The sequence below is a fragment of the Roseomonas sp. HF4 genome (assembly GCF_005222755.1).
Lineage (GTDB): Bacteria > Pseudomonadota > Alphaproteobacteria > Acetobacterales > Acetobacteraceae > Neoroseomonas.
On record NZ_STGD01000008.1, the window covers coordinates 55351 to 227452 of the forward strand.

General features: G+C 72.2%; 159 protein-coding genes and 3 pseudogenes (1 of these 162 cut by a window edge). 98 read left to right on the forward strand and 64 right to left on the reverse strand.

What is annotated here, in order from left to right:
- Nucleotides 1–386 carry the 5' portion of a 3-deoxy-manno-octulosonate cytidylyltransferase gene (locus E8M80_RS13625; RefSeq protein WP_240790025.1) on the reverse strand. Its footprint begins 316 nt before the window's first position, so only the first 386 of its 702 coding nucleotides appear in the window; it begins with the start codon at nt 384–386; its stop codon lies off the left edge, out of view.
- A gap of 166 nt (nt 387–552) precedes the next feature.
- On the opposite strand from E8M80_RS13625, the gene E8M80_RS13630 reads away from it, so the two are divergent.
- The 8 genes from E8M80_RS13630 to E8M80_RS13665 all read left to right on the forward strand — a co-directional run bounded on the left by E8M80_RS13630 (nt 553) and on the right by E8M80_RS13665 (nt 9444).
- Entirely contained in the window at nt 553–1092 is a 540-nt protein-coding gene (locus E8M80_RS13630; protein ID WP_137126257.1) for a cytochrome c family protein, read from the forward strand.
- Between the two features lie 166 nt (nt 1093–1258).
- A complete protein-coding gene (gene hisN, locus E8M80_RS13635; RefSeq protein WP_137126258.1) occupies nt 1259–2041 on the forward strand; it encodes a histidinol-phosphatase in 783 nt (260 codons plus the stop codon).
- Nucleotides 2042–2088: 47 nt separating this feature from the next.
- Nucleotides 2089–3951: an extracellular solute-binding protein gene (locus tag E8M80_RS13640; RefSeq protein WP_137126259.1), complete on the forward strand. Its 1863-nt coding sequence runs from the start codon at nt 2089–2091 to the stop codon at nt 3949–3951.
- A gap of 30 nt (nt 3952–3981) precedes the next feature.
- Nucleotides 3982–5097, forward strand: coding sequence for a microcin C ABC transporter permease YejB (locus tag E8M80_RS13645; protein WP_137126260.1), 1116 nt, complete (start codon nt 3982–3984; stop codon nt 5095–5097).
- 253 nt (nt 5098–5350) lie between these two features.
- A complete protein-coding gene (locus E8M80_RS13650; RefSeq protein WP_137126261.1) occupies nt 5351–6391 on the forward strand; it encodes an ABC transporter permease in 1041 nt (346 codons plus the stop codon).
- Nucleotides 6391–7998 (forward strand): ABC transporter ATP-binding protein, encoded by a 1608-nt coding sequence (locus E8M80_RS13655; protein WP_137126262.1) that lies wholly within the window; start codon nt 6391–6393, stop codon nt 7996–7998. Before E8M80_RS13650 ends, E8M80_RS13655 begins: the two co-directional genes overlap by 1 nt.
- A 34-nt stretch (nt 7999–8032) precedes the next feature.
- The gene (locus E8M80_RS13660) at nt 8033–8512 is read left to right on the forward strand and encodes a hypothetical protein (protein WP_137126263.1); all 480 of its coding nucleotides are present in this window, start codon (nt 8033–8035) and stop codon (nt 8510–8512) included.
- A complete protein-coding gene (locus tag E8M80_RS13665; protein ID WP_240790026.1) occupies nt 8509–9444 on the forward strand; it encodes a glyoxylate/hydroxypyruvate reductase A in 936 nt (311 codons plus the stop codon). Before E8M80_RS13660 ends, E8M80_RS13665 begins: the two co-directional genes overlap by 4 nt.
- 248 nt (nt 9445–9692) lie before the next feature.
- Here the strand turns inward: E8M80_RS13665 and E8M80_RS13670 are convergent, their stop codons facing one another.
- The 9 genes from E8M80_RS13670 to trxB form a co-directional block, all read right to left on the reverse strand.
- The gene (locus tag E8M80_RS13670) at nt 9693–10094 is read right to left on the reverse strand and encodes a MarR family transcriptional regulator (protein WP_137126265.1); all 402 of its coding nucleotides are present in this window, start codon (nt 10092–10094) and stop codon (nt 9693–9695) included.
- An 83-nt stretch (nt 10095–10177) separates the two neighbouring features.
- Nucleotides 10178–11560 (reverse strand): M17 family metallopeptidase, encoded by a 1383-nt coding sequence (locus E8M80_RS13675; RefSeq protein ID WP_137126266.1) that lies wholly within the window; start codon nt 11558–11560, stop codon nt 10178–10180.
- 193 nt (nt 11561–11753) lie between these two features.
- A complete protein-coding gene (locus E8M80_RS13680) occupies nt 11754–12506 on the reverse strand; it encodes a GDSL-type esterase/lipase family protein (RefSeq protein WP_137126267.1) in 753 nt (250 codons plus the stop codon).
- A gap of 11 nt (nt 12507–12517) precedes the next feature.
- Nucleotides 12518–13405 (reverse strand): dTDP-4-dehydrorhamnose reductase, encoded by an 888-nt coding sequence (rfbD, locus tag E8M80_RS13685; RefSeq protein WP_170979404.1) that lies wholly within the window; start codon nt 13403–13405, stop codon nt 12518–12520.
- Entirely contained in the window at nt 13405–13965 is a 561-nt protein-coding gene (rfbC, locus tag E8M80_RS13690) for a dTDP-4-dehydrorhamnose 3,5-epimerase (RefSeq protein WP_137126399.1), read from the reverse strand. The genes rfbD and rfbC overlap by 1 nt, the downstream gene beginning before the upstream one ends.
- Before the next feature lie 58 nt (nt 13966–14023).
- Nucleotides 14024–14905: a glucose-1-phosphate thymidylyltransferase RfbA gene (rfbA, locus tag E8M80_RS13695; protein ID WP_137126269.1), complete on the reverse strand. Its 882-nt coding sequence runs from the start codon at nt 14903–14905 to the stop codon at nt 14024–14026.
- Nucleotides 14906–14993: 88 nt separating this feature from the next.
- A complete protein-coding gene (gene rfbB, locus E8M80_RS13700) occupies nt 14994–16055 on the reverse strand; it encodes a dTDP-glucose 4,6-dehydratase (protein ID WP_137126270.1) in 1062 nt (353 codons plus the stop codon).
- 337 nt (nt 16056–16392) lie between these two features.
- Nucleotides 16393–17286, reverse strand: a complete 894-nt coding sequence (locus E8M80_RS13705; protein WP_137126271.1) for a LysR family transcriptional regulator — start codon at nt 17284–17286, stop codon at nt 16393–16395.
- Nucleotides 17286–18260, reverse strand: coding sequence for a thioredoxin-disulfide reductase (gene trxB / locus E8M80_RS13710; RefSeq protein ID WP_206035633.1), 975 nt, complete (start codon nt 18258–18260; stop codon nt 17286–17288). Before trxB ends, E8M80_RS13705 begins: the two co-directional genes overlap by 1 nt.
- 143 nt (nt 18261–18403) lie before the next feature.
- Here trxB and E8M80_RS13715 point away from each other — a divergent pair, with 143 nt between their 5' ends.
- Nucleotides 18404–18883 carry an Lrp/AsnC family transcriptional regulator gene (locus tag E8M80_RS13715; protein ID WP_137126400.1) on the forward strand — a complete coding sequence of 160 codons (480 nt, stop codon included), beginning with the start codon at nt 18404–18406 and terminating at the stop codon, nt 18881–18883.
- 76 nt (nt 18884–18959) lie between these two features.
- On the opposite strand, the gene E8M80_RS13720 is transcribed toward E8M80_RS13715, so the two are convergent.
- Both E8M80_RS13720 and E8M80_RS13725 read right to left on the reverse strand, forming a co-directional pair.
- Nucleotides 18960–20060: a malate/lactate/ureidoglycolate dehydrogenase gene (locus tag E8M80_RS13720; protein WP_170979405.1), complete on the reverse strand. Its 1101-nt coding sequence runs from the start codon at nt 20058–20060 to the stop codon at nt 18960–18962.
- Nucleotides 20057–21031: a tripartite tricarboxylate transporter substrate binding protein gene (locus E8M80_RS13725; protein ID WP_137126274.1), complete on the reverse strand. Its 975-nt coding sequence runs from the start codon at nt 21029–21031 to the stop codon at nt 20057–20059. The genes E8M80_RS13720 and E8M80_RS13725 overlap by 4 nt, the downstream gene beginning before the upstream one ends.
- Nucleotides 21032–21169: 138 nt before the next feature.
- Between E8M80_RS13725 and E8M80_RS13730 the strand changes: the two genes are divergently transcribed.
- From E8M80_RS13730 to E8M80_RS13745, 4 genes are all read left to right on the forward strand, one after another.
- Nucleotides 21170–22381 carry a patatin-like phospholipase family protein gene (locus E8M80_RS13730; RefSeq protein ID WP_170979406.1) on the forward strand — a complete coding sequence of 404 codons (1212 nt, stop codon included), beginning with the start codon at nt 21170–21172 and terminating at the stop codon, nt 22379–22381.
- Between the two features lie 291 nt (nt 22382–22672).
- Nucleotides 22673–23182 (forward strand): hypothetical protein, encoded by a 510-nt coding sequence (locus tag E8M80_RS13735; protein WP_137126276.1) that lies wholly within the window; start codon nt 22673–22675, stop codon nt 23180–23182.
- Nucleotides 23183–23247: 65 nt separating this feature from the next.
- Complete coding sequence (locus E8M80_RS13740; RefSeq protein ID WP_137126277.1) at nt 23248–24414, forward strand: fumarylacetoacetate hydrolase family protein; 1167 nt, start codon at nt 23248–23250, stop codon at nt 24412–24414.
- A gap of 271 nt (nt 24415–24685) precedes the next feature.
- The gene (locus E8M80_RS13745; RefSeq protein ID WP_137126278.1) at nt 24686–25462 is read left to right on the forward strand and encodes a carboxylesterase; all 777 of its coding nucleotides are present in this window, start codon (nt 24686–24688) and stop codon (nt 25460–25462) included.
- On the opposite strand, the gene E8M80_RS13750 is transcribed toward E8M80_RS13745, so the two are convergent.
- Nucleotides 25391–26278, reverse strand: a complete 888-nt coding sequence (locus E8M80_RS13750; RefSeq protein ID WP_137126279.1) for an SDR family NAD(P)-dependent oxidoreductase — start codon at nt 26276–26278, stop codon at nt 25391–25393. The genes E8M80_RS13745 and E8M80_RS13750 overlap by 72 nt on opposite strands.
- Nucleotides 26279–26368: 90 nt before the next feature.
- Between E8M80_RS13750 and E8M80_RS13755 the strand changes: the two genes are divergently transcribed.
- A complete protein-coding gene (locus E8M80_RS13755; RefSeq protein ID WP_137126280.1) occupies nt 26369–27184 on the forward strand; it encodes a tetratricopeptide repeat protein in 816 nt (271 codons plus the stop codon).
- Between the two features lie 122 nt (nt 27185–27306).
- On the opposite strand, the gene E8M80_RS13760 is transcribed toward E8M80_RS13755, so the two are convergent.
- The 4 genes from E8M80_RS13760 to E8M80_RS13775 all read right to left on the reverse strand — a co-directional run bounded on the left by E8M80_RS13760 (nt 27307) and on the right by E8M80_RS13775 (nt 31112).
- A complete protein-coding gene (locus E8M80_RS13760; RefSeq protein WP_137126281.1) occupies nt 27307–28590 on the reverse strand; it encodes a TRAP transporter large permease in 1284 nt (427 codons plus the stop codon).
- A complete protein-coding gene (locus E8M80_RS13765; RefSeq protein WP_137126282.1) occupies nt 28587–29180 on the reverse strand; it encodes a TRAP transporter small permease subunit in 594 nt (197 codons plus the stop codon). Before E8M80_RS13765 ends, E8M80_RS13760 begins: the two co-directional genes overlap by 4 nt.
- Before the next feature lie 16 nt (nt 29181–29196).
- Nucleotides 29197–30267, reverse strand: a complete 1071-nt coding sequence (locus E8M80_RS13770; protein WP_137126283.1) for a TRAP transporter substrate-binding protein — start codon at nt 30265–30267, stop codon at nt 29197–29199.
- A gap of 92 nt (nt 30268–30359) precedes the next feature.
- Nucleotides 30360–31112, reverse strand: a complete 753-nt coding sequence (locus tag E8M80_RS13775; protein ID WP_137126284.1) for an SDR family NAD(P)-dependent oxidoreductase — start codon at nt 31110–31112, stop codon at nt 30360–30362.
- A 105-nt stretch (nt 31113–31217) separates the two neighbouring features.
- On the opposite strand from E8M80_RS13775, the gene E8M80_RS13780 reads away from it, so the two are divergent.
- On the forward strand, nt 31218–32255 hold the full coding sequence (locus tag E8M80_RS13780; protein ID WP_137126285.1) for an amino acid ABC transporter substrate-binding protein: 1038 nt from the start codon (nt 31218–31220) through the stop codon (nt 32253–32255).
- Between the two features lie 211 nt (nt 32256–32466).
- Here E8M80_RS13780 and E8M80_RS13785 read toward each other — a convergent pair whose 3' ends face one another.
- From E8M80_RS13785 to E8M80_RS13800, 4 genes are all read right to left on the reverse strand, one after another.
- On the reverse strand, nt 32467–35133 hold the full coding sequence (locus tag E8M80_RS13785) for a TIGR02302 family protein (RefSeq protein ID WP_137126286.1): 2667 nt from the start codon (nt 35131–35133) through the stop codon (nt 32467–32469).
- Nucleotides 35118–36458, reverse strand: a complete 1341-nt coding sequence (gene lysA, locus E8M80_RS13790; protein ID WP_137126287.1) for a diaminopimelate decarboxylase — start codon at nt 36456–36458, stop codon at nt 35118–35120. Before lysA ends, E8M80_RS13785 begins: the two co-directional genes overlap by 16 nt.
- A 172-nt stretch (nt 36459–36630) precedes the next feature.
- Nucleotides 36631–37575, reverse strand: coding sequence for a tripartite tricarboxylate transporter substrate binding protein (locus E8M80_RS13795; RefSeq protein ID WP_137126288.1), 945 nt, complete (start codon nt 37573–37575; stop codon nt 36631–36633).
- 99 nt (nt 37576–37674) lie between these two features.
- Nucleotides 37675–39063, reverse strand: coding sequence for an FAD-dependent oxidoreductase (locus E8M80_RS13800; protein WP_170979407.1), 1389 nt, complete (start codon nt 39061–39063; stop codon nt 37675–37677).
- 320 nt (nt 39064–39383) lie between these two features.
- Between E8M80_RS13800 and dnaK the strand changes: the two genes are divergently transcribed.
- From dnaK to dapB, 3 genes are all read left to right on the forward strand, one after another.
- Complete coding sequence (gene dnaK / locus E8M80_RS13805) at nt 39384–41312, forward strand: molecular chaperone DnaK (RefSeq protein ID WP_137126290.1); 1929 nt, start codon at nt 39384–39386, stop codon at nt 41310–41312.
- 253 nt (nt 41313–41565) lie between these two features.
- Nucleotides 41566–42726, forward strand: a complete 1161-nt coding sequence (gene dnaJ, locus E8M80_RS13810) for a molecular chaperone DnaJ (RefSeq protein WP_137126291.1) — start codon at nt 41566–41568, stop codon at nt 42724–42726.
- A gap of 90 nt (nt 42727–42816) precedes the next feature.
- Nucleotides 42817–43584 carry a 4-hydroxy-tetrahydrodipicolinate reductase gene (gene dapB, locus E8M80_RS13815; RefSeq protein ID WP_137126292.1) on the forward strand — a complete coding sequence of 256 codons (768 nt, stop codon included), beginning with the start codon at nt 42817–42819 and terminating at the stop codon, nt 43582–43584.
- A 19-nt stretch (nt 43585–43603) separates the two neighbouring features.
- On the opposite strand, the gene E8M80_RS13820 is transcribed toward dapB, so the two are convergent.
- Nucleotides 43604–44308 carry a class I SAM-dependent methyltransferase gene (locus E8M80_RS13820; protein WP_137126293.1) on the reverse strand — a complete coding sequence of 235 codons (705 nt, stop codon included), beginning with the start codon at nt 44306–44308 and terminating at the stop codon, nt 43604–43606.
- Nucleotides 44309–44376: 68 nt separating this feature from the next.
- Here E8M80_RS13820 and gloB point away from each other — a divergent pair, with 68 nt between their 5' ends.
- From gloB to E8M80_RS13865, 9 genes are all read left to right on the forward strand, one after another.
- The gene (gene gloB, locus E8M80_RS13825; protein ID WP_137126294.1) at nt 44377–45105 is read left to right on the forward strand and encodes a hydroxyacylglutathione hydrolase; all 729 of its coding nucleotides are present in this window, start codon (nt 44377–44379) and stop codon (nt 45103–45105) included.
- Between the two features lie 15 nt (nt 45106–45120).
- Nucleotides 45121–45720, forward strand: coding sequence for a glutathione S-transferase family protein (locus E8M80_RS13830; RefSeq protein ID WP_137126295.1), 600 nt, complete (start codon nt 45121–45123; stop codon nt 45718–45720).
- A complete protein-coding gene (locus E8M80_RS13835) occupies nt 45717–46187 on the forward strand; it encodes a cupin domain-containing protein (protein WP_137126296.1) in 471 nt (156 codons plus the stop codon). Before E8M80_RS13830 ends, E8M80_RS13835 begins: the two co-directional genes overlap by 4 nt.
- Before the next feature lie 475 nt (nt 46188–46662).
- Nucleotides 46663–47262, forward strand: coding sequence for a DUF4412 domain-containing protein (locus E8M80_RS13840; protein WP_137126297.1), 600 nt, complete (start codon nt 46663–46665; stop codon nt 47260–47262).
- A 56-nt stretch (nt 47263–47318) separates the two neighbouring features.
- Nucleotides 47319–47981: an outer membrane lipoprotein carrier protein LolA gene (locus E8M80_RS13845; protein ID WP_240790028.1), complete on the forward strand. Its 663-nt coding sequence runs from the start codon at nt 47319–47321 to the stop codon at nt 47979–47981.
- 136 nt (nt 47982–48117) lie between these two features.
- Entirely contained in the window at nt 48118–48918 is an 801-nt protein-coding gene (locus E8M80_RS13850) for a gamma-glutamyl-gamma-aminobutyrate hydrolase family protein (protein WP_137126298.1), read from the forward strand.
- A 360-nt stretch (nt 48919–49278) separates the two neighbouring features.
- A complete protein-coding gene (locus tag E8M80_RS13855) occupies nt 49279–49965 on the forward strand; it encodes a fumarylacetoacetate hydrolase family protein (RefSeq protein WP_137126299.1) in 687 nt (228 codons plus the stop codon).
- Nucleotides 49965–50795 (forward strand): exodeoxyribonuclease III, encoded by an 831-nt coding sequence (locus E8M80_RS13860; RefSeq protein ID WP_137126300.1) that lies wholly within the window; start codon nt 49965–49967, stop codon nt 50793–50795. The genes E8M80_RS13855 and E8M80_RS13860 overlap by 1 nt, the downstream gene beginning before the upstream one ends.
- Entirely contained in the window at nt 50792–51196 is a 405-nt protein-coding gene (locus tag E8M80_RS13865) for a hypothetical protein (RefSeq protein WP_137126301.1), read from the forward strand. The genes E8M80_RS13860 and E8M80_RS13865 overlap by 4 nt, the downstream gene beginning before the upstream one ends.
- Before the next feature lie 105 nt (nt 51197–51301).
- Here E8M80_RS13865 and E8M80_RS13870 read toward each other — a convergent pair whose 3' ends face one another.
- The gene (locus E8M80_RS13870; protein WP_137126302.1) at nt 51302–52975 is read right to left on the reverse strand and encodes a M3 family oligoendopeptidase; all 1674 of its coding nucleotides are present in this window, start codon (nt 52973–52975) and stop codon (nt 51302–51304) included.
- 125 nt (nt 52976–53100) lie between these two features.
- On the opposite strand from E8M80_RS13870, the gene E8M80_RS13875 reads away from it, so the two are divergent.
- Nucleotides 53101–53754 carry a substrate-binding domain-containing protein gene (locus E8M80_RS13875; protein WP_170979408.1) on the forward strand — a complete coding sequence of 218 codons (654 nt, stop codon included), beginning with the start codon at nt 53101–53103 and terminating at the stop codon, nt 53752–53754.
- Between the two features lie 280 nt (nt 53755–54034).
- Here the strand turns inward: E8M80_RS13875 and E8M80_RS13880 are convergent.
- The 5 genes and pseudogenes from E8M80_RS13880 to E8M80_RS13900 all read right to left on the reverse strand — a co-directional run bounded on the left by E8M80_RS13880 (nt 54035) and on the right by E8M80_RS13900 (nt 60867).
- Nucleotides 54035–55025 (reverse strand): annotated as a pseudogene (locus tag E8M80_RS13880) (IS481 family transposase).
- A gap of 517 nt (nt 55026–55542) precedes the next feature.
- The gene (locus tag E8M80_RS13885) at nt 55543–56085 is read right to left on the reverse strand and encodes a hypothetical protein (RefSeq protein WP_137126304.1); all 543 of its coding nucleotides are present in this window, start codon (nt 56083–56085) and stop codon (nt 55543–55545) included.
- A gap of 94 nt (nt 56086–56179) precedes the next feature.
- The gene (locus tag E8M80_RS13890) at nt 56180–57898 is read right to left on the reverse strand and encodes a SulP family inorganic anion transporter (protein ID WP_137126305.1); all 1719 of its coding nucleotides are present in this window, start codon (nt 57896–57898) and stop codon (nt 56180–56182) included.
- 171 nt (nt 57899–58069) lie between these two features.
- On the reverse strand, nt 58070–58477 hold the full coding sequence (locus E8M80_RS13895; RefSeq protein ID WP_206035634.1) for a DUF1622 domain-containing protein: 408 nt from the start codon (nt 58475–58477) through the stop codon (nt 58070–58072).
- 200 nt (nt 58478–58677) lie between these two features.
- Nucleotides 58678–60867 carry a DUF3141 domain-containing protein gene (locus E8M80_RS13900; protein ID WP_240790029.1) on the reverse strand — a complete coding sequence of 730 codons (2190 nt, stop codon included), beginning with the start codon at nt 60865–60867 and terminating at the stop codon, nt 58678–58680.
- A gap of 580 nt (nt 60868–61447) precedes the next feature.
- Between E8M80_RS13900 and E8M80_RS13905 the strand changes: the two genes are divergently transcribed.
- The gene (locus tag E8M80_RS13905; RefSeq protein ID WP_137126307.1) at nt 61448–62884 is read left to right on the forward strand and encodes a DUF2252 domain-containing protein; all 1437 of its coding nucleotides are present in this window, start codon (nt 61448–61450) and stop codon (nt 62882–62884) included.
- Between the two features lie 160 nt (nt 62885–63044).
- Here the strand turns inward: E8M80_RS13905 and ppk2 are convergent, their stop codons facing one another.
- The 3 genes from ppk2 to E8M80_RS13920 form a co-directional block, all read right to left on the reverse strand.
- Nucleotides 63045–63962, reverse strand: a complete 918-nt coding sequence (ppk2, locus tag E8M80_RS13910) for a polyphosphate kinase 2 (protein ID WP_137126308.1) — start codon at nt 63960–63962, stop codon at nt 63045–63047.
- A 42-nt stretch (nt 63963–64004) separates the two neighbouring features.
- The gene (locus E8M80_RS13915) at nt 64005–64460 is read right to left on the reverse strand and encodes a hypothetical protein (protein ID WP_137126309.1); all 456 of its coding nucleotides are present in this window, start codon (nt 64458–64460) and stop codon (nt 64005–64007) included.
- 144 nt (nt 64461–64604) lie between these two features.
- Nucleotides 64605–66188, reverse strand: coding sequence for a hypothetical protein (locus E8M80_RS13920; RefSeq protein ID WP_137126310.1), 1584 nt, complete (start codon nt 66186–66188; stop codon nt 64605–64607).
- A gap of 221 nt (nt 66189–66409) precedes the next feature.
- Between E8M80_RS13920 and E8M80_RS13925 the strand changes: the two genes are divergently transcribed.
- The 11 genes and pseudogenes from E8M80_RS13925 to E8M80_RS13965 all read left to right on the forward strand — a co-directional run bounded on the left by E8M80_RS13925 (nt 66410) and on the right by E8M80_RS13965 (nt 77483).
- Nucleotides 66410–66679 (forward strand): hypothetical protein, encoded by a 270-nt coding sequence (locus E8M80_RS13925; RefSeq protein WP_137126311.1) that lies wholly within the window; start codon nt 66410–66412, stop codon nt 66677–66679.
- 98 nt (nt 66680–66777) lie between these two features.
- Entirely contained in the window at nt 66778–68358 is a 1581-nt protein-coding gene (locus tag E8M80_RS13930; RefSeq protein ID WP_170979409.1) for a DUF3300 domain-containing protein, read from the forward strand.
- Between the two features lie 11 nt (nt 68359–68369).
- Entirely contained in the window at nt 68370–69341 is a 972-nt protein-coding gene (locus E8M80_RS13935; protein WP_240790030.1) for a DUF2950 domain-containing protein, read from the forward strand.
- 88 nt (nt 69342–69429) lie between these two features.
- A complete protein-coding gene (locus E8M80_RS27035) occupies nt 69430–70113 on the forward strand; it encodes a hypothetical protein (RefSeq protein ID WP_370287444.1) in 684 nt (227 codons plus the stop codon).
- Between the two features lie 15 nt (nt 70114–70128).
- Nucleotides 70129–70800: pseudogene (locus tag E8M80_RS13940) on the forward strand (bifunctional enoyl-CoA hydratase/phosphate acetyltransferase).
- Complete coding sequence (locus E8M80_RS13945) at nt 70797–71978, forward strand: acetate/propionate family kinase (RefSeq protein ID WP_137126313.1); 1182 nt, start codon at nt 70797–70799, stop codon at nt 71976–71978. Before E8M80_RS13940 ends, E8M80_RS13945 begins: the two are co-directional and overlap by 4 nt.
- Before the next feature lie 67 nt (nt 71979–72045).
- Nucleotides 72046–74310, forward strand: coding sequence for a formate C-acetyltransferase (gene pflB, locus E8M80_RS13950; protein ID WP_137126314.1), 2265 nt, complete (start codon nt 72046–72048; stop codon nt 74308–74310).
- 152 nt (nt 74311–74462) lie between these two features.
- Entirely contained in the window at nt 74463–74987 is a 525-nt protein-coding gene (locus tag E8M80_RS13955) for a radical SAM protein (protein ID WP_255467528.1), read from the forward strand.
- Nucleotides 74988–75005: 18 nt separating this feature from the next.
- Nucleotides 75006–75734, forward strand: a pseudogene (locus E8M80_RS26635) (hypothetical protein); the annotation flags it as partial.
- Nucleotides 75720–76598 (forward strand): TrkA C-terminal domain-containing protein, encoded by an 879-nt coding sequence (locus E8M80_RS27040; protein WP_370287445.1) that lies wholly within the window; start codon nt 75720–75722, stop codon nt 76596–76598. The pseudogene E8M80_RS26635 and the gene E8M80_RS27040, both read left to right, overlap by 15 nt.
- A 6-nt stretch (nt 76599–76604) precedes the next feature.
- Nucleotides 76605–77483: a formate/nitrite transporter family protein gene (locus E8M80_RS13965; RefSeq protein ID WP_137126316.1), complete on the forward strand. Its 879-nt coding sequence runs from the start codon at nt 76605–76607 to the stop codon at nt 77481–77483.
- A 247-nt stretch (nt 77484–77730) separates the two neighbouring features.
- Here E8M80_RS13965 and E8M80_RS13970 read toward each other — a convergent pair whose 3' ends face one another.
- Entirely contained in the window at nt 77731–78873 is a 1143-nt protein-coding gene (locus E8M80_RS13970; protein ID WP_137126317.1) for a hypothetical protein, read from the reverse strand.
- Nucleotides 78874–79120: 247 nt separating this feature from the next.
- On the opposite strand from E8M80_RS13970, the gene E8M80_RS13975 reads away from it, so the two are divergent.
- Both E8M80_RS13975 and E8M80_RS13980 read left to right on the forward strand, forming a co-directional pair.
- Complete coding sequence (locus E8M80_RS13975) at nt 79121–79669, forward strand: hypothetical protein (protein ID WP_137126318.1); 549 nt, start codon at nt 79121–79123, stop codon at nt 79667–79669.
- 209 nt (nt 79670–79878) lie between these two features.
- Nucleotides 79879–81114, forward strand: coding sequence for a patatin-like phospholipase family protein (locus E8M80_RS13980; protein WP_170979410.1), 1236 nt, complete (start codon nt 79879–79881; stop codon nt 81112–81114).
- Between the two features lie 99 nt (nt 81115–81213).
- On the opposite strand, the gene E8M80_RS13985 is transcribed toward E8M80_RS13980, so the two are convergent.
- Nucleotides 81214–82176: a transporter gene (locus E8M80_RS13985; RefSeq protein ID WP_137126320.1), complete on the reverse strand. Its 963-nt coding sequence runs from the start codon at nt 82174–82176 to the stop codon at nt 81214–81216.
- Nucleotides 82177–82511: 335 nt separating this feature from the next.
- Between E8M80_RS13985 and E8M80_RS13990 the strand changes: the two genes are divergently transcribed.
- Genes E8M80_RS13990 through E8M80_RS14000 form a run of 3 tightly spaced genes read left to right on the forward strand, consistent with a single transcriptional unit; the run spans nt 82512 to nt 86347 of the window.
- The gene (locus E8M80_RS13990) at nt 82512–84233 is read left to right on the forward strand and encodes an FAD-dependent oxidoreductase (protein ID WP_137126321.1); all 1722 of its coding nucleotides are present in this window, start codon (nt 82512–82514) and stop codon (nt 84231–84233) included.
- A gap of 9 nt (nt 84234–84242) precedes the next feature.
- Nucleotides 84243–85127, forward strand: a complete 885-nt coding sequence (locus tag E8M80_RS13995) for a bile acid:sodium symporter family protein (RefSeq protein ID WP_137126322.1) — start codon at nt 84243–84245, stop codon at nt 85125–85127.
- Complete coding sequence (locus E8M80_RS14000; protein WP_137126323.1) at nt 85112–86347, forward strand: DUF2254 domain-containing protein; 1236 nt, start codon at nt 85112–85114, stop codon at nt 86345–86347. Before E8M80_RS13995 ends, E8M80_RS14000 begins: the two co-directional genes overlap by 16 nt.
- A 549-nt stretch (nt 86348–86896) precedes the next feature.
- Here the strand turns inward: E8M80_RS14000 and E8M80_RS14005 are convergent.
- Together E8M80_RS14005 and E8M80_RS14010 are read right to left on the reverse strand one after the other, a co-directional pair.
- Entirely contained in the window at nt 86897–87424 is a 528-nt protein-coding gene (locus E8M80_RS14005; RefSeq protein ID WP_137126324.1) for a rhodanese family protein, read from the reverse strand.
- A 521-nt stretch (nt 87425–87945) separates the two neighbouring features.
- Nucleotides 87946–88290 carry a metalloregulator ArsR/SmtB family transcription factor gene (locus tag E8M80_RS14010; protein ID WP_240790032.1) on the reverse strand — a complete coding sequence of 115 codons (345 nt, stop codon included), beginning with the start codon at nt 88288–88290 and terminating at the stop codon, nt 87946–87948.
- Between the two features lie 100 nt (nt 88291–88390).
- Between E8M80_RS14010 and E8M80_RS14015 the strand changes: the two genes are divergently transcribed.
- From E8M80_RS14015 to E8M80_RS14040, 7 genes are all read left to right on the forward strand, one after another.
- Entirely contained in the window at nt 88391–89131 is a 741-nt protein-coding gene (locus E8M80_RS14015; protein ID WP_137126325.1) for a GntR family transcriptional regulator, read from the forward strand.
- A 117-nt stretch (nt 89132–89248) separates the two neighbouring features.
- A complete protein-coding gene (locus E8M80_RS14020) occupies nt 89249–90601 on the forward strand; it encodes an allophanate hydrolase (RefSeq protein WP_240790033.1) in 1353 nt (450 codons plus the stop codon).
- Complete coding sequence (locus E8M80_RS26645) at nt 90598–91002, forward strand: amidase (RefSeq protein WP_240790034.1); 405 nt, start codon at nt 90598–90600, stop codon at nt 91000–91002. Before E8M80_RS14020 ends, E8M80_RS26645 begins: the two co-directional genes overlap by 4 nt.
- A gap of 15 nt (nt 91003–91017) precedes the next feature.
- Nucleotides 91018–91968, forward strand: a complete 951-nt coding sequence (locus tag E8M80_RS14025) for an ABC transporter substrate-binding protein (RefSeq protein ID WP_137126326.1) — start codon at nt 91018–91020, stop codon at nt 91966–91968.
- A 10-nt stretch (nt 91969–91978) separates the two neighbouring features.
- On the forward strand, nt 91979–92827 hold the full coding sequence (locus E8M80_RS14030) for an ABC transporter permease (protein ID WP_137126327.1): 849 nt from the start codon (nt 91979–91981) through the stop codon (nt 92825–92827).
- Entirely contained in the window at nt 92820–93593 is a 774-nt protein-coding gene (locus tag E8M80_RS14035) for an ABC transporter ATP-binding protein (RefSeq protein ID WP_137126328.1), read from the forward strand. Before E8M80_RS14030 ends, E8M80_RS14035 begins: the two co-directional genes overlap by 8 nt.
- A 1-nt stretch (nt 93594) precedes the next feature.
- The gene (locus E8M80_RS14040; RefSeq protein WP_137126329.1) at nt 93595–94476 is read left to right on the forward strand and encodes a polysaccharide deacetylase family protein; all 882 of its coding nucleotides are present in this window, start codon (nt 93595–93597) and stop codon (nt 94474–94476) included.
- Nucleotides 94477–94635: 159 nt separating this feature from the next.
- Here the strand turns inward: E8M80_RS14040 and E8M80_RS14045 are convergent, their stop codons facing one another.
- From E8M80_RS14045 to E8M80_RS14080, 8 genes are all read right to left on the reverse strand, one after another.
- Entirely contained in the window at nt 94636–95916 is a 1281-nt protein-coding gene (locus tag E8M80_RS14045) for a hydantoinase/carbamoylase family amidase (RefSeq protein WP_137126330.1), read from the reverse strand.
- A gap of 18 nt (nt 95917–95934) precedes the next feature.
- A complete protein-coding gene (locus E8M80_RS14050; protein ID WP_206035637.1) occupies nt 95935–96849 on the reverse strand; it encodes a polysaccharide deacetylase family protein in 915 nt (304 codons plus the stop codon).
- A 31-nt stretch (nt 96850–96880) separates the two neighbouring features.
- Nucleotides 96881–97699, reverse strand: coding sequence for an ABC transporter permease (locus E8M80_RS14055; protein ID WP_137126331.1), 819 nt, complete (start codon nt 97697–97699; stop codon nt 96881–96883).
- On the reverse strand, nt 97692–98522 hold the full coding sequence (locus E8M80_RS14060; RefSeq protein ID WP_137126332.1) for an ABC transporter permease: 831 nt from the start codon (nt 98520–98522) through the stop codon (nt 97692–97694). The genes E8M80_RS14055 and E8M80_RS14060 overlap by 8 nt, the downstream gene beginning before the upstream one ends.
- A gap of 3 nt (nt 98523–98525) precedes the next feature.
- Complete coding sequence (locus E8M80_RS14065; RefSeq protein ID WP_137126333.1) at nt 98526–99545, reverse strand: extracellular solute-binding protein; 1020 nt, start codon at nt 99543–99545, stop codon at nt 98526–98528.
- Nucleotides 99542–100663 (reverse strand): ABC transporter ATP-binding protein, encoded by a 1122-nt coding sequence (locus E8M80_RS14070; RefSeq protein WP_137126334.1) that lies wholly within the window; start codon nt 100661–100663, stop codon nt 99542–99544. Before E8M80_RS14070 ends, E8M80_RS14065 begins: the two co-directional genes overlap by 4 nt.
- A 155-nt stretch (nt 100664–100818) precedes the next feature.
- The gene (locus tag E8M80_RS14075; RefSeq protein ID WP_137126335.1) at nt 100819–101796 is read right to left on the reverse strand and encodes a tripartite tricarboxylate transporter substrate binding protein; all 978 of its coding nucleotides are present in this window, start codon (nt 101794–101796) and stop codon (nt 100819–100821) included.
- Between the two features lie 68 nt (nt 101797–101864).
- Nucleotides 101865–102335 (reverse strand): ureidoglycolate lyase, encoded by a 471-nt coding sequence (locus E8M80_RS14080; RefSeq protein ID WP_137126336.1) that lies wholly within the window; start codon nt 102333–102335, stop codon nt 101865–101867.
- An 80-nt stretch (nt 102336–102415) separates the two neighbouring features.
- Here E8M80_RS14080 and E8M80_RS14085 point away from each other — a divergent pair, with 80 nt between their 5' ends.
- The gene (locus E8M80_RS14085; protein ID WP_137126337.1) at nt 102416–103186 is read left to right on the forward strand and encodes an SDR family NAD(P)-dependent oxidoreductase; all 771 of its coding nucleotides are present in this window, start codon (nt 102416–102418) and stop codon (nt 103184–103186) included.
- A 148-nt stretch (nt 103187–103334) separates the two neighbouring features.
- On the opposite strand, the gene E8M80_RS14090 is transcribed toward E8M80_RS14085, so the two are convergent.
- Nucleotides 103335–104432, reverse strand: coding sequence for a mandelate racemase/muconate lactonizing enzyme family protein (locus E8M80_RS14090; RefSeq protein WP_137126338.1), 1098 nt, complete (start codon nt 104430–104432; stop codon nt 103335–103337).
- Nucleotides 104433–104536: 104 nt separating this feature from the next.
- On the opposite strand from E8M80_RS14090, the gene E8M80_RS14095 reads away from it, so the two are divergent.
- Nucleotides 104537–106261 carry a glycerol-3-phosphate dehydrogenase/oxidase gene (locus E8M80_RS14095; RefSeq protein WP_137126339.1) on the forward strand — a complete coding sequence of 575 codons (1725 nt, stop codon included), beginning with the start codon at nt 104537–104539 and terminating at the stop codon, nt 106259–106261.
- On the opposite strand, the gene E8M80_RS14100 is transcribed toward E8M80_RS14095, so the two are convergent.
- Complete coding sequence (locus E8M80_RS14100; RefSeq protein ID WP_170979411.1) at nt 106219–107151, reverse strand: helix-turn-helix transcriptional regulator; 933 nt, start codon at nt 107149–107151, stop codon at nt 106219–106221. The genes E8M80_RS14095 and E8M80_RS14100 overlap by 43 nt on opposite strands.
- A 71-nt stretch (nt 107152–107222) precedes the next feature.
- Between E8M80_RS14100 and E8M80_RS14105 the strand changes: the two genes are divergently transcribed.
- Both E8M80_RS14105 and E8M80_RS14110 read left to right on the forward strand, forming a co-directional pair.
- Nucleotides 107223–108092, forward strand: coding sequence for an ATP-binding cassette domain-containing protein (locus tag E8M80_RS14105; protein ID WP_240790035.1), 870 nt, complete (start codon nt 107223–107225; stop codon nt 108090–108092).
- Between the two features lie 18 nt (nt 108093–108110).
- Complete coding sequence (locus E8M80_RS14110; RefSeq protein WP_137126341.1) at nt 108111–108935, forward strand: substrate-binding domain-containing protein; 825 nt, start codon at nt 108111–108113, stop codon at nt 108933–108935.
- A gap of 157 nt (nt 108936–109092) precedes the next feature.
- Here E8M80_RS14110 and E8M80_RS14115 read toward each other — a convergent pair whose 3' ends face one another.
- Genes E8M80_RS14115 through E8M80_RS14135 form a run of 5 tightly spaced genes read right to left on the reverse strand, consistent with a single transcriptional unit; the run spans nt 109093 to nt 114094 of the window.
- Complete coding sequence (locus E8M80_RS14115; protein ID WP_137126342.1) at nt 109093–109797, reverse strand: ABC transporter permease; 705 nt, start codon at nt 109795–109797, stop codon at nt 109093–109095.
- A gap of 7 nt (nt 109798–109804) precedes the next feature.
- Nucleotides 109805–110803, reverse strand: a complete 999-nt coding sequence (locus tag E8M80_RS14120) for a calcium/sodium antiporter (protein WP_137126343.1) — start codon at nt 110801–110803, stop codon at nt 109805–109807.
- 49 nt (nt 110804–110852) lie between these two features.
- Nucleotides 110853–111824, reverse strand: coding sequence for a tripartite tricarboxylate transporter substrate binding protein (locus E8M80_RS14125; RefSeq protein ID WP_240790036.1), 972 nt, complete (start codon nt 111822–111824; stop codon nt 110853–110855).
- A 23-nt stretch (nt 111825–111847) separates the two neighbouring features.
- A complete protein-coding gene (locus E8M80_RS14130; RefSeq protein WP_137126345.1) occupies nt 111848–112699 on the reverse strand; it encodes a sulfurtransferase in 852 nt (283 codons plus the stop codon).
- A 12-nt stretch (nt 112700–112711) separates the two neighbouring features.
- Nucleotides 112712–114094: an ABC transporter substrate-binding protein gene (locus E8M80_RS14135; RefSeq protein ID WP_137126346.1), complete on the reverse strand. Its 1383-nt coding sequence runs from the start codon at nt 114092–114094 to the stop codon at nt 112712–112714.
- Between the two features lie 65 nt (nt 114095–114159).
- Here E8M80_RS14135 and E8M80_RS14140 point away from each other — a divergent pair, with 65 nt between their 5' ends.
- The 4 genes from E8M80_RS14140 to E8M80_RS14155 are packed head-to-tail and all read left to right on the forward strand — an operon-like array spanning nt 114160 to nt 117109.
- Nucleotides 114160–114549: a VOC family protein gene (locus E8M80_RS14140; protein ID WP_137126347.1), complete on the forward strand. Its 390-nt coding sequence runs from the start codon at nt 114160–114162 to the stop codon at nt 114547–114549.
- 48 nt (nt 114550–114597) lie between these two features.
- Nucleotides 114598–115263, forward strand: coding sequence for an isochorismatase family protein (locus E8M80_RS14145; RefSeq protein ID WP_137126348.1), 666 nt, complete (start codon nt 114598–114600; stop codon nt 115261–115263).
- Between the two features lie 5 nt (nt 115264–115268).
- On the forward strand, nt 115269–116180 hold the full coding sequence (locus E8M80_RS14150; protein WP_137126349.1) for a polysaccharide deacetylase family protein: 912 nt from the start codon (nt 115269–115271) through the stop codon (nt 116178–116180).
- Nucleotides 116177–117109 carry a polysaccharide deacetylase gene (locus tag E8M80_RS14155; RefSeq protein WP_137126350.1) on the forward strand — a complete coding sequence of 311 codons (933 nt, stop codon included), beginning with the start codon at nt 116177–116179 and terminating at the stop codon, nt 117107–117109. The genes E8M80_RS14150 and E8M80_RS14155 overlap by 4 nt, the downstream gene beginning before the upstream one ends.
- Nucleotides 117110–117119: 10 nt before the next feature.
- Here E8M80_RS14155 and E8M80_RS14160 read toward each other — a convergent pair whose 3' ends face one another.
- Both E8M80_RS14160 and E8M80_RS14165 read right to left on the reverse strand, forming a co-directional pair.
- A complete protein-coding gene (locus E8M80_RS14160; RefSeq protein ID WP_240790037.1) occupies nt 117120–118007 on the reverse strand; it encodes a DMT family transporter in 888 nt (295 codons plus the stop codon).
- On the reverse strand, nt 118004–118792 hold the full coding sequence (locus E8M80_RS14165; protein WP_137126351.1) for an aldolase: 789 nt from the start codon (nt 118790–118792) through the stop codon (nt 118004–118006). Before E8M80_RS14165 ends, E8M80_RS14160 begins: the two co-directional genes overlap by 4 nt.
- A 102-nt stretch (nt 118793–118894) precedes the next feature.
- Here E8M80_RS14165 and E8M80_RS14170 point away from each other — a divergent pair, with 102 nt between their 5' ends.
- The gene (locus E8M80_RS14170; protein ID WP_137126352.1) at nt 118895–119665 is read left to right on the forward strand and encodes a substrate-binding domain-containing protein; all 771 of its coding nucleotides are present in this window, start codon (nt 118895–118897) and stop codon (nt 119663–119665) included.
- A 232-nt stretch (nt 119666–119897) separates the two neighbouring features.
- Here E8M80_RS14170 and E8M80_RS14175 read toward each other — a convergent pair whose 3' ends face one another.
- Nucleotides 119898–120323, reverse strand: coding sequence for a septal ring lytic transglycosylase RlpA family protein (locus tag E8M80_RS14175; RefSeq protein WP_137126353.1), 426 nt, complete (start codon nt 120321–120323; stop codon nt 119898–119900).
- Between the two features lie 493 nt (nt 120324–120816).
- On the opposite strand from E8M80_RS14175, the gene E8M80_RS14180 reads away from it, so the two are divergent.
- Nucleotides 120817–122061 (forward strand): Zn-dependent hydrolase, encoded by a 1245-nt coding sequence (locus E8M80_RS14180; protein WP_137126354.1) that lies wholly within the window; start codon nt 120817–120819, stop codon nt 122059–122061.
- A gap of 199 nt (nt 122062–122260) precedes the next feature.
- On the opposite strand, the gene E8M80_RS14185 is transcribed toward E8M80_RS14180, so the two are convergent.
- Together E8M80_RS14185 and E8M80_RS14190 are read right to left on the reverse strand one after the other, a co-directional pair.
- Entirely contained in the window at nt 122261–124978 is a 2718-nt protein-coding gene (locus E8M80_RS14185; protein ID WP_137126355.1) for an HAD-IC family P-type ATPase, read from the reverse strand.
- A 77-nt stretch (nt 124979–125055) separates the two neighbouring features.
- Nucleotides 125056–125817 (reverse strand): VIT1/CCC1 transporter family protein, encoded by a 762-nt coding sequence (locus E8M80_RS14190; protein WP_137126356.1) that lies wholly within the window; start codon nt 125815–125817, stop codon nt 125056–125058.
- A 92-nt stretch (nt 125818–125909) separates the two neighbouring features.
- On the opposite strand from E8M80_RS14190, the gene E8M80_RS14195 reads away from it, so the two are divergent.
- Complete coding sequence (locus E8M80_RS14195; RefSeq protein WP_137126357.1) at nt 125910–126995, forward strand: calcium:proton antiporter; 1086 nt, start codon at nt 125910–125912, stop codon at nt 126993–126995.
- On the opposite strand, the gene ybaL is transcribed toward E8M80_RS14195, so the two are convergent.
- Nucleotides 126977–128671 carry a YbaL family putative K(+) efflux transporter gene (ybaL, locus tag E8M80_RS14200; RefSeq protein ID WP_137126407.1) on the reverse strand — a complete coding sequence of 565 codons (1695 nt, stop codon included), beginning with the start codon at nt 128669–128671 and terminating at the stop codon, nt 126977–126979. The genes E8M80_RS14195 and ybaL overlap by 19 nt on opposite strands.
- A gap of 116 nt (nt 128672–128787) precedes the next feature.
- Here ybaL and E8M80_RS14205 point away from each other — a divergent pair, with 116 nt between their 5' ends.
- The 6 genes from E8M80_RS14205 to rpmB all read left to right on the forward strand — a co-directional run bounded on the left by E8M80_RS14205 (nt 128788) and on the right by rpmB (nt 134926).
- The gene (locus tag E8M80_RS14205; RefSeq protein WP_137126358.1) at nt 128788–129054 is read left to right on the forward strand and encodes a helix-turn-helix transcriptional regulator; all 267 of its coding nucleotides are present in this window, start codon (nt 128788–128790) and stop codon (nt 129052–129054) included.
- 45 nt (nt 129055–129099) lie between these two features.
- The gene (gene tkt / locus E8M80_RS14210) at nt 129100–131142 is read left to right on the forward strand and encodes a transketolase (RefSeq protein WP_255467529.1); all 2043 of its coding nucleotides are present in this window, start codon (nt 129100–129102) and stop codon (nt 131140–131142) included.
- A gap of 22 nt (nt 131143–131164) precedes the next feature.
- Nucleotides 131165–132181 carry a type I glyceraldehyde-3-phosphate dehydrogenase gene (gap, locus tag E8M80_RS14215; protein ID WP_137126360.1) on the forward strand — a complete coding sequence of 339 codons (1017 nt, stop codon included), beginning with the start codon at nt 131165–131167 and terminating at the stop codon, nt 132179–132181.
- A gap of 126 nt (nt 132182–132307) precedes the next feature.
- Nucleotides 132308–134179, forward strand: a complete 1872-nt coding sequence (locus E8M80_RS14220; RefSeq protein WP_240790038.1) for an ABC transporter ATP-binding protein/permease — start codon at nt 132308–132310, stop codon at nt 134177–134179.
- Nucleotides 134180–134243: 64 nt separating this feature from the next.
- On the forward strand, nt 134244–134507 hold the full coding sequence (locus E8M80_RS14225) for a hypothetical protein (protein WP_137126361.1): 264 nt from the start codon (nt 134244–134246) through the stop codon (nt 134505–134507).
- 125 nt (nt 134508–134632) lie between these two features.
- A complete protein-coding gene (rpmB, locus tag E8M80_RS14230; RefSeq protein WP_137126362.1) occupies nt 134633–134926 on the forward strand; it encodes a 50S ribosomal protein L28 in 294 nt (97 codons plus the stop codon).
- Nucleotides 134927–135170: 244 nt separating this feature from the next.
- Here the strand turns inward: rpmB and E8M80_RS14235 are convergent, their stop codons facing one another.
- A complete protein-coding gene (locus E8M80_RS14235) occupies nt 135171–135674 on the reverse strand; it encodes a YbjN domain-containing protein (protein ID WP_137126363.1) in 504 nt (167 codons plus the stop codon).
- Between the two features lie 135 nt (nt 135675–135809).
- The gene (locus E8M80_RS14240; protein WP_137126364.1) at nt 135810–136100 is read right to left on the reverse strand and encodes an accessory factor UbiK family protein; all 291 of its coding nucleotides are present in this window, start codon (nt 136098–136100) and stop codon (nt 135810–135812) included.
- A gap of 126 nt (nt 136101–136226) precedes the next feature.
- Here E8M80_RS14240 and rfaD point away from each other — a divergent pair, with 126 nt between their 5' ends.
- From rfaD to E8M80_RS14280, 8 genes are all read left to right on the forward strand, one after another.
- Nucleotides 136227–137210, forward strand: a complete 984-nt coding sequence (gene rfaD, locus E8M80_RS14245) for an ADP-glyceromanno-heptose 6-epimerase (protein WP_137126365.1) — start codon at nt 136227–136229, stop codon at nt 137208–137210.
- On the forward strand, nt 137210–138007 hold the full coding sequence (gene lgt / locus E8M80_RS14250) for a prolipoprotein diacylglyceryl transferase (protein ID WP_137126366.1): 798 nt from the start codon (nt 137210–137212) through the stop codon (nt 138005–138007). Before rfaD ends, lgt begins: the two co-directional genes overlap by 1 nt.
- Before the next feature lie 67 nt (nt 138008–138074).
- Nucleotides 138075–139073: an SAM-dependent methyltransferase gene (locus E8M80_RS14255; RefSeq protein WP_137126409.1), complete on the forward strand. Its 999-nt coding sequence runs from the start codon at nt 138075–138077 to the stop codon at nt 139071–139073.
- On the forward strand, nt 139073–139846 hold the full coding sequence (pgeF, locus tag E8M80_RS14260; protein WP_137126367.1) for a peptidoglycan editing factor PgeF: 774 nt from the start codon (nt 139073–139075) through the stop codon (nt 139844–139846). Before E8M80_RS14255 ends, pgeF begins: the two co-directional genes overlap by 1 nt.
- A 117-nt stretch (nt 139847–139963) precedes the next feature.
- Entirely contained in the window at nt 139964–140950 is a 987-nt protein-coding gene (locus E8M80_RS14265; RefSeq protein ID WP_137126368.1) for a hypothetical protein, read from the forward strand.
- A gap of 156 nt (nt 140951–141106) precedes the next feature.
- A complete protein-coding gene (proC, locus tag E8M80_RS14270) occupies nt 141107–141919 on the forward strand; it encodes a pyrroline-5-carboxylate reductase (RefSeq protein ID WP_137126369.1) in 813 nt (270 codons plus the stop codon).
- Nucleotides 141920–141944: 25 nt separating this feature from the next.
- Nucleotides 141945–142544, forward strand: a complete 600-nt coding sequence (locus E8M80_RS14275) for a TetR family transcriptional regulator (RefSeq protein WP_137126370.1) — start codon at nt 141945–141947, stop codon at nt 142542–142544.
- 92 nt (nt 142545–142636) lie between these two features.
- Nucleotides 142637–143071 (forward strand): phasin family protein, encoded by a 435-nt coding sequence (locus tag E8M80_RS14280; protein ID WP_137126371.1) that lies wholly within the window; start codon nt 142637–142639, stop codon nt 143069–143071.
- Between the two features lie 9 nt (nt 143072–143080).
- Here the strand turns inward: E8M80_RS14280 and E8M80_RS14285 are convergent, their stop codons facing one another.
- Nucleotides 143081–143512, reverse strand: a complete 432-nt coding sequence (locus E8M80_RS14285) for a type IV secretion protein Rhs (protein WP_137126372.1) — start codon at nt 143510–143512, stop codon at nt 143081–143083.
- 140 nt (nt 143513–143652) lie between these two features.
- Between E8M80_RS14285 and E8M80_RS14290 the strand changes: the two genes are divergently transcribed.
- The 6 genes from E8M80_RS14290 (at nt 143653) to E8M80_RS14315 (ending at nt 147647) form a co-directional block, all read left to right on the forward strand.
- A complete protein-coding gene (locus tag E8M80_RS14290) occupies nt 143653–144585 on the forward strand; it encodes a ribose-phosphate pyrophosphokinase (RefSeq protein ID WP_137126373.1) in 933 nt (310 codons plus the stop codon).
- A 164-nt stretch (nt 144586–144749) separates the two neighbouring features.
- Entirely contained in the window at nt 144750–145352 is a 603-nt protein-coding gene (locus tag E8M80_RS14295; RefSeq protein ID WP_137126374.1) for a class I SAM-dependent methyltransferase, read from the forward strand.
- Between the two features lie 78 nt (nt 145353–145430).
- A complete protein-coding gene (locus tag E8M80_RS14300; RefSeq protein ID WP_137126375.1) occupies nt 145431–146048 on the forward strand; it encodes a glutathione S-transferase family protein in 618 nt (205 codons plus the stop codon).
- Nucleotides 146048–146671 carry a glutathione S-transferase family protein gene (locus E8M80_RS14305; protein ID WP_137126410.1) on the forward strand — a complete coding sequence of 208 codons (624 nt, stop codon included), beginning with the start codon at nt 146048–146050 and terminating at the stop codon, nt 146669–146671. Before E8M80_RS14300 ends, E8M80_RS14305 begins: the two co-directional genes overlap by 1 nt.
- Complete coding sequence (locus E8M80_RS25980; RefSeq protein ID WP_170979412.1) at nt 146668–147069, forward strand: RidA family protein; 402 nt, start codon at nt 146668–146670, stop codon at nt 147067–147069. Before E8M80_RS14305 ends, E8M80_RS25980 begins: the two co-directional genes overlap by 4 nt.
- On the forward strand, nt 147066–147647 hold the full coding sequence (locus E8M80_RS14315; RefSeq protein WP_137126377.1) for a histidine phosphatase family protein: 582 nt from the start codon (nt 147066–147068) through the stop codon (nt 147645–147647). Before E8M80_RS25980 ends, E8M80_RS14315 begins: the two co-directional genes overlap by 4 nt.
- Here the strand turns inward: E8M80_RS14315 and E8M80_RS14320 are convergent.
- The gene (locus E8M80_RS14320) at nt 147613–150399 is read right to left on the reverse strand and encodes a DUF2339 domain-containing protein (protein ID WP_137126378.1); all 2787 of its coding nucleotides are present in this window, start codon (nt 150397–150399) and stop codon (nt 147613–147615) included. The two genes, E8M80_RS14315 and E8M80_RS14320, sit on opposite strands and share 35 nt — an antisense overlap.
- A gap of 216 nt (nt 150400–150615) precedes the next feature.
- Here E8M80_RS14320 and E8M80_RS14325 point away from each other — a divergent pair, with 216 nt between their 5' ends.
- From E8M80_RS14325 to ychF, 4 genes are all read left to right on the forward strand, one after another.
- Nucleotides 150616–151287 carry a 50S ribosomal protein L25/general stress protein Ctc gene (locus E8M80_RS14325; protein ID WP_137126379.1) on the forward strand — a complete coding sequence of 224 codons (672 nt, stop codon included), beginning with the start codon at nt 150616–150618 and terminating at the stop codon, nt 151285–151287.
- 147 nt (nt 151288–151434) lie between these two features.
- Nucleotides 151435–152025 (forward strand): aminoacyl-tRNA hydrolase, encoded by a 591-nt coding sequence (gene pth, locus E8M80_RS14330; RefSeq protein WP_137126380.1) that lies wholly within the window; start codon nt 151435–151437, stop codon nt 152023–152025.
- Nucleotides 152025–152519 (forward strand): hypothetical protein, encoded by a 495-nt coding sequence (locus E8M80_RS14335; protein ID WP_137126381.1) that lies wholly within the window; start codon nt 152025–152027, stop codon nt 152517–152519. The genes pth and E8M80_RS14335 overlap by 1 nt, the downstream gene beginning before the upstream one ends.
- Before the next feature lie 2 nt (nt 152520–152521).
- Entirely contained in the window at nt 152522–153616 is a 1095-nt protein-coding gene (gene ychF / locus E8M80_RS14340; RefSeq protein WP_137126382.1) for a redox-regulated ATPase YchF, read from the forward strand.
- Nucleotides 153617–153839: 223 nt separating this feature from the next.
- Here ychF and E8M80_RS25985 read toward each other — a convergent pair whose 3' ends face one another.
- Complete coding sequence (locus E8M80_RS25985) at nt 153840–154013, reverse strand: hypothetical protein (RefSeq protein ID WP_170979413.1); 174 nt, start codon at nt 154011–154013, stop codon at nt 153840–153842.
- A gap of 63 nt (nt 154014–154076) precedes the next feature.
- On the opposite strand from E8M80_RS25985, the gene E8M80_RS14345 reads away from it, so the two are divergent.
- The gene (locus tag E8M80_RS14345; RefSeq protein ID WP_137126383.1) at nt 154077–154961 is read left to right on the forward strand and encodes an S-methyl-5'-thioadenosine phosphorylase; all 885 of its coding nucleotides are present in this window, start codon (nt 154077–154079) and stop codon (nt 154959–154961) included.
- Between the two features lie 127 nt (nt 154962–155088).
- Here the strand turns inward: E8M80_RS14345 and E8M80_RS14350 are convergent, their stop codons facing one another.
- From E8M80_RS14350 to E8M80_RS14360, 3 genes are all read right to left on the reverse strand, one after another.
- The gene (locus tag E8M80_RS14350; protein WP_170979414.1) at nt 155089–155874 is read right to left on the reverse strand and encodes a DUF4394 domain-containing protein; all 786 of its coding nucleotides are present in this window, start codon (nt 155872–155874) and stop codon (nt 155089–155091) included.
- Nucleotides 155875–156212: 338 nt separating this feature from the next.
- Nucleotides 156213–156890 (reverse strand): anti-sigma factor domain-containing protein, encoded by a 678-nt coding sequence (locus tag E8M80_RS14355; protein WP_137126385.1) that lies wholly within the window; start codon nt 156888–156890, stop codon nt 156213–156215.
- Nucleotides 156887–157465: a sigma-70 family RNA polymerase sigma factor gene (locus tag E8M80_RS14360; RefSeq protein WP_240790040.1), complete on the reverse strand. Its 579-nt coding sequence runs from the start codon at nt 157463–157465 to the stop codon at nt 156887–156889. Before E8M80_RS14360 ends, E8M80_RS14355 begins: the two co-directional genes overlap by 4 nt.
- A gap of 75 nt (nt 157466–157540) precedes the next feature.
- Between E8M80_RS14360 and E8M80_RS14365 the strand changes: the two genes are divergently transcribed.
- The 10 genes from E8M80_RS14365 to E8M80_RS14410 all read left to right on the forward strand — a co-directional run bounded on the left by E8M80_RS14365 (nt 157541) and on the right by E8M80_RS14410 (nt 172008).
- Nucleotides 157541–158752 carry an ABC transporter substrate-binding protein gene (locus E8M80_RS14365; protein ID WP_137126386.1) on the forward strand — a complete coding sequence of 404 codons (1212 nt, stop codon included), beginning with the start codon at nt 157541–157543 and terminating at the stop codon, nt 158750–158752.
- 6 nt (nt 158753–158758) lie between these two features.
- Nucleotides 158759–160612: an ABC transporter permease gene (locus E8M80_RS14370; RefSeq protein ID WP_137126387.1), complete on the forward strand. Its 1854-nt coding sequence runs from the start codon at nt 158759–158761 to the stop codon at nt 160610–160612.
- Nucleotides 160609–161391, forward strand: a complete 783-nt coding sequence (locus E8M80_RS14375) for an ABC transporter ATP-binding protein (protein WP_137126388.1) — start codon at nt 160609–160611, stop codon at nt 161389–161391. The genes E8M80_RS14370 and E8M80_RS14375 overlap by 4 nt, the downstream gene beginning before the upstream one ends.
- Nucleotides 161384–162094: an ABC transporter ATP-binding protein gene (locus E8M80_RS14380; protein ID WP_137126389.1), complete on the forward strand. Its 711-nt coding sequence runs from the start codon at nt 161384–161386 to the stop codon at nt 162092–162094. Before E8M80_RS14375 ends, E8M80_RS14380 begins: the two co-directional genes overlap by 8 nt.
- Nucleotides 162095–162099: 5 nt before the next feature.
- Nucleotides 162100–164118 (forward strand): hydantoinase/oxoprolinase family protein, encoded by a 2019-nt coding sequence (locus E8M80_RS14385; protein ID WP_137126390.1) that lies wholly within the window; start codon nt 162100–162102, stop codon nt 164116–164118.
- A gap of 142 nt (nt 164119–164260) precedes the next feature.
- Nucleotides 164261–166012, forward strand: a complete 1752-nt coding sequence (locus E8M80_RS14390; RefSeq protein ID WP_137126391.1) for a hydantoinase B/oxoprolinase family protein — start codon at nt 164261–164263, stop codon at nt 166010–166012.
- Nucleotides 166009–166851, forward strand: a complete 843-nt coding sequence (locus E8M80_RS14395) for a xanthine dehydrogenase family protein subunit M (RefSeq protein WP_137126392.1) — start codon at nt 166009–166011, stop codon at nt 166849–166851. The genes E8M80_RS14390 and E8M80_RS14395 overlap by 4 nt, the downstream gene beginning before the upstream one ends.
- The gene (locus E8M80_RS14400) at nt 166848–169583 is read left to right on the forward strand and encodes a molybdopterin cofactor-binding domain-containing protein (RefSeq protein ID WP_137126393.1); all 2736 of its coding nucleotides are present in this window, start codon (nt 166848–166850) and stop codon (nt 169581–169583) included. Before E8M80_RS14395 ends, E8M80_RS14400 begins: the two co-directional genes overlap by 4 nt.
- A gap of 90 nt (nt 169584–169673) precedes the next feature.
- The gene (locus E8M80_RS14405; RefSeq protein ID WP_137126394.1) at nt 169674–171158 is read left to right on the forward strand and encodes a 6-hydroxynicotinate reductase; all 1485 of its coding nucleotides are present in this window, start codon (nt 169674–169676) and stop codon (nt 171156–171158) included.
- Nucleotides 171159–171162: 4 nt separating this feature from the next.
- The gene (locus tag E8M80_RS14410; RefSeq protein WP_137126395.1) at nt 171163–172008 is read left to right on the forward strand and encodes a UPF0280 family protein; all 846 of its coding nucleotides are present in this window, start codon (nt 171163–171165) and stop codon (nt 172006–172008) included.
- Nucleotides 172009–172102 lie beyond the last annotated feature (94 nt).

Genomic DNA, 172102 nt, shown 5'->3' on the forward strand with positions numbered 1-172102 from the left:
GTGTTCGCCTCCGCCTCGTCGGCGATCGGGCAGACCAGCGTGCCGATGTCGACCGCGGGGTCCTCCAGCGGCGCCAGCACAGCGCGCAGCGTCTCGGGCGCGATGGTCGGGAAGTCGCCCTGCAGGTTCACGACCACGTCGTGGTGCCCGCCCGGGTCCAGCACCGCCAGCGCGCGCTGCACCCGGTCGGTGCCCGAGGGCACGTCGTCGGCCACCAGCACGGCCTCGGCGCCGGCGCCGCGCGCGGCGGCAACGATCTCGGGCTCCCCGGCCGCGACGGCGACGGGGCCGATCCCGGCCTCCCGCGCCCGGTCCAGCACATGGGCGATCATGGGGCGGCCGTGGATGTCGGCCAGCGGCTTGCCGGGCAGGCGGGTCGCCGCCATGCGGGCAGGAATGACGACGATGGGGCGCAAGGCTGCGGGTCCGGTCTGGCGCGGGTAACGCGGGTTGTCTGGCGCGGGGGCGGGCACTATGGTCCGCCGCGTTTTAGGCAAGGCGAAGCCGCCGCGCAAACGCGCGGCCGGCGCCGGCACGAGGGTTCGAGGCGCAATGCACAGTCTGGAAGGCAACAAGATCGTCGCGGCGGTGCTGACCGCGGGCATCACGCTCGGCCTGGCGGGGTTCGTGGGCAGCCTGCTCGTGAAGCCGAAGTTCCCGCACGACGCCGCCATCCGCATCGGCGGCGAGGAAGCCACCCAGCAGGCCACCGCCCCGGCCGCGGCCCCGGCGCTCGACCCGATCGTGCCGCTGCTCGCCAGTGCCAATGTCGACAACGGCCGCCAGGTGGCGCAGCGCCAGTGCGCGTCCTGCCATTCCTTCAACGAGGGCGGCCGCCAGGGCGTCGGGCCGAACCTCTACGGCATCGTCGGCGCCAAGCACGCGCATATCGAGGGCTTCAACTACTCCGCCGCGCTCCGCGGCATGGCGGACAAGCCCTGGACCTACGAGGAACTGAACGCCTGGCTGCACAACCCGCGCGCCTACGCGCCGGGGAACCGCATGACCTATGGCGGGCTCGCGAACACGCAGCAGCGGGCGGACCTGATCGCCTACCTGCGTTCGATCTCCCCGGCTGCGCCGGCGCCGTAAGTTTTTTCGCCCTCAGGCGCCGGGCGCCGCCATCCGGCGGCTTGGCTTGCGCGCCGCGCTCGGTTGCTCCGGGCACGACTGACGGGTTGGGCGCGGTCGCGCGTTGCGCTCCCGGATCGAGGCAGGGCCTCGAACCGCAGGGAATGGCGGACGGAAGGGGCAAGACATGGTTCCCGACGACATCATCGCCGCGGCCGAGGTCTTCGCCGATGCCGCCGGCGCGGCGATCCGCCCGCTGTTTCGCTCCACCCTGCTGGTCGAGGCCAAGGGCGACGCCAGCCCCGTCACGCGGGCCGACCGGGAGGCGGAGGAAGCGATTCGCGCGCTCATCGCCGCCCGCTTCCCCGGCCACGGCGTGATCGGCGAGGAACACGGCGCGGATCGGCCCGACGCCGAATGGGTCTGGGTGCTGGACCCGATCGACGGCACCCGCGCCTTCATCACCGGCCGGCCGCTGTTCGGCTGCCTGGTGGGGCTGCTGCACAGGGGGGTGCCGGTGCTCGGCATCATCGACCAGCCGGTGACCGGGGAACGCTGGGTCGGCGTCGCGGGCCGGGCCACGCGCTTCCGCGCGCCGCTCGGCGGGACCGCCGCCTGCCGGCCCTGCGCCCGCGTCGGCGACGCAGAACTCTCCTGCACCAGCCCCGACATGTTCCTGGCGCCGGACAGGCCGGGCTTCGAGCGCCTGCGCGGCGCCGCGCGGCGCGTGACCTGGGGCGGCGACTGCTATTCCTACGGGCTGCTGGCGCTCGGCCTGGTCGATGTCGTCGCCGAAAGCACGATGAAGATCTGGGACTGGGCGGCGCTGGTGCCGGTGGTCGAAGGCGCCGGCGGCCGCGTGACGGATTGGCGCGGGGAGCCGCTCACCGCCGCCTCCGACGGCCGCGTCCTGGCCGTGGGGGATCCCGCCCTGCTGGCCGAGGCCGTGTCCCTCCTCACCGATCGGTAAGCGCAGGGACGTTGCCCCGCAGGGGTCCAGCCCCCATCCTGCATTCCATGCAGCGACGTGACCTCCTGGCGCTCGGCGCCCTGGCCGCCCTTCCCGCCCTGCCGCGCGGCGCGCGCGCGGTCGTCCCCGCCGGGGGCGACAGGCCGGGCGAGGTGGTGCGGACCCACGCGCTCTCCCTGCTGGCGGAGCCAGCCCTGCCGCGGGACTTCCCGCACTGGCCCTGGGCCAACCCGGCGGCGCGCAAGGGCGGCGAGGTGGTGCTGGGCCGCCTCGGCGCCTTCGACAGCTTCAACCCCTACATCCTGCGCGGCACGCCGGATGCCGGGATCGGCCTGATCTACGACACGCTGATGGCCGGCAACCCGGACGAGGCGACGGCCGAATACGGCCACCTGGCCGAGACGGTGGAACTCCCCGCCGATCGCCTCGGCGTGTCGTTCGAGTTGCGCGCGGACGCCCGCTGGCACGACGGCCGGCCCGTGACGGCCGAGGACGCGGTCTTTTCCTTCAACGCGCTGCGCACCCATGGCAGGCCCTTCTTCCGCGCCTATTGGGCCGACGTGACCGAGGTGGTGGCCGCGGGGCCGCGCCGCGTCACCTTCCGCTTCCGCAACGCCGAGAACCGGGAACTCGCGCAGATCCTGGGCGACCTGCCGGTGATGCCGAAGCACTGGTGGGAGGGGCGCGACTTCGCGCGGCCCTCGCTCGACGTGCCGCTCGGCTCGGGCCCCTACCGGCTCGAGCGCTTCGAGGCCAACCGCAGCGTCGTCTACCGCCGCGTCGAGGACTACTGGGCGCGCGACCTCAACGTCCGCCGCGGCCTGAACAACTTCGACACCATCCGCTACGAGTACTTCCGCGACACGACCGTGGCCTTCGAGGCCTTCAAGGCCGGGCAGATCGACTTCCGCCAGGAGAACGTCGCGCGCGACTGGGCGACCGGCTACGACTTCCCCGCCGCCCGCCGCAACCTCGTGAAGCGGGAGGAGGTGCCGCACGAGATCCCGACCGGGATGCAGTGCTTCGCGATGAACCTGCGCCGGCCGCAGTTCCAGGATGCCCGCGTGCGGCGCGCGCTGATCGAGGTCTTCGACTTCGAGTGGATGAACGCCAACCTGTTCTACGGCGCCTATGCGCGCACGAGATCCTACTTCTCGAATTCCGACTTCGCCGCGCGCGGCCTGCCCGAGGGGCGCGAGAAGCAGATCCTGGAAGGCTTCCGCGGCCGCATTCCCGACGCCGTCTTCACCGAGGAATACGCGCTGCCCGTCACCGACGGCTCGGGCAACAACCGCGCGGGGCTGCGCCGCGCCCTCGGCCTGCTGCAGGACGCCGGCTGGCGCGTGCGCGACCGTCGCCTGGTCAACGCGCAGGGCCAGCCCTTCGAGCTCGAGATCCTGCTGCAGGGCCCGACCTTCGAGCGCGTGGCGCTGCCCTACGTGCAGTGGCTCGAGCGCCTTGGCGTATCGGCCCGCGTGCGCACGGTCGATCCCGCGCAGTACCAGGTGCGCATCGACGCATTCGACTTCGACATGACGGTCGAGGTGTTCGGCCAGGGCTTCTCCCCCGGCAACGAGCAGCGCGACTACTGGAGCAGCGCCAAGGCGCGCGAGAACGGCAGCCGCAACACGGCCGGCATCTCCGACCCGGCGATCGACGAGCTGGTCGAGCTCGTGATCGGCGCGCCGGGCTATGATGAGTTGGTGGCGCGCACGCGGGCGCTCGACCGCGTGCTGCTGCACCACAACTTCGTCGTCCCGCAATGGCACAGCCGCACCTTCCGCGTCGCCTTCTGGGACAAGTTCGGCCGCCCCGAGCGCAACCCGCGCTACGGCCTGTCCTTCCCCTCCGCCTGGTGGATCGACCCGGCGCGCGAGGCCGCGCTCGCCGAAGCCCGGCGCAGCCTGTGATGGCCCTGCCGCCGCCGCTGCGGGCCTGAGATGGGCGCCTATCTCCTCCGCCGCCTGCTGCTGGTGGTGCCGACGCTGTTCGGCATCATCCTGATCAACTTCGCGGTCGTGCAGTTCGCACCCGGCGGGCCCGTCGAGCAGATGCTGGCCGAGTTGCGCGGCGAAGGCGCCACGCTCGGCCGCCTGACCGGGGAGGGCGGCGGCGAGGTCCGTGCGCCCGCGAACCTCGATCAGCGGGGCGGCGGCGGCGGCGAGGGCCCGGTCGGCACGTATCGCGGCGCGCGCGGCCTCGACCCCGCCATCGTCGCCGAGATCGAGCGCGCCTTCGGCTTCGACAAGCCCGCCACCACTCGCTTCAGGGAGATGCTGGCCGGCTACCTCACCTTCGACTTCGGCCGGTCGCTGTTCCGGGACAAGCCGGTGGTCGACCTCATCCTCGAGAAGATGCCGGTCTCGATCAGCCTCGGCCTCTGGTCCACGCTGATCATCTACCTCGTCTCGATCCCGCTCGGCATCCGCAAGGCGGTGCGCGACGGGTCACGCTTCGATGTCGCGACATCGGGCGTCGTGCTGGTGGGCTACGCGGTGCCGGGCTTCCTGTTCGCCATCCTGCTGGTCGTGCTGTTCGCCGGCGGTTCGTTCTTCCAGTGGTTCCCGCTGCGCGGCCTGGCGAGCCCGGGCGCCGCGGACTGGCCATTCTGGGAACGCGCGATCGACTACGCCTGGCACATGGCGCTGCCCACGCTGACGCTGGTGATCGGCGGCTTCGCGGGCCTGACGATGCTGACCAAGAACGCCTTCCTGGACGAGATTGGCAAGCAGTACACCGTCACGGCCCGCGCCAAGGGCAACAGCGAACGCCGCGTGCTCTACGGGCACATCTTCCGCAACGCGATGCTGCTGATCATCGCGGGCTTCCCGGCCGCCTTCATCGGCATCCTGTTCACCGGGGCGCTGCTGACCGAAATCATCTTCTCGCTCGACGGGCTCGGGCTGCTCGGCTTCGAAAGCGCCATCCGGCGCGACTACCCGGTGATGTTCGCAACACTCTACATCTTCACGCTGCTCGGCCTGGTCATGCAGATCGTGGGGGACTTCACCTACACGCTGGTCGACCCGCGCATCGACTTCGAGGCGCGGCGGTGAGGGTGGGGGCGGTCCTGGCGTGGCGCGCGCCGCAGGAGGGCTCCGCCCTCCCGCACCCACCCGCCAAGGGCCTAAGGGCCCTTGGAACCCGATACTTGGCCGGCGGGAGGGAGGGGCACCACGGAACCGCCGGGCGGGGAACACGCGCCCGGCCCCTCCCTCCCGCCGGCCAATTCATGGTGTCCAGAGGCCTTTCGGCCTCTGGCGGGGGGTGCAGGGGGGCAGCGCCCCCTTGCATCCGCACGCCCACGCCATGACGCTCACCCCCCTCACCCGCCGTCGCCTCGCCAATTTCCGCGCGAACCGGCGCGGCACCTGGTCGCTGGCGATCTTCGCGGTGCTGTTCTTCGTGACCCTGTTCGCGGAGTTCATCGCCAATGACCGCCCGCTGGTCGCGAAGGTGGATGGCCGCTGGTACGTGCCGGTGCTGGTCGACTACGCCGAGAGCGACGTGATCCCGGATGGCCTGCCGACGCTGGCCGACTGGCACGACCGCGGCTTCCGGGACGAGTTCGCGGCCAAGGGCGGCTGGATGGTCTGGCCGCTGGTGCCCTATTCCTACCGTTCCGTGGTGCGGGACCTGCCGCAGCCGGCGCCGGCGCCGCCCTCGGCGCAGAACTGGCTCGGCACCGACGACCAGGCGCGGGACGTGCTGGCGCGCGTGATCTACGGCTTCCGCATCTCGGTGCTGTTCGGCTTCACGCTCACGATCGTCAGTTCCGTCGTCGGCATCGCGGCGGGCGCGGTGCAGGGCTTCTATGGCGGGCTCACGGACCTGCTGTTCCAGCGCTTCATCGAGATCTGGTCGGGCATGCCGCAGCTCTATCTGCTCATCATCCTGGCCTCCGTGATCGAGCCGAGCTTCTGGGTGCTGCTGGTCTTCCTGCTGCTGTTCTCCTGGATGGGGCTGACCGGCGTGGTGCGCGCGGAGTTCCTGCGCGGGCGCAACTTCGACTACGTGCGGGCGGCCAAGGCGCTCGGCGTCTCCGACAGCGTGGTCATGTTCCGCCACATCCTGCCCAATGCGATGGTGGCGACGCTGACCTTCCTGCCCTTCATCCTGTCCGGCTCCGTGACCGTGCTGGCGAGCCTCGACTTCCTGGGCTTCGGGCTTCCGCCCGGCTCGCCCTCGCTGGGGGAGCTGGTCAACCAGGGCAAGAACAACCTGAACGCGCCCTGGCTCGCCATGACCGGCTTCGTGGTGCTGGGCGGCATGCTGACGCTGCTGATCTTCGTGGGGGAGGCGGTGCGCGACGCCTTCGACCCGCGCAAGCTGCCGGGGGGTGCAGGCTGATGGCCCTGCTCACGGTCGAGAACCTGGCCGTCGCCTTCCGCGGCAAGCGCGTGGTGGAGGGCGTCTCCTTCGCCGTCGAGCGCGGGGAGACGGTCGCGCTGGTGGGCGAATCGGGCTCGGGCAAGTCGGTCACGGCGCTGTCCTGTCTTCGGCTGCTGCCGGGCGCGGGGAGCAACCCCGAGGGCCGGATCGCGCTCGACGGCACCGAGGTGCTGGCCGCGCCCGAGGCCGAGCTGCTGCGCCTGCGTGGCGGCGTCGCCGGCATGGTGTTCCAGGAACCCATGACCTCGCTGAACCCGCTGCACACGGTCGAGCGCCAGGTGGGGGAGGCGATCACGCTGCACCGGCCGCTGGCCGGCGATGCCCTTCGGACGCGGATCGTGGAGCTGCTGCACCGCGCCGGCTTCCCCGATGCGGATGCGCGGCTCGGCGCCTATCCGCACCAGCTCTCGGGCGGGCAGCGCCAGCGCGTGATGATCGCCGCGGCGCTGGCGAACGACCCGAAGCTGCTGATCGCCGACGAGCCGACCACCGCGCTCGACGTCACCATCCAGGCGCAGATCCTGGAACTGCTGCAGACGCTGAAGCGCGAGACCGGCATGGCGCTGCTGCTCATCACGCACGACCTCGGCATCGTGAAGAAGCACGCCGACCGCGTGGTGGTGATGAAGGACGGGCAGGCGGTCGAGCAGGGCCGGGTCGAGGAGGTCTTCGCGAACCCGCAGCACGACTACACGCGCATGCTGCTGGCGACCGAGCCGCGCGGCGCCCCCGACCCCGTCGCCGACCAGGCCGCCGAGGTGATGCGCGGCGAGGCGGTGAAGGTACTGTTCCCGATCCGCCGCGGCCTCATGCGCCGCGTGGTCGCCCATGTGCGCGCGGTGGACGGCGTCAGCCTCCGCGTGCGTGAGGGGGAGACGGTGGGCCTGGTGGGTGAATCGGGCTCGGGGAAGACCACGCTCGGGCTCGCGCTGCTGCGGCTGGAGCAGAGCGAGGGCGCCATCCGCTTCGAGGGCACCGCGATCGAGGGCCTTCAGCGCGGCGCGCTCCGCCCCCTGCGGCGGCGCATGCAGATCGTCTTCCAGGACCCCTTCGGCGCTCTGTCGCCGCGGATGAGCGTGGCCGAGATCGTGGGCGAGGGCCTCGCCGTCCATGAGCCCGGCCTGACGCGCGATGCCCGCTCGCGCGCCGTCGCGACCGCGCTCGAGGAAGTCGGCCTCGAGCCCGCCATGGCGGAACGCTACCCGCACGAATTCAGCGGCGGCCAGCGCCAGCGCATCGCCATCGCGCGCGCCCTTGTGCTGAAGCCGCGCTTCCTCGTGCTGGACGAGCCGACCTCGGCGCTCGATGTCAGCGTGCAGGCGCAGGTGGTGGACCTGCTGCGCGCACTGCAGGCGAAGCACCGGCTGGCCTACCTGTTCATCTCGCACGACCTCAGGGTGGTGCGCGCCATGGCGCACCGGATCATCGTGCTGAAGGACGGCAAGGTGGTCGAGGAGGGCGAGGCCGCCCAGGTTGTCGGCGCGCCGCGGGAAGCCTACACCCGCGCGCTGATGGCCGCGGCCTTCGACCTCAGGACGGAAGCCGTGGCGGGCATGCGGGTGTGATGCGGGCGCGGGGCGCCCCGGCGGCAGGGACGGCGTGACGGAACTCGAACGGCTGAAGGCGCTGATGGATGCGGAGCATGTCAGGCTCGGCATCAACATCCGCCGCATGAACTCGCCCGGGTCGCCGGTCTACCGGTCGTGGGAGAACGTCTGGCCGGCCGCGATCGTGCTCGCCACCTCCTTCGTCGCGCTGAAATGGGGCGGCGCGCCGCTTGTCGCGCTCGGCGTCCGCGAAGGCGGCGCCTGGGCCGGCACCATCGTGCTCGGCATCGGCTGCTGGTGGTGGATCGCCAAGGTGATGCCGAAGGTGAAGGACGGCGTCTTCGACCGCAGCGCGGCCTTCGCGCTGCAGTCGCCCGCCCATTTCGACGCGCTCTGGGCGAAGGGCGTGCTCAGCCTCTATGCCAAACTGCCGGACGGCACGGAACGCGCGGCGACGCAGCGCGATTCCTGGCGCGGCTTCGTCACCGCGATCGACGAGGCCCTCGGCACCGATCCGAAGGACACCGAATGATGGCCGTGCTGCTCTCGACCAAGGCACACACGATGCAGGACTGGAAGGCGGCGCTGCTGGCCGTCGATCCGTCGCTCGAGATCCGCCTGTTCCCCGAGGCCGGCGCGCCCGCCGACATCGAGGCCGCGGTGGTCTGGACCGCGCACGACATGATGGAGTTGCGCCGGTATCCGAACCTCCGCGTCATCGTGTCCATGGGCGCGGGGGTGGACCACCTGTTCCGCCCGCCCGGGCCGCCGCCCGGCGTGCCGGTCGCGCGCCTGGTCGATGAGCGCCTGACCCAGGGCATGACGGAATGGGTGCTGCTGAACGTGCTGCGCTTCCACCGCCAGGACCTGGAATACCGGGACCAGCAGGCGCGGAAGATCTGGCACGAATTGCCGGCGCCCGAGACCTCGGCGCGGCGCATCGGCATCATGGGCCTCGGCGAGTTGGGCAGCGACGCAGCGCGGGCGCTGCTGGCGCTCGGCTTTCCTGTCATGGGCTGGTCCCGGCGGCCCAAATCCGTGCCGGGCGTCGAGACCTTCCACGGCGCGGACGGCCTGATGGCCATGGCCGCGAAGGCGGACATGCTTGTCTGCCTGCTGCCGCTGACGCCCGGAACGCGCGGCGTGATCGACGCGCGCCTGCTGGCCGCCATGAAGCCCGGCGGCTACCTGCTGAACGCGGCGCGCGGCGGCCACCAGGTGGCGGCGGACGTGCTGGCGGCGCTCGATGCCGGCCACCTGGCCGGCGCCGCCCTCGATGTCTTCGAGCCCGAGCCGCTGCCGCCGGAAAGCCCCTTCTGGAGCCATCCGAAGGTGATCCTGACGCCGCACGCGGCCAGCATCACGATCCCGTCCAGCGCGGCGCCGCAGGTGGTGGAGAACATCCACCGCGCGCGGGACGGGCGTCCGCTGATCAACCTGGTGGATTTCTCGGCCGGGTACTGATGCCGGCCGGCCTCGGTGTCGGGCCGCGGAGAGAAGCGCGGGGGGGGGGGACTCGCCCCCCAACCTTCGCTGGCACCTGGCGCCGGACCCTGGATGTCCTGCGCCAGGCGCCAACGAAGTGAGGGCTTGGCGTCCCCGCTGCGGTACACGGCAACGTCGTGGGGAGCCGAATCGGGGGAAGTTCCCATCCCACGACCTTCGTGGTCGAGACGCGCGCGCGCGACCGCCGGGCACGCCCCGGCGGACGGTCACACGGCGCGGAGCGCCGGCTCCCCGTTCGCCTGCGCCGGCAGCAGGCGAACCTCGGCGGCGTTCTTCGTCGCTTCCTGCATCACCTTCTGCAGGTCCTGCAGGAAGGTGCTGCCGCGGGGGGTGCGCTGCACCAGCACACTGCGGCGATCGGCCGGGTCCACCTTGCGGCGCGCGAGGTCGAGTTCCCCGAGCCGGTCCAGCGCGCGCGTGATCGCGGGCTTCGAGACATTGAGGTCGGCGGCCAGCCCGCGCACCGTGTGCGGCCCTTCGCTCAGGTAGACGCTGAGCAGCACGGCGAGTTGCCGCGCGGACAGGTCGGGGCCGTCGCTGCGCACGAGAGCGACGATCGTCTCGCGCAGGATGCCGATCTGCTGGTCGGGATTACCTTGGCTGGTCATGGCGCTTTGTCCTTCTTCTCAATCGCTGGGCGGTGGTCCCGCCTCGGGTGGCCGTCCCTCCGGGACGGGGTCGGAAAACCGGGTCAGGGCGACGGGCCGGCCTCGGCAGAGGCGCGGGCAATCATGGCGTGCAGCGCGCGGGCGCCATGCGCCTCGCCGCCTTCGGGACGACCGGGCCGGGTCTGGTCGTTCCACGCATAGAGATCGAGATGCGCCCAGGGCAGCCGGGGCGGCACGAAGCGGCGCAGGAACAGCGCCGCGACCACGGCGCCCGCCATCGGCTTGGCCGACACGTTCGACAGGTCCGCGAAGGGCGTGTCGAGCCAGGACTCGTAGCCGTCATGCAGCGGCATGCGCCACATGGGGTCGTCGACCGCCGCGCCGGCGGCCAGCAGCCGCCCGGCCAGGGCATCGTCGTTGCTGAACAGCGCCGGCAGGTCGGGTCCGAGCGCCACGCGCGCCGCGCCTGTCAGGGTCGCGCAGTCGATCAGCATGTCCGGCTCCTGCTCGGCGGCGAAGGCAAGCAGGTCGGCCAGCACGAGACGGCCCTCGGCGTCGGTGTTGTTCACCTCGACCTTCAGGCCGCGGCGCGTCCGCAGCACGTCCATCGGGCGCATGGCGGTGCCGGAGACGGCGTTCTCCACCGCGCCGACCAGCACCAGCAGGCGGACGGGCAGCGCGCTGCGCATCACCATCTCGGCCGCCGCCAGCACCACCGCGGCGCCGCCCATGTCCTTCTTCATCCGCAACATGCCCGACGCGGCCTTGAGGTCGAGGCCGCCGGTGTCGAAGCAGACCCCTTTGCCGCAGAGCGCGACCAGCGGCCCGTCCTCGGCCCCGGTCCACCGCAGCACCGCCACGCGCGGGGCGCGCGGGCTGCCGGCCCCGACGGCGGCGACCGCCGGGAAGCCCTGGTCCAGCGCCTCGCCGCTCACGATCTCGCAGGTGCCGCCGTGGCGGGAGGCGAGCGAGGCGACCGCGACGGCCAGTTCCCCGGGGCCCAGGTCGGCCGCGGGCGCATTGATCAGGTCGCGCGCCGCGCAGATCGCCTCGGCGGCCATCACGGCCTCCGCGGCCTGCTCAGGCACTTCGAGCACCGCCGGCGGCGGTCCCGCCGGCTTGTGGCGGGACGGTCGGTAGGCACCGAGCGCCCAGCCGAGCGTCGCGAGCGCGGGGTCATGCGGCCCGGGCCCGAGCCGCCAGGCGGATCCGGACGGCAGGGCATGCGCCAGCCCACCGAAGGCCCACGGGCTGGTCTCCTGCCCGAGCCCCACCGCGGCGCCGGCCAACCCTTCCGCGCCCGGAAGAAGCGCAATCTCCCCCTGCCGCGCCGTGAAGCCCGTGGCCCGAAGGAACGCCGCGGCATCGGCCGGCAGCCCGCCCAGGAACGAGGCGAGCCCATCCGCCCGCACCGCGTGCAGCGGAAGCGCCCCCATCGCCCTGGCCGTCAGGCCCTTGAGCATCATCGCCTCCTCACGGAACCGCGAACGCGGAGCGGGCAATCACGAGAATTCCAATTCATTCTGCTCTGCTCACGTAAGCGATTCCAGCATTCATTCCGCAAGAGCGATATGCACGCGGCGCAATGAAATGATTTGTCGGGGATTGTCGTACCCTGCGGCGGGCGACCGACCTGATGCCGGTCCTGCGGAAAGTGCCCTATCGCGCGGCCAGTGCGCGCTCGGGCAGGCCCGCGAGCAGCGCCTCCGCCAGCGCCTCGGCGAGGCAGGCGTAGCCACGGTCGTTGTGGTGCAGCCCATCGGGGGAGATCAGCGCCGAGGGCGGCACCCCGGCCTCCGCCCAGGCCTCCATCAGCGCCCCGCGCGAGAACAGCCGCACGCCGGGCACCGCGGCGGCCACCTCAGCCAGGATGCCATCATAGTCGCGATGGCCGGGCTGCGCGACGATGGCGGGGGCGCGCTGATTGTCGAGCAGCACGACATCGACGCCCGCGCCGCGCAGCCTCTCGAGCCCCGTCCGCAGGTTCTGGCGGAAGCGCTCGGGGTCCATCCGGCGCAGCGCCGCATTGGCCCCGACCTGCCAGACCACGAGGTCGGGGGAACGCGCCAGGACCTCGGTGTCGATCCGGGCGAGCATGTGCGTGACGTCCTCGCCCGAGGCGCCGCGGTTCACCACGGTCACGGAAACGCCGGCCAGCGCGCGGCCGAGCCGTTCCTCGAGTTGCGGCGGATAGGCGCGGCGCGGCTCGCTCGCCCCGGCCCCAGCGGTGGAGGAGGACCCGAAGGTGATGATCCTGACGCCGGCCGGCGAGGTGGCGGCATCGGCGAAGCGCGGCAGGGCCAGGGCGGGCTGGGCGGTCGGCGGGCAGGTATCGGGGTCGGCGGCGCGCGCCGCGGGCGCGGCGATGGCCAGTGCGGCCGCGACGAGTGCCGGCGCGAGCCCGGCCATCATGCGCCGCCCCGTCACGGCGCGTGCAGCGCGCGCATCACGCGCGCGAGCCCGTCCTGCCAGGGCGGCAGCGCCACGCCGAACACGCGGCCGAGGCGCGCGGCGTCGAGCCGCCCATCGGCAGGACGCGTGGCCTTGGTCGGATACTCGGCAGTCGTGATCGGGGCGACACGCGGCCACGGCCCGCCATGGGGCGGGGCCGCAGCGAAGATCGCCTCGGCAAAGCCATGCCAGGTGGTGGCGCCGGCGGCCACCGCGTGGAACACGCCGCGATGCTCGTCCCGCCAGCCGGCCGTGCGGATGCGCGCGAGCACGGCGGCAATCGCGTCGGCCAAGTCCGGCGCCGCGGTCGGGCTGCCGCGCTGGTCGGCGACCACGCGCAGTTCGGGCCGCCCGGCGCCTACCCGCAGCATGGTGCGGACGAAGTTGTTGCCCATCGGCGCGAAGACCCAGGCGGTGCGCAGCACCATGGTGCGCGGGTTGCCCGCCAGCGCCGCCCATTCCCCGGCCAGCTTCGTCCGCCCATAGGCGCAGAGCGGGTTGGGCGCGTCATCCTCGACATAGGGGGCGCCCTTCCGGCCGTCGAACACGTAGTCGGTCGACACCTGCACCAGCGGCAGGCCGGCCGCGGCGCATTGCGCAGCGACCATGGCGGGGCCGAGCGCATTGGCACGGAAGGCGCCCGCCTCGTCATCCTCGGCTGCGTCCACGGCGGTCCAGGCGGCGCAATTCACAACAGCGTCGGGACGTGCGGCGGCAAAGGCGGCGGCGACGGTCCCGGGCCGGTCGAACTCGAATTCCGGCTGGCCGACGAGGATGGGCTCGAAGCCCTGCGCCGGCAGCGCGGCCTCGAGCGCCGTCGCGAGCTGCCCGCCGCGCCCGGTGACGAGGACGCGGCGCATCACCACGACCCCTTCGGGAAGGGCGGCGGAATCTCGGCCAGGCGCGGCGCGGCGCGGTCCTTGTCGGACAGGATCGGGTTCTCCACGCGCCAGTCGATGCCGATCGCCGGATCGTCCCAGCGGATGCCGGCGTCGGCCGCGCGATCGTAGTAGGCATCGACCTTGTAGAGGACCTCGGTATCGGGCTCGAGCGTCGCGAAGCCGTGCGCGAAGCCGCGCGGCACCCACAATTGCTGCCAGTTCGCGGCGCTCAGGACGCAGGCGACGTGGCGGCCGTAGGTGGGCGAGCCCTCCCGGATGTCGACGGCGACATCGAGGATCGACCCGCGCACCACGCGCACGAGCTTGCCCTGCGCGGCGGGCGGGCGCTGGAAATGCAGGCCGCGGACGACGCCGGCCTCGCGCGAGAGCGAGTGGTTGTCCTGCACGAACTCGACATCGAGCCCGGCCGCCGCCAGGGCGCGGCGCGACCAGACCTCGCTGAAGAAGCCACGCGCATCGGCGAAGCGGGCGGGCTCGACCAGCAGGAGGCCGGGAATGGCAAGCGGCTCGACCTTCATCGGCGGCATGGACCGCAAGACGCTGGGACGTTGCGCGCGGTTGCGACGCCCGGCGCCCTCATGCGTGCTTCCCGGCCGCGACATCGCGCAGATACGCCCCATAGGCGGTCTTGCCGAGCGCCTCCGCACGCGCCAGCAGCCCGTCGGCATCGATGAAGCCCATGCGGAAGGCGATCTCCTCCGGGCAGCCGACCTGCAGGCCCTGGCGTTCCTGCACCGTCTGCACGAACAGCGCCGCCTGCAGCAGCGAGGACGGCGTGCCGGCGTCGAGCCAGGCGCAGCCGCGGCCCATCTGTTCCGCATAGAGCGCGCCGAGGCCGAGATAGACCTTGTTGAGGTCCGTGATCTCGAGCTCGCCCCGCGCCGAGGGGGCGAGGTCGCGCGCCAGCGCCGTCACCCGCCGGTCGTAGAAATAGAGCCCGATCACCGCCCAGTCGGATTTCGGCGCGGCCGGCTTCTCCTCGATCGACAGCACGCGGCCGGCGGCGTCGAATTCCGCCACGCCGTAGCGCTCGGGGTCCGCCACGCGGTAGCCGAAGACCGTCGCCTCGCCGGCCTCGGCGCGCGCGACCGCAGCCTGGAGTTGTTCCACCAGGCCGTGGCCGTAGACGATGTTGTCGCCGAGGGCGAGCGCGCAGGCCTCGCCGCCCAGCCAGTCGGCGCCGATGTGGAAGGCCTGGGCGATGCCCTCGGGCTTCGCCTGCTCGGCGTAGGTGAGCGTCACGCCGAACTGGCTGCCATCGCCCAGCAGGCGACGGAAGGCCGGCAGGTCGGCCGGCGTCGAGATCAGCAGGATGTCGCGGATGCCCGCCAGCATGAGCGTGCCCAGCGGGTAGTAGACCATCGGCTTGTCGTAGACCGGCAGCAATTGCTTCGACGCCGCCAGCGTCATCGGATGCAGCCGCGTCCCCGAGCCGCCGGCCAGCAGGATGCCCTTCATGTCTCGTCCCTCAGACGCCGGGCGCGGTCGCGCTGCGGGCTCCCGGCCCGATGGGTCGCCTCGGGCCGCATGTCCTGCCTGTCGGTCATCACGCCGTGACACCCCCCAGGCGCTGTCCCGCATAGCGCTTGTCGCGGATCGGCCGCCACCAGGCCTCATGGTCGAGATACCAGCGGATGGTCTGGTCGAGGCCGGTTTCGAAATCGTGGCGCGCCGCCCAGCCGAGCGCGGCCTCGGCGCCGGAGGGGTCCATCGCGTAGCGGAAATCGTGGCCCGGGCGGTCGCGGACATAGGTGATGAGGCGCTCCCGCGGGCCAGCCGGGTCGGGGCGCAGCCGGTCGAGCGTCGCGCAGATGGCGCGCACCACCTCGAGGTTACTGCGTTCCTGCCGCGGGCCGAGGCAATAGGTCGCGCCGGGCTGGCCGCGGAACAGCGCCAGCACCAATGCCTCCGCGTGGTCCTCGACATGGATCCAGTCGCGGATATTCGATCCGTCGCCATAGACCGGCAGCGGCCGGCCCTCGAGTGCGTTCAGCGTCACCAGCGGGATGAGCTTCTCGGGGAATTGCCAGGGGCCGTAGTTGTTCGTCGTGTTCGAGACGAAGCAGGGCATGCCGTAGGTGTGGTGCCAGGCGCGCACCAGATGGTCCGAGGCCGCCTTGGAGGCGGAATAGGGGCTGCGCGGATCGTAGCGCGTGTGTTCGTCGAAGGGCGCCTCGTCACGGCTTTCGAGCGAGCCGAACACCTCGTCGGTCGAGACATGATGGAAGCGGAACTCCGCCTTGGCCGGACCTTCGAGCGAGGACCAGTACTCCCGCGCCGCCTCCAGCAGGACCTGCGTGCCGACGACATTGGTGCGGATGAACTCGGCCGGCCCGTCGATCGACCGGTCGACATGCGATTCCGCCGCAAGGTGCATGACGCGGGATGGCCGGTGCGTGGCGAAGACCTCCCGCACCGCCCCCGGGTCGCAGATGTCGGCCTTCACATGAACATGGCGCCGGTGGCCGAGCCAGTCGCCGAGGCTCTCGGGGCTCGCCGCATAGGTCATGCTGTCGAGGTTGACCACGACCTCCTCGGTCGTCGCGAGCAGGCGGCGGACGACGGCCGAGCCAATGAAGCCTAGGCCGCCGGTGATCAGGAGGGGCATGGAAGAGAAAGTCCGCCGGGCAGGTTCGGTTTCAGGTCGTGCATTTGGCGCAGGACATGACGGCATCATCTAGGCAATTCGTCGGTTTCCCGTCCAGCCAGGAGCCCTGCACCCGAAAAAGAAAAGGCCCGGAACCCGCAAGCGGGCCCGGGCCTAAGTCAACAGGGAGGCTTCACGTCTGGGAGACGAGGGATCCGAAGGACCCCGTCCGGGCTAGTCGCCGGACGTCGTCAACATACAGTCCCCGCCTCATGCGGGATTCTCGTTCTCCACCAATCGGCCATGCGACGCCTGCATGGCTCCCGGACACATTGTCGTTACGACAGCAACCGATCCTTCAATGTCCGGTGTTCGCCAGTTCCGCCACCAGGAAGTCCCGGAACACCGAGACGCGCTTCGAGTGGCGCATTTCCTCGGGATAGACGAAGAAGGCCTCGATCCGCGGCGCCTTCACGCCCGGCAGCACCTGCACCAGGTCGTCGAAATGGCCGCCGATGTAGTCCGGCAGCGCCGCGAGGCCGAGACCGCTGCGCACCGCCTCCAGCATCCCGGGCAGGGAATTGATCTCGATCGCCGCGCGGCGCGGGGTGCCGGGCCGCCGGCCAGCCTCGGAAAGCCAGTTGATGTTGTCGATCGGCGGCCGGTAGTCGCCATAGACGATCAGGCGGTGGGCATCGAGGTCCTCGACGCGCTGAGGGATGCCGGTCGCCTTCAGGTAGGCGGCCGAGCCGCAGACGCGCCAGCCGAAGGTCGCGATGTGCCGCTGGATCAGGTCCGGCTGCTTCGGCGGGTGCATGCGGATCGCGACATCGGCCTCCCGCATCGCGAGGTCGAGGTCGCTGTCGTCCAGCAGCAGGGTCACGCTGATCTCGGGGTGGGTGTCGAGCATCCGGCGCAGGCGCGGCGCCAGCCAGGCGCTGCCGAAGCCGGTCGTCGTCGTCACCTTCAGCCGGCCGGCCGGGCGTTCGCGGCTTTCGGTCAGCAGCGCCTCGGTCATGGCGAGCTTGGCGAAGACCTCGCGCACCGTGCGGTTCAGCGTCTCCCCCTGCTCGGTCAGGATCAGGCCGCGGGCGTGGCGGTGGAACAGCGGGACCGTCAGCGCCTCCTCGAGCGCCTGGATCTGGCGGGAGACGGCCGACTGGCTGAGGTTCAGCGTCTCCCCCGCATGGGTGAAGGACCCGGCTTCGGCCACGGCGTGGAAGACGCGGAGCTTGTCCCAGTCGATCGGCATCACGCGGCGGCTTGCTCGGTTCCGGCATCCTGTGCCGCGAGGAACTTCTCGGCCTCCAGCGCCGCCATGCAGCCGGTGCCGGCGGCGGTGACCGCCTGGCGGTAGACCTTGTCCTGCACGTCGCCGGCCGCGAAGGCGCCGGGGACCGAGGTCCGCGTCGTGCCCGGGACGGTCGTGATGTAGCCGCCCTCGTCCATCCCGACCTGGCCCCGGAACAGGGCCGTGGCGGGCGCGTGGCCGATGGCCACGAAGACGCCGTCCACGGCGAGTTCCGACCGCGCGCCCGTCTTCGCGTGCCGCAACGCAAGGCCGCGCGCGACCGGCACGCGTCCGCCCGGATCGGCCAGCACGGCCTCGGTGATGGTGTCCCACATCACGGTCACGTTCGGCTTCGCGAACAGGCGCTGCTGCAGGATCTTCTCGGCGCGGAGGGAATCCCGCCGGTGGATCAGCGTGACGTGGCGCGCGAGGTTCGACAGGTAGAGCGCCTCCTCCGTCGCGGAATTGCCGCCGCCGATCACGGCCACGTCCTTGCCGCGGTAGAAGAAGCCGTCGCAGGTCGCGCAGGCGGACACGCCGAAGCCGCCCAGTTCCTTCTCCCCGGGGATTCCGAGCCACTTCGCCTGCGCGCCCGTCGCGATCACCACCGCGTCCGCCTCGTAGGTGTCGCCCGAATCGCCCGTTGCGCGGAACGGCCGGCGCCCGAGGTCGACGGCGGTGACGATGTCGGCCACGACCCGCGTGCCGACATGCTCGGCCTGCTTCTGCATCTGCTCCATCAGCCAGGGGCCCTGGATGGCCTCGGCGAAGCCCGGGTAGTTCTCGACATCGGTGGTGATGGTGAGCTGCCCGCCCGGCTGCAGCCCGGCGACCACGAGGGGGGCGAGGCCCGCGCGGGCGGCATAGATCGCGGCCGTGTAGCCCGCCGGGCCGGCGCCGATGATGAGAAGGCGGGTGCGGTGCGTCTCGGCCACGGGTCCCGTTCCAGTCCTGCTGTGCTGCATCCGATATCGGACAGGCGCGCGCCTGTCACAACCCGATGCCTTGATGCTGTCCTCGCGTGCAATGATATTGCGCGGACCCGCGCTGGCGGGCAACGAAACAAGCGATGCGATCCATGCCCCGCGACCAGGACGATTCAGACCTCGATGCCGTCGACCGGCATATCATCGCCGAGCTCCAGGGCGACGGGCGCATGACCAACGTCGAGTTGGCGCGGCGCGTGAACCTCTCGGCGCCGCCCTGCCTCCGGCGCGTCCGCCGGCTGGAGGAGGCCGGCATCATCCGCGGCTACCATGCCGACGTGGATCCGGTGGCGCTCGGCTGGGAAGTGACCTTCTTCGCCCTGGTCGGCCTCGAGTCGCAGAAGCAGAGCGTGCTCGACGCCTTCGAGACGCTCGCGACCTCCTGGCCCGAGGTGCGCGAATGCCACATGATCCGAGGCGGCGGCGACTTCCTGCTGCGGCTCGTGGCCCGTGACACGGCGCACGAGAATGAATTGACCGGGCGCCTGACCGGCGCGCCGGCGGTGCTGCGGGTGCAGACGCTGCAGACCATCCGCACGGCGAAGGACGCGGCGGGGGTGCCGATCGGGTAGCGGCCCGGCGGCGACCGCGGGCGAACCGGACCCGAGGGACGGGCGCCCCGGACACGGCAGCCTCCCGCGCCTGGCCTCAGCGGGCCACCGGCACGTCGTTGATGCCGAGGCTGCGCGCCGCCGCGACCAGGTTGCCCCAGGTCGTCGCATCCACCGGCACGCCCCCGGCCAGCCGCTGCGCCTTCGTGATCCGCTCCTTCTCCCCGGCCACCAGCACCGGGCTGTCGGGGTCAGCGGGCGGGGAGGCCTTCACGTCGGCGATGACCGCCGCGAGTTCCGCGCGGAACGCCCCGGGGTCCCCGAAGCGCGACGGGTCCAGCACGAAGGCGAGCCAGGAATTGACGATCCCCCGCTCGCGCATCTCCGGCCGCCAGGCGGTGGCGCCGCCGAGCAGCGCGCCGGCCAGGATCTCGCAGACCAGCGCGAGCCCGTAGCCCTTGTGCGCGCCGAACGACAGCAGCGCGCCGCGCGGCGTGTCGCGATAGAGCACGCCGGGGTCGGTCGTGGGCTGGCCCGTCGCATCCACCAGCGCGCCCTCCGGCACCGCGCGCCCCGCATTGAAGGCGACCCGGCACTTGCCGAGCGCGATGGCCGAGGTCGCGAAATCCAGCACCAGCGGCGCATCCCCCTCCCGCGCCGGCGGGATGGTGATGCAGACCGGGTTGGTGGAAAGCCGCGCGTCGGACCCGCCGAAGGGTGCCACCGCCGGCGGCCCCGAGACGCCGTTGACGAAATGGACCGAGATCAGCCCCGCCGCCGCCGCCTGTTCCCCATAGGTGCCGACGCGGCCGATGTGGTGGACGTTGCGCAGCCCCATCACGGCATGGCCATGCGCGCGCGCCGCGCCGATCGCCCAGTCCATCGCGATCCGCCCGACATGCTGGCCGTAGCCCATGTTGCCGTCGAACAGCGCCAGGGAGGCGTCCTGCCGCACCGGCGTCGGCGCCGCGCCGGGATGCAGCTTCCCTTCCCGAACGTGCTGGACGTAGCGCGGGACCAGCATGATGCCATGGCTGTCGTGGCCCTGCAGGTTGGCCTCCAGCAGGTGGCGGGCGACCTCCTCCGCCTCCTCGGGCCCGCAGCCGGTGGCAGCGACGATGGCGCGGACGAAGCCCGCCAGTGCGCCGGCCTCGACATGCAGCGTCGCCGCCTCGGCCACGGCCGGGGCGGCACTCACGATTCGCGCCAGGGCCGGCGCTGCCAGAGGCCGCGCAGGTCGCGTTCCAGCCCGACCACGTCGCTGCGGAAATCGGCGCCGATGCGCGGCGCCAGCGGCAGGCCCATGCGCTGCGTCTCGGCCACGAAGGCGGGCTCGGCCATCGCGGCGCGGAAGGAGGCTTCGAGCCGCTGCGCGACCTCGGCGGGCAGGCCGGGCGGGCCCACGATGCCGCGCGTCGCGCCGCTGACCAGGTTCTGGCCCTGCTCGGCGAAGGTCGGCACCTCGGGCGTGCCGGACCAGCGCGCGAGGGAAGCCTGGCCGAGCGAGCGGATCCGCCCCGCCTGCAACAGCGCCAGGCTCTCGCTCATGTTGAAGGCGCCGATGTCGATGTGCCCGCCGACCAGCGCGGTGCCGAGCGGCGCCATGCCGTTGAAGGGCACATGCGTCATCGGCGGCATGCCCGCCCGGTCCTCGAGCCCGATCACCAGAAGGTGGTCATCCGACCCGATGCCCGTGCTGCCGTAGGACAGCGCGCCCGGCCGCGCCTTGGCCGCGGCGACCAGGTCGGCGAGCGTGCGCAGCGGCGAATCCGCGCGCACGAAAAGCCCGCCCGGGTCGTCCACCACATTGGCGATGAAGGTGAAGTCGAGCGGCCGGTAGCGCACCGTCCGCTCCATCGGATAGGTGACCAGCGCGGGAACGCTGGTGGCGGCCAGGGTGTAGCCGTCGGGCGCCGCGGCGAAGGCGGCTTCCCAGCCGAGCTGTCCGCCGGCGCCCGCCCGGTTCACGACCACGAAGCGGGCGCCCGGCAGCTTCGCCTGCACGGCCGGCAGGACGACGCGCGCCATGGTGTCGACGCCGCCGCCCGGCGGGTAGGGCACGATGACCTCGATCGGCCGGTCCGCCGGCCAGGCGGCATGGGCGATGCGCGGCAACGCGAGCGCCCCCGTTGCGACGATCGCGCCGAGGGCGGCGCGGCGGGTGGCCATGGTCGTTCCTCCGTCCCGATGGGGTTGCGGGGAGGATGTGCGCTGCCGCGGCGGTCGGCAACCGCGGACACCTGTGGCGCCTTCCGGCCCGCCGCTGTAGGAGGCTCCGCGCGGCGCATCATCGAAGGATCACCACGGATGGAGCGGTTTTCCGGAACCCTTGCCCGGCGAGGGCTCCTCGGCCTCGGCGGCCTGGCCGCCGCCGGCGTCCTGCCCGGCTGCGCCGCGCCCGGGCGCAGCACCGCCGTGCCGCAGGCGGAAGTGGCGCAGGCGAGCGTGCTCGGCCTGCCGAACGAGCGTTTTCTGTTGCCGCAGGGCTATGGCGCGATGCAGGCCGAATTCGCCGCCGCCGTGGCGCGGCGCCTGCGCCACCTCGGCCTGCGGCGGCTCGAACAGATGCCGCGCTACAACATGCTCGCCGTCTCCGGCGGCGGGGAGGACGGCGCCTTCGGTGCGGGCCTGCTGTGCGGTTGGAGCGCAGCCGGCACGCGCCCCACCTTCGAGATCGTCACCGGCGTCTCGACCGGCGCACTGACGGCGCCCTTCGCCTATCTCGGGCCGGCGTGGGACGACGCGCTCAAGCGCGTCTACACCGACATCACGCCGGCCGACGTGCTCGAGCCGCGCGGCCTGCTCGCCGCCATCCTGAACGACGCCATGGCGGACAACGCGCCGCTGTTCCGCACCATCTCCCGCTCGCTCGACGACCGGATGCTGGCGGCGATCGCGCAGGCCCACGCCGAGGGCCGGCTGCTGCTCGTGGCGACGACCAACCTCGATGCGCAGCTGCCCGCGATCTGGAACATCGGCGCCATCGCGGCCAGCGGAGACCCACGCGCGCCGGACCTGATCCGCCGCGTCCTGCTCGCCTCCGCCGCCATCCCGGGGGCCTTCCCGCCCGTCATGCTCGACGTCGAGGCAAACGGGCAGCGCTACCAGGAGATGCACGTGGACGGCGGCGCGGTCGCGCAGGTCTTCCTCTATCCGCGGCAGCTGACCGACATCCGGCGCGACCGCCAGCGCCGCGGCCTGCCGGTGGTGCCGGCCTCGGCCTACGTCATCCGCAACGGGCGGCTCGATTCCAGCTGGGCCTCGGTGGACCGGCGCACCCTGTCGATCGCCGCGCGCGCCATCGCGACCATGATCGGCGCATCCGGCTACAACGACGTGACGCGCATCTGGCAGAACGCCGAGCGCGACCGGATCGACTTCAACCTCGCCTACATCGGCGCCGACTTCACGGGCACCTACACGACCCCCTTCGAGCAGGCCTACATGCGGGCGCTGTTCGACTACGGCTTCGCGCGCGCCGCGCGCGGCTTCGACTGGGCGACGCAGCCGCCGGTCTAGCCCCGCCATTTCCGCAGGCCCTGGCGCGCACAGACATGCCCGCTGGCATGGCCCCGGCCGAGGCGGTGCGCCAGGCCATGGCGCCCGGCCTGCCCAGCGGGAGCTTCCGCGTCGCCGACCCCGCCGGCCTTCCCCGCGTTGTCGAGGAATTCAACGCCGCCCGCAGCCGCCGCCGATCATCGCCTTCTCCCGCGGTTGGGAGAACGGCGCCTTCGGCGCGGGGTCCGAATTCAACGACGCCCTGCCGCTCGCAAGCCTTCCTTAACGCGGCCGGGGCAGTCTGCCCCGGCCATGACCCAGACCCAGGACCGCTTCGCCGCCTGCGCGGCCACCGTGATGGACGCCCGTGGCGCCTTCCTGGCGCATGACCCGCTGCTCGACGGCCCCTCGGCGCACGGCGTCGGGCTCGGCCTGCTCTCGGTCTGGATCGGCGGGCCGACGGATACCGCCAGCCTGCGGGCGCTCGGCGTCGGCGGCGCGGCGCGCATCCTGCGCAACATGGTCTGGGCGCCGATCGGTGCGGCGCGGCTGCCGGCCGGCCCCGACCTCGCGCTCTTCGCCTATGCGCTGGAAGCCGGCACGATGCAGGCGGTGGCGGAACTTCAGGCCGAACTCGACATCGAGCCGAGCGGCGCGCCGGATGCAACGACCATCGCCGCCGCCGCGTCCCGCGACCCGGCGGACCTCGCCCGCGCCGTCGCGACGCGGCACGCCGCCTGGCGCCGGGCGCGGGGCCTCGCAGCGCCGGGGCGGAACCGCCCGCCGGCACCGCGACGTCGGGCGCTGCTCGCCGCCTGCTGACCCCCCCTTGGCAGCAGGCCGCCACGCGGCCAGCCTGTCGGCGCTGACCGGGGAGGACAACGCGCATGCGGCTCGACCGTACCTGCCTGCCGGAGGACCTGGACGCGGGCGCCTTCGCCGGCCGCATCATGACGCCCGGCGGCCCCTGTATCATCGGCCTGATCGGCGGCGCCGTCTTCGACATGACGCCGGCCTTCGGCATCATGTCCCGCTGGATGGAGGAGGACCGACCCGCGGCCGCCATCCGTGCGCGCGGCGCACCGCTGGCGCTCGACCTCGACGCCCTGGTGGGCAATTCGGCGCATGACGCGCGCGACGCGGCGGCGCCCTGGCTGCTCGCTCCCGTCGACCTCCAGGCGGTCAAGGCCGCCGGCGTCACCTATGTGCGCTCGATGCTGGAGCGCGTGATCGAGGAACGCTGCCGCGGCGACGCCTCGCTCGCCGCCGCCGTGCGGATCGAGGTGCGCGAGATCATCGGCGACGACCTCGCGACCCTCGTGCCCGGCAGCGCCGAGGCGATGCGCGTGAAGGCGGCGCTGGTGGCCAAGGGCTGGTGGAGCCAGTACCTCGAGGTCGGCATTGGGGCCGATGCCGAGATCTTCTCGAAATGCCCGCCGATGGCCGCGGTCGGGCTCGGCGCCAAGGTCGGCGTGCATCCGAACTCCGCCTGGTCGAACCCCGAGCCCGAGGCGGTGATGGTGGTGAACAGCCGCGGCCGCATCCAGGGCGCGACGCTGGGCAACGACGTCAACCTGCGCGACGTCGAGGGGCGGAGCGCGCTGCTGCTCGGCCGAGCCAAGGACAACAACGCCTCGGCCGCGCTGGGGCCGCTGATCCGCCTGTTCGACGACGGCTTCGGGCTAGAGGACGTGCGACGGGCCGAGATCGCGCTGACCATCGCCGGGCGGGACGGCTTCGCGCTCGAGGAACGGGGCGCAGTCGGCGCCATCAGCCGCGACCCGGCCGAGCTGGTCGCGCAGATGATCGGCGCGCACCACCAGTATCCGGACGGGGCGGTGCTCTACCTCGGCACGCCCTTCTCCCCCTCCAAGGACCGCGGCGCGCCGGGGATGGGCTTCACGCACAAGGAGGGCGATGTGGTGCGGATCGCGAGCCCGCGCCTTGGCGCGCTGGTCAACGAGGTGGACCGGACGGACGAATGCCCGCCCTGGAGCTTCGGGGCGGGGGCGCTGTTCGCGTCGCTGGCGCGGCGCGGGCTGCCGAGGCCGTGAGGGGGACGCGCGCAGCGGAGGGGCGCTGCCCCTCCGGACCTCCCCGCCAAAGGCCGAAATGCCTTTGGGAACCATCACCTTGGCACCCGGGCGCCAACGGTCGTGCCCGGCGCCAGGTATCGGTTTCCAAAGGCCTTTCGGCCTTTGGCCGGAGGGGTTCGGGGAGGGCGGAGCCCTCCCTGAGGACAGCGCGGGGTTCGGGGAGCGCGGAGCTCTCCCCGAGGACAGCGTGGGGCTCGGGGACGGCAGCGCCCTCCCCGGGACCGCCCGCATGAGGCAGGAGACCGGCACCCTCGACCGCGGCGACGGCATCCCCCTCGCCTGGCGCCGCATGCGCGGCCATGGCCCCGGCGTGGTCTTCCTCGGCGGCTTCAACTCCGACATGACCGGCACCAAGGCCGAGTTCCTCGCCGGCTGGTGCGAGGCGCGCGGCACGCCCTTCCTCCGCTTCGACTATTCCGGCCACGGCGCCTCCGGCGGGCGGTTCGAGGACGGCACGATCGGGCGCTGGGCCGAGGATGCGGCGGTGGTGGTGCAGGCGCTGGCCGAGGGTCCGCAGGTGCTGGTCGGCTCCTCCATGGGCGGGTGGATCGCGTTGCTGCTGGCGCGGCGGATGGCGGTGCGCGCGGTCGTCGGCATCGCCCCCGCGCCCGACTTCACCGAGGACCTGATTTGGGCCGAGTTCACCGACGACCAGCGCGCCGCCATCCTGCGCGACGGCCGCTGGATGCGGCCGAGCGAGTACGGCGCCCCCTATCCCATCACCCGCGCGCTGATCGAGGACGGGCGGCGCCACCTGCTGCTGCGCGGGTCGCTGGAGGTCACGGCGCCGGTCCGCATCCTGCAGGGCCAGCAGGACCCGGACGTGCCCTGGGACCATGCGCTGCGGATCGGCAAGGCGCTGGCGGGCGGCGACGTGCGCATCCACCTGGTCAAGGACGGCGACCACCGGCTGTCGCGGCCGCAGGACCTGGCCCTACTGGGCGAGACGCTCGCGCCGCTCCTCCGCGAGGATGGCGGCGAGGCCCGCGCGGAAGTCCGGGTATAGCCAGGCGATCCCGAGCGCCTGCCTGGTCGCCGCATTGGCGACGCGCCGGTTCTCCGCCCAGAAGGACAGCGCCATGGGCGACATGGCGGCACGCGCGGCCTCGAACGGGACCTCGGGCGGTGGCGGCACGCCGAGCAGCCGCGCCGCCTCCTCGACCACGCGGGCATTCTCGACAGGTTCGTCGTCCACGAGGTGCAGCACCCGCGCCCCGGGCGGCGGGTCCTGCCGGGCGGCGGCCAGCACGGCGTGGGCGATGTCGTCGCGATGGATGCGGGAGAAGGCGTGGCCCGGCTTGACCACGCGCCGCGCCGTGCCGGCGGCGAGGTCGTCGAATGGCGAGCGCCCCGGCCCGTAGATGCCGCCCACCCGGAAGATGTCGAGCGCGGCGCGCCCGGCCACGAGGTCGCGCCAGGCCTGCTCGGCCGCGAGCCGCCGGGCCGAGCGCGGCTGGCCGGGCGCGGGCGGCGTCGCCTCATCCACCCACGCGCCGCCGCGGTCGCCGTAGACCCCGGTGGTCGAGAGGTAGCCGATCCAATGCAGCGTACCTGCTGCAAGCGCGGCCTGGAGCGCCGGTCGGTGCGCGCGCAGGACGGGGTCCCCCCCCTCACCCGGTGCGGCGGTGACAAGGAGGTGGCTCGCGCGCGCCAGGGCGGCGCCCGCGTCGTCGAAGCCGACGAGGTCGACGCCGGGCGGCGGCTTCGCCGCGGCGGGGTCGCGGGCGGTACCATCGGCGGCCCAGCCGGCCGCGACCGCGGCGCGCGCCGCCGCCGCGCCTGCGTATCCGAGCCCCGCCACCAGCAGCCTGCGTTCCGTCATGGCCTTCATCTGGCATCGCCGGTGCCGGGCGGCCAGGGGCGCCGCACGCAGCCGATTACAGCCACGCGGGAAGTGGTCTAGATTGTCGCCATGCCATACCTGCGCATCCTGGCGGTCGCTGCCGCGGCGCTGCTGCTCGTCTCGGGCGGCGGCGCCTGGTGGTGGATGGCGGGCAGCGGCCCCGAGGCGCCGCTGCCGACGCCGCCCGAGCCGCCGCGCCTGTCCGATGCGCCGGAATACGGCCGCTGCCTCGACATGCTCGAGGACGACCCGCAGGGCGCGCGCAGCCTGGCGGACAGCTGGGGCATGGAGGGTGGCGGGGAAGCCGCGGCCCATTGCGCCGCGCTCGCGATGCTGACGCTGGGCGAGGCGGAGCGCGCGGCCGAGGCACTGGAGCGCATCGCGGCGCGGAGCGATGCCGGCCTCGCGGCGCGCGCCGCCGTCTTCGGCCAGGCCGGGGAGGCCTGGACCGCCGCGGGCCGCCCGCAGCGTGCCCATGCGGCGCTGACGCTGGCGCTGGCGCTGGTGCCGGTCGATGCCGGCCTGCTGACCGAACGGGGCAGCGCGCTGCTGGCGCTGGACCGGCCGGGCGAGGCGCTCATCGACCTCGACCGCGCGGTCGGCGCCGATTCCGGCCTGGTCGAGGCCTGGGTGCTGCGCGCTTCCGCGCTCCGGCGCCTGGAGCGCCTGCCACCGGCGGCCGAGAGCATCGCGCGCGCGCTGTCGCTCGACCCGCTGAACGTCGAGGGACTGCTGGAACGCGGCATCATCCGTCAGGTGCAGGGCGACGCGACGGGCGCGCGGACGGATTGGGAGCGCGTGGTGGAACTGGCGCCGGATGGCGCGGCGGCGGACCTGGCCGCGCAGAACCTGGCCCTGATCGAGGCGGGGCCGGCGCTGCGCTGATACGCACGGTCGAACGGCACGACTGCCGGCATCGGCATGCTCCGACACTCCTGCGCCGGTCCGAAGCGGCCATCAGGCCATGCGGCTCGGGTGATGAAGGTCGCGTGCGGCTGGCATGGACCTCAGCGCAGTGCCTGCGGCAGCCACAGCGCGATCTGCGGGAAGGCGATCAGCAGCGCGATCATCACGAGCAGCGTCATCACGAAGGGCACGGCGCCGATGACGACGTCCTTGACCGGCCCCCTCTCCCGCACCCCCTGCACGACGAAGAGGTTGAAGCCGACCGGCGGCGTGATCAGCGCGGTCTCGAGCAGCAGCATCATCAGCACGCCGAACCAGACGGGATCGAGGCCGAGGCTCACCACCACGGGCATCACCAGCGGCACCGTCGCGACCATCATGGACAGCGTCTCCATGAACATGCCGAGCACGAAGTAGAACACGACGATCGCGATGATGGTTTCAGTCGGCGTCAGGCCGAGCGCGCCGATCGCCTCCGTCACCATGCGGCCGAGCCCGATAGAGCCGATGATGAAGTTGAGGAAGTAGGCGGCGGTCAGGATCAGCATGATCATGGCCGTGGTGCGCATGGTGCCCTCGAACACCGCGCGCAGCATGGCGAGCGACAGCGCCTTGAGCCGCCAGGCGAGAACGAGCGCCGCGAGGACGCCGAGCGCCGCGCTCTCGGTAGGCGTGGCGAGGCCGGCGTAGATCGAGCCGATCACGGCCACGAAGATCAGGAAGGGCGGCAGCAGGTCGGGCAGGCAGGCGCGCCGTTCCGCCCATGTCACGCGCGGGCGCTGCCCGCCCCAGGACGGGCGCAGCACGCAGGCCAGGATGACCGTCAGCATGAACAGCAGCGCCAGGATCAGCCCCGGCAGGATGCCCGCGAGATAGAGCTGCGGGATCGAGGTGTCGGTCAGCGCCGCATAGATGATGAGCGGGATGGAGGGCGGGATCAGGATGCCGAGCGTCCCGCCCGCCGCGATGGTGCCGAGGAACAGGCGTTCATTGTAGCCCTGCGCCTTGATCTGCCCGACCGCGACGGTGCCGACCGTGGCCGCCGTCGCGACCGAGGAGCCGGAGATGGCCGCGAACATCGTGCAGGTGCCGACATTGGCGTGCATCAGCCCGCCCGGCAGCCAGCCGAGCCAACGCGCCATGGCGTCGTACATGCGCTCGGCGATGCCCGAGCGCAGCATGATCTCCCCCAGCATCACGAACAGCGGGATCGAGAACAGGACGACGTCGGTCGCGACCCCCCAGGCGGTGTCGCCCAGCACGCGGCGCAGCGGCAGGAAGGAATAGAAGATGTCGAGCGTAAGCCCGAGCCCCATCAGCGCCGCCGCCACCGGCAGCGAGAGCGCGAGCAGCCCGACCAGGACGCCGATCGCGACGCCGATCACGACGCGGCCCCGCGCCGGACGGCCTGCTGCGCGGCGCGTTCGTCGGCCAGTTCCTCGGCCGCAGTGCGCGTGCCGATCAGGTGCGTGATGCCCGCCATGTCGCCGCGCAGCAGCAGGGCCAGGGCGCGCAGCATGAGCAGGCAGGCCACCAGCGCGAACCAACCGAGGCCTGCCACCCAGAGCGCCTGCGGCACCGACAGCGGCGTGTTGAGTTGCGTGAGCGCCCGCGCGCCCAGCGTCCAGGACTGCGCGAAGACCCGCCAGCCCTGCATCGCAAGGAACACCGCGAGCGCCACCATGGCCGCCATGGCCAGCAGGTCGAACAGCGCGGCGATGCGCACCGGCAGGATGGTGTAGAGCGTGTCGATCCTGACATGCGCCCGGTCGAGCAGCGCCAGCGCGAAGGCAAAGGCGCTGGCGATGGCGAGCGCATAGCCCGACAATTCGTCCGACCCGCCGATCGTGACCGACAGCGCCGCGCGCAGCACCACGTCCACCGCGACGATCACGGCGGCCAGCAATACCAGCGCGCCGCCGAACCAGGCGCCGGCGCGGCTGATCGTGGTGGCGGTCGCGATCAGCCGCTGCATAGGTCCGGCGCCGGCCTCAGAGCCGTTCCAGCGGGATCCGCAGGTTCACGATGGGCCCGACCGACTGGTTCCACCGCTCCGCGCAGGCACGGCCGCAGCGGCGGCCCCAGGCGGTCAGCACCGTCTCGTTCAGGATCTGCGTGCGCCGCGCCGCATCCGCGGCCGGCACCGGCACCAGCGTCATGTTGCCGGGGCGGCCCATGGTGCAGTCCGGCCGGCCGGTGTTGCAGGCGATGCCCTGCTCGGTCGCGCGGTCCATCAGGTCCCAGAGCTCGTTCTCGAGCGTCTCGAACTGCTGGGTGAAGAACTGCTGCACGGCGGGCGGGAAGCGGTTCCAGGCGTCGCGGTTCACCGCATGGTAGGCGATGGACCAGCCGGCGTTGAGCGTGAAGAGATGCGTGGTGACCTCCGGCCAGCCGGCGAAATTGCCCGACAGCGTGCCGGTCAGGCCGCAATCCACGACGCGGCGCTGCATGGCGGGCACCACCTCGGGGAAGGGGATGGTGACGGCGGCCGCGCCCACGGCACGCACGAAGTCGCCCTGCGTGATGTTGAAGACGCGCACGCGCTTGCCGCGAAGGTCCTCGAGGCTGCGGATCGGCGTGTTGCACCAGTAGACAATCGACGGGTTCGGGAACAGCGCGAGCAGCCGGGTGTTGAACTTCTGCTCCATCGAGGCCGCCATCGCCGCGCGCCAGGCCTGGCAGGCGCGCCGGGCGGTGCGGATGTCGTCCACCATGCCGGCGAGGTCGCATCCCTCGAACACGGGGTCGTCGCCCGCCATCTTCGAGATGTCGGTCGCGCCGAAGTCGGTCACGCCCTGCTGCAGCACGCGCAGGATCTGGAAGTCGCGCACGCCGACCGTGTCTTGGTTGGTGTATTCGGCCGTGATGCGCCCGCCCGAGGCCTGCGGGATGCGCTGCGTCCAGAAGGGGCGCTCGAGCTCGCGCGTCTGCAGCAGGTTCGAGAAATAGCCGACGACACGCACGCGCGTCTCGGGCAGTTGCTGCGCCGTGCCGGGCGACGGCGCGGCAAGGGTGCCGGCGGCGGCGAACAGCGCGGCGGCGCAAAGTGATGCGAGGCGCATGGAAATCTCCCTCCCCGTCGCGCGGTGCGATGCCGCGCGCTCGTGACCGGGGTCAGCAGATCACGCGACGCGCGGCGAAGTCAAACCGCGCCTCAGGATCCGCCGCCATCGACCACGAAGTGCTGCGCGGTCACCATCGCGCTGTCGTCGGCCGCGAGCCACAACACCATGCGCGCGATGTCGCCGGGCTGCAGGCGGCCCTTGAGGCACTGGCTCGCCTGGCTGCGCGCCTCCGCCTCCGGCGTGACCCAGAGCGCGACCTGGCGCTCGGTGTAGACCCAGCCGGGCACCACCTCGTTCACGCGGATGCGGTCCGGCCCGAGGTCGCGCGCGAGCCCGCGCGTGAGGCCGCGCACCGCGGACTTCGCGGCCGTGTAGGCCGGCATCCCGCCCTGCCGGTTCATCCACGAGACCGAGCCGAGGTTGACGATCGACCCGCCGCCGGCGCGCCGCATCATCGGAACGACCGCCTGGGCGCAGAAGAACTGGTGGCGCAAATTGGTCGCCATCCGTTCGTCCCAGTAGTCGGGCTCGACGGTCTCGAGCGCGTGGCGGTCGTCGCGCGCGGCGTTGTTCACGAGGACCGTGACGTCGCCGATCCGCGCCGCCGCCTCGGCCACCGCGATGCGCAGCGCGGCCACGTCGCGCAGGTCGCAGGGCAGGAACAGCGCGCCCGTCTCCGCCGCCACACGCCCGCCGCCGGCCTCGTCGAAGTCGAGGAAGACGACGCGGGCACCCTGCGCGGCGAAGCAGGCCACGACCTCGGCGCCGATGCCGCCGGCGCCCCCGGTCACGAGCACGGCGCGCCCCTCGAGGCTCGGGTATCGGGCGAAGCGGTCGGGCATGCGGACGTCCTCACGTGGAGCATGGACAACGGCGGGAACATTGACCTCGCCGGATGCAGGCGCGACCATGACGCCGGGAGACCTGCAACAGGAGAGGATTTCATCATGGCCTTCAGGAGCCTGGCTGTCGCCTGCGCCCTTGCCGGCGCGGTCGCCGCCGGCGGCGCGGCCGCGCAGACCACGACCCCGAGCCCGACGCTCGATGCCGTGCGCGCGCGCGGCACGCTGAACTGCGGCATCCACACCGGCGTCGCGGGCTTCGCGCTGCCCGACAGCCGCGGCGTCTGGCAGGGGCTCGACGTCGAGTTCTGCCGCGGCCTCGCAGCCGCAATCTTCAACGACCCGTCCAAGGTTCGCTTCATCCCGCTGTCGTCCTCCACGCGCTTCACCGCGCTGGGGTCGGGCGAGATCGACGTGCTCTACCGCACCAGCACCCAGACCATGCTGCGCGACACGACGCTCGGCCTCAGGCACGTCACGACGTATTTCTACGATGGCCACGGCTTCATGGTGCGGGCCAATGCCGGCGTGCAGCGCGTGCGCGACATGGGCGGCGCGACCATCTGCCTGATCCAGGGCACGACGAACGAGCAGGTGACGGCGGATTATTTCCGCTCGGTCAACGTGCAGTTCCAGCCGGTGGTCTTCGAGCGCACGGACCAAGCGCAGGCGGCGCTGGTCGCCGGGCGCTGCGACAGCTTCGGCACAGACGCCTCGCAGCTGGCCGGCGTGCGCGCGTCGATGCCCAACCCGCGCGACTGGACGATCCTGCCCGAGCGCTTCAGCAAGGAGCCCTACGGCGCCTATGTCCGCCGCGGCGACGACAACTGGTACGACATCATCCGCTGGTACACGACCGCCATCATCGAGGCCGAGGAACAGGGCATCACCCGCGCGAATGCCGAGGAGACGCGCCGCACCTCGCCCAACCCGAACACGCGCCGCCTGCTCGGCGTGACGCCGGAACTCGGGCAGTCGCTGAAGCTCGACCCGCTCTGGGCGTACAACGCGATCCGCGCCGTGGGCAATTACGGCGAGATCTACGAGCGCACGATGGGGGAGACGACCTCGGTCGCGCTGCCGCGCGGGCCGAACAACCTGCACACCAACGGCGGCCTGCTGTACGCGCTGCCGATGCGGTGACGCGGCCCGGCCGGGGTCACGACCCCGGTCGGGAACAGGGCGGGGGGAGAAGGGAACTTCTCCCCCCGGACCGCCCCCTCAACCTTCTTTGGCGTCTGGCATCCGCATTCCAGGATTGGCACCGGGTGCCAAGGAAGGGAGGGGGATCGGGGGAGGTTCCCCTCCCCCGACCTTACGCCCGCCCTGGGGCGTCGCGCCACGCCCCGCCTGGTCAGAACCGGCGCAGCAGCCGGTCGATGTAGTCGAGTTCCGCCGGCGGCCGTTCGCGCTCCGCGCCGCGCCGGCGCAGTTCCTCCTGGATCCGCCGCGTCCTAAGCAGTTCCGCCTCGTCCGGCACGCGCGTGTCGGAGGCGTTGTCCTGCCCGCCCGGCGATTCCCGCGTCGTCCGGCCAAGCGGGTCGCGGCCCTGGCCCTGCTCGGAGGCCTGGTCGTCGCCCTCGCCGCCGCGCTGGTCGCCGGCCATGCCCTGGCCTTCGCCCTCGCCTTCGCCTTCGCCCTCGCCGGGCTGGCCCTGGCCGAACTGGCGCTGCATCTGCTGCGCCATCTGCCGGGCCCCTTCGGTCAGGGCGCGGATGGCGCGCTGCTGCGCATCGCGCGAATCGCCGCCCTCGGCCAGGGCCTCGGCCGCATCGCGCATGGCGCGGTCGGCCTCGCCAAGTTGTGGCGGCACCTCTCCGGTCAGGTCGCCGAATTGCTGCATCACTTCGCCGAGCGCGCGGCGGAGGGCCCGCTGCACCCGCGCATCCTGGGCGCTCTCGGCCTGGCGCTCGGGGTTGGGCGTGGGCTCGGCGGCGGTGGGCGGCGACTGGTCGAAGCGCCGCGGCTGCGGCGGGCGCCGGATCTGCCGGCGCTCGCGCTCCTCCTGCTCGGCGCGCTGGTGGCCGCGGTCGAGCATCTGGCCCTGGCGCTGCACCATGTCCTGCACGACGCCCATCTGCTGCTGGCCGCGCTGGCGCTGCTGCTGACGCTGCCGTTCCTCGGCGCGCATGTTGCGCCCTTCCTCGAGCGCGCGGAGCATCTCCTCGAGTTCCGCCAGCTCGCGCTCGGCGTCCTCGGTGCGGCCTTCGCGGGCGGCGTCCTGCATGCGCTCCGTGCGGCGGTCGAGCTCGCGCTGGTCCATCAGGCGCTGCTGCGGGTCAAAGGGCAGCGCCTCGGCGTTCTCGCGCTGCAGGCGCTCGGCCAGGGCTTCCAGGTGGCGGCGGATCGCCTCGCGCAATTCCTGGATGCGGCGGTCGAGCTCGGCGCGCTGCTCGGGCGTGCGGCTGTCGGGGTCGCGGCGGGCTTCGGCCAGCGCGTCGCGCAGCGCCTGGCGGGCTTCGGCCAGCGCGCGGGCGGTGCGGTCGGTGCGCCCTTCCTCCAGCGCCACGGCGACATCCCACAGGATCTCCTGCACCTCGGGCACCGCCTCCTCCCGCCGGTCGCGGCCGAGGCGGTGGCGCGAGCTGCGCAGCGCGAGGAAGGTCCCGCTGTCATGCTCGAAGGCCTCGGGCGCGCCGGCGATGCGGTCGAGCTCCCGCCGCGCCGCGGCGCGCGCGGTGGGGTCGACCGACAGCGCCTTGCGCAGCGCGATCAGCGCCTGCGAGACGGGATGCGTGAAGGAGCGTTCCGGCAATTCGAGGAAGGCGCCCTCGCTGCGGCCCTCCTGCCCGGCATGGTCGCGCGCGACAAGCCGCGCCTCGACCTCGAGCCCTGCCCAGGGGTGCGCCGACAGGTCCGGCTGCGCCGCGCCATGGGCGTCGCGCGGGCTGCCGCCTGGCAGCGGCAGGTCGAGCACGAGGGGCTCGGCCTCGGGCCGGGGCTTGAGGCGCAGTTCGACGCGCAGCCCGGCAAGGCCCCAATCATCTGCCGCGCGCCAGGGCAGCCGGACCGCGAGGCCGCGCGTCGCGCGCGCCGGCGGCTGGTCCCAGGCCGCGGTCGGCGGCGCGTCGGCGCGCACGGTCAGCGTCCAGGCGGCGATCTCGGCGCCGTCGCGCCGCACCGCGAGCCGCGCCCCGGCGTCGAGCGCGTGCTCCGCGGCGTAGGACCCGCGGTCGAGGCGCCGGAACGGCGTCGCCGCCTCGTCCAGCAGCAGGTCCGGCACGCCGCCGGTGCCGCCCGAGACCGCCACCTGCACGCGGCTGCCCGCCGGCACCGCGACCGTTCCGCCGGCCGCGTCGAGGAAGATCGGCGCGGCCCCGGTATAGGCGGGCGGCGTGATCCAGGCCTCGAGCCGGAGCGCGGGCGCGACCGGCAGCGCCGCGCCACCGAAGGCCGGCACCAGCGCGCGGCGCAGCCGCTCGGGTGCCTCGGTCCCCGCCACGCCGAGCGCGGCCAACAGCGCGACCGCGAGCCCGCCGCGCAGCGCCCGCCGGTCCCGCAGCGGCAAGCCGGGGCGGGGGCGCGAGACGTTGAGCGCGGCCAGCCGTTCCTCGGCGCGGCGGCGATGCGCCTCCCACAATGCGAGCGCGACCGGGTCGCGCCCGGCGGGACGGTCGCCGAGCGTCGCGATCGGCCGGTGGGCGAGGCCGGAATCGCGTTCGAGCCGGCGTTCGGCAGCCGCGACCGTCGGCGCCGCCAGCCGGCGGGCGGCAAGCCGCACGGTGTGCACCAGCGCCGCGGTGAAGCCCGCCAGCAGCAGCAGGTGCAACGGCCAGGGCAGCACCAGCGGCAGCCCCGAAAGTGCCACGACCCCGAACAGCCCGAGCACGCCGAGCGGCGGCCAGAGCGCGACCCAGGCGGCCTCCCACCACAGCGCCAGGCGCGCAAGGCGGGTCCGGCGGGCCAGGCGGCGGGCCAGGCGGCGGGCCAGGCGGTCGGTCGCGGCGGGGCGGCCGCGCGGCGGCGGATCCGGGCGCGGCACGTGGCCGTCGGGCCCGGCGGGGCTCACGGGACGAGCCATTCCGGCAGGCGCTGCCCGTGCAGCAGCGCGTCATGCGTCTGGCGTTCCCGCACGACCGCGAAGCGCGCCCCGTCCACCAGGACCTCCGGCGCCAGCGGCCGGGCGTTGTAGGTGGAGGACATCACAGCGCCATAGGCGCCGGCATCGAGGAAGGCCACGGCATCGCCCGGTGCCAGGTGCGGCAGCAGGCGGCCGCGGGCGAAGGTGTCGCCGGTCTCGCAGACAGGGCCGACCACCTCGGCCGGGGAGAGGGGGGCGGCGGCGCGCGCGGCGGAGAGCGGGACGATGCCGTGCCACGCCTCGTACATCGACGGGCGCACCAGGTCGTTCATGGCGGCGTCCACCACCACGAAGCGGTGCGCCGCGCCCTGCTTCTGCAGCACGACGGCGGCGAGCAGCACGCCCGCCGGCCCTGCGATCCAGCGGCCGGGCTCGAGCATGACGGGCAGGTCGAGGTCGCCCAGCGTCGCGCGGATGGCGCCGGCGAGCGATTCCGGCGTCGGCGCCGGCTCGTCGCGGTAGGGGATGCCGAGGCCGCCGCCGCAATCGACCCGCTCGACCGGCAGGCCCTGGGCGCGCAGCATCCGCACCATCTCGGCCAGCCGGGCGTAGGCCGCGCGGTAGGCCGCCATGCCGGCGGTGATCTGGCTGCCGATATGCGTCGCGATGCCGACCGGGGCGATCCCGGGCAGCGCGGCCATGCGGGCGTAGATGGCGGGCGCCTCGTCGAAATGGACGCCGAACTTGTTCTCGCTTTTCCCGGTGGTGATCTTGGCGTGGGTCTTGGCGTCCACGTCGGGATTGACGCGGAGCGCGACGCGAGCGGTGCGGCCCAGGGACACGGCGATGGCGGAGATCGTCTCGATCTCCTCGGCGCTTTCCGCGTTGATCTGGAAGATGTCCTCCTCCAGCGCGTGGCGGATCTCGGTCGCCGTCTTGCCGACGCCCGAGAAGACGATGGCGCTGCCCGGGATGCCCGCGGCGCGCGCGATCCGCAACTCCCCCTCGCTGACGACGTCGGCGCCGAGGCCCTCGGCCGCCAGCACCTTCAGCACCGAGAGGTTGTCGTTGCACTTCATCGCGAAGTGGATGGTGGCCGCCAGCCCGGCGCCGGACAGCGCCGCCTTCAGCGCCCGCGCGCGGCGGCGGAGCGCGCCGGCCGAATAGACCCAGGCGGGCGTGCCGACCTCGGCCGCGATGCGCGCCAGCGGAACCTCCTCCATGACCAGCCCGTCCATGGCGTGGAGCGACAGGTGCGGGCGGAGCGCGAGCAGTTCGGCGAAGGACGGGTCTTCGGCGTCGGTCAGGGCAAGGGGCGCGGCCATCCCCTCATTGTCGGGTCGGCGCAGGCCTTGCGCAAGGCGCGTTACAGGCCGGGTAAGGATGCACCTCCCGAGGCCTCCCGCCCGTCTCCGGGGCAGGGGCACCACCCGCCCTCGGGGCCGCTGCCAATGGGCAGAAGACGGAGGGGGACGGGGGAGGCGTCCTCCCCCGCGGCTACCGCGCCAGCGCGGCGCGCAGCGCGTCGATCACGCCGTCCGTCGCCGCCTGGTATCCGGGCCCGTCGAGATACCCTTCGAAGGTGCCCGTGCGTTCCAGGAACCCCGTCCAGGCCGGCTCGGCCAGCGCGCGGCGGAAGCGGTCGTGCAGGGATGCGTAGATGTCGTCCGGCAGGCCGGCCGGGGCGTTCAGGCCCTTCATGTTCTCGACCACCAGGTCCCAGCCGAGTTCGCGCAGCGTCGGCACCTGCGGCAGGACCGGGATGCGATCCGCCGAGCAGACCGCGAGCGCGCGGATCTCCCCCGACTGCAGCAGGCCGCCCGTCTCCTCCGGCGCCAGCACGGCCAGTTCGACCGTGCCGGCGAGCAGCGCCTGCAGCGACGGCGCGCCGCCGGCGAAGGGCACGTGCAGGAACTCCGCCCCCGCCGCCTTGGACAGCAGCACGAAGACCGCGTGGTAGATCGACCCGATGCCGGACGAGGCATGCGTGACGGTGCCCGGCGCCGCCTTTGCCGCCGCCACGGCCTCGCGCAGCCCGGCAAAGCGGGTGCCGCGCTTCGCCACGATCAACAGCGGCTGGCGCGTGATGCGCAGCACCGCGCGGAAGGACCGCTTGGGGTCGTAGGGCAGGTCGCGGAAGGCCGGGAGCGAGGTGCTCTCGCTGCCGCCGCCGACCAGCAGGTTCAGCCCGTCCGGCGGCAGGCCCGCCACGTATTGCGCGGCGATCGCGCCGCCCGCGCCGGGGCGGTTCAGCACCACGATGGGCACGGGGAAGAAGCGCTGCGCGGCCTCGGCCAGCGCGCGCGCCTGCAGGTCGGTGCCGCCGCCGGGCGGGAAGCCGACGATGAGCTGTATGGGGCGGGCGGGCTCCCAGGCCGCGGCGATGCGCGGCGCGGCAAGCATCCCGGCGGCGCCGGCAAGCAGGGCGCGGCGGCTGGTCATCGGCGGGTCCTCCCTTGGTCTCGTTGGCCAGGAGGCTAGGGCGCGCGGGCGCGGTTGGACAGTCCCGGCCTCGGCAAGGGCCGCGCGGCGGACGCCGCGTCAGGCGGCGGTGGCGGCGACCTCCCGCGCGGCCCGCCGGCCGCCAAGCAGGGCGCCGTGCGCGTAGGAGGGGTCCTCGGTCGTCGCCGCCTCCCCGGCCAGGAAGATGCGCCCGGCGACCGGACCGCAGAGCGCCGCATGGTCGTCGACCGAGGCGCCGACCGGCAGGAAGGAATAGGCGCCGCGGGCGTGGATGTCGCGCGACCAGCGGGTGACGCGGGTCTCGACCGGCCGGGGGATGCCGTTGCCGAACATCCGTCGCAGCGCCTGCATCACGAGGTCCGCCTGCGCCGCGTCGGGCAGCATCTCGATGCGTTCCGCCGCGCTGCCGCCGACCAGCGCGACCAGGATCGGCTGGTTCACATGCGGCTGCATGGACACGATTTCGGGCGCGGCGTTGTCCCGCGTGTCCGACAGGCTGCGGAGGTAATGTGCCTCGGCCGGCCAGAAGCCCCGCGGGAAGGCGAGGACGATCTTGTTCAGCAGCCCGTTGCCGATGCGCGCGATGGCGCCCTGGTGGGCGGCGGGCAGCGGCGGGTCGAATTCCACGTCGCCCCGCTTGAGCACGCCGAGCGGCAGGCTGCAGACGACGCGGTCGGCGAAATAGGCCTGGTCCGCAGTCGCGACCACGACGCCAGACCCGGCCAGGCGCACGCTCCGCACCACCTGGCGCAGCCGGATGTCGAGGCCGTGCGCCAGCAGGTCGGTGATGGCGTTGTAGCCGGCCTCGAGGAGGTGGTTCTCCTCCGGGATCTCGCCCTCGCCGCCGAACCAGGACAGCGCCGAGACCTCCGACGCATCGCCCCCGGCATAGCCCGCCACATAGGAAGACAGCCAGCGTGCGACCCGCGCCTCATAGGGCGTGGCGCGGGTGGTGGGGTCGAGCACGGGGACCGCCTCGGCGAGCGAGATGTCGCGGCTGCCGCGGTACTTGAATGGGCTGTCATGGGCGATGAGGTTGCCGACGGTCTCGAAGATGGCGCCGGTCTCGGCCTCGGTCAGGCGGCGGCCATCGGCGTCGAACATGACCGAGCGGGCGTCGTAGGTGGGCATGCGCCGGATGCCGGCCTGGTCGGCGAGCGGCGTCAGCGGATTGCCCTCCGGCCCATGGATCCAGGCGCCGCCCATGTCGAGGCGGATGCCCCGGAAGGAGACGGTGTGCAGCCGCCCGCCGGTGCGCGCCCGGGCTTCCAGCACCGTGACGCGATGGCCGGCATCGTGCAGCGCGCGCGCGGCGCCGAGGCCCGCAAGCCCCGCGCCGATGACGATGACGTTGAGCGGCCGGGCCGCCGCCTGCGCCCGCGCGCCGGCAGGCGGCAGCGGCGCGGTCGCCGCGGCGGCAAGCAGGCGGAGGAGCGACCGGCGGCCGAAACCCGGCGGAGCTGTCATGGGGGCGGCCTCCGGCGTTTGTTGTGACTCGACCCTAGGAGGCTTCGGGGCGCTGGCGCAACGGAACCGGATCACACCCCGGGCGATGCGGCCCCGGCGCATTCCCGCCCTGCGCGCGGCGCGGACCGCGCCCGCGGATCTGGCGGCAGGCGGGACTTGTCCCGCGCCGCCTCAGGCAATACATGCGCTAGGTCATCGTTCCGCCCCGCGCGGGACCCCCCAGCCACCCATCCGCGGCGGCAGATGCCGCCGGTCAGCACAGGGGGCGGGTACGGCGCCAACTCAGGGTCGTCCCCGCCTGCCGCAGAGGAGAGTATCGGATGAGCAAGGTCATCGGCATCGACCTCGGCACCACGAATTCCTGCGTCGCCATCATGGAAGGCAAGGACGTCAGGGTCATCGAGAACGCCGAGGGTGCCCGCACCACCCCCTCCATGGTCGCCTTCGCCAAGAACGGCGAGCGCCTGGTCGGCCAGTCTGCCAAGCGCCAGGCGGTCACCAACCCGATGGGCACGCTGTACGCGGTGAAGCGCCTGATCGGGCGGCGCTTCGACGACCCGATGGTGCAGAAGGACATCGGCCTCGCACCCTTCAAGATCACCAAGGCTGCCAATGGCGATGCCTGGGTCGAGGTGGACGGCCAGTCCTTCGCGCCGCAGCAGGTCAGCGCCATGGTGCTGACCAAGATGAAGGAGACCGCCGAGGCCTATCTCGGCGAGACCGTCTCCCAGGCCGTCATCACCGTCCCCGCCTACTTCAACGACGCACAGCGCCAGGCGACCAAGGAGGCCGGCGCGATCGCGGGCCTCGAGGTGCTGCGCATCATCAACGAGCCGACGGCCGCGGCCCTCGCCTACGGCATGGACCAGAAGAAGGGCGGCACCATCGCGGTCTATGACCTTGGCGGCGGCACCTTCGACGTCTCCATCCTGGAAATCGGCGACGGCGTCTTCGAGGTGAAGTCGACCAATGGCGACACCTTCCTGGGCGGCGAGGATTTCGACCAGCGCATCATCGACTACCTGGCCGACGAGTTCCGCAAGGAGCAGGGCATCGACCTGCGCGGCGACAAGCTCGCGCTGCAGCGCCTGAAGGAAGCCGCCGAGAAGGCCAAGATCGAGCTGTCGTCGGCCAAGGAGACCGAGGTCAACCTGCCCTTCATCACCGCCGACGCCTCCGGGCCGAAGCACCTCGTGATGAAACTGACGCGCGCCAAGCTCGAGGCACTGGTCGACGACCTGATCTCCCGCACGCTCGACCCCTGCAAGCAGGCGCTGAAGGATGCGGGGCTGAACGCGGGCGAGATCGACGAGGTGATCCTGGTCGGCGGCATGACGCGCATGCCCAAGGTCGTCGATGCGGTGAAGGCCTTCTTTGGCAAGGAGCCCGCGCGCAACGTCAACCCGGACGAGGTGGTCGCCATCGGCGCCGCGATCCAGGGCGGCGTGCTGAAGGGCGACGTCAAGGACGTGCTGCTGCTGGACGTGACGCCGCTCTCGCTCGGCATCGAGACGCTGGGCGGGGTGTTCACGCGCCTGATCGACCGCAACACCACGATCCCGACCAAGAAGTCGCAGGTGTTCTCCACGGCCGACGACAACCAGACCGCGGTGACCATCAAGGTCTACCAGGGCGAGCGGGAGATGGCGGCCGACAACAAGATGCTCGGCACCTTCGACCTCACGGGCATCCCGCCCGCGCCGCGCGGCGTGCCGCAGGTGGAAGTGACCTTCGACATCGACGCCAACGGCATCGTCAGCGTCTCGGCGAAGGACAAGGCGACGGGCAAGGAGCAGCAGATCCGCATCCAGGCCAAGTCCGGCCTGTCGGACGCCGACATCGAGCGGATGGTCAAGGACGCCGAGGCGAACGCCGAGGCTGACCGGACGCGCCGCGAGCAGGTCGAGGCCCGCAACCAGCTCGACGCGCTGGTGCATTCGACCGAGCGGACGATGAAGGAGAACGGCGAGAAGGTCCCGGCCGACGAGAAGGCCGAGGTCGAGGCGGCGCTCGCCGCGGCGCGCGAGGCGATCGAGAAGCAGGACGGCGACGCCGTGACCCGCGCCAGCGAACGCCTGGGCCAGGCGGCCATGAAGATGGGCGAGGCCCTCTACAAGGCGCAGGCCGAGGAGAAGAAGGCCCAGGAAGGCGCCGAGGGCAGCAGCGGAAGCCAGGGGCCCGGCGGCAGCGACAAGGTCGTGGACGCCGAGTTCGAGGAAGTCGATCCGAACAAGCGCAAGCCGTCCTGATCCGACGGCGCGCAGGCGCATGGAACGCCCCGCCCGGTTCCACGCAGGACCGGGCGGTGCACCGTTCGGGGCGACGACATGAACAAGGCACGAGAGTGATGGGGCGCGTTGGGCAGGCCAAGGCAGCGGGCATGGCCGATCGTGGCCAGCCGCGATCCGGGATCGCGCGGCGCGACCGCGCCCGGCGGGCCAGTGCAGGGCAAGCAGCCCGGCGGCCCCGACGGGCCGCGCCCGGCGTCTGAGGGGCAGGAACATGTCCGCGACCAAGCGCGACTCCTATGAGGTGCTGGGCGTCGGCCGGGACGCCGACGAGGACGCCCTGAAGAAGGCGTACCGGAAGCTCGCCATGAAATGGCACCCGGATCGCAACCAGGGCGACAAGGAGGCCGAGGCGAAGTTCAAGGAGCTGAACGAGGCCTACGACATCCTCAAGGATGCCGAGAAGCGCGCGGCCTACGACCGCTTCGGCCATGCCGCCTTCGAGCAGGGCGGCCCCGGCCAGGGCGGCTTCCACGGCGGCGGCAGCCCCTTCGGCGGCGCCTTCGAGGACATCTTCGAGGAAATGTTCGGCCGCTTCGGCGGCGGCGCGCGCGGCGGCCGCGGCGGCGCCACCGGGCGCGGCGCCGATCTGCGCACCCAGGTCGAGATCGGCCTCGAGGAAGCCTTCGCCGGCACCAAGACCAGCATCCGCATCTCGACCTCGGTCAGTTGCGAGGCGTGCAAGGGCACGGGGGCGGAAGGCGCCTCCGCCACCGGCGCGCAGACCTGCCCGGGCTGCAACGGCGCGGGCAAGGTGCGCGCGCAGCAGGGCTTCTTCCTGATCGAGCGCACCTGCCCGACCTGCGGCGGATCGGGCCGCATCATCAAGAACCCCTGCAAGATCTGCCAGGGCGGCGGCCGCGTGCAGCGCGAGCGCACGCTGAACGTGACCATCCCGCCGGGGGTGGAGGACGGCACGCGCATCCGCCTGGCCGGCGAGGGCGAGGCCGGGCTGCGCGGCGCGCCCGCGGGCGACCTCTATGTGGATGTCGCGGTCCGACCGCACCCGATCTTCCAGCGGGAAGGCGCCAACATCTTCATCCGGGTGCCTCTCCGCATGACGCAGGCGGCGCTCGGGGGGCATGTCGAGGTGCCTTCGATCGACGGCGGCCGCGCCCGCGTGACCATCCCGGCGGGGACGCAGACCGGCGACCAGTTCCGGATGCGTGGCAAGGGGTTCTCCGTGCTGCGCTCGGGCGCGCGCGGCGACATGTACGTGCAGGTGAGCGTCGAGACGCCGCAGAACCTGACACCGAGGCAGCGCGAGTTGCTGGAGCAGTTCGAGGCCGAGGCCGAGAAGGGCGGGCGCAGCAGCCCGGAAAGCGAAGGCTTCTTCGCGAAGGTGAAGGAGTTCTGGGACGGGCTCGGGCGCTGACAGCCGCTGCCGCGCCCGCGCGCGCCGCCCGCTTGACCACGCCCCCAGGCCTGCCCACAGGCTCCGGTCCGACATAGGGGGGAGCCCACCATGACCATCCGCATCGGCATCGCCGGCATCGCCGGCCGCATGGGTCGCCTGCTGGCCGAGGAAGTGCCCGCCGCCGGCGCCGTCCTGGCCGGGGGCACGCTGCGATCGGGCGCCGCGCCCGGCGGCGCGGCGGTGCTGCCGGATTTCGGGGCGCTCTGCGGTGTTTGCGACGTGGTGATCGACTTCACCCACGCCGAGGCCGCGAGCCGGCACGCCGCCGCGGCGGCCGAGGTGGGCACGGCGCTCATCCTCGGCAGTTCCGGCCTGTCCGCCGACGACGAAGCGGCGGTCGCCGCGGCGGCGCGGCGCATCCCGGTCGTCTACGCCGCCAATTTCGCGCCCGCCGTGAACCTCTTCCTCGCCATCGCGGAACGCATGGCCGCCGCCCTGCCCCCCGCGCAATACGACGCCGAGATCGTCGAGATGCACCACCGCCAGAAGGTGGACGCGCCGTCCGGGACCGCGGTCGCGCTCGGCCGCGCGGTCGCCGCCGGGCGCGGCACGACGCTGGAGGAAGCGGGCCGCGAATCCGGTCGCGACGGGCACTGCGGGTCGCGCGGCACCGGCACGATCGGCTTCGCCGCGCTGCGCGGCGGCCAGGTGGTCGGCGAGCACACGCTGATCTTCGCCGCGGGGTCCGAGCACATCAGCCTGACCCACAGGTCCTTCGACCGCCGGGTCTATGCGACCGGGGCGGTGCGCGCGGCGCTCTGGGCGCAGGGGCGGGCGCCGGGGCTCTATGCGATGAAGGACGTGCTCGGCATGTAGGCCGGGCGCGCCTGCGCCGTCACACCGGCTGCAGCACCCGCCGCCCCACCGCGACCACGCCTGCGGGCGTCGCCGAGAGCAGGTCCTTGCGCGCCTCCACGATGCCGAGCCCGGCGTAGCGCGACGGCCAGACCGCCCGGCCGCAGCGCTCCCACCCGGCCGCCGCGCGCAGGAAGGGCGCGAAGGGCGGCGTGAACAGCGCATGGTCCCGCCGCTCCACGTAGAACATGTGCCGTTCGAGCAGCCGCGTGACCTGGCCGGGGGAATAGGGCTGGCCGTGGCCGAAGGGCGTGTGCTCGGTATGCGCCCAGAGGCCCCGGCGGTTCGGCGCCACCACCAGCAGGCGGCCGTCGTCCTTCAGCACGCGCCAGACCTCGCGCAGCATGCGCCGCGCGTGTTCCGCCATCTCAAGCCCATGGACCAGCAGCACGCGATCGAAACTGAGGTCAGGGAAGGGCAGGTGCTCCTCCTCGGCCACCAGCGCGCTGGCCGGGCCTTCGGCGGGGTAGCGCGCGACGCCGAGCTGCGCCGGCGAGAGCGCGATGCAGCGCGCCGCCTCCGCCCGCCAGAGGTCGAGATAGGGCGCCGCATGGCCGATGCCGAGCACCGCCTGGCCGCGCAGCGCCGGCCACATGGCGCCGAGGCGCTGCGCCACGAGCCGCCCCGCCGCCGCGCCCGCCGGCGAGGCGTAGAATCGACCGAGCCCGTGGATTTCTCCGCCCATGCAGAGGATATAGGAAGTGCCGGGACCGGATGGGATGCCCCCGGCCAACCTGAGGGGACGCTGCCTCCATGCCGCTCACCGTGACGCCGGTGCCGTGTCTTTCCGACAACTACGCGTGGCTGCTGCGCGCGCCCGACGGGCGCATCGCCGTCTGCGACCCCGGGGAGGCCGCACCGGTCGCGGACGCAGTGGATGCGGCGGGCGGGCGGCTCGACCTCATCCTCCTGACGCATCATCACGGCGACCATGTCGCGGGCGTGGCCGACCTCGTCGCCCGCTATGGCGCCAAGGTGATCGGCGCGGCGGCCGATGCGCACCGCCTGCCGAAGCTCGACCAGGCCGTCGCGCCGGGGGAGGAGATCGACGTGCTGGGCGTGCCCGCCCGCGTGCTCGCCAGCGACGGGCACACGCGCGGCCACATCGCCTTCCATTTCCCCGAATGCGCGATCCTGCTCTGCGGCGACACGCTGTTCTCGCTCGGCTGCGGGCGCCTGCTCGAGGGCACGGCGGAGGAGATGTTCGCGAGCCTGCAGGCCCTGGCCGCCCTGCCGCCCGAGACGCTGGTCTGCTGCGGCCACGAATACAGCGAGAGCAACGCACGGTTCGCGCTCACGGTGGACCCGTCGAACGCGTCGCTGCGCGCCCGCGCCGACGAGATCGCGCTGCAGCGCGCCCAGGGGCGGCCGAGCGTGCCCACCACCATCGGCCAGGAGAACGCGGCGAACCCGTTCCTCCGCGCGCCCGACGTCGCGACCCTGGCGCGCATCCGCGCCGCCAAGGACAATTTCCGGGGCTGACCCGAGGAGACACGCATGAAGCTGCACCATTCCCCCGCCAGCCCCTATGTCCGGAAGGTCATGGCCTCGGCGATCGCGCGCGGGCTCGATGGCCGGATCGAGCCGGTGGCGACCAACCCGCATGTCTCGCCGGCCGAATTGCTGGCCGACAACCCGCTGTCCAAGGTGCCGGCCCTGGTCGCCGACGACGGCACCGCGATCTACGACAGCCCGGTGATCTGCGAGTATCTCGACACGCTGGGCGACACGCCCGCGCTGTTCCCGCCGACCGGCACGCCTGCGCGGCTGCGGGCGCAGATTCTGCACGCGACGGCGGACGGCATCCTCGACGCGGCGGTGGCCCGGCGCCTCGCCATGCCGCATCCGCAGGATGACGGCCGCCGCGCCTTCGACGCGCGGCAGAAGGCGGCGGTCGAGCGCGCGCTCGACGTTCTGGAGGCGGCGCCGCCCGAGGGCCTGGCCGACATCGGCGCGATCGCGGTCGGCTGCGCGCTCGGCTACCTCGACTTCCGCTTCCCGCACGAACCCTGGCGGGACGCGCATCCCCGCCTGGCGGCCTGGTTCGCTGAGGTGTCGAAGCTGCCGCCGCTGGCGCGCACGGTGCCCGTGGGATGACCCTGCCGGACCTGCGCGACCCTTCTGTCACGGCCGCGCAGGTCGTCGCGGCGCTGGACCTCCGGCCGCACCCCGAGGGCGGCCACTACCGGGAGGTCTGGCGCGACGCGCCGGCGGACGGCGGGCGCGGCGCCGGCACCGCCATCTATTTCCTGCTCGCCGCCGACGAGTTCAGCCACTGGCACCGCGTGGACGCCGCCGAGGCCTGGCACTGGTACGCTGGCGGGCCGCTCGCGCTGAGCATGTCGCCGGACGGCCACGACGCGGAGGCGGTGCATCTCGGCCCGGACCTTTCGCGCCACCAGCGCCCCTTCGCGCTGGTGCCGAAGGGGTGGTGGCAGTCCGCCGTCTCGCTCGGGCGGTGGAGCCTGGTCGGGTGCACCGTCGCGCCGGCCTTCGACTTCGCGGGATTCGAACTCGCGCCCCCGGACTGGCGGCCCCGGCCGCGGAGCGGCAGGTCGCAGTAACGGCGCGGAGCGGCAGGTCGCAGTGACGGCGCAGAGCGGCGCGTCACGCCAGCCGCGGAGGGGCACGGCTCCCTGGCGGCGCGAGGCGGCAGACCTGCATGGCGGCGCGGAGAGGCAGGCCAGCCTGGGATCGACCGCCCGTCGTCCGGACCGGAAGGATAAAGACCGGGGGGAGAAGGGAACTTCTCCCCCTGCGGCCCCCTCAAACTTCCTTGTCACCCGCCGTCCGGCCTGGAATGGCCGCTCCAGGGGATCCAGGACGGGAGGGGGGGGGCGGGGAGGCTCTCCTCCCCCGCCTTTCGACCGCCATCCCGGGGCGCGCTCGGCATGGACCGCGGCGCGCCGCCGAAACGCTTCATCCTCGGCGCCGGTGGCATGCGGTAGAGTGACTGTCAGCCGAACCGGAGCCACCACGAGCCCCGCCCCGCCCCGTGGCCGCAGTCCGGCCTCGGAGGCCACGAACAAGGAGACCGCCATGCGACGCATCCTCGCCGCCGCCCTCGTTGCCACCCTCCCCCTGGCCGCGCAGGCGCAGGACCGGCCGCAGATCTTCCCGGCGCGCGACGTGGCCGTGACCTACCGCGTCGCCGGCCAGGGCCAGCAGGCCGAACTCACCATGATGTGGTCCGCCGCGCAGCGCCTGATGCGCATGAACATGCCCCAGGGGCTCGGCTACATGGTCGCCGACTACCAGGGCCAGCGCGCCTTCATGGTCATGGAGCAGATGCGCATGATCATGGACGTGCCGCTGGACCAGGCCGCCGGCTACCAGCGGGACCTCGAGACCGCGCGCTTCACCCGCGGCGGCACCGAGAAGATCGCCGGCCACGACTGCACCGTGTGGCGCTTCCAGGGTGCATCCCAGTCCGGGGAGGCCTGCATCACGACCGAGGGCGTGATGCTCCGCGGCCAGGGCGCCGGGCGCGGCCAGCAGGGCCGGATGGAGGCGACCCGCGTGGTGTTCGGCGCGCATGACGCCTCGCAGTTCCGCCGGCCGCAGGGCTACCAGACCATGCAGATGCCGCGCGGCGCGCCGCAGGGCATGCCCGGGATGTTCCAGGGCTCCCCGCGCTGACGGGGCTTTCCAGGGCGGGCGCGGCGCGCCACATGCTGTTTGTGACGAAACGCCCGATGAAACGCCTGATGCACCGCCTGATGGATCGCCGCGCCCTGCTCGCCGCCCCGCTCGCCCTCGCGCTGCCGGCGCGCGCGCAGGGCCTGTCCGCGCGCGACCGCGCCGATGTCGCGCGGATCGAGGCCTATCTGAACGCGCTGACGACGCTGCGCGCGCGGTTCCTGCAGATCGCGCAGAACGGCGCCGCAGCCGAGGGCACCGCCTGGATCTGGCGCCCGGGCCGCATGCGCTTCGAGTACGACCCCCCCGATCCGCTGCTGCTCGTGGCCGATGCCGGGCAATTCCTGATGTACGACCGGGAATTGCGGGCGCCGACCACGCTGCTGGTCAGCCAGACGCCGCTCGGCATCCTGCTGCGGCGGGAGGTGCGGCTGTCGGGCGACGTGACCGTGGCCGGGCTCGATCGGTCGGGCGGGTTCCTACGCATCACGGTGTTCCGTACCTCCGAGCCCTCGGAGGGCCGGCTGACGCTGGTCTTCGACCCCGAGCCGCTGGCACTGCGGCAATGGGCGGTGCGCGACCCGCAGGGGCGCGAGACGCGCGTCACGCTGTCGCGAATCGAGACGGGGCTGCGCTTCCCGGCCGGTCTGTTCCAGTTCAACGACCCGCGCTTCTTCGAGCCGGGCGGCTTCGGCGCGCCCCAGGGCAGCGGCAACTGAGGCGGGTGGCGCCTGCCCAGCCGCGTTGCGGCCGGGGCGCCCGCTGCACGGCAATGATGCAACGCATGGACGCCATTCACAGAAAACCCACGAGAAGCCTTGATCCTGCCACGCCGTCGCGGAAGTGTAGGACTTCATGAGACCTCTCGTCGGCATCTCCTGCTGCCAGAAGCCCTTCGGCATCTTCGGAACGCCGAACCACGCCGCCTCGGACACCTATGTCCGCGCCGTCCGCGGGCCGGTTGCCGGCACGCCGGTGCTGCTGCCGGCGGCCGGCGAGGACCTCTCGGCGGAACTCCTGCCCCATCTGGATGGGCTGATCCTGACCGGCAGCCGCTCGAACGTCTGGCCGGGCCATTACGAAGGCCCGCCGCATGCCGAGGGCACGCCCGAGGACCTGGAGCGCGACGCGACCACCCTGCCCCTGATCCGCGCGGTGATCGCGCATGGCGTGCCGCTGCTCGCGATCTGCCGCGGCATGCAGGAGCTGAACGTCGCGCTCGGCGGCAGCCTCGACCAGCGCATCCAGGACCTGCCCGGACGGATGGACCATTCCACGCCGTCGGACCAGCCGATCCCGCGCGTGCGTACCGGCAAGGCCCATGCGGTGCGGGTCGAGGCGGACGGCGCGCTCGCGGCCGTGCTGACGCCCGAGGCACGCCGGGCAGGGCGGCTCGCGGTGAATTCGCTGCACAACCAGGGCGTCCAGCGCCTGGCGCCGCGGCTTGCGGCCGAAGCCTGGGCGCCGGACGGCACGGTGGAGGCCGTAAGGGTCGACGGCGCCGCCGCCTTTGCGCTCGGCGTGCAGTGGCACCCGGAATACGACTGGGAGCGGGACGCGGACAGCCAAGCCATCTTCATCGCCTTCGGGCGGGCCTGCGCCGCGCATCGCGCCGCCCGCCTGGGGGCACCGGGCCTGGCGCAGGCGGCCGAATAGCGCGGCCGGCGCAGGCTACGGAGGCGCCAAGACGCGTTCAGGGCATTTGTCTTTTGATTTCACGGGCCGAAGGCGGTAGTCTTCGTCATCCGGCCGTCAATGGCCGGTGGTCGAGCTCCGGTATCCCCTGCCGGCTCGCCCGACCTTTCCGATCGGAAATAAAAAATACGGCGCCCGGTCACCCCCCTGACCGGGCGCTTCTTTTTTGAACGGACCTCTTCGTTTCCTGCCCGGGACCTTGCAGTTCGGAGCCGAACTTCGAGTAACACTTCATGTGATCGGCTGGCCGCCCCCGCCTTCCGGCCTCGCCCGCGCGCCTGTATAGGACGCCGTCGCATTCCGATCCGGAGCCTGTTTCGCATGGTGTCCTACGTCCTCCCCCCGCCGCCGGTCGCGGCCATTCCCGTGAAGGGGAACGACGCGATGTTCCCCGTGCGGCGTATCTTCTGCGTCGGGCGCAACTACGCCGAGCACGCGATCGAGATGGGCTCCGACCCGACGCGCGAGCCGCCCTTCTACTTCGCGAAGCCCGCCGATGCCGTGGTCATCAACGACGCCGACATGCCCTATCCGAGCGTAACGAAGTCCCTGCACCACGAGATGGAACTCGTCGTCGCCATCGGGACCGGCGGGAAGAACATCGCGGTGGCCGACGCGCTGAAGCATGTCTGGGGCTATTGCTGCGGCCTCGACATGACCCGCCGCGACATCCAGAACGAAGCCAAGAAGACCGGCCGCCCCTGGGACATGGGCAAGGGCTTCGACCGTTCGGCGCCGATGGGCGCGCTGGTGCCGGCCGCCGGCATCGACCCGTCGAAGGGGAAGATCGAACTGAAGGTCAACGGCAAGGTCACCCAGACCTCCGACCTGTCGAAGCTGATCTGGTCGGTGCCCGAGGTGATCGCGAACCTGTCGGAACTGGTCGAGCTCGCCCCCGGCGACCTCATCATGACCGGCACGCCGGAAGGCGTGGCCGCGGTGGTGCGCGGCGACGTGCTCGAAGGCTTCGTCGAGGGCGTCGGCGAGGTCCGCACGAAGATCGTCTGATGCCCCGGAAGGCCGCGGCCGGGCGCGCGCCGCTGCGCATCGCCACCTGGAACATCAACAGCGTGCGGCTCCGGCTGCCTCTGCTGCAGGACCTCGTGGCGGCGCTCGACCCCGACGTGCTCTGCCTGCAGGAGACGAAGTGCCCGGACGAGGCCTTCCCGCATGAAGGCATCGCCGCGCTCGGCTTCGGGCACCGCCTGGTGCGCGGCATGAAGGGCTACAACGGCGTCGCCATCCTCGCGAAGCGGCCGATCCTGCCGCGGGAGGAGGACCCCGACTGGTGCGGGCGGGGCGATTGCCGCCACCTCGGCGCGGCCGTCGACGCGCCGGGCGGGCGGATCGAGCTGCACAATTTCTACATCCCGGCCGGCGGCGACGTCCCGGACCGGGCGCAGAACCCCAAATTCGGCCATAAGCTGGACTTCGTGGCGGAAGCCACCGCCTGGTCCGCAGCCCGCCCGGCGAAGCGCGCCGTCATGGTGGGCGACCTCAACATCGCGCCGCTCGAGCACGACGTCTGGTCGCACCGGCAGTTGCTCGACGTCGTCTCCCACACCCCGGTCGAGGTCGAGGCGCTGACCGCCTGGCAGGCGGCCGGCGGCTGGCACGACGCGCTGCGCCACTTCGTGCCGGCGGATGAGAAGCTCTACACGTGGTGGTCCTACCGCGCGCGGGACTGGCGCGCAGCGGACCGCGGCCGGCGGCTCGACCACATCTGGGTCAGCCCCGACCTCGCCGGCGGCCTGCGGCGCCATGTCGTGCTGAAGGACGCGCGGGGCTGGACGCAGGCCTCGGACCACGTGCCCGTCATGGTGGAGATCGCCCCTTGAGCCGCCACCCGACAGGCCGCCGCGCCACCCTTCTCGCGCTCCTGGCAGCCCTCGGCGCCTGCGCCGCGCCCGAGCCGCCGGCCACGGTGGCGCCGCCCGACGACGACCCGGACCCGGACCCGGAGCGCGTCTACACGCCCGGCCCCATCCCCTGGGCGAACCTGACCGACGAACACAAGCGCCGCGCCCGCCAGGCGCTGACACGGCTCGGCGAGGACATTCCCGACGAGGAAACCCTGCAGGCCCGCTGGCTGATCATGTCGCCTGCGCAGCAGCGCTTCAGCATCCGCCGTCCGCCGCCACCTCCGCCGCCGCCGCGGCGCTCCACGCGCGGTGGCCGCACGCCGGCACGGGGCAGCAGGCCCGCGCCGGCCACGACGCGGACACGCCGCCGGCGGTAGCCGCCGCATGCCGGCGGTCGAAGGTCTGACCTTCGGCCGCCCTCAGGCACCAGGTGGGCTGCGTCCGGGCCCCTCGGCTCGCGTGGCGGTCGCAGGCCGTGCGCGTCACGCGCCGAGGACGCAAGCCGCCTCGGCCACCGCGGCCTCAAGCGCCCCGTCCGCGAAGGGGGAGACGAGCCCGGCCGAGCCCACCAGCCCTTGGAACGGCATCGAGCCACCACGGCCGCAAAGCGCGACATAGGCATCGAGCGCGCCCGCCGCGTCGCGCCGCGACCACACCCAGAACTGCAGCGCGACGCAGAGCGCCAGCGTGTAGTCGATGTAGTAGAAGGGTGAGTTGTAGATGTGCGCCTTCGCCTGCCAGCGCCCGCCTGCGGACGGGTATCCGAGGTCCCCGTAGTCGGACCAGGGCATGTAGTGCCGCTCGAGCCGCTGCCACATCGCGTGGCGCTCGGCCGGGGTCGCGCCGGGGTTGGCGTAGACCTCGTGCTGGAAGTGGTCGACGCAGACGCCGTAGGGCAGGAAGGCCAGCGCGCCGATCAGGTGCATGCGACGATAGCGTTCGGCCGCGCCCTCCCCCACCAGGCGGCCGATGCCGGGATGGGTGAGGTATTCCAGGCCCATCGAATGGATCTCGGCCGCCTCCATGGTCGGCCAGAGCAGGTCGAGGCCCGGCAGGTTCCGGCTTTCCCAGCACTGGAAGGCGTGGCCCATCTCGTGCGTGAAGACGCCGATGTCGTTGTGCGTGCCGTTGAAGTTGGCGAAGATGAAGGGCGTGCCCACGGTTGGGAAGGCGGTGCAGAAGCCGCCCCCCGCCTTGCCCGGCCGGTTCTTCAGGTCGAGAAAGCCGCCCTGCCGCATCATGGCGTAGAACGACGCCAGGCGCGGATCCATGGCCCCGAACATCTCCTGCGCCGCGGCCACCAGCATGTCGTGGTCGCCCGCGGGCTTCGGGTTGCCGGCCGGGTCGATCAGCGCCTCGTCCCAGAACATCAGGCGGTCCCAGCCATGCGTCGCGCGGCGCTGTTCCAGGATGCGCGCGACCAGCGGGGTGACGTGGCGCGCGACGGCCTCCCGGTAGCGCGCGACATCGGCCGGGCCGTAATCGATCCGGCGCATCCGGCGATAGCCGAGCGGCGTGAAGGTCGCATCGCCGAGCTTGCGCGCCATGCCGGTGCGCAGATGCACGAGCCGGTCGTAGATCTCGTCCAGCTCCGCGCCATGCGCGGCGAAGAAGCCCCAGCGCGCGGCCTCGGCCTCGTGGCGCGTCGCGCGGTCGGGATCCTCCGCGAAGGGCGCAAGGCCGGCGAGGTTAACCTCCTGCCCCCGCACCGTCGCGCGCGCGCCGGCGAGCAGCGCCGTGTAGCGGGCGGAGAGGCGGCTCTCCTCCTCCGTCTCGGCGGCGATGGCGGGGTCGAAGGCAGTGACGTCGGTCTCCCACAGCGCGACGGGATGCGCGCCGGCCAGCGCCTCGAGTCCCGCGCGATCGGGGTCGGCGAGCAGGCGGCGCTTCAATGCGGTCTCGTGCGTCGCGGCCTCGGGAGCGAGGCTGTCGGCGTACTCGCGCTCGGCGACCGCCGCCGCATCCGTCGTGTCCTGCGCGAAGCGCAGGTGCACGAGCGAGGACCAGGTATCGTGGCGGCGGCGCGCCGCGTCCCAGGCGGCCAGCGCGCCGGCGCGGTCGCCTGCGTCGAGCCGCGCATCGACGGCGGCGCGGTCGGCCGCGAGCGAGGCCTTGTCCGGCCGCGATGCGGCGATCTCGGCGAAGCGAAGCGTCATGGGCGGTCATCCTGCGGCGGGGCGGCCTCCACCTCGCGCAGGGGCCGCGCGCAGGTCAAGCGGCCGGTGGACGGCGCGCCGCGATGCCGCCACCCTCGGCGCCGGAGGATGCCATGCCGCGATTGATGTCCACGCTTGCCCTCGCCGGCTTGCTGCGCGAAGCGGCCCCGGCGCTCGAGGCCGCGCTCGGCGCGAAGCTGGAACTCGACCTTGCGCCGACCAAGGCGCTGGAGGCGCGCATCCGCGCCGGCGAACGCGCCGACGCCGCGGTGCTCACGGCCGAGGCCGTCGCCGCCCTCTCGGCCGAGGACGTGCTGGACGGCATGAGCGCGCGGCCGCTGGCTCATTCGCGCGTCGGGCTCGCGGTGAAGGCGGGCTTGCCGCATCCCGACATCTCGACCGTCGAGGCGCTGAAGCGCCTCCTGATCGAGACGCCTTCGCTCTGCTATTCACGCGCCGGCGCGTCGGGGATCTTCTTCGTCGGGCTGATCGAGCGGCTCGGCATCGCGGCGGCGGTCAACGCCAAGGCCGTCGTCATCCCGCAGGGCTTCACGGCGGAGCGGCTCCTCACGGGCGAAGCCGCCATCGCCTTGCAGCAGATCAGCGAGTTGATGGAAGTGCCGGGCATCGAGGTGGTGGGGCCGCTGCCGGCGGGCGCGCAGACCGTCGCGGTCTTCTCGGGCGCGGCCTTCACGGGGGCGGGGACGCGCGTGCTGGACGCGGTGACGGCGCTCTGCACGCCCGGGGCGCTGGTGGCGAAGGGGTTGGAGGCGCCGTAGGAAGGGCGGGGGAGGAGAACCTCCCCCGCGGTTCTCCTTGTACCGAGCTCTCGAGCATGGCGGCGAGGCGTGAGGCGAGGGTGCGGTCCTCCGGGATGATGGTTGCTCCGCCGCCCTTGAGCATGGCGATGAGGTTGCCGGTCAGCTCGATGCCGCGCGGATCGCCGGGGTCATCGAGCGGCGAGACGACGACGGTGTCGATCAGGGCGCGGGCGGCCTCGAGCGTTTTGGCGCCGTCCTCGGCGGCGATGGCGCGGCGGAGATCGGCGACCTTCTCGGCTTAGATGTTTGGCCCCGGCATTTCGCGGTGCGGATTTGCGGTGAACCTGTGAGGCTCTGCGGCCCATGAGCCGCAGATGAATTCGTAGGGCGTGAGGCCCTTCAGGGTCTTGAGGCGCCGCGCATAGTTGTAGGCATCAAGGAACAGGGCGAGGTGCCGCGGAGCTCGTCGTGGCTGCCGTAGTGGTAGCGCTGGACGGTGGCCTCCTTGAGCGTCCTGTTCATCCTCTCGACCTGGCCGTTCGTCCATGGGTGGTAGGGCTTGGTCAGGCGGTGCTCGACGTGGTTCTGGGCACAGGCGAGTTCGAAGGCGTGGGCGCGGAAGATCTCGCCGCGTTCCATGGCCTCGCGGATGAGCGTTGCGGCCGAGGCGGTGTTGCCGGGCGTGGTGAAGTGCTGTCCGTTGTCGGTGAGCACGGTGTGCAGGCGGTAGGGCACGGCCTGGAGGAGGGCGCGCAGGAAGTCGGCGGCGATGTGCGTGGTTGCGCGCTCGTGCAGTTGGGCGAACGCGAACTTCGAGGTGCGGTCGACGGCGACGAAGAGGTGGAGTTTGCCCGGCTCGGTCCTGACCCCGGCGATGTCGATGCGGAAGTAGCCGATCGGGTAGGCCTTGAAGCGCTTGCGGGCCGGCTTGTCGCTATCGGTCTCGGGAAGGCGGGAGATGCCGTGGCGCTGGAGGCAGCGATGCAGAGCCGAGCGCGTCAGATGCGGGATGGTGGGCTGCAGGGCGTAGAGGCAGTCGTCGAGCGGCAGCAGGGTGTGGCGGCGGAAGGCGACGACGATCGCCTCCTCCTCGGCTGAGAGGGTGGTGGAGTGCGGCTTGGCCGGCCCGGTGCGCCGATCAGCAACATCTCCTCGCGCCCGCCACTTGGCGATGGTCTTCGGGTTCACGCCATGGCGGCGGGCCAGAGCCCTCAGCTCTCTTGACTATGCTGGATCGCGCGACGGACCGCCTCTGTCGTGCGGGCGCAGCCATGAAGAATCTGGCCCATAGCGCATCCCTCCATGCCGGGGAGAAGACTGCACCATCAAAGCCCGGGACCAAACATCCAGCAGCGCCTGCGCATGGGTTCGCCCGCGTGAGTTCATAGCCGCGCAGTCAGTAAACCTAGCCGCGGTCCGTTTTGACGGGGGCCGCTTCACAGATTGCATCACGCCGGCTGCGATCGGGTCGGTTCAGGCTCCGCCATTGTTGTTGTTGTAAGAACTCACAGGCACATCCGTCCAGGCCCCGCGGTCGCTGAATGCCACCGTCACGCGAGACATGAACATCAGGACAATGAAGCAAAGCTTCATGCCGATCCCTTCTTGTGCTCTCCGAGTGCGCTCGCTCACAACAAAACGGCGTCCGGTCGGCATGGCGGTCGACACGCGAGGGATCGGCCACAGTGGGCGCTCCCGGCTGCGCACCCTCAAGAACGGGCGCGTTCGTCGAGCACCTGACTGTCACGCCGCGCGGCCCGGCGGTCTCGCCTCCATGACCTGTGGCGCCGAGCCGTACTGGGTCGGTCAGCGGCCGCCGCTGCCGCGCCTCGCCGCGCTCAGCGCCGCCAGCGCCGCCATGATGTTGCGGTTCTGCGGCGGCGCGGAGAGGCGCCGGACGGTCTCCTCCGGTCCCAGCGGGAAGGTGCTCCGCGGCAGGGCGCGCGCTGCCCCGGCGGTGTCGTTCGCGGTCAACGCGGTCGCGGCGGCGGTAAGGCCGTTGATGATGGGCTGCGCCGGCGCGCGCTGCGGAATGCCAAGCGAAGCGCGGGCCTCGTTGCGGGCGAGTTGCAGCTGCGTCATCCCGGTCCCGCCGATGTTGGACCAGCGTGGCGACATGGGCAGGGCGGCCGCGAGCCACTCGATCTCGGCGATGGCGCGCGCTGCGGCGGCGGGCTGGCCCGGCTGCGGACGGCGGTAGAAGGCGGCGATGTCCTGGCCGGCCGTGACGAATTCGTCGGCGACGGCCAGGCCAGGCTGGCTGCCCGCGGGAAGGGAGACAGGCGTAGTCGGCTCCCCCGCACAGGCGGTGAGCGCGAGCACTGCAATAACGGGGATGAGCTGGCGCATGGTCACGTTCTCCCTGATAGGTTGGGTGGCAACCGAAGGCGGAAGACGAAACGGTCGCACAACGGGACATCGGGGCTTCACGTGGCGCGGGCGGTCATGCGTCCTCCCCCTCCGCTGCGGCCAGCACCGCCTCAAGCGTCGCGTCCCGGTCGATGCCGCCGACCTGATCCGCGAAACCCTCTCGCCGCAGCAGGTCGCGCACGGCGCCATGCGCCCCTGTCACGGCCAGGCGTGCGCCGCGGCGCTCGACCTCGGCATGCAGCTTCCGCAGCATCGCGGCGGCCGCGAGGTCGAGGTGCGGCGCGGCGGAGAGGTCGCAGACCACGAGGCGCAGCGTCTCCGGCGCCGTGGCGCCGAGACGCGCGAGGACCACGTCGAGCACGGCCTCCGCATTGACGTAGAGCAGCGATCCTTCCGGACGGAAGGCGACGACGCCCGGGACAGGCGCGTTCTCCGGATGGCGGGCCATGTCGCTGTACCGCGTCGTGCCCGGCACGCGGCCGAGGAACGCCACATGCGGCCGGCTCGTCCGCACCAGCATGATCAGCACGGACACCAGTGCCGCGAGCAGGATGCCCTGCAGGATCCCGAACAGCAGCACGCCGGCCAGCGCGACCGCGGCGGCCGCGAAATCGGGGCGGCTGACGCGCCACAGGCGGATCAGCGCCGGGACGTCGATCAGCCCGGCCACGGCCGTCAGCACGACGGCCGCCAGCACCGCCTTCGGCAGGTTCGCGAGCAGCCCGGTCAGGAACAGCAGGCACAGGCCGAGTGTCACGGAAGCAAGGATCAGCGTGAGCGGCGTGCGCGATCCCGCCTTCTCCGCCACGGCGGATTGCGACAGGCCGCCCGCCACGGGATAGCCCTGGCCGAGCCCCGCCAACAGGTTCGCCGCGCCGATGCCCAGGAACTCCTGGCGCGGGTTCAGCGCGTAGCCGTGCTTCTCCGCGAAGCTCCGCGCGGCCGAGACGCCCTCGATATAGGCCAGCAGCAGGATGCCGGCCGCGAGGGGGAAGATGCCCTCCACATCCGACAGCCGCAGGGATGGCAGCGCGATCTCAGGCAGCCCGGGGGGGATCTCCCCGGTCACGGTCACGCCGTGCCCGGCCAGGCCGAAGACCCCGCTCGCCAAGATCGCCAGCGCCACTACCCCGAGCGCCACGGGCCGCCCCGGCAGGAACCTGCCACCCGCGACGAGCAGCCCGAGGGCGACGAGCCCGACCGCGAGGGTGAGCAGGCTGAGCCCCGGCACCTGTCCGGCCAGCACGACCGCGCGTTCGATCACGTTGTGCCCGCCGCCGGCAACGCCGAACAGCGCCGGCAGCTGGGTCATGGCGATGGTGATGCCCGCGCCCGCCTTGAAGCCGACCAGGATGCTGTCGCTGATCAGCTTGGTCAGGACGCTCAGCCGCAGCGCCCAGGCGACCAGGCACAACAGCGCGACGGCGAAGGCGGCAAGGCTCGCGATCGCCGCGTATCGCGCGGGATCGCCGACGGCCATGGCGCCGACATTGGCGGCGACCATGAGCGAGATCGCCGAGGTCGGCCCGATCGCGAGATGCCGCGACGAGCCGAGCAGCGCATAGCCGATCCCACCCAGCATGTAGCCATAGACGCCGACCTGCGGCGGCAGCCCCGCCAGCGTCGCATAGGCGAGTGCGACCGGCACGGCATAGGCCGCGAGCGTCACGCCCGCCACCAGGTCGCTGCGCAGCCAGGGCAGGGAATAGCCCCGCAGCCACGACAGCGGCAGCAGGACCCGGTGCGACCCTCTCCGATCCTGGTTTGGCTGTGCCGGCTGCTCGTCGCTCATCGCGCGCTGTCCATCCGCGGTCTTCCGTCAGGACACCCGGTGCGGCAGAGCACCCGCCCTTCCCTCCGGCCTTCGGGCGCCGGATCGGGGCGTTTCGCGCCCGTCGGACCCGAGGCCGTCCCGGACATCATCGGCATCGCGCCGATGCCGCAGCACCCGGAACCGTGCGGATCATGTCGGCCCCGATCCCCGTTCCGCCGAGGCGCTTCGGCCGGATGGCATCGCGGCCAGTGTCGCGCCGCCGTCTCCCGCCAGCTCGCGCTGCAGGAAGTGGTTGAGGAAGGTCCGGATCGCGGCCACCGCCGCCAGCTTGCCGATCTGGTCCCAGTCGGGCGAGATCGCGGTGCCGACGATGTCGGCCGCGAGTTGGAACTCCAGCGCCAGCGACAGGACCCGCGCCAGGCCCATGCGCACATCGTCCGCCGGCCGGCCTGCGGCATGCGCGATCAGTCGCACCAGCGCCAGGATCATGCCGACCAGGATGATGCCGACGCTGACGGCCTCGATCCCGAGCTTCAGCCACGACGCCGCGAGGCTCACGGCGGCTTCGAGCCCCTCGGGCAGCGCCGCGTCATGCACTTGGCCGGCTCCTGCAGGGTTCTGAAGGGGTGAGCGCGCTGCGCGGCGCGAGACGCTTCGGGCGCGGATCGCCGGCCGCGCACGGAGTCCTGGGCCGCGAGCCAACCTGCCGCCCGGCGCAAAGGTCCGCCCCACGGCGTTGGCGACCGCGGCCGAAGCCCATCAGCGCGCTGAGGATTCGCGGGCGCACCGTCATGCGGTCACGCCGGCCGCGCCGCGGGCCGGATGCGCCGTGCCGCGACCTTCGAGGACCCGGCCACGGGATCGCCCGCGAAGATCCGCTCCACCGCCGCCATGCGTCGCGCCACCTCCTCGGGCATCTCGCCGCCGGTCGCCTCGACGACGCTGCGCAGTACCGCGACCATCTCGGCGCGGATGGCGGGGTCGTCGGGCAGCAGTGCCGGCAGGGTCTCGATCGCGCGCGCCTCGTCGATCAGCAGCATGAAGAACTGCTGGCGGATGGTCCGCTTGAACGCGGCGAGCGGCAGCGCCTCCCGCCCGACCGCGGCGCGGATGCGGCGGATGATCGCGAAGGCGCGCTCGTCCGCACTGGCCGTCGGCAGCCGCACCCATAGAAGGGCGCGCAGCACCGCCTCGTGCAGCCCGCCCTCGGCCATCGCCGCATGCAGCTGTTCGGTCGCCAGGGTCACGAAGCGGTCATGGTCCGGGCTGCGGCCAGGCCGCGCGCGCGGCGGCGCCGTCTCGGCTGCAAGGCCCGTCAACGCCTGCACGGCGGGCGAGGCATAGAGTTCCCGGAACAGCCGTTCATTCAGCGCGTCGCGCTGGCGGCCATAGGCTTCCAGCATGCGCGTCAGCGCTTCCGAGACCTGGCGCTCGGCCGTGCGGCCGGGATTTTCCGCAGCGACCGGCTGGCGGTTCGCCCGCGCCATCTCGGCCGCGAAGCGCACCCAGGCCATGGCCGGGTTGCGGTCGGAGAACAGCGTGTAGGACAGACGCGCCGGGTGAAGCTGCTCGAGCCCCCAAGTGACCGGCGGTGTCGCCAGCGCGCGCACGGCGGGCTGCGCGAATTGCCGGTAGAGCGCGACGTTGGTCTCGGAGAGGCGGCGCACCGCGGCGAAGCGCTTCTCGTCCTCGGGGTCGGTGCCGCCATGCTGCGCGAGGTCGGCGAAGCCGCGCGTCTGGAAGTTGACGAGCCACTCCCCGCCAGCGAGCTCGGCTCGCGCCTCCTCCTTCGCCGGCCGCAGCACCGCCTCGTAGAGGCCCGGCGGCAGCACGTCGATCATGTCCATGTTCGTGGCGAACTCGTTGTGCTCCTTCTTCGCCACGCCGCCCGAGACGAAGATGCCGAGATGGCCGATGCTGCCATGCACGGAGTAGACGATGGTCTGGCCGTGCGTGCGCAGGTCGTCGATGTCGCCATAGAGGTCGCTGACCCAGGACAGCGCCTGCGCCGGCGGCGTGATGTCATCGCCCTCCGAGCAGAAGACGATGATCGGCGAAGCAATGGCGCGCAGGTCCACGCGTGTGCCGTCGGAGAAGGTGAGCTCACCCGTCGCCAGCCGGTTGCCGACGAACAGCTGGTCGACGATGAAGTTCATCTCCTCGGCGTTCAGCGTGACGTGGCCGCCCCACCATTTCTCGAAGCCGAGGTAGCGATCCGCCGAGCGGTCGACATCGGCCCAGACCTCATACTGCTTCGTCCAGTATGTGTTGGCGGGATTGCCGGATTCGAAGTTGGTCACGAGCCAGGCGCCGTCGAACTTGCCGCCGCCGAGGTCGCCCGTCATGTGCGTCAGCCAGGATCCGCCCAGAAGCCCGCCCAGGTAGCGCATCGGCGCATGGCCCTGCCGCCCGGCCCAGGTGGAGACCGGCGAGCCCGCCACCATCAGCGGCCCGAAGGGCTCCGGGCGGATGGCGGCGGCCATCAACAGGGCCCAGCCGGCCTGGCAATTGCCGATCGCGACGGGCTTTCCCTCGGCATCGTGGTGGCGGCGGCCGACCTCCTCGGCGAAGGCGATGATGGCGCGCACCACGTCCTCGATGGTCTGGCCCGGCACCGGTTCGGGGCGGAAGCCGACGAAGTAGCAGGGATGGCCGGCGGCGATGGCGACGCCGATCTCGCTGTCCGCCTTGAAGCCGCCGATGCCCGGGCCGTGGCCGGCGCGCGGGTCGATGACGATGAAGGGGCGGGCCCGCGGATCGGTCGGCGGCGCAGACGGTGGCGGCGTCACGCGCGCCATCCAGTAGTTCACCGGCCGCGGCAGGTCGCGTCCATCCAGCACCAGGTCGAAGCCGAAGGTGAGGACGTGCCGCATCGGGTCGTCCTCGCGCTCAAGGAACGCATTGCCGCGCTGGCGCAGCACATCGAGGAACAGGACCGAGCGCTGCCAGGCGTCGAGGCCGTAGGCGGCCCAAGGGAAGAGCGTCATGTCTGGGCTCATCGGCGATCTCCTGCCGCGTGCGGCCGGCGGGGCGTGGGGGGGTGGCCACGACACGAGGAGGACGGCCCGCCCGGCCGGCCGGCACGTTGGCCGCCCTTCATAGCAGGTTCCGGACTGACGCCGCCGCGCGACGATGTCCGACCGACGTACGTTACTGTGACATGCCGCGGGCTTCCTCCCGCGTGCCGGCACGCCTGGTCGCGCGGCGGGGGCAGGGTCGGCGCCGCCCAGAGGGCAGGATCGGCGGCGAGGCACTTGCGTGATCGCCGATGTCGGTGGGCGGCACGCGCCGCCCCGCGCGACGTACGGCGCCGCACGGCGCCCGGCAACGCGGCACGAAGACTGGCAGCGGGCAACTCCATCGATGATCTCCAGCCGCAGGCCTACGATGTGGGGGGCGGTTCACTTGTGCCCCTCGACGCGCGGTGCAGGGCGCAAGGAAGCAGACAAGCGCCGCCGCGGACATTGATCCCGATCAACGCATGGGCCGATCATGCCAGTGTCTATTTCCATTGAAAGTCTGCGATCATTCGCGATTACGCCGCGTGTGAGGGTGAGGAACATTCCGATGAAGAAGGGCAACAAGCACCGCCCGGCGCAGGCTGCGCAGCCGGCAGGACGGCCGGAATCGGCACCGGCGGCGACCGGGTCGCATGGCGCCTCGATTGCCGAGCGCATGGAAGCCGGCAAGGCACTCCGCACCACCATCCCGCGTGCGTCCCACGCGGTCTGGAGACGACCAGCCGACCGCCAGGACCCGATCGCGCTTCTGCAGGAATCGGACGCGGATCGCCTGCCGGAGCTGGTGCCGATCCGCTACGGCCGCATGCTGCAGTCACCCTTCGCCTTCTTCCGCGGCTCGGCCGCGATCATGGCCGCGGACCTCGCCAGGACACCGACGACCGACCATCGCGTGCAGGCCTGCGGCGACTGTCACCTGATGAATTTCGGCGGCTTCGCCACGCCGGAGCGCAACATCCTTTTCGATATCAACGATTTCGACGAGACCTTGCCGGCGCCCTGGGAGTGGGATGTGAAGCGGCTCGTCACCTCCTTCGTGCTGGCGGCGCGCTCGAACGGGTTGTCGGACAAGGTGGGGCAGGAGGCGGCCGAGGCCTGCGCGCGCAGCTACCGCAAGCGCCTGCGCGACTACGCGGAGATGGATCCGCTCGAGGTCTGGTACGCGCGCCTGACGGCGGAAGATGTCATGGACATGGTCCCGCCGGAGGTCCAGGCGCGCATCAAGTCGCGCCTCGAGAAGGCGGCCGCCGGCAGCGGCTCGGAACTCGATTTCCCGAAGCTCGCCGGCGTGGTCGGCGGGCGCGCCGCGATCCGCGACACGCCGCCGCTGATCTTCCACCCGGAGGCGTCCCGCGCGAAGGATTTCGGCGAGACCCTGGACGGGATCTTCGCAGCCTACCGGGAGACGTTGAGCGAGGACCGTCGTGCCCTTCTCGACCGCTACCGGGTCGTGGATGCGGCGATCAAGGTGGTGGGTGTCGGCAGCGTCGGCCGGCGCTGCTGGATCGTGCTGATGATGTCGGCCTCGAACGATCCGCTCTTCCTGCAGTTCAAGGAGGCGGTGGCGTCGGTGCTCGAACCCCATGCCGGACCGAGCCACCACGCGCATCATGGCGAACGCGTGGTGTTCGGCCAGCGGCTGGCGCAGCCGGCCTCGGATGTGTTCCTCGGCTGGGTGACGGCGCCGAACGGCCGGCAGTTCTATGTGCGCCAGCTTCGTGACGCGAAGATCAAGCCACTCGTCGAGACCTTCGACGAGGAGCTGATGCTGCTCTATGGCAAGCTCTGTGGCTGGACCCTGGCGCGCGCCCACGCGAAAAGCGCGGACGTGACCGGCATCGCTGGCTATCTGGGTTCCGGTACGCAGTTCGACGACGCCATGGGGCAGTTCGCCCTGGCCTATGCCGACCAGGCCCAGCGCGACCACGCGGCGCTGAAGGCGGCGGTGCGCAAGGGCGCGGTGCAGGTGCACACCGAGGCATGATGCCCGACCCCGCGGATCGTCGTCGATCCGCGGCGCAGGCGCCGGCGTCCGGCAGCACCCGGTGCCGATGCTGGCCGGCGCATGCCGCAGGCGAACCACGAGGCGCGGGGCGGGCCGCGCGCCGTGGCCTGGCATGCGGACCTACCGCATCCGGTATCGGTCAGCCGGTGCGTGACGGCGTGCCAACCGTGTCCGCGATCACCTTCCAGGGGTAATCCGGCTCGACGTAGTCTCCCGGCTTCTGGCGCTTCGGCAGATCCACCTTCGCGCGCTTCGGCGCCTCGTAGGGTATTTGGCGCAGCAGGTGGCGGATGACGTTCAGCCGGGCGCGCTTCTTGTCGTCCGAATGCACCACGTACCAGGGCGCCCAGGAGGAATCCGTCGCCTTGAACATGTCGTCGCGCGCGCGGGAATAGTCGTACCAGCTGCTGTAGGACTTCAGGTCCATGGGCGAGAGCTTCCACAGCTTCCGCCCGTCGTCGATCCGCGCGGCAAGCCGGCGCGTCTGCTCCTCGATGCCCACTTCCAGCCAGTACTTCAGCAGGATGATGCCGCCATCGACCATGGCCCGCTCGAAGCCCGGCGCCATGTTCAGGAAGTAGCGGACCTTCTCGTCGCCGGCGAAGCCCATCACCCGCTCGACGCCGGCGCGATTGTACCAGGACCGGTCGAAGATCACGATCTCACCGGCGGCGGGGAAGTGCTGCATGTAGCGCTGGATATACATCTGCGACTTCTCGCGCTCGGTCGGCGCGGGCAGGGCGACGACGCGGAACACGCGCGGGCTGACGCGCTCGGTGATGGCCTTGATGGTGCCGCCCTTGCCGGCGCCGTCGCGCCCCTCGAAGACGATGCAAACGCGCGCGCCCGTCTCCTGCGCCCACATCTGCAGCTTCACCAGTTCGACATGCAGGTCGAACAGCGCCTTCTCGTAGGCCTTGCGGCTGAGCTTGCCATCGGGCTTGAAGGGCGAGCCGTCCTTCCCCCCGGCCGCCTGCTTCGCGGGGGCCGGGGGGTCCATCGGCGCGGCGTCCTGGGCGCGCCTGCCCTTCTTGTCCTTCTTGTCCTTCTTCGACATCGCGGCGTCCTCCTGGTTCCGTGGCACGGCCGGCGGATGCGCTCAGTCTTCCTCGGGGTGCTTCCAGCCAAGGAACCAGCCGCAGTCGCCCGGCATGCCACCGGGCCAGTCGACGATCTCGACCTGCAACTGGAAGCCACGGGGTTGCAGCTCCTTCACATAGTAGTCGTAGGCGCGCTTCGGAAATCCCTCGAGCCGCTCGTACCAGCGGGGGTCGTGGGTGGTGATGCTGCGCCCGGAATCCGGCAGCCATTCCGAGGGGAACTGCAGGACCTGGACGCGCTTCTCGCCATTCTCGACGGCCCGGCGCACAACCGCCGCCAAGCGCTCCAGCGCCTCGGGCTGCACCTGCCGCTCGTTGAAGGCCTCGCGCAGCGCTTCCCGCTCGGCCTTGGCCGCGGCCTCCGCCGCCAGGCGCTCGTCCGACACGCGCTTCCGCTTCTGCGCAATCGTGTCCCAGATCGCCTGGACACTCAGGTTCGATGCATCGAGAGCCATGTCGGCACTTCCTTCCGTATCGCCGTGCCGGTTGGTGACCGGCGAAGATCATCCTGCAAACATCCTAGCGGCGGCGGCAGTCAGCGTGCGCCGGGGAGTGCCGATGGTCGCGGTAAATTACGGTGACGTGCGCGGCCGCCCCCGTCATCCGGTGCCGGTCAAGGCCGGTGCTGCGTCGGCCGCGGCTGCCTTCGCAAGGCCATCAATCATCATCTGCACCAGACGCGGATGGAGGTTGCGCCCCAACAGGTCCGCCTCGGCGCGCGAAAGGTAGTCGGGCTGGATGCAGCGCAGCGCCTCGATGGCGCGCGCCGCTTCCTCCCGGAAGCCGAGTTCTGCAGCCGCGACGGCCACCGCGACATGGCCGTAGGCGACGCCTGGCACATCGACCTTGCGGGCCTCCTGCAGCGCCGCGTCGAAGCGGCCATGCCAGAGATGCCAGAGCGCCAGCCCGATCCGATAGCCCGAGGGCTGCGCCGGATTGCGCGCATAGGAGCCTTCGATCAGCGGCAGGGCCCGGTCCCAGTCCGCGAGGATCGCGCAGCGGATGCCGAGTTCGGCCATGATGTCCGTGTCGTTCGGATTGAGGCCGAGCCCGGTCTCGAGCGCCGCCAGTGCGTTCGCGACGTCGCGCTGAAACCAATACGCCAAGCCGAGCGCGTGGTGGCTGCGGCTCGACAACGGCGCGAGGTCGATCGCCCGGCGGGCGAGGACGAGCGCGCGTGTGAGGGACCCGTCACCGTTATCCGGCGTCGCGTAGCCGTAGCGGTAGCCGTCGACATAGAGAAGCGACAGGCAGGCGAAGGCATCCGCGAAGCCGGGTTCGCGCTGCGTCGCGCGCTCGAGGTCGTGTCGCAGCAGGTCGAACATGGCCCGGTCGAAGGTCCGCCAGTACTGGTAGAAGCGGATGACGCAGTCATGGGCGGTCAGGTCGCTGCCCGGCCGCCCCTCCACCTCCTGCGCCTTGTGGGCGAAGAGTGCGCCGTAGGGCTGTGCGAGATGGCGCACCACCGCCGAGGCCACGTCGTCGCGTGCGAGCAGGATCTCGGCGGGGTCGAGCCGACGCGTGAAGGATTCACCCCAGACGCAGCGCCCCGTCCGGACTTCGGTCAGCAGCAGATCCGCCCGGAAATGATCCGCCGAGAGACTGGTGCCGCCGGTCAGCAGGAAGTCGGGGTCGAGCCCCGCGCCGCCGGCGTCGTTGGACAGGGCCGTCTCCGCGCCGAAGACGAAGAGCTCCGTATAGCGCGTCAGGCCCACCAGGATCTGGCGCGCGAAGCCGCGCGTGAAATGGGGGTAGGCGGACTGGTCGCCTTCCTCGTCGAAGGGACGGACGAGAATGGCGGGGCCGCTCCTGCCGACCCGGCCGGCCGGGGCGCCCACGGCCTGACAGGAGGCGGCGTCGAAAACGGGCACGTAGGACCCGCGCGGGATGGTGATCCGGGGGCCCTCTCCCGGTCCCGCCATCAGGTAGAAGCGTTCGAGCGCGCGCCGCAGCCGCCCGGCCTCGATGCGGACGATGGAATCCGTATGGGGGTCGAAATCGGCCTGGCGACCGAACACCGAGGTCGCGATGGCATAGGCCTTGATGCGCTCGGCCCGCCCGGCCAGCGCCTCCTCGACCACGTAGCGCAGGAACTGTCGGTTGCGCGGGGACGCATCGAACGCAGCGGAGGCCAGGATCCGCTCCAGTTCCGCCCGAACCGCGTCCGGCGCCAGGACGCTCATCCGATTGTTTCCTAAATGATTAAGCATTGTGCCCCTTGACCCCACAATGTTGTCAAACAAGAAGCGCGTCGCCGATTTCCGTCTGGCCACCGGGGGGATTCGGCGGTGTCATGCGCTGCGTGACCGCGTCGGGCCTGCAGTCCGGCCTCTGTCACGGTGACGTACTTTCGCGCCCGCGCGAGCGGCGCGAATTTAGGAATTGCCGCGGAGGAACGACGGAGATGGGGTCTGCGACCGCTCCCTGCCCGGACCTGGAGAGTGCCCTCGACGCGTTTCCCGAGCACGCTGCGTTCGTTCGGCGGCTCTTTCTCGCGGATCGTGCCTTTCGCAGCGCCTGCGAGGATTATCGGCTGGCGCGGGAGGGCCTCGCTGCCTTCGGGCGCCTGTCCAACGATACGCCGCGACCTGAGGTCGCGGACTACCAGCGCCTGGTGCGCGAGCTGGAGGCCGAGATGCGCGACATGATCCACGCTGCGCGATGCCGCGCATGAGCGCCCTCGGAGCCGGTTGGCGATCCGGGCGTGATCGCGGGCCGCAGCCTGCCTGCCCGCTGCCCCGGGGTTCGGGCGCCGCCGCATCGTCGCTGTCGTTGCGCGGCCGCCTGCTGACGATGGTCCTCTACACGGGCCTCGGCGCCGCCACCGCGCTGGGGACGGTGCTGTCGCCGGCGCTCGCCCAGGCGCCGCCGCAGCCCGCCGCCACGCCAGCGCCGGTGGCGGCGACGCCGGGCAGCGAGCGCCTGACCCAGGCGCAGCTCGAACAGTTGCTGGCGCCGATCGCGCTGTATCCCGACGACCTGCTGATGCAGATGCTGATGGCCTCGACCTATCCGCTCGAGGTGGTGCAGGCGAAGCGCTGGCTCGGGCGGCCCGAGAACGCCGCCCTGCGGGGCGATGCGCTGGCGCAGGCACTGGTCCCGCAATCCTGGGATCCGTCGGTGAAGTCCCTGGTGCCCTTTCCCGACGTGCTGACGCTGATGAACGACCAGCTGGAATGGACGCAGCAGGTCGGCGACGCGGTGCTGGCGCAGCAGCAGGACGTGATGAACGCGATCCAGGTGCTGCGCGGCCGCGCCCAGGCGAACGGCGCGCTGCAGACCGGCCCGCAGCAGACGGTGACAGTCACGCAGAACGTCAATGCGGCCCCCGCCGCTTCCGGGGCCGCAGTGGCGCCGCCACCGCAGGTCATCACCATCGCGCCGACGCAGCCCAACACGGTCTACGTGCCGGCTTATGACCCGAACGTAGTCTATGGCTCCTGGCCCTATCCGCAGAGCCCGCCGGCTTATTACCCGCCGCCCGTGGGATGGGGCGTGGGCAGCGCGCTGCTGACCGGCATGGCCTTCGCCGGCGGGGCTGCGATCGTCGGCTCGCTCTGGGGCTGGGGGAACGCGAACTGGGGCGGGGGCGACATCAACGTCAACGCCAACCGGTACAACACCATCAACTCCAACCGTGGCGGCAACTTCTCCGGCAACACCTGGCGCCACGACACGACGCACCGACAGGGCGTCGCGTACCGCAATGACGAGGTGCGCAACCGCGTCGGCGCCGACCGTCCGGGTGGGGGCGGCGATCGCGCCCAGTCGCGCGAGCAGTTCCGCGGCCGGGTGGACCAGGCGCAGCGCGGCGAGGGCATCGGCGACCGCGGCGGCCCCGGTGACCGCGGCGGCGTCGGAGATCGCGGCGGCGGCGGCGATCGTGGCCCGGGTGGACCGGGCGGGGCAGGCGGTGCCGGGGGGCCTGGCGGCCGCGGCGACCCAGGCGATCGTGGCGGCGTCGGCGATCGTGGCGGCGTGGGCGATCGCGGCGGACCCGGCGCGCAGCGCCCCGGCGGCGGCCAGGCGGCGAATCGCGGCGGCGCGGCGCAGCGCCCCGCCGTCCAGCACAACGCGGCCGGCCGACCCCAGGCACGCCCGGCCCAGCAGCCGGCGCGGCAATCCCCGCAGGGCTTCCAGGGCGTGGGCGATGGCGGGCGCGAACGCGCTGCGGCGGACCGCGGCGCGGCCAGCCGGCAGGGCCAGCCGGCGGCACGCGCGCAGTCCCAGCAGCGCGCGGCCGCACGGCCGGCCGGCGGTGGCGGCGGCGCCCGCGCTGCAGGCGGCGGTGGCGGTGGTGCCCGCGCGGGTGGTGGCGGCGGCGGCGGCCGTGGCGGCGGTGGGCGTCGGTGAGGAGACAGGTCATGATCCGGACCACCCTGCTCGGCGGCCTCGCCGTCGCGCTCCTCGCCACCGGCGCGCTGGCCCAGGGACCGGCGCCAGCAGCCCCCGTCGAGCCTCGGCAGCAGGAGCAGGCCCCGCGGCCCATCCCGCCCCGGGCCTTCCGCACGCCCGAGGAAGGCTTCGCCGCCTTCGTCGCCGCGCTGCGCGCGCGCAGCGAGACACAGGGCGTAAGCATCCTCGGGAGCGCCGGATACCGCTACCTCCGCTCCGGCGACCCGGTCGCGGACCGCACCGCGCGCGACCGCTTCCTCGAAGCCTATGACCGGAAGAACGAGATCGTCCGGCCTTCCCCCGGCCGCGCCATCCTGCAGATCGGTGACGACGCCTGGCCGTTTGCGTTCCCGATGGTGCAGCGCGGCAGCACCTGGCGGTTCGATGCCGTCGCCGGCGGGCAGGAGTTGGCCGACCGCCGGATCGGGCGCAACGAGCTCGACACCATCGAGACGCTGCGCGCCGTGGCCGACGCGCAGATGGACTTCGCCCGAACCGCCGGGCGGCAGGGCGTCTTCCAGTCCTATGCGCGGCGCTTCTTCTCCTCGCCGGGCCAGCGGGACGGACTCTACTGGCCGACCCGGGAGGGCGAGGGGCCGAGCCCGCTCGGCCCCTTTGCCGCGGCCGCGAGCTCGGGCGGCTATTCGCGGCGCCAGGGCGACGCGCCGCAGCCCTACCAGGGCTACACCTTCCGCATCCTGGAGTCCCAGGGGCCGAATGCGCCGGGGGGCGCGATCGACTACGTGGTGAACGGGCGGATGATCGGCGGCTTCGCCGTCATCGCCGTGCCGGCGCGCTACGGCATCTCCGGCATCAAGACCTTCATGATCAGCCACCACGGCACGGTCTACGAGCAGGATCTTGGCCCCGACACGGCCAGGGAGGCGGCGGCGATCATGGCCTTTGACCCCGGTGAGGGCTGGACCCGGGTGGCGGAATGACCCCGCCGCCGCGCGCATTCCGTCGCCCGCGGCCCCGATCCTTTCGCGCCCCATCGATGACGCGCTGCATGACCTCCCGGAGCGGATGATGAGCACGTCGGACACCATGCTGACCGGCCTCTCGCAGGCCTCCGCGCCGGTCGGCCTGACGCGCGGCATGACGCATGCCCTGCGCGCGCAGGGCTTCGACCTCGCGGCGGCGCTATTCGGTGCCCCCGATGCGGCCTTCGACAGCCTGCCGAGCCAGGCGCAGGCACTTCTGCTGAACGGGTTGGTGCTCGATTTCACGGCGCGTGCGTTGCCCGGCCCCGGCGCCACCTTGCGCAGCCTTGACCTGACCCCTGGCCTGACGCCGCTGCCTGAGGAGAAGGTGGAGATCACGGGCACGATCGTGGCACGCCCGGACCCGGAGACCGCGGTGGTCGCGATCGTGGTCAGCGCACCGCGCGGCAGGCTGGCCGAAGCCTCGGCCACCTTCGCCCTGCCTGTCGCCGCGGTGAAGGGCATGGCGGGCGCCCGCCCTGACATCCAGCTGCACACGCACCAGCACCTGGCCGCGCTGATGACGCGCAGCGCCACCTTGCCGGCGCTGGCCGCCGCCGTGGCCTGGCCCTGCGACCGGGACAGCCTGCTCGGCCCTGTCGAGGCAGCGCGGCGCGGCGCGCTGCGCCCCATCCTGGTCGGTCCGCGTGCGCTGATCGAGGAGACGGCCGCGCAGGCCGATGCGTCGCTGGCGGAGTGCGACATCGTCGAGGCGGTGACGCCGCACTAGGCCGCCGCCGCCGCCGTGCGGCTGTGCCGCGAAGGCCGTGCCGCCAGCCTGATGAAGGGCAGCCTGCACACGGACAAGCTGATGGCTGCCGCCGTGGCGCGCGACGGCGGGCTCAGGACCGGGCGGCGGCTCAGCCACGTCTTCGCCATGGACGTGCCGAGCTACCCCAAGGCGCTGTTCGTCACCGACGCGGCCATCAACATCTTCCCCGACCTGAAGACCAAGCCCGATATCGTGCAGAACGCGGTGGATCTTCTCCATGCGCTTGGCATCGCCATGCCCAAGGTCGCGATCCTCTCGGCGGTCGAGACCGTGAATCCGGCGATCCCGAGCACGCTCGATGCCGCGGCGCTGTGCAAGATGGCCGACCGCGGGTAGATCACCGGCGCGATCCTCGACGGACCGCTCGCCTTCGACAACGCGATCAGCAAGGCGGCGGCCGCTATCAAGAAAATCGCCTCGGCCGTTGCGGGCGACGCCGACATCCTGCTCGCGCCGGATCTCGAGGCCGGCAAAATGGTCGCCAAGCAGCTCAGCTACCTGGCGGGGGCGGATTCCGCCGGCATCGTGCTCGGCGCGCGGGTCCCGATCATCCTCACCAGCCGGGCGGACAGCGTGGACTCGCGCCTCGCCTCGGTCGCGCTGGCGCAAGTGCTGGTCGCGTCCAGGCAGGATAGCGGGGCATGAACGAGGGCGTCGTCGTCGTACTCAATGCCGGTTCCTCCTCGCTCAAGTTCTCGTTGTACGAGGGTGATGCCGTGCTGCTCTCGGGGCAGGTGGACGGCATCGGCGTGCGGCCAGGCGTCACGGCGCGCGACGGCGCCGGCACGAAGCTTGCCGTACCCGACCTGTCCGCCGACCCGCCCGGCACGCCGGCCGAGGCCCTGATCGCCCTGCTGCCCTGGCTGCGCGAGCACCTGGGCGGCCGGCCGCTTCTGGCGCTCGGCCATCGCGTCGTGCATGGCGGGCAGCACCACGACCGGCCGCGGCGCGTGACACCGGCGCTGATCGAGGAACTCGCGGCGCTGTCGCCGCTCGCACCGCTGCACCAGCCGCATAACCTGTCGCCGATCCGCGCGGCGCTGGACCGCGTGCCGGGCGTGCCGCAGGTCGCGTGCTTCGACACCGCCTTCCACCGCACCATCCCCGAGGTCGCGCAGGTCTTCGCCCTGCCGCACGCGATGGCCGCGCGCGGCATCCGGCGCTACGGCTTCCACGGGCTTTCCTACGAATACATCGCATCGGTGCTGCCCGAGGTGGCGCCGGACCTCGCGACGGGGCGGGTGGTGGTGGCGCATCTCGGCAATGGTGCCTCGCTCTGTGCGCTGCAGGGAGGGCAGAGCGTGGCGACGACGATGGGCTTCTCCGCGCTCGACGGCCTGCCCATGGGCACGCGCTGCGGCGAGATCGACCCGGCCGTCGTGCTGCACCTGATGCGCGAGGACGGGCTCGACATCGCGGGTGTCGAGACGCTGCTGTACCGGCGCTCGGGCATGCTGGGACTGTCCGGGATCTCGTCGGACTTCCGCGACCTGCTGGCCAGCGAGGATCCGCGCGCGCGCTTCGCGATCAAGGTGTTCGTCTATCGCGTGGCGCGTGGCATCGGCTCGCTGGCCGCCGCGCTGGGCGGACTGGACGGACTCGTGTTCACGGCGGGAGTGGGGGAGAACGCGACGCCGATCCGTGCGGCCGTATGCGACGCCTGCGGCTGGCTCGGCGTCGAGCTCGACGCGGCGGCGAATGCGGCGAAGGCGCCGGTCATCTCGCGCGCCGGCAGCCGCGTCGCGGCATATGTCATCCCGACAGACGAGAACCTGATGATCGCGCGCCACACGCGCGCGCTCCTGACAGGCGCAACAGAATGACGCACGACGCGGCTCTACCGGAGACTGGACGAGGCCGCGCGGAAAGAACGGAAAGGGAGAAGCGCTCATGGAAGGCGTGAACATCGACATCGCCGCCCTGAAGGAGGCCCGCTGCTGGCGCGGCTTTGAGCAGGGCCGCTGGGCGAATGCGATCGACGTGCGGGATTTCATCGTCCGTAACCTCACTCCCTACACGGGCGACGAGGGCTTCCTCGTCGGCCCGTCCGAGCGCACCAAGGCAGTCTGGGCGGCCCTGCAGCCCTATTTCGCCGAAGAGCGGACGAAGGGCGTGCTCGACGTCGATGCCACCACGCCCTCGACCGTCCTCGCGCACGCCCCCGGTTACATCGACCAGGCGAACGAGGTCATCGTCGGCCTGCAGACCGACAAGCCCTTCAAGCGTGCGATCTTCCCCGCCGGCGGGCTGCGCATGGTCGAATCTGGGCTGAAGGCCGCCGGCTTCCCGGCCGACCCCGCCGTGCACGAGGCCTTCACGCAGTACCGCAAGACGCACAATGACGGCGTCTTCGACGCCTACACGCCCGAGATCATGCGCTGCCGGAAATCCGGCATCATCACCGGCCTGCCAGACGCCTATGGCCGCGGTCGCATCATCGGCGACTACCGACGCGTGGCGCTCTACGGTATCGACCGCCTGCTCGCCGCCAAGCGCGAGGAGCGTGCCCAGGTCGACGAGATGTGGCCGAACGACGAGGTGATCCGCACGCGCGAGGAACTGGCGGAGCAGATGCGCGCGCTCGCCGACCTGGCGGAGATGGGCAGGCGCTACGGCTGCGACATCGCCCGCCCGGCCGAGACGGCGCGTGAGGTGGTGCAGTGGACCTACCTCGCCTATCTCGGCGCCATCAAGGAGGCGAGCGGCGCGGCCATGTCGATCGGCCGCATCTCGACCTTCCTCGACATCTACATCGAGCGCGACCTGAAGGAAGGCACGCTGGACGAAGCGGGCGCGCAGGAGCTGATGGACCAGCTCGTGCAGAAGCTGCGCATCGTGCGCTTCCTGCGCACGCCGGACTACGACGCGCTGTTCAGCGGCGACCCGTACTGGGCGACCGAATGCGTCGGCGGCATGGACATGGACGGACGGCCGCTCGTGACGCGCAGCAGCTACCGGATCCTGCACACGCTGACCAACCTCGGCCCGGCGCCGGAGCCCAACATCACGGTGCTCTGGTCGAAGAACCTGCCCACGGCGTTCAAGCGCTACTGCATCAAGATCAGCCGCGACACCTCCTCGCTGCAGTACGAGAATGACGACCTGATGCGGCCCTACTGGGGCGACGACTACGGCATCGCCTGCTGCGTCTCGGCCATGCGGCTCGGCAAGCAGATGCAGTTCTTCGGCGCGCGGGTGAACCTCGCGAAGTGCATGCTCTACGCCATCAATGGCGGACGGGACGAGGTGAGCGGCGAGCAGATCGCGCCGGCCTCTGCGCCGATCACCGCGGAGGTGCTCGACTTCGCGGAGGTCGACGCGAAGTTCGACGCCACCATGGAGTGGCTGGCCCGCACCTACGTGCACGCCATGAACTGCATCCACTACATGCACGACAAGTACTTCTACGAACGGCTCGAGATGGCGCTGCACGACCGCGACATCCTGCGCACGATGGCCTTCGGCATCGCCGGGCTGTCGGTGGTGGCCGACAGCCTCTCGGCCATCAAGCACGCCAAGGTGCATGTGATCCGCGACGACAAGGGTCTCGCGGTGGACTACCGCATCGAGGGCGACTTGCCGAAATTCGGCAATGCCGACAGCCGGGTGGACGACCTCGCGGTGGACATCGTCTCCCGCTTCATGGCGAAGATCCGCAAGCACCCGACCTACCGCAACGCGGTGCACACGCAGTCGGTGCTGACCATCACGTCGAACGTCGTCTACGGGAAGGCCACCGGCAACACGCCGGACGGGCGTCGCAAGGGCGAACCCTTCGCGCCGGGTGCGAATCCGATGCACGGGCGGGATGACCATGGCTGGCTCGCATCCTGCATCTCGGTCGCCCGGCTGCCCTATGCCGATGCGCAGGACGGCATCAGCTACACGGTCTCGGTCGCGCCCACCCTCGCGCATCGGAACCAGGAAGCGACCATCGACAACGCCGTACGCGCCTTCGACATGTATTTCGGGCAGGGCGGCTTCCACATGAACCTCAACGTCCTGTCGAAGGAGACGCTGGAGGACGCGATGGAGCATCCGGAGAAATACCCGCAGCTCACCATCCGCGTCTCCGGCTATGCGGTGAACTTCGTGCGCCTGACGCGCGAGCAGCAACTCGACGTCATCCGCCGCACCTTCCACGCCTCCTACTGAGGAGATGGCCATGCTCGAAGTCGAAGGCGACGGCATGGTGAAGGTCGGCAGCCGCTTCGACCTTCGCGCCGGCAGGCCCCCGATGCCCCCGAGACCGAGGGCTTCGAGGGGCCACAGGAGACCCATGGCTGGGTGCATTCCTACGAGACGGGATCGACCGTCGGCTGACCATCTCGGGCGGCGAGCCGCTGGTGCAGCTCGGCTTCACGAAGGGGCTCTTCGCGGCGGCGAAGTCGATGGGGCTGCACACCGCGCTCGACACCTCCGGCTTCCTCGGCCACCGCGCCGACGACGAGTACATGAGGAACGTCGATCTGGTGCTGCTCGATATCAAGAGCGGCGATCCCGACACCTACCGCCGGGTGACGGGGGCGGAACTGGCGCCAACGCTGCGCTTCGTCCAGCGGCTGAATGCCATGAACAAGGCGGTCTGGGTGCGCTTCGTTCTCGTGCCGGGCCTGACCGACGCGCCCGACAACATCCGCAAGGTCGCCGACGTCGTCGCGCCGATGATGAATGTGGAGTGGGTAGAGGTGCTGCCCTTCCACCAGATGGGCGCCTTCAAGTGGAAGGCGCTCGGCCTCGACTACAAGCTTGCCGACACGCCGACGCCGACGGAGGAGCAGGTGCAGGCCGCACTCGGCATCTTCCGCGCCGCCGGCTGCCGCGCGCGCTGAGAGGGATCGGACCGCATGATGGCCTCCGTCAGCGAGCTGATCGGCACGCAGCCGATCCTCGCGCTGTTCCTCGCGATCAGCCTCGGCTACCTCGTCGGGCAGGTTAGCATCCTCGGCTTCTCGCTCGGGATCGGGGCCGTGCTGTTCGTCGGGCTGTTCCTTGGTGCCATCGCGCCGAAGGCCAACATCGCCGGTCCGATCGGGCTGATCGGGCTGATCATGTTCCTCTACGGGATCGGCATCCTCTACGGGCGCCAGTTCTTCGAGGGGCTTACGGGGCCGGGGCGCATCTACAACCTTCTCGCCCTCGTCGCCGTCGTGGCGGGGCTGCTGGTGGCGCTGGCCCTCGGCTGAATCTTCGACGTGCGGCTCGGCCACACGCTCGGCCTCTTTGCCGGGTCGATGACCAGCACGGCAACCTTGCAGGCCGCGCTCGACGTGATGAAGAACAACGAACCCTCGATCGGCTATTCCGTCGCCTATCCCTTCGGCGTCATCGGTCCCATCCTCTGCTTCTACTTCCTGACGCGGAAGGTGAAGCCGGGCTTCCCGCCCAAGCCCGCCCGGTTCCACATGGGCGAGATCACCATCGAACGGCTCCCCGAAGGCGGCGGCGCGCTCGGCAAGCTGATTGCACTGCTACCCGAGGGTGTTCAGGTCGCGACCGTGCGGCAGGACCACCGCAACCGCCTGCCGGACCCCGATCTCGAACTGCGCGTCGGCGACGCGCTGATGATCGCCGCTGATCGTTCCGAGGCGATCCAGGAAGCCGCCACCCTGCTTGGTCGGCTCGACCCAGGCCGCATTGCCAAGGACCGTGCGGACCTGTCCTACCAGCGCTTCTTCGTCTCGAAGGCCGCGCTCACCGGTCGGAAGCTGGACGAGATCCCGATGCCGGCCGGCACTGAGATCCGCATCCTGCATGTCCGCCGCTACGACGTGGACCTGGTGCCCTCACCGGACCTGATGCTTGAGATCGGCGACCGCGTCGGCGTGCTGGTCCCGGCGGACCAGATTGCTGCGGCACGCTCGCATTTCGGCGACACGGTGAAATCGGCGGCCGAATTCTCCTACGTCTCGGTCGGCTTCGGCATGGTGCTCGGCGTGCTGCTGGGGCTGGTGCCGATCCCCATCCCAGGCGTCGGTACGGTCAGCCTCGGCATCGGCGGCGGACCGCTGATCGTCGCACTCATCCTCGGGCGCCTGCGGCGCACGGGCCCGATCGCCTGGGTCATGCCGCTGCCCGCCAACATCGTGCTGCGCAATTTCGGGCTCACGCTGTTCCTTGCGACGGTCGGCATCAATTCCGGCCAGGCCTTCGTCACCACCGTCGCATCGCAGGGACCGCTGCTGCTCATCATCGGCGCGCTGGTGTTGCTAACTACCGTCAGCATTGTCCTCGGCGTCGGGGTCTACGTCCTGAAGTTGCCCTATGACGACCTGCTCGGCGTCGCCTCGGGCGCGACGGGCAACCCGGCGATCCTGGTCTATGCCACGCGCATGGCGCCGACCGAATGGCCCGACATCGGCTACGCGATGATCTTCCCCTCGGCCACCATCGTGAAGGTCATCGCGGTACAGATCATCGGCCTGATCGCGCTGGCGGGCTGAGCCAGCGTGCCCGACACACGGCCCGGAGCCCTTGCGGGGATCGAGGGCCGCCTGCCGCCCGAGATCGCCGCCAAGGCGGAAGCGGACGGCGTCGCCAAGGCGGGACAGGACGGCGTCACACTGCTCACGCTCGGCGTGCTCGGCGGCGCCTTCATCGCCTTCGGTGCGATCTTCGCGAATGTCGCGCTGACGGGCGCCGAGGCGGCGATGCCCTTCGGCATGGCCCGCGTCGTCGCCGGGTTCGTCTTCGCGCTCGGGATCAGCATGGTGCTGCTCGGCGGCGCGCAGATCTTCACCCGTTACGTGCTGATGGTGATGGCCTGGGCGAGCGGGCGGCTTGCCCTGCCGCGCGTGCTGCGCGCCTGGGCGCTGGTCTGGATCGGAAACCTGGCGGGTGCCGTTGGCACGGCGCTGCTGGTCTTTCTCGCACAGCATCACCTGTTCGGCGGCGGGCAGGTCGGCGTCACGGCGTTGCGCACGGCGCAGGCCAAGGCGACGCTGCCTTTCGCGCAGGCCTTCCTGCTCGGGATGCTGTGCAACACGCTGGTCTGCATGGCGGTGTGGCTGTCGCTGTCCTCACGCCCGCCGGCGCACCGGATGATGGTGATCATGCTGCCGATTGCCGCCTTCGTCGCCGCTGGCTTCGAGCACGCTGTGGCGAACATGTACTTCATTCCCTTCGGTCTGCTGATCAAGACGGGCGCGGCGGAAGGGTTCTGGCAGGCCGCACAGCTCGACCCCGCGGCCTTCCGCACGCTGGACATGGCAGGGGCCGCGCGGAATCTCGCGGCCGTCACGCTCGGCAACATCACCGGCGGCGCGCTGCTGGTGGCCGGTGCCTATTGGTTGCTCTATCGCCGTGGACGACCTGCCGGCAGCGCATGATGCGCCGTGCCACTTCACGGTGTGGCGAAAGCCGCAGGCCCGAGGCGGCACCCGGTGCCGGCCGGTGCGGGCGGGGCCTTCGCACGATGCGGGACATCGGGCGGAACGGACGCGAGCCGGCCATGTCCGCCCGGCAGGACATCACCGTGACGCCCGAACGTCCTGGGGCGGCGATGATGGCCTTCCCGGCACAGAGCGCATGCTTGGGGCAATGTCGCGATCACGCGGCTTACGCAGCGACCGCGCGCTATTCGGCTTCCGCTTCCAGAATGAGTTGGCGGTCGGCGAACCGCGCCCTCACACGTGCCCGGTCCAGGCTGCTCGTGTCGCCAGGCGCGGTTTCGATGGAAGTCGTCATGTCGGGGCGGCGCAGCAGGATGCGAGCTTGCCTTGTGTCGACGTCGTCGGGCAATGGCAGCTCCACGCGGCCCGGGACAGGCAGTTCGGTGTCCGGCAGCGGCACGTCCCGCGCGGCGCGTTGCCGCTCAACGCGCAGTACGACCGTCCCGGATATCCAGCCGCGCCAGCGGTCGATCAGCGGCCCGCTGCGCAATGTGAAGCGGGCCAGCACGCTCCGGTTCTCTGGCTCATGGCGGAGCTCGACGGCGGAGGCATTCGCGGCGCTGCGCGCGCGGAATGTCGCGCCGAGGAAAGCCTCGTCGGGCGCGAGGCGATAGACGATGCGCTCAAAGCGCCTGCTTTGCGGAACGAGGCCGTGCTCGGCGAAGGAGGCGGAAAGGTCCACCTCACGGACTTCCTCCGTTCGTGTCGCCGGCAGCCGCAACACCACGGAAAGCCGCTCGTTCCGCGGTATCGCGACCTCCGGCGCCACGACGGCCGCGGGGAGCACGCGGACGAGCATTCGTGCCCTGTCCGCGGCGTGCTGCCCACGCTGCATCACCGTGATCGACAGAAGGTAAAGCCCCGGCTGGCGCACCTGAAAGCGCTGACAGGCTGACAGGCGCAACCGGGCCGGGTCCTGTTCCGCGAAGGTTTCGGGTGACTGGCAACCCAGTTGCGGATCCAGTGGGGCCGAGCGGACGCCAGATTCAGGCCCGACCACGCTCCAGGTCGCATAATCCGCGCCTGGCGCCTCGATGCGGCAGGTGATCAGGCTGCCGGCGACGAACTCGGTGACCGGAAGCAGGCCGCTGCCCTCGGCGCCCAGCGTCAGGGCACCCGAGGACCGATCGCCCTCGGATGTGCAGACAAGCCCCTGAACGATCGGCGGGTAGCCGGCGCTGACGAGCCCCAGCGTGTACTGGACGGCGACGACTGCCACACCTCCGGCGAAGGCTGCCATCGAGGCGATGCCGAGGGAGCGCAGCGCCGTGCGGCGCCGTCGGTGTTCCGGCTGGACATGGGGGTTGGCGCCAAGGACATCGGTCACTTTCGCACGGCCCGATATCCTTCCGCGCGACTGTGTATCGTCATGGCTGTTCGATGTCCAAACCCTGCGCGTCCGTCACGTAGCAGGCTCGCCGATGAACTGTCCTGGCGGGCTGCCCCCTGTCACCCTGTTTGTCACCGTAAATAACCCCGATCGCGGGTCCAGGCTTCGGTTTCCGCCCTCGTGCGGCGCTAGGCTGTGAGAACGCGCCACCTGCGCGTGTCCGCATGTCAACGGAGATCACGCCATGAAGCGCCGCCCCCTCCTCCTCCTGCTGCCTTTCCTCGCGGCCTGCCAGTCGGTCGAGGCCGAGCGCACCACCACGCTGGTGGGCGTCGTCGAAACGGTCGACCCGCAGTCCCGCGAGCTCCTGTTGCGGGGCCAGGGCGGCGCGCAGACCGGCAAGCTTCTCACGGTGATCGCCGGACGGGGCGTGCAACGCCTCAACCAGATCAACCCGGGCGACCGCGTGACGGTGCGCTATTACCAGGCGCTTGCCGCCCAGGCCGTCCGGCCGGGTGCGCCGGGCAGCCAGCCCTTCGCCGGCGTGGCGGTTCAGCGGGAGGCGGCGCGACCCGGCGGCGAGATTACCCGCGTGCGCGCCGGCCGCGTCACCATCACCGAGGTCGATCGCCTCGGCGGGACGGTCAGCTTCGTGGGTCCTGCCAACATGACGCGCACGGTGACGGCCGAGAATCTCGAGACGCGGGCCTTCATCCTCGGCCTGCGTGTCGGCGAGCAGGTCGACATGGTCTACGAGGAAGCACTGGCGATCTCGATCGAACCCATGAGGTAGCCCCGGATGGGCAGTCGCTGGCGGCGATGCGGCGACGCGCGATGAGGCAGAGCAGTGCCGGCCTCCGAGCGCCGGATCGATGCGCATCGACGTCGGCTGCGCCTCGTTCGGTATGCCTGAGGCCAATTCTGCGGCCGACGCATCGCGGCTGCCCAGCGGAGGATGCCATGTCCCCACGCCCGGATCGCACCGCTGTTTCCCCCTCATCGATGTCGCGCCGCCTCTCATTCGCGGCGCCGTTCCTCCTGGCCGCCTGCGGCACGATCGCGCGCGGCACGGCAGTCCCGCAGGCGCTTCAGGACCGCGCGCAGGTCCTCGGCATCCCGAACGCCCGCTTCATGCCCGACACGCAGGCGGCCGCCCTCTTCGAGGAATTCGCGGCCGCCAGCCGACGCGAGGCACAGCATCTCGGCTTGCCGGCGGACACCGATCCCCGCCGCCTTCCGCCGGCGCATCTGCTGGCGCTGTCGGGCGGCAGCGATCATGGTGCCTTCGGCGCCGGCGTGCTCGTGGGCTGGACCGAACTCGGCACAAGGCCGGAGTTCAAGCTGGTCACCGGCATCAGCACCGGCGCGCTGATCGCGCCGCTCGCCTTCATCGGATCCTCGAAGGATCCGGTGCTGCGGGAGGTCTATACCGCGGTTGGGCCGGACCAGATCTTCCGCACACGCGACTGGCTCAGCATCCCCTTCTCCGACGCGCTGGCCGACACGCGCCCGCTGCGGGAGATGCTGGCCCGCCACGTGAACGAGCCGACGGTGGCGCAGATCGCCGAAGGCTACCGCCAGGGGCGCCTCCTGCTGATCGGTACCACCAACCTCGACGCGATGCGCGGCGTGATCTGGAACATCGGCGCCATTGCCGCGAGCGGCCGGCAAGGTGCTGCCGCACTGATCCGCGACATCATGCTGGCCTCGGCGTCGGTGCCGACCGCCTTCCCGCCGGTGATGGTCGAGGTGGAGGCCGAGGGCCGGACCTGGCAGGAGATGCATGTGGACGGCGGCGCGATGGCGCAGACCTTCCTCTATCCGCCCGCGCTGACGCGGGGGCGCAATCTCCGCGCCGGGGCCCTCGCGCGGGAACGCCACGCCTGGGTGATCCGCAATGCGCGCCTCGGCGGCGAATGGCAGGAGACGGAGCGCGACGTCCTCACCATCGCCGGCCGAGCCATCGCGAGCATGATCGCGACGAGCGGCCAGAATGACATCCTCCGCCTTCAGAGCAACGCCGAGCGCGACGGCATCGACTTCAACCTGACCTATATCCGCGAGGACTTCACCCTGCCCTGGGCGCGCCCCTTCGACCGCGAATGGATGCGCGCGCTGTTTGAGTACGGGCGTCGGCGCACCCTCGAGGGGCGCGCCTGGGAGGGCGGCCATCCCTCCCTGGTCGCGGCGCGCACAGGTTCCTCTGCCGGTGCCGCCGCCGATTGGCGGGCACGGTAGGTCCCTGCTCTGTGGAACCTTCACGCCCGACCTGGGCCTCAGGCGGGCGGAGCCGGTGGAGATCCGCACTGGCGCGTGACGCCGCTGGGGCGGCGCGCCTCAGAGCCCGCCGCCCCAGCGGTACTGCAGCGCGGCTCCGAGCAGGTCGAAGTTGTTCCCCGTGCGCGCTGACACGCCCCTGCTGCCATAGAGGCGGACCGAGTAGTGCGCGCTGAGCGGGAAGGAGAAGGTTGCCCCGAGCCGCCAGTTGCGCAGCAGGTCGTCATTCGCCTCGCCGTCGATGGAGGTGCGCCCGCCCGTGAAATAGGTCGCGTCAACCGACACCCAGATGCCCTGGCCAAAGCTGTAGATGGCGTGGCCCTGGAAGGAATGGAGCGGCTCCTGCGACCGTCGCTGGCCGCGCAGGAAGTCGCTGTTGTCGCTGAAGAAGGTGATGGCGGCCGTCGCCTCGAGCGTCAGCGGACCGAAGCGCTGCGACGCACCGATCTCCGGCCTCAAGAACCACCGGTTGGTCCCGAGGTTCACGGCGCGCGTCGGATCGTACTGCCCCACCGGGACGGACACCTGAACGCTCGCGCCCAGGATCAGGTCCTGCTGCCATGTGGCGAATTCCTCGAGCGTCAGCGCCGGCGCACCGAGGAAATTGACCGAAAGACGGAAGCGCGCGTCCCCGAGGCCGCTGACCGTGCGCTCCACCGGCTGCCCGGCGAAGTTCCCCGTGCCGGACAGCCAGCTGAAGGGCGCGGCCGCGTCCAACTTCGCCGACATGCCCAGGATCTCGAAGGAATGGGCGTAGGCAAGGACGAGGCTCGAAGTCTGGAGTTGGGCATCGGTCAGCGGCACCGCCGGGTCGGAGGACAGGCTGCCGCGCGTGAAGGCGTAGCCGCCGATCACGAAATTCACGCCGACCGGCGTGTTCGCGAAGGCGCGCGGCTCGATGTCCTGGGCCGATGCGGCGGATGCTCCGGTGACAAGCCCAACGGCCAGCGCGATCCGCCGGCGTGCGCGCGGCAGACCAGCGCTACTGGCAATGGCCGCGACAATGCCTGTGCGTACCCTCACGACCGAAGCTTGTTCGCAGCCGTGGCGGGGCGCAACGGGGGCGTGGCATGTCTCCGTCAGCGCCGCCGCAGCGTCGCTGCATCGGTTCGATCGAGATCGCCAGGCCTCCTTCACGGAGCACTCCCACGTGGCTGCCCACTCAGGCGGAGGATGCAGGTCCGCACCTCAAGCCTGCCCGCCGTCGCCGCCCTGGCCATGATGCCGCGTCCATTTCACGGAACCGCCAGGGATGGAATTCGAGGCCGGAGGCGCATCGCGGCGGGCTCGTTGATGCACATCAACGCTTTCCCGGCACGCTTCGCGCGATGAACAGGGTCGAGCAAGGAAACGCGCACATGAAGGTGGTCATCGTCGGCGGCGTGGCGGGTGGGGCATCCTGCGCGGCGCGGCTGCGCCGGCTCGATGAGACGGCCGAGATCGTGATGGTCGAGCGCGGCCCCTACGTCTCCTATGCCAATTGCGGCCTTCCCTACCACGTCGGCGGCGTGATCGAGCAGGAGCGGAGCCTGATGGTCGCGACCGAGCGCACCTTCCGCGAGACCTTCGCCATCGACGTGCGCACCAACTGCGAGGCGGTCTCGATCGACCGGCGCGCGAAGACCATCGCGCTGCGCGACACCGCGACCGGCGCGGTCACGGCGGAATCGTATGACAGTCTCGTGCTCTCTCCCGGTGGCGCCTCGATCCGCCCGAAGCTGCCCGGCATCGACCTGTCCGGCATCTTCGAGGTGCGCACCGTGCCCGATGCGCGGGCCATCCGTGCCTGGGTCGAGCGCGGCACCGAGTTCCTCGCCGGGATGAACAACTATTCCGGCATCCAGATGCTGCGGCCGGCGCTGCGCGCGGTCGTGGTGGGCGGCGGCTTCATCGGGCTGGAGACTGCCGAGAACCTGCGCCACCGCGGCTTCGAGGTCACGTTGGTCGAGATGGCGGATCAGGTCCTGGCGCCGCTCGACCGCGAATTCGCCCGCCTGGTCGAGGGCCATCTTGCCATGAACGGCGTCACGCTGGCGCTCGGCGACGGTGTGGCGGGGTTCAGCCAGGCGGAGGGTGGCAGGCTCAAGGTCTCGACGCGCGCGGGGAGGGACTATCCGGCCGACGTCGTGATCCTTGCGCTCGGCGTGCGGCCCGACGCGGCGCTGGCGCGCAGCGCAGGGCTCGAGATCGGTGCCCTCGGAGGCATCCGTGTGGACGACAGGATGCGCACCAGCGATCCCGACATCTTCGCCGTGGGCGACGCGGTCGAGGTGCGCGACGCCGTCACCGGGGAATGGGGCCTCGTCGCATTGGCTGGTCCCGCGAACCGGCAGGGGCGCATCGCGGCCGACGTGATCGCCGGACGCGATTCCCGCTACCGCGGCACCCAGGGCACCGCGATCATCGGACTGTTCGGTGCCGCCGCGGCCTGGACGGGTGCCAGCGAGAGGACGCTGCTGCGGCTCGGCATGACGGATTTCGAGAAGGTCTATCTCTATCCGAACTCGCATGCCGGCTATTACCCGGGGGCGCGGCCGATCGCGATGAAGGTGCTGTTCCGCCGTTCGGACGGGAAGGTGCTCGGCGGCCAGGCGCTGAGCCGCGACGCGGCGGGAGCGGACAAGCGCATCAGTGCCCTCGCGATGGCGATCCAGATGGGTGCCACGATCGACGACCTGGCCGAGAGCGAGCTCTGCTATGCGCCGCAATTCGGCAGCGCCAAGGACCCGCTGAACTTTGCGGGAATGATGGCGCGCGGCATCCTCGGCGGCGACGTGCCGGTCGTGCATTGGGGCGCGCGCGGCGACGGTTTGCTGCTCGACGTGCGGGAGGCGCCGGAACTGGCGGTGGAGAGCGTGCCCGGCGCGCTCCACATTCCGCTCGGCCAGTTGCGCGACCGGCTTGCGGACCTGCCCCGGGACCGCGAGATCCAGGTCATCTGCCGCTCCGGCCAGCGCGCCTACTACGCGACGCGGATGCTGCTGCAGAACGGCTTCCGCGCGCGGACGCTATCGGGCGGCATGCTCTCGCGCGCCGTGCTCGAACCAGGCCCCGAGGGGCTAGGTCATGCCCTCGACTGACGCCCGCCGGTGAGCGACCCCCCGCTGCTCGCGCTGAAGCTGTCGCTGCTCGTCTTCATGGCGGGCTCGCTGATGGAGATGGGGCTCGGGCTGCGCTTGCGGGACGCGCTCTCGGGTCTGCGCGATCGTCGCTTCCTTGCTTACGGCGTCGGATTCGGCTTCGTGATCGGGCCCGGCCTCGCCTGGGGCATGGCGCAGTTGCTGCCGCTCTCCCCGCCGCATGCGCTGGGGCTGATGCTGCTCGGCCTCGCGCCCTGCGCACCCTTCGTTCCGGTCATGGTGACGCGCGCGCAGGGCGACGTCGCCTATGTGCCGGCGATGATGCTGCTGGCTGCGGTCGGCACCCTGGTGCTGATGCCCATGGCGGTGCCGTTGCTGGCCACCGGGCTTTCCGTCGACGCCTGGGCCATCGCGCGTCCGCTGTTGGTCATGGTTCTGGTGCCGCTCGCTCTCGGCATGGCCGTGTTCCGTTTCGCACCGCATGTCGCGGAGACCGCACGACCCCGCGTCAAGTCCGTGGCGACGGGGGCAGCCGTGGTCCTTCTGGTGCTCTGCGGGGTGATGTTCGGGCGTGGGTTCGTCGCCGCCTTCGGGAGTTTCGCGGTCGGCTCCCAGGTTCTGTTCCTCACGATCATGACGGCGGCGAGCTATGGCCTTGCGCGTGGACTCCGACCGCAACGACGGAGCGTGCTCGGGCTCGGGCTCTGCACGCGCAACGTGGGCGCCGCCATGGCGCCGCTGCTCTCGGCGCCCGGCGTGGATGATGGCGTGATCGTCATGGTGGCGCTGGGCGTGCCGGTGCAGATCGCCTGCGGCCTGCTCGCCGCGAAGTGGTTCGCACGGGACGTGCAGCGCGCGGCCGTGGGGGGAGAGACAGCATGCCCGTCTGGCTGATACCGATCGCCTACACCGTAGCGAGCATCGCATGCGGTCTCGTGTTGCCGCGGCTCGAGAATGCCTATGCGGCATCGTTCGATCTGGGTGTCTCGTCGTCGGCGGTACTGGCGGCGCTCTCGGCGATCTCCTCGGGAATGATGGCACTGACGGGTATCGTCTTCTCCATCGCCTTCGTGATGCTGCAGTTCAGCGCCATCACCTACTCGCCACGCTTCGCGTCGCGCTTCGCACGCGACCCGGTGCTCTTCCACGCGCTCGGCATCTTCTTCGCGACCTTCACCTACGCGCTTGCCACGACCTTCTGGGTGGATCGGGCAGGCGAGGTGGGCGTCCCGACACTTTCCGCCATTGGCGCGGTCGTCCTGCTGTTTGCGAGCCTGCTGGTGTTCGGATTGCTGATGCGCCGCCTCGGCGACCTGCAGATCACCAACACGCTGCGCTTCATCGGCGACCAGGGGCGGGATGTGATCCGGCAGACCATCGTCGCCGGCGGGGCGCGCGCGGCGGCGGTCGCCGACACCGCAACGGCCGATTCGGTTGTGCAGAAGCTGCGGCACCAGGGACCACCGCGCTATGTCCAGTCCTATGACATCCCGGCGCTGGTCGCCCTCGCCCGCCGCGCAGGTGCGGTGATCGACATGGAGGCCGCCGTCGGCGACATGGTGCTGGACGGATCCGTGGTGCTGCGCGTGCGGGGTGGCACCGGAGGGCTCCAGGACGCGGAACTGCTGCGCGCCGTGCGTCTCGGGAACGATCGCACTTTCGAACAGGACCCGAAGTATCCACTGCGTCTGCTGGTCGACATCGCGATCAAGGCGCTCTCGCCGGCGATCAACGATCCAACCACGGCGGTGCAGGCGCTGGATCAGATCGAGGACCTGTTGCGGCACCTGGCCCGCCGGCCGCTGGATATCGGGCGCGTGGCGGATGGGGAGGGCGCGCTGCGACTCACCTTTCCCACGTCGAAATGGGGCGACTACCTCTCCCTCGCCTTCGACGAGATCCGCGTCTTCGGCGCGACCTCCGTGCAGGTCCTGCGACGGTTGCGTTCCGCGCTGCGCGGCCTCGAGGAGCTACTCGACGGTGATACCCGTGCGGAGGAGGTCCGACGCTACGTGACGCATATCGATGCGGCGATTGAGCGGTCCACCTTCGACGAGCAGGATCGCCACGCGGCCCGGCAGGAAGATCCGCAAGGGCTTGGGCTGACCCGGTAGTTCACGGGAGGGAGCGGCGGACAAAACTCACGTGCTGCATAGCCTCGGCGCTCATGCGGGAGCGGGCTCATCGTCGGAGCCGGCCGTTCCGGCAGTGACGCGGTTCGTCGGGTCACCGGCGGCAGGCAAGCAGAGGGCTGGGCATTCAGTCAGAAATCGATTGGAAATTTGGGCTTTCCTGCGTTCTCCCTGCCAGAGACTTCCATTCCCCGCTTCCCACCACTGCAGCGGTGACGAGTTGACCCATCGACTCAAGGGCGCCGAGGCGAGACCGGCATGCGGCGGCGATCGGATCGTGATCGTCAGATCTTGGGATCATCTTGCGCTTCTCCGCTCTGAGGCGGCGATATGGCTCGAGGCAGGCCAGAAAGGCTTAAGTCCAGGCATAAGTGGATCCATGCCCGCGCACCCCCTCCCTTCCTTGCCACTTGGAACCTGACATCGAAGGGCAGTTCCCAGGCGCCAAAGAAGGTCGAGGGGGGGCCGGGGGGAGAAGTTCCCCTCTCCCCCCGGTCCTTTACCCACATCCCGGTTCGAGGCCGCCAGGTATCAGGCCGTGCGCCTGTTCCAGGGCATCAGCGCCAGCAGGTTCGCCATGCCGCAGAAGCCGCTGACGCCCGCGAAGACCAGTCCTGCGCCGACGAAGGCGGACAGCGCATGGAAGGCCGGCGCGACCAGGGCGCCGAGAAGCACGCCGGCCAGCACGAGGGATCCAGCGGCGATCTGCACCTGGCGCATCAGCGGCAGCGGCGCGCGCCGGTCCTCGGAGACCGGCAAGCCGGCACGCTTCCAGGCCGCGAGGCCGCCCTCGAGGATGAAGGCCTCGGCGCCGCCCGCGCGTGCGGCGAGCCGGTCCGCCGCCTGCGCCGTCCGCGCGCCGGAGGCGCAGTGGAACAGCACGGGCTGTCCCTGCTGGACGGCCAGTTCCGCCTCGGCGAGGCGCGAGAGCGGCAGGTGGGCGGAACCGGGGATGTGGCTTCGCGCGCGCTCATCCGCCTCGCGCAGGTCGACGAGAAGCGCCTCGCCTGCGCGGAGCATCGCGGCGGCGCGGTCGGGGGAGATCGTGGGAAGGGTCATGGTCGGGTCACCGGGTCCTCGATCGAGATGGCACAGACGACGGCCTGCGCCATGCCGCCGTCCGCGATGGGTGGCCGGTCGTGATGCCGGCGCGGCGCATGGCCTTGGGCCTTTCGGCGCGCAGGCACCGAAGGTCCGGCGACAGGGTGGGGTGCGACAGGCCAAGACCCCCCACGGCCCCATCGACCGAAACCGCCTGCGCTGCAGCGACACGGGAAGCGGCAGCGCGCCGCACCCATCGCCGCGCAGAACGAACATGCCCGCGCCCGCCTTCGAAGAAGCCCGACAGGCACCATCGTGGTACAGCTTTTGAATATTAGCTTTTATGGATATACAGGTCAAGGAGAGACCTGAGATTCCGCCATCGCAGCCGTCCCGGCCGACGCCGGGTCGATCGGGCGACGGGCGTGCAGGCCGGGCGACCTGAACCTGCCGCGCGCAAAGGCGGCCACGGCATCGGTGGGCGATGGACCGGCCAGCCGGCACCGGAATCTCCGGCGCCGGGGTCGCGCCGGCGGGGCTCAGCTCTCGGTCGGGCAGAAAATCTCCTGCAGCGTCGCCATGATGGTCGCGACGCGCGGGTCCGAGATCCGATAGTGGATGGTCGTGCCCGCGCGGCGGGTGGCGACCAGGCCTTCGTCCCTGAGCTTCGCCAGGTGCTGCGACATGGCAGGCTGCGACAGCCCGGCGCGGTCGGCCAGCCGTCCGACCGGCGCTTCGCCCTCGACGATCAGGGTGCAAAGCACGATGAGGCGGCGCTCACTCGCGAGGAGGCGCAGGACGGCAGCCGCAGCCGCGGCGTGTTCCTCCATGGAGGAAGCGCCGGCGACCGTCTTGGCAGCAGTCGCGGCGGGAGAAATCTGCACGGGCGCCTCCGGGATAGCGGTACGTCGATTGCATCTGACGCGTCTGATGTATTTGGTCCGGCATGAATATCAAGCGCCGAAGGATCGACTGACCCCCGCGATGCCGAAATCTCCCGCGCGCCTGCCGAGGCCAGGGCCTGATATCCTGCCGCCGAACCCTGCCACCCGCGAGGCGGCCGCGGGCGCGCGCCCGACCCGCGCCGGCGCGCTCGCCGCGGCGCTGGCCGAATCGATCGCCGCCGGCCGCCTTGCCCCGGGCACGGCACTGGAGGAGGAACGCCTGGCCGCCGCCCACGGCGTCTCGCGCACCCCGGTGCGGGAGGCGCTGCGACTGCTCGCGGCCACCGGCCTCGTGGAGCAGCGCCCGCGCCGCGGCGCCGTCGTCGCCCGACCGGATCCGCGGCGCCTGGCCGAGATGTTCGAGGCCATGGCGGAACTCGAGGCGATCTGCGCCCGGCTCTGTGCCCGTGGCATGGGGCGGGCGGCGCGGCTGAGCCTGAAGGCGCGGCACGCGGCGATGGGGCGCATGGCCGCGGCGGGCGACCTGTCCGCCTACCGCGACGCAAACGTCGCCTTCCATGAGGCGCTCTATGCCGGCGCCGGCAATGCCTATCTCGCGCAACTCGCGGGGACGACGCGGCAGCGCCTGGCACCCTTCCGCGCAGCGCAGCTCGGGGGTCGCGACCGGCTCGCCGCCTCGCATGCGGAGCACGGGGCCATCGTCGCGGCGATCCTCGCCGGCGATGCGCCTGCGGCCGCGGCGGCGGTGCGGGCGCACCTGGCGGCGACGGAAGGCGCCTGGGGGATGATGGCCGGACAGCCGCCGACCCTGCTGGGCTGAGAGCCTCCGCGGCGGGCATCCTGCCGTCGCGGACGCCGCAATTGTATGCAGGACTGCATACAATTAACGAGGCTTCCTCACGCGCCGGGCGGCACGTGGATTGCTTGGCGCCAGTCGATGGATCTCGCCGGGCTCCCCTTCACGCGCGCCGCGCTGCACGCCGCCTATGCCGCCGGAACGCCGGCAGCCGCTGTCGCGGCCGAGGCTCTGCGCCGCGCCGCCGCGGCCGATGACCCGGGCATCTTCCTCGACCTCATGCCTGTCGCGGCGCTGGCCGCCGAGGCCGCCACCCTGCCGCCCTTCGACCCGGCGCGGTACCCGCTCTGGGGCCTGCCCGTCGCGGTGAAGGACAACATCGCCGTCGCCGGCCGGCCCATGACCGCCGCCTGCCCCGCCTTCGCCCATGTGCCGGCCGAGGACGCGGCCGCCGTCGCGAGGCTGCGCACGGCGGGCGCGCTCATCCTCGGCAAGACCAACCTCGACCAGTTCGCCACCGGGCTTGTCGGCGTGCGCACGCCCTATCCGGTGCCGCGCAACGCCGTGGCGCCGGATCGCGTACCGGGCGGCTCATCCTCGGGCTCCGCGGTCGCGGTGGCGCGCGGCATCGCGGCGCTGGCACTCGGTACCGACACGGCGGGCTCCGGCCGCGTGCCGGCGGCGCTGAACGGCATCGTCGGGCTGAAGCCCTCGGTCGGCGCCGTCTCCACGCGCGGCGTCGTGCCGGCCTGCCGCAGCCTCGACGTCGTCTCGGTCTTCGCGACCTCGGTCGAGGATGCCTGGGCCGGCTTCCGGGCGATCGCGGGGGAGGACCGCGCCGATCCCTTCAGCCGCCCGATCGCCTGGGCCGAGCCGGGCGCCCTGCTCACCCGCATCGCGCTGCCCGCGCCGGCCGACCTGCACCTGGACGAGGCCCCCGCCCGCGCCGCCTGGGATGCGGCCGCCGTCTTGCTGCCCGGCGCGACGGCGGCGCCCATCGCGGCGCTGCTCGACGCCGCGCGGCTGCTATATGACGGCCCCTGGGTCGCCGAGCGCGCCGCGGCCTTCGGCGACTTCGCCGCCGCCCATCCCGGCGCGCTGCACCCGGTCACCGAGTCGATCCTGGCCGGCGCCGTACGCTTCACCGCGGTCGACGCCTTCCGCGGGCTCTACGCGCTGCAGGACCACCGCCGCGCCGCCGAGGATTTCTTCGCGCACTTCGACGTGCTGGCCGTGCCGTCCGTACCCTGCTTCCCGACGTTGGCCGCGCTGGCGGCGGACCCCTTCGGTCCCAATGCGCGCCTCGGCACCTACACGAACTTCGTCAACCTGCTCGATCTCGCGGCACTCGCCCTGCCCGGTCGGGCGCGGCCCGACGGGCTGCCGGCCGGCATCACGCTGATCGGGCCGCGCGGGTCGGATGCGGCGCTCGCCGCGCTCGGCATGGACTTCGCCGCGCGCGCCGCGGCTTCGGGAAAGGCCGCGGCCGCATGATCGAGATCGTCGTCGTCGGCGCCCACATGACCGGGCTGCCCCTGAACGCGGAGCTGGTCGCGCAGGGCGGCACCTTCCTGCGCGCCGCCACGACGCGGCCCTGCTACCGCCTGTTCGCGCTGGCCGGCGGTCCGCCGCGCCGGCCGGGGCTGCTGCGCGTGGCGCCCGATGCCGGCGCCGCGGTCGCGGCCGAGGTCTGGGCCCTGCCCGAGGACGGCTTCGGCCGCTTCGTGGCCGGCATCCCCGCGCCGCTCTGCATCGGCACGCTGCTGCTCGATGACGGCACGACGCCCAAGGGCTTCCTCGTGGAGCCCGAGGGCCTGGCGGACGCGCTCGACATCACCCGCCACGGCGGATGGCGCGGCTTCCTCGCCGCCGCTGCCCTCCCCACCCCCGCCTGAACAAGGAGAACGCCGATGATCCGCCGCCGCCACCTTCTCGCCGCCGCCGCCATCCCGCTGGTCGCGCCGCATGTCGCCAACGCCCAGGCCGCGCGCACGGTGAAGATGGGCTCGCTCCGCCTGATCCATTCGATGACGCCGCATTTCTACCAGCGCTTCGCGCCCGCCGGCATGACCATCGAGGTCATCACCTTCGACAGCCCGACGGACGGCAAGAACGCTGTCGTCACCGGCAGCGTCGGCTTCGGCGGCTTCGGCATCGCGGCCGCGACGCTAGGCGCCGCAGCGGGCGAGCCGGTCGTCGTGGTCGGCGCCTTCTGCAACCGCGGCATGGGGGTGATCGCCAAGGCGGGCTCGGACATCCGCGACATCGCCGGGCTGCGCGGCAAGCGCGTCGGCATCTGGCCGGGCTCGACGCAGGAGGTCTTCATTCTCGAGCGCCTGCGCATGACGGGCATGACGATCCGCGACATCACCGCCGTGCGCGTGCCCTTCGGCGAGATGCACGCCATGCTCGCCCGCGGCGACATCGACGCCTATGTCGGCGCCGAGCCGGGGCCGGGCCTGTCCATCTCCTCCGGTGTCGGGCAGCTGGTCGAATACCCCTACGGCACCGCGATGGGCGGCCTGAACATGATCTTCGGCACCTCCCAGGCCATGATCGACCAGGACCCGGCGCTGGTCCGCACCATGCTGACCATCCACCGCCGCGCCACCGAGCACATGATGGCGAACAAGGCGGAGGTCGCCGAGGCGACCGTGCGTATCCTGGGCGCGCCGCGCGCGGCGGTGGACCAGGCGCTTGGCGCCGACAACGTCGAATACACCTGGAAGCTCGACGACACCGTGCTGGGCCAGGCGCGCACCTACGCGCAGCAGATGCTGGAGCTGCGCCAGATCCGCCGCCTGCCGGACTTCGACAAGCTGCTGAACCCGCGCTTCTCGAACGACGTCGCGACGGCCTGAGGCCCGGCGGATGAGCGCCACCACCACCACGGCCGCCCCGCCCGAGGCCATCGCCGCGGCGCCGCCGGGCGGCCTCTGGCAGAGGCTGCGGGGCACCGTGCTGGCGCTCATCGTGCCGTTGCTGCTGCTGGGCTTCTGGCACTGGGCGGTCGCGGCGGGGATGACGATGCTCATCCCCTCCCCGGCCGAGGTCGCCGAATACATGGTGGACTTCGCCTGGGGCGGCATCTGGGACGATGCCTTCTCGGCGACGCTGCACATCCACCTGCTGGCCTCCATGTCGAGGGTCTATGGCGGCTTCGCGCTGGCGGCGCTGGTGGCCGTCCCGCTCGGCATCCTGATCGGGCGGAACGACACGATCCGCGCGCTGCTCGACCCCTTCCTGCAGCTGATGCGGCCGATCCCGGTCACGGCTTGGCTGCCGCTGTCGATGATCCTGTTCGGGCTCGGGCCGCGCTCGGCCTTCTTTCTGGTGTTCCTGGGCGCCTTCTATCCCATCCTGCTGAACACGGTGTTCGGCGTGCGCAGCGTCGAGAAGCGGCTGTTCGAGGCCGCGTCCATGCTCGGCTGCTCGCCGTCGGCGCAGTTCTTCAAGGTCGTGCTGCCGGCCGCGCTGCCCTCGATCTTCACGGGGCTCAGGCTCGGCCTCGGGCTCGCCTGGTTCGTCATCGTGGTGGGCGAGATGACGGGCGTGCCCCAGGGCCTCGGCGCCGTCATCATGGACGGGCGCACGTTGAGCCGCACCGAGCTCGTCATCTGCGGCATGATCGTCATCGGCATCGCGGGCTTCGTCTCGGATCGCATCGTCGTGATGGCCATGAACCGCCTGCTGCGTTGGAGCCCGTCGCATCATGGCTGAACTGCCGATCCTCGACCTGCGCGGCGTCGGCAAGACCTATGCGCTGAACGGCCAGAAGATCGAGGCGCTGCGCGACGCGAGCCTCACGGTCCGCAAGGGCGAGTTCGTCTGCCTGATCGGCGCCTCGGGCTGCGGCAAGTCGACGCTGCTGCGCATCGTGGCCGGCTTCGAGCCGCCCTCGGCCGGCCAGGCGCTGATGTGGGACAAGCCGGTCGGCGGCCCCGCACCCGACCGCGGCATGGTCTTCCAGGACTACGGATTGTTCCCGTGGCTCACGGTCCGCCAGAACATCGGCTTCGGCCCTTCCTCCCGCGGGCTGCCGAAGAAGGAGGTGCGCGATACCGTCGAGCGCTTCGTGGCCATGGTCGGCCTCGCGCGCTTCGCGGACGCCTATCCGCACCAGCTCTCGGGCGGCATGAAGCAGCGCGTGGCGATCGCGCGCGTGCTCGCGAACGACGCCGAGATGGTGCTGATGGACGAGCCCTTCGGCGCGCTCGACGCCATGACGCGCGAACGGCTGCAGGACGAATTGCTCGACATCTGGCAGCGCACGAAGCTGACCGTGCTGTTCGTCACCCACTCGATCGAGGAGGCGATCTTCCTCGCCGACCGTGTCGTGGTCATGGAACCAGGACCGGGGCGGATCGCGAGCGAGCACGCCATCAAACTGCCCCGCCCGCGCGACGTCGCGTCGCCGGAATTCAACGAGGTGCGGCGCGACCTCTCCGCGCGCCTGCACAGCCACCACGCGCGCCAGGCGGCCTGAGATGCACCCGGTCGAGCGCCTGCGCTACGCCGCGCCCGCCGATCGCCCGCGCCACGAAGGGCCAGCCGGCGCGCGCCTCATCGTCTGGCCGGTCGTGAACGTCGAGACCTGGCTGATCGAGAACCCGATGCCGCGCCAGGTGCTGGTCGCGCCCACCGGCGCCGCGCTGCAGCCGGACGTGCCGAACTGGGCCTGGCACGAATACGGGATGCGCGTCGGCTTCTGGCGCTTCCACGCGCTGTTCGAACGCCTGTCCATCCGCCCGACGCTGTCGGTCAACGGCAGCGTCATCGGCGCCTATCCGCGCGTGGCCGCCGCGGCGCGCGACGCGGGCTGGGAATTCATGGGCCATGGCTGGCACCAGGTGCCGACGCATCGCGTAGAGGACCAGCGCGGGATGATCGGACGTACGGCGCAGGCCATCCTGGACTTCACGGGGCGGCCCTGCACCGGCTGGCTCGGCCCCGGCCTGACGGAAACCGCCGAGACGCCGGACCTGCTGGCCGAGGCCGGCATCCGCTGGACCGGCGACTTCGTGGTGGACGACCTGCCCGCACGCATCGCCACCGCGCATGGCGAGATGCTCGCCATGCCCTACAGCGTGGAGCTGAACGACATCCCGGTGGTGATGATCCAGCACCACGACGAGCAGGAACTGCCCCGCCGTGCCCGCCTGCAGGCCGCGCGCCTGCTGCGCGAAGCCGAGGCAGCGGCCGGCGTGAAGGTGATGTGCATCGCGATCCACCCCTACATCACCGGCGTGCCGCACCGCATCGATGCGCTCGAGACACTGTTCGACGAGTTGGCCGCCGATCCGCGGATCGCCTTCCTGCAGGGCGATGCGATCGCGGCGTGGTACCTCGGGAGCGGCGATACGGCCTGAGGCGGGTGAAAGGTGGGGGGAGGGGAACCTCCCCCGAGCCCCCTCCCTTCCTTGTCGTTTGGTGCTTGTCCTGTGAGGCCGGGCGCCAAATGCCAAAGAAGGTTGAGGGGGGTGTGGGGGGAGAAGTTCCCTTCTCCCCCCACCTCTACGTTACCACCGTCAATCCAGCAGCGACGCCACCGTCGGCGCCAGCACCGCGAGCGCGGCGCCGACATCCGCCATGTCGAGCGCCTCCTCCGGATTGTGGCTGCCGTTAGCGTTGCGCAGGAACAGCATCGCCGAAGGCACGCCGAGCCCCGCGAAGGTCGCGCAATCGTGCCCGGCGCCGGAGGCCATTTCGCGCACCGGCACGCCGGCCGTGCCCGCCGCGCGCATCAGCAGCGCGCGCAGCGCCTCGTCCATCGGCGCCGGCGCCGCATGGGTCGGCGGGCCGAGGTCGAAGGCGACGCCGCGCGCGCCGCCGATGCGCAGCGCCTCCAGCGCCAGCCAGCGGTCGAGCTCCGCCAGCAGCGCCGCATCCTCGCTCCGGATGTCGAGGCTGAAGCGAAGCGTGCCCGGCACCTTGGTGGGCGCATGGTGCTCGGGGTCGGTCGCGAGGATTCCGGTGGTGCAGACGAGGTCGGCGCCGCCGTCCTCCAGCATCGCCCAGCGCGCATCCAGCGCGGCGAGCAACATGACCGCGGCCATCGCGGCGTCGCGCCGGTGGGTGCGCGGCACGGCCCCGGCATGGGCATGGGCGCCGTGCGCGACGGCGCGGGGGTAGCGCAGGCTGCCGCGGATGCCGCTGACGATGGCGATCGGCAGCGCCTCCTCCACCAGCACCGGGCCCTGCTCGATATGCGGCTCGATGAAGCAGGCGAGGCTGTCGGGGTCGAGCAGCGCGCGCCCCTCGCGGATCGGCGCCGGGTCGAAGCCTTCGTCGACCATGTGTTCGGCGAGCGTACGGCCGGTATCGGCACGGCGCAGCATGTCCGGCGCCTCGCGCGGCAGCAGGCCGAACAGCGCGCGGCTGCCGAGGTAATGCGCGGGGAACCAGCACATCTCCTCCGCCCGGATGCCGAGGACCAGCAGGTCGCGCCGCGGCGCGAGGCCACCCGCCCGCAGCGCCGCCGCGACGGCGAGGCCGAGCACGACGCCCGCCGCGCCGTCGAAGTTCCCGCCATGCGGCACGCTGTCGAGGTGCGAGCCCATGGCGACGGCGGGCATGGCGCGGTCGCGCCCGGGCAGGCGCATGTGCAGCGTGCCGATCGCATCCGCCGAGACCTCGAGCCCGAGGCCGCGCGCGGCATCCGCCACGATCGCATGCGCCGCGCGCTCCCCCGCGCCGTAGGAGGCGCGCGTCACGCCCGGCGGGTCGAGGCTTGCGGCCCGCAGCCGCTCGAACAGGTCGCGGGCGAGGTCGAGCCCCGTGGCCAGGGCGTGGTCGGGCAGGCTTCGCATGCCGTACAGCCCGCGGCTTCAGCCCGCCGCCGGCGGATGCACCTTCAGCCAGTGCCGCGCGATGTCGACCCGCCGCGCCACCCACACGTCACGCCGGCTGCCGATATGGTCGAGCAGGCGCTGCAGCCCCATGGCGCGGGCCGGATGGCCGATGAGTCGCATGTGCAGCCCGATCGACATCATCTTCGGCCGCCCCTTCGCCCCTTCGTCGTACAGCATGTCGAAGGCGTCCCGGACGAAGGAGAACCACTGGTCGGATGTGCCCATCCAGCCGGCGTATTTCCCGTCGTTGTTCACCAGGGAATAGGGCACGACCAGGTGCGGGCTGCCCTCCACCTTCACGTAGAAGGGCAGTTCGTCGCCGTAGTAGTCGCTGTCGTAGAGGAAGCCGCCATGCTCGGCGACCAGGCGGCGCGTGTTCACCGAAGGTCCGTAGCGGCAGTACCAGCCGTCCGGGCGGTGGCCGACGGTCTTCTCGAGGCTGAGGACCGCCTTTGCGATGTGCTCGCGCTCCTCCGCCTCGCTCAGCTCGAAATGCTTCACCCAGCGCCAGCCATGGGAACACACGTCGTAGCCGGCGGCGCGGATGGCAGCGGCGGCCTCGGGGTTGCGCTCAAGCGCGAGCGCGCAGCCGAACACGGTCATCGGAAGGCCACGTTCCTGGAACAGGCGCATCAAGCGCCAGACACCGACGCGCGACCCGAATTCGAACATCCCCTCGGCGGCGAGGTCGCGACCGGACTTCACCTGGTTCAGGCCGTGCGCCTCGGTCAGCCCGTTCTCGGTGACGCCGTCGCCGAGTTCGAAGGACGGCTCGGAGCCTTCCTCGTAGTTCATCACGAAGTTCACCGCGACCTTGGCGCCGCCCGGCCACTGCGGGTCCGGCGGATTGGCGCCGTAGCCGATGAAGTCGCGCGTCACCTCGTAGGGCATGGTCTCGCTCCGTGGATGCGGCAGGATGGTGCTAGCCGCTCATGCGCCGCGCAAGGCCGACCGCACGGTCCATCGCCAGCAGCAGGACGAAGGCGAGCGCGACCAGCACGCCCGAGGCCGCGGCGACGCGCACGTCGAGCGCCGTCTCCATCATGCCCCAGAGGCGGATCGGCAGCATGTCGGTCTGCGCCGAGGACAGGAACAGCGACACCGGCACGTTGTCGAGCGAGGAGACGAACGCGAGGAACGCGCCCGCCGCAACGCCCGGCATGATCAGCGGCAGCGTCACGCGGCGGAAGGTGCGCCAGGGCCCGGCGCCGAGCGCCGCGCTCGATTCCAGCAGCGCCGGGTCGAGCCCCGCGGCGCTCGCGCCGACGGTCCGCAGCGCGAAGGGGGCCGCGATCATCGCATGCCCCGCCACCAGCAGCGCCAGGGAAGGCGGCTGCCGCAGCCAGGAGAAGAACATCAGCGCCGCGAGCCCGAAGGCGATCCCCGGCAGCACCAGCGGCGCCATGAAGGCGCCCTCGGCCACCTTCGACCAGGTCGCGCGCGACCGCGCGATCGCGAGGGCCGCTGCGGTCGAAAGCGAGGTCGCGACCACCGCCGTCAGCACCGCGACCAGCAGGGAATTGCCCGCCGCGACATGGATCTGGGCGGAACGCTCGGCGTCGAACAGGTCGCGGTACCATTGCAGCGTGAAGCCGGGCGGCGGGAACTGCAGCGCGCGGGAGGAGGTGAATGAGGTCACCAGCACCACCACCACCGGCCCGACCAGGATCAGGAACCCGACCCCGGCCAGGGCCAGGATGAGCAGCGCCAGCGCACGGTCGGCGCCCGTGAACCTATGCATGGGAGGCCCTCTGCCCGAGCAGCGACAGCGCGCCCGCCACCATCAGCACCGAGCCCATCAGCGTGATCGCCATGGCGGCGGCGAGCGGCCAGTCGAACACCACCATCGCATTCTGCCAGACCAGCGCCGGCAGGTAGTTGAGCCGCCCGCCGCCGATCACGCCCTGGGAGATGAAGGCCGTCGACGCGCTCGCGAAGACGAGCGTCGCCCCCGCGATCAGGCCCGGCAGCGCCATCGGCAGCACCACCTTCCACAGCGTGCGGGCGAGCGAGCCGCCGAGCGAGGCGGAGGCATCGAGCAGCGCCGGGTCGATGCGCGCCAGCGCCGCCAGCAGGGGCAGCAGCATCAGCGGCATTTCTATCTGCGTCAGCGCGATGATCAGCCCGTGCTCGGTCTGCAGCAACGGCACGGGTGCCGTGACCACGCCCATGCCGATCAGCGTCGCGTTGATCACCCCCTCCCGCCCCAGGATCACGATCCAGGCGAAGGTGCGCACCACGACCGAGGTCAGCAGCGGCAGCACCGCCGCGATCAGGATGACGCGGCGCAGCGCCGGCCCCGCCACCAGGTGCACGAGCGCCAGCGGCACGGCGAGCAGCGCGGTCGCCAGCACCGTCAGTGCGCCGAGGCGCAGCGTGTTCAGCACGGATTCGATGTGGAACCCGTCGCCCAGCGTGTCCCGCCAGGCGCGCAGGCTCCAGTCGCGCAGGTTCTCGTCGGTCGCGACCGAGGTCGCGGCCAGCAGGAGAAGCGGCGCCGCGAAGAACAGCATCTGCGCCACCGCAAGTGGCAGCGCGAGGCGCCAGATGCCGCCCTCCGCCATGCCTCAGCGCGCCATCTCGCGGTTGAAGCGCGCGATCCACTGCGCCCGCAGCGGATTGATCTTGGTCCAGTCATGCGAGACGAAGTTCGTGATCTCGCTGATCGAGCGCATCGGCACGTCGGCGCCGGGCGTGACGCCGGTGTTCACCGGCACGAAGAAGAAGGGCTCGGCCGCCAGCGTCGTCTGCACGGGCTGCGAGATCATGGTGTCGATGTACTTGTAGGCGCTGTCGAGGTTCCGGCTGCCCTTGGCGATGTGCATCGTCGTCACGAAGGCCGCGGCGCCCGTCTCGGGCACCGCGAAGTCGATGTTCACCCCGCGGGAGCGCAGCAGCGTCACCGTGTAGGTGTTGGTGTACATCAGGTCGATCTGGCCCTGCTGGAACAGGCCCGGCATCGCGGCCGGGGCGGCGACGGCCGCGACCTGGTCCTTGATCTTGCGCAGTTCGGCGAACAGCGGCTCGACATTGGTCTCGGACCCGCCGAAGACCTCCGCCATCTCGATCAGAGAGATCGTGCCGAAGGTTGTCTGGAAGCCCGTCAGGCCGAGCTTCGAGGCGTATTCGGGCTTGAACAGGTCGGCCCAGCCCTTCGGCTTCGCGACCTTGGTCGGGTTGTACGCGATGCCCACCACCTGCGCCGCCACCGCCGCGCCATGCGCATCCGAATAGCCGTTGGGCAGCTGGGCCCGGTTCGAGAGCTTGGTCGGATCGAAGGCCTCGAACAGGCCGAGGTCGATGCCCGAGACGCGCGGGCCGGGGTCGAGCACGAAGACATCGAAGGGCGGATTGCCGCGTGCCGCGCGCGCCTTGGCGATCTGGTCGACGGCGAACAGCGGCTCGAAGGCCACGTTGATGTTGTGTGCCTCCCGCAGGCGGGGGGCGAGCACGGCGCGCAGAGCCTCGTCCCAGCCGCCGGGATAGACGGCGGCGGTCATGGCGGCCTGCGCCTGCGCGGCGTTCCAGGGCAGGGCGGCGCCGGCCATGGCGGCGCCGAGGAGGTGGCGGCGGCTGAGTGCGGTCATGTGGTCTCTCCTTCGGGGAACAAGGCGGGGGTGGCGCCGGGCAGCAGCCCGATGCGCACCGGCCCGGGCGCCGGCGGCGCGCCGTGCCGGGCGGCGTGGAGCTTCAGCTCCAGGGCGCCGCATTCGATGTCGTGGATCAGCGCGGGGCCGAGCGGCAGGGACTGCCGCAGCCGCGCGGGAAAGCCCTCGGCCGCCTCGGTCAGCGCAAGCTGCTCGGGCCTGGCGCAGACCACGACGCGCGCGCCGGTGTCGAAGCCGCGCGCGCTCTCGACCGCGACCGTCGCGCCGGCATCGAGGCGGATGCGATAGCCCGCGCCGTCCCGCGCCTCGATCCGGCCGGGCAGGCGGTTGGTGGTGCCGACGAAGCCGGCGACGAAGGCGGTGGCCGGGCGGTCATAGACCTCGGCCGGCGGCGCCACCTGCTCGACGCGCCCGGCATTCATCACGGCCATGCGGTCGGACATCGACATCGCCTCGTCCTGGTCGTGCGTGACCAGCACGGCGGTGACGCCGAAGCGGCGCTGGATGCGCTTGATCTCGAGCTGCAGATCCAGCCGCAGCGCGCGGTCGAGCGCGGCGAAGGGCTCGTCGAGCAGCAGGATGGAGGGCTCGATCGCCAGCGCGCGCGCCAGCGCCACGCGCTGCTGCTGCCCGCCCGAAAGCGCGCGCGGGCGGCGCTCCGCGAAGCCCTCCATGCGCACGGCAGCCAGCGCGGCCTCGACCTTTCGGACCACCACGGCCTTCGGCAGGCGGCGCGCCTCAAGGCCATAGGCGACGTTCTCGGCCGCGCTCATGTGCGGGAACAGCGCATAGGACTGGAACACGATGCCGACGCCGCGCCGGCCGGGCGGCAGCCGGTCGATCGCCGCGCCATCGACCAGGACGCGCCCGGCCTCGGCGCGGATGAAGCCCGCGACCGTGCGCAGCAGCGTCGTCTTGCCGCAGCCCGAGGGGCCGAGCAGCGCGACCATCTCGCCCGGCTCGACACTCAGCGTCACGTCGCGCACGGCGACCGTCTGCCCGTAGCGCACGCGCACGCCATCGATGTCGAGGCGGTGCCCGCGCGGGCGCGCATCGCGGTCCGGCTTCGTCTCCTCAGGCTGCGGATGATCCAGCATCCGCCCCGTTACGCAATGCCCGTGCCATGGGCGTCATGGCGAGGATCTCGGCACCCCGGCGCGCCAGCGCCGCTAGGCTGCCTTTTTCTTGGGCGCGCCTGCGCGCTTCGGCCGCACTACGCGCGGACGCCCGCTGCGCGGCGCGGCCGTGCCGGTCACTGGGCGCGGATGTCGTTCTCCCGCACCACCTGGCCCCAGCGCGCCCAATCCTCGGCGACGATGCGGACGAAGGCGGCCCGGTCGCCGCCGGCCGGCTCGGCGCCGAAGCCGCGGATGCGCTCGACCACGTCGGGCAGCTTCACGATGGCATCGAGTTCGGCGTTCAGGCGGTCGAGGATCGGCTCGGACGTCCCACGCGGCGCGAAGACCCCGCCCCAGAAGCCGACCACGTGGCCGGGCACCGTCTCGGCCACGGTCGGCACGTTCGGATAGACGGGGGAGCGTGCGGCCCCCGTCACCGCGATGGCGCGCAACGCCCCCGTCTCGAGCTGCGCGCGCGGCGCAAAGAGCCCGTCATGCGCCACGTCGACATCGCCCCGGATCAGCGCCGTGATCGAGGGCTGGTTGCCGGCATAGGGCACGTGCGTGACCTCGATGCCCGTCTGGCGCATCAGCAGCACCAACGCCAGGTGGTTGATCGCACCCGCCCCCGGCGTCGAGACGGTCAGCCTGCCGCCCCGCTCGCGCGCCAGGGCGATGAACTCCGCCATGGTACGGGCGGGGAAATCCGGCCGGCAGATCAGCGCCAGCGGCGAGTTCTGCGCGAGGAAGACCGGCGCCAGCGCCTGCGTCGGGTCGAGCGTCGCCTGCCGGTTCACGACCAGCGCGATCAGCGTCGAGGGCGAAGTGTAGAAGAAGGTCGTGCCGTCCGGGGCGGAGCGCGCGACATTGTCGGCCGCGACCTGCGTGCTGGCGCCCGGGCGGTTCTCGACGATGAAGCTGCTGCCGGGGATGCGCTCCGAGAGCTTCTGCGCCAGCAGGCGCGCCATGATGTCGTTGGCGCCGCCCGCGGCAAAGCCCACCACGATGCGCACCGGCCGGCTGGGCCAGGCCTGCGCCCGCGCGACGCCTGCGGCCGCGATCACCGCGGGCGCTCCCAGCAGCGCCACGCGGCGCCCGATCCCCTGTCCCATCGACGTTTCCCTTCCCTGGTGTCGTGCCGGAGGCTAGCGCGAATTTCGCATGACCGGCACGGGGCCTGTCAGCCGGCCACGACCTCGAAGTGCGGCACCTCGACGAACTCGTCATCTGCCGAGGTGCCGTCCTTCCACATGAAGACGGCGAAGCGCGCCACCCGGTCGACCACCGTGAACGGGTGGTGCCAGACGTCCGCGCCATAGGTCACGCCCTGGTCCGGCCGCGCGAGGAAGGCGCGCGCGCGCGCCATGTCCGGCCCGCCATCGGCGCCATGCGGCGCGACCACGACGAGCCAGCGCCCGGCCTCCATCGGCACGAAGGACTGCGATGAATGCAGGTGCCGCTCCATGGTGGTGGAGGCGAGCGGCAGCGCCGAGGGCTCCTTGCAGGTGAAGTACATCGCCGGCTTCGCATGCGCGCGCCGGTTCTCGAGCACGCCGTCGATGTGCAGCCGTCCCGGCGCTTCCGGGGCGGCGAGGACCTCGCCGAAGGGCGCGAAGGCCTCGGCGGTCAGCGGTTCGGTGATGAGGCGCATGGTTTCCCTCGGTTCGTGTCGCGGCGATGATCGGGGGCGCCGCGCGCCCCGTCCAGGGCCCGGCCGCGAGGGGGAGACGCATGAGGCTCAGGGACAAGGTCGTGGTCGTGACGGGCGGCGCCTCCGGCATCGGCCGGGCCATTGCGGTGCTGTTCGCGCGGGAGGGCGCGCGCGTCGTGATCGGCGACGTGACCGAGACGCCGCTCGAAGGCGGGCCGCCGACCCGGGAGGTGATCGAGGCGGCGGGCGGCACCGTCCGGTTCCGGCCCTGCGACGTGTCATCCTGGGCGGATGTCGATGCGCTGGTCGGCGCGGCGGTCGCGGAGTTCGGGCGGCTCGACGTCATGGTGAACAACGCCGCCATCCGCGGCGAGGGCAGGCCGCTGCTGGAGACCAGCGAGGCCGACTGGGACCGCGTGATGGCGGTAAACGCGAAGGGCGTCTTCTTCGGCTGCAAGCGCGCCGTGCAGCAGTTCCTGGCGCAGGACCCGGTGGAGGAGGTGCGCGGGCGGATCGTCAACATCTCCTCCCAGCACGGCATGGTCGCCGCCCCGGGCAAGATCGCCTACGGCACCGGCAAGGCGGCGGCGGCCTACATCACGAAGCAGGTGGCGGTGGACTACGCGAAGCAGGGCATCGTCTGCAACGCGGTGGCGCCCGGGCGCATCCTGACCGGACGTCCCGCCGGGCCGGGCACGGACGCCATGGCCTATTCCGAGATGCGTACGCCCATGGCGCGGCTCGGCCGGCCGATGGACGTCGCCTCGGCCGCACTGTTCCTCGCGAGCGGGGAGGCGACGTTCCTCACCGGCCACAACCTGATGGTCGATGGCGGGTGGATGGCGTTCTGAAGGGAAAGGGGGGGGGGAGAAGGGAACTTCTCCCCCCGCACCCCCCACAACCTTCTTTGTTATTTGGTGCCCCACCTTCCGGGATGAGCGCCAAATTCCAAAGAAGGGAGGGAGGGAGGTTCCGCTCTCCCGGCACCTTCGTCCGGCGCTACCGCAGCACGAAGTCGGTCATCACCTCCGGCCTGAAGGCGAGCCCGTGCCCCGGCGCCTCGGGCGCCGTGATCGTGCCGTTCGCGATTTTCGGCAGGCTCACGAAGACATCGTCGAGCAGTCCCATCTGCTCGGCCCAGATCCCGTTCGGGATGCTCGCCAGCAGGTGGACGTTGAGTTCCGGGAAGAGGTGCGGCGCGATCGTGACGCCGTGGGTGTCCGCCAGCGCCACGATCTTGCGCAGCTCGGTGAAGCCGCCGCGCATCGGGTCCGGCTGCAGGATGGGGATCCGCCCGCGCTCGAGCAGCGGCAGCAGGTCGGCGCGGCCGAAATGCGTCTCGCCCCCCACCACGCGCAGGTCGAGCGCCTCCGCGCAGCGGAGATAGCCGGCGAAGTCGTCGGCCAGCACGGGCTCCTCCAGCCAGTAGACGTCGAAGGCCTCGAACTTCCGGCCCATCGTGATCGCGACATCAGCCGTCCAGCCCATGTTCACGTCGATCATGATCTCGACACCGGGCCCGACGGCCTCGCGCATCCGCCGCACGTTGTCGAGGTCGGTGCTCAGGTCGCCGACATAGGCGACCTGCATCTTGATCGCCCTGTATCCCTGCGCGACGTAGTGCCGCGCCTTGGCGATCATCCCGTCGCCGCGGCTGCCGCGGAAGCAGCCCGACCCGTAGATGGGGATCTGGCTGCGGAAATGCCCCCAGAGCCGGTGCAGCGGCAGCCCCGCCGCCTTGCCCACCACGTCCCAGAGCGCGATGTCGATGGCCGATTGCGCCATCATCGCCACGCCGCCCCGCCCGCCCGTCAGCGTCGCGCGCCAGAGGTCGCGCCAGATCGCCTCGATGGCCGTCGCGTCGCGACCGAGGATGCGCGGCGCCATCGCCTCCTCGATGCAGGCGCCGATCGTGCGCTGCAGCGGCAGGTTCAGCAGGTGCAGGTAGCCCATGCCGGTCAGGCCCGAGGCGGTCACCACCTCCACCACCACCAGGTCGCGCATGGCGCCGAGCGCATGCCCGGCCAGCCACGGGTCCTCGGGCCAGGGCAGGCGCAGCAGGGTCGTGCGGACCTCGCGGATCGTCAGGTCGGTCATGGCGTCCTCCTCCGGCACGCCGAGCCTGCGCGCGGCGACCCGGGCGGGCAAGGCCCGTTGCCCGCGCAAGGTCCCGCCGCTAGTGACGGGGCCAGGAGGCGTGCATGCGGGACATCTCGCGCCAGGCGACGATCGAGCGGCTGCGGCAGGACCCGGCGCCCGACGTTCTCGTCATCGGCGCCGGCATCAACGGCGCGGCGGTGTTCCGCGACCTGGCGCTGAACGGCGTGCGGGTCGTGCTGGCGGACCGCGGCGACATCGCGGAAGGCGCCTCCTCCGCGCTGTCGCGCATGGTCCATGGCGGGCTGCGCTACCTCGAGACCGCGGAACTCGACCTGGTCCGGGAAGGCGCGACCGAGCGCAACCGCCTGCTGCGCAACGCGCCGCACCTGGTCGCGCCGCTGCGCACCATCGTCCCGCTGTACGACCGCCTGGGCGGCACGCTGGCCGCGATCGGCAGGCTGTTCCGCCGCCCGTCGAAATCCGGCCGGCGCGGCGCGGTGCTGGTCCGGATCGGCCTCGCGCTCTACGACTGGCTCGGCCGGCACGAACGCACCATGCCGCGGCACCGGATGCTGGGCCGCCAAGCCGCGCTCGCCGCCATGCCGGGCCTCACGCCCGACATCACGGCGGCGGCCGAGTACTGGGACGGCTGGGTCTCGCATCCCGAGCGCATCAATCTGGAACTGGTGCTCGACGCGCTGGCCGCGGCGCCGCAGGCCGAGGCGCTGACCTACATGGCCGCCGACGGCCCGGACGCCGAGGGCGTCGTGCTGCGCGACGCGCTGACCGGGGAGACGCTCCGCCTCGCGCCCCGGATCGTGGTGAACGCGGCGGGCGCCTGGATCGACCGCGTCAATGCGCCGCTCGGCATCAACCGGCGCATGATCGGCGGCACCAAGGGCTCGCACCTCGTGATCGACCATGACGGGCTGCGCGAGGCGCTTGGCGGCGCGATGCTGTATTTCGAGGCGCCGGACGGGCGCACCTGCATCGTCTTCCCCTTCCTCGGACAGGTGCTGCTCGGCACCACCGACATCCGCGTGGAGGACGCCGACGTCGTGCGCTGCGAGGAGGCGGAGGTGGACTACCTCCTCGCCGTGCTGCGGGAGGTCCTGCCCGCGGTCGCGGTGGGGCGGGAAAACATCCGCTTCCGCTATTCCGGCGTGCGCCCGCTGCCCTACGTCGACAGCGCGACGCCGGGGATGATCCCGCGCACGCACAGGCTGGTGGCGAGCGAGGCAACGGCCGGACGCCCCTTCCCCGTGCTGTCGATGGTGAGCGGCAAGTGGACGACCTTCCGCTCCTTCGGCGAGGAAGCGGCGGACGAGGTGCTGCGCCGGCTCGGCCGCGCGCGGCGCACCGGCACGGCGGGCTTGCCGATCGGCGGCGGCGCCGGCTTTCCCGACGACCGTGCCGCCTGGTGCGCCGAGGTGGCGGGCGAGACCGGCGTGCCGCGGCCGCGCATCGAGGCGCTGATGGCGCGCTACGGCACCCGCGCGCGCGACGCGGCGCGCGCCATCGCCGCCGGCCCCGACGCGCCGCTCGCCGCCCTGCCGGACCATTCGACCGCCGAGATCGCCTGGATCGCGCGGCAGGAGATGGTCACGCGGCTTGCCGACGTGATCCTGCGCCGGACGCTCGTCGCGCTGCAGGGCGACGCCGGCGAGGAGGCGGTGCGCGAGGTCGCGGGCGTGCTGGCCGGCGCGCTCGGCTGGTCCGCGGCGCGCCGGGCGGAGGAGGAGGCGGCGACGCTCGCGCTGCTCCGCGAACGTCACGGCGCTGGCTATCCGTTGAAGGCGACGCGCCCCGTCTCGGCGATATCGTAGCCGCCCATCCGCGCCGCCCGCGCCGCGAAGGCCGCGCCCCGCGCGAAGGCCAGCAGCGTCTGCACGGGCGGCTCGAAATAGTCGCGCCGCGCCATCACCAGGTCGAAGCGCTCGCGCACCAGGGGCACGAAGCCGAGGCCGCGGGCGGCCGCCTCGGCCCGGATGCCGAAGCCGGCCTGGGCGCGGCCTTCGGCGACGGCGGCGGCGACCTCGTCCTCGGCCAGCGCGGGCTCGGGCAGGAAGGTCAGGGCGTCGAGCCGGAGCCCGGCCTCGGTCAGCAGGTGGACCAGCAGCACGTGGCTGCCGGCGCGGTTCTGCCGCCCGACCACCGCGATGCCGGTCCGTGCGAGGTCCGCCACTCCAGCGAGGCCGAGCGGATTGCCCGGCGCCACCAGCAGCCCCTGGTCCCGCCAGGCCCAGGTGATGCCGACATGCCCGCCAGCGCCGAGTTCGCGCCGCGCCGCGGGCGCGTTCCAGGCGCCGCTGTCGGCGTCGAGCAGATGCGCCGCCGCCACCACCGCCTGCCCCGCCGCCAGCGCACCCAGCCCGTCCAGGCTGCCGCCGGCGCGCAAGGCAAGCCCGCAGCCCGATTGCCGCACCGCCCAGTCCAGCAGCGGGTCGTGGCTGCCCGCCAGCACCGGCGGCGGCGCGACGCGATGCGGCGCATCGCCGCCATCGGCCCGGGCCGCCAGCCAGCGGTCCAGCAGCGCGCGCGGGAAGACCCACTTGCCGCCGAGCAGCGCGGCCGGAACCTGCCGCCCGCGGGCGAGGTCATAGAGCGCGCGTTCCGACAGCCGCAGCCAGGCGGCGGCTTCCTTCAGCGTGAGGACATCCGGCATCATCCGGCAATTGCCGGCAAATGCCGCCGACGCGTCAAGGGTCTCCGCCATTGACGCGGTCATCTGCCACCGTCATTTCAGACGCTGGGGGAGACAGGCGTGCAGGACAGGCGCAGCCGAGCATGGATGACGGCACGGCAGCATCGCGGCGGGCCGGGATGCGCCCGCTGATGCGCGCGCCCGATGTATCCGAACTCCGCCGGAACGCGGAGTTCGTGATGGCCGCCGCGCAGCCGCCGCACCAACCCTGCACGGGACAAGGCCAGGATCCTTCGGCATCCGGGGTCACCATCCTGCCGCTCGCGGTGCGCGGCCTCGGCTTCAACGTGGGCGGGCTGCGCATCCTCTCGGATGTCACGCTGACCCTTCTGCCCGGCGCGCCCACCGTCATCCTCGGGCCGAACGGCGCGGGAAAATCCCTGCTGCTGCGGCTGTTGCACGGGCTGGTTGAGCCGACCGCGGGCGAGGTCTCCTGGGCCGGGCGCGAGGGCGACGCCGCGCGACGCCAGGCGATGGTGTTCCAACGCCCCGTGCTCCTGCGCCGGTCGGTGCTGGCGAACGTGCTCTACCCGCTTCGCCTGGCCGGCGCCGCGGACCGCGAGGCCCGCGCGGTGGCGGCGCTCGACCTGGTTGGCCTCACGGCGCTGGCCGACCGCCCGGCGCGCCGGCTCTCGGGCGGGGAGCAGCAGCGCCTCGCGCTGGCACGCGCGGCGGCGACGAACCCCGACGTGCTGTTCCTCGACGAGCCCTGCGCGAGCCTCGACCCTGCCGCGACGCGCGCGGTGGAGGGCATCGTGGCGACGCTGGCCGCGCGCGGCACCAAGATCGTGATGACGACGCACGACCTTGGCCAGGCGCGGCGCCTGGCGGGGGAGGTCGTCTTCCTCCATGGCGGCCGGCTGCTGGAGCACACGCCGGCCGCGCAGTTCTTCGGCGCGCCCGCCAGCGCCGAGGCCGCTTCCTTCCTGCGCGGCGAGTTGCTCGCGGCCTGACACCTCGGGAGACCGACGATGATCCGCAGGTGCCTGATCGCCCTTGCCCTGCTCGCCGCGCAGCCGGCGGCGGCGCAGGAGCGCAGCATCACGATCGCCTCCACAACCAGCACGGAACAATCGGGCCTGTTCCGCCACATCCTGCCGATCTTCGCGGCGGCGACCGGGATCGCGGTGCGCGTGATCGCGCTCGGCACCGGGCAGGCGCTGGACACGTCGCGGCGCGGCGACGCCGACGTCGTCCTCGTGCACGACCGCGCGGCCGAGGAACGCTTCGTGCGCGATGGCTTCGGCGTCGAGCGCCGGCACGTCATGTTCAACGACTTCGTGCTGATCGGCCCCGCCGCGGACCCGGCGCGCATCGCCGGCCTGGCCGACACGCCGGAGGCGCTGCGCCGCATCGCCGCCGCGTCCGCGCCCTTCGTGTCGCGCGGCGACCGCAGCGGCACGCATGCGGCGGAACTCCGCCTCTGGCGCGCGGCCGGCATCGACCCCGTGGCGGGCCGGGGCCAGTGGTACCGCGAAGTGGGCCAGGGCATGGGCCCGGCGCTCAACACTGCCGCGGCCCAGAACGCCTATCTCCTGGCCGACCGCGGCACCTGGCTCGCCTTCCGCAACCGCCAGGATCTCCGCATCCTGGTCGAGGGCGATGCGCGGCTGTTCAACCAGTACGGCGTCATGCTCGTGAACCCGCAGCGGCATCCGCATGTGAAGGCCGCCGACGGGCAGCGCTTCATCGACTGGATCCTGTCGCCGGCGGGACAGGCGGCGATTGCATCCTACGGGATCAGCGGGGAGCAACTTTTCTTCCCGAATGCGGCCGAGGCCGAGCCGACCTCGTGAAAGGCCGGGGGGAGAAGGGAACTTCTCCCCCCGGACCCCCCTCAACCTTTTCTGGCACCTGGCACGGATCCCGGGCGTACAGCGCCAAATGCCAAAGAAGGTTGGGGGGTGCGGTGGGAAATTCCCTTCCCCCCGCCCTTCCTGCTCCAAGCCCCGTTCAGCCGGCCCAACGCACCGCGGCGCCGCGCAGCCCCTGCGCCAGCGCATTGACCGCCAAGACGATCAGCATCAGGACCATGCCGAGCGCCAAGGCCAGCGGCAGGTCGCCCTTCGAGGTCTCGAGCGCGATCGCCGTCGTCATCACGCGCGTGTAGCCCTCGATGTTACCGCCCACGATCATCACAGCGCCGACCTCGGCCGCGGCGCGCCCGAAGCCGGCCAGCAGCACCGTGAACAGCGCGAAGCGCCCGTCCCAGAGCAGCGTCGGCACCGCGCGCGCGGCCGAGACGCGGAAGGAGCGGAACTGCTCGGCGTATTCCTCCCACATCCCCTCCAGCACCTGGCGCGCCAGGGCGGCCACGATGGGCGTGATCAGCACCGCCTGCGCCACCACCATCGCCGCCGGCGTGAACAGCAGGCCGAGCGGGCCGAGAGGGCCCGAGCGTGACAGCAGCAGGTAGATCAGCAGGCCGCAGAGCACCGGCGGCAGCCCCATCAGCGCGTTCAGCGCGACGATCACCCCGGACCGCCCACGGAACCGTGCGACCGCGAGCAGCGCGCCGAGCGGCAGGCCGACCACCGCCGCGATCGCGAGCGCGCCGAGGCTGACCCGCAGCGACAGCCCGACGATGCCGAGCAGCGCCGGGTCGCCCCCCGCGACCAGGCCGAAGGCGGCGGAGAAGGCGCTGCCGATGTCGTTCATGCGGCCATCATACCGGCCAGATGACCCACACATAGAGCGCATAGAGCGCGACCAGCCCCGCCCCTTCCCGCCGCCCGACGCGCCAGCCCGTGCGCGCCACCGCCAGCAGCAGCAGCGAGACGGCCAGCATGACGGGCGCATCGAAGGCCGCGATCTGCGCCGGCACCACGGTCGGCGAGATCAGCCCGGTAACCCCGGCGATGCCGAGCACGTTGTAGATGTTCGAGCCCAGCACGTTGCCGATCGCGACGTCGGCGTGCCGCCGCAGCGCCGCGACGACCGAGGTCACGAGTTCCGGCATCGAGGTGCCGACGGCGACGATGGTCAGGCCGATCACCTCCTCCGACACCGCGAGCGCGCGGGCCAGACCGACCGCGCCATCCACCAGCAGCCGCCCGCCGAGGACGACCAGCGCGAGCCCGCCCACCAGCAGCGCGAGCGAGACCAGGAGCCCGCGCCGCCCCGTGCCCGGCGCGGCGGCATACGCGCCATGAACGCCCCTGGGATGCGTCTCCTCGAAGGCCTGGGCCTTCTCGAAGGCGGCGGTATGCCCGTCCGTACCGGCCGATTCCTGCCGCCAGGCATGGACGATGTAGGCGACCAGGAGCGCCACGAAGACGCCGCCCACCACCCGGTCCAGCGTCCAGGCGAGGCCGACCGCGAGGAGCATGGCGGCGGCCGCCGCGCCGATGACCCCGTCGCGCGCCAGGGCCGCGGAGGAGACGCGCACCGGGAAGACCACCGCCGAGATGCCGAGGATCAGCAGGATGTTCGCGATGTTCGAGCCGACCACGTTGCCGACCGCGATGCCAGGCGAGCCCGCCAGCGACGCCTGCACGCTGGTCACGAGTTCCGGCGTCGAGGTGCCGAACCCCACCAGCGTGAGGCCGATCAGCAGCGGCGAGACGCCGAAGCGCTCGGCGATCTGCACCGCGCCGCGCACCAGCCCTTCGCCGCCGAGGACGAGCAGCACCAGCCCGCCGATGATGAGCAACGCCGTCTCCATCGTCTCCCGCCTGTCAGGTTGCGGCGGTCAGATGGGGAGGCGTGCGGCCTCAATCCACCCGGGCGCCGCTGACGCGGATGATCTCGGCGTAGCGCACGCGCTCGGCGCGCAGGAAGGCGCCGAATTCGTCCGCCGTCATGGACAGCGGCTGCGCGCCGAGCCCCTCCAGCCGCGCCAGCACGGCGGGGTCCGCGACCATGCCGCGCAGGATGGCATTGAGCCGGTCGACGATGGCGGGCGGCGTGCCCTGCGGCGCGGTCAGGCCGAACCAGGCGGTTACGTCGTAGTCGGGCACGCCGGCCTCGATCATGGTCGGCAGTTCGGGCGCGAAGCGGGACCGCTCGCGGCTCGTGACCGCCAGCGCGCGCACGGCGCCGCTGCGCACATGCGGCAGGATCTGCGGCAGGTTGTCGAAGGCGATCTGCACGCGCCCGGCGAGCAGGTCCGCCAGCATCAGCGCGCCGCCGCGATAGGGCGCGTGCACGATGTCGACGCCCGCGCGCATCTTGAACAGCTCGCCCGCCAAGTGGACGGAGCCGCCCGCGCCGGCCGAGCCGAAATTCATCGTCCCCGGCCGCGCCTTCGCCAGCGCCACCAGTTCCGCGATGCTGTTGGCCGGCACCGAGGGATGCACCACGGCGATCGAGGCGATGGTCGCGAAGGCGCCGACCGCGGCAACGTCGCTGACGCCGTCATAGCCCGGCGTCGGGAACAGGATCGGCGCCGTCACATGCGTGGACGGCGCGGCGACGGCGAGCGTGTAGCCGTCGGGCGGGGACCGCACGGCCATCTGCGTGCCGGTGGTGCCACCGGCGCCGCCGCGGTTCTCGACCACCACGGTCTGGCGGAGCTCCGCCTGCAGCCGCTCGGCCATCATGCGCCCGAAGGTGTCGGTCAGCCCGCCGGGCGGGAAGGCGACGACCAGGCGGACGGGGCGATTCGGCCAGGGGGCCTCCTGCGCCAGGGCGGGGGCGGCGAGCAGGCCGGCGGGCAGCAGGGCGAGGCGGCGGCGGTGGATCACGGCAGTCATCCTTGAACAGGGGCTCATCCAGGGGCGGCGCCGACCACGACCGGGCGGGCCGGATCGGCGCTCCAGGCGGACCAGGAGCCGGGGAACAATGCAGAATCGATGCCAATGGCGGCGAGCGCGGCGATGCCGTGCGCCGCCGAGATGCCCGCGCCGCAGGTCACGCCAACCGGGCGCGTGCCATCGGCGCCGAGCCCGGCGAACAGGTGGCGCAGCGTCTCGGTGTCCAGGAAGGTGCCGGCCTCGGTCAGCGCATCCGCCGCCGGCGCACTGAGCGAGCCCGGGATATGGCCGCGCGGCGCTTCCCCCAGCGCGACGGCGCCGCCGATATAGTTGCCGCGGATGCGCGTATCGAGCAGCACGCCGTCCCGCGCCATCGCCGCCGCCGCATCGGCGTCGAGCACCTTCATGTGCCCCGCCGACAGCACGACGTCGCCCGGCGGCGGCGCCCCGGGCTCGATCGCGATGGGCAGCCCCGCCGCGATCCAGGCCGGGAAGCCGCCATCCAGCAGCAGCACGGGCGCAAGTCCCGCCCAGCGCAGCACCCACCAGCCGCGCGCGGCGGTCAGGCAGCGGTCGTGGTCGTAGAGCACCACCGGCACGCCCCGGCGCAGGCCCCAGGCGGCCGCATGGCGCTGGAGGTCCTCGATCGCCGGCAGCGGGCGGCTGCCGCGCGTGCCGCCGCCGGGGCCGGCGAACTGGCTCGGCAGGTCGGCGTCCACCGCGCCCGGGATGCGCGGCACGGCGGCGAAATCGGCCAGCGCCTCGGCCCCGGCGTTGCGCACGGCGAGTATGGAGACCTCCTCCCCCGCCGCGATCCGGCGGGAGAGGGCGGCGGCGGTGATGAAGACGTCCTGGCGCGGGTCCACGGCGATGCTCCCTCAGGCGAAGTGGAGCACGCCGCGATGGTCGATCGCGAGCGGCACCGTGCCGGGCCGGGCGGCGAAGGCCTCGACGGGGTGGAACAGATAAAGCCAGGGCGGGTTCTCGTGCAGCCGGCGCAGGCAGCGCGCATAGGCCGCGGCGCGCGCGGTCTCGTCCAGGCTGCGGTTCGCCTGCGCGATCAGGGGCTCCAGCACGGGGTCGTCGTGCCCCTGCCACCACTGCCCACGCACCGCCGAGGATATCTTGTCGTTCAGCACGCGATAGGTGGAGGCGGGTGAGCTGTCGAAGATTGCCATGTCGCCGATCTGCCCGCGCCCGACCTGGCGGGCATAGTCCGGGCGGTCGGCTACTTCCTGGATGCGCGGATCGAGGCCGATGGCGCGCAGCCCGTCGGCCACCATCGCGCTGATGGCGGGCGCCTTCTCCGGCATGTGCAGCGGCGTGCGGATCAGCACCTCGGCGCCGCCGCCGGCCTCGTCGAGCAGCCGCCGCGCGAGGTCGCGGTCGGGCGCGATGGGGACGAGCCCGGCCTCCGCGTGGCCAAGGTGGAAGGGGCTGACGATGGTGGCGGCCGGCACGCCCATGCCGTGGAACAGCTCGTCGACGATGGCCTGCGCGTCCACCGCGTGGTTCGCCGCGCGCCGCGCCGCCGGATGGGCGAAGACCCCGCGGCGGCACTCCAGGTAGAACATGACCGAGAGCGTGTTCGGCGCCTCCCCCCACGTCAGGCCGGGCGCGCGGGCGCGGGGGTTCGCCATGCGCTCGAGGTTCGTCGCGGCGTCGGCCAGGCCCTCGAGGACCATGCGGTAGCGGTTGTCGGGATCGCGTTCCGCGATGAGATGGATGCGCGACGGCGCGCGCGCAGGGTCCACGGCCTCGATCAGCGCCTCGGCCCCCGGCTCCAGGGCCACGACGCGGTAGGGGCCGGTGCCGAGCGTCGCCGCGCCGTCGGCGCCGGGCTTCAGCACGAAGAACTCGGACAGGATCTCGGGCAGGTCCGCGACCGGCGCGGGCGTCGAGATCGAGAGCATCCCCGGCCCTTCGGGCGTGATCCGCGCACCGGCGAGATAGCGCGAATACGCCCAGGGCATGCCGAACATGTCGAGGCCCGAGAGATGGTCGCGGATCGTCTGGGCCACGTCCTCGGCCGTGCAGCGCCGGCCGTCGTGGAACGTCGCGCCGGCCCGCAGCGCGAAGGTCCAGGACCGGCCATCATCCTCGTGATGCCAGGCCGCGAGCAGTCCGGGCAGCACGCGCCCGTCGCGCCAGGTGCAGAGCGGCTCGGCGACCAGGCTGCGGATCGTCAGGATGGAAGTGTCGTCCGTCACGCGGCCCGGCGGCAGGAAGTCCACGCGCTCAAACGCGACCGTCAGCACCATCCACCGCCCCCTGGCTTGACGGACCCCGTGCGGCCCTTAGCGTCCGGAGCCGACAGGAGAACGACATGGCCGCGGATTACGCAATCACCTTTTTCTACTACGCGGATCTCGCGCCGGCGGCGCGCTTCTACGAGGAGGTGATGGGCTTCGACCTCGTGCTGGACCAGGGTATGGCGCGGATCTACCGGATCGCGGGGCGCAGCTACTTCGGCATCGTGGACGGGAATCGCGGCCACCTGCGGCACCAGGCGACAAGCGCCGTGCTGCTGACCATCGTGGACGAGGATGTCGCCGGATGGCATGCGCGCATGACGGCGGCGGGCGTGGCCGGCCTCTCGGAGATCCAGCGCGGCACCTATTGCGAGCATTTCTTCTGCGAGGACCCGGCCGGCTACGCGATCGAGGTGCAGCGCTTCCACAACCCGGAGGTGGCGCGACTGTTCACCGCCTTGTAGGTCACGCGAGGCCGTGGAAGGTTCTGCACGCGACGCGGGAGGACGACGATGATCGAGGACGCGAAGACGGCACGGCAGATGTACGCAGCGGCGAAGGCCGCGCCGGCGCGCGCGCGCTTCGGCTTCGGCCGGCGCGCCGCGCTCGTGAACATCGACCTGCAATGCGCCTACACGCAGGTCGGCACGTACGCCACCGCCTACGAGACCGATCCACGCCAGATCGAGCACGTGAACGCGCTGGCCGCGGCCTTCCGCGCGCGCGGTTGGCCTGTGGTCTGGACGCATGTCGCCTACCTGCCCTCGGGCGAGGATTGCGGCGTCTGGGGGACGCGCTCCGACACGCCGGACAGCCTGCAGAACATCAAGGAAGGCTCGCCGCGCGCGGCGCTCGACCCGCGGGTGCAGCGCCTGCCGTCCGACATCCTGATCAACAAGCGCATGGCGAGCGCCTTCTTCGAGACCAACCTGCGGTCCCTGCTGACCTTCCACGGCACCGACACCGTGGTCGTCACGGGCGGCTCGACCTCGGGCTGCGTGCGCGCGACGGTCGTGGACGGCCTGTCCTGCGGATACCGCATGATCGTCCCGGAGGAATGCGTGGCCGACAAGCACGAGAGCCCGCATTTCGCGAACCTGTATGACATGGCGGTGAAATACGCCGACGTGCTGCCGGTGGCCGAGGTGCTGGCCGCCATTCCCCGCATGGAGGGCTGACGCCGATGCTGAAGACCCCCGGCCACTACGCCTACATGCCCTGGCGCCGCCGGCCCAGGATCACCTGGCCGAACGGCGCGCGCGTCGCCTTCTGGGTGGCGCCCAACATCGAGCACTACGAATACGACCCGCCGCCCAATGCGCGGCGGATGCCCTGGCCGCGCCCCGTGCCGGACGTCTCCGGCTATTCCTGGCGCGACTACGGCAACCGGGCGGGCTTCTGGCGCATGGCGGACGTGATGGCGCGGCACGGCGTGCGCGGGTCGGTCAGCCTCAACGTCGCGGTCTGCGACCACTACCCCGAGATCATCGAGCGCTGCTGCGCGCTGGACTGGGAATTGTTCAGCCACGGCACCTACAACACCCGCTATTTCTACGGCATGTCGGAGGACCAGCAGCGCGAGGTGATCCGCGAGAACCGCGAGACCATCCTGCGCGCCTCCGGCCAGGCGATGGATGGCTGGCTGACGCCCGCGATCTCGAACGACGAGACGACGCAGCACATCCTGGCCGAGGAAGGCGTGCTCTACACGCTCGACCTGCTGCACGACGACCAGCCGACACCGATCACGACGCGCGGCGGGCAGCGCCTGGTGAGCATCCCCTATTCGCTCGAAGTGAACGACGTGCCGCTGCTCGTGATGCGCAACACGCCGCCCGAGCGCTACGCCGAGATCTGCAAGGCGCAGTTCGACACGCTGTACGAGGAAGGCGCCGAGAGCGCCACGGTCATGTGCCTGCCGCTGCACCCCTTCCTGATCGGCCAGCCGCACCGCATCGCGGCGCTGGAGGAGGTGCTGCGCCACGTCACCGGCCACGACAAGGTCTGGCTCGCGACGGGGCGCGAGATCGCGAAGCACTACATCGACCACCATCTGGCCGCGCACGAGGCCTGGATCGCGGAGGGCACGCCATGAGCGGGCTGCCGGCGGACTACTTCGTCTATCCCAGGCGCGGCCGTGGCATGGACCACGATCGCTACCCGTTTCGCATCCTGCCGCGCACGGCGCCCGTGCAATGGCCGGGCGGCGCGCGCATCGCGCTCTGGGTCGCGGTGCATGTCGGGCATTTCCCGATGGACATGCCGCTGAAGCCGATCGTCGCGCCAGGCGGCATGGAGCGGCCCTATCCGTCCTTCTGGGACTTCACGCAGCGCGACTACGGCAACCGCATCGGCATCTACCGCATGATGCGCGCGATGGCAGCGCGCGGCGTGGCGGGAACCGCCCTGATCAGCGCGCAGCTCGCGCAGGAATACCCGGCGCTGATGGATGACATCGCGGCCGCGGGGTGGGAGCCCGCCTGCGCCGGCCTCGACATGGGCCACATCCACCATGGCGGCGTGGCCGAGGCCGACGAACGCGCCTGGGTCACCGAGGCCACCGCGCTGCTGCGCGGGCGCTTCGGGGCTGCGCTGCGCGGCTGGCATTCGCCGGCGCATTCGGAATCGCACCGCACGCCGGACCTCGTGGCCGAAGCGGGCTACGCCTGGACCAGCGGCTGGGCGAACGACGACATGCCCTACGCCTTCGCCACGGACGCCGGCACGCTGACCGCCATGCCTCTGTCGCAGGACCTGGCCGACCAGCGCATGCTGCACCAGCAGAACATGCCGACCGAGGCCTTCACCAACGCGGTCCTCGCCGCGCATGCGGCCCTGGACGCGGAGGCGGAGGCCACCGGCGGCGGGCGCATCCTCACGCTGTCGGTCACGCCCTGGCTGATGGGCCAGCCGCACCGCATCCGCGCCTTCGGGCAGATGCTCGACGCCATCCTGGCGCGCGGGTCGGTCTGGAGCGCCAGCGGCAGCGAGATCACGGCGGCGTGGAAGGCGCAGGCGGGGTAGCGCCGCGCGCCTAGCCGCGCAGCGCGAGCGCCACGCCCGACAGCGTGAGCCCGAGCGCCGCGCCCTCCCGCCAGCCGAAGGGCTCGCCCAGGAAGATCGCCGCCCCCGCCACGCCCACCACCGGCGTCAGCACCGTGCCGAGCGAGGCGAGCGAGGCCGGCAGCCGCCGCAGCGCCGCGAACCAGCTGAGGTAGCAGAGCCCGAGCGCGAAGACGCCGCCATAGGCGAGCAACGCCCATCCCCGCCCCGACAGCGCGCCCAGCCCCGGCGGGTCGAACACCACCGCGCCGAGCGCCAGCGGCAGGATGCCGAGCCCGACCTGCCAGACGGTCGCCGCGGTCGGCGGCAGGCCGAGCGGCCGGCGCTTCGTCACCACCGTGCCGAGCGAGAACAGGATGGCCGAGCCAAGTCCCAGCGCGACCCCCGGCACCTTCGCCAGCCCGACCGAGACGCCCTTCCCCAGCACCAGAAGCGCGAGCCCCGACAACGCCAGCACGAGCCCCGCGATGCGCGCCGCGCCGAGACGCTCCCCCAGCATCGCCCAGGCCATCAGCGCCGCCCAGACAGGCATGGTGTAGCAGACGATCGTCGCCTCCGCCGCGCTCAGCCAGAGCAGCGAGAAGGAGGCAAGCCCCATCCACGCCGTGACATTCAGCAGCGAGACGAGCACGAGCCGCGGCCAGAGCGCGCGCGGCACCGTCAGCCTCTCGCGCAGCGCGAGGGCGATGCCGAGCAGCATGAGGAAGCCGATGCCGCCCCCCGCCGCACGCGTGGTCAGCACCGGCAGTTCCTCGAGCAGCAGCTTCATCGCGGGCCAGTTGAGGCCCCAGCCGAAGGTGGTGACGAGCAACAGCGCAAGCCCCGCGGGATCCGGCGCCCGCGGGGCAGCGCCGCTCACTGCATGAAGTCCGGCTCTTCGCGGGTCAGGATGCGCTTGATGCTCTCGAGATGGAGGCGCGCGCTCTCGCGGTCGCCCTCCCGCATCTGGGCGTAGGTCCTGGCCGCCATCTCGGGCGGCACGGGCTTGAGCGCGCGGCCGGTGGACAGCGCGAGCCGCTGCGCCTCCGCCGCGCGCTCGAGGTAGTAGAGGTCGTCCCAGGCCTCGGCGACCGTCGGCCCGACCACCATGACGCCGTGGTTGCGCATGAAGACGATGTCGGCGTCGCCGATGCTGGCCGCGATGCGGTCGCCTTCCTTCTCGTCGAGGGCCAGGCCGCCATACTCCTCGTCCACCATGGTCCGGCCGTAGAATTTCAGCGAACTCTGCCCCGCCCAGGCCAGCGGCGGGCCCTCGACCATCGCGAGCGCGGTCGCGTTCGGCATGTGGGTGTGGAAGGCCGCCTTCGCCCGCGGCTTGTTCAGGTGGACGCGGGCATGGATGAAGAAGGCGGTCGCCTCCGGCACGCCCTCCCCCGCCACCACGTTGCCCTGGAAGTCGCAGACCAGCAGGCGCGACGCCGTGATCTCGCTGAACGCCCAGCCATAGGGGTTGACCAGGAACAGGTTGTCCCGCCCCGGCACGACGAAGGAAAAGTGGTTGCAGATCCCCTCATGCAGTCCGAGCCGCGCCGCCATGCGGAAGCAGGCGGCGAGGTCGACACGAGCCTCGCGGACGGCCTCCGCGTCGAGGTCGGTGTTGCGCAGGATTGCGGGCGCGCCGGGCGCGCCGAGGGCATGGGCCATGGATGATCGCTCCCGGAAGGGTGGTGCCGAAGTTCCCCCAGCGACGGGACTTGAGCAAGACGCAAGGCGGAGCAAGATGCCCGGGGGAGAGGGAGAGACGCCATGCACCGCCGATTCGTGCTCGCCGCATTGGCGGCCCCCGTGGTGGCGGCATCATGGCCGGCCAGGGGGCAGGCGGCGCCGATCCGCGTGCTCGGCACCGGCGCCGTCGCGGCCTCGACGCGAGACCTGGCCGCCGCCTTCACCGCCGCCGGCGGCCGTGCGGTCGCCATCGCCACCGCCAATGCCGGCGTCGCCGCCCGCCGCCTGCGGGACGGCGAGGCCGCCGACCTCATGCTGAACAGCGCGACTCAGGTCGCCCGCCTCACGGCCGATGGCCTGCTCGACGGCACGACGACGCGCGAACTCGGCCGCATGCTGATCGGCGCGGCGGTGCGGGACGGCGCGCCGAGGCCCGACATCTCGACCGAGGCGGCGCTGCGGGCGGCGATCCTGGCGGCGCCCACTATCGCGCACTCCGATCCCTCGACCGGCGCCACGGCCGGCACCCATGCCGCCCGGCTGATCGAGCGCCTGGGAATCGCGGAGGAGATGCGGGCCCGCACGCTCGTCTTCCCCGGCGGCGGCGCCGCGGTGCAGGCCGTGGCGGACGGGCGCGCCGCGCTGGCGCTGACGCAGATCAGCGAGATCATCGCCGTGCCGGGCGCTACGCTGGTGGGCCCGCTGCCGGATGCGGCGCAGCTCGTGACGCCCTATCTCGGCGCGGTCACGGCGCGGGCATCGGACCGGGACGGCGCGCTGGCCTTCCTGGCGTTCCTCACCGGGGCGGATGGGCGCGCGCGCTTCCGCGCCGCGGGCTTCGCGACGGCGTAGCGGCAGGGAGCCTGGAGCGCAGGTGGGGGGAGGAGAACCTCCCCCGATCCCCCTCCCTTCTTTGGAACCTGGCACGGGGCCTGGAAGGTCGGGCGCCAAGGGGCAGAGAAGGTTGAAGGGGATCCGGAGGGAGAAGTTCCCTTCGCCCCTCGCCTTTCACGCGGCCCGTGACCGGCGCCCCGGCCGGCCGGCATTCATCGTCACATACCCTCGGGCACTCGTGCCGTCGGCATCACTCCGGCGCCTCGGCCACCTCGACCGGCACCACTTCGACCCGCGCGATCCCCGCGCGGATCATGTCGAGGTCGCGTGCGATGCGCGGGCTGACGTCGACGATCCGGCCGCGGATCCAGGGGCCGCGGTCGAGCACGCGCGCCGTCGCGGTGCGGCCGTTGTCGAGGTTCGTCACGCGCACCACAGTGCCGAAGGGCAGGGTGCGGTGCGCCACGGTCTCGGACGCCGGGTCGAACCTCTGCCCGTTCGCCATGCGCCGGCCGGTAAAATGCCGCGCGTAATAGGAAGCGTGGCCGACCTGCGCCGGCCCGGTGGGCTGCGCCTCGGCCACCGGGCGCGGCGCGGCGGCGGCGACGTCCTCCCCCGCCCCGGCGCAGGCGGAGGTCAGGAGCGCGAGCCCGGCCACGGCCGAGCCGGCAAGCATGCGCCAGGGCCGACCCTCCGCCGCGCAGGGACGGCGGGCGATCGGGGCTGCGGGCCGGACGCGCGAAGGGGCAGTGCTGCGGAACGCCATTGGGGGCCTCTCCTTGGCGGTTCTGGCGACACGGGCCGATCGGGGGGACCCGCGCACCGGGCGGCGTTCGAAATGGCCGCCTGCCACAGATGACGCTTGAATACATGTCCGACCGAACGGCCGGCGGGCGATTCCATGCAGCAGAAATTCGAACAACGCAACAGGCCTGCCGCGGCGAGACTCTCGGAGACTGGTTCCCCTCACAGCATTGCAGGAGCAATATTTAAAAGTATTCATCACGCTTTTCTATTTTCTTAGGCATTCGCCTTGTCTGAATTGAAGCGCGGAACGATTGTATTCGTGAAGGTCGCCGCACGGCACCGGCGCGCCCCGCCCCGGTGGACAGGACGCGCCCGCAGGGCTTAGTCCGGACCGACGGTCACCAGCACGGGCACGGCATTCCATGAGCGGCACGAACCAGCGCATCGACGGCAAGCGGCTGTGGGACAGCCTTATGGCCATGGCCGAGATCGGCGCCACGCCCAAGGGCGGCGTGAAGCGCCTGACCCTGACCGATGTCGACAAGGCCGGCCGCCAGCGCTTCACCGCCTGGTGCGAGGCGCTCGGCCTGACCATGCGCGTCGACGCCATGGGCAACATGTTCGCCCGCCGCGAGGGCCGCGACCCCACGCGCCTGCCGGTGCTCTTCGGCAGCCACCTCGACAGCCAGCCCACGGGCGGCAAGTTCGACGGCGCGCTCGGCGTGATCGCAGGGCTCGAGGTGATGCGCACGCTCGCCGACCTCAACGTGGTCACCGAGGCGCCGCTCGAACTGGTGAACTGGACCGACGAGGAAGGCTCCCGCTTCGGCCATTCCCTGATGGGATCCGGCGTCTGGGCCGGCATCTACACGCAGGACAAGGCCTATGGCCTGAAGGACGTGGACGGCGTGACCGTCTCCGACGCGCTCGACGCCATCGGCTACAAGGGCGCGCACCCCGCCAAACCCTTCCCGGCCGATGCCTATTTCGAGTTGCACATCGAACAGGGCCCGATCCTGGAGCGCGAAGCGAAGCAGGTCGGCATCGTCACCGGCGCGCAGGCGCAGGTCTGGTACGACGCCGTCGTCACCGGCCGCGACAGCCACGCCGGCACCACCCCGCCGTCGCTGCGCCGGGACGCGCTGGTCGCGGCCGCGCGCGTGATCACGCTGGTCGACAACCTGATGCGCGCGCGCGGCGAGGACGGCCGCGGCACGGTCGGCTTCCTGCAGGTGCTGCCGGCCTCGCGCAACGTCGTGCCCGGGGAGGTGCGCTTCAGCGTGGAGTTCCGCCACCCGCTCGATGCCGAGATCGACGGCCTGGCCGCGACCTTCCCGGCCGAGGCCGCGCGTCTCGTGGCCGAGACCGGCTGCCGGCTCGACCTGACGGAGCTGTTCCGCATCCCGGCGCAGCCCTTCGACCCTGCCTGCGTGGACCTGGTGCGCCAGGCGACGCAGCGGCTCGGGCTCTCGGCGCGGGAGATCATCTCCGGCGCCGGGCACGACGCCGTCTATGTCGCGCGCAACGTGCCGACCGCCATGATCTTCACGCCCTGCAAGGACGGCCTCAGCCACAACGAGGCCGAGAGCATCCTGCCCGAGGAAGCCGAGGCCGGCTGCCAAGTGCTGTTCGAGGCGGTGGTCGCGCGGGCGAACCGCACGGCGTAGCGCAGCGCCCGACCGGGCATGGGCGGCGCCGCGATCCAGGCCGTCCGGAACGCGGCATCCAATCGGACATGGCTCCCGATGCGCGGGCCCGGCATCGCGGTGGGGGCGGCGGCCGCCCGCATCCGGCTGCTGCGCGGCACCGCGGAACCACCGCGCGCCGTCGGCCGGGACCGGGTAGCCGGCGCGATCCCGTCGGGCATCATCCCCCGCTGCGCGATCGGCCGCGCCGACGGCCGAAGGACCGCCACATGGCCTTCTCCGCCTCGACCAGCACCATGAGCAGCGCCCCCGCGCCGAGGCAGGCCAACACCTCCGTCGCGCCGATGGCGGCCGTGCCGAAGGCGGACTGGAATGGCGGCAGCCAGGTGAAGGCCGCCTGCAGGGCGGTGACGATCGCCACGCCGATCCAGATCGCCGGCGTGCCGCGCAGCCCCTCAGCCGAGAAGCCCGAGCCGCGCGACTGCCGTGCCGCGAACAGGTAGCCCGCCTCCATCGCCACGATCGCGTTGACCACCAGCGTGCGCGACTGCTCGGTCGACAGCCCCCGGCCGACCGCCCAGAGGTCGATCGCGAAGGTGGCCGCCGCGATCACGCAGGAGACCATGACGACGCGCCAGACCAGCGCCGCCGACAGCAGGGGGGCGCCCGGCCGGCGCGGCGGCCGGGCCATGACGTCGCGCTCCGCGGGCTCGAAGGCCAGCGTCAGGCCGAGCGCCACGGCCGTCACCATGTTGATCCAGAGGATCTGCACCGGCGACATCGGCAGCGCGAAGCCGAGCAGGATGGCCAGAAGCACGACCAGCGATTCGCCGCCATTCGTCGGCAGCGTCCAGGCGATCACCTTCTGCAGGTTGTCGTAGACCGTCCGCCCCTCGCGCACCGCCGCGGCGATGGAGGCGAAGTTGTCATCGGCCAGCACCATCTCGGCCGCCTCCTTTGCGGCCTCGGTGCCCTTCAGGCCCATCGCCACGCCGACATCGGCGCGCTTCAGCGCCGGCGCGTCGTTGACCCCGTCGCCGGTCATGGCGACGACGGCGCCGTTGGCCTGCAGCGCGGTGACCAGGCGCAGCTTCTGCTCGGGGCTGGTGCGCGCGAAGACATCGACCTCGGCGACCGCGGCGCGGAGCGCCTCGTCGTCGAGGCAGTCGAGCGCGGGTCCGGTCAGCACGCGCCGCGTCTCGGCCAGGCCGAGTTGCACGGCGATGGCGCGCGCCGTCCCCGGATGGTCGCCGGTGATCATCTTCACGCGGATGCCGGCCGCGCGGCATTCCGCCACCGCCGCGATCGCCTCCTCCCGGGGCGGATCCAGCAGGCCGACCAGGCCGAGCAGCGTCAGGCTCGGCAGACGGTCCTCGCCGAGCGCGGCGTCGGCTGGCAGCGTGCGCTCCGCCAGCGCAAGGACGCGGAAGCCGCGATCGGCCAGGTCCTGCGCCGCCGCCTCCCAGGATGCCACGTCGATCGGGCAGCTGCCCTCCGCCGCGGCCTCCTCCGCGCAGAGAGCGATCAGGGCCTCGGGCGCGCCCTTGACCGCAAGGTGGCGTCCTCCCCCATCCCGTGCCTCGTGCAGCGTGGCCATCCAGCGGTGGCGCGGGTCGAAGGGAATGGCTTCCAGGCGGTCGGCATCGGCCTCGACGCCCGCGCGCGCCGCAAGCGCGAGCAGCGCGCCCTCCATCGGGTCGCCGGCGACGCGCCACTCGCCGTCCCTTTCCTGCCGCAGGGCAGCGTCGTTGCAGAGCGCCCCGACGCGGGCGATCCGGTTCAGGAGGGCGAGTGCCTCGGGGTCGGGATCGCCGCCCTCGGGGCCGGCGATGGCGGCCTCGGGACCGTAGCCCTTGCCCTCGATCAGCAGCGTCCCGGCCGCGGTGACGACCGCGCCGGCCACCATCTCGTTGTGCGTGAAGGTGCCGGTCTTGTCCGAACAGATGACACCGACGGCGCCCAGCGTCTCGACCGCCGGCAGGCGCCGGATGACGGCATTGCGCGCGGCCATGCCACGCACCCCGATCGCGAGCGTCACCGTGAGGACGGCGGGCAGGCCCTCGGGGATGGCGGCGACGGCGAGGCCCACCACGGCCATGAAGGCGTCCCGGCCCGGCCAGCCGCGCAGCAGCGCTATCGCGAAGGCGCCCGCGGAGAGCGCCAGGATGACGACGGTGATCTGGCGCGCGAAGCTGTTCATCTGCCGGAGCAGCGGCGTCTCGAGCGTCTCGACGCGGGCGAGCATCGCGCTGATCCTGCCGATCTCGGTCGCCGCGCCGGTGGCGACGGCGACGCCGCGCCCCTGACCAGCCACGACCAGCGTGCCGGAAAACAGCATCCCCTGCCGGTCGCCGAGCGGCGCGTCGGCCACCACGGCGCCGAGTTCCTTTCCGACCGGCACGCTCTCGCCCGTGAGCAATGCCTCCTCGACGCGGAGGCCGCGGCCGGAGATGATCCGCAGATCCGCCGGCACGCGATCTCCGGCCTCGACCAGCACGATGTCGCCGGGCACGATGTCGGACGCATCGACGTCGGCGCGCCGGCCATCGCGCAGCACGGCGGCATGCGGGGCGAGCATTCCGCGGATCGCGGCCAGCGCCTCCTCCGCCTTGCCTTCCTGGACGAAGCCCACGATCGCGTTCACCACCACCACGGCCAGGATGACGGCGGCGTCGATCGCATGGCCGAGCAGCGCGCTGATCAGCGCAGCCGCCAGCAGCACGTAGATCAGCAGGTTTCGGAACTGGTCGAGGAAGCGCGGCAGCGCGCCGCGCCGGGGCGGCTCCGGCAGGCGGTTCGGGCCATGCTCGGCAAGCCGCACGGCCGCGGCCGCGGCGTCGAGGCCGGCGCGGGAGGCGCCGAGCCTGTCCAGCACCTCCGGCGCCTCCATGGCGTGCCAGGCGGGCCTCTCGGGCTCGAGGCGGGCTGCATCGACCATGCCGTGGACCTGAAGGCTTCCCGCCGCGCGGTCAACCGTCCTTCACGCGCGGCCGCGACCGCACGGTCGGCGCCGCGTCAGCCGCCGGCGAGGGATGCGAAGGCAAGCCCCGCCAGGGCCGCCAAGGCGCCGACCGCGAGCCGCTGCACCACGCCGCCAATCGGCGGCAGCCCCCGCCCGCGCGCCTTCGCCCAGCCGAGGCCGGCCAGCACGCCCGCCGTCAGCAGCGTGGAGACCGTCAGCGCCGCCCCTGGCCCCGACAGCACCATGAAGGGCAGCAGCGGCGCCACGCCGCCCGCGACATGCGCCGCGCCGCCGAGCAGCCCCGCCCGCGCTGCGCGGCGCGGCTCGGGCTCCTTGAGGTCGAGCTCGAGCCTCATCATGAAGTCGACCCAGCGGGTCTTGTCGGCGCAGACGGCATCGACGGCGAGGCGCAGCGCATCGCCGCGCACGCCGTAGCGGTGCAGGATGGCCGCCACTTCCCAGCGCTCGCGGTCCTCGTACTCGACCGTCTCCTCCTCCTCGCGCCCGCGCTCCAGGGCGTAGTGGGCGGCCTCGTCGCGCGCATCGAGCGCGCGGCCGAGGCCCGCCGCGACGCCTCCCGCGGCCGCGGCGGCGAGCCCCGCGGCCAACACCGCCGCGCCGCCCACGCCGGCGGCGACCAGCCCCGCGGCCAGCGCGAAGGGCACCACCGGGCCCTCGGCGGCGCCGAGGATCAGGTCGCGCACGGCCTCGTGCTGGGTGAAGTGCTTTTCCTCGTGCGGCGGCCCGGGCGGCATGGGCCAGAGCCCGTCGCGGGTGAGTGCCTCGGCGGGCGCGGTCTGCGTCGTCGTCTCCATGCCGCAAGCGTAGCGCGACACGCGCGGCGCGAGTGATTCGCAACTCCACACGGGTTGCCCCTGCTGCGCCCGCCATGCATTACGCTGCGTCCATGGCCGGCGCACCGACAGACCGCATTCCCCTCCACACCGCCCTGCTGCCGCCGATCGGCGTCGCGGCCTGGCTGCTGATCGGCAAGTCGGGGCTCGAGCCGCTGGCGCTGGTGCTGGCCGTCGTGCTGCTCGGCAACGTGGTCGCCGCCGTGCACCACGCCGAGGTCGTGGCCATCCGGATCGGCGAGCCGTTCGGCGCCATCATGCTGGCGCTGGCGGTGACGACGATCGAGGTCGGGATGATCATCTCCCTCATGCTGAGCGGCGAGCCGAAGCCGTCCCTGATGCGGGATTCCGTCCATGCCGTGGTGATGCTGGTGGTGCACGGTCTGGCCGGGCTCTGCATCGTCGTCGGCGCCATCCGCCACCGGGAGGCCGAGTTCAACGTCGAGGGCGCCAATGCCTTCCTGGCCGTGCTGATCCCGATGGCGACGCTGGTGCTGGTGGCGCCGAACTTCATGATCTCGGCGCCGGAATCCTACTACACGCCGCTGCAGCTCGCCTTCGTCGCGGTCGCCTGCCTCGCGCTCTATGCGGCCTTCCTGTTCATCCAGACCAACTGGCACAGGGACTACTTCCTGTCGGACGCCGACGGCGACGGCCAGCCGGACGCCGTCAAGCCGCCGACCGGTCGCATGGCGCTGATGTCCTTCGGGCTGATGTGCATGGCGCTGTTCTCGGTCGTGGTGCTGGCGAAGTCGCTCTCGCCGGCGCTGGAGGACGGCGTAGGCAGCCTCGGCGCGCCGCTCGCCATCGTCGGCGTGATCGTGGCCGCGGTCGTGCTGCTGCCCGAGACGACGGCCGCGGTCCGCGCGGCCCGGGCGAACCGCCTGCAGTCGAGCCTGAACCTGGCCCTCGGCAGCGCCGTCGCCTGCATCGGTCTGACGGTGCCGATCATCGCCGCGCTGTCCTGGTGGATCGGCCAGCCGCTGGAACTCGGGATCTCGGATGGCGCCACGGTGCTGATGCTGCTGGGCTTCCTAGTGGCGATCATCACCTACGGAACGGGGCGGGCCAACGTGCTCTCGGGCATCGTCCACCTGGTGCTGCTCGCGGCCTACGTCTTCTACATCTTCGCGCCCTGAGCGCCGGACGGCGCGCGGTGCGCCGCCCGGCCGAGGGCGCGTTCCAGCATGCGGTGCGCGATCTCGCGCTCCCCCATCACCGTCAGCGTGGCGCCGAGGCGGGCCAGGTGCTCGACCGCCTCCTCGGAATCGGCGCGGGCCAGGATTTCCAGGTCGGGACGTGCCGCGCGCGCCTGCTCGACCACCTGGCCGGCCTCGAAGGGCTCGGGGATGGCCACGAAGATGCGCCGCGCGGCGGCGAGGTCGGCCTCGGCCAGCACCTCGGGGTCGGCGGCGTTGCCGGCGATGACGCGCGCGCCGTCCTTGCGCGCTGCCTCGGCCGCATCCTCGCTCGCCTCGATCACGACCACCTTGCGCCCGGCGGCGGCCAGCCGCCGGCCGACCAGGCCGCCGACGCGGCCGTAGCCGACCAGCACCTCGTGGCCGCCCTCCGCGGCCGGCGGCGGGACGGGCGCTGGCGGGCGCGCCGCGGGCACCGGCACGGGGGATCGCGGCGCCGCCGGCAGTCGCCGATCGACCGCCCAGAACACCAGCGGGTTCAGCAGGATCGAGATGATCGCCCCGGCCAGCACCAGGTCCCGCCCCTCGGCCGGCAGCAGCGCCAGCGACACGCCGAGCCCCGCGAGGATGAAGGAGAATTCGCCGATCTGCGCGAGCGAGGCCGAGATGGTCAGCGCCGTCCCGTGCCCGTGCCCGAACAGGCGCACGATGCCGTACGCCGCCACCGACTTGCCGACCACGATGATCAGCACCGTGGCCACGACGCCGAGCGGGTCGCGCAGCAGCACGCCCGGGTCGAACAGCATGCCGACCGAGACGAAGAACAGCACGGCGAAGGCATCGCGCAGCGGCAGCGCCTCCTCTGCCGCGCGCTGGCTCAGGCGGCTCTCGGACAGCACCATGCCGGCGAAGAAGGCGCCGAGCGCGAAGGAGACGCCGAAAAGCTTCGCCGCCCCGAACGCGACGCCGAGCGCCACGACGTAGACCGCGAGGCGGAACAGCTCCCGCGAGCCGGTATGCGCCACGTAGTGCAGCAGCGCCGGGATCGCGCGACGCCCCACCAGCAGCATGGCCGCGCCGAACAGCCCGACCTTGCCGAAGGTGATGCCGAGCGCGACCGCGATGTCGCGCAGCGACACCGCCCCGGACGACATGGCCGCGGCCAGCGCAGGCAGCAGTACGAGGGCCAGCACCATCGCCAGGTCCTCGACCACGAGCCAGCCGACCGCGATGCGCCCGCGCTCGCTCTCCATCAGGCGGCGTTCCTGCAGCGCGCGGATCAGGACGACGGTGGAGGCGACCGAGAGCGCGAGCCCGAACACCAGCCCCGCCGTCACGCCCCAGCCGAGCAGCAGCGCGAGCCCGAGCCCGAGAAGGACCGCCACCCCGATCTGCACGATCGCGCCCGGAATGGCGATGGCGCCGACCGACATCAGGTCCCGCCACGAGAAATGAAGCCCGACCGCGAACATGAGAAGGATCACGCCGATCTCGGCGAGCTCGACCGCGAGTGCCGCATCCGCCACGAAGCCAGGCGTGAAGGGCCCGACCAGGACGCCGGCCAGCAGGTAGCCCACCAGCGGCGAGACGCGCAGGCGCTGTGCCAGCAGCCCGAGCGCGAAGGCGATGGTCAGGCCGGCGACGATCGTCGCGATCAGGGGCGTCTGGTGGTCCAGCATGGTCGTCTTCCTCGCGCCGCCAACAGTTCGGCCGGAGATGGGGCGCTCGACGACCGATTTCAATAAAATACGTCGATATTGACTTCAGAATTCAAAACTCTATCTGCTGCGCCATGCCCCTTTCCGCCGCGCAATGCCGCGCCGCCCGCGCGCTGCTCGACTGGACCCAGGCCGAGCTTGCCCGGCGGGCCGATGTCAGCCCCGGCACGGTGCGCGGCTTCGAGGTCGGCCGCCACGCGCTCCATCGCGCAACGGCCGCGGCGATCCGCCACGCCTTCGAGGTCGCGGGCCTGGTGCTGCTCGATCCCGGCCAGGATGGGGGGGAGGGCGTTCGCCGCGCCCCCGGCCCAGGTTGCCCGCAGCCCCCCCCGCCTCTATAGCGGCCCGGCCCCAGACCCAGCCGCAGGTGCCCTCACTTGGCCAGCATCGCCCCCACGCCCGACGCCTCCCGGAACCCGGCCCTCGCCGCCCAGGCGGAGATCCTCGCCCGCCCGGCGACCGAGGCCCGCCGGATGGCCGACGCGATCCGCGCCCTCGCGATCGATGGCGTGGAGGCCGCGAAGTCCGGCCATCCGGGCATGCCGATGGGCATGGCCGACGTCGCGACCGTGCTGTTCACGAAGTTTCTCAAATACGACGCCGCCGACCCGCGCTGGGCCGACCGCGACCGCTTCGTGCTCTCGGCCGGGCACGGGTCGATGCTGCTCTATGCCCTGCTGCACCTGACTGGCCATTCCGGCATGGGCATCGAGGAGCTGAAGCGCTTCCGCCAGTTGCACTCACCCGCCGCCGGCCATCCCGAATTCGGCGAGCATCCGGGCATCGAGACCACCACCGGCCCGCTCGGCCAGGGCATCGCGACCGCGGTCGGCATGGCGATGGCCGAGCGCATGACGGCGGCGCGCTTCGGCGCCTCCCTGGTCGACCACCGCACCTGGGTCATCGCCTCGGACGGCGACCTGCAGGAAGGCGTGAGCCACGAGGCGGCGTCGCTCGCGGGGCATTACGGGCTGTCGAAGCTCTGTGTGCTCTGGGACGACAACCACATCTCGATCGACGGCGACACGGCGCTGTCCTTCACCGACGACACGCTGAAGCGCTTCCAGGCCTATGGCTGGGCGGTGCGCCGCGTGGACGGGCACGATCCCGAGGCGCTGGCCGCGGCGATGGCGTGGGCCACGCGCAACCGCCGCCCGACGCTGATCGCCTGCCGCACCATCATCGGCCTCGGCGCGCCCACCAAGGCGGGCACGGCGGGCTCGCACGGCAGCCCGCTCGGCACCGCCGAGGCGGCCGCCGCGAAGGAGGCGCTCGGCTGGACCAGCCCGCCCTTCACGGTGCCCGAGGACCTCAAGGCGGCGTGGGAAGCGGCCGGACGGCGCAGCGCGGGGGCGCGCCGGTCCTGGCTGAAGCGCCTGGCGAAGCACCCCCAGCAGGCGGAATTCGACCGCGCCATGGCCGGCCGCCTGCCGGAATCCTGGCACGAGGCGTTGGCCGCGCTGCGCGCCCGCCACGCCGAGGAGAAGCCAAAGCTCGCAACCCGCGTCGCCAGCCAGCGGGCGTTGGAGGCACTGGTGCCGGCGGTGCCCGAGATGGTCGGCGGCTCGGCCGACCTCACGGGGTCCAACAACACCAACGTGAAGGGCATCCCGGCCATCGCGCCAGGGAACTTCGCCGGTCGCTTCGTCCACTGGGGCGTGCGCGAACACGGCATGGCGGCGGCCATGAACGGCATGGCGCTGCATGGCGGTGTCATCCCCTATTCCGGCACCTTCCTGGTGTTCAGCGACTACATGCGGCCCGCGATCAGGCTCGCCGCGCTGATGCGCCAGCGGGTGATCCACGTGCTGACGCATGACAGCATCGGCCTCGGCGAGGACGGGCCGACGCACCAGCCGGTCGAGCACGTCGCATCCTTGCGCGCCATGCCGAACGTCTTCGTCTTCCGGCCGGCCGATGCCATGGAGACGGCGGAATGCTGGGAACTGGCCGTGAAGCGCGCCGACGGCCCCTCGGTGCTCGCGCTGTCGCGGCAGAACCTGCCGGCGCTGCGCGCCGATGCCGGGGAGAACCGCTGCGCGCGCGGCGGCTACGTGCTGGCCGAGGCCTCGGACGGGTCCGGCAAGCGCCGCGCCACGCTGATCGCCACCGGCTCCGAAGTGCACCTGGCGGTGGCCGCGCGCGACGCGCTGGAGGCCGAGGGCATCCCGACCGCCGTCGTGTCACTGCCCTGCTGGGAGATCTTCGCCGCGCAGGACCAGGGCTACCGCGACCAGGTGCTGGGCGCGGGGATTCGCGTCGGCATCGAGGCCGCGGTCGGCTTCGGCTGGGACCGCTGGCTGGGTGCCGAGGGCATCTTCGTCGGCATGGGCGGCTTCGGCGCCTCGGCGCCGGCCGAGGATCTGTACCGGCATTTCGGCATCACGCCGGAAGCCGTGGCGGCGGCGGTGAAGAAGCGCCTCGCCTGAACCACACGGGAAGGAAGACATCATGGCGGTGAAGGTTGCCATCAACGGGTTCGGCCGCATCGGCCGCCTCGTGCTGCGCGCGCTGGTGGAAAGCGGGCGCACCGACGTCGAATGCGTGGCCATCAACGACCTCGGCAGCGTCGAGGCGAATGCCCACCTGTTCCGCTACGACAGCGTCCATGGCCGCTTCCCGGGCGAGGTGCATGTCGCCGGCGACACGCTGCTGATCAAGCACAACGGGCGCACCTACGGCCCGATCAAGGTGAGCGCGCAGCGCGACCCGACCAAGCTCGACTTCAAGGGCGTGGACGTGGCGCTGGAATGCACCGGCATCTTCACATCGAAGGACAAGGCGGCGCCGCTGCTGGCCGCCGGCGCGCGCAAGGTGCTGATCTCGGCGCCGGGCGACGGCGTCGACGCCACCATCGTCTACGGCGTGAACCACCAGGTCCTGACGAAGGACATGACGGTGGTCTCGAACGCGTCCTGCACCACCAACTGCCTGGCGCCGATGGCCAAGGTGCTGCACGACAATTTCGGCATCCTGCGCGGCTACATGGTCACGATCCACGCCTATACGGGCGACCAGAACACCGTCGACACGCTGCACAAGGACCTGCGGCGCGCCCGTGCGGCGGCGGTCTCCATGATCCCGACCTCGACCGGCGCGGCCAAGGCGGTCGGGCTCGTGATGCCCGAGCTGAAGGGCAAGCTCGACGGCACCGCCATCCGCGTGCCGACGCCCAACGTCTCCCTCGTCTCGCTCGACGTGAACCTGCGCGCCGAGGGCGTGACGAAGGAGAAGGTCAACACCGCGATGCGCGAGGCCGCGGCCGGCGCGCTCAAGGGCGTGCTCGACTACACGGAGGAGGAATTGGTCTCGGTCGACCTGAACCACGTCCCCTTCTCCTGCACCTTCGACGGGTCCCAGACCCAGGTCATCGATGGCGCGCTGGTGCGCGTGATGGGCTGGTACGACAACGAATGGGGCTTCTCGAACCGCATGAGCGACACGGCGGCGCTGTTCGGCAGCCTCTGACCATGCGGCGGCGGCGCCCGTCCCGGGGCGCCGCCGCCCCCGCCGCCATGGCACCCATGCGGCCGGCGCGCTTCCGCCCCGCGCGATCCGCCCCCATGTCTCCGGCCTGATCGGAGCCTGTCCAGCGTGCCGCCTGCCCCACCCCGCCCCGAAGGCAGCCATCTCGGCGCCCTGCTGCGCATCGCGCCCTATCTGTGGCCGAAGGGCGAACGCGAGCTGCGCATCCGCGTCGTCGCGGCGCTCGTGCTGGTCGCCGCGGCCAAGGCGGCCAACGTGCTGGTGCCGATCGCCTATGCCCGGGCGGTGGATGCGCTGGCGCCCCAGTCCGGCGTCGGCGCCGTGGTGGCGGTGCCGGTCGCGCTGCTGCTGGGCTACGGGCTGCTCCGCGTCATGGCCTCGGTCTTCGGGGAATTGCGCAACGCCATCTTCGCCAAGGTGCAGGCGCGCGCCGGGCGGCGCGTGGCACTCGAGGTGTTCGAGCACCTGCACGCGCTGTCCATGCGCTTCCACATGGACCGCGCGACGGGCGGCCTGTCGCGCGTGATCGAGCGCGGCGTGCGTGGCATCGCGACGTCGCTCAACTTCCTGCTGTTCAACATCATCCCGACCATCGTCGAGATCCTGTTCGTCTCGCTCATCCTGTGGTGGATGTTCGCGCTGTCCTTCGCGCTGACGATGCTCGGCACCATCGCGGCCTATGTGACCTTCACGCTCATCTTCACCAACTGGCGCCTGCATTTCCGCCGCCAGATGAACCAGACGGACGAGGAGGCGAACACCAAGGCCGTCGACAGCCTGCTGAACTACGAGACGGTGAAGTACTTCGGCAACGAGGGCCACGAGGCCCGCCGCTACAACGAAAGCCTCACGCGCTACGAGCGCGCCTATGTGCGCTCCGAGACCACGCTCAACATGCTCAACGCCGGCCAGGCCTTCATCATGTCGGTCGGGCTCACGGTGACCATGCTGCTGGCCGGGTCGGGCATCGCGAGCGGCACCATGTCGGTGGGCGACCTGGTCATGGTCAACACCTACCTGATCCAGCTCTATCTGCCGCTCAACATCCTCGGCTTCGCCTATCGCGAGATCAAGCAGGGGCTGACGGACATGGAGCAGATGTTCACGCTGCTCGCCGTGCCAGCCGAGGTGCGCGACGCGCCGGGCGCGCCCGCGCTGGCCAAGGGCCCGGGCGAGATCCGCTTCGAGGACGTGCGCTTCGGCTACCGCCCGGACCGGGAGATCCTGAAGGGCGTGTCCCTGACCGTGCCGCCGGGGCGGGTGCTCGCCATCGTCGGGCCGACGGGGGCGGGCAAGTCCACCATCTCCCGCCTGCTGTTCCGGTTCTACGACGCGACCGGCGGGCGCGTGACCGTCGATGGCCGGGACGTGCGCGACGTGACGCAGTCCAGCCTGCGCGCGGCCATCGGCGTCGTGCCGCAGGACACGGTGCTGTTCAACGACACCATCCGCTACAACATCGCCTATGGCCGCCCCGGCGCCACGGACGCCGAGGTCGAGGCCGCAGCCCGGGCCGCGCAGGTGCATGACTTCGTGGCCCGCCTGCCCGAGGGCTACGCGACCCGCGTGGGCGAGCGCGGCCTCAAGCTCTCGGGCGGGGAGAAGCAGCGCGTCGCGATCGCGCGCACCATCCTCAAGGACCCGCGCATCCTGATCCTGGACGAGGCGACGAGCGCCCTCGACACCCGCACGGAACAGGAGATCCAGGCGGCGCTGCGCGATGTCTCGCGCAACCGCACCACGCTCGTCATCGCGCATCGCCTGTCCACGGTGGTCGACGCGGACGAGATCATCGTGCTGCAGGACGGCCGAATCGCCGAGCGCGGCAGCCATGCCGGGCTCAGCGCCGCCGGCGGCCTCTATGCCGAGATGTGGCGCCGCCAGGCCGAGGCCGTCGCCGCCGCGGAAGCCGCCGCCCGCGCCCAGGCCGAGGCCGACCTCGACCGGCCGCGCGGCCGCCTCGGCGAATCGCCGGCGTGACGCCGGGGGTTACCCAGCCCCCGCCCCCGCCCCATCTGCCCCGAACGACGCAAGGAGAAGACCGATGCAGCAGGACCCCGACGGCATGGCGCCCGAGGATCTGAGCCACGCCGGGTCGGTCGTGGACAAGGCGATCGAATACATGATCGAACAACGGATCGCGCCGATCTCGATCGCCTCGGCGCTGCTCGGCGGCGCGCTCGGCCTGCTCGCCCGCAGCATGGACGACCGCGCGGTGGCCGCCGTGCTGCGCAACGCCCTCGCCTCGGTCGAGAGCGGGGAACTGGCAGAGGCGCGCGCGCAGCCGCCCGCCACGCCGGACGCCTGAGGCCCGACGGCGCGGCCGCCGAGGCTTGACGCCGGGCGACCGCTGCGCCAAACACCGCGCCTTCCTCGGTTCCACCCGCGCGCGGGGCTTCGCCCGCGCGCCATCATTGTTTCGGGATATTCGCCATGGCCCGCCGCTGCGGCATCACCGGCAAGGGCGTTCTGACGGGCAACAACGTCAGCCACGCCAACAACAAGACCCGCCGGCGCTTCCTGCCCAACCTGCAGGAAACCTCCTTCTGGTCGGACGTGCTGGGCACGCCGATCAAGATCCGGCTGTCCACGCACGGCATCCGCACGGTCGAGCACAATGGCGGGCTCGACGCATTCCTGCTCGGCACGCCGGACCGCAAGCTGGCGGGGGAAGCGCTGGTGCTGAAGCGCCGCATCACCCGCGCCAAGGCAAAGAAGGCGGCCTGACGGCCCTTTCCGGTCCCCGGGCACACGATAAAGGGCGGCGCCCCGCGGGGCGGACGCCCTTTTCTTTTGCGCGGGGGCCAAGCACCGCTGACAGGTCGGGGGAGGAGAACCTCCCCCGATCCCCGTCCCTTCCTTTTCTTCGGGTGCCCAACCGGGAAGGCCGGCGCCAAGTGCCAAAGAAGGTTGAGGGGGGCGGGGGGAGAAGTTCCCTTCTACCCCCGGCCCCTTTGGTCGGTTGACGGCCTCAGGCCTCGCCCACGCAGTCCAGCATCGACGCCGCCAGCGCGTCGGCCGGGGCCTTGCCGCCCCAGAGCACGAACTGGAAGGCGGGGAAGAACCGCTCGCATTCCGTGATGGCGATGTCGACCATGTCCTCGAGGCTCTCGGCCGAGGCCGAGGGCGACCCGCGCAGCAGCACGGAATGGCGGAAGACCGGGACGCCGTCCTCCACCTCGATGCCGAAATGGCCGATCCAGAGCCGGTCATTGGCCAGCGCCAGCAGTTCATAGAGCTTGTCGCGGCGGTCCGCCGGCACCTTCAGGTCGAAGGCGCAGGTGAAGGCCATGGCGCTGATTTCGTGCGACCAGGAAAAATGCAGGCCGTAGTCGCACCACTTCCCGGGCGCCTCGGCAGCCATCTCCCCGTCCGAACGGCGCTCGAAGGCCCATTCATTCGCGGCGATGATCTGTTCGAGGATATCGAGAGGGTTCGAGGAACGGTCGCGGTCCATACCGATCGAGGCGGACATGCGGCACCTCCTTGCCCGAGGCCACCGCCCGGTTCCCCACAAGATATGGTGGGCGAATCGGGCGGCCTCATACGAGGGGCAGATTACGCAGACGCGGAATCGCCTCGCAACCCCGCAGAAGTTGCAAAATCTTCTTCAGACGTCGGGTGAGGCGCCGGTGCCGGTCTCGAGCGCCGCCAGCCGGTGCTCCAGCTCGGCCACGCGGGCCTCCAGGGCCTCGGCCTGCTCCCGCGCGCGGCGGGCGACCTCCATCGCGGCGTCGAGTTCCTCCCGCTTCACGAGGTCGAGCCGGCGCACCACCGCCTCGGCCTGGGACTTCGCCATGGCCTCGGCCTCGGTCCTGAGGCCCGCCAGCACCGAGAAGGCGCCGCCGGCGACACCCGCCAGGTCGTCCATGAACTTACCGCGGCCACTCTCGCCTGCCATGCGTCGTCTCCCTCGCGGCGCGCCGCGGCGCCTGATGTTCCGGGCGTCCGCCTTGCGGCGCCGTCCCGCCGGGGCCTATACCCGCCGCCGACGCCCCTCAAGGCCCGCGCGGCGGAAAACCCGATCATGCATATCGTCACCGGCGGAGCCGGTTTCATCGGCTCCAACCTCGTCGCGGCGCTTTGCGCCGGCGGTGAGGAAGTGGTGGTGGTGGACCGGCTGCGCCAGGGCACGAAGTGGCGCAACCTCGCCAGGCACGGCATCGCCGGCATCGTGGCGCCCGGGGACCTGCCCGGCTTCCTCGCCCGCCGGCCGCCGGTGCGCACGCTGTTCCACATGGGCGCCGTCAGTGCGACCACCGAGACCGACGGCGACCTCGTGGCCGCGACCAACATCGCGCTGCCGCAGATGCTATGGGACTGGTGCGCGGGCGCGGGCGTGCCCTTCGTCTATGCGTCATCCGCCGCGACCTACGGCGACGGCAGCGAGGGCTTCGACGACGACGCCTCCCCCGCCTCGCTGGCCCGGCTCACGCCGCTCAACCTCTATGGCTGGTCCAAGCTCGCCTTCGACCGGCGCGTCGCGCAGATGCTGGCGCTCGGCCGGCCGCGGCCGCCGCTCTGGGCGGGCCTGCGCTTCTTCAACGTCTATGGGCCGAACGAGCACCACAAGGGCCGCATGGCGTCCGTCGTGCTGCACAAGTTCAACCAGGTCATGCGGGGCGAGGCCGCGACGCTCTTCGCCTCCGACCGCACCGGCATCGCGGATGGCGAGCAGAAGCGCGACTTCGTCCATGTGCGCGACTGCGTCGCGGCGATGCTCTGGCTCGCGCGCAATCCGCAGGCCTCGGGCCTCTACAATGTGGGCTCGGGGACCGCGCGGACCTTCCTCGACCTGACGCGCGCGATCTTCGCGGCGCTGGGCCGCGAGCCCGGGATCCGCTTCGTGCCGATGCCCGACGACCTGAAGGGCAGGTACCAGTATTTCACCGAGGCGCGGATGGACCGCCTGCACGCCGCCGGCTTCGACCACCCGCCGACCCCGCTCGAGGACGGCGTCCGGTCCTATGTGCAGGACGTGCTGCTGAACGCCGAGGACCCCTACGCCTGATGTTCTTCGCCATCCCCTTCCCCGCCATCGACCCCGTGCTGATCGAGGTCGGGCCGCTCGTCATCCGCTGGTACGCGCTCGCCTACATCGCGGGCATCGTGCTCGGCTGGCGGCTCGCGCGCGTGCTCGTGAGCCGCGCGCCCAAGGTCGCGACGGCCGAGCAGGTGGACGACTTCGTCACCTGGGTGACGCTCGGCATCATCCTGGGCGGCCGGCTCGGCTACGTGCTGTTCTACCGCCCCGGCTACTACGTGACCGCGCCATGGGAGGCGCTGTACGTCTGGCAGGGCGGCATGTCCTTCCACGGCGGCGCGATCGGCGTGATCGTCGCAGCCTGGCTGTTCGCACGCCGCAACGGCATTGACTGGGTGGCCTTCGCCGACCGGATCGTCTGCGTCGTGCCAATCGGGCTGTTCTTCGGGCGCTGCGCCAACTTCATCAACGGGGAGCTCTGGGGCCGCGTCTCCGACGTGCCCTGGGCGATGGTCTTCCCGACCGGCGGGCCGGACCCGCGCCACCCGTCCCAGCTCTACCAGGCGGCCCTCGAGGGGCTCTGCCTCTTTGCCCTGCTCATGTGGCTCGCGCGCAGCGAATGGGTGCGGGCGCGGCCCGGCATCCTCTCCGGCGCCTTCCTGGTGGGCTACGGCGTCGCGCGCATCATCGGCGAATTCTTCCGCCAGCCCGACGCGCATCTCGGCTTCCTGTTCGCGGGCGCGACCATGGGGCAGCTCCTGTCGGTGCCGATGATCCTGCTCGGTGCCTGGCTCATCCAGCGCGGAAGGGCGCGGCATGTCTGACCTGAACCTGACGCCCCGCGCCGCCGGGGCAGGGCGCGCCGAACCCGCGCCCGAGCGGCTCGAACCCATGCCCGAGCGGCTCGACCGCTTCATGCGCCGCGCCGCCGCCGCCTACTACGCCGGCCGCGAGCCCTTCGGCGCCGGCGGGGACTTCACCACCGCCCCCGAGATGACCCAGGCCTTCGGGGAATGCCTCGGCCTCTGGGCGGCGATCGCCTGGCAGGGGATGAACCGGCCGGAGCGGGTCGCGCTGGTGGAACTCGGCCCGGGGCGCGGCACGCTCATGGCGGATGCGCTGCGCGCGATCGCGGAGATGGCGCCGGGCTTCCGCGCCGCGCTCCGCGTGCACCTGGTCGAGACCTCGCCCCGCCTGCGCCAGGCGCAGGCCGACCGGCTCGGCACGGCCGTCACCGCCTGGCACGACGACATCGGCAGCCTGCCGCAGGTCCCCTCCATCATCCTCGCCAACGAATTCCTCGATGCGCTGCCGATCCGCCAGTTCGTCCGCCGCGGCGGGCGCTGGATGGAACGCTTCGTCGCGGGCGGCGCCTTCGAGGAGCACCCCGCCGAGGCCGCGCCCCCCCTGCCCGCCGAGGCGGAGGAAGGCGCGGTGCAGGAGGTGAACGAGCCCGCCCGCGCCGTCGTCGCAGCACTCGGCGCCCATGTCGCGGCGCATGGCGGCGTCGCGCTCTTCCTCGACTACGGTCCGGAGCAGGGCGGCTTCGGCGACAGCCTGCAGGCGATGAGCGCGCAGGGCAGCGCCGACCCGCTGGCCGCGCCGGGTGCCGCGGACATCACCGCCCATGTCGATTTCGCCGCCCTGGCCGAGGCCGGGCGCGCGGCCGGCGCCACCGTGCTCGGGCCGCTGCCGCAGGGGGTGTTCCTGGCCCGGCTCGGCCTGTTCAGCCGCGCCGCGATCCTCGCCCGCATGGACCCGGCGCGCGCCGCGCAGCATCTGGCCGCCGCGCAGCGCCTGGCGGCACCGGAACACATGGGGCGCTTGTTCAAGGCGCTCTGCCTCTGCCACCCCGAGGTCCTGCCCCTGCCCGGTTTCGAGGAGCCCTGATGGCCGAGTTCGTCACCGCCGCCGCCCTCGCGGACAGGCCCGGCCTCGCGCATGGCTTCTTCACGCGCCGCGGCGGCGTGTCCTCCGGTGGCTTCGCGGCGCTGAACTGCTCGCTGTCGGGCCGCGACGACGCCGATTCGGTGCAGGAGAACCGGCGCCGCGCGGCCGATGCGCTCGGCCTGCCGGGCGGTGCGCTGGTCGGGCTGACGCAGGTGCATGGCGATGCGGTCGCGCTGCTCGACACCCCCTGGCCCGAGGCCGACCGCCCCCGCGCCGACGCCGTGGTGACGCGCCGCCCCGGCCTTGCGCTCGGCATCGTCACGGCGGATTGCGCGCCGGTTCTGTTTGCCGACCCCGAGGCCGGCGTGATCGGCGCCGCCCATGCCGGCTGGCGCGGCGCGGTCGCGGGCGTGCTGGAGGCGACGGTCGCGGCGATGGTCGGCCAGGGCGCCGCGCGGCACCGCATCCTGGCGGCGGTCGGCCCCTGCATCCGCCAGCCCTCCTACGAGGTCGCAGCGGACCTGCGCGACGCCGTGCTGGCGCGCGACGCCGCCGATGCCCGCTTCTTCGCCGAAGGCGCCCGGCAGGACCGCTGGCAGTTCGACCTCGCGGGCTATTGCGCCGCGCGCCTGGCCGCCGCCGGCGTGGCGGTCGAGGTCACGCCGCACGACACCCTGCCGGCCACCGACACCTTCTTCAGCCATCGCCGCAACACGCTGGCCGGCGGCGGGCCGATCGGGCACCAACTCTCCGCCATCGCGATCCTGGCATGATGCCGCGCGGTTGCAGGCCGCCGGCGCCGCCCCAATAGGATGCCCCATGCCGTATGTCCTGATGTTCGCCGCGATGCTGGTCCTGACGCTGCTCGTGGCCTGCGTGGTGTCGGTCTGATGCGCGCGCTTCGCGCCGCGCCGCCGGTGCTCCTGCTGCTGGCCTGCGCCCTGCTCGCCGCCTGCGGCGACCTGCCGCAGCCCTTCCGCGGCAATCCGGGCGGCCAGGCCGCGACGCTCGCGGCACCGCCGGCCTATCGCCTGGCCATACCGCGGCCGGCGGCCGCCCTTCTGCCCGAGGCGGCGGCCGAGCGCTTCGCCGAGGCGCTCTCGACCGCCCTGCTGGCCGCCGAGGTCCCGGCCGCGGCCGACACGCCGCTCCCGCTGGACTGGCGCCTGACGGTCGAGGCCAGCCTCGATGGCGGCTCGGTCACGCCGCGCTTCGCGCTGACCGACCCCGACGGCGCCGCGCAGGGCAGCGCCGAGGGCCGGCGTGTCCCGGCGCGCGACTGGTCCGAGGCCACCCCCGAGACGCTCAGCCGCGCCGCGCGCGACGCCGCGCCGCGCATCGCGGACCTGCTGCTGCGCGCGGAAGCGGCGCGCAAGGGCATGGACCCGGCGGCGCTCGCCGTGTCGGGCCCGCCGCGCATCTACGTGCCCATGGTCCGCGGCGCGCCGGGGGACGGCAACGCCGCCCTGACCGCCCGGCTGCGGGACGCCCTGATGCAACAGGGCATGGTGGTGCAGGAGGTCGCGCAGGGCGCCCGCTTCGCCGTGACCGGCCAGGTCGCGGTGGTGGCGCAGCCGCAGACGCGCACCCAGCGCGTCGAACTGCTCTGGACCGTCTCCCGCAACGACGGGGAGGACCTCGGCCGCGTGCTGCAGCTGAACGAGGTCCCGGCCGGCGTGCTGGAACGCTTCTGGGGCGACGTGGCTTTCGCCGCCGCGACCGAGGCGGCCGGCGGCGTGCGCACGGTCGTCGCCAATGCCGGCGGCTTCCCGGCCGACCCCGCAACCGCGCCACGCGGGCAGGCGCCGCAGCGTGGGCAGGGGCTGGCCATGCCGCGGGATGCATCGGCGCTGCCGGCGCCGCAACGGACGCAGTAAGGCCCGGGGGGGCGTCTCCCGCCGGACCGCCTCGACCTTCTTTGGGACTTGGCGCGCGAAGACCGCGGCCGGCGCCGGGTGTCGAGGCGATGGACCGCGGCAGCCTTCCGCCCCCCCGCCCTTGCGACCCGCCCGCCCCGGCGGCACCCTCCCGCCATGACCGATACCCTCCCCGACCTCCTCCTCATCGGCTGCGGCAAGATGGGCGGCGCCATGCTCTCCGGCTGGCTCGAACGCGGCCTGGCCCGCGCCGTCGTGGTCGAGCCGCACGCCGCCGCCGCAGCAGCCTTCGCCGACCGCGCCACCGTGGTGCCGGACGCCGCCGCCATTCCCGCCGACTTCCGCCCCGCCGCGGTGGTGCTTGCGATCAAGCCGCAGGAGGCGCCGGCGACCTTGCCCGCCTATGCCAGCTTCGCGGCCGAGGGCGCGCTGTTCGTCTCGATCATGGCAGGCCGCTCGGTCGCCTCGATGCGGGCGGCGCTCGGCGAAGGCGCCGCGGTGGTGCGCGCCATGCCGAACACGCCCGCCGCCGTCCGGCAGGGCTTCACCGCCGCGCATGCCGCGCCCGGCGTCACCGCGACGCAGCGCGACCTCGCGGATGCGCTGCTCGCCGCGGTGGGCGAGGTCGCCTGGGTCGAGCAGGAGGACCAGATCAACCCCGTCACCGCCGTCTCGGGCGGCGGCCCCGCCTATGTCTTCCTGCTGGCCGAGGTGATGGAGGCCGCGGCGATCGAGCAGGGCCTGCCGCCCGACCTGGCGCGGCGCATGGCGCGCGCGACGGTCGCAGGCTCCGGCGCGCTGCTCGCCGCGAGCGACCAGGACGCGGCCGACCTCCGCCGCGCCGTCACCAGCCCCAAGGGCACCACCGAGCGCGCGGTCGAGGTCCTGATCGCCCCCGACGCCTGGCCCGCACTGATGTCGAAGGCGATCGCGGCGGCGACCGCCCGCGCCCGCGAACTGGCGGGCTGACGGGAAGGCCCCATATGATGGCGCGATGACCGAGACCGACGACGACGCCCTCGTTGCCGCGCTGTGGCGCGTGATCGCGGCCCATGGCTGGCCCGGGCTGACCATGGCCCGGCTGGCCGCCGAGGCGGCCGTGCCGCTGGCCACGCTGCGCGACCGTTTCCCGAGCCGCATCGATGCGCTGGTCCTGCACGGGCGCCGCATCGATCACGCGGTGCTCGCCGGCACCGTGGCCGGCCAGGGCGGCCTGGCGCGGGACCGACTGTTCGACGTGCTGATGCGCCGGCTGGACGCCATGCAGCCGCACCGGGAGGGCATCCTGCGCCTGCTGCGCGACATGCGCCGCGACCCGAGCCTGGCCGTGCTGCTCGGCCCGCAATTGTCGATCTCGATGCGCTGGATGCTCGATGCGGCGGAGATCGGCGGCGATGGCTGCCGGCGGCGCCTGCTGGCGCTCGGGCTGGTGGGCGTCTGGCTCGCCGCCGTGCGTGCCTGGGCCGAGGACGAGAGCGAGGACCTCGGCACCACCATGGCCGCACTCGACCGCGTGCTGGACCGGGCGGAGCAGATCGCGCGATCGTTCCGCCTGCTGCCCGATGACGCGGCACCCGAGCCGACGGCCGGATGACCTGCGCGACCCCTGCGTGCGCCGCATCATTCCCGATTACACCGGGCGCCGCTCTGCTCTAGGCTCCGGTGGCAAACACGGGGAGTTTCGCGATGTCTGACCGCTTCGGCTTCAAGCCCGACATGGACATTTTCAAGATGCTGGCGGACTTCAAGATGCCCAACGCGCCGGCGATGCCGGACATGGAGGCGCTGGCCGCCGCCCAGAGGCGCAACATCGAGGCCTTCTCGGCCGCCAACCGCGTCGCCCTGGAAGGCGCGCAGGCCGTGGCGCGCCGGCACATGGAGATCATGCAGGCCTCGGTCGCCGAGATGACCGAGGCGATGAAGGCCATGGCCTCGGCCGAGGCGCCGCAAGACAAGGCGGCGAAGCAGGCCGAGCTCGCCAAGTCCACCTACGAGAAGGCGGTGGCGAACATGCAGGAACTGGCCGACCTCATCCAGCGGTCGAACAGCGAGGCGATCTCGCTGCTCAACACACGCTTCGCCGAGGCGATGGAGGAAGTGAAGAAGCTCGTCGCGAAGTAGCGCGGCGGGTCAGCGCTGCGGCGGCGCGCCGGTGCCCCGGCCGATCATCCGGCCGGAGCCATCGTAGCGCCGCCAGCCATCGCCGCTGCGCTCGATCCGACCTGTGCCGCGGCCTGCGGAATCGTAAAGCCGTGCGGTGTTGCCGTTCCATTCGGTGCGGCCGACCGAACGCCCCGCCGAATCGTAGTGGCGCACGGCGTCGCCGCTGCGCTCGCTCCGCCCGGCGCCGCGGCCGCTCGAATCGTAATGGCGGGTGGTGTCGCCACGCGTCTCGGACCGGCCGATCCCGCGGCCCGCGGCGTCGTAGTGCCGTTGCGTCGCGCCGCCTTCGGTCCGCCCGACCGAGCGGCCCGCCGAGTCGTACTGGCGCATGGTCTGCGCGCCGCCAGCGGCCGGCAGAAGCAAGGTCGGGAACAGCGCCAGGATCGGCAGGCGGGTCATCAGGCGGTCCCCTTCCGCGCGGAGGATCGGCGGGAAGCATGGCGGATCAGTGGCGCCTGATTTACAGCGCCCCCCCGCGTTGCTACGACCCCGGCGTCCCACGCCACCTCCGCCCAGCGGCGCCCGGAGCCCCCCCGGCCATGAAAATCGTCGCCTGCAACAGCAACCGGCCGCTCGCCGAGGCCGTGGCCGCCGCCTGCGGATTGCCGCTGACCAACGCTTCCGTCCGCCGCTTCGCGGACCTCGAGATCTTCGTCGAGATCCATGAGAACGTGCGCGGCGAGGACGTGTTCGTGGTGCAGTCCACGAGCTACCCGGCGAACGACAACCTGATGGAGCTGCTGATCACGCTGGACGCGCTCCGCCGCGCAAGCGCGCGGCGCATCACCGCGGTGATCCCCTATTTCGGCTATGCGCGGCAGGACCGGAAGTCGGGCAGCCGCACGCCGATCAGCGCCAAGCTGGTCGCGAACCTGATCACCGAGGCCGGCGCCGACCGGGTGCTGACGATGGACCTGCACGCGGCGCAGATCCAGGGCTTCTTCGACATCCCGGTGGACAACCTGTTCGCTGCGCCGCTGTTCTCGCGCGACATCCAGGAACGCTATGCGGGGCGGGAACTGATGATCGTCTCGCCCGATGTCGGCGGCGTGGTGCGCGCGCGCGCCATCGCGGCCAGGCTCGGCGTCGACCTCGCCATCATCGACAAACGGCGCCCGCGCGCCGGCGTGTCGGAAGTGATGAACGTGATCGGCGAGGTCGAGGGCCGGCACTGCCTGCTGGTGGACGACATCGTCGATTCCGGCGGCACGCTTTGCAACGCCGCCGCGGCGCTGCTGAAGGACGGCGCGCAGTCGGTGGGCGTCTATGTCACGCACGGCGTCTTCTCGGGCGGCGCTGTGGCGCGCATCGGCGCGGCGCCGATCGAGATGATGACCGTGACCGACAGCATCCAGGCGACCGAGGCGGTGCGCGTGTCGCGCAACATCCGCCAGCTGACCATCGCGCCGCTGCTGGCCGAGGCCATGAAGCGGATCAGCGAGGAAAGCTCGGTGAGCTCGCTGTTCAACTAAGCCTCAGGCGCCGCCGCCGTCCGGCGGCTTGGCTTGCGCGCCGCGCGCTGGCTCGCCGGCGGATGAGGCCGGGCTGGGCGCGGTCGCGCTTCGCGCTCCCGGCCCGATACGGGGCATCGGGCCGCAAGGTGTTCGCGGCGGTGGGGGGGCTGTGCGGGGGGCGGATGGATCCTGCAGCCGGGGTGATCGGGCTCTATCGACGGCACGGGCTGGCCTGGGCGGCGGATCGCGGCACCGCGCCGGGCGCCGAGGCGGCCTGGCTCGAACGGTTCATGGCACTGCTGCGGCCGGGCGGGACGGTGCTCGACATCGGCTGCGGCTCGGGCGCACCGATCGCCGCCACCCTCGTGGCGGCGGGTTTCGCCGTCACGGGGCTGGATTCCTCACCGCCGCTGCTTGCCCTGGCGCGTGGGCGCCTGCCGGGTGCGTCCTGGATCGAGGGCGACATGCGCCGGATGGCGCTCGGCGCGCGCTTCGACGGGCTGCTCGCCTGGGACAGCTTCTTCCACCTCGGCCACGACGACCAGCGCGCCATGTTCGGGCGCTTCGCCGCCCATGCGGCGCCGGGTGCCGCGCTGATGTTCACCTCCGGCCCCGCGCATGGCGTGGCGATCGGCCGCTACGGTGGGGAGGCGCTGTTCCATGCCAGCCTCGATGCCGCGGAATACCGGGCGCTCCTCAGCACCGCCGGCTTCGCCGTGCTCGACCACAAGGCCGAGGATCCGGCCGCCGGCGGCCACACCGTCTGGCTGGCGCGGCATCGCTGAGCGCGCTTGCCAAGCCGGCCCGCGCGGCCGATCTTCCGCCCGGGCCGCCCCGGCGGCATTCCGGAAGGACGACGCTCCATGAAGCTGTACTACGCGCCGGGCGCCTGCTCGGTCGGCATCCATGTGCTGCTCGAGGAGACCGGCGCGCCGTATGAGGCCGTGCTGGTCAACCTCCGGGAGGGCGCGCAGTTCAAGCCGGACTTCACCGGGGTGAACCCGAAGTCGAAGGTGCCGACGCTCGAGCGTGACGACGGCTCGGTGCTGACCGAATACCCGGCCATCGCCTTCTGGCTGGCGTCGCGCTTCCCGACCGCGGGGCTGATGCCGTCCGGCATGGACGCGCAGGCGCGCGCGCTGGAAGCGACCGACTACTGCGTCGCGACCATGCACATGCAGGGCTTCTCGCGCATCTTCCGCCCCGCGAATTTCGCGCCGACCGAAGCCGACCACGCCGCCGTCAAGGCGCGCGGGGAGGAGATCTTCGGCAAGGGCCTCGCGCTGATGGACCGCGCTCTGGACGGCCGCGATTGGCTCGCGGGCACCTATTCCTTCGCCGATTCGGCGCTGTTCTATGTCTCCTTCTGGTGGAACGCCCGCCTCCAGAAGGACCTGCCCGGCAATGTCGGCGCGCATTACGCGCGCATGAAGGCGCGGCCGGCCGTGCAACGGACACTCGCGGCGGAGGGCCTCGCGTGATGAAGCTGTTCTATTCCCCGGGCGCCTGCAGCGTCGGCATCCACGTCATCCTCGAGGAACTGGGCAAGCCCTACGAGCTCGGCCTGGTCGCGCTCAAGGACGGCGCGCAGCACAAGCCCGACTACGTCGCGGTCAACCCGAAGTCGAAGGTGCCGGCGCTGCTGCGGGACGACGGCTCGCTGCTGACGGAATTCCCGGTCATCGCGATGTGGCTCGGCCGCGCGAACCCGGAGGCCGGCCTGGTGCCCAAGGACCTCGAGGGCGAGACGCGCTGCGCCGAGATGCTGGACTACGTCTGCGGCACCGTCCATCCGCAGGGCTTCACGCGGCAGTTCCGCGCGGCCAACTTCACCCCGCGGGAGGAGGACCTCCCCAAGGTGGTCGAGCAGGGCAAGACGCTCGCGAAGAAGTACTTCGACGTCCTGCAGGCCACCTGGACCGACGGAACCTGGGTGCTGCCCTCGGGCTATTCGGTGGCGGACGCCGCGCTGTTCTTCGTCGAGTACTGGGCGACGCGGCGGTCGGGCATGACGCTGCCGCCGCACCTCGACGCGCATCTCAAGGCGATGCTGGCGCGCCCGGCCGTGCAGCGCACCCTCGCGCAGGAGGGGCTGGCGGCTTGACCGCACCCTTCGACATCATCGGCCACCCGGCGCCGGGCGAGGCGCGGCCGTTCAGCCGCGCGACACGGGCCGGGGGGCTGGTGTTCGTCTCCGGCCATTCGGCGCCGCACGACCCGGCGCGCGGCGTCCTGCGCGGCGCGACGGCGGCCGAGCAGACGCGCCAGGCGCTGGCGATGGTCGCCGCAATCCTGCAGGACGCCGGCACATCGCTCGACCGCGCGGTGCAGGTCACGATGCTCATCACCGACCCGGCCGACTACGCCGAATGCAACGCCGAATACGTGCAGCACTTCCCGGCCGGCCTGCCGGCGCGCCACACCGCGCGCTTCGGCGTGCCGACCGAGGCGAAGGTCGCCTTCGCCTGCATCGCCCTTGCCGGCTCCGAGGACACGCCATGACGCCCGCGCTCAACCCCATCCCCTTCTGGTTCCTCCGCCACGGCGAGACGGACTGGAACGCCCAGGGCCTGAGCCAGGGCCGCACCGACATCCCGCTCAACGCCATCGGCGTGATGCAGGCCGCCCGCGCGGCCGAGGCCATGCGCGGGCGCGGCATCGCGACCATCGTCGCCTCCCCGCTCGAGCGCGCGCTGCGCACCGCCGAGGCGGTGGCGGAGATGCTCTCCCTGCCCGTCGCGACCGACGCCGACCTGCAGGAAGTCGCCTTCGGCGAACAGGAAGGCCAGCCCATGGGCGACTGGTACGACGACTGGATCGAAGGACGCTACACGCCGGCCGGCGGCGAGACCTTCGCGGGGCTGCTGGCGCGCGGCGTCGCGGCCGTGAACCGCGCGACGGCGCTCCCCGGCCCCGTGCTGGTGGTCGCGCATGGCGCGCTGTTCCGCGCGCTGCGGCTCGCGCTCGGCCACGAGCCCAATGTCCGCACGCCGAACGCGCTGCCGACGCTCTGCACGCCGCCCGCGGGCGGCGGCGCCTGGGATGTCAGCCCGGTGGCGCTGCCGCCGCTGCCGGCGTAGCGGGCGGCACCACCACGAAGCGGCGGTAGATGGCGCCGAGCGCGATCAACGCCAGGCCCAGCCCCAGGAAGGACAGCACGCGCCAGAGCCCGACCAGCGCGTCCATGTCCACGAGGAACACCTTCAGCGTAACCAGCGCGATGACGGCCAGCGCGGCGAGGCGGATCTCCTTCCGTCCGCTGCGGATGCCGATCGCGAGCAGCAGCGCTCCCAGCAGCAGCCAGGCGCCGGAATAGGCGTACATCTCCGCCTCCCCGATCCGCGCGGTGCCGATCTTCCCGGCGTGGAAGGCGCGGCGCACCTCGAGCGTCACCCAGGCGAAGGCGGCGGCCAGCGCATAGAGGCCGAGCGCCTGCGGCAGGCCGCGCGGTGCCTGCACCTCCGGCGCACGCGCCAGCGCAAGCGCCACCAGCAGCGCGGGCAGCGCATAGGCCGCCGCCAGCGCGTTCAGCAGGGGCAGGCCGCCCACGGGCTCGCCGGCCGTCCAGGGGTTGTGCAGCAGCAGGATGCCGCCGAGCAGCAGGCCCGCCGCGCCCGCCGCGCGCGCGGACCAGAGCATGGCGACCCGCCCGCCCCGCCGATGCAGCAGGAGCGCCGCCCAGGCAGCGGCGAACAGCGCGCTCGCCTGCCAGGCGGCCTCGACGAATTCCCACCTTGCAAGCGCCAGCGAATGCGGCGCCATGCCCTCCGGCCGCGGCGCGCCGAGATGCACGGCGTGGCGGATCTCGAGCAGCACCAGCAGCACCGCGAACAGCGCCGCGCCGCATTCGAGCAGCCGCACCACCATGCCATCCCGCATGCGCAGGAATTCCCGCGCCGCCCACGCGAAGCAGAGCGCCGGCACGCCATAGGCCAGCAGCAGCCCATTGAGAACCGGCATCGAACCCCAGTCGTAGCCGAGCACGAAGCGGTTCAGCGCGAGCCGCACCAGCACGAGGACCGCGACGGCGAAGGCGACGCGCCGCAGCGGATCGAGCCCCGTGCGCCGCGCGATCATCGCGAGCGGCGGCAGGAACAGCGCGACGCCGAGCGTGAGCCACTGTTCCCGCAGCACTATCGCGACGCCGAGCGCCAGCGCGGCGGTGGCGCCGGCTGCGTGCAGCCCCGCGCGGCCCTCGCTGCCCGCCCGCATGCCGCGCGCCGCCGCGCCGACATGGATGGCCGCGACGCCGCAGGCGGCCAGCGCCCAGGACGGATCGGTGGCAAGTCCGCGCACCCGCGCATAGGCCACGAGCAGCGTCAGCACCGGCACCGCCGCCGCCAGCCCGGCCCAGGCCAGGCCGTGGCGCGCCTCCAGCGCCAGCCCCGCCGCGAGGTGCAGCGCGGCGAACAGCAGCGCCGCCACCAGGAAGCGCCACAGAACCCCCGGCACCAGCCCGCCCGGGATGATCGACTGCACCGCGCCCTCGATCGTGATGTCCTCGTCCAGCGGCGACCAGGTCGGCACGTTCCAGACCAGCAGCAGCAGCAGGCCGACGCCCGCGAGGAACCACGGCAGCCGCGCGAGCGCAGGGTGCCGCAACCCCGCCGCCACCGCGACCGGGGAGAGCAGCAGCACGCCCGCCGCCGGCGCCAGGTCCGGCCCGCCGACCGCGACCGGCAGGAGCGCCAGGCCCAGCAGCACCGGCGGCACATGCGCGAGCCGCCGCCCGAGCGCGGTGCCGAGCGCGGGCTTCGGCAGCAGGAACAGGAACGCGGCGGCGGCCAGCACCACGAACACGGCCGGCGCCCAGAGGTCGAGGCCACGCGCCATGATGCTGCCCGCCAGCACCCAGACCGCGCCGCCCGCCGCCGCGCACCAGCCGAGCCAGCCCCAGGCGGTGGCGCGCACCACCATCATCGCCGCGACGGTCGCTACCAACAGGTAGGCAAAGAGGCCCGGCAGGGACGGGTCCTGCGTCTCAACCAGGGCGGGCGAAACGAAGGCGGCGGCAAGGCCCACGGCGCCGACCAGCGGCCCGCGCCGGAGCGACAGCAGCAACCCGGCCCCGCCCGCGGCCGCCATGGCCAGGAACCCGGGCAGCGGCGGCAGCAGCGCATACATCGCGGTAGCGGCATAGGCGGCGCCGAACAGCGCCGCGACGCCGCCCGCGGCCAGCGCCGGCGGCCCGTAATCCGGCAGGGCGCGCACGCCGCCCGCCGGCGTCGGCCGGCGCGCGAGCCATTCGCCGGCGAGGATGAGCGCAAAGCCGAGCGCCGCCGCCAGGGCGCAGCGTGCCGCGGGGCCGAGCCAGCCTTCCTCGACCGCGAAGCGCACCAGGAAGACCGCCGCCAGCAGCAGCGCGCCGGCACCGAGCCAGACACCCCAGCGCTGGGTGATCAGTTCCTCGAGGCTCGGGCCGGGGCGGGGCGCGACCGGACCGTTGCGCGGGCCGTGCGCGGCCGGGCCGGCCCAGGGCGGCGGCGGCGCGGCGGCAGCCTCAGGCTGTGCGGGGGCGATGGGCGGCTCGGGCTGCGGCGACGCGGCGGCCTGGGTCTCGGGCCCCGCGGTGTCGGGCGGGGCCGGTGCCGCGGCGGCATCCGATGGCATTGCCGCGGGCGCGGCGCGCGCGTCCTCCGGCGGCCGGAACCCGGCCATCACCAGGGCCGCCGCCATGCCCGCGACCTCGCCCCGCAGCCGCGCGACATCCGCGCGCAAGGCCTCGGCGTCGCGCCGTGCCGCGCCGGCCCGCGCGAAACCGGCGATGCCGAGCACCGATCCCGCCAGGATCAGCAGCGCGATCAGGCCGGCCAGAAGGAAAAGGCTTTCCATGCGAGCCACCTCAGGCGCGGCCGCCGCGTCGCGTCAAGGCAACGCCGCACCGGGCACGCCAAGCCCATGAAGCGTTTCGCCCGGCCGCGCTTGCGCCGCCACCCCCCATCGCCTAGAACGCCCGCGCGCCGGCACCCCTGGAGGCCGGCGCTTGTCGTTCCGGCCCGCCGCACCGCGGCCCCGGGCGGCAGGCAACACATCTTAAGGAGCACGACCATGGTCCAGACCATTCGGATCGAGGCCGCGGCGCGCGAGCAGGCAGGTAAGGGGGCAGCCCGCGCAACCCGGCGTCAGGGGCTCGTCCCCGCTGTCATCTACGGCGCGAAGAAGGATGCGACGCTGCTCGCCCTCGACCCGCGCTTGGTGATGAAGGAACTGCACAAGGGCGGCTGGCAGTCGCACCTCTATGAGGTGGCGATCGGCGACACCGCCGAGCGCTGCCTGATGCGCGACGTGCAGTTCCACCCCGTGACCGACCGCCCGATCCATGTGGACTTCCAGCGCCTGGCGCCGGGTGCCCGCATCCGACTGAAGGTCGCCGTCACGTTCCTGAACGAGGACACCTGCCCGGGGATCAAGGCCGGCGGCGTGCTCAACGTCGTTCGCCGCGAGATCGAGGTGATGGCCGATCCGGAGAACGTGCCGGAATCCTTCGAGATCGACCTCGCTGCCGCCGAGATCGGCGACGGCCTGCGCTGGTCCGCCGTGAAGGACACCTTCGGCACGAAGCCGGCGATCACGGGGCGCGACTTCATGGTCGCCTCGATCGCCGCGCCGACCGTGATCGAGGAAGAGCCCGTGGCCGCGGCCCCGGGTCCGGTCGAGGCGACGAAGCAGAAGGCGCCGGCCGGCTCCGCGGCGCCCGCGCCGGCGAAGAAGAAGAAGTGAGCGGGGGGGGAGGGGAACCTCCCCCGCGCCCCCTCCCTTCCTTGGCATTTGCCGCCGAGCCTGGGTGGTAGGGCGCCAAGTGACAGAGAAGGTTGAGGGGGGTCCGGGGGGAGAAGTTCCCTTCTCCCCCCGCCATTGCCCATGCCCATGCACGACGATGGACCGCTGCTCTGGGTCGGCCTCGGCAATCCGGGGTCCGATCACGCGCGCCAGCGGCACAACATCGGCTTCATGGCGGTGGACGAGATCGCGCGCCGGCACCGCTTCTCCCCCTGGCGCAAGCGCTTCAAGGGCGAAGCCTGCGACGGCACCATCGCCGGGCGCCGCGTCTTCGCGCTCAAGCCCATGACCTACATGAACGCGAGCGGCGATTCCGTGCAGCAGGCCGCCGCCTTCCTCAAGATCCCGGTCGGCGCCATCACCGCCTTTCATGACGAGCTCGACCTCGCGCCGGGCAAGGTGCGGGTGAAGCAGGGCGGCGGCGTGGCCGGCCACAACGGACTGCGCGACATGCGCCGCGCCTTCGGCAGCGCCGAGTTCTGGCGCGTGCGCCTGGGCATCGGCCACCCGGGCCACAAGGATGCGGTGACGGGCCACGTGCTCGGCAATTTCGCGAAGCAGGACCAGGCGTGGGTCGCGCGGCTGCTCGACGCCGTGGCCGATGGCGCGCCGCTGCTCGCAGAGGGGCGGCCCGAGGAGTTCATGACGCGCGTCGCGCTGCTGACGCAGGAGGGGTGATGGAAGACGAGGACCCCATGGCCGGCGCCTTCACGGGCCCCGGCCCGCAGGATCTCGCGAACGGGACGGGCGTCCTCGCCTCCGCCCTGGTGCGGGAGGCCGAGAGCCTGGCGCGGGCCGCCGCCGGCCTGCGCGAGACGCTGGACCTGTTCCTGATCGACGGCTTTTCGCCCGAGGCCGAGGACCGGCGCGTGATGCGCGAGGGCACGCGGGAAGCGGCGGCGCTGTCCGGCGCGCTGCTGCTGGCCGCGCGGCAATTGCTGCGCTTCACCGGCGATCCGGTGCAGGCGGCGCACGAGACGGTCGGGCGGCTGCCGCGCGGCTCGCTCTCGATCGGCGAGATCGTGGGGCACCTGCGCGCCGCGGCGCTGGCGCCCGTCACGGATGACGGCGCGGCGCGCATCGCGGCGGCGACGATCGCCGAGACCTTCGCCGAGGAATTCGCAGCCGCCTGGGCCAAGGCCGCCCTGGCCGGCCCGGCCAAGGGGGGATGAGCATGGGGTTCAACTGCGGCATCGTGGGCCTGCCGAATGTGGGCAAGTCCACCCTGTTCAACGCGCTGACGCAGACCGCCGCGGCGCAGGCGGCGAACTACCCGTTCTGCACCATCGAGCCGAATGTCGGGCGCGTCGCCGTGCCCGACCCGCGGCTCGAAGCGCTGTCGCGGATCGGCAAGTCGCAGAAGATCATCCCGACCAGCCTGGAGTTCGTGGACATCGCGGGCCTGGTGCGCGGCGCGTCCAAGGGGGAGGGCCTCGGCAACCAGTTCCTGGCGAATATCCGGGAGGTGGACGCGATCGTCCACGTGCTGCGCTGCTTCGAGGACGGCGACGTCACGCATGTGGAAGGCAGCGTTGACCCGATCCGCGACGCCGAGACGGTCGAGACGGAGCTCATGCTGGCCGACCTCGACAGCCTCGAGAAGCGGGCGCTTGGCCTGGTGAAGCGCGCGCGTGGCGGGGACAAGGAAGCCGTCGCGCAGATGGCGCTGATCGACCCCATCAAGGCGGCGCTGGAAGCGGGCCGCCCCGCGCGCACCGCGGTGCCGAAGGGGGAGGAAGCCGCGGCATCGCGCCTGCAGCTCATGACCACGAAGCCCGTGCTCTATGTCGCGAATGTCGAGGAGGCGAGCGCGGCCACCGGCAACGCGCAGTCCGAGCGCGTGTTCGCCAAGGCGCGCGCGGAAGGGGCGCAGGCCGTGGTGGTCTCGGCGGCCATCGAGGCCGAGATCAGCCAGATGCCCGAAGCCGACCGCGCGGAGTTCCTGGCCTCCCTCGGGCTCGAGGATTCCGGGCTCGATCGCATCATCCGCGCCGGCTACACGCTGCTCGGCCTGGTCACCTACTTCACGGTCGGGCCCAAGGAGACGCGGGCCTGGACCATCGTGAAGGGCATGAAGGCGCCCGCCGCCGCCGGCGTCATCCATGGCGACTTCGAACGCGGCTTCATCGCGGCCGAGACCATCGCGTATGACGACTACGTGGCGCTCGGCGGCGAGCAGGGCGCCAAGGAAGCCGGCAGGATGCGGGTGGAAGGCAAGGAGTACGTCGTGAAGGACGGCGACGTGCTGCTGTTCCGCTTCAACGTGTGATACGCGCGGCTGCGGCGGACCGGGGCCCACGCCTCGCATGGTCATGAAGGGCGGGGGGAGAAGAGAACTTCTCCCCCCGCGCCCCCCTCAACCTTCCTTGCCGTTTGGCACTCGACCGTCCCGGGCTGGTGCCAGGCGCCAGAAAGGGGAGGGGGAGCGGGGGAGGTTCCCCTCCCCCGTCGCTTCGACCGCAGGCCTCAGTCCCGGGCGGCAGGACAGCGCCTCAGCGCCCCGGCGGTGCCGTCCGCGCCTCTCCCGTCACCGGGTCGGGCGGTGGCAGCGCCGTGCCGCGCGGGCCGAGGCCGTCGCGTTCACGCGCAGGCTCGCCGCAGGCGGCGAGCAGCAGGGACAGCAGCAGGACGGGAAACGAAAATCGGGCAGCGGCGCGGAACGTCATGCCGCCGCTTAGCACGGGCGGCGCCGCGCGCTAAACGGGCGCCGCGCAGCAGCGGAGAGCCCCATGCCCGACACCATCGCCCCCATGATCGGCTTCATCGGCGGATCGGGCGTCTACGACCTCGACGGGCTCGAGGACCGCGCCTGGGTGAAGGTCGCGACCCCCTGGGGCGACCCGTCGGACGAGATCCTGACCGGCGTGCTCTCCGGCGTCCGCGTCGCCTTCCTGCCACGGCACGGGCGCGGCCACCCGAACCCACCCTCGGCGCTGAACTACCGCGCGAATGTCGACGCCATGAAGCGGATCGGCTGCACGGACCTCGTCTCGCTCTCGGCCGTGGGGTCGCTCAGGGCGGAACTGCCGCCGGGCCACTTCGTCATCGTCGACCAGTTCATCGACCGCACCTTCGCGCGCGAGAAATCCTTCTTCGGCCCGGGCTGCGTCGCGCACGTCTCGGTCGCGCACCCGACCTGCCCGCGCCTGTCCGACGCGCTGGAAGGCGCCGCGCGGGAGATCGGCATCCCGCACACGCGCGGCGGCACATACCTGGTCATGGAAGGCCCGCAGTTCAGCACGAAGGCCGAGAGCCTGCTCTACCGGCAATGGGGCTGCGACGTTATCGGCATGACCAACATGCCCGAGGCCAAGTTGGCCCGCGAAGCGGAGCTCTGCTACGCGAGCATGGCCATGGTCACCGACTTCGACTGCTGGCATCCGGACCACGACCACGTGACGGTCGAGCAGGTGGTGAAGGTCCTGTTCTCCAACGCCGATCGGGCGCGGGCGCTGGTGAAGGCCGTCGTGCCGCGGCTCGGCGCGCCGCGCGGCCCGTGCCCCGCCGGCTGCGACCGCGCGCTCGACCATGCGCTGATCACGGTGCCCGAGAAGCGCGACCCGGCGCTGCTCGCGAAGCTCGACGTGGTGGCGGGGCGCGTGCTCGGCGCTTGAATGGCGCCGCGCCCGCATCGGAGAGGATGCGGGCGCGGGCCCTGCGCTTTCCCCCGGTCGGGCGCGGCGGCCTTGGGGCAGTGGCGGCCGCGGGGCGCAGAGGCGCCCGCCCGGGGGCGCGCGCGGCTCACCGCATGGCGGCGATGTCGATCACCTCGGTGGCGGGCAGGCCCGCGACCTGGCCGAGCGCGCGCGGCGCACCGGTCTCGAGGTTCACCATGTGCAGCGTGGCGCCCACGAGCAGGAAGCCCGTATTCGCGCCATCGGCGCCCGCCAGGATGTCGAAGGCGACGCCGGGCGGCAGCGTCTCCGCCACCTGGCCGCGCGGCTGCTGCACGCCGTCGTTCGGCGGCGCCTGCAGGTTGAAGCTCCGCGTCAGCGTGTCGATGGTGTAGAGCGCCGTCGCTTGCGTGCCGGCGACGCTGTTGGTGTAGGCGCCGGCGACGACGCGCGGCGTGGTCTCGGCGAAGGGCGTGCCGGCGGCGTATTTCAGCGTGCCGTCGGTGACGGCCATGCCGGTCTCGACGTTCACGCGCAGGTTCACGCCGTTCATGCCCATCAGGCGGAGGCGATTGGCCATCGGGTTGAAGTCCACGACGGCGCGCCCGCCCGAGGCGAAGTCCACGTTCAGGCGGCTCACCTGCGTCGCGCGGCCGTTGGCGGGGTCGATCGTCACGATCTGGCCGCGCTCGGTGACGCCATAGAGGCGGCCATCCTGCGGGCGCTGGTCGATGCCGAGCAGCCGGCCGTCGGCCCCGGTGACGCGCAGGGGCGCGCCGGCGCGGCGGGTCTCGCTGTCGATGCTGACCAGCGCGTTGTCGGCGGTCAGGCCAATGAGCGTCGCGGCCTGCGCGCCCGCGGCGGCGGTGATCATGCCAAAGGCGGCAAGGGCCAGGCGGAAGGTGGTCGTCATGGCGGTCTCTCCTGCATCGGCAGGGCCATGACCGGCCCCGCTGACTGCCTTACGGAGGGGCGCCGCGGCCGGATGCAGGGCGCCAGCAAAAAGACGGGGGCGTTTTCCGCAACACCGGCACCGGCCCGCACCGCCACCCATCCAGGATATTGTCGTTGGGTGGCCGGGTGGCGGTGCGGGCCGGTGCCGTTTCCCGGGACGCGGAAAACGCCCTAGAGCAGCGTCCGGTCGCGTGGAACCGCTGCGCGGTTCCGCCGACCGGACATAAGATGCTCTAGAGTCTATGTTTTCTAGAGCAAGAAATCCGACCAGATGATTCCATCTGGTCGGATATTGCTCTAAGCGCCGCGGGCGGGCGCCAGCCGGCCAATGAACAGGATCGGCCCCGTCGGCCGTCCGGTCGGCGAGCCGCCAGGCGGCTCCAGCGTGATCTCGATCAGCATCCCCGGCTCCGGCCGGATGGAGGCCGGCGTCACGGTCAGGCGTGCATCGCGCGCCGGGATCAGGCCGAGCGAGGTCGGCGCCGTCGCCCCCTGCGGCAGCGCCCACAGCTGCATGACGCGATCGGACGGCACCGGCTGCGGGTTCAGCGCGGCAAGGCGGAGCGCGCCGCCCTCCGCCTCGACCAGCCAGGCGGGCTGGTCGCGCTGCGTCAGCAGCACCGTCATCAGACGCGGCTCCGGCGCGGGGCGGACCACCAGCAGCGCCGCGAGGCCGGCGGCGGCCACGCTCGCGCCCAGCGCCCAGATGCGCCAGAAGCGCGGCGCCGCGGCGGCCGCGCGCGGCGGGCCGTCGAGCGCCGTCGCGATACGGTCCCAGAGGCCGGGCGGCGGCGCCTCGGGCGGGGCCAGCACCGTCAGCGGCGCGAGCCGCATTTCCCAGCCCTGCACGGCGTCGCGCAGCGCGGCGTCGGTCTCCATCGCGCGCCGCACCTCCGCCGCCGCGCGCGCGTCCAGCGTGCCCAGCACGTATTCGGCGGCGAGCGCGTCGCGCCCGTCGGGGTCGGTCGGGATCATGCCAGGCACTCCCTGAGCGCCAGCAGGCCGCGCCGGATCCAGGACTTGACCGTGCCGAGCGGCAGGCCAAGCCGGTCCGCGATCTGCGGATGCGACAGCCCGTGCACGAAAGCAAGGACGATGCCGTCGCGGTTCCTGGGCTCGAGCGCCGAGAGGCATTCCTGCAGCCGGCGGCCTTCCTCGGTGGCGGCCAGGCGCTCCTCGGCCTCGGGCGCCACCGGCTGGTCGCCGAACGCGGGATCGTCGGTCGGCACCTCCCGGCCGCGGGCGCGGATGATGTCGAGGGCGGCATGGCGGACGATGCCGCCCAGCCAGGCCTCGGCATTGCCGCGCGCGGGGTCGAACTGCCCCGCGCGGCGCGCGACCTTGAGAAAAGCGTCCTGGATCGCGTCCGCGGCGGCGTCGCGGTCGCGCAGGATCGCGTTCGCCACGCCGAACAGCCGGACCGACTGGCGTTCGTACACGGCGCGCAGGGCAGCCCTGTCGCCGGCCGCGATGGCGGCGAGCAGGCCCGGCAGGTCGCTGGCATCCGTCATTCCGGCGCGGAACAGGCCATGGGCGCCATCGGCGGTCAAGCGCAACGAACCCATTGCACCGCGGCGCCCGCGCCCCGATCATCCCCGGCAACGAGGACAACAGGAGGCCGACCGATGCCGCGCTTCACGCTTTCCCGCCGGGCGCTCGGCGCCGCAGCGCTCGCCCCGCTCGCCAGGCCCGCCTTCGCGCAGCCCACGCCCATCCGCATCGGGGAGCTGAATTCCTACGCCCGCATGGCCGCCTTCGCCGTGCCCTACCGCAACGCCATGCAGCAGGCACAGGACGCGGTGAACGCCGCCGGCGGCGTGATGGGCGGGCGGCGAATCGAATTCGTCTTCCGCGACGACGGCGCGACGCCGGGCGACGCGGTGCGCGTGGCCGAGGAACTGCTGACGCGGGAGGGCGTGTCCTTCCTGGTCGGCACCTTCCTGTCGAACATCGGACTCGCGGTGGCGGACTTCGCGAATCAACGCAAGCGCCTGTTCCTCGCGACCGAGCCGCTGACCGACGCGCTGACCATGGCGCAGGGCAACCGCTACACCTGGCGCCTGCGGCCCTCGACCTACATGCAGACGCGCATGCTGGTGGACGCGATCCGCGGCCGCAACGTGCGCCGCTGGGCGATCGTGGCACCCAACTACGAATACGGCCAGTCGGCCGCCGCCAACTTCAAGCGCCTGCTGCCCGCCGCCATCCCGGGCGCCGAGATCGTGGCCGAGCAGTTCCCGGCGCTCGGCCGCATCGATGCGGGTGCGACCGTCGGCGCGCTCGGCCAGGCGCGGCCGGACGGCATCTTCAACGTGCTGTTCGGCGCCGACCTCACCGCCTTCGTGCGGGAAGGCAACACGCGCGGGCTGTTCGAACGCCGCACCGTCGTCTCCCTGCTGACGGGCGAACCGGAATACCTGATCCCGCTCGGCGAGGAGACGCCGGAGGGCTGGATCGTCACCGGCTATCCCTGGGACCAGGTGACCGGCATGCCGGGCCACCAGGCCTTCGTGGATGGCTACCGCGCGCGCTTCAACGATACGCCGCGCAAGGGCTCGCTGCTCGGCTACGTGACCGTCCAGGTCATCGCGAGCCTGCTGAACAAGGCCAATTCCCTGGACAATGAGGCGCTGGTGGATGCGCTGGCGGACCTGCGCACCGATAGCGTGGTGGGCCCCGTTGTCATGCGCGGGCTCGACCACCAGGGCACCATGGGCACCTGGGTCGGCGAGACCACGCTGCGCGGTCGCCAGGGCGCGATGAAGAACGCCCGCTACGCGGACGGCGCCAACTACATGTTCTCCGAGGCCGAGGTGCGCGCCGCGCGACCGGGCTGACGCTTCGTGGATTGGGACTTCCTGCTGGTCCAGTCCCTGTCGGGGCTGGCCAGCGCATCGTCGCTCTTCGTCATCGCCTCCGGCCTGACCATCGTGTTCGGCGTCACGCGCATCGTGAACTTCGCGCATGGGTCCTTCTACATGCTGGGCGCCTATGTCGCGGTGACGGTGGTGCCCTGGCTGCTGGAATTCGACCGGTCGCCCTGGCTGTTCTTCGTGGGCGTGCTCGTCTCGGCGCTCGCGGTCGGCGCGATGGGCGTGGCGATGGAGATGCTGCTGCTGCGGCGCATCTACCGCGTGCCGGAACTGTTCCAGCTGCTGGCGACCTTCGGCGTGGTGCTGATCGTGCAGGACCTGGTGCTGCTCGTGTGGGGGCCGGTCGACATCACCGGGCCGCGCGCGCCGGGCATGCGGCACGCGGTCTACATCTTCGACCAGCGCTTCCCGGCCTATGAGCTGTTCCTGATCTTCGTGGGTCCCGCCGTGCTGGGCTTGCTCTGGCTGCTGATGCACCGCACGCGCTTCGGCGTGCTGATCCGCGCGGCAACCCAGGACCGGGAGATGGTGGGCGCGCTCGGCGTCAACCAGGCGATGCTGTTCACCGGGACGCTGTTCCTCGGCGCCGCGCTGGCGGGGCTCGGCGGCGCGCTGCAGATCCCGCGCGTTTCCGCCAATCCGCAGATGGATCTGTCGATCATCACCGAAGCCTTCGTCGTGACGGTCATCGGCGGCATGGGATCGGTCCCGGGGGCGTTCCTGGCCGCGGTGCTGATCGGGCAGTTGCAGGCCTTCGGCGTGCTGATCTTCCCCAAGATCACGCTGGTGCTGGTGTTCCTGCTGATGGCGGCGGTGCTGGTGGTCAAGCCCTGGGGGCTGCTGGGCCGCCCGGAAGCGGCGGCGGGCCGCGCGGTGCTGCCCGAGGGCATCCTGGACCCGGGGCCACTCGACCTCGCAGGCAAGTTGCTGGCGGCGGCGGGGCTGGCCGGCGTGCTCGCCCTGCCGCTGCTCGACGCCTATGCGGTCAAGGTCGGCACCGAGGTGCTGATCCTCGCGCTGGCCGCCTTCTCGCTGAACTTCCTCGTCGGCAATGGCGGCATCGTGTCGTTCGGACATGCGGCCTATTTCGGGCTAGGTGCCTATGGCGCGGGGCTGCTCGTGACGCGGCTCGGCGTGCCCATGGAACCCGCGCTGCTGGCCGCGCCACTGGCCGGCGGCGCCTTCGCGGCGCTGTTCGGCTTCTTTGTCGTGCGGCTGTCGGGCATCTACCTCGCAATGCTGACGCTGGCCTTCGCGCAGATCGCCTATGCCGTGGTGTTCCAGTGGGTGGAGGTGACCGGCGGCGACAACGGCCTTGTCGGCGTCTGGCCGTCATCCTGGGCCGCGTCGCGGGAGGTGTATCACTACCTCGTTGCCGCGGTGACCTTGGCTGCCATCATCGGGCTGCGCCGCGTCATCCACGCGCCCTTCGGCGCGACGCTGCGGGCGGCGCGGGATTCGGCGCAGCGCGCGGATGCGATCGGCGTCGACGTCCGCACGCATCGCTGGCTCGGCTTCATGCTGGCCGGCACGGCGGCCGGCCTGGCGGGCGGGCTCTACGCCTTCTCCAAGGGATCGATCGACCCGACGCTGCTCGGCATCCCGATGAGCGTGGATTTCCTGTCCATGCTGCTGCTGGGCGGCATCCAGTCGGTGCTCGGGCCCATCGCGGGCGCGGCGGCGCTGCATGCCATCAAGGACTTCTTCCTGCCGCTGACCGACCATTGGCGGCTGTTCATGGGGCTGTCGATCATCGCCATGGTGCTGGTGTTCCCGCGCGGCCTGGCCGGCGCCTGGGCCAGCATCAGGAGGCGATCGGCATGACGCTGCTCGCGGCCGAGGGCCTGACCAAGCGCTTCGGCGGCGTCGTGGCCGCGAAGGATGTCTCCTTCGCGCTCGATGCGGGGGAGATGCTGGCCATCATCGGCCCGAACGGCGCCGGCAAGTCGACGACCTTCAACATGGTGGGCGGGCAGCTGCGCCCGGATGCCGGGCGCGTTACGCTGGCCGGGCGGGACATCACGGGGGTCCCGCCGCGCGCGGTCTGCCGCCTCGGCGTCGGGCGCACCTTTCAGGTTGCGCAGACCTTCCTGTCCTTCACCGTCATCGGCAACGTGCAGATGGCGCTGATCGCACACCACGGGCAGACGCGGCGGCTGCTGGCCGATGCGGCGGCGATGCACCGCGATGCCGCGCGCGCGCTGCTGGACCGCGTCGGCATGGCCGCGCAGGCGGAACGCCCGATCGGGGAGCTCGCCTATGGCGACGTCAAGCGCGTCGAGCTCGCCATCGCGCTCGCCGCCGCGCCGCGCCTGCTGCTGATGGACGAACCCACCGCCGGCATGGCGCCGGCCGAGCGCACCGCGCTGATGGCGCTGGTCGCCGGCATCGCGCGGGAAGGCGCGATCGGCGTGCTGTTCACCGAGCACGACATGGACGCGGTCTTCGCCCATGCCGACCGCATCCTGGTGCTGGTGCGGGGCGAGATCATCGCGCGCGGCAGCCCCGGGGAGGTGCGCGCCGACCCCGAGGTGCAGCGCGTCTATCTCGGCCATTCCGGCACCCGCGCCGCCGAGCGCGCGACGCGCGCCGCCCATGGCTGAGCGCGTCCTCGAGGTCGCTGGGCTGCGTGCCGGCTACGGCCCGGCCGAAGTGCTGTTCGGCGTGGAGCTCACCCTTGCGCGCGGGGAGGTCGCGGCCCTGATGGGGCGCAACGGCGCCGGCAAGACCACGACGCTCAAGGCCATCATGGGGCTGCTGCCGCCGCGCGCGGGCAGCGTCCGCTTCGCGGGCCGCGACATCGCGGGCCTCGCATCCTTTCGCATCGCGCGCATGGGGCTCGGCTACGTGCCGGAGGACCGGCGCATCTTCACCGACCTGACGGTGATGGAGAACCTCGAGGTCGGGCGCCGCGGCGGCGCCGGCGGCAGCGCCTGGACGCCCGAACGCCTCTTCGCGATCTTCCCGAACCTCGCCGAGATGCGCAGCCGCCGCGCCGGCGCCATGTCCGGCGGCGAACAGCAGATGCTGACCATCGCGCGCACGCTGATGGGCAACCCCCTGGCCGTGCTGCTCGACGAGCCCTCCGAGGGCCTCGCCCCCGTCATCGTCGAGCAGATGGCCGAGGCGGTGCTGAGCATGAAGGCGGAAGGCATCTCGGTGCTGGTCTCCGAGCAGAACCTCGACTTCGCCGCGACGGTCGCGGACCGCGCGCTGATCCTGGAGAAGGGGACGGTGCGCTGGGAGGGCAGCATCGCGGCGCTCGAGGCGGACGAGGATGTCCGCCGCGCCTACCTGACGGTGTGACCGCCATGGCCCGACGCATCGCCGGCATCGACGTGGGCGGCACCTTCACCGACCTCGTGATGCAGGAGGCCGACGGATCGATCCGCATCGCCAAGGTGCCGACCACGGCGGTCAACCAGGCGGGCGGCGTGCTGGCTGCGATCGAGGCGGCGGGCACCACGCCCGCCGGGATCGACCTGATCGTGCACGGGACCACGGCGACGACGAATGCGGTGCTCGAACGCAAGCTCGCGAAGGTGGGGCTGATCACCACGGCGGGGTTCCGGGACGTGCTGGAACTCGGCCGCCGTACGCGCCCGCGCGCCTATGGCATGACCGGGTCCTTCGAGCCGCTGGTGCCGCGCGAATGGCGGCGCGAGGTGCCCGGACGGATGGATGCGCGCGGCGGGGTCGTGACCCCACTGGACGAGACCGCGGTCGAGCGCGAAGTGCGCGCGCTGCTCGCCGCGGGCTGCGAGGCGCTCGTCATCCATTTCCTGCACGCCTACGCCAACCCGGCGCATGAACTCCGCGCCGGGGAGATCGCGCGAGCCATCTGGCCCAACGGCTACGTCACGCTCGGCCACGCCCTGCTGTCGGAGTTCCGCGAATACGAACGTGGCACCACCGCATCCGTGAACGCCGCGGTGCAGCCCGTGCTCGACCGCTACATCCGCCACCTGCAGGACCGGCTTTCGGAGGCCGGGCACCGGCGCGACCTGCTGGTGATGAACGGCAATGGCGGCACGGTGCCCGCGCGCGCGGTAGCGGCGGAGGCGGCCAAGACCGTGATGTCCGGCCCGGCCTCGGGCGTCATGGCGGCGGCAGCGACGCTTGCGCAATCGGGCGTCGTCAACGCAATCACCTGCGACATGGGCGGCACCTCGACCGACGTCGCGCTGATCGCGGGCGGCGCGCCGGAGGTCTCCGCCGAGCTCTCCATCGCCTATGGCCTGCCGATCCATCTGCCGATGGTCGACGTACGCACGGTCGGCGCCGGCGGCGGCTCGATCGCCTGGATCGACCGCGGCGGGATGCTGCGCGTCGGCCCAGAAAGCGCAGGCTCCATGCCCGGGCCGATCTGCTACGGGCGCGGCGGCACGCGGCCGACCGTGACGGATGCGAACCTGCTGCTCGGGCGGCTCGATCCCGATGCGCTGCTGGCGACGGCGCGGCGCGTCTCCGTCGAGGAAATCCGCGAGGCCTTCGCGCGCGAAATCGGCGACCCGCTCGGCATGACGCCGGAACAGGCGGCCGAGGCCGTGATCCGGCTGGCCAACGTGCTGATGGCGGGCGCCATCCGCATGGTCTCGCTCTCCCGCGGGCACGACCCGCGCGACTTCGCGCTGTTCGCCTTCGGCGGCGCCGGGCCGCTGCATGCGGTGGCGCTGGCGCGCGAGATCGGCATCCCCGAGGTCTTCATCCCCTTCCGCCCCGGACTGACCAACGCGCTCGGCTGCCTGGTGGCCGACCTGCGGCAGGACGTGGTGAACACGCTGAACCACGGCCTCGACGACATCGCGGCGGAGGAGATCGCGGACGTGCTGGCCGCCCAGGAGGCGCGCGGCCGCGCCGGCGTCGAGGCCGGCGGCGCCGAGGTCGAGCGCATCGAGGTGCACCGCGTCGCCGAGATGCAGTTTCGCGGCCAGACGCACCTGATCCGCGTACCCCTCGCCTCCGCCACGCCATCGCGCGCCGAGGTGCAGGCCGCCTTCGAGGCCGCCTATTTCGCGCGCTTCCAGGTGCGCCTGCCGGAGATCCGCGCGGTTCTCGTGAACCTCGCGACCAGCGTCGTCGGCCGGCGCCTGCCCTTCGACCTGCGGGCCCTGGCCGCGGGCGAGGCCGGCAAAGCGCGGCTCGGATCGCGGCCGCTCTACGCCGACGGCGCCTGGCACGAGGCGACGGTCTGGCGGCGCGAGGCGCTGGCGGAAGGCACGGAAGTGAGCGGGCCGGCCATCCTGCAGCAGGCGGATGCGACGATCGTGCTGGAACCGGGCAGCAGCGCGACAGTGGATGCGCTCGGCAACCTGAGGGTGCGGTCATGAGGACAGACAGGTCGGGGGAGGAGAACCTCCCCCGAGCCCCCTCCCTTCTTTGTCATTTTGGCGCCGCCCTTCGGCGTCAGTCCCCAACGGCCAAAAGAAGGAGGGGGTTCGGGGGAGTTCACTCCCCCGACCTGTCCGCCTGATGGACGCGCTGACCCTCGCCGTCATCCAGGCCGGGCTCGTGCAGGTCTGCAACGAGATGGACCTGGCCTTCTCCCGCGCCGCCTTCTCGCCCGTCATCGCGGAAGCCGACGACCGGTCGGACGGCATCTACGCGGCGGAAGACGGCGCGCTGATCGCGCAGGGGGAGGGCGGGCTGCCGGTCTTCGTCGGCGCCATGCAGCACAGCGCCGGGCACATCATCCGCCTGATCCGCGAGGGCGCCGTCGCGCCGCCGGAACCGGGCGACGTCTACATCGTCAACGACCCCTATCTCGGCGGCACGCACCTGATGGATGTGCGCTTTGCCCGGCCCTTCTTCGTGGATGGCCCAGGGGGACCAAGCCTGTTCTGCTGGCTGCAGAACACCGGCCACTGGCCCGACACCGGCGGCATGGTTCCCGGCGGCTTCAGCGCCCACGCGACGGAGGTCGAGCAGGAAGGGCTGCGCCTGCCGCCCGTGAAACTGTTCAAGCGCGGCGAGATGGACCGCGAGATCCTGTCGATCATCCAGTCCAACATCCGCGTCGCCGACCAGCGCATCGGCGACATCAAGGCGCAGGCGGCGGCGCTGCTGGTCGGCGAACGTCGGCTTTCCGAGATGATCGCGCGCTACGGCGTCGCCACCCTGACGGATGCCATAGCCCTGATCCGCGACCGCGCCGCCGAGCGCATGCGCGCCGAGATCCGCCGCATGCCGGAAGCCACGTGGCGCGCCGAGGCCTTCGTCGATTCCGACGGCGTGGTGGATGAACCACTGCGCATCGCGCTTTCCGTCACGCGGCGCGGCGATACGCTCCGCTTCGACTTCACGGGATCCTCGCCCCCCTGCCAGGGGCCGATGAATTCCGTCTGGGCGACCACCTTCTCGGCCGTCTGCCTCGGCGTGAAGCACATCTTCCCCGACATCCCGATCAATGCCGGGACCTTCGCGCCGCTCGACATCATCCGGCCGGAGGGCACCTTCCTCGACGCGCGCTACCCGCGCCCGGTCTCGGGCTGCGCGGCGGAGGTGAGCCAGCGCATCGCGGAGGCGGTGTTCCTGTGCCTCGTTCAGGCCTTGCCGGATGAAGTCACCGCGGCACCCGCCGGCACCTCGGGCAATTTCGCGCTCGGCGGCGTCGACCCCGCACGCGGCGCGGGCTACGTGATGTACCAGATCACCGGCGGCGGCTACGGCGGCAATGCGCGGGAGGACGGGCTGACCAACGGCTGCTCCACCATCGGCATCAGCAAGACCGCGCCAGTCGAGGTGATGGAGCAATACTACCCCGTGCTGTTCCGTCGCTTCGCGCTGCGCGAGGGCTCGGGCGGCGCGGGCCTGCACCGCGGTGGCTTCGGCGTGCACTACGAGGTCGAGCTGCTGCGCGGCGATGCGCGCGCGAGCTTCGTCATGGACCATGGACGCTTCGGCCCGCCGGGCGTGCTGGGCGGCGGCGACGGCGCGCCGAACGAGGTGCGGCTGCATCGCGGCGGCACCACCACCATCCCGCAGCACCTGTCGAAGGACCAGGGCATCGCGCTTGCCCCGGGCGACCGGGTGGAGGTGAAGACGCCGGGTGGCGGCGGCTACGGCGATCCCTTCGCGCGGGACGCGGCGCTCGTCGCGCGCGACGTCGGGCGCGGCTACTACACGCGGGACGAGGCCGCGGCACTTTTCGGCGTGGCGCTCGGCCCCGATGGCGGCGTGGACGCGGCGGCCACCGCCGCGCTGCGCCCGGGTCGCGCAGCATGACCACCTATCACCGCCCGGACAGCCTGGCCGAGGCGCTCGCGATCCGCGCGGAGACCGGCGCGCTGCCGCTGGCGGGCGGCACCGACATCCATCCGCTGCGCACGGCACGCGCCGCCTGGGGCGAGCCCTGGCGCGACGCGGTGCTCGACCTCTCGGCCGTGCCGGGGCTCGACGGCATCGCGGAGACCCCGGCCGGCTGGCGTATCGGCGCGCGCACCACATGGACCGCGATCGCGGAGGCGCCGCTGCCGCCGCTGTTCGACGGCCTGCGCGCCGCGGCGCGGGAGGTCGGCGGGCGCCAGGTGCAGAACCGCGGCACCATCGCCGGCAACCTGGTCACCGCCTCGCCCGCCGGGGACGGCATCCCGAACCTGCTGGCGCTGGCCGCGGAGGTCGAGTGCGTCTCGCTGTCCGGCACGCGGCGCCTGCCCGTCGCGGATTTCCTGACCGGCTACCGCGCGACGGCGCTGGCGCCGGGGGAGATCGTGGCGGCGCTGCATGTCCCGCGCCTCGACCATGGAAGCGGCAGCTTCGTGAAGCTTGGTGCGCGGCGGTATCTCGTGATCTCCATCGCCATGGCCGCCGGCGTGATCGCGCTCGACGGCGACCGCGTCGCGACGGCGCGGATCGCGCTCGGTGCCTGTTCGCCGGTCGCGCAGCGGCTGCCGGCGCTGGAAGCGGCGCTGGTCGGGTTGCATCGTTCGGAGATGGCGCGCGTGCCGCAGCCCGCGCACCTCGCGCCGATCGCGCCGATCGCCGACATCCGCGCATCCGCCGCCTATCGCCGCGACGCGGCGCTGGCCTTGCTGCGCGACCTGCTCGCGGGCTTCGCGCCATGATCGCGCTGACCGTCAACGGCACGCGGCACGAGGTCGCGGCGGATCCCTTCGCACCCCTGTCCGACACGCTGCGAGAGGTCCTCGGCCTGACCGGCACGAAGGAAGGCTGCAACGCCGGTGACTGCGGCGCCTGCACCGTGCTGCTGGACGGCGCGCAGGCCTGCGCCTGCCTCGTCTCGACCGCGCAGGCCGAGGGTGCCGAGATCACCACCGTCGAGGCCGCGGACCCGTTGCTCGATACGCTGCGCGCGGCCTTCCTCGCGCACGGGGCGGCGCAATGCGGCATCTGCACGCCGGGGATGCTGATGGCCGCGCTTGACCTGCTGCGGCGCAACGCGGCACCGGACCGCACGGCGGTCGAGGATGCGCTGGGCGGCGTGCTCTGCCGCTGCACGGGCTACCTGCAGATCGTGGACGCGGTGCTGGATGCGGCGCGGGGTGAAGCGCCGCCACACCCGTCCGGCAGCGGCGTCGGCGCCGCCATCCCGCGGCTCGACGGCGCGCCCAAGGTCGCGGGCACCGAGGCCTATGGCGCCGATGCCGCGCCGGCCGACGCGCTCTGGCTGCGCGTGGTGCGCTCGCCGCACGCGCATGCGCGCTTCACCCTCGGCGATCTTGACGCGGCGCGCGAACGGCTCGGTCTCGTCGCGATCCTGTCGGCGCGCGACGTGCCGGGGCTGAACGCCTTCGGCATCATGCCGAACCTCAAGGACCAGCCGGTCTTCGCGGAAGGCACCGTGCGCTACCGCGGCGAGGCGGTGCTTGGCCTGCTCGGCGCGCGGGCGGCGGTCGCGGCGGTGCGCGACGCCGACCTGCCCATCGCGTGGCAGACGCTGCCGGCGCTGCACGGCGTCGCGGCCGCGCTCGCGGACGGGGCGGCACGCCTGCACCACCACGCGCCGGGGAACGTGCTGGTGCGCGGGCATCTCCGCACCGGCGACACCGAAACAGCCTTCGCCGCCGCCGCCGCGCGCACCGAGGGCAGCTTCCGCACCGCCTTCGTCGAGCACGCCTATATCGAGCCCGAGGCCGGCCACGCGCTGCCCGGCGCGGACGGCGCCATGACAATCGTGGCCTGCACCCAGGCCCCCATGATGGACCGCGAGGAGACGGCGCGCGTGCTGGGCGTGCCCGACGACGCCGTGCGCATCATCCCGAGCGCCTGCGGCGGCGGGTTCGGCGGCAAGCTCGATGTTTCGGTGCAGCCGCTTCTGGCGGTCGCGGCGCGCGTGGCGAACCGGCCGGTCCGCATGGTCTATTCGCGCGCGGAAAGCATGGCGTCCTCGACGAAGCGCCACCCGGCCAGCCTGCATGCGCGCATGGCGGCGGATGCGCGGGGGCGCTTCACGGCCTTTGCGCTCGAGGGCGACTTCAACACCGGCGCCTATGCCAGCTGGGGGGCGACGGTCGCGAACCGCGTGCCGGTCCATGCCTCCGGCCCTTATCGCGTGCCGAACGTGCTGGCGCGCACGCGCGCGGTCTACACGAACGACACGCCGGCCGGCGCCTTCCGCGGCTTCGGCGTGCCGCAGGCGGCCATCGCGACCGAGGCGCTGGTGGACGACCTCGCGGAGGCGCTCGGCCTGGATCGGTGGGAGATCCGGCGGCGCAACGCGCTCGGCCACGGCGACGTCACGCCGTCCGGCCAGGTGCTGCACGCCTCGGCCGGGCTGCCCGAATGCCTCGATGCGCTGAAGCCGGCCTGGGCGGCGATGCTGGCCCGCGTCGCCGCGCACAACGCGACGCGACCGCGCCACCGCCTGGGCGCCGGCATCGCCTGCATGTGGTACGGCTGCGGCAACACGGCGCTGTCCAACCCGTCCACCATGCGCATCACGCTCACGCGCGACGGCACGCTGACGCTGTTCAACGGCGCGGTCGACATCGGCCAGGGCAGCACGACGGTCATCGGGCAGATCGCGGCCGAGGCCCTCGGCCTGCCGCTCGCCGCCCTGCGCCAGGTGGTGGGCGACACGGCGCTGACGCCGGATGCGGGCAAGACCTCGGCGTCCCGGCAGACCTTCGTCTCGGGCCGCGCGGCGCGCGATGCCGCAATGGCGCTGCGGGCACGGATCCTGGCGCTGGCGAATGCCGGCGACGGGGCGCGGCTTGCGCTGGAGGGCACGCGGCTCGCCGTGGCGGATGCCCACACCACGCGCGTGATCGACCTCGCCGCGCTCGACGCGGACCTGACGGCCGAAGCCCGCTACGATCCGCCGACCGTTCCCCTCGATGCCGATGGCCAGGGCGTGCCCTACGCGACCTACGGCTTCGCGGCCCAGGTCGCGCTGGTGCGCGTGGACACCGCGCTAGGCACCGTGAAGGTTGAGGAGATCGTGGTCGCGCAGGATGTCGGCCGCGCGGTGAACCCGCTGCTGGTCGCCGGGCAGATCCATGGCGGCATCGCGCAGGGGCTGGGCCTCGCGCTGATGGAGGAATTCATCCCTGGCCGCACCGAGAACCTGCACGATTACCTGATCCCGACCGCGGGCGACATGCCGGCCATCCGCATCCACCTGATCGAGGACCCGGAGCCCGAAGGCCCCTTCGGCGCCAAGGGCGTGGGCGAACCCGCGCTGGTGCCGACGGCGCCGGCGATCCTGTCCGCGATCCGGCACGCGACAGGCGTGCGCATGACCGAGGTGCCGGTGCTGCCGCATCGGTTGCATGAAAGGCTCGGGGGAGGAGAACCTCCCCCGGACCCCCTCCCTTCTTTGTCCCTTGGGGACTGACGTCCATGGATAGCGCCAGATGACAAGGAAGGTTGAGGGGGGTCAGGGGGGAGAAGTTCCCTTCTCCCCCCTGCCGCCGGAGGCATCCCCATGACATCCCGTGCCGCCCGCAGCGAAAAGTTCGGCGCATCCGAAGGCAACGGCATCATCCGCTGCGACGCCTGCCCCGTGCTCTGCCGCATCCGCCCCGGGCGTGCGGGCGCGTGTTCCCGCTACGCCAACCAGGATGGCGTGCTGGTGCGCACCGACCCGGCGCTGACGCTCGCACATGCCGTCGAGGACCACCGCCCCGTCGTGGCCTTCGCGGCGGGGGAGTGGGCCGGCGAGATGCTCGACCCGTCCCGCGCCTTCGTCACCGGCGTCGGCGCCGGCACCACCTATCCCGACTACAAGCCCGCGCCGTTCATCGTGGGGGCCACGCATGCCGGCGTGGACACGGTCACGGTCGTGACGGAGGGGATGTTCAGCTACTGCGGCGCGAAGGTGAAGATCGACACGGACCGGCATCTGGGGCCGGAAGCCGCGGCGGTGCGCGTGAACGGGGAGCAGGTCGGGCACGTCACGACCGCCGAATACGGCAGCCAGATGCTGTCCATCGGCGGCGTGCGGCACCTGACGGGCGGCAGCAAGAAGGAAGGCGTCGTCACCTGCGAGACGCTGCTGAAGCTCTGCGGCGCCGAGCCTGTCGAGATGACGATCGACGGCGGCCACGCCGTGGTCGTGCAGGCCGGCGCGGCGCCGATCGTGGACGGCACGCCCGAGACCCGCATGCGCGTCGGCTGCGGCAGCGCCACCGTCGGCATCTTCGCGCAGCAATGGCTCGGCCATGTGGACGAGGTGATCGTGGTCGACGACCACATCACCGGCGTGCTGAGCGAGCACCAGGCTGGCCGCGTGCTGAACATGCCGCCCGCCGGCATCCGCGTGCGCGGGCGGCGCTCCACGCCGGGGCGGTATTTCCAGGTGGCGCGGCCGGGATTGGGCTGGGGCGGGACGGACATCACCGATCCGCTCGAGGTGATCGAGCGGATCGACCCGAAGACGGCCTGGCCAGGCCTGCGCCTGCTGCTGACGAGCACGACCGGCGACCACGCGCTGTTCTGCGTGCTGGACGAGCAGCTGCGCCCCGTCCCGGCGGAGATGCCGCCCACCGTCCGCGCCGTCGTCGATCGCATCGGGGAGAACTGCGAGCCGTCCTTGTGTTCCGTCGTGTTCATGGCCGGTGCCGGCGGCAGCCTGCGCGCCGGCGTGACCGAGAACCCGGTGTTGCTGACGCAGTCCGTCGCGCGCGGGGAAACGCGCGTCACCATGGGCGGCGCGCCGGTCTATCTCTGGCCCGGCGGGGGCATCACCGTCATGGCGGACGTGCTGCGCATGCCGCGGCTGTCCTTCGGGCATGTGCCCACGCCGGCGATCGTCGCGCCGATCGAGTTCACCCTGCCGCGCGCGCTCTATGCGCGGCTCGGCGGGCACATGGACCAGGTCGTGCCGGTCGAGGAAGTGCTGCGTGGCCTCGGACAGGATCTGCGCGTCGAGACCTGGCACCCGGCCAATCCCTGGCCCTTCCCGCGCTGAGGCCATGCAGCCGCCGGTCGTGCAGCGCCTGGCGGGGGAACGGCTGCATCTGTCGCATGGGCCGATCGACGTGGTGCTGCGCGCCTGGGGGAGCCCCGAGGCCGTGCGCGCGGCCGAGTCGGCGGCGATGGCGCTGTTCCCCGGCATCCTGCCGGGACTCGCGGCCGAGTTGCATGAACTGCGTCGTCCATCCGCCGCGGGGCCGCGCGTGGCTCACCCTGTCGCGCGCCGCATGGTCGCCGCCTGCGCGCCCTTCGCGCCGGTCTTCGTGACGCCCATGGCTGCGGTGGCGGGCGCGGTGGCGGATGCGCTGCTCGCGGCGATGGTGGCGGCGGCGCCGCTCGCGCGCGCCTACGTGAACGACGGCGGGGACATCGCGCTGCATGTCGCGCCCGGCGAGTCGCTGGCGATCGGACTGGCAGCGGACCCGGCGCGACTCGCGCTCGACGGCGCGCTGCGCGTGACGGCCGAAAGCGGCATCGGCGGAATCGCGACCTCCGGGCGTCACGGGCGCTCCTTCTCCCTCGGCATCGCGGATGCGGTCACCGTGCTGGCGGGGGATGCGGTGGGGGCGGATGTCGCGGCGACGCTCATTGCCAACGCGGTCGACGTCGAAACGCCGGCGGTGCGCCGCGCGCCGGCCACGAGCCTCGACCCGGACAGCGACCTGGGCGGTCGGGCGGTTACCGTTGCGGTCGGCGCGCTCTCGCCGGCCGAGGGCGAGGCCGCGCTGGCAGCCGGGCTGGCGCGTGCCGAGTCCTTCCGGGCGCGCGGCCTGATCCTGGGGGCGGCGTTGCGCCTTGGCGGGCTTGTCCGGACCACGGGCGCCGCGGCGTTGCCTGGCCCCTGAACGCAGAAAGGGGCGCCTTGCGGCGCCCCTTCCCGTCTCGTGCTTTCGCGTGTCGCGATCGCTTAGCGGAGGACGATCTCCACGCGCCGGTTCT

Coding starts and splice junctions, on each gene's coding strand:
- E8M80_RS14090 (WP_137126338.1), bottom strand. CDS start 104,432: ATGACCGACCTGACGATCCGCGAGGTCCGCACGACCCTGCTGCGCCTG.
- E8M80_RS14065 (WP_137126333.1), bottom strand. CDS start 99,545: ATGACCGCACTCAGCCGCCGCCACCTCCTCGGCGCCGCCATGGCCGGC.
- E8M80_RS13730 (WP_170979406.1), top strand. CDS start 21,170: ATGGAGCGGTTTTCCGGAACCCTTGCCCGGCGAGGGCTCCTCGGCCTC.
- E8M80_RS14345 (WP_137126383.1), top strand. CDS start 154,077: ATGCCCGACACCATCGCCCCCATGATCGGCTTCATCGGCGGATCGGGC.
- E8M80_RS13980 (WP_170979410.1), top strand. CDS start 79,879: ATGTCGCGCCGCCTCTCATTCGCGGCGCCGTTCCTCCTGGCCGCCTGC.
- E8M80_RS13820 (WP_137126293.1), bottom strand. CDS start 44,308: ATGGGCGGAGAAATCCACGGGCTCGGTCGATTCTACGCCTCGCCGGCG.
- rfbA (WP_137126269.1), bottom strand. CDS start 14,905: ATGAAGGGCATCCTGCTGGCCGGCGGCTCGGGGACGCGGCTGCATCCG.
- E8M80_RS14095 (WP_137126339.1), top strand. CDS start 104,537: ATGCGGGACATCTCGCGCCAGGCGACGATCGAGCGGCTGCGGCAGGAC.
- E8M80_RS14315 (WP_137126377.1), top strand. CDS start 147,066: ATGACGCCCGCGCTCAACCCCATCCCCTTCTGGTTCCTCCGCCACGGC.
- E8M80_RS14375 (WP_137126388.1), top strand. CDS start 160,609: ATGACGCTGCTCGCGGCCGAGGGCCTGACCAAGCGCTTCGGCGGCGTC.
- E8M80_RS13890 (WP_137126305.1), bottom strand. CDS start 57,898: ATGAGCGACGAGCAGCCGGCACAGCCAAACCAGGATCGGAGAGGGTCG.
- E8M80_RS14400 (WP_137126393.1), top strand. CDS start 166,848: ATGATCGCGCTGACCGTCAACGGCACGCGGCACGAGGTCGCGGCGGAT.
- E8M80_RS13670 (WP_137126265.1), bottom strand. CDS start 10,094: ATGACCAGCCAAGGTAATCCCGACCAGCAGATCGGCATCCTGCGCGAG.
- E8M80_RS14120 (WP_137126343.1), bottom strand. CDS start 110,803: ATGGAGACGGCGTTGCTCATCATCGGCGGGCTGGTGCTGCTCGTCCTC.
- E8M80_RS14185 (WP_137126355.1), bottom strand. CDS start 124,978: ATGGTCGATGCAGCCCGCCTCGAGCCCGAGAGGCCCGCCTGGCACGCC.
- E8M80_RS13875 (WP_170979408.1), top strand. CDS start 53,101: ATGTCCACGCTTGCCCTCGCCGGCTTGCTGCGCGAAGCGGCCCCGGCG.
- lysA (WP_137126287.1), bottom strand. CDS start 36,458: ATGGCCGCGCCCCTTGCCCTGACCGACGCCGAAGACCCGTCCTTCGCC.
- E8M80_RS13665 (WP_240790026.1), top strand. CDS start 8,509: ATGATGGCCGTGCTGCTCTCGACCAAGGCACACACGATGCAGGACTGG.
- E8M80_RS14410 (WP_137126395.1), top strand. CDS start 171,163: ATGCAGCCGCCGGTCGTGCAGCGCCTGGCGGGGGAACGGCTGCATCTG.
- E8M80_RS14380 (WP_137126389.1), top strand. CDS start 161,384: ATGGCTGAGCGCGTCCTCGAGGTCGCTGGGCTGCGTGCCGGCTACGGC.
- E8M80_RS13650 (WP_137126261.1), top strand. CDS start 5,351: ATGACGCTCACCCCCCTCACCCGCCGTCGCCTCGCCAATTTCCGCGCG.
- E8M80_RS13755 (WP_137126280.1), top strand. CDS start 26,369: ATGCCATACCTGCGCATCCTGGCGGTCGCTGCCGCGGCGCTGCTGCTC.
- E8M80_RS14175 (WP_137126353.1), bottom strand. CDS start 120,323: ATGCTTGCCGGCTCGGCCGTGGCCGGGCTCGCGCTCCTGACCTCCGCC.
- E8M80_RS14405 (WP_137126394.1), top strand. CDS start 169,674: ATGACATCCCGTGCCGCCCGCAGCGAAAAGTTCGGCGCATCCGAAGGC.
- E8M80_RS14050 (WP_206035637.1), bottom strand. CDS start 96,849: ATGCCCTACGAGGTGACGCGCGACTTCATCGGCTACGGCGCCAATCCG.
- E8M80_RS13935 (WP_240790030.1), top strand. CDS start 68,370: ATGATCCGGACCACCCTGCTCGGCGGCCTCGCCGTCGCGCTCCTCGCC.
- E8M80_RS14385 (WP_137126390.1), top strand. CDS start 162,100: ATGGCCCGACGCATCGCCGGCATCGACGTGGGCGGCACCTTCACCGAC.
- hisN (WP_137126258.1), top strand. CDS start 1,259: ATGGTTCCCGACGACATCATCGCCGCGGCCGAGGTCTTCGCCGATGCC.
- E8M80_RS13715 (WP_137126400.1), top strand. CDS start 18,404: ATGCCCCGCGACCAGGACGATTCAGACCTCGATGCCGTCGACCGGCAT.
- E8M80_RS13905 (WP_137126307.1), top strand. CDS start 61,448: ATGAAGAAGGGCAACAAGCACCGCCCGGCGCAGGCTGCGCAGCCGGCA.
- E8M80_RS14165 (WP_137126351.1), bottom strand. CDS start 118,792: ATGGCCCATGCCCTCGGCGCGCCCGGCGCGCCCGCAATCCTGCGCAAC.
- E8M80_RS13845 (WP_240790028.1), top strand. CDS start 47,319: ATGAAACGCCTGATGCACCGCCTGATGGATCGCCGCGCCCTGCTCGCC.
- E8M80_RS13780 (WP_137126285.1), top strand. CDS start 31,218: ATGGCCTTCAGGAGCCTGGCTGTCGCCTGCGCCCTTGCCGGCGCGGTC.
- E8M80_RS27040 (WP_370287445.1), top strand. CDS start 75,720: ATGATCGCCGCTGATCGTTCCGAGGCGATCCAGGAAGCCGCCACCCTG.
- E8M80_RS14280 (WP_137126371.1), top strand. CDS start 142,637: ATGTCTGACCGCTTCGGCTTCAAGCCCGACATGGACATTTTCAAGATG.
- E8M80_RS25985 (WP_170979413.1), bottom strand. CDS start 154,013: ATGACGTTCCGCGCCGCTGCCCGATTTTCGTTTCCCGTCCTGCTGCTG.
- rfaD (WP_137126365.1), top strand. CDS start 136,227: ATGCATATCGTCACCGGCGGAGCCGGTTTCATCGGCTCCAACCTCGTC.
- E8M80_RS13675 (WP_137126266.1), bottom strand. CDS start 11,560: ATGATGCTCAAGGGCCTGACGGCCAGGGCGATGGGGGCGCTTCCGCTG.
- E8M80_RS14000 (WP_137126323.1), top strand. CDS start 85,112: ATGCCCGTCTGGCTGATACCGATCGCCTACACCGTAGCGAGCATCGCA.
- E8M80_RS13975 (WP_137126318.1), top strand. CDS start 79,121: ATGAAGCGCCGCCCCCTCCTCCTCCTGCTGCCTTTCCTCGCGGCCTGC.
- E8M80_RS14005 (WP_137126324.1), bottom strand. CDS start 87,424: ATGACCCTTCCCACGATCTCCCCCGACCGCGCCGCCGCGATGCTCCGC.
- E8M80_RS13990 (WP_137126321.1), top strand. CDS start 82,512: ATGAAGGTGGTCATCGTCGGCGGCGTGGCGGGTGGGGCATCCTGCGCG.
- E8M80_RS14110 (WP_137126341.1), top strand. CDS start 108,111: ATGATCCGCAGGTGCCTGATCGCCCTTGCCCTGCTCGCCGCGCAGCCG.
- E8M80_RS14275 (WP_137126370.1), top strand. CDS start 141,945: ATGACCGAGACCGACGACGACGCCCTCGTTGCCGCGCTGTGGCGCGTG.
- E8M80_RS13770 (WP_137126283.1), bottom strand. CDS start 30,267: ATGCGCCTCGCATCACTTTGCGCCGCCGCGCTGTTCGCCGCCGCCGGC.
- rfbB (WP_137126270.1), bottom strand. CDS start 16,055: ATGCCCCTCCTGATCACCGGCGGCCTAGGCTTCATTGGCTCGGCCGTC.
- E8M80_RS14350 (WP_170979414.1), bottom strand. CDS start 155,874: ATGACGACCACCTTCCGCCTGGCCCTTGCCGCCTTTGGCATGATCACC.
- dnaJ (WP_137126291.1), top strand. CDS start 41,566: ATGTCCGCGACCAAGCGCGACTCCTATGAGGTGCTGGGCGTCGGCCGG.
- E8M80_RS14080 (WP_137126336.1), bottom strand. CDS start 102,335: ATGCGCCTCATCACCGAACCGCTGACCGCCGAGGCCTTCGCGCCCTTC.
- ppk2 (WP_137126308.1), bottom strand. CDS start 63,962: ATGTCGAAGAAGGACAAGAAGGACAAGAAGGGCAGGCGCGCCCAGGAC.
- E8M80_RS13920 (WP_137126310.1), bottom strand. CDS start 66,188: ATGAGCGTCCTGGCGCCGGACGCGGTTCGGGCGGAACTGGAGCGGATC.
- E8M80_RS14225 (WP_137126361.1), top strand. CDS start 134,244: ATGCAGCAGGACCCCGACGGCATGGCGCCCGAGGATCTGAGCCACGCC.
- E8M80_RS14235 (WP_137126363.1), bottom strand. CDS start 135,674: ATGTCCGCCTCGATCGGTATGGACCGCGACCGTTCCTCGAACCCTCTC.
- E8M80_RS13915 (WP_137126309.1), bottom strand. CDS start 64,460: ATGGCTCTCGATGCATCGAACCTGAGTGTCCAGGCGATCTGGGACACG.
- E8M80_RS14365 (WP_137126386.1), top strand. CDS start 157,541: ATGCCGCGCTTCACGCTTTCCCGCCGGGCGCTCGGCGCCGCAGCGCTC.
- E8M80_RS14150 (WP_137126349.1), top strand. CDS start 115,269: ATGCTGAAGACCCCCGGCCACTACGCCTACATGCCCTGGCGCCGCCGG.
- E8M80_RS14070 (WP_137126334.1), bottom strand. CDS start 100,663: ATGCTGGATCATCCGCAGCCTGAGGAGACGAAGCCGGACCGCGATGCG.
- E8M80_RS14075 (WP_137126335.1), bottom strand. CDS start 101,796: ATGGGACAGGGGATCGGGCGCCGCGTGGCGCTGCTGGGAGCGCCCGCG.
- E8M80_RS14390 (WP_137126391.1), top strand. CDS start 164,261: ATGGACGCGCTGACCCTCGCCGTCATCCAGGCCGGGCTCGTGCAGGTC.
- E8M80_RS13925 (WP_137126311.1), top strand. CDS start 66,410: ATGGGGTCTGCGACCGCTCCCTGCCCGGACCTGGAGAGTGCCCTCGAC.
- E8M80_RS14170 (WP_137126352.1), top strand. CDS start 118,895: ATGCACCGCCGATTCGTGCTCGCCGCATTGGCGGCCCCCGTGGTGGCG.
- E8M80_RS13850 (WP_137126298.1), top strand. CDS start 48,118: ATGAGACCTCTCGTCGGCATCTCCTGCTGCCAGAAGCCCTTCGGCATC.
- E8M80_RS14240 (WP_137126364.1), bottom strand. CDS start 136,100: ATGGCAGGCGAGAGTGGCCGCGGTAAGTTCATGGACGACCTGGCGGGT.
- rpmB (WP_137126362.1), top strand. CDS start 134,633: ATGGCCCGCCGCTGCGGCATCACCGGCAAGGGCGTTCTGACGGGCAAC.
- E8M80_RS13785 (WP_137126286.1), bottom strand. CDS start 35,133: ATGGCTCGTCCCGTGAGCCCCGCCGGGCCCGACGGCCACGTGCCGCGC.
- E8M80_RS14105 (WP_240790035.1), top strand. CDS start 107,223: ATGGATGACGGCACGGCAGCATCGCGGCGGGCCGGGATGCGCCCGCTG.
- E8M80_RS14040 (WP_137126329.1), top strand. CDS start 93,595: ATGCACCCGGTCGAGCGCCTGCGCTACGCCGCGCCCGCCGATCGCCCG.
- E8M80_RS13795 (WP_137126288.1), bottom strand. CDS start 37,575: ATGACCAGCCGCCGCGCCCTGCTTGCCGGCGCCGCCGGGATGCTTGCC.
- pgeF (WP_137126367.1), top strand. CDS start 139,073: ATGGCCGAGTTCGTCACCGCCGCCGCCCTCGCGGACAGGCCCGGCCTC.
- lgt (WP_137126366.1), top strand. CDS start 137,210: ATGTTCTTCGCCATCCCCTTCCCCGCCATCGACCCCGTGCTGATCGAG.
- E8M80_RS13645 (WP_137126260.1), top strand. CDS start 3,982: ATGGGCGCCTATCTCCTCCGCCGCCTGCTGCTGGTGGTGCCGACGCTG.
- E8M80_RS14320 (WP_137126378.1), bottom strand. CDS start 150,399: ATGGAAAGCCTTTTCCTTCTGGCCGGCCTGATCGCGCTGCTGATCCTG.
- E8M80_RS13775 (WP_137126284.1), bottom strand. CDS start 31,112: ATGCCCGACCGCTTCGCCCGATACCCGAGCCTCGAGGGGCGCGCCGTG.
- E8M80_RS13740 (WP_137126277.1), top strand. CDS start 23,248: ATGCGGCTCGACCGTACCTGCCTGCCGGAGGACCTGGACGCGGGCGCC.
- E8M80_RS14255 (WP_137126409.1), top strand. CDS start 138,075: ATGCCCGAGCGGCTCGACCGCTTCATGCGCCGCGCCGCCGCCGCCTAC.
- E8M80_RS14045 (WP_137126330.1), bottom strand. CDS start 95,916: ATGCGAAGCCTGCCCGACCACGCCCTGGCCACGGGGCTCGACCTCGCC.
- E8M80_RS13900 (WP_240790029.1), bottom strand. CDS start 60,867: ATGACGCTCTTCCCTTGGGCCGCCTACGGCCTCGACGCCTGGCAGCGC.
- ychF (WP_137126382.1), top strand. CDS start 152,522: ATGGGGTTCAACTGCGGCATCGTGGGCCTGCCGAATGTGGGCAAGTCC.
- E8M80_RS13735 (WP_137126276.1), top strand. CDS start 22,673: ATGACCCAGACCCAGGACCGCTTCGCCGCCTGCGCGGCCACCGTGATG.
- E8M80_RS13830 (WP_137126295.1), top strand. CDS start 45,121: ATGAAGCTGCACCATTCCCCCGCCAGCCCCTATGTCCGGAAGGTCATG.
- E8M80_RS13835 (WP_137126296.1), top strand. CDS start 45,717: ATGACCCTGCCGGACCTGCGCGACCCTTCTGTCACGGCCGCGCAGGTC.
- E8M80_RS14055 (WP_137126331.1), bottom strand. CDS start 97,699: ATGCATAGGTTCACGGGCGCCGACCGTGCGCTGGCGCTGCTCATCCTG.
- E8M80_RS13840 (WP_137126297.1), top strand. CDS start 46,663: ATGCGACGCATCCTCGCCGCCGCCCTCGTTGCCACCCTCCCCCTGGCC.
- E8M80_RS14325 (WP_137126379.1), top strand. CDS start 150,616: ATGGTCCAGACCATTCGGATCGAGGCCGCGGCGCGCGAGCAGGCAGGT.
- E8M80_RS14145 (WP_137126348.1), top strand. CDS start 114,598: ATGATCGAGGACGCGAAGACGGCACGGCAGATGTACGCAGCGGCGAAG.
- E8M80_RS14155 (WP_137126350.1), top strand. CDS start 116,177: ATGAGCGGGCTGCCGGCGGACTACTTCGTCTATCCCAGGCGCGGCCGT.
- E8M80_RS27035 (WP_370287444.1), top strand. CDS start 69,430: ATGAGCACGTCGGACACCATGCTGACCGGCCTCTCGCAGGCCTCCGCG.
- E8M80_RS13860 (WP_137126300.1), top strand. CDS start 49,965: ATGCCCCGGAAGGCCGCGGCCGGGCGCGCGCCGCTGCGCATCGCCACC.
- E8M80_RS14300 (WP_137126375.1), top strand. CDS start 145,431: ATGAAGCTGTACTACGCGCCGGGCGCCTGCTCGGTCGGCATCCATGTG.
- E8M80_RS14030 (WP_137126327.1), top strand. CDS start 91,979: ATGAGCGCCACCACCACCACGGCCGCCCCGCCCGAGGCCATCGCCGCG.
- rfbD (WP_170979404.1), bottom strand. CDS start 13,405: ATGCGCCGCGTCCTCGTCACCGGGCGCGGCGGGCAGCTCGCGACGGCG.
- E8M80_RS13885 (WP_137126304.1), bottom strand. CDS start 56,085: ATGCGCCAGCTCATCCCCGTTATTGCAGTGCTCGCGCTCACCGCCTGT.
- E8M80_RS14115 (WP_137126342.1), bottom strand. CDS start 109,797: ATGAACGACATCGGCAGCGCCTTCTCCGCCGCCTTCGGCCTGGTCGCG.
- E8M80_RS14190 (WP_137126356.1), bottom strand. CDS start 125,817: ATGGAGACGACGACGCAGACCGCGCCCGCCGAGGCACTCACCCGCGAC.
- E8M80_RS14305 (WP_137126410.1), top strand. CDS start 146,048: ATGAAGCTGTTCTATTCCCCGGGCGCCTGCAGCGTCGGCATCCACGTC.
- E8M80_RS13630 (WP_137126257.1), top strand. CDS start 553: ATGCACAGTCTGGAAGGCAACAAGATCGTCGCGGCGGTGCTGACCGCG.
- E8M80_RS13655 (WP_137126262.1), top strand. CDS start 6,391: ATGGCCCTGCTCACGGTCGAGAACCTGGCCGTCGCCTTCCGCGGCAAG.
- E8M80_RS14205 (WP_137126358.1), top strand. CDS start 128,788: ATGCCCCTTTCCGCCGCGCAATGCCGCGCCGCCCGCGCGCTGCTCGAC.
- E8M80_RS14025 (WP_137126326.1), top strand. CDS start 91,018: ATGATCCGCCGCCGCCACCTTCTCGCCGCCGCCGCCATCCCGCTGGTC.
- proC (WP_137126369.1), top strand. CDS start 141,107: ATGACCGATACCCTCCCCGACCTCCTCCTCATCGGCTGCGGCAAGATG.
- E8M80_RS13680 (WP_137126267.1), bottom strand. CDS start 12,506: ATGATGGCCGGGCTCGCGCCGGCACTCGTCGCGGCCGCACTGGCCATC.
- E8M80_RS14020 (WP_240790033.1), top strand. CDS start 89,249: ATGGATCTCGCCGGGCTCCCCTTCACGCGCGCCGCGCTGCACGCCGCC.
- E8M80_RS14135 (WP_137126346.1), bottom strand. CDS start 114,094: ATGGTGCTGACGGTCGCGTTTGAGCGCGTGGACTTCCTGCCGCCGGGC.
- E8M80_RS14355 (WP_137126385.1), bottom strand. CDS start 156,890: ATGATCCCGACCGACCCCGACGGGCGCGACGCGCTCGCCGCCGAATAC.
- E8M80_RS13765 (WP_137126282.1), bottom strand. CDS start 29,180: ATGCAGCGGCTGATCGCGACCGCCACCACGATCAGCCGCGCCGGCGCC.
- E8M80_RS14265 (WP_137126368.1), top strand. CDS start 139,964: ATGCGCGCGCTTCGCGCCGCGCCGCCGGTGCTCCTGCTGCTGGCCTGC.
- E8M80_RS14035 (WP_137126328.1), top strand. CDS start 92,820: ATGGCTGAACTGCCGATCCTCGACCTGCGCGGCGTCGGCAAGACCTAT.
- E8M80_RS14290 (WP_137126373.1), top strand. CDS start 143,653: ATGAAAATCGTCGCCTGCAACAGCAACCGGCCGCTCGCCGAGGCCGTG.
- gloB (WP_137126294.1), top strand. CDS start 44,377: ATGCCGCTCACCGTGACGCCGGTGCCGTGTCTTTCCGACAACTACGCG.
- pth (WP_137126380.1), top strand. CDS start 151,435: ATGCACGACGATGGACCGCTGCTCTGGGTCGGCCTCGGCAATCCGGGG.
- E8M80_RS13870 (WP_137126302.1), bottom strand. CDS start 52,975: ATGACGCTTCGCTTCGCCGAGATCGCCGCATCGCGGCCGGACAAGGCC.
- E8M80_RS14100 (WP_170979411.1), bottom strand. CDS start 107,151: ATGGCGGAGACCCTTGACGCGTCGGCGGCATTTGCCGGCAATTGCCGG.
- E8M80_RS13855 (WP_137126299.1), top strand. CDS start 49,279: ATGGTGTCCTACGTCCTCCCCCCGCCGCCGGTCGCGGCCATTCCCGTG.
- E8M80_RS13945 (WP_137126313.1), top strand. CDS start 70,797: ATGAACGAGGGCGTCGTCGTCGTACTCAATGCCGGTTCCTCCTCGCTC.
- E8M80_RS14295 (WP_137126374.1), top strand. CDS start 144,750: ATGGATCCTGCAGCCGGGGTGATCGGGCTCTATCGACGGCACGGGCTG.
- E8M80_RS14180 (WP_137126354.1), top strand. CDS start 120,817: ATGAGCGGCACGAACCAGCGCATCGACGGCAAGCGGCTGTGGGACAGC.
- E8M80_RS14015 (WP_137126325.1), top strand. CDS start 88,391: ATGCCGAAATCTCCCGCGCGCCTGCCGAGGCCAGGGCCTGATATCCTG.
- E8M80_RS13640 (WP_137126259.1), top strand. CDS start 2,089: ATGCAGCGACGTGACCTCCTGGCGCTCGGCGCCCTGGCCGCCCTTCCC.
- dapB (WP_137126292.1), top strand. CDS start 42,817: ATGACCATCCGCATCGGCATCGCCGGCATCGCCGGCCGCATGGGTCGC.
- E8M80_RS14085 (WP_137126337.1), top strand. CDS start 102,416: ATGAGGCTCAGGGACAAGGTCGTGGTCGTGACGGGCGGCGCCTCCGGC.
- E8M80_RS13705 (WP_137126271.1), bottom strand. CDS start 17,286: ATGCCGATCGACTGGGACAAGCTCCGCGTCTTCCACGCCGTGGCCGAA.
- rfbC (WP_137126399.1), bottom strand. CDS start 13,965: ATGAAGGTCGAGCCGCTTGCCATTCCCGGCCTCCTGCTGGTCGAGCCC.
- E8M80_RS26645 (WP_240790034.1), top strand. CDS start 90,598: ATGATCGAGATCGTCGTCGTCGGCGCCCACATGACCGGGCTGCCCCTG.
- E8M80_RS14395 (WP_137126392.1), top strand. CDS start 166,009: ATGACCACCTATCACCGCCCGGACAGCCTGGCCGAGGCGCTCGCGATC.
- gap (WP_137126360.1), top strand. CDS start 131,165: ATGGCGGTGAAGGTTGCCATCAACGGGTTCGGCCGCATCGGCCGCCTC.
- E8M80_RS14285 (WP_137126372.1), bottom strand. CDS start 143,512: ATGACCCGCCTGCCGATCCTGGCGCTGTTCCCGACCTTGCTTCTGCCG.
- pflB (WP_137126314.1), top strand. CDS start 72,046: ATGGAAGGCGTGAACATCGACATCGCCGCCCTGAAGGAGGCCCGCTGC.
- E8M80_RS14335 (WP_137126381.1), top strand. CDS start 152,025: ATGGAAGACGAGGACCCCATGGCCGGCGCCTTCACGGGCCCCGGCCCG.
- E8M80_RS14140 (WP_137126347.1), top strand. CDS start 114,160: ATGGCCGCGGATTACGCAATCACCTTTTTCTACTACGCGGATCTCGCG.
- E8M80_RS14060 (WP_137126332.1), bottom strand. CDS start 98,522: ATGGCGGAGGGCGGCATCTGGCGCCTCGCGCTGCCACTTGCGGTGGCG.
- E8M80_RS14195 (WP_137126357.1), top strand. CDS start 125,910: ATGGCCGGCGCACCGACAGACCGCATTCCCCTCCACACCGCCCTGCTG.
- E8M80_RS13745 (WP_137126278.1), top strand. CDS start 24,686: ATGAGGCAGGAGACCGGCACCCTCGACCGCGGCGACGGCATCCCCCTC.
- dnaK (WP_137126290.1), top strand. CDS start 39,384: ATGAGCAAGGTCATCGGCATCGACCTCGGCACCACGAATTCCTGCGTC.
- E8M80_RS13800 (WP_170979407.1), bottom strand. CDS start 39,063: ATGACAGCTCCGCCGGGTTTCGGCCGCCGGTCGCTCCTCCGCCTGCTT.
- E8M80_RS13725 (WP_137126274.1), bottom strand. CDS start 21,031: ATGGCCACCCGCCGCGCCGCCCTCGGCGCGATCGTCGCAACGGGGGCG.
- E8M80_RS13750 (WP_137126279.1), bottom strand. CDS start 26,278: ATGACGGAACGCAGGCTGCTGGTGGCGGGGCTCGGATACGCAGGCGCG.